Raw genomic sequence first — 230686 nt, 5'->3', positions numbered from 1 at the left:
GTCCTCGGTCACCGGCAGGGTGTCGGGGTGCAGCCGGCCCAGCCAGGGCGGGGGTGAGGCGGTGGGGGTGGCCAGGACGACCCCGATGCCGTTGTCGTGCATCAGATCCATGAGCCGGTCCAGCCAGCCGAACTCCCTTGCCCCCGGGGCCGGTTCGAACTTCGCCCAGGAGAAGACGCCGAGGGTGACGGAGTTGACTCCGGCCTCCCGCATCAGTCGTACGTCCTCGGGCCAGGTCTCCTCCGGCCACTGTTCGGGGTTGTAGTCGCCGCCGAAGAGGAGGCGGCCCTGTGTCGCCGTGCTCAGGTCGGGCATCAGACGGGCTCCCCGTACTGGATGCCGCGCCCGTTGGTGCCCAGGTACACGCGGCCGTACACGCGCGGGTCGCCGGTGATGGTCTTGCCGATCCAGCCCCACTGGTGCCGGTCGTCGTTGATGCGCACCCAGGTCTTCCCTTCGTCGTCGGAGCGGTGGACGGCGTTGAAGCCCTCGGTCGCGCCGACCATGTAGATCGCCGGGTAGGAGGCGCCCCGGGCGGCCTTGCCGAAGCCCAGGGTGTGGGAGGACCGGCAGCTGTCGACCCTGGTGAAGCGGGCGCCGCCGTCGGTGGAGCGGTGCAGCCCGGCCTCCTTGGCGCTGAGCCACAGGTCACCGGAGCGTCCGGGCGCGGCGACCAGCTGGTACTGGCTGTCCCCGGCGGGCAGCCCGGACGCACGGGCGGTGAACGTGCGGCCACTGTCAGTGCTGGCGAGTAGCGTTCCTGTGTCGGTGTCGTACGCGTAGAAGCGCGTCGGGTCGGCCGGGTCGGCGACCGGCGTGGCGCCCTTCGGGAAGGAGGTGACCTCGGACCAGGTGGCGCCGTTGTCCGTCGAGCGGTACGCCGGGTGCTTCGTGCCGTCCCAGTGCGCGAACACCCACAGGAGCACGCTGCCGTCGGTGTTGGTGGCGATCGGTCCCGGTGCCTCCTTGGCGAGGTCGGGCTGGGCCGCGAAGGGCGCCCAGGTCTGTCCGCCGTCGTTCGAGAAGGCGCCGTTGCCGTGGTCGCCCCAGCCGGCGCGGACGACGTAGGAGGGCCTGGCCGCGGCCTGGGCGAGTCCCGTCGCCGATCCGAACACGGGGGGCGCCGCCAAGCCGCGCGAGGGGGACGCCGTGAGCGAGTCGTGGTACATCACGCCGATGTCACCGTTGGCGCTGATCAGGTGCGCCTTCCCGACCGGGGGCGACACCAGCTGGATCACGGCGGTCTCCTCCAGGCCGCGGATCTGCGGGGCCCAGTTCTTCAGGTCGCGGGTGCCGTAGAGGGTGGCGCCGGTGCCGTAGACGATGTGCTTGGAGTCGTACGGGTCGAGGGCGAGGGCCTGGATCCACCAGCCGAACTTGGGGGCGTCGGCGCCCCACTTCAGATAGGGGGTCTCGGAGACGTCGAGAACGGCGGAGTCCTTGAGGGAGGTCCAGGTGCGGCCGGCGTCGGTGCTGCGGTACACGGTGTCGACGGCTGCCCAGCGGTTGTTGGTGGAGACGACGACGGTGCCGGGGCGGCGGGCGTCGACGGCGACGCCGCCGTAGCCGAAGGTGTCGGGCGAGCCGTCGGGCGCGGTTCCGCCCGGCTTCGCCGGGGTGACCTCGGTCCACTTGCCGTTGACGGTACGGAGCTTGTGGACGCTGCCGTCCATCTGCCCGTTGGGGCCGGGCGCGTCCGCGTACGTCACGTACAGCTCGCGGGTGTACCTGTCGTATGCGGCGCGGATCGGGACCCTGGCGGCGGCGCCGGAGGGCCGGCCGGGGACGGGCTTCCAGGTGGTGCCGTCGGTGGTGCGGTAGAGGGTGTCGTCGCCGTCGGCCCAGCCGGCGTAGACCGTGCGCCCGGCGGCGACGAGGAAGGTGACGCCCTGCCCGTCGGCCTTCGGGCTGCCCGGGAAGCCGGTCGCCGGTGCCCACGTGGCGCCCCGGTCGGTGGACTTCAGCAGCCCGTCGTGTCGGGTGCCCAGCCACAGGGTGTCGCTGTCGCACGGGTCGACGAGCAGCCGCTCGCCGGTGCCCCGCCCGTCCTCGTTGGCGCCGAGCTTCACGGTCAGGTCGGTGCGGGCCCAGGTGGCGCCGCGGTCCTCGGAGCGCAGCACGGCCCCGTTTCCGGCCCAGGACTGGGTGTACGTACCGAGGGCCAGGTACAGCCGGTTGGGGTGGGCGGGGTCCACGGCCATCGCCTCGACCCCGAGCAGGTTCCAGTCGTCCCAGCCGAGGTCGTCGTTGAGCGGGACCCAGCGGGCGGTGCGGTCCTCCCAGCGGTAGGCCCCGCCGATGTCGGTACGGGCGTAGGCGAGCCCACGGACGGAGGGGTGGAAGAGGACACCGGTGATGAATCCGGTGCCGCCGATGGCGGCGTTGCGCCAGCGGTAGGCGGGGGCGGCGACGGGGGCGGCTTGCGCACGCCCTTGGGTGAAGGGAACGGCGGTGACCGCGGCGGCGGCAGCCGCTCCGGCGAGAACGGCACGACGACTGGGGCGTGGCAGGCGCATGACAGATACCTCGCTGAATCGAGAAAGGGAAGGGGGACGTACCGAAGGGGCGCGGGGCTGTATCGATGTGCGGCTCCGCCGCGTGGGCGCGACCAGCCACACCGAACCCGCACCCGCCGGCCGGTCGCGCAACCCCACTCACTAGGCGCAGCGGCTATCCCTTCACCGCCCCCGTGAGCATGCCCTTCTTGAAGTGCCGCTGGACGAACGGCGACAGCACGGCCACCGGAAGCAACGCCATCACCATCACGGCCATCTGCACCGCGAGACCGGACAGCTGCCCGGTCTTGATGGCCTGCCCGAGACCGACCGGGGCCTCCTGCTTCTGCAGGAGCTGGATCATGACGTTCTGCAGCGGCATCATGTCCTGGTCGTTCAGGTACAGCGAGGCGTTGAACCAGGCGCTCCAGTACCCCACCGCGTAGAACAGCGTGATCACCGCGATGACCGCGCGCGACAGCGGCAGCACGATCCTCCAGAGGATGCGCAGGTCACCGGCCCCGTCGATGCGGGCGCTGTCGATGAGCTCCTGGGAGATGCCCATGAAGAAGCCGCGCAGCACCAGGATGTTGAACACGCTGATCGCGCTCGGCAGGATCAGCGCGAGATAGCTGTCGGTCAGCCCGAGGGTCTGCACCAGCAGATACGTGGGGATGAGACCGGCGCTGAAGAACATCGTGGCCAGCAGGGTCATCAGGATCCACCGGTGCCCCACCGACCCGCTGCGCGACAGGCCGTACGCGCACAGGACGGACACGGTCATCGAGAACGCCGTACCGACCAGCGTGACCAGGACGCTGATGATCGTCGCCCGGGTGACCTGACCGCCGCTGAGCAGCTCCTGGTAGGCGACGAAGGTGATGTCCTTCGGCACCATCACCAGGCCGCCGGCCTCGTCGATGGTCTTGCGCGAGGAGAGGCTGGTGACGACGACGATCCAGAGCGGGAAGAGGATCGCGAGGCAGGCGAAGCCGAGGACGAGGCCCTTGCTCGCCAGGCCCGCCTTGGAGGGCTTCTCCTCCCACACCGGGCGGGGCGGCGCGGCCCACCGGCTCGGCTTGCGCGCGGGTTTGTCGATCACGGCGGTCACTTCTTGTACACCCCCTGCTCGCCCATGAGATGGGCCACCTTGTTCGCGGCCAGGACGAGGCCGATGCTGATGACGCCCTTGACGAGTCCGGCGGCGGCCGCGTAGCCGAAGTCCTGGTTGCGGACGCCGTTCCACCACACGAAGGTGTCGAGGACCTCCGCGGCCCCTGGTCCGACGGCTTCTCGTTGCAGCAGGATCTGTTCGAAGCCGACGGTCAGGGCGTCGCCGACACGCAGCACCAGCAGCAGCGCGATCACCGGCCGCAGCGCGGGCAGGGTGACGTGCCACATGCGGCGCCAGCGGCTGGCGCCGTCCATCGCGGCGGCCTCGTACAGGTCGGGGCTGACGGCGGCCAGCGCGGCGAGGAAGACGATGATCCCCCAGCCGGCGTCCTTCCACACCATCTCCGCGGTGACCAGGAACTTGAAGGTGTTCGGGTCCGTCATGACGTTGAGGCCGTTGTGGCCGTGGTCGCGCAGCAGTTGCGAGAGCAGTCCGGCGCCGCCGAGCAGTTGCTGGAAGACCGCGATGACCAGCACCCACGAGAAGAAGTGCGGCAGGTAGAGGACGGCCTGTGCGAACGCCCGGACCCGGGGCCTGAGCACGCTGTTGATGAGCAGCGCGAGCGCGATCGGGATCGGGAAGAACAGCAGGAGCTGGAGGAAGAACAGCACCAGGGTGTTCTGGACCGCCTGCCAGAAGGCGGAGTCCTCGAAGATCCGCTGGAAGTTCTCCAGCCCCACCCAGGGGCTGTTCAGCATGGACACGACGCCGTTGTCGCTGATGTAGGGGTCGTAGTCCTGGAAGGCCACCACGTTGCCGAGGATCGGCACGTAGTTGAAGAGCAGGACGAGGGCGACGGCCGGCAGCGTCATCAGCAGCAGCACGCGGTCGCGCCTCAGCCTGACCCGCAGGCTCAGTTTTCCCGAGGGTGGCTTCTTACGGGGGCTGGTGGCGCCGCCGGGCGCCACCGGGGTCTTCTCCGTCGAGTCGGCCTCGGCCCTGCTCCGAGGCACCGTGCTGTGCGACACGGCCGTTCTCCTTGCCTCGATGCCGGGTCAGTTGGCCGCCGAGCCGTTCTCGTCGAGGATCTTCTTGTACCAGTCGCGCAGTCCGTCGCCGCCCTTGCTCTTCCAGTCGGAGACCCACTGCTGCATGTCGCTGATCTTCTTGCGGCCGCGGACGATGTCGTCCTCCAACTGCTCCATGTCGTTGGAGAGGTTGGTGTAGCGGCCCGGCTCGGTGATCTGCATGCCCCAGAAGGAGGACTTCCTGGCGAAGGCGCCCATCCGCTGCTGCCACTCGACCTGGCCCTTGGCGACCTCGGGGTAGTCGGGGTGCGCGGTGGTCGGGGCGGGGCTGGCCACCATGACGTAGGCGTTCATCACGTCGATGTTGCCCTGGTCGGTCTTGGTGGGGACGCCGTCCTTGACGGTGTAGTGGGTGCCCTCCACACCGTAGTTGGTCATCATGTACTCCTTGGTGCCGTACGGCGCCGCGGTGACGTTGGCGACGGCGAGCACGTCACGGACGACCGCCTCGGAGGCCTTCTTGCTGACGAAGGCGAAGATGCCGGCGGGCTGTTCGGCCCACAGGACCGGGCTGCCGCCGTCGTGACCCCAGATGTCCATGCCCCAGATCTTGAAGTCCGGGTTCTGCGAAGCCTGTTCGGCGGTGCGGCTCCACCACTGCGAGATGTTGTTGGGGTAGATGATGAACTCGCCCTTGGCGAACTTGGGGCCCGGGTCGGGGGCGTTCTTGCCCATCTCGGAGTCGGGGTGGACGACGCCGGCGGCGAAGAGCTTGCGGGACCACTCCAGCGCTTCGAGGTATTCCTCGGTCTCGATGCGGTAGATGAGCTTGCCGTCGACGAGGTTCCAGCCGAGCGGCTTCTCGGCGCCCGAGAGGACGCCGAAGCAGGCGAAGGCGGTCCACTTCATGTCGAGGCACGCCCACCGCTTGGCCCTGGCGTTGGTGATGTCCTTGGCCAGCGCCATGAACTCGTCGCAGGACTTGGGGATTTCGTAGCCCTCCTTGTCGAAGATGTCCTGCCGGTACAGGGGCACCATGGAGGGGGCGGACGCCGACGGCATCGGCAGGCCGCGCAGCTTGCCGCCGAAGATGGAGCGCTGCCAGGCGCCGGTCGGGATGGCCGCGAGGTTCGGGTAGTCCTTGACCGCGTCCCCGGAGAGGTAGGGGCCGAGGTCGGCGAACTTGCTGATGATGGCGCTGGGTATCTTGCCGCCCATGTTCCAGCCGGGGACGACCACCACATCGGGGACGTCGCTGGAGGCGAGGACCGCGCCGAGCTTCTGGTCGTAGGTGTTGCCGTCCTGGTTCTGCCACTTGACGTCGACGCCGATCAGGTCGTTCATCGCCCGGTAGTAGGCGTTGTCGCCCTTCGGCGGGGAGCCCCAGAACGGCGACATGATGGTGACCCGGCCGCCCTTGCCGAGCTTCTCGGGCACCGAGGTCTTCAGGCCGGCGAGGTCCAGCTTGCTGGTGAAGCCGACCGGGGAGCCGTTCTTGGAGGGGATGTCCGGCGTGACGACGTTACTGGCCACGTAGGCCGGAAGGATCTTCTTCGCGTCCTTGCCCGACGTGGTGCCCTCGCGCTTGCCACTGTCCGAACCGCCGCAGGCGGCGAGCAGCGGCATTCCTCCGGCCACCGCTGCGGCGGCCACCGCGGAGGAGGCGAGGAAGCTTCTCCGGCTGGGCGCGGAGGAGGCGGAGGAGACGTTCGGCGTCATTGCGTCAACCCTTCATGGCGCACCTGGACACCCGGCGGTGGGCCGTCGGCTGCGGTGTCGTAAGTGGAACTGGCTGAGCTGAAGCGATGCTCCGACCTCTGACTGCGAACGAGCTAGTCGAAGCGCTTCGATGTTGCTGTGAGGTTAAGTGAACGTTCGGGGGCGCACAAGGGTCGTATCCAAGATTCCTCGGAGGTAGGAGAGGTGACCTTTCCTCATGCACCACTTGAAGTGACAGCGCCGGTCCCTTGACACCCACCCATGTGTCGAACCAGCATCGAAGCGCTTCGAAAGCCTCGCACCGATCCATCGCAAGGGGATCCCCACGTGACCGCACCCACGCCGCCCACCCCGCCCTTCCGCGATCCGCACCTGCCGTTCGCGAAGCGCATCGACGATCTGCTGGCCCGGCTCGCCCTCGACGAGAAGATCGGATTCCTGCACCAGTTCGTCCCGGCCGTCGAACGGCTCGGCATCGCCGCGTTCCGCACCGGCCAGGAGGCGCTGCACGGCGTGGCCTGGATGGGTCCGGCGACGGTGTTCCCGCAGGCGGTCGGCCTCGGCGCGACCTGGAACACCGATCTCGTACGGCGGGTCGGCGAGGCGGTGTCCGCGGAGGTCCGCGCGATGCGGGCCCGCGACGACCGCGTCGGCCTCAACGTCTGGGCCCCGACCGTCAACCTCCTGCGCCACCCCCTGTGGGGCCGCAACGAGGAGGGCTACTCCGAGGACCCGAAGCTGACCTCGGCCATCGCCACCGCCTACACGCACGGACTGCGCGGCGACCACCCGACCTACTGGCGCACCGCTCCGGTCCTCAAGCACTGGCTGGCCCACAACAACGAGACGGACCGGGACACTTCCTCCTCCTCCGTCCGCCCGCGCGTCCTGCACGAGTACGATCTGCGCGCCTTCCGCGAGGCGGTCGAGGCGGGCGCGGTGGCCGGTGTGATGCCGGCCTACAACCTGGTCAACGGCCGCCCCAACCACGTCTCCCCGTACCTGCGCGAGCACCTGCGCGCCTGGACGGACGAGGAGCTGCTGGTCTGCTCGGACGCGGGTGCCCCGTCCAACCTGGTCGACTCCGAGCACTACTTCGACACCCACGAGGAGGCGACGGCGGCCGCGCTGCTCGCCGGCGTGGACAGCTTCACCGACCACGGCACGGACAGCTCGAAGATCGTCGCTCGGGTCAAGGGTGCTGTGGCGCAGGGGCTGCTGACCGAGGCCGACATCGACGCCGCGGTCCGCCGCCAGCTCTCGGTCCGCTTCCGGCTGGGCGAGTTCGACGGGCACGAGGAGCCCGGCGCCTTCGACACCCCGGAGCACCGCGCGCTCGCCCGGGAGGCGGCCGAGCAGGCCGTCGTCCTGCTGAAGAACGACGGTGTGCTGCCGCTGGCCCCCGACACCCGCATCGCCGTGGTGGGCCTGCTCGCCGACGAGTGCAAGCTCGACTGGTACAGCGGCACCCTCCTGCACCGCTCCACCCCGCTGGAGGGCCTGTACGAGCGGTTCGGCGCCGACCGTGTGGAGTTCGCGGAGGGTGTGGACCGCGTCCGGCTGCGCACCTCGACGGGCGCCTTCCTGCACGTCCCCGAGGCGGACGCCGACGACGAGGTGCGCGGCGCCGAGGGCGCGCTGGACCCCGCGCTCCTCGCGGGCCGCACCGATCTGCCTCCCCTGACGACCGACCCGGTCGGCACCGAGCTCGCGCTCGTCGACTGGGGCGACGACGTGCTGACGCTGCGCGCTCCCGACGGCCGCTATCTGTCCGTCGCCGAGGACGGATACGTGCGCGCCTCCGCCGACCAGCCCGGCGGCTGGGTGGTCCAGGAGACCTTCCGGCTGGAACCCCATGGAAACGGACACCTCCTGCGGCATCTCGGCACTGGTCGCCACGTCTGTGTCGCCGCCGACGGCGTGAAGGTTGCCGAGGAGGACGCGGAAGTTCTGGAACTCGTCGTCGTGGAGCGCGGCGAGGAGGCGGTGGCCCGGGTCGCGGCGCGGGCCGACGTGGTGGTGGCGGTCGCGGGCAACGACCCGCACCTCAACGGCCGCGAGACCGAGGACCGTACGACCCTGCGGCTGCCCGGGCATCAGGAGCGGCTGCTGCGGGCCGCCCGCGCCGTCAACCCGAACACGGTGCTGGCGCTGGTCTCCGCCTACCCGTACGCGGTGGACGCCGGTTCCCTGCCGGCGCTGCTGTGGACGGCCCACGGCGGCCAGGCGGCCGGCACCGCGCTGGCCCGCGTCCTGGCCGGCGACGTCTCACCGGCGGGCCGGCTGCCGCAGACCTGGTACGCCGACGACGCCGATCTGCCCGGCCTCCTCGACTACGACGTGATCGGCAGCCGCCAGACGTACCTGTACTTCGAGGGCACCCCGCTCTTCCCCTTCGGCCACGGCCTGTCGTACGCGGCGTTCTCCTACGGCGACCTGATGACGCGGGTGACGGGGGACGCGGTGCACGTCTCCTTCACGGTGACGAACACCGGCGAGGTGACCGCCGACGAGGTCGCCCAGCTCTACACGCGCGCAGTGGAGCCGTCGGTCCCGCGTCCGCGGCGCGAGCTGGTGGACCACCGCCGGATCACGCTGGCGCCGGGCGAGCGGGCCGAGCTGGCCTTCGAAGTGCCTTTGTCCGCCTTCGAGTTCTGGGACGTGGCGCACGGGCGGTGGCGGCGCGAGCCGGGTCCGTACGACGTCATGGCCGGGGCGTCCAGCGAGGACATCCGGCTCCGGACGACCGTACGCCTCGACGGCACCCCGGCCGCCCCGCGCGCGGTCCGCGAACGCGGCCTGGACGGGGCCGACTTCGACGAGCAGAGCGGCGTCGAGATCGTCGACCGCGCGAGGACCTCGGGCGACGCGGTGACGGCGGCGGAGGGCCGGACGGGTGAACTGATCTACCGCGACTGCGACTTCGGGAGCGGTGTCACCGGACTGACGGCGACGGTGTCCGGCGAGGGCACGGTCGAGGTGTCGCTGGACGGCGGTCCGGTGGTGGCCGTACTGACGGTGGCCGAGGTCGGTGGCCCGTACGACTACACCGAACTCGGCGCCGCGATCACGGCCGAGGGCCTGCACGACGTCCGCCTCGGACTGCGCGGCCGCGTGCGGCTCGCGCACGTCGGCTTCTCCGGTTGAGGGGCCGGAGGAAGCCGGCGCGAAGAAGGGGCCCGGCACCGGAAGGCATCGGTGCCGGGCCCCTTCGGGACGGCGAACTCGCGTCGAGAACGACTGTACCTGAAAATGGTTCCCATTAGCTAGGGGTTCCCTCAGTGAAAAGCCGACGGCCGCAGCCCCCGCACAGTGGGCTGCGGCCGTCCTTCCGACCCGTCCGTGGCAGGTCAGAGCGCGAGGCCGGTGAGGACCAGGACCCGCTCGTAGGTGTAGTCGTCCATGGCGAACCGCACGCCCTCGCGGCCCACGCCGGACTGCTTGGCGCCGCCGTACGGCATCTGGTCCGCGCGGTAGGAGGGCACGTCACCGATGACGACACCGCCGACCTCCAGGGCCCGGTGGGCGCGGAAGGCGGTCTGCAGGTCGCGCGTGAACACGCCCGCCTGGAGGCCGTACTTGGAGTCGTTGACGGCGGCGAAGGCCTCGGCCTCGCCGTCCACCTTCTGCACGGTGAGGACCGGTCCGAAGACCTCCTCGCAGGCCAGGTTGGTGCCGGCCGGCACATCGGTGAGGACGGTCGGCGCGTAGGAGGCGCCGTCGCGCTTGCCGCCGGTCAGCAGCGAGGCGCCGGCCTCGACGGCCTCCTGCACCCAGGCCTCTACGCGCTTTGCCGCGTCCTCGCTGACCAGCGGGCCGACGTCGGTCCTGTCGTCGCTCGGGTCACCGGTGACCTGGGCCTCGACGGCGGCGACGATGCGCGGCAGCAGACGGTCGTAAACGGAGGCGTCCGCGATCACGCGCTGCACCGAGATGCAGGACTGGCCGCCCTGGTAGTTGGAGAAGGTGGCGATGCGGGTGGCGGCCCAGTCGAGGTCCTCGTCGCTCGCGAAGTCGGCGAGGACGACGGCCGCGCCGTTGCCGCCCAGCTCCAGGGTGCAGTGCTTGCGCGGCACCGAGTCCATGATCGCGTAGCCGACCTTCTCGGAGCCGGTGAAGGAGATGACCGGCAGGCGCTCGTCCTGGACGAGGGCGGGCATGCGGTCGTTGGAGACCGGGAGGATGCTCCACGAACCGGCCGGCAGCTCGGTCTCGGCGAGCAGCTCACCGATGATCAGGCCGGAGAGGGGGGTGGCCGGAGCCGGCTTGAGGATGATCGGCGCGCCGGCGGCGATGGCCGGGGCGATCTTGTGGGCGCAGAGGTTGAGCGGGAAGTTGAACGGCGCGATGCCGAGGACCACGCCCTTCGGGAAGCGGCGGGTCAGGGCGAGGCGGCCCTGGCCGCCGAGGTCGGTGTCGAGGCGCTGGGCCTCGCCGCCGTTGAAGCGGCGGGCCTCCTCGGCGGCGAACCGGAACACGGAGACGGCACGGCCGACCTCGCCGCGCGCCCACTTGATCGGCTTGCCGTTCTCGGCGGAGATCAGGCGTGCGATCTCCTCGGTGCGCTCGACGAGGCGGCGGCTTACGTGGTCCAGGGCGGCGGCGCGGACGTGCGCCGGGGTGGCGGCGAACTCGTCCCGTACGGCGTACGCGGCGGCCACGGCCTCCTCGACCTGGGCGTCGGTCGGCACGCTCACCTTGCCGACGAGACGGCCGTCCCACGGGGAGGTGACGTCGAAGGTGTCCTCGCCGGTGACCTGGCGGCCGGCGAGCCAGAAGGCGTGGGTGGAAGTCATAGTGGAGTCCCGGCCCTTCCGCGTTGGGGGTGGGTGTTGCCTGGTTCGGGGTCCACGGTAGGGGGGCGGGGGCGGGGTGGCGTTTGTCCGAGTCGTAGTAGTGGGGGTGGGGGGTGCGCCGGAATGGCGGGGTGGGTGGTCGCCCCCGCCGCCCCTGCCCGTCCCGTCCCCGGGGGCTCCGCCCCCGGGCCCCCGGCCTTTGCCCACCCACCACCCGTTTGCTGTCGGCCGAAAGGTGAACCTCTCAGCCCACCGAGTCGGGTGGTGGGTGGGCAAAGGCCCGGGGGTCTGGGGGCGGAGCCCCCAGCGAGGGCCCGCACCGGGGACCTACTCCGCCGACGTTGCCTTCAGGGCCAGCCACAGCTCCATCCGAACGTCCGGGTCGTCGAGCGAGCGCCCCAGGATTTCCTCGACCCGGCGCATCCGATAGCGGAGCGTATGGCGGTGGACGCCGAGGTCGGCCGCCGCCGCGTCCCACTGCCCGTGGCGGGACAGCCACGCGCGCAGGGAGTCGACCAGGTCGCCGCGCCCGGTGGCGTCGTGTTCGTGGAGGGCACGGAGGAGCCCGTCGGCGAAGGCCCGGACCGCGTCGTCGGCCAGGAGGGGCAGGACGGAGCCCGCGGCCAACTGCTCGTGCTCCACGCACACCCGCCCCCGCCGCCGCGCCACGGACAGGGCCTGCTCGGCCTGCTTGTAGGCCGCCGCCGTGGCGATCGGACCGACCGGCGCCGAGAGCCCGACGACCAGTTCGCCGTTCTCCGTCTCCCGCACGGCGGCGCCCGCGCGCGCCGCCTCCAGCGCGGTCGCGTACTCGCCGCACGCGGCGACCGCGGCGCCGCCGTCCGCGGCCAGCACCACCAGCCGCTCCCCCTCGGGCACGACCAGCACCGCCTCCCCGGCCCGGGCCGCGGCGGACTCGACCACCTCGGCGAGCGCCCCGAGCGGATCGCCGTTGGTGTCGGTGGCCGCGGCCAGGGCCGCCGCCGACGGCTTGGCGGTGGACTGCGCGGGCTCGGCGGGCTCCACGGCCGCGAGCGCCGCCGACACCGTCACCGACTCCGCGACGATCAGCCGGAAGGGGGCGTCCAGCAGGCCGCCGTAGAGGTCCCCGGCGACGGCCCGGGCGTGGTCGGGCTCCCCGGCGAGCAGCATCCGCAGCACTGCCGCGCCGATCCGCTGTTCGGCCGCGTGCAGGGAGCGCGAGCGTTCGGTGGTCAGGGTCAGCAGGGCGATGGCGGAGTGGACGGCGTAGCGCTCGGCGGTGCCGAGGGCCGCCGCCGTACCGACGGCCAGGGCCGCCCGGGGCCGCCGCCCCGTGCCCAGGCTGTGCAACTCGACCCGGTCCTCGTTGTCGGAGTTGTCGGGGCCGGGGCCGCCCACCACCGAGGAGGCCGGTGCGGGCCGGTCCCGCAGCCGTTCGACGTCGGCCGTGAGCCGGGCCGCGCGCCGCCCCGCCCACTCCGGTGCCGTGGCGACGACGGCGCCGGACGCGTCGTAGAGCGCGGCCCAGCCGTCGACCTGGGCGGCGAGCGCGGCGAGCAGCCCCTCGGGGCCGTCGGTGAGCGCCTGCTTGGTCAGCTCGCGCTGGGCGGCGAAGCCCGCCGTCACCGCCCGGTACTGGTCGGCGGCGATCGCCGCCGACACGGCCTTGCTGATGGCGAGGAACGGTGTGCGGCGCGGCACCTCCAGCAGCGGCAGCCCCTCCTGCTCCGCCGCCTCGACCAGTGCCGCCGGGATGTCCTCGTAGTTGACGCCCACGGCGAAGCCGAGTCCGACCACGCCCGCGCCGACCAGCCGCTTCACATAGCGGCGCATGGCCTCGGGGTCCTCCGCGTCCAGCTTGAGCGCGGTGATCAGCAGCAGCTCCCCGCCCTCCATGTAGGGGACGGGGTCGGCGAGCTCGCTGACGTGCGCCCAGCGGACGGGCACGTCGAGCCGGTCCTCGCCCGCCCGCACGGTGAGCTTGAGCGCGGAGTGGTGGACGAGCGAGGCGAGCGTGGGAGGCATGGGGCCTTCAGGTCGTCAGGTCGGTGAAGTCTGCGTGATCCTTGTGATCATTTGGCCGCCACGTATGAACGACCTCTGCCGATTCTGCCTCACCGTACGGTCACGAGGTGACCGTTCAGCCCCGGAGATCCACCAGCAGCGGCGGCGCGTGCTCGCCCCGCACGTCCGTCAGCGACAGCACCGCATGCCCGGGCGGTACGCCGTGCGCAAGCTCGGACGCCGACCACCGCTCCCGCTCGACCTGGCGCACGGTCACGGCACGCGCGGTGGCCGCCTTGCCGGTGATGACCCGGCGCACCGCGTGCAACGCCTTCCCGGCCGGGGTCTCGGCGATGATCTGCCGGTCGGTGACGTCCCGCGCCTCGGTCCACTCCTTGCCCCACACCTCGGCGAAGTCCTGCCCGTCCCACGGGGTCAGCCCGGACAGCGCCATCCGGCATCCGACGGAGCCGAGCAGCGGCCCGCGCAGCGGACGCGGTACGTCGTCCAGGGTGCGCAGGGTCAGCACGGCACCGGCGTTGCCGGACCGCAGCCGCTGGATGCCGCGTACGGCCTCGGGCGTGACCACGCCGGTGGCGTCGTCGAGGATCAGGCAGGCGAACAGTGACCGGTCCTCGCGCACCGCGACGCTCGCCGTGAACTGGGCGAGCACCAGCCGCGCCAGCATCCGCGAGGCGTCCGCGTGCCCGCGCGACGGCAGGTCGATGCGGACGCGTACGGGGTGGTCGAGGGCTCTGAGCGAGAAGGGCCGCGACTGCCCGGAGGTGTCGAAGAACCCGGCGAACGCGGGCCGGTCGAGCAGCGCCACCCGGTCGGCGAGCACTCCCCCGACATCGCCCGGGTGGGCCATCTGCCGCTCCCGGGCGTCCAGTTCGCGCAGCAGCGACTCCTGCCCGGAGCCCTGCAGCGCCGTGCGCAGCGCGGCGAGCGGTCCGGGTGCCCCGTCCAGCAGCTGACGCAGCTCGGGGACGGACGGGAAACGGTCGTGGACCGCCCGGAACGGCCCGAGCAGCTGCGCCAGCACGGTCGTGGAACGGCGGCTGTCACTGCCGGGGTGCGGGTCGGCGAGGTCCCCGACCAGCGCCTCGGCCAGCACGGCCGCGGCCTCGTCGGGGTCGGTGGTCCCGCCGTACAGGTCGAGGTCGTACACGGACTCCGGATTCCCGATCCGTACGACGACGTCGTAGGCGTCGGCCGGGCCGAGCCCCGCGCCCGCCGCGCCCACGGCCACGACGGCGGCGCGCCCGGCGAGCGCGTGCAGGCACAGCGACTCGGCGAGCGGCCGGACGACGGTGCCGGTCTTGCCGGAACCGGCCGGACCGACGGCGAGCAGGGAGGTGCCGAGCAGCTCGGGGCCGAGGGCGAGTCCGGTGCCGCGGTAGGCGTACGGGTTGCGGGCGTCGTCGGCGGTGGTACCGAGCCGCACCTGCCCGGTGACCAGGTCGTGGCGGGCCAGCCGGGTCGACAGGTCACGGGCGCCGGAAGGGTGCGGGCAGGCGGCGGAGCCGTGCTTGAGCACGGCTCCGGTGAAGGTGGACAGGTCGTGCCGCCCGCTGCGCACGCCCTGCCAGGCACGGGCGATCCGGGCGTGGTCGACGTCCCGCATCAGCCCGGCCTTCGCCTCCCCGGCGAGCCGCTCGGCGGCGTCCACGGCACCGGCGGCGCGCAGTTGCGGCCACTCGGTGGGGTCGTGCTCGGGGGCGGGGGGTGCCACATCGGGCTGCCCGCGCCGGAAGCGGGGAGCGACGAAGCGACGCCACACCTCACTCCAGCGACCGAGCTTGCCGACCCCGACCATGATGATCAACGCAACGATCACCTCGTAGCCCCGGTATACGAGGACAGTGCCCACGCCACCGAGGTCACCGTCGCCACCACGCCAGGAGTCGGGCGTGACCAGGAACAACGGAATCCACCACCAGGTGCCGAGATATCCGTTCTGGAGCAACGACCAGATCAACCACCCCACCAGAAACGCGATCAGCGCCCCGCTGAGCAACTGCCGCGCCGGGATCTGCTCCGGCTCCTCCGCCGGCCGCGGCCGGTGCCCGAACCGCCACACGCCCGGCAGCGCCTCCGGCCGGGGCGTCCGCAGCCAGGCCAGGAACGCCGAACCGTCCGGCATCGGCGGCGCCGAAGGCCTGGGCGGAACGGCGGAGCGTGATCGCGGCACAGGCGTCGCGTGCGTACCCCGCGCGTCCTGCGTCCCGTCGCTGTCCATCGCCCTTGCCCCCTGACCAGCCGTTCCGTCCACCATCAGCGAGCCAATCTAACGCCCCCGCAAGGGGAGTTCACCGTTTGCGGCTCCGGCGCGCGGAACGGAGCCGGCACCGGACCGCAAACCCGCCGTGCCCGTCTCGGACTACGGACCGCAAACCCGCCGTGCCCACCGCCGACCACAGGCCGCAATCCTGCCGTGCCCACCACGGACAACGGACCGGAAACCCGCCACGACCACCACGAACCACAGCCCGCCCACCCGCCACGACCACCACGAACCCCATCCCACCCACCCGCTATGTCCACCACGGACAACCAACCGCCCCGACAACGCCCACATGGAGCATGCCCACCCCCCTCCGGCCGCCCTAGCCTGCGAGAAAAGAAGAAGACAAGCATCCGCAAAACCCCCAGGAGCCCCTCATGACCGACCTTCCGCAGGAGCGCCGCGTCGTCACCGCCATCCCCGGCCCGAAGTCGCAGGAGCTGCAGGCCCGCCGCGTCGCCACGGTGGCCCAGGGCGTGGGCTCCGTGCTGCCGGTGTTCACCGCGCGGGCCGGCGGCGGCATCATCGAGGACGTCGACGGCAACCGCCTGATCGACTTCGGCTCCGGCATCGCCGTGACCAGCGTCGGCGCGTCCGCCGAGGCCGTCGTACGCCGTGCCTCCGCGCAGCTCGCGGACTTCACCCACACCTGTTTCATGGTGACGCCGTACGAGGGCTACGTCGAGGTCGCCGAGGCCCTCGCCGAGCTCACCCCGGGTGACCACGCCAAGAAGTCGGCGCTGTTCAACTCGGGTGCCGAGGCCGTCGAGAACGCCGTCAAGATCGCGCGTGCGTACACCAAGCGCCAGGCCGTCGTCGTGTTCGACCACGGCTACCACGGCCGCACCAACCTGACGATGGCGCTGACGGCGAAGAACATGCCGTACAAGAACGGCTTCGGGCCGTTCGCGCCCGAGGTGTACCGAGTGCCGGTCGCCTACGGCTACCGCTGGCCGACCGGTGCCGAGAACGCCGGCCCGGAGGCCGCCGCGCAGGCCATCGACCAGATCACCAAGCAGGTCGGCCCGGAGAACGTGGCCGCGATCATCATCGAGCCGGTGCTCGGCGAGGGCGGCTTCATCGAGCCGGCCAAGGGCTTCCTGCCGGCGATCGTGAAGTTCGCCAACGACAACGGCATCGTCTTCGTCGCCGACGAGATCCAGAGCGGGTTCTGCCGTACCGGGCAGTGGTTCGCGTGCGAGGACGAGGGCATCGTCCCGGACCTGATCACCACCGCCAAGGGCATCGCGGGCGGTCTGCCGCTGGCCGCCGTGACCGGCCGCGCCGAGATCATGGACGCCGCGCACGCCGGCGGCCTGGGCGGCACCTACGGCGGCAACCCGGTGGCCTGCGCCGGTGCGCTCGGCTCCATCGAGACGATGAAGGAGCTGGACCTCAACGCCAGGGCGAAGAACATCGAGGCGATCATGAAGGGCCGCCTCACCGCCATGGCCGAGAAGTTCGACATCATCGGCGACGTGCGCGGCCGCGGCGCCATGATCGCGATCGAGCTGGTCAAGGACCGCGCCACCAAGGAGCCGAACCCGGAGGCCACCGCCGCGCTCGCCAAGGCCTGCCACGCCGAGGGCCTGCTGGTCCTGACCTGTGGCACCTACGGCAACGTGCTGCGCTTCCTGCCGCCGCTGGTCATCGGCGACGACCTGCTGAACGAGGGCCTCGACATCATCGAGCAGGCCTTCGCCCGCATCTGACGTCCGCCCCCGTGGCCCCGGCCCCGACAGGGGTTTCGTTCCGGGACTGGGGCCACGAGCGGCAGAGGGTGTGAAGAACGTGTGCGAGGTGCCTGCCAGGTCTCGATTCCGACTGTCTTGAGCCCATCCCCTGTCGTAGGTTCTACCCAGATGAGAGATACACCCCGCCCACAGGGGACTGTGGGTGGCATCAGGACGGGGCCTCCCCAGCTTCGCCCTGGTCGTGCCCTCGCGCACACATACGGAGCCTCCGGCTCCGGATCTCCTCACCGATCGGACAGTCGCCCGCCCCAAACCCCCCGGGGCGCGCGACCGACCGGTCCGGACGGCCGCCCCGCAACAACCCCCCCTGTTCCGGGGCGGCCGACCTCCCTCCTCTCCCTCCTGGGACTCCTCGGGCTTCCCGCCCTGCTCTTCGCGCTGATCACCTGGCAGGTCGTGGCCGACGGCCCGCTGCTCCGGGTGGACGAACGCCTCAGCCGAGCCCTCGTCCACCCCGACCGCGCCTCCGAACTCCTCGCCGACCTGGGCAACGTCGAGGTCGCGGTGCCCGTCCTCGGCGCGGTGCTCCTCTACGTCGCCCAGCGCTCCCGGCGCACCGGCGCGCACCGCTGGTGGTGGCCGGCCACGGCGGCGGCCCTGCTGATGGCCCTGGTCCCGCTGCTGGTCGTCCCCGTCAAGGTGCTGACCGACCGCCCGGGCACCCCGGCCGTGCCGCCGGCCACCGGCTACTTCCCGTCCGGCCACACCGCCACGGCGATGATCGCCTACGGCGCCGCCACCCTGCTCCTCCTTCCCCGGCTCCGCTCGTCGGGCGCCCGCCGCTGCCTCGTCGCCCTCTGCGCCGTCCTCGTGCTCGGCGTCTCCTTCGGCCTGGTCCGGCGCGGCTACCACTGGCCGCTGGACGTCGTGGCGAGCTGGTGTCTGGGCACGGTGCTGCTGACCGGCTTCGTCCTCGTCCTCGGCCGAAGCAGCCGTCGCACGTCCGCCGGGACTCCCCGTTCGGACACCGGTCCCGGTTGACCGAGCGGGTCATCAGGCCGCCCGCGCAGCGCGGGCCGGGTGCCGTGGGTGGCGTACGAGGGAGTCGCAGGGCGTCCACCGGGGAAATGTCGTCGGCGAGGCAGGCGCCGGTGCCGCTCGCGCCCCAGTGGACGTGCACTCCCCGGACACGGCCGGAGAGCGGGTACCGCGCGTCCGGTTCCACGGTCACCGTCTGTGCGCACCGGGCGTTGTCGCTGCCGACCGGGGTGGCCTTCAGCGCCGAACTGCCGCTGCGCACAGGTGAGTCGACGGTCGTGCCGGAGGTGCGGGTCCAGGCGTCAGGGCCGGACTCGAAGCCGCCGTTCCGGACGGGGTCCGCGTCGGCCGCACGGGCGGCCGACGAGAGCGCGGTGAGGCCGGGCGCGGCCAGGAGTGCGGCCGTGAGCACGGCGAGGAGAGGTCCGGTGCGCTCCACCAGTGCCTCCGGGACTGGGGGAATCGGAGGGTGGAACGCGCTCCAATCGGTCCGGACCGATCCGGTTGTCCAGGCCTACGGCAGGCTCTCTCCCTCCGCCGCGAGACCCGCCGCGGCCTCGTGCATCGCGAGTTCGAGGAGCCCCGGATCGGTGAGGGTGCCGGAGCCGTCCGGCGGGACCAGCCAGCGCACGCCACCCGTGGACCTGCCGGGATACGGCACCACGATCCAGGTGCCGGCGCCCGCCGTGCGGATGCCGGTGCCGAGCCAGCGTGCCGCCGTGCCCGGCGGCACGAAGAAGCCCATCCGCGCATCACCGAAGTCGACGAGCACCGGGCCGGGCTGGTCGAGGATGCGGGTGAGCACGTCGAGCGTGGGATAGCCGAGCTCACCCGGCAGGATGAGCACGTCCCAGGCCTTTCCGGCGGGCAGCAGCGCGACCCCGAGCGGGTTGCGTTCCCACTCCCAGCGGCAGGCCTCGGGATCCGGCGCCACCGATGCCAGCCATTCGACCGCCGTCTTCGCCCCTGTCATGACGGGAACCTCCTTCTTCCAACGTGGACGCCTTCTGCGTCACGAGGGAGAGGGAGGTCACCCGGCGGGCATTACGCGGGTTTCCTTCACTCGTCGGAGTGAAGTGGGTCACGGTGTCAGCTGTCGAAGCCCAGCCCGAGCCGGTCCATGGTCTTCAGCCACAGGTTGCGCCGCCCGCCGTGCCGGTCGGCCCGGGCCAGCGACCACTTGGTGAGGGCGATGCCGGTCCAGGCGAACGGCTCCGGCGGGAAGGGCAGCGGCTTCTTGCGGACCATGTCGAGCGAGGTGCGCTCGGTCTCCTCGCCCGACAGCAGGTCCAGCATCACGTCCGCGCCGAAGCGGGTGGCGCCGACCCCGAGGCCGGTGTACCCCGCCGCGTACGCCACCTTCCCGTGGTGTGCGGTGCCGAAGAACGCCGAGAAGCGCGAGCAGGTGTCGATCGCGCCGCCCCAGGCGTGCGTGAAGCGGACGCCCTCCAGCTGCGGGAAGCAGGTGAAGAAGTGGCCGGCGAGCTTGGCGTACGTCTCCGGGCGGTCGTCGTACTCGGCGCGCACCCGGCCGCCGTAGGGGTAGATGGCGTCGTAGCCACCCCACAGGATGCGGTTGTCGGCGGAGAGCCGGAAGTAGTGGAACTGGTTGGCGCTGTCCCCGAGGCCCTGCCGGCCGCGCCAGCCGACCGCCTTGAGCTGCTCGTCGGTGAGCGGCTCGGTCATCAGCGCGTAGTCGTAGACCGGGACGGTGTACGCCCGCACGCGCTTGACCAGGTTGGGGAAGACGTTCGTGCCGAGCGCGACCTGCCGGGCGCGGATCCGGCCGTAGGGGGTGCGTACGGCCATCCCGGCGCCGTACGGCTTCAGGGTGAGGGCGGGGGTGTGCTCGTGGACGCGGACGCCGAGCCGGACGCAGGCCCGCTTCAGGCCCCAGGCGAGTTTGGCGGGGTTGAGCATGGCGACGCCCCGGCGATCGTACAGACCCGCCTGGAACGTGGGCGAGTCGACCTGTGCCCGCACCGCGTCGGCGTCCAGGAACTCCACGCCCTCGGCGAGCCCCCGACGCTCGATCTCCTCGTACCAGTCGCGCAGTTCCCACGCCTGGTACGTCTCGGTCGCCACGTCGATCTCGCCGGTGCGCTCGAAGTCGCAGTCCAGGGAGTAGCGGGCGACCGCCGCCTCGATCTCGTCGAGGTTGCGGGCGCCCAGCCGCTCCAGGGTGTGGATCTCGTCCGGCCAGCGGGCCAGTCCGTTGGCCAGCCCGTGGGTGAGGGAGGCGGCGCAGAATCCGCCGTTGCGGCCCGAGGCGGCCCAGCCCACCTCGCGGCCCTCCAGCAGGACCACGTCCCGCTGCGGGTCGCGTTCCTTGGCGAGGAGCGCGGTCCACAGTCCGCTGTACCCGCCGCCGACGACCAGCAGGTCGCAGGTCTCGGCGCCGGTGAGGGCGGGCTCGGGGTGGGGCTTGCCGGGGTCGTCCAGCCAGTACGGGACCGGCTGGGCTTCGGAAAGTGCCTTTGTCCAACGGCTCATGGCGCTTGGGGCCATGATTTCAACTCCCTACGGGGGATTCTCTACGGGGGATTCCCGAAAAGGCCTACGCCTTTTGCTTGTTGCGGCGGCTGGTGATCGTCATCGACACCAGCACGAACAGTACGGCGACGATGAACATGGCCGTACCGATGACATTGATCTGAACGGGCGTTCCGCGCTGCGCCGAGCCCCACACGAACATGGGGAAGGTGACGGTCGAGCCCGCGTTGAAATTGGTGATGATGAAATCGTCGAAGGAGAGCGCGAAGGCGAGCAGCGCGCCCGCGGCGATTCCGGGTGCCGCGATCGGCAGGGTGACCCGCACGAAGGTCTGGAACGGGCCGGCGTAGAGGTCCTGCGCGGCCTGCTCCAGCCGCGGGTCCATCGACATGACGCGCGCCTTGACGGCCGTCACGACGAAGCTGAGGCAGAACATGATGTGGGCGATGAGGATCGTCCAGAAGCCCAGCTGGACGCCCATGTTGAGGAACAGGGTGAGCAGCGAGGCGGCCATGACGACCTCGGGCATGGCCATCGGCATGAAGATCAGCGAGTTGATGGCGCCGCGCGCCCGGAACCGGTAGCGGACCAGCGCGAAGGCGATCATCGTGCCGAGGGCGGTGGCGCCCAGTGTCGCCCAGAGGGCGATCTGGAGGCTGAGGCTCAGCGAGGAGCACAGGCCGGACACACCGCACGGGTCGGTCCACGCCTCGGTGGAGAACTCCTGCCACTCGTAGTTGAAGCGCCCCTTCGGATTGTTGAAGGAGAACACCGTCACGACGACGTTCGGCAGCAGCAGGTATCCGAGCGTGAAAAGACCCGCGATGACGACGAAATTGCGCTTGAGCCAATTGACGAAGGCCATTTAAACCAGATCCTCCGTGCCGGACTTGCGGATGTACAGCGTCACCATGATCAGGATCGCGAACATCAGGATGAAGGAGAGTGCCGCCGCCGTCGGATAGTCGAGGATCCGCAGGAACTGCGACTGGATGACGTTTCCGATCATGCGGGTGTCGGTGGAGCCGAGCAGATCGGCGTTCACGTAGTCACCGGCGGCCGGGATGAACGTCAGCAGGGTGCCGGAGACGACACCGGGCATCGACAGCGGGAAGGTGACCCTGCGGAAGGTCGTGACCGGTCTCGCGTACAGGTCGCCCGCCGCCTCGTGCAGCCTCGGGTCGATGCGCTCCAGCGAGGTGTACAGCGGAAGGATCATGAACGGCAGGAAGTTGTACGTCAGACCGCAGATCACCGCCAGCGGGGTGGCCAGCACCCGGTCGCCGGCGGTCATGCCGAGCCAGCTGGTGACGTCCAGGACGTGCAGCGAGTTCAGCGCGCTGACGACCGGGCCGCTGTCCGCGAGGATCGTCTTCCAGGCCAGGGTGCGGATCAGGAAGCTGGTGAAGAACGGCGCGATCACCAGGATCATGATCAGGTTCCGCCAGCGGCCGGCCCGGAACGCGATCAGGTAGGCCAGCGGGTAGCCCAGCAGCAGACAGAGGACCGTGGCGGAACCGGCGTACAGCACCGACCGCAGGAACTGCGGGTAGTACTCGGTCAGCGCGTCCCAGTAGGTCGCGAAGCGCCAGGTGACCTCGTAGCCCTGCTCCAGGGAGCCGGTCTGTACGGAGGTGGAGGCCTGGTAGACCATCGGCAGCGCGAAGAAGACCAGCAGCCAGGCGAGGCCGGGCAGCAGCAGGAGGTACGGCGTCCAGCGGCCGCGCCTGCGCGGGGGCTTCTTCTCGGGGGTGGCGGGCGCCAGCGGCGGCGGCGCGTCGGTGAGCGTGGCAGCCATCAGACCGCCTCTTCCTCGGTGCCCGCGGAGCCCACTGTCCCAGCAAGCAGGGACTGCGCCGCGTCGAGCCCGAAGGTGTGCGCCGGGCTCCAGTGCAGGACGACCTCGGCGCCGGGCACCAGTCGCGTGTCACGGTCGACGTTCTGGGCGTAGACCGCGAACTCGGGGCAGACGGGGCTGTCGATGACGTACTGCGTGGAGACGCCGATGAAGGACGCGTCCGCGATCGTGCCGGTGACGCGGTTGCGACCGTCCGGGATCTCGCCCGCGTCGTCGGCGTGGGTGAGGGAGATCTTCTCCGGGCGTACGCCGACCAGCACCTTGCCGCCGGTCGTGGTGGGGGCCGAGCAGCGCGCCTCGGGCAGGACCAGCTTGCCGCCGCCGGCCTTGAGGACGATGTCGCCGCCGTTCCTCGTGTCGATCTCGGCCTCGATGAGGTTGGAGGTGCCGAGGAAGTTGGCGACGAAGGTGGTCCTCGGGTTCTCGTACAGGTCGGCGGGGGCGCCGAGCTGCTCGACGCGGCCCGCGTTCATCACGGCGACCGTGTCGGCCATCGTCATGGCCTCCTCCTGGTCGTGCGTGACGTGCACGAAGGTGATGCCGACCTCGGTCTGGATGCGCTTGAGCTCCAGCTGCATCTGGCGGCGCAGCTTGAGGTCGAGGGCGCCGAGGGGCTCGTCGAGGAGGAGCACCTTGGGGTGGTTGATCAGCGCGCGGGCGACCGCGACGCGCTGCTGCTGGCCGCCGGAGAGCTGGTGCGGCTTCTTGCGCGCCTGCTCGCCGAGCTGGACCAGGTCGAGCATCTCCTCGACCTGCTTCTTCACGCTCTTGATGCCGCGCCGACGCAGACCGAAGGCGACGTTCTCGAAGATGTCGAGGTGCGGGAAGAGGGCGTAGGACTGGAAGACCGTGTTCACGGGGCGTTTGTAGGGCGGCAGGCGGGTGACGTCCTGGTCGCCGAGGGAGACCGTGCCGGTGGTGGGCTCCTCGAGTCCGGCGATCATGCGCAGGGTGGTGGTCTTTCCGCAGCCGGAGGCGCCGAGCAGCGCGAAGAAGGAGCCCTGCGGCACGGTCAGGTCGAGCGGGTGGACGGCGGTGAAGCCGTTGCCGTACGTCTTGCTGATGCCCGACAGGCGGACGTCACCGGTGTTGTCGTTCGTGTTCGTCATGTCGGTCACGCCCCCAGCAGCTTCGCGAACTTGGCTTCGAATTCCGTCTCTTCCTTCGCGCTCAGCGAGCGGAAGGCACGGGACTTCGCGGCCATCTCCTTGTCGGGGATGATCAGCGGGTTGGCCGCCGCGTCCTCGTCGATCTTCGCCAGTTCCTCCCGGACGCCGTCGACGGGGCAGACGTAGTTGATGTACGCGGCGAGTTCGGCGGCCGCCCTGGGCTCGTAGTAGTAGTCGATGAGCCGCTCGGCGTTCGTCTTGTGCCGGGCCTTGTTGGGGATGAGCAGGTTGTCGGTCGAGGTGATGTAGCCGCTGTCCGGGATGATGAAGTCGATGTCCGGGCTGTCCGCCTTGAGCTGGACGACGTCTCCGGCCCAGGCGATGCAGGCGGCGAAGTCGCCGCTGGTCAGGTCGGAGGTGTAGTCGTTGCCGGTGAAGCGGCGGATCTGGCCCTTGTCGACGGCCTTCTGGATGCGGGCGACGGCCGCGTCGAAGTCGTCGGCGGTGAAGCTGCCCGGGTCCTTGCCCATGTCGAGCAGGGTCATGCCGATGCTGTCGCGCATCTCCTGGAGGAAGCCGACCTTGCCCTTGAGCTTGGGGTTGTCGAGCAGGTCGGAGACCGTCTTCACCTCGACGCCGTCGAGCGACTTCTTGTTGTAAGCGATGACCGTGGAGATGCCCTGCCATACGTAGGAGTAGGCGCGGCCCGGGTCCCAGTCCGGGGAGCGGAACTGCGACGACAGGTTGGCGTAGGCGTTGGGCAGGTTGGACGGGTCCAGTTTCTGGACCCAGCCGAGGCGGATCAGGCGGGCGGCCAGCCAGTCGGTGACGCAGATGAGGTCGCGGCCGGTGTCCTGGCCGGCCGCCAGCTGCGGCTTGATCTTGCCGAAGAACTCGACGTTGTCGTTGATGTCCTCGGTGTACTTGACCTTGATGCCGGTCCGCTCGGTGAAGGCGTCGAGCGTGGGGTGGTGCTTCTCGCTCTCGTCGACGTCCATGTACTCGGTCCAGTTGGAGAAGCTGACGGTCTTCTCCTCGGCCGAGCGGTCGTCCGCGGACACGCCGCCCTCGGACCGGCCGGCGGCCGGGATACCGCAGGCGCTCAGCGCCCCGAGACCGCCGACCGCGAGCGCGCCGCCGGTGGAGGCGCGCAGCAGGGAACGGCGGGTGAGGGAGGCCCTGCCGCCCAGGAGGCTGCGCCGCATGGCGGCCGCTCGGGCCGGGGACAGGCGGTCGGGCTCGTACTGCTCCATGCGCTTGGTGCCCTTTCGGGAGGTCGGGCGGCCGCGGGTCGGGCGGCCTGGCTGCTATCGGTCCCCGAAGATCGTGCGGTGCCAGTCCTTCTCGGCGACCGCCGTGTTGTCGAACATGACGTGCTTGATCTGCGTGTACTCCTCGAACGAGTACGCGGACATGTCCTTGCCGAAGCCGGACGCCTTGTACCCGCCGTGGGGCATCTCGCTGATGATCGGAATGTGGTCGTTCACCCATACGCAGCCCGCCTTGATCTCGCGGGTGGCGCGGTTCGCGCGGTAGACGTCACGGCTCCAGGCGGAGGCGGCGAGCCCGTAGGGGGTGTCGTTGGCGAGGGCGAGGCCCTCGTCGTCGGTGTCGAAGGGGAGCACGACGAGGACGGGGCCGAAGATCTCGGACTGCACGATCTCGCTGTCCTGGGGCGCGTCGGCGACCAGGGTGGGCCGGTAGTACGCCCCCTTGGCGTCGGGGGCCTCGCCGCCGGTCACCACGCGCGCGTAGGCACGCGCCCGGTCGACGAACCCGGCGACCCGGTCCCGCTGGGCGTGGGAGATGAGGGGGCCGAGGTCGGTGTCCGGGGCGAAGGGGTCGCCGAGGCGGACGGTCTCCATGAGGGCGGCCGTGCGCGCGACGAACTCCTCGTACAGCGGGCGCTGCACGTACGCGCGCGTGGCGGCGGTGCAGTCCTGCCCGGTGTTGATGAGGGCGCCCGCGACCGCGCCGTGGGCGGCGGCCTCCGGGTCGGCGTCGTCGAAGACGACGAAGGGGGCCTTGCCGCCGAGCTCCAGGTGAATGCGCTTGACGGTGGCGGTGGCGATCTCGGCGACGCGCTTGCCGACCGCGGTGGACCCGGTGAAGGAGGTCATGGCCACGTCCGGATGGCCCACGAGGCGTTCGCCGGCCTCCTTTCCGGTGCCGGTGACGATGTTGACGACGCCGTCCGGGATGCCCGCCTCGGTGCACGCCTCGGCGAACAGCAGCGAGGTGAACGGGGTGAGTTCGGCGGGCTTGAGGACGATGGTGTTGCCCGCGGCGATCGCCGGGAGGATCTTCCAGGCGGCCATCTGGAGGGGGTAGTTCCAGGGGGCGATGGAGCCGACCACGCCGATAGCCTCGCGGCGCACGTACGAGGTGTGGTCGCCGGAGTACTCGCCGGCCGACTGTCCCTGGAGGTGGCGGGCGGCACCGGCGAAGAACGCGGTGTTGTCGATCGTGCCGGGCACGTCGAACTCGCGGGTGAGCTTCAGCGGCTTGCCGCACTGGAGGGACTCGGCGCGGGCGAACTCCTCGGCGCGGTCGGCGAGGACGGCGGCCAGCCTGTGCAGCGCGTCGGAGCGCTCGCCCGGGGTGGCCCCGGACCAGCCGGGGAAGGCCGCGCGGGCGGCGGCGACGGCGGCGTCGACGTCGTCGGTGCCGGCCAGCTCGTAGGTGAGGACCTCCTCGCCGGTGGCCGGGTCGACGACCGCGTGGCTGCGGCCCGAGGTGCCCTTCGTCAGGCGGCCGGCGATGTACTGCGCACCGGCCGCGAAGCGCTCCTCGGCGGGGAATCGTTCCGGGGTGGCGTTGCCCGGGTTGTGCATGTCGCTCTCCTCCGCCTTCGCCCCGCTGTCCACGGGGGCGGGTGGCGTAGCTCCAGCTCGATTTGAGTGCCGATCCTGACAGAGCAATGGCACTCCAACAAGTGATTCCGTTGTTGCCTTTTGGTTACGCGACGGAATCTGTCGACCAGGTGTCGAGTCGGCACGGAAAAGGGAGGACGGAGTGTCAGTGGTGCGTGCCAGACTCGCGTGCATGGAAAAGATCGATTCTCGGGAGGCCCTGGTCAGGGCGGTCCGTGCGGGGGCGGGGATCAAGTATGTGCACTTCTGGGGGCACCGGCCGAGCCCCGACGGGCGCATCGGGGTGAGTTGTCTGAGCCAGTGGTGGCCGTCGCCGTTCACCGTGGACGGCGTGGAGTACGCGACGGCCGAGCACTGGATGATGGCCGGCAAGGCCCGGCTGTTCGGCGACGCCGAGGCCGAGCGGCAGGTCCTCGCGGCGGACCATCCGTCGAAGGCGAAGAACGCCGGGCGGCTGGTGCGTGGGTTCGACGAGGGTGCCTGGGAGCGTGAGCGGTTCCGGATCGTGGTCGAGGGCAGCGTCCACAAGTTCGGCTCCGACGACACGCTGCGGGCGTTCCTGCTGGGCACGGGCGAGCGTGTCCTGGTGGAGGCGAGCCCCGTGGACCGGATCTGGGGGATCGGCCTGGCGGCGAACGACGAGGCGGCCACGGCCCCGGAGCGGTGGCGGGGGCCGAACCTGCTGGGGTTCGCGCTGATGGAGGCGCGGGAGAGACTGCGGGCGGCCTGAGCGGCCCCGGCGCATTCGACTGCGGTGCGGCAGCGCCCCAAACGGGCGCGGGGCTGTATCGATGTGCGGCTCCGCCGCGATGGGGGTCCCCCCGCGCGAGCGAAGCCGAGCGTGGGGGAGCGACCAGCCACGACGAGCCCGCAGGCGAACGACGGCACATCACCGCACTCCCAGCGGAGCGCTCAGCGGCCGGAGGCCTCTTCGCTCACGTCACGATCACGACCACCATCATCACCAGGCCGAGGACGATGCCGACGGCGCCGCAGATGACCCCGGCCAGGGCCTGACCGGGGTTGGTCGCCTCGTGCCGCTGGGCCTTCCCCCGGCCGATCAGCCCGAAGACCAGCGCCAGCACGCCCAGCAGGATGGCCACCGGCCACAGACAGAACACGGCGGCCGAGATGATCCCGAGCACCAGCGCGGCCGTCCCCATCCCGTTGCTCGGCGGCGGCTGCGCACCGGGCCAGGCATAACCGCCGTAGCCGGCCTGGGGCGGGTAGCCGTAGCCACCGGGATAGCCGTAGGGCACCGGGCCCGGCCCGTCGGGCGCGATGGGGGGCGGGGGGACGGGTTCGCCGTGGGAGTGGGCGTGGGGATGCGGGTGGGGGTAGGGGGCGGGAGGAGCGAAAGGGTCCGGGGACGAGGCGTTCGGCGGGACCGGCGGAGCGAACGGACCGCCGGACGGAGCATTCGGCGGCACCGGCCCGGACGGCGGAGCGAAGGGGCCCGCGGGCGAGGCGTTCGGCGTGGCCGGCGAGGCGGGGCCGCCCGGCGCCCCGGGCCCGGCCCACGGCCCGCCCGGCGCCGCTCCCGTCCCCGGCATCGACGTGATCGTCGGCTGGTCGTGCACCGAGGGAGCCGGCCAGGACTGCGGGGCGTTCGAGGCGGTGGTGCTGCCGGGGCCGTCGGACTCGGACGCCGGAGGAGCCCAGGGGTTCGGCGCCGCGGGCGTGCCCCCGGAGGCGCCCTGCGCGCCCGGCCCGCCCCGCTTGGTCAGGTCGACCTCCGACCCGTTTCCCGGTGCATCCGGCGACTGCGCGTCCTCGGACATGCGCGGGACCCCCTCTGTCGTACGTCCCGTCATGCTACGGCCCGCCTCCGGACCCCGCTTCCCGGCCTACGATGATCCCCGAGTCATCGATCAGCCGATCACCCGCGTCCCGTCCCAGTCGGCGGGGACGCCGTTCCCGGGGAGGAACCTTGACGGACCAGACCGCGGCCGCTGCCGCCGCCGCAGGCGACCTGCACGCCTTCATCGCCGGACTGCCGAAGGCCGAACTGCACGTCCACCACGTCGGCTCCGCCTCCCCCCGCGTCGTGTCGGAACTGGCCGCCCGCCACCCCGACTCCAAGGTCCCCACCGACCCCGAGGCCCTGGTCGACTACTTCACCTTCACGGACTTCGCCCACTTCATCGACGTGTACCTGTCCGTCGTCGACCTGATCCGCACTCCGGAGGACGTACGGCTGCTGACGTACGAGGTGGCCCGGGACATGGCCCGCCAGCAGGTGCGGTACGCCGAGCTGACCATCACCCCGTTCTCCTCCACCCGGCGCGGCATCGACGAGCGCGGCTTCATGGAGGCGATCGAGGACGCCCGCAAGGCGGCGGAGGCCGACTTCGGGACCGTACTGCGCTGGTGCTTCGACATCCCCGGCGAGGCGGGGCTCGAGTCCGCCGAGGAGACCGTGCGGCTGGCCACCGACGACAGGCTGCGCCCGGAGGGCCTGGTGTCGTTCGGTCTCGGCGGGCCCGAGATCGGCGTGCCGCGGCCGCAGTTCAAGCCGTACTTCGACCGGGCGATCGCCGCCGGCCTGCACTCCGTCCCGCACGCCGGCGAGACGACCGGCCCGGAGACGGTCTGGGACGCCCTGACGTATCTGGGCGCCGAGCGCATCGGGCACGGCACCAGCTCGGCCCAGGACCCGAAACTGCTCACGCATCTCGCCGAGCAGCGCATCGCGCTGGAGGTGTGCCCGACCTCCAACATCGCCACGCGCGCGGTCCCCATCCTCGACGAGCACCCGATCAAGGAGTTCACCCGGGCCGGGGTCCTGGTCACGATCAACTCCGACGACCCGCCGATGTTCGGCACCGACCTGAACAACGAGTACGCGGTCGCCGCCCGCCTGCTCGACCTCGACGAGCGCGGCCTGGCCGGCCTCGCCGCCGACGCCGTGGACGCGTCCTTCCTGGACGAGCCCGGCAAGGCCCGGATCAAGGCCGAGATCGACACGTACACCGCCGCCTGGCTAGCCCGATGAACACCGCGGTCACGGCCGTAGCCCACCGCGGTGACCCGTACCTCTTCCGCGAGAACACGCTCGACTCGCTGCGCTCCGGACTCCGCCGGGGCGCCGACGCCGTCGAGGTCGACGTGCGCGTCACCCGGGACGGTGTGCCCGTCCTGCTGCACGACGAGACGCTGAAGCGGCTGTGGGGACTGGACCGGCCGCTGCGCGCGGTGACGGCGGACGAGCTGCGCGAGCGTACGGCGGACGGGGTGCCGACCCTGGTCGAGGCCCTGTCGGCGACCGACGGGCACCGGGTGATGCTGGACCTGCCCGGCGGGCCCGACCCGCGCACGGTGCGCCGGATCGTGGACGTCGTGCGCGAGTGCGGGGCGGACGACCGCGTGTACTACTGCGCGGCCGCCCCCGCCATGCTCGCCGTGCGCGCCGCCGACCCGGCCGCCGAGATCGCGCTGACCTGGACGACGTCGGCGCCCCCTCGGCCCGCGCTGCTGACGGCTGTGCGTCCGCGGTGGCTCAACTACCGTTTCGGGCTGGTCGACCGCGCGCTGGCCGACCGGGTGCACCGCGACGGCTGTCTGCTGTCCGTGTGGACCCCGGACACCCGCCGCTCGATGCGTCGTCTGCTCGCTCTGGGCGTGGACTCGATCACCACCAACCGCATCGACGCCCTCCGGACGCTCACACCCGGGACGGCCGCGCCACCGCCGCCGGGTCGGCCGTGACGTCCGTCGGCAGGCTCGGCCCGGGTGACTGCGGCACGACGGTCGGCGTCGCTGCCGAGGGCGCCTCGCTGGGCAGCGGCTCGGGCGTCACGGACGGGTCCGGCGGCGACGCCGGGGGACTGCTCGCGGGCGGCGGGGCGAGCGGAACCGTGGGCTGCGGGGGCGCCTCGGGAGACGTCACACGCAGCGGCAGTACGACGAGGGCGGCGACGGCGCACACCAGTCCGGCCCCGACTGCGGCACGGCGCAGCTTGCGGCGGGCGGCGCCCCGGCGGATCGCCTCGTAGCGGCCGGGCGGCGGGCCGAGGAACTCGGCCGGGGGGCGCAGGACGACGACGAGCGGGTCGTCGGGGTCGACGTCCGGACCGTCGTCAGCGGGTGTGATCAAGACTCCTCCTCAGATGGGCGCGGAGCAGTTCGCGGGCCGTGTGGAGGTCGGCCTTGACGGTTCCTTCCTTGCGTCCGGTCAGCATCGCCACCTCCCGGATCGGCATGTCGGCGTAGTAGTGCAGCAGGATCGGCACGCGCAGTCGTTCCGGCAGCGACTGGACGAGCAACCGCACCGACGGGTCGGCCTGTTCGGGTCGCGGCGCCCGTTCGGCCTCCGTCGTCGCCCGGCGCACGGCCCTGCGCTCGCGCTCCAGTTTGCGCCAGTGGTCCCGCACGATGTTGGCCGCGGTGACATAGAGAAAGCCCTGCGGTTCCTCCACGGCCGTCCAACGCGCCCACAGCCGCGTGAACGCCTCCGAGGCGATCTCATGAGCCGTCTCGTCGTCATCGACCAGCCGACGGCACCAGCCGGCAAGACGCGGATAGAGAGCGGCGAACAACTCCGACGCCGCCTTGTCTCGGGACCGTTTCAACGTTCTCCAGAGGTAAGGGCGCTCACGGACAAGGACCCGAAAACACCGACCCGCGTTCCCCGGACCGGCTCTCGGTGGGGTGGTCGGCAGCCGGGGCGGGGTTTCGGCGGGACGGGCGGGGTACCGGCGGATCGGCCGACGACCGGGCGGGACCGGACACCGCCGACCCTGTCGACGGCCGACGACCGCCGCACACCACCGGCCCCGTCAACGACCGCCCCCCGCCGAATTCCGACGCCCCCGTCTACGTCCGTCATCGCTCGACGCGGCGAAGACGATCACGTTGTCGACGTAGCCGTCGGAGGTCCGCCGACCGCCGCAGGTGATGAGGCGCAGCTCCGGGCGGTCGACGTCGCCGTACACCTCGTCGGACGGGAAGTCGGCCTTGGCGACGGTCCGCACGGCGGTGACGGCGAACGCGGCCGAGGTCCCGTCCCCCAGCCGCACCGTGAGCCGGTCGTCGCGGCGCAGTCTTGCGAGATGCCGGAAGACGCCGTCGCCGTAGGACCCGACCGTGACATGGCCGAGGATCACCGAGGGGCCGGTCTGTCCCGGGGGCGGTGAGTGCTCGTACCAGCCCGCCCGGTCGTGCGCGGTGATCGGCGGCACCTGCACGGTGCCGTCGTCGGCCAGCCCGAGCCGGATGACCGGGGTGTCAACCCCGATCGCCGGGATCAGCAGCCGGACCGGCGCCGACCGCCCGCCCCCAACCGTCGACCCGAGGGACGGCGACGGCGACAGCGACGGCACAGGCGAGCGCCCGGCCCCGCCGCCCCGGCCACCGCAGCTCACGAGGAGCGTGGCAGGAGCGGCCAGGGCGAACGCCCGCCTGGACAGCGGGCTCATGCCGAGTTCGTCCGCCGCCGGAGGAGGACGAAGGCACCACCCCCCAGGGCGACCGCAGCGGCGGCGCCCCCGCCGACGAGCGCGGCCCCGCTCCCGCCCCCGCCCTCGCCCGAGGACTCCCCCGCCACCCCGGTGTCCGGCGCCCCGCTCGGCACCACGGAGACCTGCCCCGACGACGGCTCCTCGGCCGGCGCGGCACTCGGATCGGTCGCCTCCTCCGGAACAGGACTGGCTTCGCTCGGAACAGGACTCGCCTCGCTCGGAGCAGCACTCGGATCAGTCACGACGGTGGGCACAGGACTCGGCGTGCCACTCCCCCCGTCGGCGAACGCGGGTGCCGCGCCCGCGAGCACGGCGGTGCAGGCAACGGCCAGGGCACTGAGGCCGGTTCGGCGCATGAATCGCTCTCCTTCGTCGGTCCGCCCGCCCGGCGGACCGGACGGGCTGGGTTACGGATCGAGCGGAGAGACGAACCGGCGAAGGGAGGGGTTGTAAAGAGATCGCAAAGTCGACGACAACAAAGCGGCCCCGGACGGCGCGTGCAGCCGTCCGGGGCCGAGACACTCCGGGAGGACCAGGAGGACCAGACCTGCGACAGGCCCCGCCCCCTCAGCGGAGCGTCACGCGTCCAGCGACGTCATCACGTGCTTGATCCGCGTGTAGTCCTCGAACCCGTACCCCGACAGGTCCTTGCCGTACCCGGACTTCTTGAAGCCGCCGTGCGGCATCTCCGCGACCAGCGGGATGTGCGTGTTGATCCAGACGCAGCCGAAGTCCAGCTTCTTCGACATCCGCATGGCACGGCCGTGGTCCTTGGTCCACACCGAGGAGGCGAGGGCGTACTCGACGCCGTTGGCCCACTCCACCGCCTGGTCCTCGTCCGAGAAGGACTGGACGGTGATGACCGGCCCGAAGACCTCGTTCTGGATGATCTCGTCGTCCTGCTTCAGGCCCGAGACGACGGTCGGCGCGTAGAAGTAGCCCTTCTCGCCGACCTGCCGGCCACCGGCCTCGACCTTGGCGTGCGCGGGCAGCCGCTCGATGAACCCGGAGACCTGCTTGAGCTGGTTGGGGTTGTTGAGCGGGCCGTACAGCACGTCCTCGTCGTCCGGCTGACCGGTCTTCGTGTCGGCGGCGGCCTTGGCGAGCGCGGCCACGAACTCGTCGTGGATCGAGTCCTGGACGAGCACGCGCGTGGCGGCGGTGCAGTCCTGCCCGGCGTTGAAGAAGCCCGCCACGGAGATGTCCTCGACGGCCTTGGCGATGTCGGTGTCCTCGAAGACCACGACCGGCGCCTTGCCGCCCAGCTCCAGGTGGACCCGCTTGAGGTCCTTGGAGGCGGTCTCGGCGACCGACATGCCGGCCCGGACCGAACCGGTGATGGAGGCCATCGCCGGGGTCGGGTGCTCGACCATCAGCCGGCCGGTGTCACGGTCGCCGCAGATGACGTTGAAGACGCCCTTGGGCAGGATCGAGCCGATGATGTCGGCCATCAGGACGGTGGAGGCCGGGGTGGTGTCCGACGGCTTCAGCACGACCGTGTTGCCCGCCGCGATCGCCGGGGCGAACTTCCATACGGCCATCATCATCGGGTAGTTCCACGGCGCGACCTGCGCGCAGACGCCGACCGGCTCACGGCGGACGATCGAGGTCAGGCCCTCCATGTACTCACCGGCCGACCGGCCCTCCAGCATCCGCGCCGCACCGGCGAAGAAGCGGATCTGGTCCACCATCGGCGGGATCTCCTCCGACCGGGTGAGGCCGATGGGCTTGCCGGTGTTCTCCACCTCGGTCGCGATCAGTTCCTCGGCGCGCTCCTCGAACGCGTCCGCGATCTTCAGGAGGGCCTTCTGGCGCTCGGCGGGGGTGGTGTCGCGCCAGGCCGGGAAGGCGCGGGCGGCGGCCTCCATGGCGGCGTCCACGTCCGCCTGCCCGGACAGCGGCGCGGTCGCGTACGCCTCGCCCGTCGCGGGGTTGACCACCTCGGTGGTCCGTCCGTCGGCGGCGTCCCGGAACTCACCGTCGATGTAGTTGCGCAGACGACGCAGCTCGGTGCTCACTGCCGGCCTCCTGTCGGTATGAGAACTGTCCAATCACTGAGACACCTACCCTAATCGGCTGCCCGACGTTTTCAACAGCCCCACCCTGGCCATATCTGCGAAATCCGCAAGTCTCGGCTACGTAAACAACGAATTTCATCGCTACGGCCTTGCCAAACCGACGAGACGCGTGCACAGTGAACCCGTGGCCAGTCGAAGCGCAGACCCCAGGGACTCCCGCGAGTCCCCCCGCGACTCCAGGAACGGCGGCACGCCGCACCTGGACGCCGTCTCCCTCGCCATCATCGAACAGCTCCAGGAGGACGGCCGCCGGCCGTACGCCGCGATCGGCAAGGCCGTGGGCCTCTCCGAAGCGGCCGTGCGCCAACGCGTCCAGAAGCTGCTCGACCAGGGCGTGATGCAGATCGTCGCCGTCACGGACCCGCTCACCGTGGGCTTCCGGCGCCAGGCGATGGTCGGCATCCATGTCGAGGGCGACGTGGAGTCCGTGGCCGACGCACTGACCGGCATGTCCGAATGCGAGTACGTGGTGATGACCGCAGGCTCCTTCGACCTGATGGTGGAGATCGTCTGCGAGGACGACGACCACCTGCTGGACGTCATCAACCGACGCATCCGGGCCATCCCCGGAGTGCGCTCCACCGAGAGCTTCGTTTACCTGAAGCTCAAGAAGCAGACCTACATGTGGGGAACCCGATAGCCGTGAGGACCCGATAACCGTGAGCACCAAGGACCTCAGCAAGACCGCGTACGACCACCTGTGGATGCACTTCACCCGCATGTCCTCGTACGAGAACTCCCCCGTCCCCACCATCGTCCGGGGCGAGGGCACCTACATCTACGACGACAAGGGCAGGCGCTACCTCGACGGTCTCGCGGGCCTGTTCGTGGTCCAGGCCGGCCACGGCCGCACGGAACTCGCCGAGACCGCCTTCAAGCAGGCGCAGGAGCTGGCCTTCTTCCCGGTGTGGTCCTACGCCCACCCCAAGGCCGTCGAGCTCGCCGAGCGGCTCGCCGACGAGGCTCCGGGCGACCTGAACAAGGTCTTCTTCACCACCGGCGGCGGCGAGGCGGTCGAGACCGCCTGGAAGCTCGCCAAGCAGTACTTCAAGCTCACCGGCAAGCCCACCAAGTACAAGGTCATCTCCCGAGCGGTCGCCTACCACGGCACCCCGCAGGGCGCCCTGTCCATCACCGGCCTGCCCGGCCTGAAGGCCCCCTTCGAGCCGCTGGTCCCGGGTGCGCACAAGGTCCCGAACACCAACATCTACCGCGCCCCGCTGTTCGGCGACGACCCGGAGGCCTTCGGCCGCTGGGCCGCCGACCAGATCGAGCAGCAGATCCTCTTCGAGGGCCCGGACACGGTCGCGGCCGTCTTCCTGGAGCCCGTGCAGAACGCGGGCGGCTGCTTCCCGCCCCCGCCCGGCTACTTCCAGCGGGTGCGCGAGATCTGCGACAAGTACGACGTGCTGCTCGTCTCGGACGAGGTCATCTGCGCCTTCGGCCGCCTCGGCACGACGTTCGCCTGCGACAAGTTCGGCTACGTCCCGGACATGATCACCTGCGCCAAGGGCATGACCTCGGGCTACTCCCCGATCGGCGCCTGCATCGTCTCCGACCGGCTGGCCGAGCCGTTCTACAAGGGCGACAACACCTTCCTGCACGGCTACACCTTCGGCGGCCACCCGGTCTCCGCGGCCGTGGGCCTCGCCAACCTCGACCTGTTCGAGCGCGAGAACCTCAACCAGCACGTCCTCGACAACGAGGGCGCCTTCCGCGCCACCCTGGAGAAGCTGCACGACCTGCCGATCGTCGGCGACGTCCGCGGCAACGGCTTCTTCTACGGCATCGAGCTGGTCAAGGACAAGGCGACGAAGGAGTCCTTCAACGAGGAGGAGACCGAGCGCGTCCTGTACGGCTTCCTCTCCAAGGCCCTCTTCGACAACGGCCTGTACTGCCGCGCCGACGACCGTGGCGACCCGGTCATCCAGCTGGCCCCGCCGCTGATCTCCAACCAGGACACGTTCGACGAGATCGAGCAGATCCTGCGCGCGACCCTGACGGAGGCGTGGACCAAGCTCTAGCCTGCGGCGGCCTCCCGGCCCGGGTGCACCCATGCGAGTGAGAAGGGTGCACCCGGGCCGCGTGCTGTCCGGCGTTCCTGCCGCGAATCCTTAGCGTGCCCGGTAACCGATCGGCCCTGCTTTCGTTCCCCCGCACGGGGGACGGCACGGCAAACGGACCAGAACGAGGTGTACGCGCATGGAGGCCCCGCCCGACAACGATGTGCTCTGGGCCCGCGCCCTGCACTTCACCCACCACGACGGTTCGCCGGGGCTCGGCGGCGTCTCGCTCGGCGTGCGCGAGGGCGAGATCCTCGCCGTCAGCGGCCCGCGCGGCAGCGGCAAGTCCACCCTGCTCGCCTGCCTGTCGGGGCTGGTCCCGGCGCAGCGCGGCGAGGTCTGGTTCAACAGCGTGCCGGTGCACACCATGGGCCCCGTCGCCCGTGAGCGCCTGCGCCGCGACCGCTTCGGCTGGATCGATCCGCGGCCCACGCTGGTCCCGGAGCTGAACGTCTGGGAGAACGCCGCCCTCCCCCTGATGCTGCGCGGCACCGGCCGCCGGCGCGCCAAGACGGCCGCCCTGGAGTGGCTGGAGCGCCTCGACATCGGCGACTGCTCCCGCAGCCGCCCGCGGGAGCTGACCCAGGCGCAGCGCCAGCGCGTCTGCGTCGCCCGCGCCCTGGCCACCGCTCCGACCGTCCTCTTCGCCGACGAGCCGACGGCCCCCCTGCACCGCGCCGACCGCGCCCATGTCCTGCGCACGCTCACCACGGCCGCCCGCTCGCACGGCATCACGGTGGTCCTCGCCACCCACGACGCGGAAACGGCCGCCCTGGCGGACCGCACCGTGTCCCTGTTGGACGGACGCCGGGTGAACACCGTCCACCTGCCCCCGGTCGCCGAGACGGAAGGCCGGGCCGCGTGCTCGCTCTCCGTCTGACCCGCAGCGCCCGCCCCGCGGTACAGCTGCGCCGCCTCCTGGTCGCGGCGGCGTCGGCGGGCACGGGGTTCCTGCTGCTGTGCACCCTCGGCCACGCCCTCACCCACCCGGACTCCCCCGGCTCCTCGTTCCTCCGCCTGCTCTGGTGCGCGGCCCCGCTCGCGGCGACGGTCTACTTCGCCCTCGCGGTGGCCCGCACCGACCCCGGCACCCGGCCCCGCCCGGGCCTCGCCGCGATCGGCCTGGGCCCCGTACGCCTGATGGCGGTCGCGGCAACAACCACCGCCCTCTCCACCCTCCTCGGCTCGATGCTGGCCCTGCTCGTCTTCCTCCACCTGCGCGGCGACCTCACCGGCATGCCGTTCGACGGGGCAGCCACAGACTTCCTGGCAGCCTCCGAACCCCTCCCCCTCCCAGCAGCCCTGACCCTGCTCTCCCTGGTACCGGCCGCGGCATCACTCACGGTGGCCCTGACAATGCGCCCCCGCGAGCCTGCCAAGCCCGCGGGCATGCATGCCACTCAGCCTGCCAAGCAGCCTGCTGAGCCTGCGGGCATGCGTGCCGCCTGGGGCGGCACGGGTGGGCGCAGGCGGCACCCCGCAGCGCCGGGCCGCGCACCCACCCCCACGCCAACCCCCACCCCGGCCGACGCACCAACCGGGCTCACCGAACCGCCCACCACCCCGGCCGGCCTCCCCTGGGGCACAGCCGTACTCGCCGCAGGCCTCACCGTAGGCGCCTACGCCCGCAAACCCACCCACCTCAGCCACCTCACCCTCACCCCCGCCCTCCTCCTCGCCTGGACCCTCACCGCAGTCGGCCTCGCCGTAGCCACCCCCGGCCTCACCCACCTCTGCGGCCGCCTCCTCCAGTCCGCCCGCCCCGGCCCCCTCCGCCTCCTCGCCGGCCGCGCCCTGATGGAGGAGGCCACCCGCATCGGCCGCCCCCTGGGCGTCGTCTGCGCGGTCGCCGCGGCCGCGTACGCCACGGCCGTCCTCCACACCCCCGGCACCGACACCCGCCCGTTCGGCCCACTGACCGCCCTCGGCGCAACCGTGGTCACCGGCTGCGCGATCGCCACCCTGCTGACCGCCGCCGTGGAGGCCAGACAGGCCCGCGCCGACACCACCGCCGCCCTGCTCCGCCTCGGCGCCCCCGCCACGATGCTGCGCAGCGCCGCCGCACTCCGGACCGGCGCCCTGCTGGCGATGTTCGGCCCGCTCACCGTACTCGTCGCCGAACTCGCCGCGCTCCCGCTGGCCCGCTGAGAAGCCCGCCGAGAAATCCGCCGAGAACCCCGCCGAGAAATCCGTACGAAAAAAATCTCGGAACCGCGATGAGTTCGCCGCGGCGCCCCGGTCTACCCCACCGAAGCGACCGACACGAACGGGAGAGACCCCCATGTACCAGCAGATGATCTTCGTGAACCTGCCCGTGAACGACCTCGACGCCTCGAAGAAGTTCTTCACGGAGCTGGGCTACTCGATCAACCCCCAGTTCAGCGACGAGAACGCGGCCTCGGTCGTGATCAGCGAGACCATCGTGGCGATGCTGCTCACCAAGCCGTTCTACGCGACGTTCACCGACAAGGAGATCGCGGACGCCACGAAGACCAGCGAGGTGCTGATCTGTCTGAGCGCCGAGAGCCGCGAGAAGGTCGACGAGCTGGTGGAGAAGGCCGTCGCCGCCGGCGGCACCGCCTCGGACAAGACCCAGGACATGGGCTTCATGTACGGCCGTGCCTTCGACGACCTCGACGGCCACACCTGGGAGGTCGTGTGGATGGACCCGGCCGCGGTCGAGGGCTGAACCACCCCGCCTAGCATGGGCGGGTGCAGACGATGCCCGCCCATGCGGCCCACCACAACGACCGCGAGATCGAGACGCTGGAGGAGTTCGACGCGACCGTCGCCGCGCGTGGCACGCTCGCCGGATTCCGTGTCCAGGCCGTCGACCTGACGGACCGCACGCGCGAACTCCTCACCACGGACACCACCGACGCCGTCTTCCTCGGCTGCGCGATGCGCGAGGACGCGGCCGCGAAGATCCGCGCGGACGGCGCGATGGTCTTCCCGCCCGTCCCGGACCTGCCCTTCGACCCGTACCGCGGTCTGGTCTACTCGCCCGACGAGCTGTTCGCGTCCCTGGCGGACGACGGCTACGAGGCCACGCCCGACGCCCGCGCGTACGCCTGGTTCCAGCGGACCAAGGCGGACCGGGACGTACTCGCCTCGATGCTGCGCTCGATCCACGACGACTCCGTCTCGGACGCGCTCGACGAACTCCTGTCCGGCGCCCGGGTGGTGGGCGATGGGGGTACCTCCCGCGCGAGTTGATTCGAGCGTGGGGGAGGGCGGCCACGCGATGGGCCGCGGCACCGAGGAGTACGCCGGTGCCGCCCGCCTCGGCCGCGAACTGGCCCGCGCCGGCTTCACCGTCGCCACCGGCGGCGGACCGGGCGCGATGGAGGCGGCCAACCTCGGCGCCTACGCCGCCCCCTACGACGACGTGATGCTCGCCGACGCGCTGGAACTCCTCGCCACGGCACCGACGTTCACGCCGTCGGTCACCGCCTGGGCGGCGGCGGCCTTCGAGGTCCGCGCCCGCTGGCCCAAGGGCGGCCCCTCGGTCGGCATCCCGACGTGGTTCTACGGTCACGAGCCGCCGAACCCCTTCGCCGCGTACATCGCCAAGTACTTCGCCAACGCCACCCGCGAGGACGGCCTGTTGGCCCGCTCGGGCGCGGGTGTCGTCTTCCTGCCGGGCGCCGCCGGGACCGTACAGGAGATCTTCGACAACGCGACGCCGAACTACTACGAGTCGCGGGGCGAGCCCACGCCCATGGTGCTGGTGAACCGCGCGCACTGGACGGAGAGGCTGCCGGCCTGGCCCCTTCTGCGGTCTCTTGCGCGGGAACGGTCGATGGAGTCCCGTATCGCCCTCGTCGACCGCATCGAGGAGGCCCCGGAGGCTTTGAAACGTCTCGGCGGTTAATAAGAGGGCAAAGCCAACGACTGTGGCCCGCATATGCGTTGACACTACTTATGCAACGCTTATAAACCTGTGAGCCTCTGGGGGATGGTGGTGCTCCGGCATCACCGCCCCGTCAACCCCCCTCATTTGCGCATCATGTGAAGGACCAACGTGGCAGTCCTGGCAGCTTTGCCCCTCACTCGCCGTACCGTGGCACGTTCCGTGCGCGCCCTCGGTGTCGCCTCCGCCTCCGCCGCGCTCGCGCTGGGTGCCGCCGGAACCGCGGTCGCGTGCGACATCAAGGATTTCTCCGCCGAAGCCAAGTGCGACGGCGACAACGGTGTCATCACCGTCACCGACGTGGACCCGACCGGGGTGCCGGCCGTCGTGACGGTCTACCTCCAGAACAACGGCGCCGACCTGAAGAAGGTCGGCGAGCAGACGGTCAAGGGCTCGCGCGAGGGTGTCACCATCACCTTCGCCGAGGACTGGCGGCCGAACGCCGAGTACCGCATCCACGTCAAGGCCGGCAAGCTGGTCGACGAGGACATCAAGCCGAATCTGACCACCCCGTCCACGGCCTGCAAGGAAGAGGAAGAGGAGACCCCGCCCGCGTCGGACAGCCCGACGCCGACCCCCTCGGCCTCCACCCCGGCCGAGGAGACCCCGTCCCCGACGCCTGAGCCGTCGGAGCCGTCGGAGCCCGCCGAGAGCGCAAGCACCACCCCGGCCGACACCGCGAGCAACGCCCCTTCCCCCGCGGCCGGTGACTCCAACCTCGCCGAGACCGGCGCGGACTCCAACACCGGCGTGATCGCCGGCATCGCGGTCGCCCTGGTCGCCCTCGGCGGCGGCGCCGTCTTCTTCGGCCTGCGCAAGCGCAGCTCGCGCTGACCCCCGAAGCACGTCACCCGGAGCGGGTCACCCGAAGGTGGCCCGCTCCAACCAGAACTCCAGCAGCTCCCGCTCGCCGAGAACCTCCACCTCGCCGCTGTCCAGCGGAAGCCGACGGTAGAAGGCGAGCAGTACGGCGGTGAGCGGGCCGCGCAGCACGACGGTCGCCTTCTCGTGCCCCCGCCGCCACCGCATCCCGCCCTCGTGCAGCTCGATGACCCACTCCCAGCCTTCGGCCGGCGGGACCCCCGTCCCGCGTCGCTCGGCGCTCAACTCGGCTGTGCCGCCGGTGGCATGGAGATGGATGCTCCGACCCGGTCCGCGCAACTCGCCCGCCGGGTCGTCCGGCTCGGTCCGCTGCACGAACTCGACGATCTCCAGCCACTCGTCGATCGCGTCGGCGGCCACCTCGGGCGCGACGTCGTACGGCAGCCCGGCGGCGAGGGTGGCGTCCGCGCGGTGAACGGTGATCTCGTGGGTCATTCGGCGGGCCCAGAACCCGGCGGTGCAGATCCCCGCCCAGCTCCACACCTTGGCGTCCGGGCCCGCCTCGCGCAGCGCGTCGACGAGCATCCCGCCGGTCTCGGCCAGCCAGGCGTCCAGCGCGGCCGCGTCGCCCTTGGCCTCGGGCCCGCCGATCAGCGGCACCCGGTCCTCGGGAATGTCCTCCTCGGCACGCGTCCGCACCAGCAGCTCCACCCAGCGGAAGGCGCCGCCGGTGTGCCGTACGAGCTGCTCCAGCGACCAGTCCGGGCAGGTCGGCACGGTGCCGGACAGGTCGGCGCCGGAGGTCACCACGGCCCTCAACTGTTCGACCTGATGGGCGATCTCGTCGCAGTAGCGATCATGTGCGAGTGCTGTCATGCCCGCACCCTACGATCAGGCCGACCGGTCCAGCACCACGATTTCCGCCGCCTCGAACTCCACCCCGACCTCGTCCCCCACCCCCGGCGCCTCCCGCAGCGCACACGCCGCCTCCAGCCGGGGCGCGTCCTCCGGCTGGAGGTGTACAGCGACATGGGTGCCCTTGAAGGTGCGGGCGGCCACCGTGCAGCGCAGGCCGTCCTCGGGGGCGACCAGCCGCACCCCGGCGGGCCGGACGAGCAGCGTGCACGCCCCCTGCGGCGCGTCCTCCGGCACCGGCAGCTTGCCCCACGCGGTGTCCGCGGCCTGCCCCACGACAGTCGCCGGCACCACGTTGTCGAAGCCGAGGAAACGCGCGACGAACTCGTCCGCCGGCCGCTGCCACACCTCAAGAGGCGTGCCGGACTGGGCGATCCGCCCGTCCCGCATCACCACGACCCGGTCGGCGAGCGCGAAGGCCTCGCCCTGGTCGTGCGTCACGGCCAGCACGGTCGTGCCCAACTCGGTGAACAGCTCCCGCAGTTCGACCACCAGCCGCTCCCGCAGCGAACGGTCGAGCTGGCCGAGCGGCTCGTCGAGCATGAGCAGCCGCGGCCGGGGGGCGAGCGCACGGGCCAGCGCCACCCGCTGCTGCTCCCCGCCGGAGAGCGCGGCCACGGCCCGGCGCCCGGCGCCCGGCAGCCCGACCAGCTCCAGCAACTCCCCCACCCGAGCCGCCTGTTGCGCCTTCGACGCCCCGTGCATGCGCAGTCCGAAGGCGACGTTCCCGGCCACGTCCCGCTGCGGGAACAGCTGGTGGTCCTGGAACATCAGCCCGACCCCCCGCCGATGCGCGGGCACCCCCGCCTGGTCGCGCCCGTCGAGCGAGACCCGCCCGGCATCGAGGGGCTGCAGCCCCGCGACCGCCCGCAGCAACGTCGACTTGCCACTCCCACTCGGCCCGAGCACGCACACCACCTCGTGCTCGGCCACCGACAGGTCGACGGCGTCGAGCACGGCCCGCCCGCCGAACCGCACGGTCGCGCCCTCAAGACCCAGCAGCATCAGAACTCCCCCGTCCGATCCGCGCCCCGCAGCCGCTCCAGCACCAGCAGGGCCACCGCGCACACCACCATCAGAACCGTCGAAAGGGCCATCGCCTGCCCGTAGTTGAGCTGCCCGGCCCGCCCCAGCAGCTTGGCCACGGCGACCGGCAGCGTCGGATGGTCGGGCCGCGCGATGAACACGGTCGCCCCGAACTCCCCCAACGACACCGCGAAGGCGAACCCGGCCGAGATCAGCAGCGCCCGCCGCACCATCGGCAGGTCCACCTCCCGCCACACCCGCCACGGCGACGCCCCGAGCACGGCCGCCGCCTCCCGCAGCCGGTGGTCCACCGCCCGCAGCACGGGCAGCATGGTCCGTACGACGAAGGGGACCCCGACCAGCGCCTGCGCGAGCGGCACCAGGATCCAGGTGGCCCGCAGATCCAGCGGCGGCTCGTCGAGGGCGATCAGGAAGCCGAACCCGACCGTCACCGCGGACACCCCCAGCGGCAGCATCAGCAGCGCGTCGAACCCGCGCACGAACCGGCCTGCGTCCCGCCGGGTCAGGGCGGCCGCGGCCAGGCCGCCGACGGCCACGGCGATGAGGGTGGCGACGACGGCGTACTCCAGCGAGTTGCCGATCGCCTCGATCGGCGGGACCAGGAAGACCCCACCGTCGGCGGAGGTCAGCGCCCGGTAGTAGCCGAATCCGGGCGCGCCGAGGGACCGCTGCACCAGCACGGCGAGCGGCAGCAGCAGGAGGACGACGACGGTGGCGAGGACACCGGCCAGCAGCGCCCACTGCCCCGCCCCGCGCGGCCGGCGTGCGGTCTGCCCGGCGTCCACCAGCCGCAGGGCGCTCTCCCGCCGCCGTACGGTCCAGGCGTGCACCGCGAGGATCGCGCCGACCGCGGCGAACTGGACGAGCGTGAGGACGGCGGCCGTGGACAGGTCGAAGATCTCGGACGTCTGCCGGTAGATCTCGACCTCGAGCGTGGAGAAGGTCGGTCCGCCGAGGATCTGCACCACGCCGAAGGAGGTGAAGGTGAACAGGAAGACCATCAGGGTGGCGGCGGCCACGGCCGGGCCGAGGGCCGGCAGGGTGACCGTCCGCCAGGCCGTCCAGCGGGACGCGCCGAGCATCCGCGCCGCCTCCTCCTGACGCGGGTCGAGCTGCGCCCAGAGCCCGCCGACGGTCCGCACGACGACCGCGTAGTTGAAGAAGACGTGGGCCAGCAGGATCGCCCACACCGTGGTGTCCAGCCGTACGCCCCACAGCTCGTCCAGCAGTCCGCCCCGGCCGACCAGCGCCAGGAAGGCCGTACCGACGACGACCGTGGGCAGCACGAACGGCACCGTCACCACCGCTCGCAGCACCTGCTTGCCGGGGAAGTCGAAGCGGGCGAAGACATAGGCGCCGGGCAGCGCGACCAGCAGGGTCAGGGCGGTGGAGGCGAGCGCCTGCCAGGTGGTGAACCACAGCACGTGCCGGATGTCCGGCTGGGCGAGCACGTCCGCGATCCGCCCGAACTGCCAGGCCCCGTCGACCTGGAGACCGCGCGCGACGATCGCGGCGACGGGGTAGGCGAAGAAGACGCCGAAGAACGCGACGGGCAGGGCCATCAGACCGAGCCGCGCCGCGTACCTCCGGCGGGGTGCCGCTACTTCAGTACGAGCGAGGTCCACGACTTGACCCACTGGTCACGGTTGGCGGCGATCCTGTCGGGCGCCATGGTCGCGGGGTCCTCGGCCGCGGGACCGTACTCCTTGAACTCCTCGGGCACGGCCACGCCGTCGACCACGGGGTAGACGAACATGTTCAGCGGCATGTCCTGCTGGAACTCCTCGCCGATCAGGAAATCGATCAGCGCCTTGCCGCCCTCGCTGTTCTTCGCGTTGCTCAGCAGCCCCGCGAACTCGATCTGGCGGAAGCAGGTGTCCTCGGCGACCCCGGTGGGCGCGGTCTTCGGACGCGGGTCGCCGTAGATCACCTCGGCGGGCGGGGAGGAGGCGTACGACACGACGAGCGGCCGGTCGGCCTTGGCGGCCTTGCCGCCGGCGGAGCCGGAGAACTCCTCGTTGTAGGCCTGCTCCCAGCCGTCGACGACCTTGACGCCGTTGGCCTTGAGCTTCTTCCAGTAGTCCTGCCAGCCTCCCCCACTCTCGGCTTCGCTCGAGCGGGAGGTGCCCCCATCCCCGTACCGCGCGGCCGTCCCGAGCAGGAAGCCGAGGCCGGGCGAGGAGGTGGAGGCGTTCTCGGTGACGAGGAGATCCTTGTACGCGGGCTTGACCAGGTCGTCGAGGCTCGACGGCGGGGTCAGGTCGCGCTCCTCGAAGTACTGCTTGTCGTAGTTGACGCAGATGTCGCCGTAGTCGACGGGCGTGACCCGGTGCTCGCCCTTGTCGAGCTGGTACCGCTCGTCCACCCGGTCGAGGCCCTTCGCCTCGTACGACTGGAACAGCCCGTTGTCGAGCGCGCGGGAGAGCAGGGTGTTGTCGACCCCGAAGAAGACGTCGCCCTGCGGGTTGTCCTTGGTCAGGATGGCCTTGTTGACGGCCTGCCCGGCGTCGCCGTCCTCCAGGACCTTGACCCGGTAGCCGGAGCGCTTCTCGAACGCGGCGAGGACGTCCTTGGAGACGGCCCACGAGTTGTGGCTGACGAGGGTGACGGTCTTGGACCCGCCGGAGCCCTGGGAGTCGTCGGACGACGACCCGCACGCGGACAGCGTGACGAGTCCCAGTCCGACGGCCAGGGCCGTGGCCTTCTTGGTGATGCTCACTGATTCCTCCTGGAGTGACCAGGAAGAGACGCGGCCCCGCCCGGATTCCCTCCGGGCAGGGCGCAACAGCTTGAGTGACGACCGATCTCCCTACCCAGAATGACCTGGGCGAGGTTCAGAGGGTCTGCGGCCCGTCCCGCACTCTCAGCGCTGTGGCGCTCCCCTGTCGGAATATGAAGATGTACGTACGACGATCAGACTACCGCTCGGTGGCCGCGAGCTGACCACACGCCCCGTCGATCTCCTGGCCACGGGTGTCCCGGATGGTGACCGGCACGCCGTGCGCCGCGATGGCCTCGACGAACGCCTTCTCGTCCTCCGGCCGGGACGCGGTCCACTGGGAGCCCGGAGTCGGGTTCAGCGGGATCAGGTTCACATGCACCGGCTTGCCCCGGAGCAGTCGCCCGAGCCGGTCGCCACGCCACGCCTGGTCGTTGATGTCGCGGATGAGCGCGTACTCGATGGAGAGCCTGCGGCCCGACTTCTCGACGTACTCGAATCCGGCGTCGAGCACCTCGCGCACCTTCCAGCGCGTGTTCACGGGGACGAGCGTGTCGCGCAGCTCGTCGTCCGGGGCGTGCAGGGAGATCGCGAGCCGGCACTTGAAGCCCTCGTCGGCGAACCGGTGGATGGCCGGGACGAGACCGACGGTGGAGACCGTGATGCCCCGCTGCGACAGCCCCAGCCCGTCCGGCTCGGGGTCGGTCAGCCTGCGGATGGCCCCCACGACCCGGTTGTAGTTGGCGAGCGGCTCGCCCATCCCCATGAAGACGATGTTGGACAGCCGGGCGGGCCCGCCGGGCACCTCACCGTCCCGCAGCGCCCGCATCCCGTCCACGATCTGGTGGACGATCTCGGCGGTGGACAGATTCCGGTCGAGCCCCGCCTGCCCGGTCGCGCAGAACGGGCAGTTCATGCCGCAGCCCGCCTGCGAGCTGATGCACATGGTCACCCGGTCCGGGTACCGCATCAGCACCGACTCCACGAGCGTGCCGTCGAACAGCCGCCACAGCGTCTTGCGGGTGGTTCCCTGGTCGGTCGACAGATGCCGGACGACCGTCATCAGCTCCGGGAACAGCTCCTCCCGCAGCTTGGCGCGCGCCCCGGCCGGGATGTCGGTCCACTGCTCCGGGTCGTGCGCGTACCGCGCGAAGTAGTGCTGCGAGAGCTGCTTGGCACGAAACGGCTTCTCCCCGACCGCCGCGACGGCGTCCTTGCGCTCGGCGGGCGTGAGATCGGCGAGATGCCGCGGCGGCTTCTTGGCTCCGCGCGGGGCGACGAAAGTGAGTTCTCCGGGCTTAGGCATGGCCATACCAGTGTCGCAGATCGTTCGGCGTGGCCCGACCCGCCCGGTTACGGCCTCATCTGCTCCAGTCGCTCCTTGAGCAGCTGCTCGTTCTTCGGCAGCTCCTTGCGGACCTGGGGACGGACGACGAGAGGCACCAGGACCTTGCCCAGGCCGCGCCCCTCGAAGTCGATCTCTATGGTCACGCGGGAGCGCCGGCCGTCGTCCAGCGGTTCGATCGAACCGTGGGTACGGGGCCGGACGGGCCCTTCGACACCGTGCAGGTCCCAGCTGTACGGCGGATCCAGCGCGTCGAACTCCATGGTCATCGGGATCTCGCGGTTGCCGACGCGGCGGGTGACCTTGACCCGGGAGCCGGGCCGGACCGGGCCTTCGTCCAGCGGCTCCGCCTTGACGGCGCTGACCTGCCATTCCGGCAGGTGGGAAGGGTCGGTGAGATACGCGTAGACGTCCGCGGGAGCGCGGTCGACGTCGATGAACTCTCGGATGGCGGACATGGTGGACCCCCTTCGAGGGCGTACCCCCACATCGTCCCACCGGCCCGGCCGGCACAACAGAAGAAGCCCCGCCAAGAAGGCGGGGCTCCCCGGGGTCCTTCACCGGCCTCAGCCGGATCCGACGAACCAGACCAGCAACAGCCACACCACCGGAGCCGTAGGCAGCAACGAGTCCAGGCGGTCCATGATGCCGCCGTGGCCCGGCAGGAGCGTGCCCATGTCCTTGATGCCGAGGTCCCGCTTGATCATCGACTCGCCGAGGTCGCCCAGCGTGGCGCTCACCGCGACCGCGAGGCCGAGCAGGAGCCCCTGCCACCAGGTGCCGTCGTCGATCAGGAACTGCATGCACAGCGCGCCCGCGACCATGGCGAACGACACCGCGCCCAGCAGGCCCTCGCGGGTCTTGCCGGGGCTGATGCGCGGGGCGAGCTTGTGCTTGCCGAAGCGCCAGCCGACGGCGTAGGCGCCCGTGTCGCTGACGACGGTCAGGAGCAGGAACGTCAGCACGCGCCACGGGCCGTCGTCGGCGGTGAGCATCATCGCGACGAACGTCGCCAGGAAGGGCACGTAGAACGCCGCGAAGACGCCCGCGGTGACGTCCTTGAGGTAGCCCTCCGGCGGTTCCGTCATCCGCCAGACCAGCACGGCCAGCGCGGTCAGCGCCATCGCCACCCAGGCGCCCTCGGCGCCCCGGACGTATCCGGCGACGACCATCGCCGCACCGCCGACCGCGAGCGGGACGAGCGGCGCCTTGATCTCCTTGCGCTCCTGGAGCCGGGAGGTCAGCTCCCACAGGCCCACCACGACGGCGACGGCGATGACACCGACGAAGACGGCCTTGACGACGAAGAGCGAAGCGATGATCACCGCGCCGAGTCCGACGCCGACCCCTATGGCCGCACCCAGGTCGCGCCCCGCGCTCTTCTTCTGCGGCTGGGGCGCCGGCTGCGGGGCGTCGGGCATGGGCTCCGGATTCTCAGGCACGGTCCCGTAGGGCCGCGCCTGCGGCGTCTCGTCGCGGAACAAGGGGCCGCTCAGCCGAGCGGCCCCCCGGTCGTCATCCTGGTCGTCGCCGTAGCGAGGTACGGCGGGTCCGTCGGGCACGATGGGCATGGGGCGAGTCTGCTGCGCCTCGGGCGCATCGTACGCGGGACCCGCCGGGGCAGCCCCCTGGACAGGCCCCTGATCGGACGGCCCCCAGTACCCGGCTTGTGGCGGCGCGCCCCAGGAAGAGTCGTTCATCAGACCTCAAGAAGCTCCGCTTCCTTGTGCTTCAGGAGCTCGTCCACCTGGGCGACGTACTTGTGCGTCGCGTCGTCGAGCTCCTTCTCCGCACGGCGGCCCTCGTCCTCGCCGATCTCGCCGTCCTTGACGAGCTTGTCGATCGCGTCCTTGGCCTTGCGGCGGACCGAGCGGATGGACACGCGCGAGTCCTCCGCCTTGCCCTTGGCGACCTTGATGTAGTCGCGGCGGCGCTCCTCGGTGAGCTCGGGGAACACCACCCGGATGATGTTGCCGTCGTTGCTCGGGTTGACGCCCAGGTCCGAGTCACGGATGGCCTGCTCGATGTTGCGCAGGGCCGTCTTGTCGAACGGGGTCACGACCGCCATGCGCGGCTCCGGCACGGAGAACGAGGCCAGCTGGTTGATCGGCGTCGGCGCACCGTAGTAGTCGGCCACGATCTTGTTGAACATCGCCGGGTGCGCACGGCCGGTGCGGATCGCGGCGAAGTCCTCCTTGGCGACCACGACGGCCTTCTCCATCTTCTCCTCGGCTTCGAGGAGGGTCTCTTCGATCACCACTTGCTCCTGCGTGTCTTGAGTAGGCCCGGCTGCGGTTCCTTGGTGGGGCGGCGGCCGGCTGCGTCGCGTCTTCTTCCTGCACGGTTCCCGACCGGCAGGACATTGTCCATCCCCCGGTCAGGGTCATCAGCCCTGGCTGACTTGGTCACCCACGAGCGTGCCGATCTTCTCACCCTTGACGGCGCGCGCGATATTGCCCTCGGCGAGGAGCTCGAACACCAGGATCGGCAGCTTGTTGTCGCGGCACAGGGTGATCGCGGTGGCGTCGGCGACCTTGAGGTCGCGCGTGATGACCTCGCCGTAGCCGAGCGAGTCGAACTTCACCGCGTCCGGGTTGGCCTTCGGGTCGGAGTCGTAGACCCCGTCCACGCCGTTCTTGCCCATGAGCAGCGCCTCGGCGTCGATCTCCAGGGCGCGCTGGGCGGCGGTGGTGTCGGTGGAGAAGTACGGCATGCCCATACCGGCGCCGAAGATGACCACGCGGCCCTTCTCCAGGTGGCGCACGGCGCGCAGCGGGATGTACGGCTCGGCGACCTGGCCCATGGTGATGGCGGTCTGCACCCGGCTGTCGATGCCTTCCTTCTCCAGGAAGTCCTGGAGGGCGAGGCAGTTCATCACGGTGCCCAGCATGCCCATGTAGTCGGAGCGGGCCCGGTCCATGCCGCGCTGCTGGAGCTCGGCGCCGCGGAAGAAGTTGCCGCCGCCGATCACGACCGCGACCTGGGCGCCGTCACGCACGACGGCCGCGATCTCGCGGGCGATCTTGTGCACCACGTCGGGGTCCACGCCCAGGCCCCCACCGCCGGAGAAGGCCTCTCCGGACAGCTTCAGCAGATACCGGCCGCGTACTTTGCCGTCGTCGCTCTTCTGGGTGGTCATCGGATTCTCCTCGTGGTGCACATACGAAGAAGGCCACTGCCGATGGGAATCATTCGCATCCCATGCGCGGCAATGGCCTCCTCGTCAGATCTGCTGTCGTCCGCCACACGCGTGCGTGGCGGCGTACCGGACGACTGCTGTCGACCCTATCGGGGTCGAGCGTCGCTCGCGGTACGGACTCAGATGCCGACCTTGATACGCGTGAAGCGCTTCAGGGTGACACCGGCCTCTGCCAGGACCTTCTCGACGGACTTCTTGTTGTCGAGCGCGTACGGCTGGCCGAGCAGCGTGGCGTCCTTGAAGAAGCCGTTGAGGCGCCCCTCGACGATCTTCGGCAGGGCGGCCTCGGGCTTGCCCTCGGCGCGGGTGGTCTCCTCAGCGACGCGGCGCTCGGACTCGACGACCTCGGCCGGCACGTCCTCCTTGGAGAGGTACTTCGGCGCGAAGGCGGCGATGTGCTGGGCAACGCCCTTGGCCAGGTCGGCGTCGGCCTTGTCCAGCTCGACCAGGACACCGATCTGCGGGGGCAGGTCGGGCATGGTGCGGTGCATGTAGGCGAAGACGAAGCCGTCGGCGAACTGCGCGAAGCGGTCCAGGACGATCTTCTCGCCGAGGTTGGCGTTGGCCTCGTCCACGAACGCCTGGACGGTCTTGCCGGCCTCGATCTCGGAGGCGAGCAGGGCGTCGAGGTCGGCCGGGGAGGTGGCGGCGACGTGCTGCGCGATCTGGTTGGCGACGGCCTGGAACTTGTCACCCTTGGCGACGAAGTCCGTCTCGCACTTCAGCTCGACCAGGACACCGGAGGTGTTGTCGTCGGCGATGAGGGAGACCACGGCGCCGTTCTCGGCGGAGCGGCCCTCGCGCTTGGCGACGCCCTTCTGGCCCTTGATACGGAGCGCCTCGACGGCCTTGTCGACGTTGCCCTCGGCCTCGTCCAGCGCCTTCTTGCAGTCCATCATGCCGGCGCCCGTGAGCTCACGGAGCTTCTTGACGTCGGCGGCGGTGTAGTTCGCCATGATTCCTGGAATCTCTCTCGAAGTCTGAAGATCTACGGGCCAAACGGCGGGGGCTGGTCGGCCCCCGCCGTCAGAGACCCGAAGGGGTGAGGGGTCAGGCCTGCTCGGCCTCGGCGGCCGGAGCCTCGGCGGCGGGGGCCTCGGCGGCGGCGGGGGCCTCGGCAGCGGGGGCCTCGGCAGCAGCCGGGGTCTCCTCGGCCTTCTTCTCGCCCTCGAGCAGGTCGCGCTCCCACTCGGCGAGGGGCTCGCCGGCGGCCTTCTCGCCCTTGCCCTCGGTGGCGACACCGCTGCGGGCGATGAGGCCCTCGGCGACGGCGTCGGCGATCACGCGGGTGAGCAGGGTGACGGAGCGGATCGCGTCGTCGTTGCCCGGGATCTTGTAGTCGACCTCGTCGGGGTCACAGTTGGTGTCGAGGATGGCGACGACCGGAATGTTGAGCTTCCGGGCCTCGCCGACCGCGATGTGCTCCTTCTTGGTGTCCACGATCCAGACGGCGCTGGGCACCTTCTGCATCTCGCGGATACCACCGAGGGTCTTCTCCAGCTTGGCCTTCTCGCGGGAGAGGACCAGGAGCTCCTTCTTGGTCAGACCGGAGGACGCGACGTCCTCGAAGTCGATCTGCTCAAGCTCCTTCAGGCGCTGCAGACGCTTGTAGACGGTCGAGAAGTTGGTGAGCATGCCGCCCAGCCAGCGCTGGTTGACGTAGGGCATGCCGACGCGGGTGGCCTGCTCGGCGATGGCCTCCTGCGCCTGCTTCTTCGTGCCGACGAACATGACCGTGCCGCCGTGGGCGACGGTCTCCTTGACGAACTCGTAGGCGCGGTCGATGTACGACAGCGACTGGAGCAGGTCGATGATGTAGATGCCGTTGCGCTCGGTGAAGATGAAGCGCTTCATCTTCGGGTTCCAGCGACGGGTCTGGTGACCGAAGTGGACGCCGCTCTCCAGCAGCTCCCGCATCGTGACGACGGCCATGGCCGTTCTCCTTGATTTTCTCGGTTGTACCGCGGGCACCGGAGGGCGCCCGCGCCTGACGCCCGCATGCGCCGTGCCACGAAGGACCGAGGAGCGCTGACACAGGTCGTTTTGTCGACCCGATGTCGGGGCGTGCGAAGTCGACCCGGTGACCCGGATCGCCAGAAGAAGTGTACGGGACCCGCGAGGCCCCGGGTGACGCGCCTGTCCACAACCGCTCGCCGGTCCACAGTTCCCGGCCATGATCCCGACCCGTGCGCGAGCCTGCCGACATGCGAGCGCAACGATGGACGAACACGGTTGCTACGACGGCGGCGGCCCTGCTGCTCCTGACGACAGGGCCGGGCAGAGCACCCGAGACCCCCCTGACCCCGACCGGCACGAACGGCCCCGTACCTGCCGTGGCGCGCACCTGGCCGGTCGGCACCCGCCCCGCCGTCCTGCGCGCCTGGGAACCCCCACCGACGCCCTACGCCCGCGGCCACCGCGGCATCGACCTGGCGGCGGCGCCGGGCACCCCGGTACGAGCGGTGGCCCCCGGACGCGTCTCCTTCGCGGGCCGGGTGGCCGGAAAGGGGGTTGTCTCCGTGGAACTCAACAGCACGGGCACCCCACCCCTGCGGACGACGTACGAACCGGTCCGGCCGACGGTGGCCAAGGGCGACGAGGTGAGGGCCGGGCAGGTGGTGGCGATCACGGAGACGACGGGCTCCCACTGCGCGGGCACGTGCCTGCACTGGGGCCTGCGCAGGGCCGACACGTACCTGAACCCGCTGGCCCTCCTCCCACCGTGGCTCCTCCACGGCCCCCCACCCCGCCTCCTACCGGTCCTGGACGTCCCGCTCCCCTGAAACCCGACACAGCCACCTCTCCCCGCCGCCCAACCTGCGGGCATGCGTGCCGCCCGGGGCGGCACGGGTGGGCGCAGGCGGCACCCCGACAGCGCCGGGCCGCGCGACCCACCCCCACGCCGGCACAAGCCCGCGGCACTCCGCCAACGCAGGGCCACACACCCCCACGCCCCGTCGGCAGACGTCAGCCCCGAACCCCCCGCAACGCCATCAACACCGCCGCATCCGTAATCGCCGCAGGATCCTCCGCCGCCCCCAGCTCGATCCGCCGCACGGCGGCATCCACCACGCCCTGCAACAGCATCGCCGCCAGCCGGGGCTCCGTATGCCCCAGCTCCCCCAGCGCCTCGACGATCATCGCGACCAGCCCACCGTGCGCCGCCCGGATCTTCTCCCGCGCCCCGGCGTCCAGCTCACTCGCGGAGATGGCGACCACGGCCCGGTGCCGCCGGTCCCTCACCAGCCCCAGCTGCCGCCGCACATACGCCTCGACCTTGGCCTCCGGCCCCTCCGCCGCGGCCATCGCCGCCGAGACCTCCGCCGCCCAGACCGGGAAGTCGACCTCGCACAGCTCCTCGACCACGGCGGCCCGCGACCGGAAGTACTCGTAGACGGACGACCTCGCCAGTCCCGTCCGCTCGGCGAGGGCCGGGAAGGTCAGCGCCTCCGTCCCGCCCTCGGACAACAGGGAACGAGCCGCGTCCAGCAGGGCGGCTCGCTGCATCGACCGGTGCTCGGCCACGGAGGCCGCTCGAATCCTTGGCACGTCAACCACTCTACGGACGCGCCACCCGCAGCGGGAGTGACTCACATCAAGCGAACACGATGCATGGAGGTCACAGCACCGGACACCGACTCCCTCAACGGCCGAAACTCGCCAGCTTCGCGCGCAACTGAAGCACCGACTTGGTGTGGATCTGACTGACCCGGCTCTCGGTCACACCGAGCACGTTCCCGATCTCGGCGAGCGTGAGCCCTTCGTAGTAGTAGAGCGTGACGACGGTCTTCTCCCGGTCGGGCAGCGTGTTGATCGCCCGCGCCAGGAACCGCCGCAGCTCCCGGTCCTCGGCCACCTCCACCGGATTGTCCGCGGCGGTGTCCTCCAGCGTGTCCATGAGGCTGAGCCGGTCGCCGCCCTCGCCCCCGACATGCAGCAGCTCCTCCAGCGCCACCACGTTGGCCAGCGACAACTGGCTGAAGACCGCGTGGAGTTCGTCCACCGCGATCCCCATCTCGGCGGCCACCTCCCCCTCCGACGGCGTCCGCCTCAGCCGCGCCTCCAGCGTGGCGTACGCCCGTTCCACGTTCCGCGCCTTCTGCCGCACCGAGCGCGGAATCCAGTCCAGGGCCCGCAGCTCGTCGATCATCGCGCCCCGAATCCGGGTGATCGCGTACGTCTCGAACTTGATCTCCCGGCCGATGTCGAACTTCTCGATCGCGTCGATGAGCCCGAAGACGCCCGAGGACACGAAGTCGGCCTGGTCCACATTGGGCGGCAGGCCGACGCTCACCCGCCCCGCCACGTACTTCACGAGTGGCGAGTAGTGCAGGATCAGCTGCTCACGCAGCCGTTCGTCCCCCGTCGCCTTGTACGACCGCCACAGCTCGTCGAGCGTCGAGGGAGCCGGCGGCCGCACGCTGCCACCGTCGCGGGCGGCTGGGGGGATCGCCGCCCGGTCGGACCCGGAGGTGTGCTGGGGCATTCGTCGCCTTGTGCCGTTCTGCAGTGAAGTGGGGGAGCCTGGGGGAGCTGTCGGTCTGATGGGGATCTGAGGTCGAGGTGCCGTTCTGCGCCGGAATCCTCGTGAGCGTAGCGTGACTGGAGTGTTGCGGTGTGCGAAGGGCGGGGCGCGAAGCGTGCGCAGATACGTTCCGCTGCGCCCCCTACGGGCACACCGGTCGCTCTGCGTGATCGGCGCTGGACGTCAACTGCCGGATTTTCCAAGGACATCGGGGTTCCCCCGGACGGCCGAACACGCTCGGTCAGCATCGGCTTTCACCGTCACGGACCGAGATCATCGCCTGGCGTGTCAACTTCCAGCCGTCGCCGTGTCGTTCGACGTAACCAAGTGATCGGAGTTCGTACAGTCGGGCGACGGCGTCGTCGGGGGTCGTCTGCGCGCCACGGGCGATCTCGTCCACCGGCGCCGCGCGGCCGCCGGGCAGCGCGGCGAGAACACCGCGGGCACCGGGCGCCAGCAGGTCCCGCGGGAGCACGGGGCCGCGCCGGTCCGGGGCCAGCTCCCCCATGTCTCCCACCAGCTCGGCGACTTCCGCCGCATCGGTGACCAGCACCGCGTCCCCACGCAGAAGTTCGTGCACTCCGGCGGAGAGGCCGCTGGTGGCCGGTCCCGGCACCCCCATCGTGTGGCGCCCCAGCCGCTGCGCCGCGCGTGCCGTGGCCAGCGAGCCGCTGCGGTGCGCGGCCTCGACGACCACGGTCCCCCTGGTGAGCGCGGCGATGACCCGGTTGCGGACGATGAAGCGGCTGGGCGTCGGATGGTCCCCGGGCGGCAACTCACCGACGACGAGCCCCTGTTCCGCGATTCTGCCGATCAACTGGGTGTGGCCGCGCGGGTAGGGCCGGTCGACGCCGCAGGCGAGTACGGCGACGGTGGCGCCGCCGGCGCCGAGCGCACCGCGGTGGGCGGCGCCGTCGACGCCGTAGGCCCCGCCGGAGACGACCACCCAGCCGTGTTCGGCGAGCCCGGCGGCGAGGGTGGCGGCCATGTGGGCGCCGTACTCGGTGCAGGCGCGGGCGCCCACGACGGCGACCGACCGCAGCGCCCACATCCGCAGGCTGGGCCGCCCCCGCACCCACAGGCCCAGGGGCCGGGCGTCGCCGAGGTCGTCGAGCTGGCCCGGCCACTCGGCGTCGCCGGGGCACACGAACCGCATGCCCGCCGCGCGGGCCGCGGCGAGGTCCCGCTCGGGCTCGGCCCGCTCGGCCCGGGCCAGCAGCCCGGCCCACCGCTTGTCACTGACCCCGGCCGGCCGCGCCCCTCTCCCGCGCAGCCGCCGCACCACCTCCGCAACCCCCCACTCCCGCACCCACCGCCCCCCGACCTCGTCCCCCGGCTCAAGAACCCGCCCAAGAAACACCCGCCCGACCAGCTCCTCGTCCGGTGCGTCGCCGCCCGTCATGTCAGCGCCCCGATGGCCATGGGGACGCCCCGGGGGACTCCGGTGCGCAGTTGCAGCGCCAGGGCGACATCCGTGGCGTCGGGCCGGTCGTGGCCGACCAGGTCGGCGACGGTCCAGGCGACGCGCAGGACGCGGTCGAGACCGCGGGCGGTCAGCACGCCCCGTTCGAGACTGCGCTCGGCCTCGTCCATCGCACCGGCAGCCGCACGCCACCGGCTGCGCAGCTCCCGTCCCGGCACCTCGCTGTTCGCCCGCCACGGGGTCCCCGCCAGGCGGGCCGCAGCCCGTTCCCGGGCCGACCGCACCCGGTCGGCGACAGTGGCCGTGGACTCGCCCCGGGCGCCGCGCTCGGTGAGTTCGGCGCGGGTGACCCGGTCCACCTCCACCCGCAGGTCGACCCGGTCGAGCAGGGGCCCGGACAGCCGGGCCTGGTAGCGGCGGATCGTGGCGGGCGGGCACTCGCAGAAGTCGTCGGTCCGGGAGAAGCGACCGCAGGGGCAGGGATTGGCCGCGAGCACCATCAGGAACCGGGCGGGGAACCGCACGACTCCCGAGCTGCGCGCGATCACGACGTGCCCGGACTCCAGCGGCTGACGCAGGGCGTCGAGGGCGTGACCGCTGAACTCCGGAGCCTCGTCCAGGAACAGCACGCCCCGGTGGGACAGCGACACCGCCCCCGGCCGCGCGATGCCCGGACCGCCGCCGACGAGGGCCTGCATCGTCGCCGAGTGGTGCGGGGCGCAGTAGGGCGCGACGTCGATCAGGGGCTTGCCCGGCGGCAGCAGACCGGCCACCGAGTGCACGGCCGTGACCTCCAGCGACTCCTGCCTGGTCAGCCGGGGCAGCACGGCGGGCAGCCGCTCGGCGAGCATGGTCTTCCCGGCGCCGGGCGGCCCCTCCAGGAACAGGTGGTGTCGGCCCGCCGCGGCGACCTCCACGGCCGTGCGGGCCGACAGCTGGCCCACGACGTCGGCGAGGTCGTGCCCGTGGTCGTGCTGTGCCGTTCCGGTGCTGTGCATCCCCGTGGCCGCGCCGGTGCCCGGCACCCGCAGACCGGCCAGCAGATCGGGCCGGCCGGGCTCGTCCGGGTCCTCCTCGGGCACGGGTTCGTCCGCGAGTACGGCGATCAGCTGGCGCAGGCTGCGCACGCCGAGCACGGACACCCCCGGCACCAGGGACGCCTCGGCAGCGGCGCACTCCGGTACGACGACCTGTTCGTAGCCGGCGTCGGCCGCGGCCAGCACCGCCGGCAGGATGCCGCGCACGGGCCGCACCCGGCCGTCCAGGCCCAGTTCCCCGATCATCACGATGTCGGCGAGGACCCGCGGGTCGATCCGCTCGGCGGCCCCCAGGACCGCCGCCGCGACGGCCAGGTCGAAGCCGCTGCCGCTCTTGGGCACCGACGCCGGACTCAGGCCCACCGTCAGCTTCTTCTGCGGCCATGACGCCCCGGAGTTCACCACCGCCGCCCGTACCCGGTCCCGGCTCTCCGTCAGGCTCTTGTCCGGCAGGCCGACGAGCGTGAAGGCCGCGACCCCCGGCTCCAGGTCGGCCTGGACCTCCACCACCACGCCCTCGACGCCGACCAGCGCCACCGAGCAGGTCCGCGCGAAACCCATCACGCCACCCCCCGGACGTGCTCGACCAGGGGGGCACCGCGGCGCGGGAGGAGCACACCGACCACGTCGATGCGGACGCCGCCGGGCGGCGCTCCTCCATGGGCCTGGATCCAGCGCTCGGCCAGGTCCCGCAGGCGTTGCGCCTTGTCGGGGGTGACCGCGGCCATCGGGTGCTCGAAGCAGTCACCCCTACGGGTCTTCACCTCGCAGACGACCAGCGCGTCCCCGTCCCGCGCCACGATGTCGATCTCACCCGTCCGGCCACAGCGCCAGTTGCGCTCCAGAACGGTCATCCCGGCCTCGGCCAGCCGCCGCGCGGCCAGTCCTTCGCCGTACGTGCCCAGTGCACCGCGTGCGTTCATGTCGGCACCACCTCCGGCACCGACGATCACGCATCCGCCCCCAGAAAAAGGATCTTGGTGGGCTACTCACCGATTGTGGAAAACTCCGTCACCCACATGGGTGCACGTCACCCGCCCGGGAGCTCCAGGTCGCTCTTGTTCAGCTCCTCGATGTTCACGTCCTTGAACGTCAGGACCCGGACCTGCTTCACGAAGCGCGCCGGCCGGTACATGTCCCAGACCCAGGCATCCGCCATGGACACCTCGAAGAACACCTCGCCCTGGACCGAGTGCACCTGCATCTCGTAATCGTTGGTCAGGTAGAAGCGCCGCTCGGTCTCGATCACGTATTTGAACAGACCGACGACATCGCGGTACTCCCGGTAGAGCTTGAGCTCCATCTCGGTCTCGTACTTTTCGAGGTCCTCGGCGCTCATGGCATGTTCCCCTTCAGCCGTGCGATCCCACCATTGTGCGCCAGTCCCGCGAGCCCCTAGACGATTTCGGTGTCAAGGGTCACGGGCCCGGCCGGGGGACCTTCGTCGAGCAGCCTGCGCAGCAGCTCGGCGAGTCTGGTCGGATACACCGTCTCACGTGCCCGGGCCAGTTCCTGACAGGTCCACCAGCGCGCTCCGGCCACACTCCGCCGCTCCAGCTCGGTCAGGCCCACGGCCTCGATCGCCGTCTGCGTCGTACGCGCCAGGTAGTACCACTCGTCCTGGTCCCAGCGGCGGCCCGCGAACGGGAAGGAGCACGTCCGCCGCCACAGCACCGGGCCGAGCTCGACCTCGGTGATGCCGGTCTCCTCCACGAGTTCCCGCAGAGCCGCTTCCTCACGGGTCTCGTCGCCCTCGACTCCCCCGCCCGGCGTGAACCACCAGTCGTCGCTCACGTCGTCCGGCTCGTGGCCGTGCAGCAGCAGGATCCGGTCCTCGGGGTCCAGCAGCACGACCCTGGCGACCCTGCGCGGACCGCTTTCGCGGGCCTCCTCAGCGGCGGACACCCGCGGGCTCCGTCCTGGCCCGGGAACGGCCGCCGAGCCGCTTGGCGACCGGGCCGTAGGCGCCGCCGCCCAGCACGAGCACCGCGCCGACCACGATCAGGACGCCCACCGTGCGCAGCGGCCCCGGGGAGGAGAGCGGCCCCAGCTCCTCGAAGCCCGTCGGGCGCTCCAGCATGCCGTCCATCGGCCAGACCACGGCGTCGACCCGGCCCGTCACCGCGTCCCGCGACACCGTGCCGTTGGCGGCGTCCGTCAGGTGGGCCGTGGAGTCCAGCGAGCCGTGCCGCTCGTCACCGAGCAGGAACAGCCGCCCCTCGGGGACCTTCACCGTCGGGAAGTCGGTGATCCCGGCCAGGCTTCCCGCGGGCAGATACGGTTCGTCGATCTTCTTGCCGTCGACCGTCAGCTTGCCGTCCGTGCAGCAGGCGACGGTGTCGCCGCCGACGGCCACGACCCGCTTGACCACGGGAGCGTTGGCCCAGTCCGCGTCCTTGAAGACGACGACGTCACCACGGCGTATCTCGTCGCCGTCGACCCGCTCGGCCAGCACGCGCTCGCCCGCGTCGATCGTCGGCGCCATCGAACTGGTGGGCACGGTGTACGGCCGGTAGACCACCGCCGCCCAGGCGAAGCCGCCGAGGAACAGCACAAGGCCCAGCGCCACGGCCAGGCCGGACAGTCGCTGTCCGGTCCGGCTGCCCGCCGGGCCTCTGTTCGCGCCGCCGTGCGGGGCCGTACGCGTCGTGCTCTCACCACCCATGGGCCGCACCCTACCCGGCGGTACGCCCCCGGGTCAGCCCATGGCGTGGATCACTCAGTGCTTCTCCGGGGCCGGTGCCGCGGCCCGCCTGCGACGCCACAGCACCAGCGGAACGACCCCGGCCACGGCCAGCCCCTGGGGCGCCACGGTCAGCGCGGCGGAGGCCGCCGACCGCGCGCTGAGGTTCTGGTCGAAGGTGTCCGGCACCGGCAGGTTGTCCCAGCGGTTGATCGGCCAGGCGATCACGATGGCCCGCCCGACGACCTTGTCCACCGGCACCATGCCGTCGTTGCCGTCCGAGCGGTTGTAGCGCGAGTCGCGGGAGTTCTGCCGGTGGTCGCCCATGACCCAGATGTGGTCCTTGGGGACCTTCACCTTGAACTGGCCGCCCTGGTCGTCGACGCTGCACGGCGTGTTGCCCGGGTAGACGTACGAGGCCTCGTTGAGCGCCTTGCCGTTGACCTTGACCGGGCCGCTGCCCTTGCACTCGACCGTGTCGCCGCCGACCCCGATCACGCGCTTGATCAGGTCCTTCTCCTCCGCCGACGGCATCAGGCCGACCCAGCTGAGGACCTTCTGCATGGCGTTCGGCTCGGGAGTCGGCTCGCCCATCAGCCAGTTGCCGGGATCGTGGAAGACGACGACCTCGCCGCGCTCGGGCTCCGAGCCGAACCACGGGGTGAGCTTGTCGACCAGGACCCGGTCGCCCTCCTGCAGGGTGTTCTGCATCGAGTCGGACGGGATCGAGAACGCCTGCACCAGGAACGTCTTGATCAGCAGCGCCAGCACCAGCGCGATACCGATCAGGATCGGCAGCTCCTTCCAGAAGGAGCGTGGCTTCTTCGGCTTCGGGGCCGACCCGCCCGCGCCCTCCTCGGTCCGCGGGGGCTCGTTCGAGGGCGGGCCCTCACCGCCCGCCGCGGCCTCGTTGTTCGAGGTCACGGCGTCGTCCGCGGCCGGGTCGGCCGCTTCCACGGGGCGTCCGCGATCCTCGCCGTCGTGTCCGGACCGTGCGCCAACCGCCACATCCCCCACGCCAACTCCTTACTCTGTGCCGCTGCCTGCCCCATGCGCGGCGCAGGCCCACCACTCCCATAACGAGCGGGAGTTCCGCAGGGGTCGGGAGTCGGATCGGTCCGTTCGAATCGTCGGAGGCAACCCTATGCGACAGCCGGAGGGCCGCGGCCGACGCGGGGGCCGAGTCGGACACGGAAGCGAAGGTTTTCGGTTCGTCCAGGGTGCCCCAGTGCCCGAAGGGCCAGGCGATGACCATGGCCCGCCCGACCACCTCGTCCTCGGAGACCGTGCCACCGTACTGGTTCTGGTGCGAGCGGGAGTCGGCGGAGTTGGCCCGGTGGTCGCCCATCACCCACAGGCGTCCCTGCGGGACGGTGACGTCGAACCGCGTCTGGGAGGGAGCGTTGCCGGGGTACAGGTAGTCCCCCTCTTCCAGGGGAACGCCGTTGACGGTCACCCGTCCTTGCGCGTCGCAGCACTGGACGCGGTCGCCGCCCACGCCGACGACCCGCTTGATGAGGTCCTTCTCGTTGTCGGACGGCAGCAGGCCTATGAAGGTGAGCCCTTCCTTGATCTGCTTGATGACGACCGGATCTTCCTTCTTCGTGGTCGTCTGCTCGTCCTGCAGCCAGCCGCCGGGGTCCTTGAAGACGACGACGTCCCCGCGCTGCGGCTTGGAGCCGAACCACGGGGTGAGCTTGTCGACCAGGACCCGGTCGCCGATCTGGATCGTCTGCTCCATGGAGCCGGACGGGATCACGAAGGCCTGGACGAGGAAGGTCTTCAGGACGAGGGCGATCAGGACGGCCACGCCGATCAGGAGGGGTATCTCCTTGATCGCGCTGCGCCTGCGCCGTCGCTTGACCTTGCGCTGGAGCTTGCGCCGCTCCGCGCGCGTACGGCCGGCGCCGCCGGCGGAGGCACGCCGGGAGCCGGTGGGCAGCAGTTCGTCGGCGGCGCTGCTGGGCGCTCCGCGCGGTTTGCCCCGGTTACCCATGGGCACCTGCCGCGGCGGGCACGCGCGCGTACGCGTCGGGGCGCTCCAGTCGGGTCCAGTGGTCGGAGGGCCAGACGATCCAGTCGGCGCGGCCGACGACGACGTCGACGGGGATCATGCCGCCGCCCGGGGAGCCCAGGTGGTCGCGGGAGTCACTGGAGGCGCTGCGGTGGTCGCCGAGGACGAACAGGGCGCCGTCGGGCACCACGACGTCGAAGGAGACGGTGGACGGGCTGTCACCGGGGTACAGGAAGGTCGACTCGTCGACCGACCGGCCGTTCACCTGGATCCTCCCCTCCTTGTCGCAGCAGACCACGCGGTCCGCCCCCACGCCCACCACGCGCTTGATGTAGTCGGCGTCCCCGAAGTACCCGGTTCCGTCGAACACGACGACGTCGCCGCGCCGCGGCTGGGCACCGAAACGGTACGCCAACTTATTTACGAGAACGCGGTCCCCGACCCTCAATCCCCGTTCCATGGATCCGCTGGGGATCTGGAACGGCTGGACCACAAAGGTGCTGAGCAGCAGCAGGAACAGCAGGCAGACCAGCAGGGTGAGAGTGATCCGCCCGCCCGGGACGCGGTCGGCGATCCACGACACCAACGCGAAACGCGACCGTCCCTCCGCGGCCCCCGGTTCGGGGCGGGAGGAGCGGTCGCGCTCCGTCGGCTGTGCTTCGGTGTCCATCGTGGCCAGATGCTATCCGGCCCCGCTGCGACGCCCGGAAAGCGCTCAGTTCTCGCGCTTCTCCTTGATCTTCGCGGCCTTGCCGCGCAGGTCACGGAGGTAGTACAGCTTGGCGCGGCGCACGTCACCACGGGTGACGAGCTCGATCTTCTCCACGATCGGGGTGTGCACCGGGAAGGTGCGCTCGACGCCGACGGAGAAGGAGACCTTGCGGACCGTGAAGGTCTCGCGGACACCGGCGCCCTGGCGGCGGATCACAACGCCCTTGAACTGCTGCACACGGGAGCGGTTGCCCTCGATGACGCGGACGTGGACGTTGACGGTGTCACCCGGGCGGAAGGCCGGGACGTCGCTGCGCAGCGACGCGGCGTCGACGGAGTCGAGCAGGTGAGACATTTCGTCTGCTTTCTTCGCCCATGCCACAGGTCATAGGCGGGAGCTAGTTTTCCAGAGGATGCTGTTCGCGTCGGGGCGGGCGTCGTGTCCCCCTGTGGCAGGGGCGCACGCCGGACGGCGCACAACAGCGACCTATTCTTCCACGGTCTCCAGCCGCTGCCAAAATCGGCCGTGCCGGGCACCCTCCGGATCCGGCGCCCAGCCGAGGATGGAGAGCATCTCGCGGTCCTTCTTGTCGAAGGCCTCGGGGGCGCAGCGCTCGATCAGGTCGGGCCGGTTGGCCGTCGTGCGCCTGAGCGCCTCGTCGCGCCGCCAGCGGGCGATCCTGCCGTGGTGGCCGCTGAGCAGCACGTCCGGGATACCACGCCCGCGCCACTCGGGCGGCTTGGTGTAGACAGGCCCCTCCAGGAGGTTGGCCATGGCGCCGGGCGCGAAGGAGTCGTCGCGGTGGGACTCGGCGTTGCCGAGGACACCGGGCAGCAGCCGCGCCACGGCCTCCGTGACGACGAGTACGGCGGCCTCGCCGCCGGCGAGGACGTAGTCCCCGATGGACACCTCGTAGACGGGCATCCGGGTCGCGTACTCGTCGACGACCCGCCGGTCGATGCCCTCGTAGCGGGCGGGCGTGAAGATCAGCCAGGGGCGCTCGGAGAGTTCCGCGGCGAGTTCCTGGGTGAAGGGCCGGCCGCTGGGCGTCGGGACGACCAGGGCGGGCCCGTGGGAGCCCGTCTCGTAGCCGTCGGCCAGGACGGAGTCCAGCGCGTCGCCCCAGGGGTCGGTCTTCATGACCATGCCGGGGCCGCCGCCGTACGGCGTGTCGTCGACCGTGTTGTGGCGGTCGTGGGTCCACGCGCGCAGGTCGTGCACCTGGACGTTCAGCTGCCCGCGCGCGCGTGCCTTGCCGACCAGGGAGACGTTCAGGGGCTCCAGGTACTCGGGGAAGATCGTGACGACGTCGAGGCGCATCAGGACTCTTCCCGCGTGGACTCTTCGCGCGCGGACTCTTCCCGCGCGGACTCTTCCCGCGCGGACGCGATCTCGGCGCGGTCGTCGATCAGGCCGGGCGGAGGGTCGATGACGGCCTTCTGCTCCGCCAGGTCGATCTCGGTGACGATCTCCTCGACGAACGGGATCATCACCTCGCTGCCGTCGGGCCGCTCGACGATGAACAGGTCCTGCGAGGGCAGGTGCGAGATCTCGGTGATCCGGCCGACCTCGGCGCCGTCCTTGGTCACCACGTCCAGGTCGATGAGCTGGTGGTCGTAGTACTCGTCCTCGTCCTCCGGCAGCTCGTCCGGGTCGACCTCGGCGATCAGGAGGGTGTTGCGCAGCGCCTCGGCGGCGGTGCGGTCGCGCACGCCCTCGAAGCGCAGGAGCAGCCGCCCGCTGTGCACGCGGCCGGTCTCGACGGTGAGCGGTCCGGTGGCGGCGGGATCGGTGGCCAGTACGGCCCCGGGGGCGAGCCTGAGTTCCGGCTCGTCGGTACGTACCTCCACGGTCACCTCGCCCTTGATCCCGTGGGCGCGGCCGATCCGTGCGACTACGAGCTGCACTTTTCGAAGATCTCCTGTCGTAGCGACTACGAACGACTATGACGGCTGGAACGAAACCATGAACGACTGTGAACGACTACGGGCCGAGGAAGGCCCAGTGGCCCTCCCCGGCCCGAGCCGGTGTTGCATTTGGCGTCAGCGAACCTGGTCGACGTCGACGAGGTCGACGCGGACACCGCGGCCGCCGATGGCGCCCACGACGGTACGCAGGGCGCGTGCGGTGCGGCCGTTGCGGCCGATCACCTTGCCGAGGTCGTCGGGGTGGACCCGGACCTCCAGCACACGCCCGCGGCGCAGGTTGCGCGAGGCGACCTGCACATCGTCGGGATTGTCGACGATGCCCTTCACGAGGTGCTCAAGCGCCTCTTCGAGCATGCTGCTCAGGCCTCGGTCGACGCGGACTCGGCAGCCGCCTCGTCCTTCTTCTCAGCCTTCTTCTTCTGGGTGATGGCCTCACCCTTGCCCTCGTCGTCGCCACCCAGGGCCTCGAACGAGGGACGCGCGGCCTTGGCGGCCGGCTGCAGCAGCGGAGCCGGGGCGGGCTCGCCCTTGAACTTCTGCCAGTCGCCGGTCTTCTTGAGGATGGCGAGCACGGGCTCGGTCGGCTGGGCGCCGACGGAGAGCCAGTACGCCACACGCTCGGCGTTGACCTCGATGCGCGAGGGGTTCTGCACCGGGTGGTACAGACCGATCTCCTCGATCGCACGGCCGTCACGACGGGTGCGGGAGTCGGCGACGACGATGCGGTAGTGAGGCGAACGGATCTTGCCCAGACGCTTCAGCTTGATCTTGACTGCCACGGGAGTGGGTTCTCCTGGATTTGACGTGGTTGGGCACGGCGAGACTGCCGCGTGGGGTTGCGGTACCCGAGTGCCCGATGGACGCGTCAGCCGGAGGAGAGAGGGGTCCTGTGCGGCTGTCGAGTACAGCTAGCCATTGTGCCACACCCTGCGGGCCCCGTCGGACCGAGGGCATGCGGACGGGCAGGGCTGGGGCGCACCCGGCGTGGAGGTGACCGTACGACGGGTGCGGCCCGGCGCTGCGGCTGCCACGAGCAGCCGCAGCCTCAGCTCGCCGCCGCGCCCACCACCTCGGGGATCCGGAACGGCTTTCCGCACCCCCCGCAGACGATGGGCGCCTGCGCCAGGACGGACGGGACGACGCGCACATTGCGGCCGCAGTCGCACACGGCCTTGACCCTGACGCCGCCGCCGGAGGAGCCGTGGCGGGCGGCCGGGCCGCGGAAGGTGCGGCTGGTGTCCGCGGACGTGGCCGCGGTGTGGGCCTTCAGGGCGCGCTGGAGGCGTTCGATGGTCGGACGGTAGCGGCGCTTGGCCTCGGGGTTGAGCGTGACCAGGGAGAAACCGCTGCTCGGGTGCGGCTCCTCGGAATGGTCCAGACCCAGCTCCTCGGCGATGGCCAGGAATCTGCGGTTGTGGTAGCGGCCGGCACGGGAGGTGTCGCGTACTCCACGGGCGGCGGCGATGCCGTGCACCGCCTCGTGGAGCAGGCGCTCGAAGGAGAGTTCGTGCCCGCACGCGGACGACGACTCCCCGATCAGGGACTCAGGCGCGGCGAGATCCGGCAGCTCGGGGTGGTGCCGCTGAATGTCGGCCCACGCCTGCGCCAGCTCTGCGGCGAGAACAGGTGGTGTCTGTGTCGTGCTCACGTAATGACAACGAGCCGGAGTGCCCCTGTGTTCCGATTCCGGGCCATCCCAAATAATTTGCACGTACCCGTCAGTTGCCGCTGATGCGTCCCGACGAGGGCGGGTGCGCCGATCTGCGGAGAAGCCTCGCGTCTCGTACCAAGCCGGTGCGTAGCCTGACGTACGCACCGGCGCGTACGCCGTCTCCGCGCGCCGGGGTGCCGGTGACCGGCAGGGGCGCAAGAGGCCTTTCGGTCGCTCTCGCGCCTCCCCCTTCGTACTCAGTAAGCGCGTGCGACGATCGCGACGTTACCGGGCGCGTCCTCGTCCTGCGGCACCGACCCGTCCTCGGCGACCAGACACCGTACGGTCACCGCCTGCTCGGCCAGCCTGGCCTCGCCCTCCGCGCCGAGGTCCGCCCACGGGATGCGCGCCCAGCCGGTGGCGGCCGCTTCGACCGCCTCCTCGATCGTCGACACGTCGGTCGTGCGGGACTCGCGCCGCGCTCGGGACTGCTCCAGCAGCAGCGCCTGGTCCTCCTCCAGGACCTTGGGGAGCAGTTCCACGAGGGCGTCGACGGCCACCGGCTCCTTGCCGCCCGGGATGCGCCGGGCCAGCATCGCGGTGCCGTTCTCCAGGTCGCGGGGCCCGATCTCGATCCGTACCGGCACGCCCTTGAGCTCCCAGTCGACGGCACGACGCCCGAAGGGGGTGTCCGTGCGGTCGTCGACCTGGACGCGGACGCCCGCCGCCGCCAGCCGGTCGCCGATCTCGCGGACCTTGGCCAGAACCGCCTCGTCGCCCTTGATCGCGAGCACGACGGCCTGGATCTGCGCCAGCCGCGGCGGGACACGCAGGCCGTTGTCATCCCCGTGAGTCATCACCAGGGCGCCGATCATGCGGGTGGTCGAACCCCAGGAGGTCTGCCAGACGAGCTCCTGCTTGCCCTCCTTCGACAGGTACGAGGTGTTGAACGCCTTGGCGAAGTTCTGGCCCAGCTCATGGCTGGTGGCCATCTGCAGGGCCTTGCCGTCGCCCATCATGCCTTCGAGCGTGAGGGTGTTGAGGGCGCCCGCGAACCGCTCCTTGACGGTCTTGCGGCCGGGAACGACGTCCATGGCGAGGACGTTGACCATGAAGTCCTCGTACACCCGGCGGTGGATGTGCGCGGCGAAGTCCCGGGCGTCCTCGAACGTGGCGTGCGCGGTGTGGCCCTCCTGCCAGAGGAACTCCGTGGTGCGCAGGAACAGCCTGGGCCGCAGCTCCCAACGGACCACGTTCGCCCACTGGTTGATCAGCAGGGGCAGGTCGCGGTAGCTCTGCACCCACTTCGAGAAGTAGTCGTTGATGATCATCTCGGAGGTGGGCCGTACGACCGCCGGCTCCTCCAGCTCCTTGCCGCCGCCGTGCGTGACGACCGCCAGCTCGGGCGCGAACCCCTCGACGTGGTCCGCCTCCTTGGCGAAGTAGGACTGCGGGATCAACAGCGGGAAGTACGCGTTCTGCGTACCCGTCTCCTTGATGCGGGCGTCCATCTCCGCCTGCATCCGCTCCCACAGCCCGTAGCCGTACGGTCGGATCACCATGGTGCCGCGCACCGGGCCGTTGTCGGCCAGCTCGGCCTTGTTGATCAGATCCTGGTACCAGCGCGGGAAGTCTTCGGCCCGCGGCGTGAGAACGGGTGCTTTCGCCATGGCGCGATGGTACGGGCCGACGTTGCCGGAATGTGAATTTTTGCCACAGGCACGGTCCGCCCACAAGCCGCGCCCGACAACCCCTGGACGCCGGGTCGAGCGCGGAGTTTCCTGGCATACGGGGGAAGAACGAGCGCACGTCACGGGGGCTACGGAATCGGGTTACAGCGGCAACTCTCGGCTGATTGGGGCGCTTTCGATGACACCTACGCTCGTGCGGCAACACCTGTCTCACGCGGGACCGAAACCCCGTGTGGACCTGTGTGCACGCGCGCGTGACTGGTCCGAGATCCAGGAGCGGATGCTGGTTCCGCTCTACGAAGCCGTCTACGAGCGGCTGGAAGTGGGCCCCGGCACGCGCCTGCTGGGCCTCGGCTGCGGATCGGGGCTCGCCCTGCTGATGGCGGCGTCGCGCGGAGCCGCCGTCACCGGCGTCGAGCCCTCCTCCCCTGAACGGCTGGACCTCGCCCGGCAGCGGTTGATACCCGAGGCGTGGGGCACGCGCGCGCGTGCCGACACCCGACTCATCGACGGCTCACCACAGGACGCGGCCGACGCGGAGACGCCCGCGTACACCCTGGTGACCGCCTTCGAGCCCATCGGGTGCCTCGCGGGCGACTCGGAGGGACTCGGCGAGCTGCTCGAAGGGGCGAAGCCGCTCGCCGAGCGCGGGGCGCCCGTGGTGCTGGCCGGCTGGGGTCCGCCGGAACGCTGCACCACGTCGTCCGTGCTGCGCGTGGCCACGAAACTGGCCGACCCACTGCGCAGCACGGGCAGTTGGCGCCCCGCCCTCCGCGACGACCTGGAGGAGGTCGCCCAGCGGGCGGGGCTGAGGCCCGACGGCTCCGGACGGGTGACCTGCCCCTTCGGCTACGCCGACATCGACAACGCCGTACGCGGACTGCTGTCGACCGGACTCTTCGACGCGGCCGTCGCCGCCACGGACCGGGCGCAGGTGGACAAGGAGCTGACGGAGGCACTGCACCCGTACCAGCGGCGGGACGGGACGGTGTGGATGCCGAACGTCTTCCGGTACCTGGTGGCCCGAGTCCCCTGAGCGGGAAACACCCTGTGGATGCACGTGTGAATGGTGTGAAGGAAGCCGCGCGGAAAGCCTCTCGCCGCGCCCGCCCGCACACCGTCCCCCTAGCCTGACGCTTTGCTCGGGGGACCTACACATCTGCATACAGGAGTTGTTGTGCTGCACCGCAAGACCGCGCTGCGTCTCGCCGCGCCCGTCGCCGTCCTCGCCCTGGCGCTCACCGCCTGCGGGGGCGGGGACGACAAGGCCGACGCGAAGAGCCCGGCCACCTCCGGGGCGAAGGAGGCGTCGGAACCCTCGCCGTCCGAGCCCGCCTCCGGGGGCGCGCTGGCGACCGGCGAGAGCGCCACGGGGACCTACGAGGAGGACCCGGGGAAGGTCACGTACGAGATCCTCGCGGAGAAGGTCGACGTCAGCACCGAGGCCGAGGCGCAGAAGCAGGTGGCCGACCCGGCGAAGGCCAAGGGCCTCGTCCTGGTCACCGCCCATGTGAAGTTCACCCACAAGGGCGGCCCCGCGCTCACCGACTCGCCCCAGGTCGGCGACGAGACCACGGTGTGGGCCGACGGGCGGCGCGGCTCGATCCTCATCGGCGCCGCCGAGGACGCGGCGGGCTGCGAGGACCCGTACGACGTGGAGAGCTGGAAGCAGGGCGAGAGCCACACCTTCTGCGAGACCTACCTGGTACCCGCCGACGCCAAGAACGTCGAGGTGCACTGGACGGAGACCGACGGCGAGCCGTACATCTGGACGTTCCCGAACGGCTAGAACCGGCACCGGGGGCGCCCCTTGTGACAAGGGGTGCCCCCGGCACCGTAGGACCGCCCTCGGTCAGCCCATGAACTTCTTGAACTCGTCCGGCAGTTCGAAGTCCTGCGGAGCCTGCTGGCCGGGCACGCCGAAGGCGCCGCCCTGGGCCGCGGCCGCGCGCCGGGCGGCCTCCTCCTGCTCCTGCTGCTTGCGCTTCATCGGGTTGCCCGAGCGCTGCTTGCCCTTGGCCTTCTTCGGCTGCTTCTTGGTACGGCCGGGACCACCGCCCATGCCCGGCATCCCCGGCATCCCGGGCATGCCGCCGCCCTGGGCCATGCGGGACATCATCTTGCGGGCCTCGAAGAACCGCTCGACGAGGTTCTTCACCGCACTGACCTCGACACCGGAACCCTTGGCGATACGGGCGCGGCGCGAGCCGTTGATGATCGTCGGGTCCTGGCGCTCGCCCGGGGTCATCGACTTGATGATCGCGGCCGTGCGGTCGACGTCACGCTCGTCGAGGTTGTTGATCTGGTCCTTGATCTGGCCCATGCCGGGCAGCATGCCGAGCAGCTTGGAGATGCTGCCCATCTTCCTGACCTGCTCCATCTGGGCCAGGAAGTCGTCCAGGGTGAAGTCCTGGCCCTTCTTGGACGCCAGCTTGGAGGCCATCTTCTCGGCCTCTTCCTGGCTGAACGTCTTCTCCGCCTGCTCGATCAGGGTGAGCAGGTCACCCATGTCGAGGATGCGGGAGGCCATCCGGTCCGGGTGGAACGCGTCGAAGTCGTCGAGCTTCTCGCCGTTCGACGCGAACATGATCGGCTTGCCGGTGATCTGGCGGATCGACAGCGCCGCACCACCGCGGGCGTCGCCGTCCAGCTTGGAGAGCACCACGCCGTCGAAGCCGACGCCGTCCCGGAAGGCCTCGGCGGTGTTGACCGCGTCCTGACCGATCATCGCGTCGACGACGAAAAGGATCTCGTCGGGGCTGACGGCATCGCGGATGTCCGCGGCCTGCTGCATCATCTCCTGGTCGATGCCCAGGCGGCCCGCGGTGTCGACGATGACGATGTCGTGGACCCGGGCCTTCGCGTGCTCGATGGAGTCCTTGGCGACCTTGACCGGGTCGCCGACGCCGTTGCCCGGCTCCGGCGCGTAGACGGCCACACCGGCGCGCTCGGCGACGACGCTGAGCTGGTTCACGGCGTTCGGGCGCTGGAGGTCACAGGCGACCAGCAGCGGCGAGTGGCCCTGCCCCTTCAGCCAGTGGCCGAGCTTGCCCGCGAGGGTCGTCTTACCGGCACCCTGCAGACCGGCCAGCATGATGACGGTGGGCGGCTGCTTGGCGAAGCGGAGGCGACGGGTCTCGCCGCCGAGCACCTGGACAAGTTCGTCGTTGACGATCTTGAGCACCTGCTGGGCAGGGTTCAGGGCCTTGGAGACCTCAGCGCCGAGTGCACGCTCCTTGACGTTCTTGATGAACGTGCGTACGACGGGCAGGGCGACGTCCGCTTCGAGGAGAGCGATGCGGATTTCGCGCGCGGTGGCGTCGATGTCCGCCTCACTCAGACGCCCCTTGCCGCGCAGATTCTTGAAGGTCGCTGAGAGGCGATCGGAGAGAGTATCGAACACGGCGGCGTCGGTCCTCGGGAGTCGGGGGCAGTATGAGCGTCTTCCAGGGTATCCGGCCGCGCAAGACAATCGTCCCCGCCTGCCGTGATCGGCTGGCGGGGACGGAACCCCCGCGGCGGCGGGGAGCAACCAAGGATCGTGACCAGCTCGTCGTTCACGATCGGACCACCCCCGCGGCGGCGGGGAACACAACCGGTGAACGCATGACGTGACCGGAGGGTTACGCCCGCAGGGTCTCCTCAAGCTTCCGCGCCACGGATGCCGCTTCCTCCGCCGGGAGCGGAGCCCCGTTGTCGCCGTTGACGTAAAACGCGTCCACCGCGTTCGCACCCAGCGTCGACACATGCGCGCTGCGCACCCGCACCCCCGCGTCCTCCAGCGCCCGCCCGATCCGGAACAGCAGCCCCGGGGCGTCCTGGGCGCGGACCTCGATGACCGTGGCCAGGCGGGAGGCGGTCGGGTGGACGCTCACGCGCGCGGGAGGCGCGACAACGCCCCGGCGGCGCGGATAGGCCGCGTCGCGCTCCGCCAGCCGTCCCGCGATGTCCAGGGAGCCGTCCAGCGCGCGGACGAGGTCCGCGCGCAGCCGGGCGGCCTGCGGCAGGGAGCCGTACTCGGCGGCGACCCGCCAGTTCAGCAGGAGGACCGCGCCGTCGACGCCGTCGGGGAGGTCCAGGGCACGCAGTTCGGCGGTGCGGACGGTCAGCCGGTGCATGGCGAGGACACCGGACACGGCGGGCAGCACGCCCGGCTGGTCGGGTACGGCGATCAGCAGCTCCACGCCGAGCGGTTCGGGGTCACCGGAGGGCTGGTCCTCCGCGAGAGCCGGCGGCTCGGTCTGCGCGCGCAGCGACAGCACCGGGCTTCCGGTCGCCACCGCCTCGATGGCGAGCCGTTCCTGTTCGGCGGTGGGCGCTGCGGCCTCCGGCTCCTCCGGGGCGTCCCCGGCGAGCACGGCCGAGACGCGTTTGACCAGGTCGGCGACGAGGGATCCGCGCCAGGACGACCAGGCGGCGGGCCCGGTGGCCAGCGCGTCCGCCTCGGTCAGCGCGTGCAGGAGTTCCAGGGTGCCCTGCGAGCCGACGGCCTCGGCGACCGCGCGCACGGTGGCCGGGTCCTCCAGGTCGCGCCGGGTGGCGGTGTCGACGAGCAGCAGGTGATGCCGTACGAGGGTGGAGAGCACGGCCACGTCCTCGCGGTCGAAGCCGATGCGGGCGGCGACGTCCTTGGCGATGATCTCGCCGGCCACCGAGTGGTCGCCGGGCCAGCCCTTGCCGATGTCGTGCAGGAGGGCGGCGACCAGGAGCAGGTCGGGGCGGTGGACGCGGCGGGTGAACTCGGAGGCGCGGACGGCCGTCTCGATGAGGTGCCGGTCGACGGTCCAGATGTGGACGGCGTTGCGCTGCGGCCGGCAGCGCACGCGCTCCCAGTCGGGGAGCAGCCGGGTGATGAGGCCTTCGGCCTCCAGGGCCTCCCAGACCTCGATCGTGGGACGGCCGGAGCCGAGCAGGGTGACCAGCTGCTCGCGGGCCTCGGCGGGCCAGGGCGTGGGCAGGGGGCGCGTGGTGGCCGCCAGGCGCCGTACGGCGTGCAGGGAGAGCGGGAGTCCGGCCTGCGCGGCGGCCGCGGCGGCGCGCAGGGGCAGTACGGGGTCGCGCTCGGGGCGTGCGGCGCGGGCGAGCACGACCTCGCCGTCCTGCTCCACGACGCCTTCGGCCAGGGGGGAGCGCTCGGCGGGCGGCTTCGCGCCGCCCAGCATGGCGCGCAGCCGGGGCCGCACGGCGCGCGACCGCAGCACGCGCCCCACTTCACGCCAGGTGACATCGCTGGCGTACGAGATGACCCGCGCCGCCTCGTACACCTGCCGCAGCAGGGTGTCGGCGTCGAGCAGGCCGAGCTCGGCGGCGACCTGGTCCTGCTCCTGGAGCGCGAGCCGGTCGGTCGCGCGCCCGGTCGCCAGGTGCAGGGCGTCTCGTACGTCGAGCAGTCGGCGCCGGGCGTCGTCGAGGCCCTCGCGCGGGGCGTCGGCCAGCCAGGAGGCGGCGACGGCGCGCAGGATGGTGGCGTCGCGGAGGCCGCCGCGGGCCTCCTTGAGGTCGGGTTCCAGGAGGTACTGCAGTTCGCCCTGGCGTTCGGCGCGCTCGGCGGTCAGCTCCTGGAGCTCGGGCAGGCGCTTGGGTGCCTGGTTGCGCCAGTCGGCGAGGACGGCCGTGCGCAGTCCGGCGGTCAGTCCGAGGTCGCCCGCGATGTGGCGGGCGTCGAGGAGGCCGAGTTGGACTTTCAAATCCTCTGCGGCGGTCTTGCGGGCCTCGGCGGGGGTGCGCACGGAGTGGTCGAGGGCGAGGCCGAGGTCCCAGACGGGGTACCAGATGCGGTCGGCGAGCGCGGCGACCGCGCCCGTGTCGCTGCCGTCGTGCAGGAGCAGCAGGTCGAGGTCGCTGCGTGGGGAGAGTTCACCGCGGCCGTAGCCGCCGACGGCGATGAGGGAGACGCCGCGCACCGCCTCGGCTCCGGCGGCGAACAGACCGGTGAGCCAGTCGTCGGTCAGTTCCGCGAGGGCCGCACGGCGCGGCGGCCCGGACCGCGCCCCCTCGGTGAGGAGGCGCAGCCGGGCCGCCGCGTAGCCGCTGGGTCCCGAGTCATCTGCTTCTGTCCGCACGTCCGTACTCGTCACCCAGCGACTCCTGTTCCAGTCTTCTTCTGTTAGAGCGCGTCCGGGCCGCGCTCGCCGGTGCGGACCCGTACGGCCGTCTCCACCGGGAGGGACCAGACCTTGCCGTCACCGATCTTGCCGGTGCGGGCGGCCTTGACGATGACGTCGATCAGTTGCTCGGCGTCGTCGTCCTCGGCCAGCACCTCGATGCGGATCTTCGGGACCAGGTCGACGGTGTACTCGGCACCGCGGTAGACCTCGGTGTGGCCCCGCTGACGACCGTAGCCGCTGGCCTCGGTGACCGTCAGACCGTGCACTCCGAAGGCCTGGAGGGCTTCCTTGATCTCGTCGAGCCGGTGGGGCTTGACGACTGCGGTGATGAGCTTCATGCCTCAACCTTCTTGCTTTCCGCAGCGGGGCTGCTCTGGGCGGGCGGGACGGCGGCGGCGATGTGCGAACCGGCCGCGGAGCTGAAGTCGTATGCAGTCTCCGCGTGCTGGGCCTGGTCGATGCCGCTGATCTCGTCGTCCTCGGTGGCGCGGAAGCCGATCGTCTTCTGGATGAGGAAGGCGATGATCCAGGTGACCACGAAGGTGTAACCCATCACCGAGAAGGCACCGGTGGCCTGCTTGCCGAACTGGCTCCAGCCCCCGTCCTCGGTGGCCAGGAAGCCGACCATCAGGGTACCGATGACGCCACCCACCAGGTGGACGCCGACGACGTCGAGGGAGTCGTCGTAGCCGAGCTTGTACTTGAGGCTGACAGCCCAGGAGCAGACCGCACCGGCGACGACACCGATCAGCATGGCGCCGAAGGCGTTGACGTGGCCACCGGACGGGGTGATCGCGACGAGACCCGCGACGGCACCGGAGCAGGCACCGAGGGTGGTGAAGGCGCCGTGGCGGATGCGCTCGTAGATCAGCCAGCCGAGCACGGCGGCACCGGTCGCGATCTGGGTGTTGATGGCCATCTGGGCCGTGGTGCCGTCGACGCCGAGCTCGGAGCCGGCGTTGAAGCCGAACCAACCGAACCACAGCAGAGCGGTGCCGAGCAGGACCAGCGGCATGTTGTGCGGCCGCATCGGGTCCTTCTTGAAGCCGACGCGCTTGCCGACGACCAGAACCGCGGCGAGGGCACCGATACCGGCGTTGATGTGGACGGCGGTACCACCGGCGAAGTCGATGACACCCAGCTCCAGGAGCCAGCCACCGGTACCCCAGACCCAGTGGGCCACCGGGAAGTAGACGATGGTGACCCAAACGCCGATGAAGATCATCCAGGAGCTGAACTTGACGCGGTCGGCGAGCGCACCGCTCATGAGGGCGGCGGTGATGACCGCGAACAGCATCTGGAAGAGGGCGAACGCGAAGACGGAGATGTCGTTGCCGGTGAAGCTCTCCATCACCGTGTCGGCGTTGATGCCCTTCAGCCCGATGGCGTCCAGGTTGCCGATGAGACCTCCGGCGTCACCGCTGAAGGCCAGGGAGTACCCGTAGAGCACCCACAGAACGCTGACGATGCCGAGGGAGATGAAGGACATCATCAGCATGTTCAGCACGCTCTTTGCGCGGACCATGCCACCGTAGAAGAGCGCCAGCCCGGGCGTCATCAGCATGACGAGCGCTGCACTGATCAATACGAATCCGGTATCTGTGCCGTTCAATGCCGGTATCTCCTCGTCTTGGGAACGGCCCGTGCGGGCGAAGCCTGAGCGGATTGAGGGGTGGGCCGGTTATGCGCCATGAGATTGGCGCAGCGCCGTTTCGTTGGACGCCCCTCGTTGTTTCGCCGCCGTGACGAAGGCACCGTGGGTGTTACACGTCGATGAACTGCCTGATGTTCGGCAGTTGGATCGTTATCGTGGCGCAACCTTCTGTGTGAAGGAACAGAACCGGCCGCGGGCGGCCTTCCGATGACCTGGCATGGGGGAGCCGAGTCGGGCAGTTCGGGAGGGCCGGCCGCGGCCGGGGTTCAAGGGCGGGAGCGGGTGTTCAGACCGCCTCGGCGGTCTCGGGCAGCTCCACGGCAAGCCGGTCGGTGAGGTCCACGACCTCGTGCAGATCGCCGAAATCGCGTACGGCCGTGTCGACCGTCTTTCGGATACGAGTGTTGACGCGCTCGGAGCGCACCTTCTTGGCGATCGTCATGGCCTCCGTGACATAGCCGGCGCCGCGCTCGGGCTCGCGCCGGAGCAGGTGCACGGTGGCCATGCCGACGAGGTTCAGCGCGTACGACCGCTGGTGCTCGGCGTCCTTGGCGAAGAGGTCCACGGCCCGCTCCATCAGGGGCTCGGCCAGGGAGGCGTACGTGGGGCTGCGGCCGGCCACGTAGGCGAGGTCGCGGAAGGAGTGGGAGTTCTCGCCGTACAGCTCGGCCTCGGAGAAGAAGCGGATCCAGTCGGGGTCCGGCTCGTCCCACTCGTCGGCCTCGGCGAAGGTGTCCTCGGCCATCCGCACGGCCCGCTTGCACTTGCCGGGCTGGCCCATGTTGGCGTACGCGCGGGCCTCCATCGCATACAGCATCGACTGGGTGCGCGGGCTCGCGCAGTCGCGGCTGCCGTACTGGGCGAGGTGGACCAGTTCCAGGGCGTCCTCGGGCCGGCCCAGGTGGATCATCTGGCGGCTCATGCTGGACAGGACGTAGCTGCCGAGCGGCCGGTCGCCGGCCTCCTTGGCGGCGTGCAGGGCGAGGACGAAGTACTTCTGCGCGGTGGGCTGGAGACCGACGTCGTAGGACATCCAGCCGGCCAGTTCGGCGAGTTCGGCGGCGACCTTGAACAGTTTCCTGGTGGTGGCCTCGGGCTGGGGTTCCTGGAGGAGGTCCGTCACCTCGTGCAGCTGGCCGACCACCGCCTTGCGGCGCAGGCCGCCGCCGCACTGGGCGTCCCACTGCCGGAACATCACGGTGGTGGACTCGAGGAGTTCCAGCTCGGGCCTGGACAGCCGGCCGCCGCGGCGGCCGACGGGCTCGGGCTCCGCGCGCGGGGCCGACGGGGCGGGGACCAGCCAGCGCTGCATCGGCTCGATGAGGGACGGGCCCGCGGACAGGCCCAGCGAGGTCCCGAGGAAGCCGCGCCGCGCCAGCATCAGGTCGCTGCGCGAGAACTCGCTGAGCAGTGCGACGGTCTGCGGGCCGGTCCAGGGCAGGTCGACGCCGGACACCGACGGTGACTGGCGCGCGGCGCGCAGGCCGAGGTCCTCGACGGAGACGACACAGCCGAACCGCTCGGAGAACAGCTCCGACAGGATCCGCGGAATCGGCTCGCGCGGGTTCTCACCGTCCAGCCAACGCCGTACGCGCGAGGTGTCGGTGGAGATGTGATTGGCGCCCAACTGGCGGGCCCGGCGGTTGACTTGGCGGGCGAGTTCACCCTTGGACCAGCCGCTGCGCACGAACCAGGAGGTGAGCAGCTCGTTCGGGCGCTTGTCAGCGTTCGTCGCGTTCGTACCGCTTCCGCCGTTGCCGCTCACTGGAACGCCCCCATCCCTTGGACCACTTGTCACCGAGTGCGCCAACCCCTATCAGAATGCCGGTAAATACCGCCGCCCGTCCGGTACTTCTCACCCTTCGAACGGAGAGCCGAGTTGCCTCCGGCATACCCACGAGTGCATGTGCCCCCGGGACTCGTGCACTCAAAGTAATCCTACGATCACCCCTCCAGCCATGGCGATCCCGGAAACGCCACCATTCGCCACCCCTTCGAATGAACTCACGGTCGCCTCCGCACGATTCACTTGACAGAGGACGACCGGAAGTGGGCGGAGCGGTGCACTTCGGGGCGCACGCCGCCGAGTGCACTACCCCGAGCGCTTCCGAGCGCCACCCTGACCGTGTGGAGCCAGGGCCGGGAACGCACAGGGTGAACACACAGGGTCACGATCCGCATCCGCGTCGTAACCACCGGCGCGCCGGACCCGTTGGAGGGGGCATGGGCTTCACGATCGCCGGCATCCGCGAGATCCGTTCCGGCACGCGCCGACGCGGCCGCTCGTCGGAGTGCACCGCCGTAGCCGAGTTCACCGGCCTGTGGGGCTGGGATGTGGTGCCGGGCGCCCGGGCGACGGCCGGCGCCTGCTCCTGCGGCCGCCCGGAGTGCCCGGCGCCGGGCGCCCACCCCCTGGACTTCGCGCCCCGCCTCCCGGCCGGGGCCACCCTCGACGAGGTGACCAAGGCCTGGGCGGAGTTCCCCGGCGCCGCGGTGATGCTGCCGGTCGGTCGGGCGTTCGACGTGATCGAGGTGGCGGAGCCGGCCGGGCGCCGCGCGCTGGCCCGGCTGGAGCGGATGGGCCTCCCCCTCGGACCGGTGACCGCCACCCCCGACGGCCGCGCCCACTTCCTCGTCGCCCCCGGCGCCGCCGCCGAACTGCCCGAGCTGCTCTACCGCATGGGCTGGGACGACCCGACCTCCCTGGACCTGCGCGGCCTCGGCTCCGGTACGTACATCACTGCCCCGCCCTCCGACCGCGGCGGCCTGGGCCCGGTGCGCTGGCTGCGCTCCCCCGCCCTGGACTCGTCGGCGAAGCCGCCGGCGGCCCGACTGCTCCTGGGGACGCTGGCGTACGTCGCCCACAGGTCGCGCGCCTAGCGAAGCGCCCGCCTCCCGACCGACCACCGCTGCCACGCACAGCGAAGCGCCCGCCTCCCGGAGAGGGGCGGGCGCTTCTCGCGATCGGCGCGGGAGTCACTCTCCGATGAGCGCGTCCACGAAGGCTTCCGGCTCGAACGGCGCCAGGTCGTCCGCGCCCTCGCCCAGGCCGACCAGCTTGACCGGCACGCCCAGCTCGCGCTGCACGGCGACCACGATGCCGCCCTTGGCCGTGCCGTCCAGCTTGGTGAGCACGATGCCGGTGATGTCGACGACCTCGGCGAAGACCCGGGCCTGCACGAGCCCGTTCTGCCCGGTGGTCGCGTCCAGCACGAGCAGCACCTCGTCCAGCGGCGCGTGCTTCTCCACGACGCGCTTGACCTTGCCGAGCTCGTCCATCAGGCCGGTCTTGGTGTGCAGTCGGCCGGCGGTGTCGATGAGGACGACGTCGGAGCCCAGCTCCTTGCCCTCCTTCACCGCGTCGAAGGCGACGGAGGCGGGGTCGCCGCCCTCCGGTCCGCGCACGGTGTGGGCGCCGACGCGCTCGCCCCAGGTCTGGAGCTGGTCGGCGGCGGCGGCGCGGAAGGTGTCGGCGGCGCCGAGCACGACGGTGTTGCCGTCGGCGACGAGGACGCGGGCCAGCTTGCCGGTGGTGGTGGTCTTGCCGGTGCCGTTGACGCCGACGACCATCACGATGCCGGGCTTGCGGCCCTCCGGCTCGGTGCGGACCGTGCGGTCCATGTCGGTGCCGATGAGCTTCAGCAGCTCCTCGCGCAGCAGGCCGCGCAGCTCGGCGGGGGTCCGGGTGCCCAGCACCTTCACCCGCTCGCGCAGGCCGTCGACCAGCTCCTGGGTGGGCTGCACACCGACGTCGGCGGTGAGCAGGATGTCCTCGATCTCCTCCCAGGTGTCGTCGTCGAGGTGCTCGCGCGACAGCAGCGTGAGCAGTCCCTTGCCCAGGGCGTTCTGGGAGCGGGAGAGCCGGGCGCGCAGCCGGACCAGGCGGCCGGCGGTGGGCTCCGGGACCTCGATCTCGACCGGCGGGAGCTCTTCGACGACGGGCGGTTCCTCGACGGCGACCGGGGCCGAGCCGTCGGGAAGGTCCACCTCCTCTATCGTCCGGCGCGGTTCGTCGCGCGGGGTCTCGGCCTCGTCGCCGACGTGCGGCTCGGCCGGAGGGGCGGTGATGTCGGGCGTGGCGGGGGGCAGCGGGGGCAGCTGCTTCTTGCGCCGGCTGCCGACGACGAGCCCGCCGAGCGCGCCGAGCACGACCACGGCGATGACTACAGCAAGGATGACGATTTCCATAACGCGTCCAGTATCAGTCATGGGCGTCCGGCGGGCCCGTCCTGTGTTCCCGTCCCGACCCGGGTCGCCGCCGCCATGGCGATCTGACGTACCGTCAGCTACCGTCCTCCCCCTCCACACGTGTGAAGGGGAATCCGCCATGCCCGCCATACCCGTCACGGTCGTACGGTTCAACCTGGTCGAGCCCGGCGCCACCGCCGCCTCGCTCGGCGCCCGCTACCGCACCGCCCTGGAGATGGCCGCGTACGCCGACGAGCACGGGGTCACCACCGTGCAGACGGAGGAGCACCACGGCGTGGCCAACAACTGGCTGCCGTCGCCGTTCGCCTTCGCGGGCGCGGTGTTCGGCGCGACCGGCCGCCTGGCCGTGACGGTCTCGGCGGTCATCGGCCCGCTGCACGACCCGCTGCGGCTCGCCGAGGACATCGCCGTACTGGACCTGCTCAGCGGCGGCCGGCTGGTGACGGTCGCGGGGATCGGGTACCGGCCCGAGGAGTACGCGCAGTTCGGCGTGGACTTCCACCGGCGCGGACGGCTCCAGGACGAGGTGCTGGAGACGCTGCTGAAGGCCTGGACCGGCGAGGAGTTCGAGTACCGGGGCCGTACGGTACGGGTCACCCCGCGCCCGTACACCGAGCCGCACCCCCTGCTGCTGGTCGGCGGCTCCTCGAAGGCCGCCGCCCGCCGGGCCGCCCGCCTGGGGCTGCCCTTCTTCCCCAGCGCGCATCTGCCGGAGCTGGAGGCGTACTACAAGGAACGGCTCGTCGAGTACGGCACCGAGGGCTGGACCATGATGCCGGCGGCCGAGACGCCGCTGCTGCACCTCGCCGAGGACCCGGACCGGGCGTGGGCGGAGTACGGCGGCCACTTCCTGCACGAGGCCCGCACGTACGCCTCCTGGCAGTCCGGCGACGTACGGTCGGCCGTGAGGTCGGCGGCCACGACGGTGGACGAGCTGCGCGCCGAGGGCGTGTACCGGATCCTCACGCCGGAGCAGTGCGTGGCGCAGGGGCTGGACAGCCTCGTCCTGCATCCACTGGCGGGCGGGATGCCGGTGGCGGAGGGATGGCGGAGTCTGCGGCTGTTCTGCGAAGCCGTGCTGCCCCGGCTCGGTGACCGAGCCGGGGCAGCACGTCCCTGACGGGTACGAGGAGAGGGGGCAGCGGGGACTTGGCCCCTTCTCCTCGGGTCTGTGACGGGTCGGCCCTGTGACGGGTCGGGCCTGTGACGGGTCGGCCCTGTGACGGGCTCAGCCCATCTCCTCCAGCTTCTTGCCCTTGGTCTCGGGCACGAACTTGAGGATGAAGGGGATGGAGAGGAAGGCGAACACCGCGTACATGACGTAGGTGAGCGACAGGTTCCAGTCCGCGAGGTCCGGGAAGGTGATCGTGATCGCCCAGTTGGCGATCCACTGGGCCGAGGCGGCCACACCGAGGGCGGCGGCCCGGATCTTGTTGGGGAAGACCTCGCCCAGCATGACCCAGACGACCACGCCCCAGGACATGGCGAAGAAGAGCACGAACGCGTTGGCGGCGATCAGCGCCACGGCGCCCTGGGCGGTCGGCAGCGGGTCGTTGCCGTTCTGGTAGGAGAAGGCCCAGGCGGCCAGCGCCAGCGAGATGCCCATGCCCACCGAGCCGATGAGGGCGAGCGGCTTGCGGCCGATGCGGTCGACGAAGATCATCGCGATCACGGTGCCGATGATGTTGATGATCGAGGTCTCGAACGAGTAGAAGAACGAGCTCGACGGGTCGACGCCCACCGACTGCCACAGCAGGTTCGAGTAGTAGAAGATCACGTTGATGCCGACCAGCTGCTGGAAGACCGAGAGGCCGATACCGATCCACACGATCGGCAGCAGGCCGTACTTCCCGCCCAGCAGGTCCCTGAAGGTCGACTTGTGGTCACTGCGCATGGCCTCGTCGATCTCGGCGACGCGGGCGTCCAGGTCGATGTCGCCCTCGACGTCGGCGAGCACCTTCTTGGCGTCCTCGATGCGGCCGGCGCCGATCAGGTAGCGGGGCGACTCGGGGATGGCGAAGGACATCAGGCCGTAGACGATCGCCGGGACCACCATCACGCCGAGCATCCACTGCCAGGCCTCCAGGCCCGCGACCGTGCCGCGCTCCTCGCCGTCGGCGAGGTTGAGGATGGCCCAGTTGACGAGCTGCGAGATGGCGATGCCGATGACGATGGCCGCCTGCTGGAAGGAGGCGAGCCTGCCGCGGTACGCGGGCGGGGCGACCTCGGCGATGTAGGCCGGGCCGATGACCGAGGCCATGCCGATCGCGATGCCGCCGAGCACCCGCCAGGCGGCGAGGTCCCAGGCGGCGAAGGGGAGCCCGGATCCGACGGCACTCACGGCGAACAGCACCGCCGCGATCTGCATGACGCGGATCCGGCCGATGCGGTCGGCGATGCGGCCGGCGATCGCGGCACCCACGGCGCTGCCCAGCAGGGCGCAGGCGGCGACGGTTCCGGTGGCACCGGAGCTGAGCTCGAACCGGTCCTGGATGCCGCCGTTGGCACCGTTGATGACAGAGCTGTCATAGCCGAACAGGAAGCCGCCGAGGGCGGCCGCGGCCGTGATGAAGATGACATGCCCGAGGTGTTCGGGCGGTGCCGTCCTGGCTCCTGACTGGGGTGCCTGCGAAGTGCTGGTCACGTGAAACTCCTCGGGCCACCGGCAACGCTGCCGGGTGGGGGTTGAGCCCTTCCGGTGCGGCACGGACTCCCGTCGGCCAGCATCTGAAGGTAAAAGCAACATTGCAGACCTTATGCCTTCAAGTTTCGAAGTCAATAGTTCGACTGCTGTGAGTTTTGAGGCATAGCGAGTCTGCTTGTGTTCAAGAGTTGAAGAAGTTGAGGTCGGAGCGGCCGGGCCCTACCGAAGCCGCTGGCTGATGACCTTCGACACACCGTCGCCCTGCATGGAGACGCCGTACAGCGCGTCGGCGACCTCCATGGTCCGCTTCTGGTGCGTGATCACGATGAGCTGCGAGGCCTCCTGCAGCTCCTGCATGATGCGGATCAGCCTCTGGAGGTTGGTGTCGTCGAGGGCCGCCTCGACCTCGTCCATGACATAGAACGGGCTGGGCCGGGCCTTGAAGATTGACACCAGCAGGGCGACGGCGGTCAGTGACCGCTCGCCGCCCGAGAGCAGGCTGAGCCGCTTGACCTTCTTGCCGGGCGGACGCGCCTCGACGTCGACACCCGTGGTGAGCATGTTGTCGGGATCGGTGAGGATCAGCCGCCCCTCGCCCCCCGGGAACAGCCTGCTGAAGACGCCCTCGAACTCCCGGGCCGTGTCCCGGTACGCCTCGGTGAAGACCTGCTCGACGCGCTCGTCGACCTCCTTGACCACCTGGAGCAGGTCGGCGCGGGTCTTCTTCAGGTCCTCCAGCTGCTCGCTGAGGAACTTGTGGCGTTCCTCCAGCGCGGCGAACTCCTCCAGGGCCAGCGGATTCACCTTGCCGAGCTGCTGGTAGGCCCGCTCGGCCGCCTTGAGCCGCTTCTCCTGCTCGGCCCGCACGAAGGGCTTGGGCCGGTTGCGGGGGTGCTCGGGATCCTCCGGCAGCTCCTCGCCCTCGGCGGGCGGCGAGGGCGGTACGGGCTGCTGCGGGCCGTACTCGGAGACCAGGCCCTCCGGTTCGACGCCGAGTTCCTCCAGCGCCTTCGTCTCCAGCTGCTCGATCCGCAGCCGCTTCTCGGCGCCGAGGACCTCACCGCGGTGGACGGAGTCCGTCAGCTTGTCGAGCTCGGCCTTGAGGTCACGGCCGCGGCCCCGGGCGGCGGTCAGTTCCTGTTCGCGCCGCGCCTTGGCGGCCTCGGCGGCGGTGCGCTCCTCCTCGGCCCGCCCGAGCGACACCTCCACGTGCGCGAGCAGTTGCCGGGCCCCGGAGGCGACGGCCTCGGCCACGGCGGCCTCGTGCCGCATCCGGGCCCGCCGCTGCTCGGCACGCGCGCGTGCGTCGCGCTCCGCGCGGGCGGCCCGGTCGAGGGAGTCGGCCCGCCCGGCGAGCCCCTTGACCCGCTCCTCGTGCGTACGGACCTGGAGGCGGGCCTCCATCTCGGTCTGCCGGGCGTTGGCCCCGTCGGCGGCGAGCCGGTCCCGTACGGCCGTGTCGGGCTCCTCCTCCACGGGCATCTCCTCGGCGACGGCGAGCCGCTCGGCGAGTTCCTCGACCTCCTGAAGGGCCTTGTCCAGGGCCTCCTGCGCGCGTGCCGCGGCGGCGACGGAACGCTCCGCCTCGCCCGCCGCGCCCCGTGCCTGGCCCGCGAGCCGCCCGAGCTGCTGGGCTACGGCGGACTTCTCCCGGTCGGCGGCCCTGCGCCGCTCCCCCAGTTCCTCGACGAGCGCGGCGGATGCCTTGCGGCGCTCGACCGCCGCGTGCTGGGCCTCGGCGAGTTCCTCGCACCGCGCGGCCAGCTCTTCGAGTTCGGCGGCGGCCTCGTCCACGGAGGCCTGCACTTCGAGGAGGCTGGGCGCCCCGGCGGAACCGCCGTGCGCGAAGTGCGCGCCAAGGAGATCGCCTTCGGCGGTCACGGCGGTGAGGTGGGGGTTGGTGTATACGAGGTCCTCGGCGTCATCGAGGGTGCCTACGACGACGATGTGGCGGAGAAGTCGGTGGACTGCGGGCATGAGATCGGAGGGGCCGCGGACCAGGTCGGCGGCGGGCCGCCCACTGGGGGATGCCACGTCATGCGAGCCGGCGTCCGCGGGTTCGTCCTGGCTGGTCGCGCCCCGCGGCGGAGCCGCATATTGACACAGCCCCGCGCCCCTTCGGGGCGTTGCAGCGCCGTCCGACGGCGGCTCCCCCGGCACTCCCGCCAGCAGGAGTGCGGCTCGGCCGGCGTCCTGCTTGCGCAGCAGGCGGATCGCGTCGGCTGCGGCCGACGGTGACGTCACCGCGATGGCGTCCGCCGCCGCGCCGAAGGCGGCCGCCAGCGGGACCTCGTAGCCCGGCGTCACGGTCAGCAGTTCCGCCGCTGGGCCCAACAAGCCGGTGAGGCGGTCCTTCGCGCCGAGCAGTATCCCGGTGCCGTCCTTGCGTCGCAGGCCCAGCGCCAGCGTCTCGTGGCGGGCCTGGGTCGCGGCGCGCCTGCGCTCGACTGCCGTAGCCGCTTCCCGGGCCGCCGTGAGGGCCGCCTCCGCCTCGGCGAGCTGCTGCTTCGCCGCCTCGTGCCGCTCGCCCAGTTCCGCGTCGCCCGCGTCCAGCCCGTCGACCTCGGCCTTGAGCGCCTCGTACTCCTCCTGTGCGGCGACGGCCCGCTCCTGGGCCTCGTCGCGGGCCGTGGCCAGCCGGTCGATCTCGGACTGGGCAGCCGCGGCCCGCGAACGGGCCGCGTTCACCTGGCCGCTGAGCCGGGCCAGGCCCTCACGGCGGTCGGCGATGGCACGGGCCACGTCCTTCAGCCGCCGTTCCTCCTGGGCCAGCTCGCGTTCCAGTTCGGCGCGGTGGGCGACGGTGTCCTCCAGGGCGCGCTCGGCCGCCTCCAGCGCCGCTTCGAGCTCGGCCTCCTGCTCACGGATCCGGGCGGCCTCGCGCTCCATGTCCTCGGGGTCGCGCCCGCGCCGCTCCTCCGGCGGCGCCGACGTGGCGCTCTTCACGCGCGCGTCGGCGAGCGAGACCGTGCCGCGCACCCGCTCGGCCAGCTGCGACAGCTCGTACCAGGTCTGCTGGGCGCGCTGGAGGCGGGGCGTGAGCTGCCGTACCTCGTCCTCCAGGAGTGCCTCGCGCTGGAGCGCCTTCTTCAGCTCCTGCTCGGCGGCGTCCTTGCGCTCCTTCAGGGCGGCCTCGTCGGCGATCTCCGCCCGCAACGCCTCGCGCAGTCGTACGAGGTCGTCGGCGAGGAGTCGCAGGCGTGCGTCGCGCAGGTCGGCCTGGATCACGGCGGCCCGGCGGGCGACCGCGGCCTGCCGGCCGAGGGGCTTGAGCTGCCGGCGGAGCTCGTCGGTCAGGTCCTGCACGCGCGCGAGGTTGGCCTGCATCGCGTCCAGCTTCCGCAGCGCCTTCTCCTTGCGCTTGCGGTGCTTGAGGACGCCGGCGGCCTCCTCGATGAAGGCGCGGCGGCCCATGGGGTCGGCGTGCAGGACGGAGTCGAGCTGGCCCTGGCCGACGATGACGTGCATCTCGCGGCCGATGCCGGAGTCGGAGAGGAGTTCCTGGATGTCCAGCAGGCGGCAGGTGTCGCCGTTGATCTGGTACTCGCTGCCGCCGTTGCGGAACATGATCCGCGTGATGGTGACCTCGGCGTACTCGATGGGCAGGGCCCCGTCCGAGTTGTCGATGGTCAGGGACACCTCGGCGCGGCCCAGGGGCGGGCGGCCGGTGGTGCCGGCGAAGATGACGTCCTCCATCTTGCCGCCGCGCAGCGACTTGGCGCCCTGTTCGCCCATGACCCAGCTGAGCGCGTCCACGACATTGGACTTGCCCGAGCCGTTCGGTCCGACGACGCACGTGATCCCGGGCTCGAACCGGAGTGTGGTCGCCGATGCGAACGACTTGAACCCACGGAGGGTCAGGGCCTTGAGGTGCACGCCGCTGGACTCTACCTCCCGGGGGTGTCTCACTCCATGAACCCACGGTTTCGCCCTTGAACGCCACGGGCACACCAGACGTTATAGACGGTGAAAGGATGCGTGGGGAAAGAAAGAAGGGACGCCGAAGCGTCCCTTGCAACTCTGACAACTTAGCGGTTGATGTGGGCCGCCCAACCACTGCGTGAGCTGTCGTGGAGCGATGCAGTGATCAGGTGAGCGCAGGCTCCGCCTGGTGTGCGTCGATGCTCTCCATGATCCTGTCGTGAGAAGCGGCAGCCGCGAGCGCGTCGTTCTCCGCCTGGATCCGTACGAGCTCGGATTCCAGGTCCTGTACGCGCTGCTGGAGCCGTCGCATCTCGGCGAGGAGTCGAGGGTCGGAGCCGCCGACGTAACCGAGAAGCGCCTTTGCCATGATGGATGGTCCTCCACACTGAGTGACCGACCGAAGCGGTGTGGGTCGTGAGGGATTCGCACCCGCGGTGCTTGGCACTCTTGAGTTCTTGCTGCCGTTCTTACATGCCAAACAGCTAAGGTGCGCGGGGCTTTCAGCGTCTCACCAAAAAGTTTGACGGTCAACACGATCACGCCCCGTATTGGCGGGCAACCCGGGGCGCGCGGCCGGAAGCGGCGGCGCTGCGACTTCTGCGGGGCCCACAGGGCGTGGCGATCATCCTTACGTGCGGAGCCTGCCATCGCAAGCGCTTCTTGGCAACCACCTGCTCCTTTCTGCTTCGGGCAGGTGCCGGTGGCATGTCCCTCCGCTTCCCGCGGGCCGCCGCACGGGACGCGCTCACCGGATCGCGAAGCCGTCGTAGCCGCCGCGGGGTGTGTCCCAGATCTCGGTGACGCCGTCCACGCGGCCGGGCGTGTCGTCGCCCCGGAGCCAGTCGAGGAGTCCTTGACAGCCCGCGCGGGGGCCTTCGGCGACCACTTGGACCCGTCCGTCCTCCAAATTGAGAGCAAAACCACTCAGGCCGCCGATCTCCAGCGCCTTGGCACGTGTGAACCAGCGGAAACCCACACCTTGGACCCGTCCACGCACCCAGGCAACCAGTCGTACATCCTCGCTCATGGCTGCAACCTAACCGGCCAATGTCTCTCTGGGCACTTCCTCCCCCAGCGGCATGCGGTACCGTCCCCACCCAATGAATCTCATATGAAACTCACTCGATCGAGTGGGTTTGGTTGATCGCAGGGGGCGAGTCGACCGCACGGACGAGGAAGGCCAGGACATGGGACGCCACCGACGCTCCGCCGCCGGCCGCGCCGCCACGGGCCGCGCCACGGGGGTCACGCAGACAGACGGTTCCTTCCCGGGGAGCCGCGACCCACTGGACTCGTACACCGGCGACACGGTGGGCATCGCGCCCTACCTGAACCCCGACGCGTACGCCGGGACCTACGCCAGGAGCGAGGCCTACCTCTTCGCGCCGGACAGCGAGCACGGCACGGCCACCGCCGTCTTCGCGAGTGACGGCTTCACGCCCGGCGAGGGCCTGCGGCGCGCGGGTTCGCACCGCCGGCCGAGGAAGAGGACCGTCAAGCCGGTCCGCTCCGGTCTGCTCGGGGTCTCGGCGGCCGTGGCCATCGGCACCGTCGCGGTCGCCACGGGTGTGCTGCCGGGCGGGGACAACTACACGCTCGGCGGTGGCAGCGGCGGCGACAAGGTGCAGGCCGCCGACTCGCCGACCAGCTCGCCCAGTGAGCAGGGCGGCACGTCGGGCAGCGCCGAGAGCCGCGACGACAGCACTCCGGCCAGCCGCGACCAGGAGCGCGCCGCGTCTCCGTCGCCGTCACCGTCGACCTCTTCGGCCGCGCCGACGAAGACGCCGGAGAAGAAGAAGCCGTCGGCCACGCCCGGCAAGAAGCCGAAGGTGACGCCGACGCAGGCCGCTCCCGAGGCTCCGGAGCCGTCCGAGGCGCCCGTGACGGTCTCCGCGGAGGCGGCCGCCGCGGCCGAGGTGCTCAAGCTGGTCAACGAGGAGCGGGCGAAGGTCGGCTGCTCCGCCGTCGCCGCCAACAGCGCGCTGACCGAGCTGGCCACGGCCTTCAGCGAGGACATGGCCGCGCGCGGCTTCTTCGACCACACCGACCCGGACGGGGCGAGCCCGTGGGACCGGGCCGCCAAGGCCGGCATCACCGACCTCGGCGGCGAGAACATCGCCCGGGGCCAGGCCGACGCGGCCGCGGTGATGGACGCCTGGATGAACAGCCCGGGCCACAAGGCCAACATCCTGAACTGCGACTTCAAGACGCTGGGCGTCGGCGTCCACTACGGGGCCGGCGGGCCCTGGTGGACCCAGAACTTCGGTTACTGAGCGCTCCGCTGGGAGTGCGTGCTGTGTCGTTGTTCGTCTGCGGGCCCGTGGTGGCTGGTCGCGCGGTTCCCCGCGCCCCTCGCCAGGTCCGCTCAGCTCCGGGCGCTAACTTTTCGATAGCGCAATCTGTCCGCTAGCGCTGCGTTCGAGTACGCTCACATCATGGACACCTCTCAGGAGCGCGCGGCGGAGCAGGACCTCCCGTTCAATGTGTTCGCCAAGGCCTGCCCGTCGCGGGGCACGCTGGAGCATGTCACGGGACGCTGGGGCGCGCTCACGCTCGGCGCTCTCCACGAGGGGGCGCTGCGCTTCAACGAGCTGCGCCGACGCGTCGACGGCGTGAGCGAGAAGATGCTGTCCCAGACCCTCCACGCGCTGGAGCGGGACGGCCTGGTGCACCGCGAGGCCCAGCCGACCAACCCGCCCCGCGTGGACTACGAACTGACGCCGCTGGGCCAGGAGGTGGCCACGCGGCTGCTCGGCCTCATCCACTTCCTGGAGGGCCGGATGGACGACGTGCTCGCGGCACGGGAGCGCTACGACGACACCCGCGGCGCCCGCTGACACTTCGGGCAGAAGTAGCTGGACCGGTTCATCCAGGGGCGTCGGCGCATCGGTGTGCCACACCGCCTGCACGGCAGGCCCTCACGGCCGTAGGCGTCGAGCGAGCGGTCGAAGTAGCCCGACTCGCCGTTGACGTTGACGTACAGGCTGTCGAAGCTGGTGCCGCCGACGGCGAGGGCGGCGTTCATCACGTCCCGTACGTGGCCCAGGAGTTCGAGCGTGCGCGGGCGGGTGAAGCCGGCCGTCGGGCGCTCGTAGTGCAGGCGGGCGCGCCAAAGGGCCTCGTCCGCGTAGATGTTGCCGACGCCGCTGATCAACGACTGGTCGAGCAGGGCCCGTTTGACGGTGGTGCGCTTGCGGCGCAGGGCCTGGTGGAAGGCCTCGTCGTCGAAGAGCGGGTCCAGCGGGTCGCGGGCGATGTGCGCGATGACGTCGGGCAGGCCGTCGGGGGTGTTGCCGTGCAACGACAGGCCGCCGAAGGTGCGTTGGTCGACGAAGCGGAGTTCGGTGCCGAGGGCGTCGGCGAAGCGCACCCGGATTCTGAGGTGCTTCTCGGCCGGGGCCTCGTGCGGCTGGACCAGGAGCTGCCCGCTCATGCCGAGGTGGGCCAGGACCGACTGGTCGGTGTCCTCCAGGGGCAGCCACAGGTACTTGCCGCGGCGGCTGGGGACGCCGATGCGGTGGCCCTTCAGCCGGTGTGCGAAGTCGTCGGCGCCGGCGAGGTGACGGCGCACCGCGCGCGGGTGCAGCACCTCGGCGTCGGCCACGGTGCGATGGGCGACCCACCGCTCCAGACCGCGTCGTACGACCTCGACTTCGGGCAGCTCGGGCATGGGGGTCCCCCGTCAAGCCGGTGCGCCCGCCCCGGGGAAGGGACGGGCGCTCGGATTCTCGCTGTTCGGTCAGGCGGAGGCGGACGCCTCGTCGGGGTCCGAGTCGGGGTCCGAGTCGGTGTCCGACGTGACGTCGACGGCCGTCGCGGCCGCCTTGGCGCGCTCGTCCGCCGCGGCCCGGATGGACCGCCACGCGGACTCGGCGGCCTGCTGCTCCGCCTCCTTCTTGCTGCGGCCGGTGCCGGTGCCGTACGAGACGCCTCCGACGCGGGCGGCAGCAGTGAAGGTCTTCTCGTGGTCGGGGCCGGTCTCCGTGACCAGGTACTCGGGCACGCCGAGCCCCTCGGTCGCGGTGAGCTCCTGGAGACTGGTCTTCCAGTCCAGGCCGGCTCCGAGGTTCGAGGACTTCTCGATCAGGGGGTCGAACAGGCGGTGCACCAGCTCCGCCGCCGAGTCCAGGCCCTGGTCGAGATAGACCGCGCCGATCACCGCTTCGAGGGTGTCGGCGAGGATGGACGCCTTGTCCCGGCCGCCCGTGCCCTCTTCACCGCGGCCGAGCCGGATGAAGGAGCCCAGGTCGAGCCCGCGGCCGACCTCCGCCAGCGCACGCGAGTTGACCACCGCGGCCCGCAACTTGGCCAACTGGCCTTCGGGCAGGTCGGGGTGGGTGCGATACAGCGTGTCCGTGACGACGAGGCCGAGCACGGAGTCCCCGAGGAACTCCAGCCGCTCGTTCGTCGGCAGACCGCCGTTCTCGTAGGCGTACGAACGGTGGGTCAGCGCACGCACCAGAAGGGCGGACTCGACCTTGTAGCCGAGCCGCCCTTCCAACAGCGTGTGGGACGAGGCTGTGTTGTCCGCCGGGCCATTCCCGCTCGCGCGGGAAGAGTTCTTCTTTGGCGTGGACACAGTGCCTCTCACCAGCCGCTCAGACCGCGATGACCTGGCGCTTGTTGTAGGTGCCGCAAGACGGGCACGCGATGTGCTGCTGCTTGGGCTCGTGGCAGCGCTCGCACGCAACCAGGGTGGGGACCGCAGCCTTCCACTGCGACCGGCGGTGGCGCGTGTTGCTGCGCGACATCTTCCGCTTCGGAACAGCCACGGCTACTTCTCCTGCTTCTCGTCGACGCCCGCTTCCGCTTCGGCGCCGCTCATCTCGTCCTTCTCGCCGTCTCCGAGTGAACCGGCGAGTCCCTGCAGTGCCGCCCAACGGATGTCGACGGCGTCATGGTGGTGGTCCGGGTCGTCCGCCAGGCGCACGCCGCACTCGGCGCACAGACCTGGGCAGTCCTCCCGGCACACCGGCTGCATCGGCAGTGCGAGCACCACCGCATCACGCAGCACGGGTTCGAGGTCGAACAGGCCGTCCTCGATGAAGAGCCTGTCCTCGTCTTCCTCGGCGTCGTCGGTCGGTTCCGCCTTGGGGCGGCCCCGATCGTCGGCGTCAGGGTACGAGAACATCTCCTGGAAGTCCGCTTCGAGAGCGAGCTCGAGCGGCTCCAGACACCTTACGCACTCCCCCTTGGCCTGTGCACGGGCGGTGCCTGTGACAAGCACCCCTTCCATGACCGACTCAAGTCGGAGGTCGAGCTCCAGCGGGGCGCCTTCCGGCACTCCGACGACTCCCTGGATACCGAGGTCCCGGGGGGCGTCGATCGAGCGGGTCAGGCGCTGCAGCGCGCCAGGACGCCGCCCCAACTCGTGCGTGTCGAACACGAGAGGGTTGCGGTGGTCGAGGCGGGCGTTCAGGGCCATTCCTGCTTTCGATCTGCTGAGCTCAGAGGGACGCTGCCCTTCGGTGTACCCGGGCAGCGCTGATCGCGGACGTACGCGCGACCGAAGAGCCAGGATACTGGACCTTTCGCTCACGGCCCAATCCGGTGGTGCCCTACTGGCCCCGGCCCTGCTCGTAGGCGCGCAGCTGCTCCGCACTGATCATGCTCGTGTCGAAGAGGCTGGTCTCGTCGAGGGCGTAGCCCTGCTGGGCCTGCTGGGGCTGGTGGGTCTGCTGAGGCTGGTGGGTCTGCTGGGGCGCCTGCTGCGGGTCGTACGGCTGCTGCTGGGCGTCGTAGCCCTGGTAGGCGTAGGGGTCGGCCTGCTGCTGGTAGCCGTACGGGTCCTGCTGGGCGTAGGCGGGCTGCTGGTAGCCGTCGTAGGTGTCGTAGCCGGCGTACGCGGGCTGCTGCGGGGTGTAGTCCGGCCGCTCGGGCTGCCGCTGCGCGGCGGGGGCGTCCCGCTCCGCGAGGGCGGCCAGGTCGGCGAGGTAGTCGGCGTCGCTGGAGTGCTGGACGGTGCCGGTGTCGTCGGCGAGGGCGCCGAGGTCGTCGGTGGCGATACGGCCGTGCAGCTTCTGGCGGCCCTTGCCGACCGCCTCCAGGGTCTTGGCGAGGACGGCCTCGAAGGCGCCGAGCTTGACGTCGACGTATTCGTCGGCGCTGCGGCGCAGGGTCTCCGGGTCGTGGCTGCGCTCGGGGGCGTCCTCGTCCTCGTACCCCTGCTCGTCGACGCCGGGGCCCGTGCCGAGGAGCTTCTCGCGGCCGCGTCCGACGGAGCCGAGGGTCTTGGTGAGGACGACCTCGAAGTTGGCGAGCTTGGAGTCGACGTAGTCGTCGGCCTCCGCGCGGACCTCCTCGGCCTCCTGGCGGGCCTCGGCGAGGATCCGGTCGGCTTCGGCCTGGGAGCGGCGGGCGACCTCCGTGTCGGAGATCAAGGAGCCGCGCTCGGCGTGTGCGGAGCGGATGATCTGCTCGGCCTCCTGGCGGGCCTGCTCGACCATCTGCTCGCGGTCGCCGATCAGCTCCTGCGCCTGCGCGAGGGAGCCGGGAAGGGCCTGGCGTACCTCTTCCAGCATCGAGAGCAGTTCGGCGCGGTTGACCACGCACGAGGCCGACATCGGCATCGACCGGGCACTGGAGACCGCCGCGACGATCTCGTCGAGCTTCTTCTGCACGTCCACCGTGTGCTCGCCACTCTCTACAGCTGTGTTGGAGACGGACGGGACGACTGTAGCCCCATCAGTCCCTGCGGAGGCGCTCGTTCAGGGCTTCCAGAACCTCCGGCGGGACCAGGTGGGAGACGTCGCCGCCCCATGTGGCGACCTCCTTGACGAGCGAGGAGGACAGGAAGCTGTAGGTCGGATTGGTGGGGACGAAGAGCGTCTCGACGCCCGACAGGCCGTTGTTCATCTGGGCCATCTGGAGCTCGTAGTCGAAGTCGCTGACCGCGCGCAGGCCCTTGACGATGGCGGGGATGTCGCGCTGCTTGCAGAAGTCGACGAGGAGGCCGTGGAAGGCCTCGACCTTCACGTTCCCGTACTCGGCGGTGACCCGGCGGATCAGGTCGAGGCGCTCCTCCACCTCGAACAGCCCTTTCTTGGACTGGTTGATCATCACCGCGACGTACACCTCGTCGTAGAGCCTGGAGGCTCGGGCGATGATGTCGAGGTGTCCGTTGGTGATCGGGTCGAACGACCCGGGACAGACGGCACGGCGCACTTGAGGTCCCTCGCTCTCCGGTCCGGTCATCGTGCGTCTTCGCACGTAGAGGCGGCGCGACCGTACCAAAACGTTCCCTCGCCGTAGCGACGGGCCCGGATCGCGTCGAAACCGTCCGGCCAGCGGAATTCGCCGCCTCTGGTGCTGCGCTCCACGGTGACGATCGCCTCCGGCGCGAGCCAGCCCTCTGTGCGGAGTGTGAGGAGAATCTCGCGAAGATCGCCGTCCGAGACGGCGTACGGGGGGTCCAGGAAGACGAGGTCGTACGGCGTTGGCGGGGGCGTTGCCTGAATGACTTGTTCCGCTTTGCCCGCGCGGACCTCGGCGCCGGGGAGGCCGAGGTTCTTGACGTTCTCGCGGACGACGCGGACGGCTCGGGCGTCGGCCTCGACGAGGAGGGTGTGGCTCGCTCCTCTGGACAGGGCCTCCAGGCCGACGGCTCCCGATCCCGCGTAGAGGTCCAGGACCCGTTCGCCGTCCAAGGGGCCGCCCAGGAGGGACTGCCAGGTGGAGAAGAGGCCCTCGCGTGCGCGGTCGGAGGTCGGGCGTGTGCCATTTCCCGGCGGCACGGCGAGACGACGGCCGCCGGCTGCGCCGGCGATCACGCGGGTCATCTGTGGTCCTTCGTTGTGGGCGGCTTTGAGGTCCAGTGTGGCTGGTCGCGCTCGCGCGGCGGTAGCCGCATATGGATTACAGCCCCGCGTCCCTTGGGGGGTCTCCCCTCACCCCTTTTCCAAGTACTGCTCCCTCTCCTCGTCCAGGAGGGCGTCCAGGGCCGTTCGCAGTCCGGGCAGGCCGGTCAGGTCCGGGTCGGCGGCCACGATCCTCGTCGCCTCCTCCCGCGCCTCCGCGATGATCTCCTCGTCCTCGATGACCGCGAGCATGCGCAGGCTGGTGCGGGCGCCGGACTGGGCCTGGCCGAGGACGTCGCCCTCGCGGCGCTGTTCGAGGTCGATGCGGGAGAGTTCGAAGCCGTCGAGGGTGGAGGCGACCGCGTTCAGCCGCTGGCGGGCGGCGCTGGCCTCGGGCATCTCGGTGACCAGGAGGCAGAGGCCCGGGGCCGAGCCACGGCCCACCCGGCCGCGCAACTGGTGGAGCTGGGAGACGCCGAAGCGGTCGGCGTCCATGATCACCATGGCGGTGGCGTTGGGCACGTTGACGCCGACCTCGATGACGGTGGTGGCGACCAGGACGTGGGTCTCCCCCGCGGCGAAGCGGCGCATGACCGCGTCCTTGTCGTCGGGGTGCATCCTGCCGTGCAGGACCTCGACCCGGAGGCCTTGCAGGGGGCCCTTGGTCAGCTGGTCGGCCACGTCGAGGACGGCGAGCGCGGGGCGCTTCTCGGCCTCGTCCTCGGCGGACTTCTTCTTGGGGTCCGCCTCCTCGTCCCCGATGCGCGGGCAGACGACGTACGCCTGATGGCCGTTCTCGACCTCCTCGCGCACCCGTTCCCAGGCGCGGGCGAGGAAGTGGGGTTTGTCGGCGGCGGGGACGACATGGCTGGCGATCGGCGAGCGGCCGGCCGGGAGCTGGTCGAGGACGGAGGTCTCCAGGTCGCCGAAGACCGTCATGGCGACCGTGCGCGGGATGGGGGTGGCCGTCATGACGAGGAGGTGCGGGGGCTGTTTGCCCTTGCCGCGCAGGGCGTCGCGCTGCTCGACGCCGAAGCGGTGCTGTTCGTCGACGACGACCAGGCCGAGGTCGTGGAACTGCACCTTGTCCTCGATCAGCGCATGCGTGCCGATCACGATGCCGGCCTCGCCGGTGACGAGGTCGAGCAGGGCCTGGCGGCGGGCGGCCGCGCCCATGGAACCGGTGAGCAGGACGACCTTGGTGGCGTGCTCGGCGCCGCCCAGCATGCCGCCCTCGGCCAGCTCGCCCATCATCTCCACGACGGAGCGGTGGTGCTGCTGGGCGAGGACCTCGGTGGGCGCGAGCATCGCGGCCTGTCCGCCGGCGTCGACGGTGGCGAGCATGGCGCGCAGGGCCACCATGGTGTTGTGGGTCACCGTGAAGTTGTCGGTGACGTAGGCGTGGCTCGGGTGCGCGACGCTGATGCACTGGACCGGCTTGCGCCCCACGTGCTCGACCGCCCGGATTCCGCGCCGGAACGTGTCGTCCTTCGGGCGGGGGCGAACGCGGGCCGCTTTCCGGGGGAGCCGGAAGGGGGCGAATTCCTCGGGCAGGGCGAGCGAGACGTCGTAGGCGGTCTCCTTGGGCAGCACGTGCGCTCGTCCGCCGAGCGAGCGCACGAGCCAGGCCACGTCGTCCGCCCGTGCGCGCGAGGCGGAGCGGAAAGTGACGCTGAGGCCGTCCGCGTCGACGGTGCCGTCGGTGTCCAGCAGCCCCTGCAGCAGGGCGTGACGGTTCTTGATCGAGGTGTTCTTGAACGCGTCGGGGATCGACGTGCCGTGGCGGACGCCGAACTGGTAGGGGTCGTGGGGCGGCCCGGAGTCGTCGCCGAGGTCGACGGGGACGGCGGTCGGCAGGTACCACTTCGGGGATCCGTCGGGTGCGAAGGCGTTCCGGCGGATCTCCCGGGTCGTCATGACCTTTCGGGGCTGTTCCCCGTGCCGGTCGGGGCTCGGACCGACGATCCAGAGGTGCTCGTCGTCGCACTCGACGGAACTGCCGTCCGACAGGACCAGACGCCAGACCTCGCGCTCCCCTTGCGGGAAGACCCCGTCGATCAAGGCGATCTCGCCGTCGGGCACGACCACCTCGTCCCCCACGCTCAGCTCCCCCATGCGGCGATAGCCGGCGGGGGTGAGCACCAGCGCGTCGAGGGGCTGCGCCTTCCCCGAGCCCACCTCGCCCTGGAGCAGCCGGTGCATCGGGTGCTCGGTGGCCAGGTCGTCGAAGATCTCCTTGGAGACCCGCTGCTGGCCCTCGGTGAGGGTGAAGGGGAGGCGGTCGTCGAAGGCCGTGAGGAGGCCGTCGGGCCGGGGTTTGCGGGCGACCGCGGGGAGGAGGGCGTCGGTGTGCCGACGGCGGGCCAGGGCGACCTGGAGGACGAAGGCCTCGTCCCACTTCAGGCGGGAGCGGGCGTCCTCGATGTCGGCCTTGGTGTGCGGGCGGTGGATCTTCAGGAGGGCTTCGGGGAGCGGGACCAGGCCGCGGCCCTCGCGCAGGGTGTCCGGGAGGGGATCGACGGCGTCCTGGGCGGCCGGCAGCACCGTCTGCACCGCCTTGCCGATCTTCCAGGACTCCAGCTTGGCGGTGGCGGGGTAGATGGGGATCAGGGCGCCGGCCCAGGTCTCGACCGTCTCCTCGCCGTCGCCGCGCAGCAGCTCGTAGGCCGGGTGGGCGAGCTGGAGGCGGCGGTTGAAGACGGAGACCTTGCCCGCGAACAGGGCGCGGGTGCCCGGCAGGAGCTCCTTGTGGGGCTTGTGCACGCCGTTGCCGAAGAAGACCAGTTGGAGTCGGCCGCTGCCGTCGGTGATGGTCACTTCGAGGCGCTGGCCCTTGCCTCGCGGGGCCTTGGCGGAGGCGAAGCTGTGCAGCCTGGCGTCGGCGACCTGGGCGACCACCGTGACGTGTTCGTCCATCGGGAGGTCGGCCAGGTGGGTGAGCTGGCCGCGCTCCTCGTATCTGCGCGGGTAGTGGTGCAGGAGGTCGCCGACGGTGTGCAGGCCGAGGTGCTCGGCCATCACCTTCGCGGTGGCGGGGCCGAGCACTGCCTTGAGGGGCCGGTCCAGTGGTTCTTCCAGTGCGGGCACGAGATCCATTGCACACCACAGCACTGACAATCCGTGGCGGCGGTCGCCGCACGCGCCGTATACGTCCGAGGAAACCCCTGGTCAGGCGGCCGTTCGGGCTTTAGGATGACGCGCTCCGGCCATCCTTCGCGGTCACCGCCTCACAGGGACCGCCCGACCCCGCGCCGACGCCCGTCCCCCCACCGGCGCTGCGACGATGGACTCCCAGACCTCACAGTCATCCCAGTCACCTCATACGTTCCAGGTCGACCTGCGCGGCCTGGTGGACCTGCTCTCCCAACACCTCTACTCCAGCCCGAAGGTCTACCTGCGCGAGCTGCTGCAGAACGCGGTCGACGCCGTCACCGCCCGGCGCGCGGAGCAGCCCGGCGCCCCGGCGCGGGTGCGGCTGTACGTCGACGACGCCGGCGGCGGGCTGCGGGTGGAGGACTCCGGTATCGGGCTGACCGAGTCCGATGTGCACAGTCTGCTGGCGACGATCGGCCGCAGTTCCAAGCGGGCGGACGGACTTGAGGCGGCCCGCTCCGACTTCCTCGGCCAGTTCGGCATCGGTCTGCTGGCCTGTTTCGTGGTCGCCGAGCGGATCCGGGTGATCAGCCGCAGCGCCCGTACGCCCGAGGCACCGCCCGTGGAGTGGACGGCGGCGGACGACGGCTCGTACACCGTGCGGACGCTGCCGGACGCCGAGCGGCCCGAGCCGGGCACCACGGTGCACCTGGTGGCGCGGGCCGGTGCCGCGGAGTGGCTCACCGAGGAGCGGGTGCTGGCGCTGGCCCGGGACTTCGGCTCGCTGCTGCCGTACGACGTGCGCGTGGGCGAGGAGGAGGTCACCGACCTGCCGGCGCCCTGGGACCGCCCGTACCCCTCCCCCGCCAACCGGCGGGTGGCCCTGGCCCGGCACTGTCACGACCTGTTCGGGTTCACCCCGCTGGACTCGATCGAACTGAACGTGCCGCTGGCCGGGATCCGCGGGGTGGCGTACGTGCTGCCGTCGGCGGTGAGCCCGGCGCAGCGGGCCGGGCACCGGGTGCACCTCAAGGGCATGCTGCTGACCGAGCGGGCCGAACAGCTCCTGCCGGACTGGGCGTTCTTCGTGCGGTGCGTCCTGGACACCGACAGCCTGCGGCCCACGGCCTCGCGCGAGGCGCTGTACGAGGACGAGACGCTGGCGGCCGTGCGGGAGGCGCTGGGCGAGCGGATCCGGTCATGGCTCACGGGGCTGGCGGCCGGTGAGCCGGAGCGGCTGGCGGCGTTCCTGGCCGTGCACCACCTGGGGGTGAAGTCCCTGGCGCGGCACGACCGGGAGATGCTGCGCACGATGCTGCCCTGGCTCCCCTTCGAGACCACCGACGGGCGGCTGTCCCTGAAGGAGTTCGCCCAGCGGCACCCGGTGGTGCACTTCACGCGGACCGTCGAGGAGTACCGGCAGGTCGCGCCGATCGCCTCCGCGCAGGGCGTCGGGGTGGTCAACGGCGGTTACACGTACGACAGCGAGCTGGTCGAGGCTCTGCCGTCGGTGCGCCCGGGGACGGTGGTCGCCGAGCTCGACGCGGACACCGTGACCGCCCATCTGGACGCGGTCGACCCGGACGAGGAGCTGGCGCTGTCGGGCTTCCTGGCGGCCGCGCGGGCCAAGCTCGACCCCTTGGGCTGCGACGTGGTCCTCCGGGCGTTCCATCCGATGTCCGTGCCCGCGCTGCACCTGGACGACCGGGCCGCCCGGCACGAGCAGGCCCGGTCCGCGGCCGAGGAGGGGGCGGACGACCTGTGGGCGGGCATTCTGGGCTCGCTGCGCGGCAGCGCGCCCCGCGCGCGTCTGGTGCTCAACCATCTCAGCCCACTGGTCCGGAAGATCGGTTCGCTGGGCGACGCGGAGCTGATCGGCACGGCCACGGAGTCGCTGTACGGGCAGGCGCTGCTGATGGCCCGGCGTCCGCTGCGGCCGACCGACTCGGCCCTGCTGAACCGGGCGTTCATCGGCCTCCTGGAGTGGGCCACCAATGGCGAGGAGGGCCGCCGATGAGCGGGACCGACGGGATCACGGACTTCGACGCGCTGCGCCGGGCGATGGCGGAGAACGCCGAGCAGCCGGAGGGCCCGGCCCGCAACGCGCGCGCGGAGCGGCTGCTCGCCGAGGCCGAGCGGCTGAACGTGCCGCTCGCCGTGATCGAGGCGCTCGGGCACCAGCTGAAGGTCTACAACTACAGCTCCGAGAAGGACCGGATGTTCGTGCCCTTCGCGCGCCTGCTGCGCATGTGGGACGAGCGGCCCGAGGACTTCGACGCGTACGAGGCGCACACCCTGCACTGGGTGTTCAAGTGGATGTCGTCCGGCATGCTCGACCAGCCGCACATTCCGCTGGCCTCCGTGGAGAAGTGGCTCGGCGAGATGGAGCACCGCTACCGGCTGGCCGGGCATTCCGAACGGGCGGTGCGGTCGGCGGAGTTCAGCGTGGCCGCGCATGTGGGGGACGTCGAGCGGGCCGAGCGCGCGTATGCCGCCTGGCTGGCCGCGGACCGGGACAGCATGGCGGACTGCCACGCGTGCGAGCTGCAGGCGCAGGGCTCGTGGCAGGCGGAGCGGGGGCGGGACGAGCGGGCGCTGGAGCTGTGGCGGCCGGTCCTGGAGGGCGAGTTCACCTGCGCCCACGAGCCGCACACGACGCTCGCCTCCTCGCTCGCGCCCCTGCTGCGGCTGGGCCGCGTGGACGAGGCTCGCGCCCACCACCTGCGGGGTTTCCGGCTGGTGCGGGCCATGGAGAGCATGCGTGGCGCCTACGCCGACCACGTCGAGTTCTGCGCGCTGACCGGCAACGAGGCGCGCGGCCTGGAGCTGCTCGCGGAGCGGCCCGCGTACTTCACCGACACCGGGCATCCGCGCAGCGGTCTTGAGTTCCTGTCCGTGGTGGCACTGCTCATGGAGCGGCTGACCGGGCTCGGGCTCGGCGAGCAGCGGGTGCCGGGGCCGGCGGGCCGGGCGTGGACCGCGCGGGAACTGGCCGCCCACGCGCGTACGGAGGCCCTGGGTCTCGCCGCGCGCTTCGACCGGCGCAACGGCACCTCGCACATCAGCGAGCGGGCACGCGCGCGTATGGCGCAGGAGCCGTTGGTGGAGCGGCTGCCGCTCGGCGTGCGCTCGGCGCGTGCGGCGACAGCCGCTGTTCCCGTGGCGGCGGTTCCGGCGCAGGATGAGCCCGTGGAGGCCGATCTGTCGACGCTGCTGGCCACGGCCCGGCGGCTGTCGGACACGTTGCAGCCCCAGGCCGTCGAGGCGTGGGCCGCGGTCGCGCGGGCGGCCGAGGGCGTCGAGCTGGACGTCCGTGACCGCGCGGAGATCGCCGACCACCGGGCGATGGAACTCGGTCCCGAGGGCGTCGAGCTGTTCGAGCGGGCCGCGGAGCTGTACGCGCAGGCGGGCGACCCCGGCGAGTCGCTGGCGGCACGCACGCGTGCGGCGTACGTCCGCGCGCTCACCGGCCGGGTGGAGGAGGCGCTCGCCGCGGTCGCCGGGCCCTACGACGAGATCCTCGCGCTGTACGCCGAGGACGCCACCGGTCTGCGGCAGACGGCGGCCGTGCTGATGGGGCGGGCGCGGGTGCTCATGCGGCGGGTGCACGAGGCGGACGAACCGCTGGATCCGGCGGTCGTGGCTGCCGCCGAGGCGGCCGCACGGGAGGTGCTCGCGCTCGTCGAGGGGCACACCGGGGACGACGTACGGCTCGCCTCCCGGGCCGCCGAGGCGCAGGCGATGCACGCGGAGCTGGCGGCCCTCGCGGGGGAGGTGGCGACGGCGGCGGAGCTGTTCGCGCGCGCGGCGGCGGCGTTCGTCGGGGCGGGGCTGCCGTGGTTCGCGGTGGAGTACGAGGCCCGGGTGGCCGGCCTCGCGCACCACCTCGGTGACACGGCGGAGGCCGAGCGTGCCCTGCGGGCCGCCCTGGAGCACGGCGGGCCGCATCTGGAGCCGCCGGGGCTGGCCCAGCTGCATCTCCAGCTCGCCGAGCTGCTCGGCGGCCGGGGTCTGGCCGAGGAGGCCGCCGAGCACGCCCTGGAGGCGGCGCACTGGGCCGACGAGGCCGGTGAGGGCCCGACGCTCGGCGCCTGGGCGCGGCATCAGCTCGGCGGGTTCCTGCTGCGTCAGGGGCGCTGGGCCGAGGCGGCGGAGGTGCTGGAGTCGGCGCTCACCGAGCTGTCCGCGGAGACGCACGGCGACGGTGCGGTGGTCCAGACGCAGTGGTGGCTCGGCGACTGTCTGAGCGAGCTCGGCGAGCACCGGGAGGCCGCCGAATGCCGGCTCCGGGCGGCCGAGATCGCCCGGCACTGGCCGGAGCAGCACGACCACGCCACGCTCGCCCACCTCGCGGCCGAGTCGCTCGGGCAGGCCGGGCTGGAGGCGGAGGCGGACCGGGCGTATGCGCGCGCGGGCGACCTGTGGCGCTCGCTCGGCAACGTCCAGGGCCTCGTCCGCTCCCTGCGCGCCCGCGCGTGGCTGGCGCTGCGCGCGGAGGAGGGCGACGGCGCGGACCGCGCGCGGGAGTTGATGACGGAGGCCGTCCAGGAGTGCGCGGAGGCGCTGGACGCGGCGCCCGACGACGAGACGCGCGCCCGGCTCACCGCCGAGCTCGGGCACACCCACCGGCAGTTCGGTGACCTCCTCGCCCGCTCCGCGGCCGAGGACGACGAGGACGACTCGATCCGGACCGCCCTGGACGAGGCCCTGTCCCGCATGGCAGAAGCAGTCGCCGTCTTCGCCGGCCTCGGCGACGACGCCCGGGACGCCCGCACCGGCGCCGAACTCGCCGCGGGCTGGCTGGCGGCCGACCTGGGCCGCCCCACGGAAGCGGCGGCACGCGCGCGTGCGGTGCTCGCGGCCTACGAGGGTGTGTCCGACGAGGACGGGGCGGCACAGGAACGCCGAGCGGAGGCGGAGCAGCTCCTCGGGGTGGTCGAGGAGGACTGACCCCGAGGCACCGACACGACCGGAGCCCGCCCGCACGCGTGCGGGCTCACGGCCTACGAGGGCAGAGCGGCGCGGGACCGGCAGGCGGAGGCGGAGCAGCAGCGGGGTGGCCTGGGAGGATTGCCCACACCACACCGACGAACTCCAGCACCCCGCGCCAACGGGCAGAGCCGGCGGCACACACACGCGCGTGTGGCCCACGGCCTACGAAGGCAGAGCTGCACGGAACCGACAGACAGAGGCGGAACCGCAGCCGCGCCAACGAGGACGAACGCCCCCGCCCCACCGACGAGCCCGGGCGCCGCCCCCTGCCCGCCGACAGAGCCAGCGGCACGCGCGCGGGGCTCGCGGCCGACAAAGACAGGGCGGCGCAGGCGCGGCGAGCGGCGGCGGAGGCGGAGCGGCAGTGGGGCGGTCGAGGCGTACCGCCCCCGCCCGGCGCCCTATTCCACCCCGATGAGCAGCAGCGCGCCTTGGCGGCCGCCCCGGTAGACGACCGTGTCCACGGCGAGGTACGACTCGCGTACCCGGGCTTCGAGGTGGGGGGCGATGTCGTCGGGGGCGTCGTCGCCGAGGACGAGGGTGACGAGTTCGCCGCCGGCGGCGAGCATGCGGTCAAGGACGGTCTCGGCGGTGGCGGTGACGTCCGCGCCGATCACGGCCACGTCGCCGTCGATGAGGCCGAGGACGTCTCCGGCCTGGCAGATGCCGGCCATGGTCCAGGACTGGCGTTCGGCGACGGCGACCTCGGCGTAGCGGGTGGCGCCCGCCGCCGAGGTCATGGACACGACGTCCTCGTCGAAGCGCCGCTCCGGCTCGTGCACGGCGAGCGCCGCGATGCCCTGGACCGCGGAGCGCGTCGGGATGAGGGCCACGCGGATGCCTTCCGTGCGGGCCTGTTCGGCGGCCGCGGCGGCGGTGTGCCGCAGGTCGGCGTCGTTGGGCAGCAGCACGACCTCGCGCGCGTGGGCCCGCCGTACCGCCTCGACGAGTTCCCCGCTCGCGGGCGGCTCCCCGGGGCGCGCGAGCACGGTGGTGGCGCCGGCCTCGGTGTACAGCCCGGCCAGCCCCGGTCCGGGTACGACGGCGACGACGGCGCGCTGGACGCGCTCCCGGGGCGGCCGCGCGCCGGTGGTGTGCACGTCGCCGACGCCGAAGTGGGTGATGCGGATGCGGTGCGGCCGGCCGGCCTCGACGCCCGCCTCCACGGCGGCGCCAGCGTCGTCGACGTGGACATGGACGTTCCACAGGCCGTCGCCGCCGACCACCACCAGTGAGTCACCGAGGGAGTCGAGCCGCTCGCGCAGCCGTGCGACGGCCGCGTCCTCGGCGTCCAGGAGGTAGATCACCTCGAAGGCGGGTCCGCCGTCCGGCGCGGGGGCGCAGTCGCCGGGACTGTCGACGACCACGCGCGTGTGGGCCCTCGTGACCGTCGGCGTCTCGCCGGTGAACGTCTCCACCAGGGCCGCGAGGACCGTGACCAGCCCGCGCCCCCCGGCGTCGACCACCCCGGCGCGTTCCAGGACGGCGAGCTGGTGCGGGGTCGCGGCGAGGGCGGCACGCGCGCCCTCGTAGGCGGCCCGGACGACGGCCCCGCAGTCGCCCTCGGCCCCGCCGGCCGCGTCGGCCGCCGCCGAGGCGACGGTGAGGACCGTGCCCTCGACGGGGTGGGCCACGGCCTGGCGGGCGGAGTCGGCGGCGTGCCGCAGGGCGAGCCGGAGCCCGGTGGCGTCCGCGTGAGCCGTGTCACCGTCGGCGGCGAGCACCTGGGCCATGCCGCGCAGCAGCTGCGCCAGGATCGTCCCGGAGTTGCCGCGCGCCCCTATGAGGGCCCCGTGCGCCATCGCCCGTACGGCGTCGGCCAGCGAGGGCGCGGAGCCCTCGGAGCCCGCCTCGTGGCCGACGAACACCGCGTCGACGGCGGCCGCAGCGGACTCCACCGTGAGATACAGGTTGGTGCCGGTGTCACCGTCGGCCACGGGGTAGACGTTGATCGCGTCGATCTCCTCGCGCGCGCGACCGAGCGCCTCCAGCGCGAGACCGCACCAGGTGCGCACCGCGAGAGCATCGAAGAATGTCTGCGGCACCTGCGCCACCTGCGCCTCCTTGAGCTGCTGGACGTGGGACGCAGCGTAGACCCAGGGACGGTGTGCACCGGAAGAGGGCCGGGAGCGGGCCCCTGAGCAGCCATGGTAGTTTCGTTCTACTGGCGCAGCCGTTGTATGCTGCTCCGGTTGCCCGATCCAGATCGGGCCGTTCCCCTGGCAGCGCCACTCAGATCTTAGATCTCGATCCCGGCATGCCGGGATTATCCGTAAGTGCATCTGAAGTCTTTGGAGTGACCCGTGGCTGCCAACTGCGACGTCTGCGGCAAGGGGCCGGGCTTCGGCAACAACATCTCGTTTTCGCACCGCCGTACGTCCCGTCGCTGGAACCCGAACATCCAGCGCGTCCGTACCGTGGTCGGCGGGACGCCGAAGCGCGTGAACGCTTGCACCTCGTGCATCAAGGCCGGCAAGGTCTCGCGCTGACGCACAGCTAAGCGCGCGGCCACTGCTGGTTCGCTGCATCGAGCCGATCCACTTCGTGTGGATCGGCTTTTTGCATGCGCGGAACACGTCCACCGGCCGGGACTCCGGGCGGGCGCTCCGGCGTCCCGGTCCGTCGAGGCCTCGCCCGAGGCGACCGCATCGCCGTCCCTGCCGAGGCCGAGGACGCCCACCCTGTCGAGCGCCTGGCCCGGCCGCGCCGTCGATGGTGACTGCCACGGCAGCCCGGACCGCGCCCGCGCGCTACCCGGCCCTCCGTCGCAGCGACCGTCGCGACGACCGCCGGGACGACGGCTGCGGCGCCGCCCTGGGCGGCAGGTGCACGGGGGCGGCGGCCGTCGCCGCGTACGTCCTGGCGGGCGCGGACCACGGGGTCGTTCCTCGCGCCGCCGACCGGGCGGCGGCCCCGGGGCCGGGAGCGCATGCTCCGGCTGCCGGCCTCCCGCCCGCCGACCGCCTTCCTCAAGCGGCTCGCCGAGAAATCGGCGACCGGCATCAAGCTTCCGGCGTACCCCGCCCGAGGGCCCAGCCGTGGTCCACGGGCCCGATTCCGGTGCCGAGTGCGAATCCGGCGGCGATGGCTCCGGTGACGTACTCCTTGGCCGCCGTCACCGCCTCGGGTACGGGCAGCCCCTTCGCCAGGTGCGACGCGATGGCGGAGGCGAGGGTGCAGCCGGTGCCGTGGGTGTGGCGGTTGTCGTAGCGGGGGGCGCGCAGCCAGTGTTCCTCGGAGCCGTCGGTCAGCAGGTCCACGGCGTCCCCGGCGAGATGGCCGCCCTTGATCACGACCCAGCGCGGCCCGTACGCCAGCACGGCCGCCGCCGCCCGCCGCAGGTCGTCCTCGGACTCCACGCGGACACCCGTGAGTTGGGCCACCTCGTCCAGATTGGGCGTGGCGACCGTGGCGACGGGCAGCAGCCCGGTCCGTACGGAGTCCAGGGCGGACGCGGCCAGCAGGGAGTCCCCGTGCTTGGACACGCCCACCGGGTCGACGACCGCCGGCGCGTCGGTGGCGCCGATCAACTCGGCCACCGCCTCGACGAGTTCGGCCGAGGCGAGCATCCCGGTCTTCACGGCCTGGACGCCGATGTCGTCGACGACGCTGCGGTACTGGGCCCGCACCGCCTCCACCGGCAGCGGCCAAGCGCCCTGCACGCCGAGGGAGTTCTGCGCGGTGACCGCCGTGACGACGCTCATGCCGTGCACGCCGAGCGCGAGCATCGTCTTGAGGTCGGCCTGGATGCCCGCGCCGCCGCCGGAGTCGGAGCCGGCGACGCTGAGGACCCTGGGGAGGCTCATGACTCGATGTCCCCGCCGAAGTGGTCCCAGCCGCCCTTGCTGGTCCACGGCGCCCCGTCGACCGTCACCTGGGGCAGCGCCGAGGGGTTGAGGACCTCGCCGATGACCTTCCAGCGGGCGGGCAGCTTCACGTCCGGCGGGAAGGTCGCCACGATCGCGTGGTCCTCTCCCCCGGTGAGCACCCACTGCATGGGGTCGACGCCCACGGCCTGCCCGATGTCGTTCATCTGGGTCGGGATGTCGATCGCGCCGGACCGGATGTCGATACGGACCTTGCTGGCCTCGGCGATGTGCCCGAGGTCGGCGATCAGCCCGTCGCTCACGTCGCACATGGCCGTGGCGCCGAGCCCGGCCGCCGCCGGTCCCGCGTGGTACGGCGGTTCCGGGCGCCGGTGCGCCTCCACGAACGCCCGCGGCGAGCGGAACCCCCTGGCCAGCACGGCGTACCCGGCCGCGGACCAGCCGAGCCAGCCGGTGACCGCGACGAGGTCACCGGGTTGTGCGCCGGCGCGTGTCACGGGCTCCTGGTTGCGCAGGTCGCCGAGCGCGGTGATCGACACCATGATCGAGTCGCCGCGTACGACGTCCCCGCCGACCACGGCGGCCCCGGCGACCTGGCACTCGTCGCGCAGGCCGTCCATCAGCTCGGTCGGCCAGGTCACCGGAAGCTCGGCGGGAACGACCAGACCGAGCAGCAGGGCCGTCGGTACGGCGCCCATGGCGGCGATGTCGGCGAGGTTCTGCGCCGCCGCCTTGCGGCCCACGTCGTAGGCGGTGGACCAGTCGCGGCGGAAGTGCCGCCCCTCCAGGAGGATGTCGGTGCTGGCCACGACCCTGCGGTCGGGCGCGGCCACCACGGCGGCGTCGTCGCCGGGTCCGACCCGGACCGCCGGGGTGGTGGTGAGACGGGAGGTGAGCTCCCTGATGAGCCCGAACTCCCCGAGCTCACCAACAGTGCCCTTCATTGACCTTGCGCCCCTTCTGTCCCTGTCCGTTCCCGGTCGCGTGTGTCTACTGTCCCCGATACGGTCGAAGAGACCGTCAACTTCTGTCGTGCCCGCACCCCGGCGCGGAAGCCCCGGTCCCCGCAGGTCTCCCCGCGGCGAGCGGCGACGCGATACCGTGGCGTTCCTTTTCCCCACATGATCCTCGTGGCCGCCCTGGAGGTTCCGTGGTACAGGCGTACATCCTGATCCAGACGGAGGTCGGCAAAGCGTCGACCGTCGCCGAGACGATCAGCAAGATCCCTGGAGTCATCCAGGCCGAGGACGTGACAGGACCGTATGACGTGATCGTTCGTGCCCAGGCCGACACCGTGGACGACCTCGGCCGCATGGTGGTGGCCAAGGTGCAGCAAGTGGACGGCATCACCCGCACACTGACCTGCCCGGTCGTCCATCTCTAGCCCCCGTCTACCCTTGGCCGGTGAACTTCTTGCGTCACCGGCTCATCGGTCTGCCCGCGCTCGTCCTGTCGATCACCGTCGCGGGCTGCTCCTCAGCAGACGACGACACGTCGGCGGCGGTTCCCTCGCCGGGGGCGCGGGCCACCAAGCTGTGCCAGAACCTGGACAAGGTACTGCCGTCGAAGGTGGCCGGTGAGAGCCGCCGCGATCCCGAGCCCGCCTCCGCGTTGACGGCGGGCTGGGGAAACCCGGAGATCATACTGCGCTGCGGTGTGCCCCGGCCGCCGAAGATGATCGACCCGAAGGTGGCGGAGGGGCATGACGCCGACGCGGTGCCCGGCGGGGTGAACGGGGTCGACTGGCTGATGGAGAAGGGTGACGGCGGTGCGTACCGTTTCACCTGCGCCAATCGTCAGGCGTACGTCGAGGTGACCGTGCCGGAGGGCGTGGACCGTTCGGCCGTGCTGATCGACCTGGCGTCGGCCGTGAAGAAGGCGATCCCCGAAGGAATCGCCCTCTAGCCACGGCTCACCGCAGGCCGGTCGACCTGCGCAGCGCCGCCCGGATCAGCAGGTCCACCAGCTCCGGGTAGCTGATCCCGGTCGCCTGCCACATCTGCGGGTACATCGAGATCGGCGTGAAGCCGGGCATGGTGTTGATCTCGTTGATCACGAAATCGCCGTCCTCGGTGAGGAAGAAGTCGGCCCGCACCAGCCCTTCGCAGGAGGCCGCCTCGAACGCGTCCACGGCGAGCCTGCGGACCTCGGCCGTCTCCTCGTCCGTCAGCGGGGCCGGGACGATGCCCGGGGTCGAGTCGATGTACTTCGCCTCGAAGTCGTAGTACGCGTGCTCCTGCGGCGGCGGGATCTCCGCGGGGACGGACGCGCGCGGGCCGTCCTCGAACTCCAGGACGCCGCACTCGATCTCCCGGCCGCGCAGTGCCGCCTCGACGAGGATCTTCGGGTCGTGCCGCTGTGCCTCGGCGATCGCCTCGTCGAGACCGGACAGGTCGTCGACCTTGGTGATGCCGATCGACGAACCCGCGCGCGCGGGCTTCACGAACAGCGGCCAGCCGTGCTCGCCGGCGAAGTCGACGATCTTCTTGCGGGCGGCCGACTCGTCCTGCGCCCACTCGCGCGGCCGGATCACCACGTACGGGCCCACCTTCAGCCCGAAGGAGGTGAACACCCGCTTCATGTACTCCTTGTCCTGGCCGACGGCCGAGGCGAGCACCCCCGAGCCCACGTACGGCACGCCGGAGAGCTCCAGCAGGCCCTGGAGGGTGCCGTCCTCGCCGTAGGGGCCGTGCAGGACGGGGAAGACGACGTCGACCTCACCGAGCGCCTTGGGCACCGATCCGGGCTCGCTGTAGACGACTTCGCGGTTGGCGGGGTCGACGGGGAGCACCACGCCGCCCTCGCCGGACTCGGCCAGCTCCTCGACGCTGGGCGTACGGCGCTCGGTGATCGCCATCCGCTCCGGTTCGTCGGCGGTGAGCGCCCAACGGCCGTCCTGCGTGATGCCGATCGGCAGGACGTCGTACGTCGTCCGGTCGATGGCCTTCAGTACGGCCCCGGCGGTCACCACGGAGATCCCGTGCTCTGAGCTGCGACCGCCGAACACGACGGCCACACGCGGCTTGCGAGGCGGCTGCTGGGGGCTCTGGGGGAGGTTCTCGGTGCTCATATCGCGTTGAGAGTACCCGTTGGTAGAGGCCTGAGACAGCGCCCGCCCCGGGGGTTCGCTCAGCGTCGTTCCGGCTTCGCGCTGCGCGACATCAGCTCCTTGAGGGCGACCACCGGAGGCTTGCCCTCGTGCACGATTCCGACGACCGTCTCGGTGATCGGCATGTCGACGCCGTGCCGGCGCGCCAGATCCAGCACGGACTCACAGGACTTGACGCCCTCGGCGGTCTGCTTGGTGACCGCGATGGTCTCCTGCAGGGTCATGCCCTTGCCGAGGTTGGTGCCGAAGGTGTGGTTGCGGGACAGCGGCGAGGAGCAGGTGGCCACCAGGTCGCCCAGGCCCGCGAGCCCGGAGAAGGTCAGCGGGTCGGCGCCGAGCGCGACGCCGAGCCGGGCGGTCTCCGCGAGGCCGCGGGTGATGAGCGAGCCCTTGGCGTTGTCGCCGAGCCCCATGCCGTCCGCGATGCCCACGGCGAGCCCGATGACGTTCTTCACCGCGCCGCCCAGCTCGCAGCCGACCACGTCCGTCTCGGTGTACGGCCGGAAGTACGGCGTGTGGCAGGCGGCCTGGAGGCGCTGGGCCACGGCCCCGTCGGCGCAGGCGACCACGGCCGCGGCCGGCATCCGCGCGGCGATCTCCCGGGCGAGGTTGGGGCCGGTGACCACGGCGACCCGGTTCGGGCCGACCTTGGCGACGTCCTCGACGACCTCGCTCATCCGCATCGCGGAGCCGAGTTCGACGCCCTTCATCAGCGAGACCAGGACCGTGTCCGGGGCCAGCAGCGGCGTCCACTCGGCGAGGTTGCCGCGCAGCGTCTGCGAGGGGACGGCGAGGACGGTGAAGTCCGCGCCGTGCGCCGCCTCGGCGGGGTCGGTGGTGGCCCGCAGGTTCTCCGGGAGCTCGACGCCGGGGAGGTAGTCGGGGTTCGTACGCGTGGAGTTGACGGCTTCGGCGAGTTCGGGGCGCCGCCCCCACAGGGTGACCTCGCAGCCGGCGTCGGCGAGCACCATGCCGAAGGCGGTGCCCCACGATCCGGTGCCGAACACGGCCGCCTTGACGGGCTTGCTCACTTGCTCTTCTCCCCCTCGTGACCGGACTGCGCCTGGGTGCGCCGGCGCTGCTCGATGCGCTCGCGGCGCGGGTCGTAGGGCGTCCTGGGTGCCTTCTCGCCGCGGATCAGCTCCAGCTGGGCGGTGATGGCGGCCATGATGACCTCGGTCGCCTCCTTCAGGAGTTCCGGGGTCATCTCCTTGTCGTAGAACCGCGCGAGGTCCACCGGCGGGCCCGCGAGCACGTGATGGGTCTTGCGCGGCAGGATGTTGGGCTTCTTCGCGTACGGGGGCAGCAGTTCGTTGGCCCCCCACTGCGCCACGGGAATCACCGGGCACTTGGTCTGCAGGGCGACGCGGGCGGCCCCGGTCTTGCCGGTCATGGGCCAGCCGTCGGGGTCGCGGGTGAGGGTGCCCTCGGGGTAGAAGGCGACGCACTCGCCGCGCTCCACGGCGTCGATCGCGGCCCGGAAGGCGCTGAGCGCGTCCGTGCTCTCGCGGTAGACGGGGATCTGTCCGGTGCCGCGCATCGCGGCGCCGACGAATCCCTTCCTGAAAAGTCCGCTCTTCGCCAGGAATCGCGGAACCCGCCCGGTGTTGTACTGAAAGTGCGCGTACGCGAAGGGGTCGACGTGCGAATTGTGGTTCACCGCGGTAATAAATCCGCCCTCGGCCGGAATGTGCTCCATTCCGCGCCAGTCCCGCTTGATCAAAACCACCAGCGGCGGTTTGCAGAGGACCGCTGCGAAGCGGTACCAGAAGCCGATTCTGCGGCGGGGCACGCGGACACCTTCCTCTAGAGCCTGGGGGGCCGCACAAGTGTCGCCCCGGGCCGACCGTCTGTCGAGAACACCGTACGCCCCGAGTGCCGGGCCGCCAGATGCCCGGTGCGAAAGCCGAGTGACAATGGCGGCGACGAGAGAGGGACGGAACGCCTGTGCAGTGGACCTTGGTCGTACCCCTGAAGCCTCTGGCCCTGGCCAAGAGCAGGCTCTCCGACGCGGCCTCCGACGCCTTGCGCCCGGCCCTGGCGCTCGCGTTCGCCGAGGACACCGTGGCTGCGGCGCTGGCCAGTGCGGCGGTGCGGGATGTGGCGGTCGTCACGGACGACGCCCTGGCCGGCCGGCGGCTGACCGCGCTCGGTGCCCGGATCCTCCCCGACGCGCCCCGGGCGGGCCTCAACCCGGCCCTGGCGCACGGAGCGGCGACCGTACGCGCTTCGCGTCCCGAAACCCCCGTGGCCGCCCTGAACGCCGATCTTCCGGCGCTGCGGCCGACGGAATTGACCCGGGTACTGGAGGCCGCGCGGGAATTCCCGCGTGCTTTCCTTCCGGACGCGGCGGCAATCGGCACGACGCTGCTGGCCGTGGCACCCGGCCGGGAATTGCTCCCGGCATTCGGCACCGATTCACGCGCCCGCCACCGGACCTCCGGCGCCACGGAACTCCGCCTCGACGCGGTGGACTCCGTACGCCAGGACGTGGACACGGGCGACGATCTACGGGCGGCACTGGCGTTGGGGGTGGGACACCATACGGCGACCGTGGCAGCGCGGCTATTGATCACTCCGTAGGGGCGCGGGGAACTGCGCGATCAACCACAACGCGCCCGCATCCCGCAGACGCCCCTCACCCCACGACGCTGCCCGGCCCAGGCACTAGGCTGGCCGCCATGCAGGCAACCGCATACACGTACGACCCCGAATCCCGCAGTGGCCAGGTCCTCCTGGACGACGGCACGCCGGTTCCCTTCGACGCGGCGGCCTTCGACCGGGGCGGGCTGCGCCTGCTGCGCCCGGGGCAGCGGGTCCGGATCGAGGTGGAGGGCCCGAAGGACACCCCTCGGATCACCCTCATCACGCTGCAGACGCTGTAGACGCTGTAGAACGCGCCGCGGGCCGGGCTCCCGAGGGAGTCCGGCCCGGCGCGTGAGTGCCCTTGCGCTCTTACCTCTTGCGGGCGGTGGCCTTCTTGGCGGTGGTCTTGCGGGCCGTCGACTTCTTGGCCGGGGCCTTCTTGGCGGTCGCCTTCTTCGCCGGCGCGCTCTTGGCCGTGGTCTTCTTCGCGGCGGCCGTCTTCGTGGTCGCCTTCTTCGCCGCGGCGGTCTTGGTGGTGGCCTTCTTCGCCGTCGTCTTCTTCGCGGTGGTCTTCTTGGCGGTGGCCGTGGCCTTCTTCGCCGTCGTCTTCTTCGCCGTGGTCTTCTTCGCGGCGGCGGACGCCTTCTTCGCGGGGGCGGCCTTCTTCGCCGCGGCCTTCTTGACCGTGGCGGAAGCACCGCCGGTCAGGCTGCCCTTGGGGGCCTTCTTGACGGCGACGTCGTTCTTCGGGAGCTTCTTCGACCCGCTGACCAGGTCCTTGAAGCCCTGGCCCGCGCGGAAGCGCGGGACGGAGGTCTTCTTGACCCGAACCCGCTCGCCCGTCTGGGGGTTGCGGGCGTAGCGCGCCGGACGGTCGACCTTCTCGAACGAACCGAAGCCGGTGACCGAGACCCGGTCACCGGCGACCACCGCGCGGACGATGGCGTCCAGGACGGCGTCGACAGCATCGGCGGCCTGCTGGCGGCCGCCCATCTTGTCGGCAATCGCTTCTACGAGCTGCGCCTTGTTCACGTCTTCCCCTTCGGAGACATTGCCAGAACGAAAGTGTTCAGGCTTTTTCGCACGTTAGGCAGATATATACCGCAAATCAAACACGAAACGGGCTTATCACCCTTGTGCCGCAACGGACTCGACTGTCCCTGGAGCGTTCAGCGTTCCTCTTCGGGGAATCGACCCGCGTCGAGGTCCGCCCTGAACGCCTCCAGACGCCTTGCCGCATCGGCGAGATCGTGCTTGGCCGCGGCCGTAATGACCAGCAGCTTCCGGGTCAGCGCCATCCGTACGCCCTCCGGGACTTGCAGTGCGCGCACTGTTGTGTGCGCTTCCTTGAGTTGGTCCGCGACTGCCGCATAGAGCTCGAGTTGGCCGTCGTGTTCCATGCACAGATTGTGCCATCTGGGGCGAGTTGTCGCCTGCTCAGGGTGCAACTGCCGCCTCAAACAGCCTTCCCGGCACCGGCGAAAGCCACGGGTTCCAAGCTCGCGTACCCCAACAACAACCTTCGTAACGTGGGAAGTTGAAGACGGCTCGGACCTCGCGCGGGGCCGTTCGGGTGCCAACACAGCTGTACCCCCGATCGGGCTGATCGGGGGTACAGCGGGGGTCTGCGGTGGCCGAAACTCGACCTGTTCAGTCGGTCGCGGTCACGCCTGGAGCGTCCGCGGCTTGTACGACGGCCGCTTGGCCTCGTAGGCGGCGATGTCGGCCTCGTTCTGGAGGGTGATGGAGATGTCGTCCAGCCCGTTCAGCAGCCGCCAGCGGGAGTTCTCGTCCAGCTCGAAGGAGGCGGTGATGCCCTCGGCGCGCACCTCGCGGTCCTCCAGGTCGACGGTGACCTCGGCCTCGGGGTCGGCCTCGGTCAGCTCCCACAGGGCGTCCACGATCTTCTGCTCCAGAACCACCGTGAGCAGGCCGTTCTTCAGCGAGTTGCCGCGGAAGATGTCGGCGAACCGGGAGGAGATGACGGCCTTGAAGCCGTAGTTCTGCAGCGCCCAGACGGCGTGCTCACGGGAGGAGCCGGTACCGAAGTCGGGGCCGGCCACCAGGACCGTCGCGCCCGCGCGCTCGGGGCGGTTGAGGATGAACTCCGGGTCCTTGCGCCAGGCCTCGAACAGCCCGTCCTCGAACCCGTCCCGGGTCACCTTCTTGAGCCAGTGAGCAGGGATGATCTGGTCGGTGTCGACGTTGGAGCGGCGCAGCGGGACGGCCCGGCCGGTGTGCGTGGTGAATGCTTCCATGACTTCTCAGACTCCAGCGGGCACGGGGGCGTCGGACAGATCGGCGGGCGAGGCCAGGTGGCCCAGCACGGCGGTGGCGGCGGCGACCTGCGGCGACACCAGGTGCGTACGGCCGCCCTTGCCCTGCCTGCCCTCGAAGTTGCGGTTGGAGGTGGACGCGGAGCGCTCACCGGGGGCCAGCTGGTCGGGGTTCATGCCCAGGCACATCGAGCAGCCCGCGTGCCGCCATTCGGCGCCGGCCTCCTTGAAGACGACGTCCAGGCCCTCGGAGACGGCCTGCAGACCGACCCGCGCGGAGCCGGGGACGACCAGCATCCGTACGCCGTCGGCGACTTTGCGTCCCTTGACGAGCTCGGCGGCGGCGCGCAGGTCCTCGATGCGGCCGTTGGTGCACGAGCCTACGAAGACGGTGTCCACCTTGATGGAGCGCAGCGGCTGGCCGGCCTCCAACCCCATGTACTCCAGGGCCTTTTCGGCGGCGAGGCGCTCCGAAGCGTCTTCGTACGAAGCGGGATCGGGGACGTTCGCCGAAAGCGGCGCGCCCTGGCCGGGGTTGGTGCCCCAGGTGACGAACGGCGACAGCTCGGCGGCCTCGATGACGACCTCGGCGTCGAACTCGGCGTCCTCGTCCGTCTTCAGCGTCTTCCAGTACGCGACGGCCGCGTCCCAGTCCTCGCCCTTGGGGGCGTGCGGACGGCCTTCGAGGTAGTCGAAGGTGGTCTGGTCGGGGGCGATCATGCCCGCGCGGGCACCGGCCTCGATCGACATGTTGCAGATGGTCATCCGGGCCTCCATCGAGAGCTTCTCGATGGCGGAGCCGCGGTACTCCAGGACGTAGCCCTGGCCGCCGCCGGTGCCGATCTTCGCGATGATCGCCAGGATCAGGTCCTTGGCGGTGACGCCCTCGGGCAGCTCGCCGTTGACCGTGATCGCCATGGTCTTCGGGCGGGCCATCGGCAGCGTCTGGGTGGCCAGCACGTGCTCCACCTGGGAGGTGCCGATGCCGAACGCCAGGCCGCCGAAGGCGCCGTGCGTGGAGGTGTGGGAGTCACCGCAGACGACGGTCATGCCCGGCTGGGTCAGCCCGAGCTGCGGCCCCACCACGTGCACGACGCCTTGCTCGACGTCGCCCAGCGGGTGCAGCCGCACCCCGAATTCGGCGGCGTTCTTGCGCAGCGTCTCCAGCTGGACCCGGGAGACCGGGTCGGCGATGGGCTTGTCGATGTCGAGGGTCGGGGTGTTGTGGTCCTCGGTGGCGATGGTGAGGTCGAGGCGGCGCACCCGGCGGCCGCTCTTGCGCAGACCGTCGAAGGCCTGCGGGCTGGTCACTTCGTGCAGCAGGTGCAGATCGATGAAGAGGAGGTCGGGCTCGCCCTCGGCGCGCCGGACGACATGGTCGTCCCAGACCTTCTCCGCGAGTGTCCTACCCATCGCTTTCCCTCCGACCGGCATACGGTCCACCGGCCCAACTAGAGATCTGTGAAGAGGCGGCTGCCGCCCGCGCCCCGGATCCGGGCGCCCGCCGCCAGGCCCGCTTCGGTTCGCGGGCCGCTCTGCCTTCGTGATTCCAGAGTGGCGTGTTCCACGGAAAATTGAACTTGCGTTTCACAGAGTGAGACGCAAGTATCGTTGCATGGACAACAGTAGCGGCGTCGGCGTTCTGGACAAGGCAGCCCTTGTCCTGAGCGCCCTGGAGTCCGGTCCGGCCACCCTCGCGGGTCTGGTCGCGGCGACCGGACTGGCACGACCCACGGCCCACCGGCTGGCCGTGGCCCTGGAGCACCACCGCATGGTGGCGCGGGACATGCAGGGCCGGTTCATCCTCGGCCCCCGCCTCGCGGAACTGGCCGCGGCGGCCGGCGAGGACCGCCTCCTCGCCACGGCCGGCCCGGTGCTCACGCATCTGCGGGACATCACGGGCGAGAGCGCGCAGCTCTACCGCCGCCAGGGCGACATGCGCATCTGCGTGGCCGCGGCGGAGCGTCTGTCCGGCCTTCGGGACACGGTCCCGGTCGGCTCGACGCTGACGATGAAGGCCGGTTCCTCGGCCCAGATCCTGATGGCCTGGGAGGAGCCGGAGCGTCTGCACCGGGGCCTGCAGGGTGCCCGCTTCACGGCGACGGCCCTGTCGGGCGTACGGCGCCGGGGCTGGGCCCAGTCGATCGGCGAGCGGGAGCCGGGCGTCGCGTCCGTCTCCGCGCCGGTGCGCGGCCCCTCCAACCGCGTGGTGGCCGCGGTCTCCGTCTCCGGCCCCATCGAGCGCCTGTCACGCCACCCGGGCCGCATGCACGCCCAGGCGGTCATCGACGCGGCCGCCCGCCTCTCGGAGGCCCTCCGCCGCTCCGGCTGACCCGGGAAGCCACCGAGGGGCCCGCCCCAACGCCGCGGCAGGCCCCTCAACTCCCCGACCACACCCGCCCCCACCACTCCGGACGCGGCCCCGCCCCGGGCCACACCAAAGAGGGCCCACCTCAACACCACGACAGTCCCTCGACGCCCCCCAGGCGCGAACCCCCCTCCGCGATACGCCCCGGCGCGCCGCCCCCCCAAGGGCCCGCGCCGCGCCCGGAAAACGCCGAGGAGCACCCTCCCCAACGCCGCGGCAGGCCCTCCTCGATCCCCCCACCAGGCGCGAACCGCCCCTTCGCCGCCTCCCCCACTGGCGACACAGCCACCCGTCCCCGCAAGAACACCGCGCACCGGGAAGACACCGCAGAACGCCTGCCCCGACACCGCGGCAGTCCCCGCTCCCCCGCGGCCGCACGCAAACCACCCCGCCGCCATGCGCCCCACCAGGCCGGCCCCCAAGGGCCCGCACCGCGCCCGGAAAACGCCGAGGAGGGCCCGCCCGGCGCCGCGGCAGGCCCTCCTCGGCTCCCCCCGGTCAGGTGGTCTCCTTCTCCTGCGCCCGGGACGAGCGGTGGGCGAAGCGGTCCTTGGCTGTGCGGCCGCGCCGGTCCAGGGGGATCTGGCCGTGGGCGGCGGCCAGGCCGAAGGGGGGCATGTCGGCGTAGATGGACTCGTAGGACCCCTCGGGCACGACGTAGGCCTCGTGCCACAGGCCGACGTGTCCGCGCGTCTTCCCCGCCCGCTCCTTGCGGTTGATCACCGCCCAGGCCTTGTGGTGGAACATCTCCGGGGAGTGCGCGTAGGCGTAGAGCTTCTCCTTGGACTCCCAGTACTGCACCACGTAGTACGTCCGCGGCGAAGCGGTCAGCAGGACGTGGCCCAACAGCCCCCGGCCGCGGTCCTTCCCGAGCTCGCGCAGCATCCGCGGCATGGCCAGCGCCACCGGCAGCCAGTGGTGCACGGCCCAGAAGCGGTTGATCCGCATGCCGATCAGCAGGACCACCACATCACCCCTGGCGTCCGCGGTCGTACGCTTCAACACCGGCTTCGCGAACATGGCGGCCCCCTGCCCCCGTTGGATAGCGGAGCTATCCTTCTGACTGGTGCTCGGATAGTGGCACTCACCAAGGAAAGGCGTCAAGGGATGCGGCTGGCCGAACTGAGCGAGCGCAGCGGTGTGTCCACCGCGACGATCAAGTACTACCTGCGCGAAGGCCTGTTGGCGCCGGGCCGCCAGATCAACGCGACGACGGCCGACTACGACGAGGAGCATCTGCGCCGACTGCGACTGATCCGCGCGATGATCCAGGTCGGCCGGGTTCCGGTGGCGACGGTCAGGGAGGTGCTGGGGCATGTCGACGACGACTCCCTGCCCCGCGCGATCCGCCTGGGCTCCGCTGTCTGGGCGCTGCCGCAGGTGCCGGAGCCGGACGCGGAGGACGAGTTCGTGCAGGGCGCGCGGGCGGCGATGACGGAGCTGCTCAGGACGCTGGGCTGGACCCACGCGCAGTCCCTCGCTGAGGCGTCGCCCGCCTTCCGTTCCCTCGTGGTGGCGGCGGCCGCCCTCCGCCGTATCGGCTACGACTGGAGCGCCGAAGTGCTCGTGCCCTACGCCCGGTTGATGCACCAGGTGGCCGAGCTGGACATGGACTTCATGGAGTCGCACGTGTCGGAGGCCGAGAAGGCGGAGGTCGCGGTGCTGGGCGTGGTGCTCGTCGAGCCGATGCTGCGGGCGCTGCACCGGCTGGCGCAGGAGGAGGAGTCGGCGCGGCGGTACGGCTTCGAGTAGGCAACGCGGAAGGCCCCCCACCGAAGTGGAGGGCCTTCCCTGTGCGTACCCCCGACCGGATTCGAACCGGCGCTACCGCCTTGAGAGGGCGGCGTGCTAGGCCGCTACACAACGGGGGCGTTGGACACTGCGTTTCCGCAGGTCCGAGCTGGTCTACCTGGACTCGAACCAAGACTAACTGAACCAGAATCAGTCGTGCTGCCAATTACACCATAGACCAATGTGGTTTAGACCAGTCAGTACCCCCGACCGGATTCGAACCGGCGCTACCGCCTTGAGAGGGCGGCGTGCTAGGCCGCTACACAACGGGGGCCCTAGCGATCATCTCGTAAGAGATCACCGTACCCCCGACCGGATTCGAACCGGCGCTACTGCCTTGAGAGGGCAGCGTGCTAGGCCGCTACACAACGGGGGCTTTGCAGATAAGCTCTGCGAGCTGGCCTACCTGGACTCGAACCAAGACTAACTGAACCAGAATCAGTCGTGCTGCCAATTACACCATAGGCCACTGGAACGCAAGCCCCGGAGGGGATCTTGTTCTAGTTTGCTCCTCCGGTTCCCGGCCTTTCGGCCCGCTCCCCGGCGGCGCAGAAAGAACATTACCCGAAGGTGGACGGGGCTCCAAAACGGGTATCCCCGCCGAGGATCGCGGGGAGTTCGGCGAGGGTGGCGATCCGGTGCGGGCCGGCCGGTGCGTCGGCCCCGGTGGACGCGCCGCCGCGGTCGATCCAGACCGACAGCAGACCGGCGTCGGCCGCGCCCCGGCCGTCGATCTCCGGGTGGTCGCCGACGTACGCCACCTCGTGCGGGGCCAGTTCCAGGGCGTCACAGGCGGCCAGGAAGGCGTCGGCCTGGGGCTTGGAGACGCCGAGCTCCGCGGCGCAGAGCACGGACTCGAAGCGGTCGCGCACACCGAGGACGCGCAGCTTGTGGTCCTGGACGGTCAGGCTGGAGTTGGAGAGCACCCCGTGCCGGTGGCTGGCGGCGAGGCTGTCCAGGACGGGCAGGACGTCCGGGAAGAGCGCCCAGGCCGCCTCGTAGTGGTCCACGTACCGCCGGAACCAGGCCTCGGCCTCGGCGTCGCTCAGCGGCTCGCCCAGGAAGGTGCGGACGCGGTCCCGGCGCTGGCCCTCGAAGGTCGCCTCACCGGCCGCGAACCGGGCCCAGTGGAGATGGGTGCACTCCCGCCAGCGCGCGAGCGCCTGCTCCGCGGTGCCGTACCCGTCCATCAGCCCCTCGGCCACCAGATGCGCCCGCATGCCCTCGCGGTCAGCGGTCGTGTAGTCGAAGAGGGTGTCGTCAACGTCCCAGACCACAGCTTGGATGCTCACGTCCCCGACGGTATCGCGCGCTGGCACACTGGGAGCATGAGCGAGTACCGAGTCCAGTTCACCGTCGAGGCCCGCGCGGCGTACGAGGGTCTGCCCGACGAGCGTCGAGCCCAGCTGGACAAGGCCGTGCGGATACTGGCCCGTGATCCCTTCCGCAAGAACGCGACCGCGCAGCTCGGCCCTGACGAACATCTGCGGAAGGCATACGTGGCCCCTGGCGTGTTGCTGGAGTACATGGTCGCGGGGGCCGTCATGGTCATCGTCGTGCTGGAGATCTTCGACGAGTTCGCGTACCTGATCGACGAGAGCGACGCGGGCTGAGACATGCCGAAGGGGCGGCCCCCGGAGTCCCGGGTGCCGCCCCTCACGTGTGCGTGGTGCCTACGCCGTCAGCTTCGCCAGCGCCGCGTCGATGCGGGCCAGGGTCGTCTCCTTGCCCAGGATCTCCAGGGACTCGAAGAGCGGCAGGCCGACCGTGCGGCCGGTGACGGCGACACGGACCGGGGCCTGGGCCTTGCCGAGCTTGAGGCCGTGGGCCTCGCCGGCGGCCAGGACGGCCTCCTTCAGGGACTCGGCCGAGGTCCAGTCGGCGGCGTCCAGCTTCTCGCGGGCGGTGACCAGCAGGGCGTCCGAGCCCTCCTTCATGGCCTTGGTCCACGAGGCCTCGTCGAAGACCGGCTCCGGAAGGAAGAGGAAGTCGACGTTGTCGGTGATCTCGGACAGGACCTTGAGGCGGGTCTGCGCGTGCGGGGCGACCGCCTGCCACTTGGCCTCGTCGAAGTCCTCCGGGGCCCAGGGGGCGAACGGGGCCTTCAGCCACGGGGCGCAGCGCTCGGCGAAGTCCTTCACGTCGAGCATGCGGATGTGGTCGCCGTTGATCGACTCGCACTTCTTCAGGTCGAAGCGGGCCGGGTTGGGGTTCACGTCGGTGACGTCGAAGGCCGCGACCATCTCGTCCATCGTGAAGATGTCCTGGTCGGCCGAGAGCGACCAGCCCAGCAGGGAGAGGTAGTTGAGGAGGCCCTCGGGGAGGAAGCCGCGCTCGCGGTAGAGGTTCAGCGAGGACTGCGGGTCGCGCTTGGACAGCTTCTTGTTGCCCTCGCCCATGACGTAGGGCAGGTGGCCGAAGGCGGGGGTCTGCTTGGCGATGCCGAGTTCGACGAGCGCCTTGTACAGGGCGATCTGGCGGGGCGTGGAGGACAGGAGGTCCTCGCCGCGCAGGACGTGGGTGATCTCCATCAGGGCGTCGTCGACCGGGTTCACCAGCGTGTACAGCGGGGCGCCGTTGGCGCGGACGATGCCGTAGTCGGGAACGTTCTCCGGGGTGAAGGTCAGTTCGCCGCGGACCAGGTCGGTGAAGGTGATCGTCTCGTCCGGCATGCGGAAGCGGACGATCGGGGCGCGGCCCTGGGCCTGGTACTCGGCGACCTGCTGGGCGCTCAGCTCCCGGCAGTGGCCGTCGTAGCCGGACGGCTTGCCGGCGGCGCGGGCGGCCTCGCGGCGGCTGTCCAGCTCCTCCTGGGAGCAGTAGCAGTGGTAGGCGTGGCCGGCGTCGAGGAGCTTGGCGGCGACGTCCTTGTAGAGGTCCATGCGCTGCGACTGGCGGTACGGCGCGTGCGGGCCGCCGACCTCGGGGCCCTCGTCCCAGTCGAAGCCCAGCCAGCGCATCGAGTCGAGCAACTGCTGGTAGGACTCCTCGGAGTCGCGGGCCGCGTCGGTGTCCTCGATGCGGAAGACCAGCGTGCCGCCGTGGTGCTTGGCGAACGCCCAGTTGAACAGGGCGGTGCGGACCAGGCCCACGTGCGGGTTACCGGTGGGCGAGGGGCAGAAACGGACGCGTACGGGAGAGCCGGGTGCGCTAGCCACGCTTGACAACCTTGTTGGTGAGAGTGCCGATGCCTTCGATGCTGACGGAGACCTCGTCGCCGACAGCGAGGGGGCCGACCCCAGCGGGGGTGCCCGTGAGGATCACGTCGCCGGGGAGCAGCGTCATGGCCTCGGAGATGTTGGCGATCAGATCCTCGATCGGGTGGATCATCTCGCTGGTGCGGCCGAGCTGGCGCTGCCCGCCGTTGACCGTGAGCTGGATCGTCAGGTCGGAGGGGTCGAGGTCCGTCTCGATCCAGGGGCCCAGCGGGCAGGAGGTGTCGAAGCCCTTGGCCCGGGCCCACTGCTTCTCGCGCCGCTGGACGTCACGGGCGGTGACGTCGATGGCGCAGGTGTAGCCGAGGATCACGTCCTTGACGCGGTCACGCGGGACCTCGCGGCACATGCGGCCGATGACGACGGCGAGCTCGGCCTCGTGGTGCAATTCCTCCGAGAAGGAGGGGTACTGGATGTCGTCGCCGGGGCCGATCACGGAGGTGGACGGCTTGAAAAAGGCGAAGGGGGCGTCCGGGACCTCGTTGCCCAGTTCCTTCGCGTGCTCGGCGTAGTTGCGGCCGAACGCGACGACCTTGTTGGGAAGCACGGGGGGCAGCAGCCGGACCTTGCTCAGGGGCACCTTGGTGCCGGAGAGCTCGAAGTCCGCGAACGGGATGCCCTTGATGATGTCGAGGACGAGCTCGTCCGGCTTGTCGCCCTCGACCGCGCCGAAGGCGACGTTGCCGTCGATGGAGAACCTGGCGATGCGCACGGGATGCTTGCGCCCCTCACTGAGCTGGCTGGAGTCTGACGCTCCAGGCTAACGTGGCGAGGGGCGGGAGCCGCGCGTGATTACTCCGCGGCGGCGGCCGTCGCGGGCTTCTCCATGAGGACCGTGCGACGCGGGTTGGCGGTCTGGGCCGGGAGATCGGCGGACTGCTCCGGGAGCGCCGGGGTCTGCAGGTCGTCGGCGTCCTTGAGGTGCGCCAGCGTCGTGCGCCGCGGGTTGGCTATGTTGCGGAACATCGTCGTCGTCTTCACGGTTGTACGTAACCCTTGTCGTGTGGGTGGCCGGAGAGTTGGCAGTTCATGCCCTGTTGTAAAGCGTCAGGCTAAACATGCGATTCCCCGGGAAAGACGTGAAGACCCCATGATCCCCGTGTGAGTTTGCTCACGACCCGAAGGTCAAACCGGTCAAATCAGGCCTGCGGCCCACCGCAACGAAACGGACATTGACCCCCTGAAGCCATCATTCCGCTCCTGATCATGGCGACTGGGACACCCCCGCCACCCTGGCAGTTCGACCCAATGGGCCCGTTTTGCTGCGATTCCCTTCCTACGTCTGGTGACTCGCCGCTCACTTGGTGTCACCTAGGTCACGGCCTGGCACACGGCCCTTGTTGGAGATCCGGCACTGTGCTGGAATTCCACGGACCGCCGCGGGATCGAGCCGGCGCGCAAGGGCGCAACGCAGCGCCGAGTGGCGGCGGAAGGGGGAGCCAGCGCCGGTCACTCACGACCACCAGAGGACGTAATTCAGGACGTCCTCTATTACGCCGACACCGTCCTTCCGTTCACGCGGAGGGGCGCCTGGTCCAGAGGTTGCGACGCTAGTGCAGGGACGTTTCAAGAGGGATGGCAGCGCTTCGGCGGAGCCGGAGCCGCACGGCGGGACTGGCCCGATGGCCGGCAGCTCCTCGCCCCAGCACGCCCAGAACCCGGGCCAGGCTCCGGCCGGCGACGGCGCCGGGCGTCCCGGCGGCACGGCCTCGTCGGGCCCCGCGAACCCCACGGCCCCGACGGTCAAGTCCCCGATGGGCCCCGTCAACCCGGGCCCCCGAATAGCCCTGCGCAACTGGCGTATCTCCACGCGCCTGGTGTCGCTGCTGGCGCTCCCGGTGGTCGCGGCCACCTCGCTGGGCGCGCTGCGCATCGGCGACTCCATGGACGACATGAAGCAGCTCGACAACATGAAGCTGCTGACGGAGATGACCAAGCAGGCCACCGAGCTGGCCGCCGCGCTCCAGGAGGAGCGCGACCAGTCCGCCGGACCGCTGGCGCACGGCGCCAACGCGACGACCGACTACACCGTCAAGGGCTACCGGGCCAAGACCGACCGGCTGCGCGAGAACTTCATCGACTCCGCCGAAGAGGTCGACGCCTCCAGCACCGACGGCAGCCTCCAGGGCGTCCACGACAGCCTCGTCGGTGTCGTCCGCGACCTGCAGAGCCTGAACAACATCCGCCGGGACGCGTACCAGGCAGAGGACAACTCCACGCAGACCATCGAGGCCTACCACCGGCTGGTGGAGCGCCTGCTGGACCTCTCCCGCGACATGGCCGAGGCGACCAGCAACCCGGAGATGATCGAGCGCACGCGCTCCCTGGCGGCCTTCTCCTCCGCCAAGGAGTACGCCTCGATCCAGCGGGCCGTCCTCGCGGCCGCCCTCCCGGTGAACACCAAGCAGACCGGCAACCTCTCCGACAACGACCGCCTGTACGCCCAGTCGGCGCTGGCGAGCGAGACGTCCGAGCTGGCCAGCTTCAAGGCCATCTACGGCGGTGACGAGGCCGCCGAGCTCCTCAAGCCGGTCGAGGCGAACAACTCCACGATCCTGGCCACCGACACCTACAGCGGCCGTGCCCTCAACAGCGGTCTGGCGAACGTGGGCAAGCGGTCGTACAAGGACTGGGTGGACGACAGCTCGATCAAGATCGAGCAGATGGGCAACATCGAGCGCACGCTGCTCGAAAAGATGGAGCAGAAGGCCCGCGAGCTGCGCAACGAGTCGGAGCGCGACGCGATCATCTCCGGTGCGCTGATCCTGCTCGTGCTCGGTGTGTCGCTGGTCGGCGCCTTCGTCGTGGCCCGGTCCATGATCCGCTCGCTGCGCCGCCTCGAGGAGACCGCCACCAAGGTCGCCTCCGACCGTCTGCCCGAGCTGGTCAAGCAGCTGTCCGAGTCCGACCCGCAGGACGTCGACACGTCCGTGGAGTCGGTCGGTGTGCACTCCCGGGACGAGATCGGCCGGGTGGCCGCGGCCTTCGACGACGTGCACCGCGAGGCGGTCCGCCTCGCCGCCGAGCAGGCCCTGCTGCGGGGCAACGTCAACGCGATGTTCACCAACCTCTCGCGCCGCTCCCAGGGTCTGATCCAGCGCCAGCTGTCGCTGATCTCCGAACTGGAGTCCCGCGAGGCCGACCCGGACCAGCTGTCCTCGCTGTTCAAGCTGGACCACCTCGCGACCCGTATGCGCCGTAACGGCGAAAACCTTCTCGTTCTCGCCGGTGAGGAGCCCGGTCGCCGCTGGACCCGTCCGGTCCCGCTGGTCGACGTGCTCCGCGCCGCCGCGTCCGAGGTGGAGCAGTACGAGCGCATCGAGCTGGCCTCCGTACCGACCACCGAAGTGGCCGGCCGGGTGGTCAACGACCTCGTGCACCTGCTCGCCGAGCTGCTGGAGAACGCGACCTCGTTCTCCTCCCCGCAGACCAAGGTCAAGGTCACCGGTCACGCGCTGCCCGACGGGCGGGTGCTGATCGAGATCCACGACACCGGTATCGGTCTCTCCCCCGAGGACCTCGCGGCGATCAACGAGCGGCTTGCCTCGCCGCCCACCGTGGACGTCTCCGTCTCCCGCCGCATGGGCCTCTTCGTGGTCGGCCGTCTGTCCCAGCGGCACGGCATCCGCATCCAGCTGCGCCCGTCCGACTCCGGTGGTACGACCGCGCTGGTCATGCTGCCGGTCGACGTCGCCCAGGGCGGCAGGAAGCCCACTCCGGGCAAGCCCGGCCAGGGTGCCCCCTCGACCGGTGGTCCGGCCGCCGCGCAGGCCGCCGCCGGTGCGGCCGCGGCACGGCGCTCGGCCCAGGGCGGTGCGCTCGGCGGTGCTCCCGGTGCCGGCGCCCTCGGCGCGGGCGCGCCCTCCGGCGGCCGGCTCGGCGCCGGTCAGGGACCGCGGGCCGCGCTGCCCGGACGCGACGGCGACGGACACCCGGGTGCCCCGCGCGGTCCGCAGGCTCCGGCCGGGCCCGCAGCGGGCCGGCCCGCTGCGCCCACCGGCTTCGGCCAGGCGCCGGCCGCCCCGCAGGGCCTGCAGTCCGCGGGCACCGGTGCGCCGCACGCCTCGGACATGTTCGGTGGCAGCCGCCCCGTGCCTCCGCAGTCGCCTCAGAAGTCCGCGCAGTCCGGTCCGCCGTCGAAGGGCAACGCCGAGCAGGGCGGCGGCCGTCGCCGCAGGCCTCAGCTGCCGGGCCGCGGTGGTCCGCGCGCCGAGCTGCCGGGCGGCAACGAGCAGCCCCGCACGCCCAGTTGGAGCGACGAGAACGCGCAGCCGCCGGTGCCGCGCGCCTCGCTCGACACTCCGCGCGGGCACGACGACCAGGACGCCTCCCCGCACTCCCAGACCTCGCGGATGCCGCGGATCGACGACCGGCAGGGTCCGGGGGCGACCGCGGAGATCCCGGCGGTCCCGCGCGACGACCTCCGCCAGGGCCCCGGCAGCACCGGCGAGTTCGCCCGCCAGGACTTCGCCGCCCAGACGCCGGGCGCCTACGACCCGCAGAACACCGGGCAGTACGCCCGTCCCGGCGCCAACGGTACGCAGAACCCGGGCCAGGACACCGGTCAGTTCGCCCGTCCGGACGTCTACGGTTCCGGGCAGAACGGACAGGGCAACTCCGGTGCCGCGGGCCGGTTCGCGGCTCCGCAGGCGTACGACAACGGCTCCACCGGCCAGTTCGAGCGTCCGCAGGGCAGCAACGGCAGCTCCGGCTACGGCTCCCCGCAGTCGCCCGTTCCGCCGCGTCCGCAGCGCCCCCGGCGTCCCGAGCCGGAGGCGCTGCCGCCGGCCGGTCCCGGGGACGGGCGCACGCCGCTGTACGACACGCTGGAGACCAACTGGTTCCACGGCAGCCAGCAGGAGCAGCAGCGGCCGCAGACGGGCGGGCCGGCTCCGGCCGCCCCGCAGCAGCCGTCGACTCCCCCGGCTCCGCAGCGTGCCGCCTCCTCGCCCTCGTCCTCCTGGCGCAGCTCGCCGAACGACGACCTCGTCCGGCAGGCCGAGCGCGTCCGGCAGCCGGCCGCGGGCGGGGTCACCACCTCCGGCCTGCCGCGCCGGGTGCCCCGGGCGAACCTCGTCCCGGGCACGGCTCAGCAGCAACAGCACCAATCCGGTCCGCAGGTCTCGCGTGCGCCTGACGACGTACGCGGCCGGCTGACCAATCTCCGTCGGGGTATCGCGCAGGGTCGCCAGGCCGGCACCGGCCAGACCGGAAGCTTCCCGAGCCCCACTCACCAGCAGGAGCGTTAGTTGAGCCCGATGAGCCAGGCGGCACAGAACCTGAACTGGTTGATCACCAACTTCGTGGACAACACCCCCGGGGTGTCCCACACCGTCGTCGTGTCCGCCGACGGTCTTCTGCTGGCGCTGTCGGAGGGCTTCCCGCGCGACCGCGCCGACCAGCTCGCGGCCGTCGCCTCCGGACTGACCTCGCTGACCGCCGGGGCGTCCCGGATCTTCGAGGGCGGAGACGTCGCGCAGACGGTCGTGGAGATGGAGAGGGGATTCCTGTTCCTCATGTCCGTCTCCGACGGCTCGTCCCTGGCCGTCCTCGCGCACCCGGAGTGCGACATCGGCCTCGTCGGCTACGAGATGGCACTGCTGGTCGACCGCGCGGGCGCGGTGCTCACGCCCGATCTCCGTGCCGAGCTGCAAGGCAGTCTGCTCCACTGACCACCTCGGATCCACCCGCCTCACCAAATATCCGTCAGGCCGCCACACGTCCCCCCACGGCACCGTCAGACGGCACGACCGAGACACATGCTGTCCCGCCCGGAGGATTCATGACCCCGCCCAACGCCTCTCATGATCCGTACGCGGAGCCGTACGAGGATGAGGGCGACCAGCCGCTGGTACGTCCGTACGCGATGACCGGCGGCCGGACCCGGCCGCGCTACCAGCTGGCCATCGAGGCCCTGATCAGCACCACGGCCGACCCGGCAGCGCTCATGGGGCTGCTCCCGGAGCACCAGCGCATCTGCCACCTGTGCCGCGAGGTCAAGTCGGTCGCCGAGGTCTCGGCGCTGCTGGCCATGCCACTGGGGGTGGCCCGGATCCTCGTCGCGGACCTCGCGGAGGCCGGGCTCGTCGCCATTCACCAGCCGGGCGGCGACGAGAGCACCGGCGCTCCGGACGTGACACTGCTCGAAAGGGTGCTCAGTGGACTTCGCAAGCTCTGACGGAGGTCGGGCGACCACCTCCGCCAAGATCGTGGTGGCGGGTGGCTTCGGCGTCGGCAAGACGACGTTCGTCGGCGCCGTCTCCGAGATCAACCCGCTGCGCACGGAGGCCGTGATGACGTCCGCGAGCGCGGGCATCGACGACCTCACGCACACCGGAGACAAGACCACCACCACGGTGGCCATGGACTTCGGACGCATCACGCTCGACCAGGACCTGATCCTGTACCTGTTCGGCACGCCCGGCCAGGACCGCTTCTGGTTCATGTGGGACGACCTGGTACGCGGCGCGATCGGTGCCGTCGTCCTCGTCGACACCCGGCGCCTGGCAGACTGCTTCCCGGCGGTCGACTACTTCGAGAACAGCGGGCTGCCGTTCGTCGTGGCGCTCAACGGCTTCGACGGGCACCAGCCCTACGCGCCGGAGGAGGTGCGCGAGGCGCTGCAGATAGGCCCCGACACCCCGATCATCACGACGGACGCCCGGCACCGTTCCGATGCCAAGAGTGCGCTGATCACGCTGGTGGAACACGCTCTCATGGCGCGGTTGCGTTGACGATCAAGTAGTCAGTCGCGTACGGCAGTTGTCGTAGATGTCCCGGAGCCGGCTGTGGCCTTTGACACGGCCGGCCCCGGTGTTCATAACGTTTCGGCAGAGGAATCGGGTGGTACCGCCACGCGTCGCGGTCATCCGGTCTCACTGTGCGCACGAAGGCCCCGCCTTTTGGCGGGGCTCGCTCTTTATGACCGTTTTATCTAGGGCTTACATCACATGGAATCCACGCTTTCCACTGTTTGGAAGTGCGCAGGTCCCCATGCTGGAATGCCTGAACTGCCCAATAGTCAATGACGTACTCAACAGTCGATGGCCTACTGGGCTCTGAGACACTGCGGCACAACGTAGGTGCCGACCGCCGGAAGGTTGTTGGTCGAGTGAGGCGAAGCAAGAACGGTCCCGAGCCGTCGGCCCGGGGCAACTTCACCCCGCCGCCGCGCGGAGCGGCGCCCGCCCCTGTGCCCGGTTCGGAGCCGACGGCCGCCCCCGCTCCGAGCGGCGGCCGTCTCTCCCCCCGTAACTGGCGGGTGCCGACCCGGCTGAACGCGATCCTGCTCATACCCGTGCTGGTCGGCCTCGTCATGGGCGGCTTCCAGGTGAAGAGCTCGATCGACACCTGGCAGGAGGCCGAGGACGCGGAGAACACCGCGCGTCTGGTCCGCGCCTCCCTCAACTACGCGGACGCGCTCTACAACGAGCGGGACATCACGGCGAAGCCGCTCCTGCTCAACACGGACAAGGACGTCGTCACCGAGGCGCGCAAGGCGACGGACGACGCCGCCGAGCTGTTCAACCAGGCGGCCCAGAGCATGCCGCAGAAGCCGGGCCTGGAGCGCCGCCTGGCCCTGTTCCGCGATGTCGAGCCCGACCTGGCGACGCTGCGCGAGGAGGCGTACACCTCCAAGCGTCCCGGCGTGCAGACCGAAGAGGGCTACGTCGAGGTCGCGCACCCGCTGACCGAGTTCGCCAACGAGCTCGGCCTCGGCACCGGAAACGTCACCTCCTACGGCCGTACCGTCTACGCCATGGAGCTGACCAAGGCGGCCCTGTCGCTGCAGCGCTCCATCGGTATGCACATGCTGGTCCAGCCCGGCCCCGGCACCGGCAGCTTCGCCAGCCAGAAGGTCGCCCTGTCCTCGTACGCCTACCTGGAGGGCATCGCCGTCCAGGAGTACATCGGCGGTGGCACCGAGGCCGACGCGCAGAAGCTCAAGGACGCCGAGGCCGAGGTGAAGGCCAAGGGCGCGGCGATGGCCAAGGCGGCCAAGGCCGAGGACCCGGACTACGTGGCGCCGCCCGAGGACCCCGTGCAGATGGTCCGGGCCGTCGCGGGCATGAAGACCACCGACCCCTCCGAGCGGCAGGGCCTCGCCACGCAGGGCGTCACCGCCAACAACTGGTGGGCGGTCACCACCCTCAAGTACGACGCCTACCGGCAGATCGAATCGGACCTGGCCGACACCGCGGTGAACGAGGCCGCGTCGATCGCCGACGAGGCCAAGCGGGACGCCTTCATCGTGGGTGCCGCCGTCGTGATCGCCCTGCTCGCCGCGTTCATCCTGGCCGGCATGGTGGCCCGCCAGATGAGCCGCTCGATGCGCCAGCTGCGCAACGCCGCCTTCGGCATCGCCGAGCAGCGGCTGCCGATGCTGGTCGACCAGCTCTCGCGCACCGACCCCGGCCGTGTCGACACCCGGGTGCAGCCCATCCCGATCAACACCCGCGACGAGATCGGCGAAGTCGCCCGCGCCTTCGACCAGGTCCACCGCGAGGCCGTCCGGCTCGCCGCCGAGCAGGCCCTGCTGCGGGGCAACATCAACGCGATCTTCACCAACCTGTCGCGCCGCAACCAGTCGCTGATCGAGGGCCAGCTGACCCTCATCACCGACCTGGAGAACAACGAGGCCGACCCGGACCAGCTGGAGAACCTCTTCCGCCTGGACCACCTCGCGACCCGTATGCGCCGCAACGGCGAGAACCTCCTGGTCCTCGCGGGCGAGGAGCCCGGCCGCCGCTGGGACCAGCCGGTCCCGCTGGTCGACGTGCTGCGCGCCGCCTCCTCCGAGGTGGAGCAGTACGAGCGCATCGAGCTGTCCGGCGTCCCCGAGGCCGAGATCCACGGCCGTGCGGTCACCGACCTCGTGCACCTGCTCGCGGAGCTGCTGGAGAACGCGACGACCTTCTCCTCGCCGCAGACCAAGGTCCGCGTCACCGCGACCCGGCTGCCCGACGGCCGTGTCATGGTCGAGATCCACGACAAGGGCATCGGCCTGACCGCCGAGGACTTCGCGGACATCAACCACAAGCTGGCCAACCCGCCGACCGTGGACGCCGCGATCTCGCAGCGCATGGGTCTGTTCGTGGTCGGCCGGCTGTCCGACCGGCACGGCATCCGCGTCCAGCTCCGCCCCTCGGGCGAGCAGGCCGGCACCACCTCGCTGGTCATGCTGCCCGACGCGATCACCCACGGCGGAGGCGGCGAGCAGCAGCTCGACCGCGACGAGTTCACGGTCTCCCAGATCATCCCGGAGCAGCAGTTCCAGGGCGAGAACTTCAACCACCAGCCGATGCGCACCGCGGCCGAACTCGGCTTCGACGACAGCCGCTACACCGAGGTCCCCGACGACATCCGCGAGCTGGACCCCGTGGGCCGCTCCCTGATGCGCGAGGAGCGCCGGGCGGCCCTGGAGGCCCAGTCGCACGGTCCGGAGGGTGTCCAGGACGGCTCCGAGGCCTCCGGCTACGACGAGTTCGCGGGCCAGGACCAGTTCACCGGCCAGCAGGGCTACGACCCGGGCACGGGCGGTCAGGGCGGCTACGCCGAGCAGCAGGCGGCGTACGACCCGCAGACGGCGTACGAGGAGCCGCAGCAGCCTGCGTACGAGGAGCAGTACTACGCGCCCAACGGCGGCCTGCCGCAGAACGGTGCCTACTCGTCCAACGGCGGCTACCCCGACCCGGCGTATGCGGAGCCGGTTCAGGAGACGCCCGCGACGGCCGGCTCCGCCCAACCGGAGTCCTTCCCGGCCTTCGAGGAGCGCCGCTATCAGGACGACTGGCCGCAGCAGGACGACTACCGGAACGGCCACTCCGACCAGTACTCTCCGGAACCGGAACCTGTGCAGGCCGCTGACGCAAGTGAGCGCGACCGCGTAGGCTTTGAGCGTCCGGGACCGGCCCCCTCCGCCGGCCACGAGCTGACCGACGCCGGGCTCCCCCGCCGCGGATCCACCGCGAACGGTACGAGCGGCGCGCGGCCCGTGGACCAGGAAGCGCCGGCCCCCGCGGAGTCCCCCGCCGACAACGGCTGGCGCTCGGCGAACGACGATCGCTGGCAGCAGGCGGCACAGCTCCGCAAGCCCAAGGCAGGCGGGGTCACCTCCTCCGGCCTGCCACGGCGGGTACCCAAGGCCAACCTGGTCGAGGGAGCCGCCGAAGCCACCCCCCAGGGCGGCCCACAGGTCTCCCGCGCTCCCGAGGACGTCCGGGGCAGGCTGAGCAACCTGCGCCGGGGTGTCCAGCGGGGTCGCAGTGCGGGAAGTGAAACGAACGGCCAGGGCTTCGGTCCTGACAGCACCTACAACCAGGAGCGTTAGTGTGAGCCCGATGAGCCAGGCGGCACAGAACCTGAACTGGTTGATCACCAACTTCGTGGACAACACCCCCGGGGTGTCCCACACGGTGGTGGTCTCCGCCGACGGACTCCTTCTGGCGATGTCCGAAGGGTTTCCGCGCGACCGCGCCGACCAGCTTGCGGCCGTCGCCTCCGGTCTGACCTCGCTGACGGCCGGCGCCTCGCGGATCTTCGAGGGCGGCAGTGTGAACCAGACGGTTGTGGAGATGGAACGGGGTTTCCTCTTCATCATGTCCATCTCCGACGGTTCCTCGCTCGCGGTTCTCGCCCACCCCGAGGCGGACATCGGCCTCATCGGGTACGAGATGGCCCTTCTGGTGGACCGCGCCGGCACGGTTCTGACACCGGATCTGCGTGCGGAGCTCCAAGGGAGCCTGCTCAACTAACAGACAGACGGTGCGTTTTGGCGTCCCGGGGCCGTAAGGTTTCGGGACGCGGCTCCACATGATGGGTGCCCGGCGCAGTCGGAGGAGGAGAGAAAGTGGCAACACCCCCAGACGGTTCGTCATCGGGCAACTGGTCGTACGGCCCTGCCCAGGGCCAGAACGACGGTTCCCAGAACCGGTACAACTTCCCCTCCACGCCCGGCCACCGGCACCAGCAGCCGTACGCACCCCAGGGCCCGCAGGGTCCCGGACCGTACGACCAGCCGCAGGCGCCGCGCATCCAGCCGGTGCAGCCGCAGCGACGCGCCCCCGAGCCGGCGCCCGCCGGGGCGGCGAACAATCCCCTGGTGCGCCCGTACGCCATGACGGGCGGCCGCACCAGGCCGCGGTACCAGCTCGCCATCGAGGCGCTGGTGCACACCACCGCGGCTCCGCACCAGATGCAGGGCCAACTGCCCGAGCATCAGCGGATCTGCAACCTCTGCCGGGAGATCAAGTCGGTGGCCGAGATCTCGGCCCTGCTCACGATCCCTCTCGGCGTGGCCAGGATCCTCGTCGCCGACTTGGCGGAGGCGGGCCTGGTCGCCATCCATCAGCCCGGCGGCGACGAGAACGCCGGCGGCCAGCCAGACGTGACACTGCTCGAAAGGGTGCTCAGTGGACTTCGCAAGCTCTAGCGGCGGTCCTTCCCGCTCCACCACCTCGGCGAAGATCGTGGTGGCGGGTGGCTTCGGCGTGGGCAAGACCACGTTCGTCGGGGCCGTTTCGGAGATCAACCCGCTGCGCACAGAGGCCGTCATGACGTCTGCTTCGGCGGGCATCGACGACCTCACCCACACCGGAGACAAGACGACCACGACGGTCGCCATGGACTTCGGGCGTATCACCCTTGACCAGGACCTGATCCTGTACCTCTTCGGTACGCCCGGCCAGGACCGCTTCTGGTTCATGTGGGACGACCTGGTGCGCGGTGCGATCGGTGCGGTGGTCCTGGTGGACACCAGGCGCCTTGCCGACTGTTTCCCGGCGGTGGACTACTTCGAGAACTCGGGGCTGCCGTTCGTGATCGCGCTGAACGGGTTCGACGGGAATCAGCCGTACAACCCGGACGAGGTGCGGGAGGCTCTGCAGATCGGGCCGGACACGCCGATCATCACGACGGATGCGCGGCATCGGGCGGATGCGAAGTCGACTCTTATTACGCTGGTCGAGCATGCGTTGATGGCTCGACTTCGGTAAGTGTTCTTTGCGGCCAACGGGCTGCCTCGGACGGTTGTTGGCCGTCTGCGGCAGCCCGTTGGCTTGTCGCGCCCACGCGGCGGAGCCGCATATCGATACAGCCCCGCGCCCCTAGGTACGTAAAAGGGCCCCTCTCTCGAGAGGGGCCCTTCTTTGTGTCTGTGGGCTCAGCGCCAGCTGTGCGGGGCTCGGAAGCCGGGCTCGCGTTCCAGGCGGCGCCAGCCTGCCCTGGCGCGGCCGTGGTGGGCCGGGGGCGTCGGCCGGGTGGCGGCGCGGGCGAGCAGGATGGCCGTGAGGGCGGCGACTTCCTCGGGCTCGGCGTGGCCCTTCTCGACGCGAATGTCAGGGAGGTTCATGGGTGTCAGTCTCCGTGAGAGAGGTTTCCGCAGCGGTACCGGTGGGTTACTGCGGGGGGTTGCCGTGCTTGCGGGACGGCAGGTCGGCGTGCTTGGACTGGAGCATCGCCAGGGAGCGGATCAGGACCTCGCGCGTCTCCGCCGGGTCGATCACGTCGTCCACCAGGCCGCGCTCTGCCGCGTAGTACGGGTGCATCAGCTCGGACTTGTACTCCTTGACCATGCGGGTGCGCATGGCCTCGGGGTCCTCGGCCTCCGCGATCTGGCGGCGGAAGATGACGTTGGCGGCACCTTCGGCGCCCATCACGGCGATCTCGTTCGTCGGCCACGCGTAGGTGAGGTCCGCACCGATGGACTGGCTGTCCATGACGATGTAGGCACCTCCGTAGGCCTTGCGCAGGATGAGGGAGATCCGCGGCACGGTCGCGTTGCAGTAGGCGTACAGCAGCTTGGCGCCGTGGCGGATGATCCCGCCGTGCTCCTGGTCGACGCCGGGAAGGAAGCCCGGGACATCGAGGAAGGTGACGATCGGGATGTTGAAAGCGTCACACATCTGGACGAAACGCGCAGCTTTTTCCGAGGCCTCGATGTCCAGGACGCCGGCCAGGGACTGCGGCTGGTTGGCCACGATGCCCACGACCTGGCCGTCCAGACGGGCGAGCGCGCAGATGATGTTCCGCGCCCAGCGCTCGTGGACCTCCAGGTACTCGCCGTCGTCGACGATCTCCTCGATGACCTTGGCCATGTCGTACGGGCGGTTGCCGTCGGCCGGGACCAGGTCGAGCAGGACGTCGCTGCGACGGGCCGCCTCGTCGGTGGACTCCACCCGCGGCGGGTTCTCGCGGTTGTTCTGCGGGAGCAGGGACAGGAGGTAGCGCACCTCGGCGATGCACGTCTCCTCGTCGTCGTAGGCGAAGTGGCAGACGCCGGAGGTCTCGGCGTGCACGTCCGCGCCGCCGAGGCCGTTCTGGGTGATCTCCTCGCCGGTGACGGCCTTCACGACGTCCGGGCCCGTGATGAACATCTGGGAGGTGTCGCGGACCATGAAGACGAAGTCCGTCAGGGCGGGCGAGTAGGCCGCGCCGCCGGCGCACGGGCCGAGCATCACCGAGATCTGCGGGATGACGCCGGAGGCCTTGGTGTTGCGCTGGAAGATGCCGCCGTAGCCGGCGAGCGCCGAGACGCCCTCCTGGATGCGGGCGCCCGCGCCGTCGTTGAGGGAGACCAGCGGGGCCCCGGCCGCGATGGCCATGTCCATGATCTTGTGGATCTTGGTGGCGTGGGCCTCGCCCAGCGCGCCGCCGAAGATGCGGAAGTCATGGGCGTAGACGAAGACCGTGCGGCCCTCCACCGCGCCCCAGCCGGTGATGACACCGTCGGTGTACGGCTTCTTGGCCTCCAGGCCGAAGCCCTGGGCCCGGTGCCGGCGCAGTTGCTCGACCTCCTGGAAGGTGCCCGGGTCGAGCAGCAGCTCGATGCGCTCCCGAGCAGTCAGCTTGCCCTTGGCGTGCTGCGCCTCGGTCGCCTTCTCGCTGGGACCGGCCAGGGCTCGCGCACGGATCTCGTGCAGCTCGGCGACCCGGCCGCGCGCGTCCGTCGGCTCACCCGTCGTCTCTTCCAAAACGGTCATGTAGCGACCTTACGAAGCCCGCCAAGGAAAGCGGGCCGTCGACTCCGTACAGTCTCCGACCCGTTTTCCTGGTACCCCTGAACAGAACCGTGCCGACGTGCAGCCGTTCCGACTGCTCAGAGGGCGTGGCGCTTGTAGGGGTCGCACAAAGCGGCGGGCTGAGAGCCGCCTCACATCCAGAGGGTAGCGGCACGGCCGTGACGACGAAGAGGTTGAAAGTTCAATGGAATAGGTCTACCGTCGTTCTCGTTCACCTCATTGAACATTCAACCACCATCTCAGGAGTACGCCATGGGCATCTTCAGCCGCAGGAACACCGCCGACACCGTCACCGAGGCCCCCTCCGCGGTGAACCCCGAGCTTGCCGCGCTGACCGGCGACTACACCATCGACCCGGCCCACTCCACGCTCGGCTTCGTGGCCCGGCACGCGATGGTCACCAACGTCAAGGGCAAGTTCCTCGACTTCAGCGGGGAGCTGCGGCTGGACGGCGCCGACCCGTCGAAGTCCACCGCCTCGATCGACGTGACGATGGACAGCATCGACACCGGCAGCGCGGACCGCGACGGTCACCTCAAGAGCGCGGACTTCTTCAGGACGGACGAGTTCCCGGCGATGACGTTCCGCTCCACCAAGGCCGAGGCGCTGGGCGGCGACGACTACCGCATCACCGGCGATCTGACGATCCTCGGCACCACCCGGCCGCTCACCATCGACCTGGAGTTCAACGGCGCCGCGAAGGACCCCTTCGGCAACGAGCGCGTCGGCTTCGAGGGCAAGGCGGAGATCCTGCGCTCGGAGTGGGGCCTGACCTGGAACGCGGCGCTGGAGACCGGCGGCGTCCTGGTCTCCGACAAGATCAAGCTGAACTTCGACATCTCGGCGATCAAGAACGCCTGAACCGTGCCGCCCTCGCGGCCACTTGGCCTAGTCCGGCAGCGCCCGCCCGCTCCCCGTGCCGTATCCCTGGAAAAGCCAGGAGACACGGGGAGGGAGCGCCGCCCGGGAGGCCGCCTTGGACTTGAAGAGACGCATAGGCGTCGGTCGCACCGCCGCCGTCCTGCTGACCACCGTCCTGCTGACCGCCGTCCTGCTGCCGCTCACCGCGGTCGGCGCCGGCATCGCGCGAGCCGCACCCGCCGCACCGGACTGCCAGGCCGGGACCGGCCCCTACCAGCGCGAGATGGAGCGGCATCTGCGCCTCCGCGTCGACGGGCGGCAGTCCCCCGCCGACTGCGAGGCCATCCGCGACTTCCAGAGCCGCAACCGCCTCACCCCCGCCGACGGGTACGCGAACCTCGCCACCTACCGCACGATGCTGGTCGTGGAGGCCCGGCCGGACCCCAACAAGGCCGGGAACTGCCCGGTCCGCTCGTACCGCACGGCCTGTGTGGACCTGACCCGGCAGCTGATGTGGGTGCAGGACGGCCGACGGGTGGTCTACGCCCCCGTGCCGATCCGCTCCGGGCGGGACGGCTACGAGACCCGGGCCGGATGGCACTCGGTGTACTGGCGCAACATCGACCACTACTCCACGCTCTACGACAACGCGCCGATGCCGTACTCCCAGTTCTTCAGTGACGGCCAGGCCTTTCACGGCGTGCACCACGACCTGTTCAGCGGCGGCTCGCACGGTTGCGTGAACCTGCGGCTCGACGACGCGAGACGACTGTGGAACACCCTTCGCCTCCACGACGCCGTGTACGTCTGGGGCACCAAGCCGGGCACCTGGCGCACCCCGCCCGTCACAGCACCAGAGTCCCCAGATCCCGCCCCGGCAGGACGTACGCCACCGCAGAACCACGATGCTCCGTGAAGGCGCTCAGCTCGTCCTGCGCCGCCATCCGCTGCTGGACGCGCACGAACAGCGCCGGATCCCGCATGAAGGCCAGGAAGAGCAGCCCCTGGTCGCCGCGCCCGTCGTCGTAGGAGTAGCCGCGGCGCAGCATCTGCGCCCCGCCGTCGAGTCGGGGGCTCGCGGCGCGGACGTGGGAGCGGGCCGGGATCACATAGCGGCCCTGCGGGGTCCTGGCGAAGATGTCCGGGTCGTCGTGCTCGCGCGTCGACCCGAGCGGCGCCCCGCTGGCCCGCCGCCTGCCGATGATCTCCTCCTGCCGGTCCGTGCGCAGGCGCGCGAACTCCGCGACCCGCAGATGGATGCGCCGCACGACGAGGAAGGTCGTGTCGTCCTCCCGCCACACCCAGCGCTCGCACTCCTCGGGCGTCGGTCCGGCCGTGCCGTCCTTGAAGCCGAGCAGGTTGCGGGGCGTCTGCCCGGGAGCGGTCGGCGGCAGGAAACCGGCCTGGCGCCAGCGCGGGCGCAGGGTGCCGTGCGCCGACCGGGCCAGTGCCGCGGCCGCGCGGGCGGTGGCGCGGGCGTCGTCGGCGCACAGTTGAAGGACGAGGTCGCCGCCGCAGCGGGCCGGATCGAGGCGGTCGCCGGGGAAGGGCGGCAGCTCCCGCAGCGCGTCGGGGGCGGTGCGGCCGAGGCGGGCGGGGAGGGCGGGGCCGATGCCGAGGGTCGCGGTGAAGCGGTCCTCCTTGTGCGCCGCTTCGTACGCCACTTCGTGCGCCTCTTCGTGCGCCTCTTGCAGCGTCCGCGCCCAGCGGGTGAGCACCCGGCGCAGGGCGCGGACGCCGTCGGGTCCGCGCAGGCCGGGTTCCAGGTCGTAGGCCAGGAGGAGTACGGCGTTCTGCTGCGGGGTGGTCACCCCGGCCTGGCGGGGCTTGCGGGGGCCCGCAAGGTCCGCGTCCGCGTGGGTGCCGCCGGGAGTGCGGGAGCAACCCGCGGCGGCGAGGGCGCCGAGGCCCGCGACCCGGGCCAGCATGCTGCGGCGGGTGGTGCTGGACGGCGTACCTGACTGGTTCACAGGCGTGTCATTCCCGGCATTCGTTGTCATCACGGCAAACGGGACGATACATCTGCTGGCGTGCTAACCAACCGCTTCCGCGCGTTCCGTTTCGTCCTCGGCGCCGTTCTGCTCGCCGCGACCGCCTCCTGCGCCTCCGGCGCCACGGGTTCCGGCGGCCCCGGCGGCGGGGCTGCCGTCGTACGGGTCCCGCAGCAGACGCCGTCCCTCCAGGAGGCCGTGGACCGGGTGCGCCCGGGCGGCCTGGTGCTGGTCTCTCCGGGCGTGTACCGGGAGAGCGTGCGGGTGACCACGCCGCGCGTCGTGCTGCGCGGCACGGACCGCTCCCGCGTGGTCGTCGACGGCGAGTTCCGCCGCGCCAACGGCATCACCGTCACCGGTCCGGGCTCGGCCGTGGAGAACCTGACCGTCCGCAACCACCTCGCCAACGGCCTGCTGTTCACCGGCGTCACCGACGAACGGCTCCAGGCGGGCGGCGCGGGCGGCTCGGCGTACGACCCTCTCGACACCGCCGAGTTCCCGCCCCTGAAGGGCTTCCGCGCCTCCTACATCACCGCCCACAACAACGCCCTGTACGGCATCTACGCCTTCGACGCCCGTTCCGGTGTCATCGAGCGCTCCTACGCCTCCGGGCACGCCGACTCCGGGATCTACGTCGGCCAGTGCCGGCCCTGCGACACGGTGGTCCGGCACAACACCGTGGAGCACAACGCGGTGGGCCTTGAGGTCACCAACGCCTCGGAGCGGCTGTACCTGCTGGGCAACCGGGCCGTGCGCAACCGCGTGGGCCTCGCCCTCAACTCCAACGACATGGAGGCGCTCGGCCCGCAGCACGACGCGGTCGTCGTGGGCAACGCGCTCGTCGACAACAACGACGACCGCAGCCCCGAGCAGGCCGACGGCGGCTTCGGCATCGGGATCGGAGCGGGCGGCGTCCGCGACAACCTCTTCGCGCGCAACCTCGTCACCGGCAACCGCGCCGCCGGGATCGTCCTGAGCGACGTCCAGGGCTACCCGTCCACGCGCAACACCGTCCGCGACAACCGCGTCACGGCCAACGGCACGGACCTGGTCCTGGCCACGGGCGCGGTGTCGGGCAACTGCTTCTCGGACAACGGCGATTCACGCACGAGCCCGGCGCGCCTGCCGGACGCCGCCCGCCAATGCGCTACGAGTTCGGAGGCGACGCCCACCAGCGAGGTACCGCCACCCCCACTGGGCGGGGTACGCCCGCTGCGCGTCCCCCCGGGCATCTCCTTCCAGGACGCCCCGCGCCCACCGGCCCAACCGTCGCTCCCGGCCCCCGCCTCGGCTCCCCACCGCCCGGCGGTGTCCCTGCCCGGCCGGGTGGACCCGGGGGACTACCCGCTGCCCGCCTCGGCGGACGCGGTGGGCCGGTGAGCCCACGGAGCGGTCGGCAGGGTGCCCCGTACGCGGGTCGCCGTGAAGTCGACGGTGGCTGTTCGGGTCGGGTCGATCCGGGCCGTCACCCGGCGCAGCCCCCCGTCGGTGTCGATCCAGTACGTCAGCGGGGAGCGGCCGGGGCGGTGGGACGGGCGCGGGCCTGCGAAGACGTCGTAGTCACGGCCGTCGATCGCATCGCCCCGCAGCCACAACGGACCTGCCTGGGCGAGGAGTTGGGCGTTGTCGGGGCGGTCGGCGGAGAGGGAGAGGGTGAGTCTGAGGGCGGTGTCCAGCGGGTCGGCGGTGTAGGCGCGGCGGGTCCAGGCAGCAGGCCCGGGTCGCCGCGCTTCCCGTAGGAGCTGCTCCGGTCCCGAGGGGCGGGCGGCGGAGCGGGCGACGGCGATTCCGGCGAGGTCCCAGGCCAGCAGGCCGCTCCCGGAGGCCCCGGAGGTCCCGGAGGCCCCGGAGGAGCCCACCGCGTACGTCCCGACCGCCCGGTGCCTGCGGTGGTCGACGACCGCGCGCACCTCCACCGCGCCGCCCGCCGTAGGCGCCCGTACCGTGACGGCCGACGGGCTGTCCTGGTACGTACGGAACCGGGCCAGCGCCAGTCGTTGCGCCTCCGCGCCGGACACGGGGCGGGGTCCGGCGGCGCCGTCGCCGTCCGGGAACGCGAGGACGCCCGCGGTGACCGCGCCCGCGATGCCGACGAGGGCCACGGTGACCCGCTTGGGTCGCTTCCACAAGGTGTGCATGGCATGTGGTTACAGGCGGGCGGGCCGCCCCCGGTCGTTACCGGTGGGCGGCCCGCCCGGTGTTCACCCTGCCGGGTGTGTACCCGTCGCTAGCACTTCTTGCCGCAGGGTTCGCCGCGCTCGTTCCTGAGAGTGACGACCTTGCCGTCGCCCTCCCCCGCGTTCCCGGCGGTGAGCTCGTACGGACCGGAGACCGGCTTCTTGGGCAGGACGTAGCCCTCCGGCACGGCCGTCTCGCGCAGGTAGTACGTGCCCGGCGGCAGCGAGCCGTAGTGGCACAGCCCCTTGCCGTCCGTGGCGCAGCCCGCGTCCTGGAGCGTGTCCTTCTTCGCGCCGGACGTCTGCAGGCCCGCCTTGCCGTTGCTCTCGCGCCACAGCTCGAAGACCGCGCCCGCGAGCGGCTTGCCGGTCTTGGCGTCCTTCTTCAGCAGGGTCAGCCGCAGGTCGGGCCGGTTGACCAGGTTCACCACCTTGCCGTCACCCTCGACGGCGTTGTCCGCGGTGAGCGCGTACGGCCCGAAGACCGGGTTGCGGGGCAGGACGTATCCGTCCGGCACCGCGGTTTCGCGCACGTAGTACGTGCCGAGGACCAGGTCGTCGAAGGCGCAGCGGCCGTTGGTCGCGGTGGTGCAGGACTCGCCGGTCCGGGTGTCGGGGTCGGTGCCGCCCGTCTGGAGACCGCTGGTGCCGTTGGTCTCCCGCCACAGCTCGAAGACCGCGCCCGCGAGCGGCTCGCCGCTCACCTTGTCCTTCTTGACGACCGTGAGCAGGGCCCGCGGCCGGGCGCTGAGGCCGGCGTCGATGGTGTGGTCGACGGAGCCGGGCGGGCCGACGGCGACGGTCGTCCTGCCGTCGGAGTCGGCGTTGGAGTCGATCGTCCGGTCGTCGCCCGCCCCCTTCAGGGTCCAGGCCAGTTCCTCCGGCGTGGGCGAGCCCGGCAGCTTGGAGGTGTCGACGCCGCTGTAGTCGAAGGTGACGTCGTACTCGGTGTCGGGCTTCAGGCCGTCGGCCGTACCGACGTAGTACTCGCCGTTCTCGTCCGTGTGGACGACGATCGGGTCCCCGCCGCCCTTCGGGGTCAGGGTGACCTTCACGCCCGGCAGCGGCGGCTCCGACGGGTCCTGGACGCCGTCGCGGTCGGTGTCGAACCAGACGTAGTTACCGACCTGGACCGGGGCCTGGTCGCAGAGCATCTCCAGGTCGGCGAGGCCGTTGCCCTTGCCGAACAGGACGTTGGTGGCGTCGGTCGGCTGGATGACGAGGCCGCCCGTCCGCTCCCCGGTCTCGGAGTTCCACTGCCGTACGCCCTGTTCGTAGGCGTTGTAGTCGAACGGGTCGTAGGACGTGGACCACAGCTTGTTCCGGTACGGCTGGAGGACCGTGCCGCCCTCGGTGACCTGGTCGTGGTTCGCGTCCCAGAGGACCGTGCGGTCGTCGTAGAACTCGCCGCCGCCCGGCCCCATCGCGTTGCCCGGCACGGCGCCGGTGAGGGTGCCGCAGGTGCCGTCCGACTCCAGGGTGTACGCCCCGGCGTCGTTGACGCAGGCGCGCAGCACATCACCGGCCGCGATGCCGTTGGCGATGGTCGAGGTGCCGAACAGCTCGGTGCCCTGGCCCTGCATGTCGGCGAAGCGGTCACGGAGGGCGAGGACCAGGTCGCCGTTGTCGGCGATCTCGATGTTGGACAGCATCGGCTGGGGCGCGCTGGTGAAGCCGTGGGACTCCATGCCCGGCACCCGCTGGTTCCAGGCCTCCCACCCGGCGCTCATGATCTCGCCGGTCTTGGTGTCGTCGTCGCAGCGGTACGCGGACTCCGGGGTGCCGAGGAAGCGGTACGCGCAGCCGCGGCCGTAGTCGAGCCCGGTGTCGAACAGCGGGGTGAAGCCGGACCCGGTGAACGTGTAGACGTGGGCCCGCAGTTGCGACGGGTCGCCGAACGGGGCTTCCTCGCTCACCGTGGACTCCGCGCCGCACACCCCGCCGACCAGGACCCGCGCCCCGCGCACGCCGATGCCGAACGGGTGCCAGTCACCGGTGCAGTTCGCGCCCGGCCTCGGGATGTCGTACGACGTCGGCGTCCCGGCGGTGACATCGTCGCCGGTGCCCTCGATCGGTACGACGTACAGCTTGGAGTCGTTGAGGTTCACCGCGTAGAGGGTCTTGCCGTCGCCGGAGACATCGACGTCGCCGAGGCCCTCGCGGCCGACGCGCTCGTAGATCGCGTCGTCGGAGATGTAGTACGGCACGGCGTCACCGGGCTCGTGGGCGGTGAGGGTGCCCGGGAGCGTGGTGAAGGTGGTGACCGCGTCGCTGGTGGTGTTGTACCGGTAGACGGCGTTCGTGGCGCCCGCCGGGCCGTACTCCATGTGGCGTTTGACGTAGGTGCCCATGAACACGTTGCCGGTGCGGTCGGTGCCGATGCCGAAGACCGCCTGCTGCTCCTCGTTGGTCGTCAGGTCGGTGACCGTGCCGCCCGGGTGTGTGGTGCCCAGGTCGGTGGCGAAGCGGACGAGGCCCTTCTTCCCGGTGACGCTGCCGCGCGACAGGGCGCAGGTGACGAGGTCGGGGTTCTCCTGGCAGTACAGGTCCGGCTCCCAGAAGCCGGTGGTGTACTCGGCCGCCGTACCGCCGCCGACGTCCACGAACCCGGTGTTGCTGCGCATGACGTCCGCGCCGGTGCCGTGGCCCGCGATGGCGGGGCTGAGGGTGCCGGGGTCGGGGTTGGTGACGTCGATGCGGTACTTGCCGCCGGTCAGCGACGAGGTCGCCGGGGTGAACTCCGCGAGGCCGTCGGCGCCCGTGGTGGCCGTGAGCTTGTTCCCGGCGTCGTCGGTCAGCGTGACCTCGACCCCGGCGAGACCAGGCTCCAGCACGCTGTCGTACGCGCCGTCGGCGTCGACCTCGCGGACGACCCGGACGGTGACCGTGCCGTCGCCGGGCTCCTTGGCGGCCGCCGGTACGCCCGTGACGCCCGCCAGGGGAACGGCGAGGGCCAGGGCGAGCGCCGGCATGCCCGCCCCGCCCCACCGCCGCCCGGCCGCCCCCGCCCCTCGCTCGCCTCTTCGCTCGCCTCTTCGCTCTCTGCTTCGCTCGCTTCTTCGCTCTTTTCTCCGCACCGCATGCCTCCAGGCTCGTCGGTCAGGGAAGATCGACTCCACTGGTCATGGATACGGAAAGCGACGCGCCGCTAATCCGCCCATATGACTTAAGTGAGCGCGCATGCGGAGGATTCTCCGGCGCGGTCAGCCCGTGGCGCGCTCCACGGGGATCCACAGTTCCGCCTCGGCGTGCGCCCCGTCCCCGGACAGCCGGGTCCGCAGGATCTCCGGGCCCGGACGGCTGCGGTACGGATTCGCCGGGAACCACTGGGTGAACACGTCCCGCCACAGGTACTGGAGCGCCCGCGGGAACTCCCCCGAGCTCTCGAAGACGGCCCACGTCCCGGCCGGGACGGCCAGCGCGTCCAGGTCCCCGGGCGCGGGGGCACCCGTCACCACACCGTGGTAGTAGTCCAGTTCGGTCCCCTCGGCACGGCTCTCGGCCAGGTCGGCGCTCACCCCGACGATGCCCTCCGGCTGCTGGTCGGAGAGGCCCTTGATCCGCTCCAGCGTCTCCTTGTCGATGCTCCGGATGAAATCGGCGATGGCGGGGTTCATCCCCTCGTGCACGAGGGGCACCCGCGCCTTCCTGCCGACCACCTGGAACCCGTCCTTCTCCACGACCCGGTATCGCATACTGCTGCTCCCTTCGACGACCAGACGGAAGGACATCCGCGGCTGGGCATGGAGAGGCGCACCGGTCCGTCTGGCCTCGCCGGGGCCGACGCCGTGCATCGCGCGGAACGCCCGCGCGAACGCCTCCCCCGAGGTGTAGCCGTACCGGACCGCGATCTCCAGCAGCGTCCGCTCACCGGCCAGCACCTCGGCCCCCGCGACCGTCAGCCGCCGACGCCGGACGTACTCCGACAGCGGCATCCCCGCGAGCGCGGAGAACAGCCGCCGGAAGTGGTACTCCGAGGTCGTCGCGATCCGCGCGAGGTCGGCCGCCTCGATCCGCCCGTCGAGGTTGCCCTCGATGTGCTCCATGGCCTGGTTGAGCCGCTCCAGCACTGCGGCCTCCTTCCCTTTCGATCACCACGCTAGGAAGGAACCACCCTGCCGGACCCGACATCCCGTGCCCGGTCCGGTCGGGTGCGGCGCGGTCACGGCGCCGCGAACTCGCACCACACGATCTTGCCGGGGTCCCGCCTGCCCACGCCCCACTTGTCCGCGAGCGCCGCGACCAGGAGGAGACCCCGGCCGTATTCGGCTTCTGGTGCCCCGTCCGTGGGCAGCGGGTCCCCTCCACCGCTGTCGTGCACCTCCACCCGTAAGGCACCGTCCGCCTCCAGCACCAGCCGGAGGCGGAAACCACGGCCCGGCGGGACGCCGTGCAGCAACGCGTTCGTCGCGAGTTCGCTCACGCAGAGCAGCACGGCGTCGCTGCGCTCGGCCAGGGCCCAGTCCGTCAGGGCGTCCCGGGTGAACTCCCGGGCCAGGCGTACTGATCTGCGGTCCCTGCGATAGAAGGCCTCGCGAGGGCTGGGGGGTTGGGGTTCGCGAATCATGAGGCCAGTGTCACTGTGCGTCACTACAGTGGGTCAGTGAGTGAAGTCGTAGTTCTGATTACTACGACTCCACTACGAGCGGTTCGGGCGCGCGCGGGGGAAAGGGACACGCATGCACGTGGCGAGGAAGCAGCCCAAGAAGGTCGGTTCGTGGTACGCGGTCGGGGCGCTGGTGGCGCACTACAGGAAGAAGTCCCGCCTCACACAGGAACAGTTCGCCGAACTGGCGAGCGTTCACGTGGACACGGTGGGGTCGATCGAGCAGGGGCGGCTGGCGCTTCAGCCTGATCGGGCCGAGCAGTTCGATGAACTGCTGGGGACGGGCGGGACGTTGGCGGTGCTGGTGGAGAAGATGCCGGTGCGGGAGCGGATCGTGCAGTTCGCGCAGGGGCTGGTGGACCATGAGCAGGAGGCCGTGAACATCCTGGCGTACGAGACTCAGATGGTCCCAGGACTGCTCCAGACCCGGGAGTACTGCCTAGCCGCTTTCGACTCCCGCTATCCGGCACTCGGCAGCGAGACTGCCGAGCAGTGGGTGAACGCCCGTATGGAACGGCAGTTGATCTGGCAGCGAGACCGGCCGCCTGTGGGCCACTTCGTCCTGGAGGAGAGCATCCTGCGACGGCAGGTGGGCGGACCGGACGTGATGCGGAACCAGATCCGCCAGATCCTGGAGTACACCGAGCCCATCCACATGAGCGTTCAGGTCATGCCCATGGAACGGATGCCGCACGCTGGACTCGCAGGTCCCATGACGCTACTCGAGACACCCCAACACGAGCGCCTGGTCTACCTGGAGGTGCAGCGCGCCAGCTTCCTCGTCGACGATCCCGACGAGGTCAGCGATTATTACCTCAAGTATGGAATGCTGCGGTCACAGGCCCTCTCCACCAGTGAGAGTGTCCGGCTCTTGGAAGGACTGCTAGGAGAGTCATGAGCACCGCAGCAACGCAGCAGAACGTGACCTGGTTCAAGTCCAGCTACAGCAGCAACGAGGGCGGCAACTGCGTCGAGGTCGCCACCCACCCCGTCGCCATCCACGTCCGCGACTCCAAGAACCCCACCGGCCCCGTCCTCACGGTCTCCCCCGCCACCTGGACCGCGTTCGTCGCGAGCCGTTAGTCTGCCTCCGTGTCCAGCCCCGAAGCGTCCAGACTCCGGCCACCGGCTCTCCGGTGGCTGCCCGTGATGCCAGGCTGATCTCAGAGGCCCCTTCACTCCGCTGCCGGACGGCCGTTCCGACGTGCCGTTTTCGTCTTCGACTTCGGGTTGCGGAGTTTCTTCATGCCGTTTGCTCTCCATCTCCTGGGCCTTGCTGTCTTCGCCCAGGGGACGTCCGAGTTCATGCTGTCCGGGCTGGTGCCGGACATCGCGCGGGACCTCGGGGTCTCCGTGCCGGCCGCCGGTGCGCTCACCTCGGCCTTCGCCGTGGGGATGGTCGTCGGGGCACCGCTCATGGCAGGGCTCGCCCGGCGGTGGTCGCGCCGGGGCGCGCTGCTCGGGTTTCTCGTCGTCTTCCTCGGCGTTCATGTCGTCGGCGCGCTGACCGGGAGTTTCGCCGTCCTGTTGGTCACGCGCGTCCTGGGGGCGCTCGCCAACGCCGGTTTCCTGGCGGTCGCCCTTGTCGCGGCCGTGGGCATGGTCGGGCCGGACGCCAAGGGGCGGGCCACGTCGACGTTGCTGGGCGGGGTCACGCTGGCCTGTGTGGTGGGGGTGCCCGCGGGGGCGGTGCTGGGCCAACTCTGGGGCTGGCGTGCCGCGTTCTGGGCGGTGGCGCTGCTGTCGGCGCCCGCGTTGGTCGCGGTGGCGGTGTCCGTGCCGCGCGGTGCCGCCGACTCCGCGCGCCCCTCGCTGCGGGGTGAGGTCCGTGCCCTGCGCACTACGCGTCTCCAAGTCACGCTCCTTCTCGGCGCCCTCGTGAACGGGGCCACCTTCTGCACGTTCACCTATCTCGCACCCCTGGTCACCCACGTGACCGGGCTGGCCGAGGTGTACGTGCCGGTCGTCCTCGCGCTGTTCGGTGCGGGGGCGTTCGTCGGGGTGAGCGTCGGGGGCCGGTTCGCCGACCGGCGGGCGGGGGTCGTGGTGGGCATGGGCGGGGCCGCGCTGTGCCTCGGGTGGGGCGTGCTCGCCCTCGGGGCCGGGCAGCCCGCTCTCACCCTCGGGCTCGTCCTGCTCCTCGGCGCCCTCTCCTTCGGTGTCGGTTCCACGCTCATCGCCCAGGCGCTGTACGCGGCTCCCGACGCCCCCACCCTGGGCGGCGGCTTCGCCACGGCCGCGTTCAACGTCGGTGCGGCGCTGGGCCCTTGGCTCGGCGGTACGGCGATCGGGGCGGGCCTCGGGTACCGGTCACCGGCGTGGGTCAGCGCGGGTCTGGTGGCGCTGACGCTCGTAGCGGTGGGCGTCGGGGTCGCACGCCGGAGCCGTACTCCTGTGTCCTCGTCCCGGTGAGCGGAGCCCGAAAACCGCTGGCCGGATTACACCCCTTGTGCGTGCGCTCACAGGGTTCTCATAATCCCAGCACACGTCTGGCATGTCCGCGACAACCGCCGCGTTCATCGGCAGCCGCGGATTGCGCATGCCTCCACCAACCCCCCACGGAAGGCATCCCGTTGAAGTCTCTCCTCAAGGCGCTCAAGAGATGCGCGGTCGCGGCCACCGCCGCCCTCGCCGTCGTCAGTCTTCAGCCCGTGTCCGCCGCGCAGGCGGCCCCCGCGCCCGTCGTCGGCGGAACCCGTGCCGCGCAGGGCGAGTTCCCGTTCATGGTCCGGCTGTCGATGGGCTGCGGCGGCGCGCTCTACACCCAGCAGATCGTGCTCACCGCCGCGCACTGCGTCGGCCGCACCGGCCCCAACACCGGCATCACCGCCACCGCCGGTGTCGTGGACCTCCAGTCCAGCAGCCGGATCCAGGTCCGCTCCACCTACGTCTACCGCGCGCCCGGCTACAACGGCGACGGCAAGGACTGGGCGCTCATCAAGCTCGCCCGGCCGATCAACCTGCCCACGCTGAAGATCGCCACGAACACGCAGTACAACAGCGGCACCTTCACCGTCGCCGGCTGGGGCGCGGCCACCCAGGGCGGCGCCCAGCAGCGCTACCTGCTCAAGGCGACCGTGCCGTTCGTCAGCGACGCGACCTGCCGCTCGTACAGCGGCTACGGCGGTCTCATCCCGAACGAGGAGATCTGCGCGGGCTACACCGCCGGTGGCGTCGACACCTGCCAGGGCGACTCCGGCGGCCCGATGTTCCGCCGGGACTCCGCGAACGAGTGGATCCAGGTCGGCATCGTGAGCTGGGGCATCGGCTGCGCCCGCCCCAACGCCCCCGGTGTCTACGCCGAGGTCTCCACCTTCGCCTCGGCCATCGCCTCGGCGGCGGCCTCGCTGTAGCTCGGTGTAAGGGCGGCCTCGCCGCAAAAGGACTCGGCGGGTCAGAAGCCCCCGCCGAAGTCCCCTCCACCGCCGAAGTCGCCGAACCCGCCGCCGAAGTCTCCGGAGTCGAAGTCGGCTCCGGAGACGTCGCCGCCCTCGTAGCCGCCGCCGGTGGCGCCGTAGCCGTATCCGGAACCGTACTCGGCGGCGTAGGCGGGGCTGGCCATCATGCTGCCGAGCATCGTGCCGATGAGCAGGCCGGGCAGGATGCCGCCGCCGAAGTAGCCGCCGGCCCAGGGGCCGTAGGCGGGGCCCGCTTCCCAGTACGGGCGGCGGGCGCCGGTGTCGGTGGTGACCTCGCGGATCATCGGGTCCTCGCCGTCGGCCAGGCGGGCCCGGTCGGCGGCGCAGACCGGGACCTCGCGGGTCGCGGCGCCCGGCGGCGTCCAGGCCACGTCGGCGACGGACGGGCCGTGCCGGGGATCGAAGAAGCAGGGCGGCCGTCGGTCGGGCAGCGGCCGTCCCTCGCGGCGGGCGGCGAGCCGGGCGAGCGAGAAGCGGCCGTCGTCCAGGGCCTGGGTGACGGCACGCACCTCCTCCGGTTTCGTCGCGGCCGCCATGAACGACTTGGCCTCGTCGTAGGAGTCCAGGGCGCGCTCGTAGTCGCCGCGCATGGCGTCGTCGGCGCCGGGCTCGCCCGGGTGGAAGTCCAGGCGGTCCAGTTCCTCGCCGAACGCGGTGATGTCCTCGTCGACCACCACCCGCAGCTTCTCCAGCGCCGCCCGCCGCTCCTCCTCGCGCTGCCGGTGCCGCCGCCGTACCAGCGCGTACGCGCCCGCACCGCCCGCGGCCAGCACCACGCCGGTGGTGACCAGACCGGCGACGGGCACCCCGTCGGACGTGCTGGAGCCCCAGGAGGCCGGGGCCGAGCCGCCGACGTCGCTGCGCAGGGCGCTGTCGACGAAGTCGTTGAGCTGCGCCTTGGTGTCGTCGGTGCCCCGCACGGCGGTGACCAGGTTGCCCACCGCCTGCTCGCTCAGCACGGCGGAGTCGGCCCGCGCCCCGAAGCGGTCGCCGCTGCGCACGGCGTACAGGCCGGTGACGCCGGTCTCCGTGCGGAGGTTCACGAACAGGTCCCGCTCGGGCTGGTCGGCGGGCAGGACGGCGACGAAGACGGGCTTGTCGGCGTCTCTGATCTTGTCGGCGAGCGCTTCGGCGTCCGCCGCGGACAGTTGGTCGGAGGCGGCGGGGTCCACGTAGACGGGGTTCTCGCGCAGCGCCGCGGCGACGGTGGAGAGATCCGTGGCCGCGTGCGCACCCGGCGCACCGGCCATGAGCACCGCCAGCAGGGCGGCGACCGGCACGAGGGCCCAGCGCACCAGACCCCGGAGCATCGGAGTCCTCATACTTCGACGCTACCCGACGAAACGGGCAAACGGGCGGGGTGCGATGGGCGGCAATCGGCAGATCTGGGCCACTCCGGGTCGCCGACACGCCGTGAAAGCGGCCTGTCGGTGGCCCAGATCTGCCAATGGGTGCAACGGGGGCGGGCTGTGGGCTACTCCGCCGGGGAGACTCCCGCGCGGAGCAGGCCGTACGTGTAGGCGTCCTCCAACGCCTGCCAGGATGCCGCGATGACGTTCTCCGCGACGCCCACCGTCGACCACTCGCCCGCCCCGTCGGAGGTGGAGATGAGCACGCGGGTGGTGGACTGGGTGCCGTGGACGCCCTCCAGGATGCGGACCTTGTAGTCGACGAGGTCGAGCTTGGCGAGCTGGGGGTAGATCTTTTCCAGGGCCACGCGCAGCGCGCGGTCGAGGGCGTTGACCGGGCCGTTGCCCTCCGCCGTGGCGACGATGCGCTCGCCCTTGGCCCACAGCTTGACGGTGGCCTCGTTGGCGTGGCTGCCGTCGGGGCGGTCCTCGACGATGGCCCGCCAGGACTCGACCTCGAAGTACCGCAGCGGCTTGCCCTGTACCTCGGTGCGGAGCAGCAGTTCGAAGCTGGCGTCGGCCGCCTCGTAGGTGTAGCCCGCCAGCTCGCGCTCCTTGACCCGCTCGACCACCCGGCCGACCAGTTCGCGGTCGTCGCCGAGGTCGACGCCGAGTTCCTTGCCCTTGAGCTCCACCGAGGCGCGGCCGGCCATGTCCGACACGAGCATCCGCATGGTGTTGCCGACCTGCTCGGGGTCGATGTGCTGGTACAGGTCCGGGTCGACCTTGATCGCGGAGGCGTGCAGGCCCGCCTTGTGGGCGAAGGCGGAGACGCCGACGTAGGGCTGGTGCGTGGAGGGGGTGAGGTTGACGACCTCGGCGATGGCGTGGCTGATGCGCGTCATCTCGCGCAGCCTGCCCTCCGGCAGCACCTTCTTGCCGTACTTCAGCTCCAGCGCCGCCACCACCGGGAACAGGTTGGCGTTGCCGACCCGTTCGCCGTAGCCGTTCGCCGTGCACTGCACGTGGGTCGCGCCCGCGTCCACCGCGGCCAGCGTGTTCGCCACCGCGCACCCGGTGTCGTCCTGGGCGTGGATGCCGAGCCGGGCGCCGGTGTCCGCCAGTACCGTCGCGACGACCGCCTGGACCTGCGCCGGGAGCATGCCGCCGTTGGTGTCGCAGAGGATGACGACGTCCGCGCCGGCCTCCGACGCCGTACGGACGACCGCCTTGGCGTACTCCGGGTTGGCGCGGTAGCCGTCGAAGAAGTGCTCGCAGTCGACGAAGACGCGGCGGCCCTGCTCCTTGAGGAAGGAGACCGTGTCGCGGACCATCTCCAGGTTCTCGTCGAGCGTGGTGCGCAGCGCCAGTTCCACATGGCGGTCGTGCGACTTCGCGACCAGGGTGATGACCGGGGCTCCGGAGTCCAGGAGGGCCTTGACCTGCGGGTCGTCCGCCGCCTTGGCGCCCGCTCGGCGGGTGGCGCCGAAGGCCACGAGCCGGGCGTGCTTGAAGTCGATCTCCTGCTGTGCGCGGGCGAAGAACTCGGTGTCCCGCGGGTTGGCGCCGGGCCAGCCGCCCTCGATGAAGCCCACGCCGAAGTCGTCCAGGTGCCGTGCGATGGCCAGCTTGTCCGCGACGGTGAGGTTGATGCCCTCACGCTGGGCGCCGTCGCGCAGGGTGGTGTCGAAGACGTGGAACGAGTCGTCGAGTTCGCTGGTTTCCGTCATGGTCTGAAGGCTCCTGATGTATGGATCTCGGTCTTTACCGGAATGACCGGCTCCACCGTCCTCCAATGATCCCTCGCGCTGCGCTCCCGGCTGTAGGTGGGCCAGAAATGCGAAAAACCCCTCGCGGGTGCGAGAGGTCTGCGCGCGGGTCGAGGACGACGGTGTCCGCCCGTACCTGGTCGTACGTGGCGGTCACTGCGGACCGGCGCGCCTGCTGCCAATAATCATGGCGAACGAGAGCACGGGGGCAGTCTGGCACAACCCCCGCCCCTCACTCACCGTTGTCTCAGAATGCGGTCGGTAGTTCCGGGCGCGGGTCGGTCGTTCCGGGCGCGGCGAGGAGGCTGTCCGCGAGGAACTCGCCCACGTGGCCGAGGACCTGCGCCCGGTCCGTCCCGCGCAGCCCGATCGCGACGTGGATGGAGAAGCCGTCGAGGAGGGCCCGCAGGCGGGCGGCGAAGCGGTCCGGGTCGACGGTCCGGAACTCCCCCCTCGACACCCCCTCCGCCAGCAGGGCCACCAGGTCGCGGTGCCAGGCGCCCTCGATCGCGGCCTGCCGGTCGCGCGCGCCGTCGTCGGCGTTCTGCGAGCGGTTCCAGACCTCCAGCCACAGCGTCCAGTGCGGGTCGCGGTGGCCGTCGGGGACGTACAGGTCGACGTAGGCGTCCAGCCGTTCCCGGGCGGGAGCGGTGCGGGTCAGCAGCCGTCCGCGTTCGGCGCCGAGGCGGCCCTCGCTCCATTCCAGGGTCTGCAGCAGCAGTTCGTCCTTGGAGTGGAAGTAGTAGAGGAGATGGCCGCTGCTCATCCCGACCGCACGGCCGAGCGCCGCCATGGTGAGCTTCTCCAGACCGCGCTCGGCGATCATCTCCATGGCGGCGGCGAGTACGTCCTCGCGCGGCGGCGCGTTCTTCCGCGCTCGTGCCGCACCGGCCATCCTTCGGCTCCTAGGTCTTGGGCTGCTGCTGGGTCTGGGTCTACGGCTGCTGCTGGGTCTGGGTCTGGGTCTACGACTGCTGCCGGGTCTGGGTCTACGACTGCTGCCGGGTCTGGGTCTACGACTGCTGCCGGGTCTGGATCTTCGGCTGCTGCTGGGTGATGCAGTGGATGCCTCCACCGCCCGCGAAAATGGTACGGGCGTCCACCAGTGTGACCGTCCGCTCGGGGAACAGCCTGCGGAAGATCCCGGCCGCGATCTCGTCGCGCGGGTCGTCGAAGCCGCACAGGACGACTCCGCCGTTGCAGAGGTAGTGGTTGATGTAGGAGTAGTCCACCCAGTCGCCGTCCTCGTCCTTCAGGACGGTGGGCGCGGGGACCTCGACGACCTCCAGGCGGCGGCCCTTGGCGTCGGTCGCCGCGCTCAGGATGTCGACGTACAACCGGGAGCGGGCGTGGTCCGGGTGGGCGGGGTCGCGCTGGCTGTGGACGAGAACGGTGCCGGGGCGGGCGAAGGCAGCGACGATGTCGACGTGGCCCTGGGTGCCGTAGGTGCCGTAGTCGCCGGTCAGGCCGTGCGGGAGCCAGATCGCCTTGGTGGTGCCGAGCCTGGCGTGGATCTCGGCCTCGACCTGCTCGCGGGTCCAGCCGGGGTTGCGTCCGGAGCCGAGCTGCACGGTGTCGGTCAGCAGGACCGTGCCCTCGCCGTCGACATGGATGGCGCCTCCTTCGTTGACCAGCGGCGAGGACAGCACCGGCACCCCGGCCAGGTCCGCGACATGGCGGGCGATCTTGGCGTCGTGCTCCCAGCGGGCCCAGTCCTGGGCGCCCCAGCCGTTGAACGTCCAGTCCACGGCGGCCAGTTCGCTGCCGTCGGTGACGAACGTCGGGCCGATGTCCCGCATCCACGCGTCGTCCAGCTCGCGTTCCGCCAACTCGATGTCGGGGCCGAGCAGTTCGCGCGCTCCCTCGCCCTGTCCCGGGCCGTGCACCATCGTCACCGGCTCGAACCGGCGGACGGCGCGGGCCACGGCGGCCCAGGCCGCGCGGGCCTCGGCCAGCTCCCGGTCGTCGGTGAAGGTGGCGTTGGGTCCCGGCCAGGCCATCCAGGTGCGCTCGTGCGGGGCCCACTCGGGGGGCATTCGGAAGGTCATCGGCTGTCCTAGAGGAAGTAGAGGCGGTTGAGGGAGACGGCGTCGGCCGGTTCGGAGCGCAGCGGTTCGCCGTCGAGGGTGACCAGGCCGGTGCGCTGGTCGACGTCGACGGCTCCGGTACGGGAGTTGAGGCGCAGGTCGGCCGGTCCGATGCCGCGGGTGCCGCGCACGGCGACCCTGCGGCGGCGGGTCGGCATGGTGTCGCCGCCCTGGTCCAGGGCGGCCTGCGCGACGAACGCGACGGAGATGTCGGCGGGGGTGGCACCGTGGGCGCCGAACTGCGGGCCGAGGACGAGGGGTTCGCAGGTGTCGGTGGCCGCGTTGGGGTCGCCGACCACGCCGTAGGCCGGGAAGCCGGACTTCAGCACGAGCTGCGGTTTGGCGCCGAAGTACTCAGGGCGCCACAGCACGATGTCGGCGAGCTTGCCGACCTCGATGGAGCCGACCTCGTGGGAGAGGCCGTGGGCGATGGCCGGGTTGATGGTCAGCTTGGCCATGTAGCGCAGGACGCGCTCGTTGTCGTGGCCGACGCCGGGGTCGCCGAGTTCGGCCTTCATCTTCCCGGCCATGGCGAACGTACGCCGGACCGTCTCCCCCGCGCGCCCCATGCCCTGCGCGTCGGAGGAGGTGATGCCGATCGCGCCCAGGTCGTGCAGCACGTCCTCGGCGCCCATGGTCCCGGCGCGGATGCGGTCGCGGGCCATGGCGGCGTCGCCGGGCAGGTCGGTCTTCAGGTCGTGGACGGAGACGATCATGCCGTAGTGCTCGGCGACCGCGTCCCGGCCGAAGGGGAGGGTGGGGTTGGTGGAGGAGCCGATGACGTTCGGGACTCCGGCCATCTTCAGGACGTTGGGCACGTGTCCGCCGCCGCAGCCCTCGATGTGGAAGGCGTGGATGGTGCGGCCCTCCAGCACCCGCAGGGTGTCCTCCACCGACAGGCACTCGTTCAACCCGTCGCTGTGCAGGGCGACTTGGACGTCGTGCTCCTCGGCGACCCGGAGGGCGGTGTCCAGGGCGCGGGTGTGGGCGCCCATGTCCTCGTGCACCTTGAACCCGCAGGCGCCGCCCTCGGCGAGGGCCTCGACCAGCGGGGCCGGGCCGGAGGACGAACCCCGGCCGAGGAAGCCGATGTTGACCGGCCAGGCGTCGAAGGCGTTGAAGGCGTGCTTCAGCGCCCAGGGGGAGTTGACCCCGACGCCCCACACCGGCCCGAACTCCTGCCCGATGATCGTGGTGACGCCGGACGCCAGCGAGGCCTCCATGATCCGCGGCGACAACAGGTGGACGTGGGTGTCCACGGCACCGGCGGTGGCGATGAGCCCTTCGCCGGAGACGATCGAGGTGCCCGTGCCGACGACGACGTCGACGCCGTCGAGCGTGTCGGGGTTTCCGGCCCGTCCGATCGCGCAGATGCGCCCCTCGCGGATGCCGATGGAGACCTTGCGGATGCCCAGTGCCGCGTCGATCACGACGACGTTGCTGATGACGACGTCACAGGTGTCGCGGACGGCGGCGGCCTTGAGGTGCAGTCCGTCGCGGGCGGTCTTCCCGAAACCGGCGAGGAATTCGTCGCCGTAGCGCTGCGCGTCGGACTCGACCTGGATCGTCAGCCCCGAGTCGCCGAGGCGGACACGGTCGCCGGCGCGGGGGCCGTGGGTGGCCGCGTACTCGTAGGGGGTGAGGCGGCGGGCCTCGGCCGGGTGGCCTCCGGGGCGGCTCATCGCGTGCCCTCCTCGTCCTTGGTTCCCAGGTAGCCGCAGGCGGCGGCGCGGCGCAGAGCCTCCTCGCGGGCTCCGGGCGCGTCCAGCGGCCCGTCGACGAGTCCGGCGAAGCCGATGGCGACGCGGGCGCCGCCGATCGGCACGAGGCCGACCTGCAGGGACTCCCCCGGCCCGAAGCGGACGGAGGACCCGGCGGGTACGGCGAGGCGCATGCCGTAGGCCTTGGACCGTACGAAGTCCAGGCGCGGGTTGGCCTCGAAGAAGTGGAAGTGGGAGGTGACCGAGACCGGCACGGCGGCGGTGTTGGTGACCGTGAGCCGCAGCGCCGCCTCGGGTTCGGCGTGCTCGGGGCCGGGGAGCAGGGCACCGGGGGCGTCGGGGCCGAGGGCACCGGGGGCGTCGAGGGCTTCGGGGGCGTCGGGGCCGAGGGAGCCGCCGATCGGGTCGCTCACCACGGCGAGCCGTGAGCCGTCGTCGAAGACGGCCTCGACATGCACCTCGGTGACGATGTCGGCGACGCCCGGCAGGACGTCGTCGGGGCCGAGGACGGCGCGGGCCCGCTCGATCGCCTCGGCGAGCCGCAGTCCGTCCCGGGCCGCCTCGCACACGGTGTCCGCGATGAGCGCGGTCGCCTCGGGGACGTTCAGCCTGAGACCCCGGGCCCTGCGCGCCCTGGCCAGCTCGGCGGCCCCGAAGAGCAGCAGCCGGTCACGTTCCGTGGGGGTCAGTCTCATGACGCGGGCACCTCCTTGCCTTCCACAAGTTAGAGCATCACTCTAAACACAGATTCGTTCGACGGAAACATTGACGCGCCAGCGCGGACAACGTCACATTGAACGTCGCTCTAACTCTCAAGGCGGCCGATCAAGGGAGACCTGCCATGCCGATGGAACGGCGCGGAGTCGACACCATCCCCGACGAGGAACGCACCAGCGGGCCCCGCGACCTCGTCTCGATCCTGCTGGGCTCGAACCTCTGCCTGGGCGTGATCGTCTTCGGCTGGCTGCCCCCGGCCTTCGGCCTCGACTGGTGGTCGTCGGTGTCGTCGATCGTGATCGGCACGGTGGTGGGCACGGCCCTCACCGCCCCGCTCGCGCTGATCTCGCTGCGCACCGCGACCAACCTGTCCACGTCCTCCGGCGCCCAGTTCGGGGTGCGCGGCCGACTGGTCGGCTCGGTGGTCGGCCTGCTGCTGGCCCTCGGCTACACCGCGCTGACCGTGTGGATCGGCGGCGATGTGACGGTCGGCGTACTCGGCCGCATGTTCGGCATACCGGCGAGCGACCTGTCGTACGCCGTGGTCTACGGGGTGCTCGCCGCGGCGACGGTCACGGCCGCGGTCTACGGCTACCGGGTGCTGCTGGCGATGTCACGGGTGCTGGCCATCGGCATGACGGCCCTGCTGCTCCTCGGCGTGATCGCCTACGCCCCCGACTTCACCACGTCCGCACTGCCGGACGCGGGCGGCTATCTGCTGGGCGGGTTCTGGCCGACGTGGCTGCTGGCGGCGGTGGCCGCGGGCCTTTCCGGGCCGATCGCCTTCATCACCCTGCTCGGCGACTACACCCGGTACATCTCCCCCGCCCGCCACTCCTCCCGCACGGTGCTGCGCGCGACCTGGCTCGGGCTGCTGCTCGGCCTGCTCGTGCCGCAGCTCTTCGGCACCTTCACCTCGTACGCCGCCCGAGCCGCCCTGGACTACGCCGGGCCGCTCACCGAGGCCGCGCCGGCCTGGTACCTGCTGCCGCTGCTGCTCGCCGCCTCGGCCGGCTCGGTGGGCAACGCCGGCCTGATGCTCTACTCCATGGGCCTCGACCTGGACGCCATCCTGCCGCGCCTCTCCCGCGCCAAGGCCACCTGCGCGGTCGCAGTCCTCGCCACGGCCTGCGTCTTCGCCGGCCACTACGCCTCGACGGCACAGGACGCGATGACGTCGTTCGTGCTGCTGCTGACGGCGATCGGCACCCCGTGGGCGGTCATCACCCTGATCGGCTTCGCCCGCTGCCGTGGGGTCTACGACGCGGAGGCCCTCCAGGTCTTCAACCGCCGCGCCCGGGGCGGGATCTACTGGTACCGGGGCGGCTGGAACATCCCCGCGACGGCCTCCTGGGCCCTCGGCGCGACGATCGGCGTCCTCGCGGTGGCGCTGCCCTCCTACGAGGGCCCGCTCCTGTCCCTGACCGGCGGGGTGGACTGCAGCTTCCTGCTGTCGGGGCTGGTGGGCGGGGTGACGTACCTGCTGTCGACACCGGGCTCCGACAGACAGCGACCGGAGCCCGAGACACCTGCGCCGCCCCTTCTCCCGACCGAGTCGGGTGGTGGGTGGGCATAGGCCGGGGGCCTGGGGGCGGAGCCCCCAAGGACGCCCACCTCATCTCCCCACCGAGTCGGGCACGGGCCCGGGGCCCGGGGGCGGAGCCCCCGAGGACGCCCGCCTCTCTCCCCACCGAGTCGGGTGGTGGGTGGGCACAGGCCGGGGGCCCGGGGGCGGAGCCCCCAGGAGGCCCGCCCCCACCCAGGGTGGCTGTCAGCCCAGCCGGTGCATCCAGCCGTGCTGGTCCTCAGCCGTACCACGCTGGATGTCAAGCAGCGCCCGGCGCAGCTTCAGCGTGACCTCGCCGGGCTCGCCGCCCGACTGCTGCCACTGCGCCCCCGTACGCTTCACCGTGCCGACGGGAGTGATCACCGCCGCGGTACCGCACGCGAAGACCTCCTTCAGCGCCCCGCTCTCGGCATCGCGCTGCCACTGATCGACGGAGACGCGCCCCTCCTCCGCGGCATACCCCAGATCGCGGGCGACCTGGAGCAGCGAGTCACGCGTGACGCCCTCCAGGATGGACCCGGTGAGCGACGGCGTGACGATCCGGTCCTCGTACACGAAGTACAGGTTCATGCCGCCCAGCTCCTCGACCCACTTGCGCTCGACCGCGTCGAGGTAGCAGACCTGCGCGCACCCCTCCGCCGCGGCCTCGGCCTGCGCAAGCAGGGACGCGGCGTAGTTGCCCCCGGTCTTGGCGTCGCCCATGCCGCCCGGCACCGCACGGACGTGGTCCTCGGAGACCCAGATGGAGACCGGCTTCACGCCACCGGGGAAGTAGGCCCCGGCCGGGGAGGCGATGACCAGGAAGAGGTACTCGTTGGCCGGCTTGACGCCCAGACCGACCTCGGTGGCGATCATGAACGGGCGCAGGTAGAGGGACTCCTCGCCGCCGTGCGCCGGGACCCACGCCGCATCCTGCTTGACCAGCGCGTCGCACGCCTCGATGAACGTCTCCACCGGCAGCTCCGGCATGCCGAGCCGCCGGGCGGAGGCCTGGAAGCGCAGGGCGTTCTTGTCCGGGCGGAAGGTGGCGACGCTGCCGTCGGGCTGGCGGTAGGCCTTCAGCCCCTCGAAGATCTCCTGCGCGTAGTGCAGGACCATGGTGGCCGGGTCCAGGGAGATCGGCGCGTACGGGACGAGCTGGCCGTCGTGCCAGCCGCGCCCCTCGGTCCACTTGATCGTCACCATGTGGTCGGTGAAGTGGCGGCCGAACCCGGGGTCGGCCAGGATCGCTGCGCGCTCGGCGTCGGCGAGCGGGCTGGCGGAGGGCTTGAGCTCGATCGTGGGCGTCGTCATGAGTGGTTGTCCTTCACCGGTTGTAGTGACGGGCCGCGCTCACGCCCGTACTGCCAGTGGCCAGTGCTAGGACGTCCGAGCATTCCCTCATTCCGCGGCTCCGCGTTCGATTATCGCGCGCGGGCGGCCGTGGAAGAAAACGGCGTGAATGCGGCCCAGAGGATGATGGTGGCACCCGGCGGGGGACATGGGGAAGCCGCCGGGCGCAGAAGGGACCCGGCGGCTGTGGGGCAGCGGCGGGGTCAGCCGGCTACGCGTACGGCGAGCGCGTCGCCGATCTCCGAGGTGGAGCGGGCGGGCTTGCCGACGCGCTCGGTGAGGTCGGCGGCGACCGCCGTGTCGATGCGGTCGGCCTCGGCGTCGTAGCCGAGGTGGCGCAGGAGCAGGGCGACGGACAGGACCGTGGCGGTGGGGTCGGCCTTGCCCTGGCCGGCGATGTCGGGCGCGGAACCGTGGACCGGCTCGAACATCGAGGGGAACTCGCCGGACGGGTTGATGTTCCCGCTGGCGGCGACGCCGATGCCGCCGGAGACGGCCGCGGCGAGGTCGGTGATGATGTCGCCGAAGAGGTTGTCGGTGACGATGACGTCGAACCGCTCGGGCTGGGTGACCAGGTAGATGGTCGCCGCGTCGACGTGCATGTACTCGGTGGTGACGTCCGGGAACTCCTCGGCCACCTTGTTGAAGGTGTTGGTCCACAGGTGTCCGGCGAAGGTCAGCACGTTGTTCTTGTGGATCAGCGCGAGCTTCTTGCGCGGGCGCGCCTGGGCGCGGGCGAAGGCGTCGCGGACCACGCGCTCGACACCGAAGGCCGTGTTGACGGAGACCTCGGTGGCGACCTCGTGCGGGGTGCCCTTGCGGATGGTGCCGCCGTTGCCGGTGTACGGGCCCTCGGTGCCCTCGCGGACCACGACGAAGTCGATCTCGGGCTGGCCGGCCAGCGGGGTGGCGACACCCGGGAGGAGCTTCGACGGACGGAGGTTGACGTGGTGGTCGAAGAGGAAGCGGAGCTTGAGCAGGAAGCCGCGCTCCAGGACGCCGGACGGGACGCTCGGGTCGCCGATCGCGCCCAGCAGGATGGCGTCGTGCTGCTTCAGGGCCTCCGCGTCGGCGTCGGTGAGGGTCTCACCGGTGGCGTGGTAGCGCCGGGCGCCGAAGTCGTACTCCTTGGTCTCCAGCTTCACATCCTGCGGAAGGACGGCGGAGAGGACCTTCAGGCCTTCGGCCACCACTTCCTGGCCGATGCCGTCACCGGGGATCACTGCGAGATCGATGCTGCGAGACATGTCGGGCACCCTACTCCTCGTCCCATGGGATGACATGCGCTGTCCGCGATACGGACAAGCGGCGGCCGTCGGGCACCGGCCCGTCGACCGGCGTTCACCCGTATGTGCGACGGGTGTTGACGTGCGCTGGGAACTTCACCGGCATGGACCTTCCCGACGTCGGCATCCCCGAGCGGCTCGCGCGCCGTATGAGCATGGCCGAGCAGTACGAGTACCTGCGCGCCAAGCGGGTCCGGCGTCGCACGCTGGTGACGGCGGGCGCGGTGGCGGGCGGACTGCTGACGGGCTGCTCGGACGCGAGGACGACCACGACGACCGCGACGGCCACGGCCACGACTGCACGCGCCCCCGGCTCCGCCGTCGTCCCCTTCGGCCGCCATCTCGCCTTCGGCGCCGACCCGAGGACACAGATGCGGGTCTCGTGGCAGGTCCCGGCCGCGGTGCGCGGGCCGTACGTCAGGATCGGCACCCGCCCCGACGAGCTGGGCCGCCGGATCGCCGCCGAGGTGCGGGCGCTGCACACCCCCGGGGTCGAGGGCGTGCGCCCGGCCCTCGACCAGTACTACGTGCACGCGGCGCTGGACGACCTCCTGCCCGGCACGACGTACTACTACGGCGTCGGCCACGAGGGCTTCGATCCGGCCGCAGCCGAACACCGCCCGACGATCGCCTCGTTCCGCACGGCCCCGGCCCGGCCGGAGCGGTTCGTCTTCACCGCCTTCGGCGACCAGGGCGTGAGCAGGGCGGCGGCGGCCAACGACGACGTCCTGCTGCGCCAGAACCCGGCCTTCCACCTGCACGCGGGCGACATCTGCTACGCCAACGCGAAGGGCCGGGGCCTGGAGTCGGACGGCTACGACCCCGGCTTCTGGGACCTGTTCCTGAAGCAGAACGAGGAGGTCGCCCGGTCGGTGCCGTGGATGGTGACGACCGGCAACCACGACATGGAGGCCTGGTACTCGCCCGAGGGCTACGGTGGCCAGCTGGCCCGCTGGTCCCTCCCGGACAGCGGCTTCGACCCGCGTACGGCACCGGGCGTGTACTCCTTCGTGTACGGCAACGTCGGCTTCGTCGCGCTGGACGCGAACGACGTCTCGTACGAGATCCCCGCCAACTTCGGCTGCACGGGCGGGAGGCAGACGGCGTGGCTGGACAAGCGGCTGGCGTCGCTGCGCGCCGACCCGGCGGTGGACTTCGTCGTCGTCTTCTTCCACCACTGCGCGTACTCGACCTCGTCCCACGCCTCCGACGGCGGAGTGCGCGACGCATGGGTGCCGCTGTTCGAGAAGCACCGGGTGGACCTGGTGATCAACGGGCACAACCACGTCTACGAGCGGACCGACGCCGTCCGGGGCGGCGAGGTGGGCCGGCGGGTACCGGTCGGCGGGTCGACCGATCCGACGCGGGACGGGACCGTCTACGTCACCGCGGGCGGCGGCGGGAAGGATCTGTACGGCTTCCCGGCGGGCGTGGCGGAGAGCTACGAGGGTCATGTGCGTGAGCGGGAGTCGGTCGAGACCTTCCGGTGGACGCGGTCCCGGCAGTCGGACGCGGAGACCGTGGAGTGGTCGCGCGTGCGCTACCGGGGCTTCTCACTGCTGTCGGTGGAGGCGGTGAGCGGGACGCGGCCGCGACTGAAGGTGTCGGCGCTGGCCCAGTCCGGGGAGCGCATCGACCATTTCGAGGTGCGGCGCGGGGCGTGATCCCGCGCCGCACCCCGAGCGGGTGCGGCTCCCGGCTGGTGGGCGGTGCTCGGGGTCAGGCGGCCGGCTGGTGGCCGGTCACCCCGCCGTTGTCCCTGCGGTCGAGGGCGCGTTGGAGGGCTGCGGCGGCGTTCTTGCGGTCGGACTCGCTCGTGCGGGAGAGGTGACGGACTCGGCGGCGGGCGGTCGTCTCGGCCATGGGGAATCGACTCCTTCGAATTCCTGGAGCGCAACGGGGGGTTACGAGACGCCGGTTGGGGCGGGGAGCGGTGCCGCAGGGGTTGCCTGCACGGGGCCCGGCTCACGACCGCCATTCGCTTGATCGAGCGAGACGTTCGGCTTCTACAAAGCTAAGGGAGGACGGCCTGTCTGTCTCCACAATTACTCGGACTTCCTACTATCTGAGACGGTGGAGTGGGTCACACCGCGCTGACCTGCGTTTTCCCGCCCTTTACAGCACGTCCCCGTCACGCCAGTCGAAGAGCAGCTCATGGGCGGGGTCGAGCGAACCGGCGAGGGCGGGACGGACGAAGGTACTCCCCTCCTCGTCCGGCAGATGGACGACCCCGTCCGGCCCGAGCCCGCAGATGCGCCCGGGCCACACCTCCCACCCCCGGGCGGCATACAGCGCGGCCCCCTCGTCGCTTGCGGAGAGCATCCCCGCGTCGTAGGCCCGGTCGATCACCCGCTCCAACTCGGCCATGACCCGCCCGCCGAGTCCACTACGGCGCACATCGGCCCGGACGCCGACGGCCTCGACGTATCCGACACGCAACCAGCGCCCGTGATGCCGGACCCGGCGCATGACCACCGATCCGTGCGCGAGGAGCCGCCCCGCGTCGTCGTGGACGAGGGCATGCACGCCGCCGAGACCGTGCTCCCAGTCCTCGTCGCTGAAGTCGCCGTCGAAGGCGTCGACCAACAGGTCGCGTACGGCGTCGAGTTCGGCTCGGGTGAGGTCGGCGGTGTGTGCGGTGCGGAGCTGGCAGGGGGTGGTCATGAGGCCAGTATCGACGGATGCCCGGCGCGGGCGTCACCGACTTTTCGGCGCCGTCGCGGGAACGGCCCCGCCCCCGGCGTCCGGGCAGGGCCGTTCGTCCCCACGACTGATACGTCCCGTCGGAATACGGTGGTGATGAGGGAGAGGTGAGGTCATGAACCAGTCAGAGCGAGTCCTGCTGGAAGGCGGACCGGACGACCTGCCCGAGCGCATCGTCCCGCCGCCGACCCCCGGCCCGGACGTCAAGATCGAGCTCCGTAACGGCTACGAGCACTTCAGGCCGACCTCGCGCCAGGCGGACACGCCCCAGGGCCGGGTGCCGGTCTACGAGTGGTGGGAGCGGACGGAGATGCCGGGCTGACGTCCGCGGGCATGACGCCGCCCCCGCTCCGGAGGGGGGATCCGGAGCGGGGGCGGGGTTCAGGGGTGCCGTGCGGGGCTCAGCCCATGTGCGGGTACGCGTAGTCGGTCGGGGCGACCAGCGTCTCCTTGATGGCGCGGGTCAGGGTCCAGCGCATCAGGTTCTGCGGGGCGCCGGCCTTGTCGTTGGTGCCGGAGGCCCGGCCGCCGCCGAAGGGCTGCTGGCCGACGACGGCACCGGTCGACTTGTCGTTGATGTAGAAGTTGCCGGCCGCGTAGCGCAGCTTCTCCATCGTGTACGCCGCCGCCGCGCGGTCACCGGCGATGACCGAGCCGGTCAGGGCGTAGTCGGACACCGACTCCATCTGGGTCAGCATCTCGTCGTACTTCTCGTCCTCGTAGACGTACACGGCGAGGAACGGGCCGAAGTACTCGGTGGTGAAGACCTCGTTCTCCGGGTCCGTGCACTCGACGACCGTCGGGCGGACGAAGTAGCCGACCGAGTCGTCGTAGGAGCCGCCCGCGACGATCGTGCAGGTCGGGTCCTGCTTGGCGCGCTCGATGGCGGCCTTGTTCTTGGCGAACGCGCGCTCGTCGATGACCGCGCCGATGAAGTTCGACAGGTCGGTGACGTCGCCCATGGTCAGGTAGTCGACCTCGGCGGCGAACTCCTCCTTGAAGCCGGAGTTCCAGATGGACGCCGGGATGTAGGCGCGCGAGGTCGCGGAGCACTTCTGGCCCTGGTACTCGAAGGCGCCGCGGGTCAGGGCGGTCTTGAGCACCGCGCGGTCGGCCGACGGGTGGGCGACCACGAAGTCCTTGCCGCCGGTCTCGCCGACCAGACGCGGGTAGGAGCGGTACTTCTCGATGTTGGCGCCGACCGTCTTCCACAGGTACTGGAAGGTCTTGGTCGAGCCGGTGAAGTGGATGCCCGCGAGGTCCCGGTGCTCCAGGGCGACCTTGGAGACCTCGATGCCGTCGCCGGTGACGAGGTTGATGACGCCCTTGGGCAGCCCGGCCTCCTCCAGCAACTGCATCAGCAGCACGGCGGCGTGGGTCTGGGTCGGGGACGGCTTCCACACCACCACGTTGCCCATGAGGGCGGGCGCGGTGGGCAGGTTGCCCGCGATGGCCGTGAAGTTGAACGGCGTGATCGCGTAGACGAAGCCCTCCAGCGGGCGGTGGTCGAGACGGTTCCACACGCCCGGGGAGTTGGCCGGGGGCTGCTCGGCCAGGATCTGGCGGGCGTAGGCGACGTTGAAGCGCCAGAAGTCCACCAGTTCGCACGGGGTGTCGATCTCGGCCTGCTGCGCGGTCTTGGACTGGCCCAGCATGGTGGAGGCGGCCAGCGTCTCGCGCCACGGTCCGGCCAGCAGCTCGGCGGCGCGCAGGATGATCGCCGCGCGGTCGTCGAAGGACATCGCGCGCCAGGCCGGGGCGGCGGCGAGGGCCGCGTCGATGGCGTCCTGCGCGTCCTGCTGGGTGGCGTTGCGGTAGGTGCCGAGCACGGCCTGGTGGTTGTGCGGCTGGACGACCTTGAAGGCCTCGCCGCCGCCCATCCGCCGCTCGCCGCCGATGGTGCAGGGCAGGTCGATCGGGTTGTCGGCCAGCTCCTTCAGCTTGGCCTCCAGCCGGGCGCGCTCGGGCGAGCCGGGGGCGTAGCCGTGCACCGGCTCGTTGACGGGGGTGGGGACCTGGGTCACAGCGTCCATGAGATCCGAACTCCTTGTACGTGAGCGGGTGTGGCGGGCTCAGCCCTTGCTGATCATCGAACGGAGGAAGAAGCGCAGGTTCGCCGGCTTCTCCGCGAGGCGGCGCATGAAGTAGCCGTACCAGTCGGTGCCGTAGGCGGTGTAGACGCGCATGCGGTGGCCCTCGGCGGCGAGCCGCAGGTGTTCCTCGCCGCGGATGCCGTAGAGCATCTGGAACTCGTACTCGTCGAGCTTGCGCCCGGCGCGCCGGGCGAGTTCCTGGGCGATGGAGATCAGACGCGGGTCGTGGGACCCGATCATCGGGTACCCCGCGCCGTCCATCAGGATCCGCAGGATGCGGACGTAGGCCTTGTCGATCTCGGACTTCTGCTGGAAGGCGACCTCGGCGGGCTCCTTGTAGGCGCCCTTGACGATGCGTACGCGGCTGCCGTTCGCGGCGAGGCGGCGGGCGTCGGCCTCGGTGCGGAAGAGGTAGGCCTGGATGACGCAGCCGGTCTGCGGGAAGCCCTTCCGCAGCTCGTCGTGGATGGCGAACATCGAGTCGAGGGTGGTGTGGTCCTCCGCGTCGAGGGTGACCGTGGTGCCGATGGCGGCGGCGGCCTCGACGACCGGGCGGACGTTGGCGAGGGCGAGTTCGTGGCCCCCCGGGAGGGCCTGGCCGAACATCGACAGCTTGACGGACATCTCGACCTTCTCGCCGAGGCCGAGCGGTTTGATGCGCTCGATCAGCTCCAGGTAGGCGTCCCGGGCGGCGGTGGCCTGTTCGGGCGTGGTGATGTCCTCGCCGACCACGTCCATGGTCAGCTCCAGGCCGTTGCCGGTGAGCTCCTCGATGATCGGGACGATCTCGTCCACGGTCTCGCCCGGGATGAAGCGGTCGACGACCTGCTTGGTGACCGGGGCCGCCGAGACCAGACGTCGCATCCGGTCGCTGCGCGACGCGGCGAGAATCACGGGACCCAGCACGGGGCACCTCCACAAACCATCAGAAACAGGCCGCTGACCGACAACTCGGGTACGGCACGGAGAACCACCGTGAAACTTAAGGATCCCTCCGATCGTCGGCCATCGACAGCTGTCACGCATCCGTGCCGCAGATCTCATACAGATGTATGAGGAGCCTGGGGAAATGAGGGAGAATGCCCGTGTGACGCCGGAATACAAGGGTGACTACCAGGAGCTGGTCGACGAGATCTCGGAGCTGCTGGGCGCACCGGCCACGCTGGAGAGCCGGGACTTCGAGCTGATCGCCTTCGGCGCGTACGACAGCGAGGGCGAGCTGGACGCGTCGGCGCTGGACCCCGTGCGCACCCGGTCGATCCTGACCCGCCGCTCCACCGCCGCCGTGCGTACCTGGTTCGAGGGCTTCGGCATCACCCGCGCGACCGGTCCCGTCCGCATCCCGCCCACCCCGACGGCCGGGGTCTACCGCGGCCGCATCTGCCTGCCGGTACGCCATCGGGGTGTCGTCCTCGGCTACGTCTGGCTCCTGGACGACGATCCGGGCCCCACCGACCGCCAGCTGGCCGCCGCCATGGACGTCACCGCGCGGATCGGCGCGCTGCTCGCGGACGAGGCACAGCACGGCGCCGACCTGACCCGGGAGCTGCGGGCCGTGCTCACCGCCGAGCGGGACTGGCAGCGGGACATGGCCGTCGCCGAGCTGCGTACCGCCCTCGGCCCGCGCGCCGACTCCCTGCACACGGTGGTGTGCGTGGCCCCCTGGCCGTCGGCGGACCCGGACGACGCGCCCTCGGTCCGTACGGTGCCGCACGCGACCGCCCTGTGCACGGTGCCGTGGGGGACGACGACCCAGTGCCTGGCCCTGCTGCTGCGGCTGCGCTCGGCGGACTCCCTGACCCCAGCGACGACCGCGGCGGGCCGGCTGCTGGAGCGGGCGGCCCGGGACAGCGGGGCGGGCACCGCGTCGGGGCGAACCGGCCGGGTGGAGCCAGCGGCGGGCACCGCGGCGGGGCGAACCGGCCCGGCGGAGCCGGCGGCGGGCATCACGGCGGGGCGAACCGGCCCGGCGGAGCCGGCGGCGGGCATCGCGGCGGCGCGGACCGGCCCGGTGGAGGTGGCTGCGGGCATCGCCGTGGCGCGGACCGGCCTCGCGGAGCTGGGGGCGGCCTGGCAGGAGGCGTCGGCGGCGGCGCGCGCGGCCCTCGCGGAGCCCCGGTTCGGTCCCGTCGCGGAGTGGGCCCGCATCGGCCCGTACCGCCTGCTGACGGCCCTCCCCCCGAAGGCCGCCCACGACCCGGTGGTGGCCCCGCTCCTCTCCCCCGCCCACCGCGAACTCGCCCGCACCGCCGAGACCTACCTCGACTGCGCCGGCCAGGCCGCCCGCACCGCCGCCGAACTCGGCATCCACCGCCAGACCCTCTACTACCGCCTCTCCCGCGTCGAGCAGCTCACCGGCCTCGACCTGGACGACGGCGAGGACCGGCTGCTGCTGCACATGGCACTGAAGGGGGCGCGGCTGTAGACGCGGCCGTTACGGGAGCTTCCAGAGCTCGATGTCGGTGGTTCTCTCGCTGTTGGGTGCCATTGCCTCAGAGGTGGCCAGGGTCCTGCCGTCCGGACTGAGCGCCAGCCAGTAGCGCGTGCGGTCGTCGAGTACCGAGGCGCGGCCGGTGGCCACGTTCCACACCTTGAGCCCTTCCTCACCGGTACTGGCGAGGTGTCTGCCGTCGGGGCCGAATGCCACGTCGTACACGACCTCCTGAGTGAGCGCGGTGGCCCGCCCGGTGGCGGTGTCCCACAGGCTGATGCCGCCGCGGCCGAAGGCGGTCCGGTCCTTGTCGTAGAAGCCGTCGCAGCTGGCCAGCGTTCTGCCGTCGGGGCTGAAGGCCACGGCGTTGGTCACACTGGAGGCGGGGTCGCGGATGGCGGTGCCGCGGCGGCTCGAACGCTCCCACAAGCGGACTCCGGAGTCGCCGCATGCGGCGATGGAACGTCCGTCAGGGCTGAACGCCACCCCGTAGAAGACATCTTCCTGCCCTCCCTTGCGGGCCGTGCCCACGGGCCGGGGGCCCGACAGGTCCCACAGTCGGAGGTAGCCGCGGTCCGGCCCCAAGTGGCGGTTCGAGCCGCACACCACGAGCGTCCTGCCGTCGGGACTGAACGCCAGCGAGGTCGTATGGGTCCAGTCGCCGTAGCCGTAGCCCCAGTCACGGTCGAGGGTGGCCTTGACACGTCCGGTGGCCATGTTCCACAAGGTGACGCTGTCGGAACCGGCGCTGCCGACCGCCAGCGTCCTGCCGTCGGGGCTGAACGCCAGCGCCCTGGGCAGGAAGTCCGAACCGCCCTTGGTCAGGGTGGAGAGCCGGCGGGTCGCCACGTCCCACAGCTGGATGCAGCCGCTGTCACCGATGGCCTCCGGACCCGCGTCCTCCTCGTCCTTCTTGTCCGTCGCGCGTCTGAAGCTGGCGGCGGCGACGGTCCTGCCGTCAGGGCTGAAAGCCGCCACTACGGTGGGGACCGCGCCCTTGAGGAGGCCCGCGGTGGGTTCCTTCGGTGCCGCCGCCCCCTCGTCGCGCCGCTTGGCCGGTTCCTTGCGGTCCCTGGGCCAGAACGCCATGGCGGAGACGGCTGCCGAGGCCGCGGCAACGCCGCCGAGCAGGACGATGCGCCGCGCCGGTCGACGGGGCCCTTCCGGTTCCCCCGGTCCCGGCGGGACAGCCGGTTCCGGTGCTGCCGGCGGGACGGCCGGTGCGGGTGCCCGGGGTGCGGCTCCCACCTCCGTGCGGGTGCGGGAGGAAAGCCCGGTGCGCCGCAGGAGTTCGGCGATGTCCGGTCGCCGCGCGGGGTCCTTGGCCAGGCAGGCCGCGATCAGCTCGCGCGGCGGGTCGGCAAGGCCGTCCAGACGCGGAGGTTCCTCAAGGATCCGCCGTACGATCGCGGGGATGTTCGGGGCGTCGAAGGGGCCATGGCCACGGGCGGCGAAGGCGAGCACACAGCCGAGCGAGAACACGTCGCTCGCCGGCCCGACCGTCTCCCCGCGTACCTGTTCCGGGGACATGAACGCGTACGTACCGACAGGTGCGCCCGTGGCGGTCAGGGCGGAGGCGTTGCCCACCTGGGCGATGCCGAAGTCGATGATGCGCGGTCCGTCGTCCGCCATGATCACGTTGCTGGGTTTCAGGTCACGGTGGACGAGACCGCACGCGTGGATCGCGCCCAGGCCTTCGGCCAGGCCCGCGCCCAACTCCACCACCGCCCGGGGGTCGAGCGGACCTGCGCCGCACACCACGTCCTGCAAGGAGGGCCCGCTGATATACGCGGTCGCCATCCATGGCGCCTCGGCATCCGGGTCGGCGTCGATCACCTGCGCGGTGTGGAAGCCACCCACACGCCGGGCGGCCCCCACCTCCAAGGCGAAGCGCTCGCGGAACCGCGGGTCGCGGGCGTAGTCGGGGCGGATCAGCTTGACCGCGACCTTGCGCCCGCCGCCCGGGGAGAGCGCAAGGAAAACCTGGCCCATGCCGCCTGAGCCAAGTCTGGCTTTCAGACGGTACGGGCCGATCCGGCGAGGGTCACCGGCTCGCAGGGGGTCCATCCCTACCCGCCCATCGTCGAGGAGATCGGCCGCTCGCATTGTTACAGGCAACATCGTTTCCTCGTCGAGCACTTCGCAATCTTCGAGCAGCCGGACGCGGGTGAACGGCGCGCTCGACCCGGGCGGGCGCCACAGGGCGATGCCTTGTGCGCCGCCCCCGCCGCGCGGCGAGCCCGGCCGCTGTCGCCGGTTCCTCGCCATCCGCCACCATCACGCACGTCCACGGCCCGCCCCCCGCCCTTCCCGCGCGCCCCCGCGATCCCTACGATCCGCGCCATGGAGCTGGAGCTTCGGCACCTCAGAGTGCTGTGTGCGATCGCCGACGCCGGGGCCATCGGGCGGGCCGCGGCGGGGCTCGGGTATTCGCAGCCTGCGTTGAGTGCCCAACTCCGGCGGCTGGAGAGGCACTTCGGGAGGCGGCTGTTCGAGCGCGGGGCCTCGGGCGTGGAGCTGACGGCGTACGGCGCGGAGGTGCTGCAGCAGGCGCGGGACGTGCTGGAGCGGGCGGCGGCGATCGGGCGGTGTCCGGCCGGGGACGGTCCGCCCGTGCGGCGGTCGTTGCGGGTGGCCGCGACCAACTCGCCGGTGCTGCCGGGCATGCTGGCCCGGCTGCGCGGCCGCCGGCCCGATCTCGCGCTCACGGTGAGCAGCGTGTACGCCACCTCGGCGATCGTCGACCTGCTGGAGGCGGGCGAGGTCGACGCGGGGATCGCCGCCGACTATCCCGGGCGGGAGCTGCGGCATTCGGCGGCCGTGGCGCACCGCGGCATCGCCACCGAGCCGTCGTTCGTCGCGCTCCCGGCCGGGCACCGGCTGCGGCGGGAGCCGGAGGTGACGCTCGCCGACCTGGCGGACGACGCGTGGTTCCTGACGCCGGACGACGGGGCGGGCTGGCCGGGGGTGTTCTACGAGGCATGCGGGGCGGCCGGGTTCTCCCCGTCCCACGTGCACGAATTCCTGGGTGATCCGCAGCAGTTGCAGCACATGATCGCCGACGGGGTGGGCGTCTCCGTCGTCCAGGCGACGCTCCGCCCGGCCCCCGGGGTCCTCGTCAAACCGCTCGCCGGTACGCCGCTGTGGTGCCGCTATGTGCTGGCCTGGCGGCGCGACGGCCCGGCGGACGCGGCGGCGGAGGCGCTGCTGTCGTGTGCGGTGGGGGCGCATCGGGCGTTGATCGGGCAGTCGGAGCATTTTCGGGCCTGGGTCACGCGCTGAGCGTCTGCCAGGTCCTGTCGTCTGGCGGCTGCGGCAGCGTTGTGGCTGATCGCGCCCGCGCGGCGGAGCCGCATATCGGGTACAGCCCCGCGCCCCTTTGGGGCGCGTTATGCCGTCCCATCCCCAAGTGCTATGTCACACCTTATTGTTCACCCCGTCCCGCCCTGCCAAGGTGCACTCGCGCCTCCTCACCAGTCCCGAGGCGCAGCCCCCACGAAGGAGCGCGGATGCGTTATCGCTTCACCCTGCCCAGATGTGTCGTCGGCGGTCTCGCCGCCTTCGTCACCGCGGCCGGACTCCTGGCGACCCCGGCGACGGCCGCACCGGCACCGACCGCACCCGCACCGGAGGCCGCCGCGCAACCCGCGGCGGCCTCCGGCCCGCGCCCGGCACCCCGGGCCGGTACGCCGACCGTCCCCGAGGAGCACGCCGCCCGGCAGACCCGCCCGCTCTCCCCGGACCGCTTCCAGCCGCTCGACGCACCCCGGCGGACCCTGCGCCTGGCCGCCCAGGCCTGCGACCCGGCGGACTTCGCCACCGGCAGCGGGGCGGAGCTGGTGGCGGCGGTCCGCGCCGCGAGCACCGGCTGCGTCAACACGCTGTTCGGCGTGAGCGGTGCGACCGCGCGCGACATCTTCCGGGAGGACCGGATGGTCGCCGTGGCCAAGGCGTTCGCCGGTACGGCGGCGGCCTACCCCGGCGACAACTCGACCTCTGCCCGGCAGCTCGTGCTGTTCCTGCGGGCGGGCTACTACGTGCAGTTCAACCACCCCGAGGACGTGGGGAGTTACGGCCCCGCCCTGGCCTCCGCCACCCGGCGCGGCCTGGACGTCTTCTTCGCCAACCGGCATTCCAGGGACGTCAGTTCCGGCAACGGCGACATCCTCGCCGAGGCGGTCGTCCTCACCGACAGCGCCGATCAGCAGGCCCGCTATCTGCGCGTGTACCGGCGGATCCTCTCCGGCTACAACAGCTCCTACGACGCGATCCCGGGCATGCTCGGAGCCGTCAACTCCGTTCACACACCGCTGTGGCGGGGCAACTGGAACCCCGCCTACGTCCGCGCGGTCGCGGCCGACCCCGCCGTACTCGACTCGCTGTTCCGCTTCGCGCTTCGGCACCGCGGAATGCTGGGCGGCGAGCGGTCCTACCTGGTCTCCAACGCGGGCATGACCCTGACCCGGCACGTCGAGCACCCGGCGCTGCGGGCGACGGTCCGGCCGTACGTCCGCGCGCTGTTGAAGGCGTCCCGCATCACCGGCCGCACCGCGCCGCTGTGGGTCGCGGTGGCCTCCCAGGCGGAGTACTACGACAAGGAGCGCTGCTCCTGGTACGGGGTGTGCGGTCTGCGCGCCAAGCTCCTGAAGGCGGCGCTGCCCGTCTCCCACCCCTGCGACGCCACGCACACCGTCAGGGCGCAGGCGCTGACCGCCGAGCAGTTGGCCGCCACCTGCGCGGACGTGCAGGGCCAGGAGCCGTACTTCCGCAGCGTGGTCAAGAGCGAGGGGCCGATCCCGGGCCAGTACGCATCCACCCTGGATCTGGTGGTGTTCGCCAGCCGGACCGACTACCAGACCTACGCCGGCACGATCTTCGGCATTGACACGAACAACGGCGGCATGACCCTCGTGGGGGACCCGTCGGACCCGGCCAACAAGCCGCTGGCGATCATGTACCAGAAGGAGCAGGACAACGGCTTCACGGCCCGGATCTGGAACCTCAACCACGAGTACACGCACTACCTCGACGCCCGTGAGGACATGAAGGGCGACTTCGGGCAGCAGATCTCGGTGCCGACCGTGTGGTGGATCGAGGGCATCGCCGAGTACGTCTCCTACAGCTACCGGGGCCTGAGCTACCCGCAGGCGATCGCCGAGGCCGGGAAGCACACGTACAGGCTGAGCACCCTCTTCCAGAACACGTACGGGAACAGTGACGTGACGCGCACCTACGCGTGGGGCTATCTCGCGGCGCGCTACATGCTCGAACGGCACCCCGAGGACGTGGCCGACGTGCTCGCGCACTTCCGGACCGGCGACTACCGGGGCGGGTACGCCGTCTACACGGACCGCATCGGCACGGCGTACGACGCCGACTTCGACGCCTGGCTCACCGACTGCGCCGCGGGCGCGTGCGAGCGGCCGGCGGCCTGACGGCGGGGGGCGCCGCGGGGCACGAACCGAGTATTGAAAACGATTGTCATCGTGCTACGGTCGTTTCACGCTTAACCTTTGACCTGGCCATTACTCGGAGTGTCCCGTGCGCGTCCCCACCCGCTTCCTCTCCCTCACCGCGGCCGCCGCGGCATCCGCTCTGCTCACCGGCTGCTTCGCCACGACCGAGACCGCCGAGGACGGCGACGGGCAGCGCATACGCGTCGCGATGATGCTGCCCCCGAGGTCCGGCCTCTCCCCGCTCTCCGACGACGCGTTCAAGCTGTCGCGCTGGTCCACCGCCGAGACGCTGGTGAAGCTGGACGAGGAAGGGGACGCCCAGCCCGCGCTCGCGACCGAATGGAAGCAGTCCGGCAAGAGCTGGACCTTCACCATCCGCGACGGCGTCACCTTCCACGACGGCACGGACCTCACCCCCGAGGCCGTCGTACGGTCGCTCACCACCGCCGCCACCGCCTCCCCCAAGCCCCGCATCCTCGACGGCGTGGAGCTGACCGCCAAGGCCGACGGCGACGCCCGCGTCACCGTCACCACCGCCACCGTCGACCCGCTGGTCCCGCAGCGCCTCAGCTCGCCGCAGCTGTCGATCCTGGCCGCCAAGGCGTACCAGGGGAAGACGGTCAACCCGGTCGGCGCCGGCACCGGCCCCTTCGAGCTGACCAAGGTCAACGGCACCGCCTCCGCCACCCTCGACCGCTACGACGACTACTGGGGCGGCAAGGCCAAGGCCCCCGGCATCGACGCGAAGTTCGTCCCCGACGGCACCGCACGCGCCGCCGCCCTGCGCAGCGGCGAGGCCGACATCGTCGAGGCGATCCCGGTCTCGCAGGCCGCCGTCCTCGACCAGGACCTGATCACCGAGGTGCCGATGCCGCGCACCAACACCCTCTACCTCAACACCGCCAAGGGCCCCTTCAAGGACGCCTCCCTGCGCTCCGCCGCCCGCGCGGCCATCGACGCGAAGGCGCTCGTCGACGGCGTGTACGAGGGCCGCGCCGACGTCGCCGAGGGGCTGCTGGGGCCCGCGCTGCCGTGGGCCTCCGCACTGCGCTCGCCCGTCAAGCGCGCCGAGGCGGGCAAGCCGGACGGCGAGACGATCACCATCGGCACGTACACCGACCGGGGCGAGATGCCCGAGGTCGCGGCCACGCTGCAACAGCAGCTGCAGAAGGCCGGGTTCAAGGTGAAGCTGGACGTCCGCGAGTACGCGAACATCGAATCCGACGCCCTCGCCGGCAAGTTCGACGCGTTCGTCCTCTCCCGGGCCACCGTCCTCGACTCCGGCGACCCGGCCGCGTACCTCTACAGCGACTTCGCCGGCGACGGCACCTTCAACCTCTCGCAGTTCTCCGACAAGAAGGCCGACGCGGCCCTGAAGAAGGCCTCCGAGGCGGCGGTCGGCGACACGCGCCGCAAGGCGATCATCGCGGCCGAGGCCGCCGTGCTCGCCCAGGACGCGGCCGTCCCGCTGCTCCACGAGCGCGTGATCCAGGGCGACGCCGCCGGTGTGGTGGGCGCCGCGCACGACCCGCGCGAGCGTGAACTGGTCACCATCGACACCCACGTCAAGTGAGGCCAACCGCCGCCGGATTGACCCGGCTGCTGAGCCTGCTCGCGGTCGTCGCCGTCGTCGGTCTGCTGCCCTGGCTCTCCCGCCGGGACCCGGCCCTGACCGTACTGCGCGCCCGGTCGGCGGAGCAGGAGCCGACCGAGGAGGCCCTGTCCGCCATCCGCGAGGACCTCGGTCTCGACGCCGGCCCCCTTTCCCTGCTGGGCAATTGGGCCGCGGATCTGCTGCGCGGCGACTTCGGCACCTCCTGGGTGTCGGGGTACGACGTCCTGCCCTCCGTCACCGCCGGGCTCCAGGTGTCGCTGGCCCTGATGGGCTCGGCGCTCGGAGTGGCGGTGCTGCTGGCCGCGGCGCTGGTGGCGCCGGTGCTGGTGCGCGGGCGCGGGTCGGCCGGCGCCTTCCCCGCGATGCTGGCCGCCGTACCGGAGTTCCTGCTGGCCACCGTCGTCCTGCTGGTGTTCGGGGTGTGGCTGGGCTGGCTGCCGACGTCCGGCTGGGAGGGACCCGCGTACCTGGTGCTGCCCGCCCTCGCCCTCGGTGTCCCCGCGGGCGGACTGCTCGGGCGGCTGGTCGCGGACGCGCTGCCCGCCGTGCTCGACGAGCGCTGGGTGGAGCTGTGGCGGGGCGCGGGAGTACGCCGTACGACGATCTCGGCGGCCGCCCTCAAGCGCGTACTGCCCCCGCTGGTACCGCAGTTGGGGATGGTCGCCGTCGGTCTGACCGGCGGCGCGGTGGCCGTGGAGCTGGTGTTCGCGGTGCCCGGCATCGGACGCACGGCCCTCGGCGCGGCCCGGTCGCAGGACCTGCCGCTGCTCCAGGGCTCGGTGCTCGCCCTGCTGCTGCTCGGGCTGGTCGCGGGCGCGACGGCGGCGTTCGCGCGGCGCCGGCTGCTCGGCCCCGCCCTGCGGGACGCCGGCCTGACACTCCCCCAGGCTCGGCCGGTACGCACCCATCCGACGATCCCGCTGGCCCTGTTCGCCGTCCTCGCCGTGACGATCGGCTGGGGTCTGCTGCGCGACCCGTACACCGTGGACACGACCATCCGTCTGGCCGCGCCCTCCTGGGCACACCCGCTCGGCACCGACGCCCTCGGCCGCGATGTGCTGGCCCGGCTCGGCCACGGTGCCGCCACCACGGTCGGCACGGCCGCCGTCATCTGCCTGGTCTCCCTGCTGACGGCCCTCGCGCTGGGCTTCCTGCCCGGCGTCGCCGGCGGCGCCGCGGACATCGCCAACGCCCTGCCCCCGGTGATCGTCGGCATCCTGGTCGCGGCGGCGGCCGGTCCCGGCACGGGCGGCGCGGCCCTCGCGGTCGCCCTGATCTCCTGGCCGGCCCTGTCCGCGCACGCGGCGGCACTCGTGCAGGAGGTACGGGCGTCGGCGTTCCTGACCGCCCAGCGGGCCATCGGCGCGACCCCCTGGTGGATCCTCACCCGGCACGTCCTGCCGTCGGTCGCCGCGCCCGTCGCCCGCCACGCCCTCCTGCGCCTGCCCGGCATCGCCCTCGCCCTCGCCTCCCTCGGCTTCCTCGGCCTCGGCGCCCAGCCCCCCACCCCCGAATGGGGCCTCCTCCTCGACGAGTCCCGCGCCTACGTGGAACGCGCCCCCTGGGCCGGCCTCGCCCCCGCGGTCGCCCTCGCCCTCCTGGCAGGCCTGGCGGTGTCCGGGGCTTCGTACGCCCAGGGAAGAACGGCACGACGCACATCCCGTACCGCCAGGGCCGCGACAACCGCGAAGCACCTCAAGAAGGAGGCCCCCGTTGAGGACTGACGAACCGGCGTCCAGCACGGCGGAGCCCGAGGCCGGCGGACCGGGCGCGGACGAGGTGCTGCTCTCCGTGCGCGACCTGCGGATCTCCTTCGGCGGTGTCGAGGTCGTCCGCGGGGTGTCCTTCGACGTCCGGGCGCGTGAAGTGCTCGCGCTCGTCGGTGAGTCGGGGGCGGGCAAGTCTCTGACGGCTCGGGCGTTGCTGGGGATGCTGCCGGGCGGGGTGAGTGTGAGCGGCACCGTGCGTCCGGACCTCTCGGGCGAGCGGGGGCGGCGGATCGCTCTCGTACCCCAGGACGCGCTGTCCGCCCTCTCACCCGTGCACCGCGTGGGCGACCAACTCGCCGCCGCCGTACGGTCCGTGGCCCGCGTCACCCGCAAGGAGGCCCGGGCACGGGCGGTTGCCGCGCTCGACCGCGTGGGCATCCCGGACGCCGCGCGCAAGGCCCGGGCCTACCCGCACGAGTTCTCCGGCGGGATGCGGCAGCGCGCGGTCATCGCGATGGCGACGATCAACGACCCGGAGATCCTGGTCGCGGACGAACCCACCACCGCCCTGGACGAGGAACGCCGGGACCAGGTGCTCGGCGTGCTCGCCGAGCAGCGCGAGGCCGTGGGGGCGGCGCTGGTCCTGGTCACGCACGATCTGGACGTCGTACAGGAGCATGCGGACCGCGCGCTGGTCATGTACGCCGGACGTCTGACCGAACTCGGCCCGGCCCGGCGCGTGTTGGAACGGCCACTGGCCCCCTACACGGCGGGCCTGCTCGCCGCGCTCCCGCAGCACGCCCGCGGGCGCCGCCTGCCCACCTTCCCCGGCACTCCCCCGGCCCCGGACGCCCTCCCGCCGGGCTGCGCCTTCGCCCCGCGCTGCCGCCTCGCCACGGACGTCTGCCATCGCGAGGAACCGGAACCGCAGCAGGCCGACGGGCGGCTGGTCTCCTGCCATCACTGGGAGAAAGTGTGAGCACACCCCTTCTCGACGTCCGCGACCTGGTCGTCCGCCACGGCACGGTCACCGCGGTGGACCGCGTGTCCTTCGCGCTCCACCCCGGCGAGACCCTCGCCCTCAACGGCCCTTCGGGCTGCGGCAAGTCCTCCACGGCCCTCGCCGTGCTCCAGCTGCGCCGCCCGGACGCCGGTGAAGTGCACTTCGAGGGAAGGGAGTTGACCTCCCTGACGGAACGCGAACTGCGTCCGCTCCGCCCCCGGATGCAACCCGTCTTCCAGGACCCGTACGGCTCCCTCAGCCCCCGTCACCGCATCCGCGACGCCATCGCGGAGCCGCTGAAGGTGCACGGCCGCTGGACGCCCTCCGACGGCCCCGCCCGGGTCGCCGACCTCCTCGACCGGGTCGGCCTGGACGCGTCGTACGGCGACCGCTTCCCGCACGAACTCTCCGGCGGCCAGTGCCAGCGCGTCGGCATCGCCCGCGCGCTGGCATCGGATCCGCGCCTGCTCGTCCTGGACGAACCGGTCTCCGCGCTCGACCCCTCGGTCCGGGCCGGTGTCCTGAACCTCCTCGCCGACCTCCAGGACGACCTGGGCCTCGGCTACCTGTTCATCTGCCACGACCGGGCCGTCGTACGGCACTTCGCGGACCGGGTGCTCCAGATGCGGGACGGGCGGCTGGTGGGGTGAGGGGGCGTCACGCCTTCGCCGCCGGCCGGCGCAGCAGCCACGCGCAGGCCGCCCAGGTCACGGCCGCGCAGGCGAGGCAGCCCTGCAGCGCGGTACCGTCCCCCGCGCTCTCCAGCGCGGTGACGGCGGCCACCCCCGGTGCGCTACCCGCCTGCTGACAGGTGGTCAGCAGTCCGGAGGCGGCGCCCTGGTCGCGGGCCGACGCGGCCGACGCGACGAGCAGCGCCGCCGCCGGACAGGCGAGGGCGATAGCGGAGCCCACCAGCAGGGCGGCGGGCAGCAGAGCGACGACGTACGGCCCGGACGGTGCGGCGATGTAGAGCAGTTGGCCCAGGGTGAGGACGCCGAGGCCGATCAGCGGGCGGGCGGCCGTCCGCCAGGCGGGCCGCGGCGGTCGCGGCGACCTCCGGGACCGGGCCGGAGCCGACCCGGCCGACGGCGTACACGGTGGTGACCAGCCCGGCGATCAGCAGGACGGGCTGCGCCCAGCCGGTGCGCCCGCCGTCGCCGCCCGGCCCGCCGTCGCCGCCCGGTGCGGTGTCGCCGTCGGCGGGCAGGTGCCGGGCCGCGAGGAGGACGAGCAGGCTGAGCGGCACGTACAGCAGGAAGGCCCCGCGCCATCCGGTGGCCGCGGTCAGCAGGCCGCCCAGGACCACACCGAGCGAGAAGCCGGCCGCGCCCACCGCGCTGAGGACGCCGAGCGCGCGGTTGCGGGCCGGGCCGCCGGGAACCCGGTCACGATGAGTGCGACCGCCGCCGGGGCCGTGGCCGCCGCGCCCAGGCCCTGCACCGCCCGGGCCGCGACGAGCAGGAGCGACTCCTGCGCCGGCGCGGCGGCCAGTGAGCCCGCGCCGAAGAGGGCGACGCCGGTGCAGAACATCCGGCACCTGCCCCAGCGGTCGGCGAATCGGCCGCCGGCGGGCAGGAACCCGGCGTAGGCGGCGAGGAAGACGCTCGCCACGAGCTGGAGCCGGTCGTCGGTCAGCGCCAGGTCGCCCTGGATGTCGGCGAGTTGGATGCTGATGCCGGACGACGGGGGTCCTGGCCGCGGAGGCCTGCTGGGTCGCCGCCACCGTACGCACCCGGCTCGGCCAGTACGACAGGGCGGCCGAACTGCTCCAGCAGGCCCTCGCCGCGCTCGACAGCCACGAGGACCTGACCCTGTGGCTGCGGCTGCGGCTCGCGGCGGCTTCACTGGCGCTGCAGACCACTCCGCCGCGCATCGACGACGCCACCGCCTACCTCGACGCGGTGGAGTCGGCCGTCGACCTGGTCGGCTCCCCCTTGCACCGCCACGAGTTCCTCTTGCTGCGCGCCCAACTCCACTACCGCCAGGGCGACCTGGCCACCGCCGAGAAATTGTGCGGCCACGCCGAGGAGGGCGCGGCCCTGCTCTCCTACCGCGACCGCGTCCGCCTGGAGACCCTCCGCGGCCTGCTCGACGCCCGCACCGGCATCCCCGACACCCTGCAACGACTGCGGACCCTCGCCACCACGATCCGGGGCGCCGGCGCCCCGGACCTGGCCGCCGAGGTCTGGCGCGCCGCGGCGGAGGGGGCGGCGGCCCAGGAATAAGGCCGAGGCCGCGCCCTCACGTGGCCCTGATCGTCCAGCGCGTCCCGGCGGACGGCGTGCCGCGCCGGGCACGGCGAAACGCCGGACGTGCTGATCGACTCAGCGCGTCCGGCGTTCGAGCACGGGGCCGTTCGGGCCGAGGTGGGGTCAGGGCGGCTGCCCCGGCCACGGTCACCTCGGCCTACGGCAGCCTCAGACCAGGTTCACCGCGCGGGCGGACGTCGCCCCGATCTCCGCGGCGACCTCGGCCATCACCCCGGAGGGCACCGCGTCGTCCACCGTGAGGACGGCCAGCGCCTCGCCGCCGGCGGCCGCGCGGGCGACCTGCATACCGGCGATGTTGATACCGGCCTCGCCGAGGACACGGCCGACGGTGCCGACGACACCCGGGCGGTCCTCGTAGCGCAGGACCAGCATGTGGTCGGCGAGCGCGAGGTCGACGTCGTAGTCGCCGACCGCGACGATCTTCTGCAGGTGCTTGGGGCCGGCCAGCGTGCCGGAGACCGCGACCTCCTCGCCGCCGGCGAGCGTGCCGCGCACGGTGACCACGTTGCGGTGGTCGGCCGACTCCGAGCTGGTGGTCAGCCGCACCTCGACGCCGCGCTCCTGGGCGAACAGCGGGGCGTTGACGTAGGAGACCGTCTCGTCGACGACGTCCTCGAAGACGCCCTTGAGCGCGGAGAGTTCGAGCACCTTCACGTCGTGCTGGGTGATCTCGCCGTAGACCTCGACGTCCAGGCGGACCGCGACCTCACCGGCGAGGGCGGTGAAGATGCGGCCGAGGCGTTCGGCGAGCGGCAGGCCCGGCTTGACGTCCTCGGCGATGACCCCGCCCTGGACGTTCACCGCGTCCGGGACCAGCTCGCCGGCGAGCGCGAGGCGCACCGAGCGGGCGACGGCGATACCCGCCTTCTCCTGCGCCTCGTCGGTGGAGGCACCGAGGTGCGGGGTGCAGACCACCTGGTCGAACTCGAACAGCGGGGAGTCCGTGCAGGGCTCCTTGGCGTACACGTCGAGACCGGCGCCGGCGACCCGGCCCTCCTTGAGGGCGGAGTACAGCGCCTCCTCGTCGACGATGCCACCGCGCGCGGCGTTGACGATGCGGACGCTCGGCTTGACCTTGCGCAGCGCCTCGTCGCCGATGAGGCCGACCGTCTCGGGGGTCTTGGGCAGGTGGACGGTGATGAAGTCGGAGACCTCCAGCAGCTCGTCCAGCGAGAGGACCTTGACGCCCATCTGCGCGGCCCGCGCGGGCTGGATGTAGGGGTCGTAGGCGACGACCTTCATGCCGAAGCCGGACATGCGCTGGGCGACCAGCGCGCCGATGCGGCCCAGGCCGACGACACCGAGGGTCTTCTCGGCCAGCTCGACACCCGTGTACTTGCTGCGCTTCCACTCGCCGTTCTTCAGCGCGGCGTTGGCCTGCGGGATGTGGCGGGCGGTGGCGACGAGGAGACCGCAGGCCAGCTCGGCGGCGGTGACGATGTTGGAGGTGGGCGCGTTGACGACCATCACGCCGGCCTTGGTGGCGGCGGAGACGTCGACGTTGTCCAGGCCGACGCCGGCTCGCGCGACGACCTTCAGCTTGTTCGCGGCGGCGATGGCCTCGGCGTCGACCTTGGTCGCGGAGCGGATCAGGATCGCGTCCACGTCGGCGATGGCGGGGAGCAGTTCGGCGCGGTCGGCTCCGTTGCAGTGCCGGATCTCGAAGTCCGGGCCAAGCGCGTCCACGGTCGCGGGCGACAGCTCTTCAGCGATGAGTACCACTGGCTTTTGACTGGGGTACGAGCTCACGTGAGTCCTCACATGTCCAATGCGGACGGCCGTCCCGACGGCCGCAGGCGGTGGAGGGGGCTTGCCGCGTGGAAGACGCACGACGCTGTGGGCCTGACGCGTATGTTGTGCAGCAGTGTAGTGGCGCCAGGAGCATCGTTTTGCGCCGCTGCGTAAGGATCACCCGTCCGTGGCTGGACGGGGTGGACAACGGGGCCGGAGCAGTCCGCTCCGGCCCCGTGGCCCGAGGCTTTACGCCTCCTCGTCGACCCAGCTCATCAGCTTGCGCAGCTCCTTGCCGGTGGTCTCCAGCAGGTGCTCGGAGTCGGCGTTCTTGTACTCGTTGTACTTCTTCAGGCCGCCGTGGTACTCGTCCATCCACTGCTGGGCGAAGGTGCCGTCCTGGATCTCGGCGAGGACCTTCTTCATCTCCGCCTTGGTGGCGTCGGTGATGATCCGCGGGCCGGTGACGTAGTCGCCCCACTCGGCGGTCTCGGAGATCGACCAGCGCATCTTCTCCAGGCCGCCCTCGTACATGAGGTCCACGATCAGCTTCAGCTCGTGCAGGCACTCGAAGTAGGCGATCTCCGGCTGGTAGCCCGCCTCGGTCAGCGTCTCGAAGCCGGCCTTCACCAGGGCGGCGGTGCCGCCGCACAGGACGGCCTGCTCGCCGAAGAGGTCGGTCTCGGTCTCCTCGGTGAAGGTCGTCTTGATGACGCCGGCGCGGGTGCCGCCGATGCCCTTGGCGTACGACAGGGCCAGCGCGAAGGCGTTTCCGGAGGCGTCCTGCTCGACGGCGGCGATGCACGGAACGCCGCGGCCCTCCTCGTACTGGCGGCGCACCAGGTGGCCCGGGCCCTTGGGGGCGACCATGCAGACGTCCACGCCGGCCGGGGGCTTGATGAAGCCGAAGCGGATGTTGAAGCCGTGGCCGAAGAACAGGGCGTCGCCGTCGTTCAGGTTCGGGGCGATGTGCTCCTCGTAGACCTGGGCCTGGATCGGGTCCGGGACGAGGATCATGATGACGTCGGCCTCGGCGGCGGCCTCCGACGGGGTCACCACGCGCAGGCCCTGCTCCTCGGCCTTGGCCTTGGACTTGGAGCCCTCGTGCAGACCGACGCGCACGTCGACACCCGAGTCACGGAGCGACAGCGCGTGGGCGTGGCCCTGGCTGCCGTACCCGATGACCGCGACCTTGCGGCCCTGGATGATGGACAGGTCGGCGTCGGCGTCGTAGAACAGCTCGGCCACTTTGGGTTCTCTCCTTGAGTGCAGGTGTTGCGTCCCACCGTATGACGGCGGGGGGAAGGGAAGTTCGGGGGTCTCGGTATACGGGCGGCCGAAGCCGCCCGTACGGCCTTACGCGCTGCGGTCGAGGGCGCGCAGCGAGCGGTCCGTGATGGAGCGGGCGCCGCGGCCGATCGCGATCGTGCCGGACTGCACGAGCTCCTTGATGCCGAACGGCTCCAGCATCTTCAGCATGGCCTCCAGCTTGTCGCTGGAGCCGGTGGCCTCGATGGTGACGGCCTCCGGGGAGACGTCGACGGTCTTGGCGCGGAAGAGCTGGACGATCTCGATGATCTGGGAGCGCGTCTCGTTGTCGGCGCGCACCTTCACCAGAACGAGTTCGCGCTGAACGGCCGCACCGGGCTCCAGCTCGACGATCTTCAGCACGTTGACGAGCTTGTTGAGCTGCTTGGTCACCTGCTCCAGCGGCAGGTCGTCCACGCTCACCACGATGGTGATGCGGGAGATGTCGGGGTGCTCGGTGACGCCGACCGCGAGCGAGTCGATGTTGAAGCCGCGGCGGGAGAACAGGGCGGCGATCCGGGCCAGGATGCCGGGCGTGTTCTCCACCAGGACCGAGAGCGTGTGCTTGGACATGTTCTTCTACGTCTCTCTCGCTCAGTCGTCTTCGTTGTCGCCGAAGTCGGGGCGGACGTCCCGGGCGGCCATGATCTCGTCGTTGGAGGTGCCGGCGGCGACCATCGGCCACACCATGGCGTCCTCGTGGACGATGAAGTCGATGACGACCGGGCGGTCGTTGATCGAGTTCGCCTCTTCGATGACCTTGTCGAGGTCGGCCGGGTCCTCGCAGCGGATCGCGTAACAGCCCATGGCCTCCGACAGCTTGACGAAGTCGGGGACGCGGGTGCCGGCGCTGGGCTGCTTGCCGTCGGCCTCGGGGCCGCTGTGCAGCACGGTGTTGGAGTAGCGCTGGTTGTAGAACAGGGTCTGCCACTGGCGGACCATGCCGAGGGCGCCGTTGTTGATGATGGCGACCTTGATCGGGATGTTGTTCAGGGCGCAGGTGGTGAGTTCCTGATTGGTCATCTGGAAGCAGCCGTCGCCGTCGATCGCCCAGACGGTCTGGTCCGGGGCTCCGGCCTTGGCGCCCATCGCGGCCGGGACCGCGTAGCCCATCGTGCCGGCGCCGCCGGAGTTGAGCCAGGTGGCGGGCTTGTCGTACTGGATGAAGTGGGCGGCCCACATCTGGTGCTGGCCGACGCCCGCCGCGAAGATCGTGCCCTCGGGGGCGAGTTGGCCGATGCGCTCGATGACCTGCTGCGGGGAGAGCGAGCCGTCCTCGGGCTGGTCGTAGCCGAGCGGGTAGGTCTCGCGCCACCGCTTCAGGTCGGTCCACCAGGCGCTGTAGTCCCCCTGGTGCCCCTCGCTGTACTCCTTCTGCACGGCCTGGATCAGGTCGGCGATGACCTCGCGGGCGTCACCGACGATCGGCACGTCGGCGGCACGGTTCTTGCCGATCTCCGCCGGGTCGATGTCGGCGTGCACGATCTTGGCGTACGGGGCGAAGCTGTCCAGCTTGCCGGTGACGCGGTCGTCGAAGCGGGCGCCGAGGGCGACGATCAGGTCGGCCTTCTGCAGGCCGGTGACGGCGGCCACCGAGCCGTGCATGCCAGGCATGCCCAGGTGCTGGGGGTGGGTGTCGGGGAACGCGCCGAGCGCCATCAGGGTGGTGGTGACGGGCGCGCCGGTCAGCTCGGCGAGGACCTTCAGTTCGGCGGTGGCCTGTGCCTTGAGGACGCCGCCGCCGACGTAGAGGATCGGGCGCTTGGCGGCGGTGATCAGCTTGGCGGCCTCGCGGATCTGCTTGGCGTGCGGCTTGGTGACGGGCCGGTAGCCGGGCAGGTCCATGGTGGGCGGCCAGGAGAAGGTGGTCTGCGCCTGGAGGGCGTCCTTGGCGATGTCGACCAGGACCGGGCCGGGGCGGCCGGTGGAGGCGATGTGGAACGCCTGCGCGATCACCCGGGGGATGTCCTCGGCCTTGGTGACCAGGAAGTTGTGCTTGGTGATCGGCATGGTGATGCCGACGATGTCCGCCTCCTGGAAGGCGTCCGTGCCGATCGCCTTGGAGGCGACCTGGCCGGTGATCGCGACCAGCGGGACCGAGTCCATGTGGGCGTCGGCGATCGGGGTGACCAGGTTGGTGGCGCCGGGGCCCGAGGTGGCCATGCAGACGCCGACGCGGCCGGTGGCCTGCGCGTAGCCGGTGGCGGCGTGGCCGGCGCCCTGCTCGTGCCGGACCAGGACGTGGCGGACCTTGGTGGAGTCCATCAGCGGGTCGTACGCCGGGAGGATCGCACCGCCGGGAATGCCGAATACCGTGTCGGCGCCGACCTCCTCGAGGGAGCGGATGAGGGACTTCGCACCCGTGACGTGCTCGGGCGCGGACTGCTGTCCTCCGGATCGGGGCCGCGGCTGCGGATGATGGGCCCCGGTGGCCTGCTCGGTCATCGGCATTCTCTTCTCGATGCTGAGGGTTTTTGCGAAGTTTGTGCGGTGTACGACTGCTGCCTGTGCAACAAAAAACCCCTCGTGCCGTTAGGCAAGCGAGGGGAGCGCGCCGGGAGTGGGTCGCTGAGCGGTCGAGGGCTCAGCGTCAGCCGACGCGCTTTCCAAGTACGAGAATTCGGGTGCGCATGGCACTGACCCTCCCCCCGGCACGCACCGCGTGTCAAGGTGGTGGGACGGGAGTCTCATTATGTGAGCGAAGCACGCTGCCGCCTCCGAGAATCGCGGGCACCCCGCGGGCGTACCCCGCCGTGGCGCCCCCCGCGAACGCGGGCTCCACCGGTCCGTGCGGCACCGGATAATGGCCGGAACCGAGCGCCCGGCGCAGCCGGTACTCGTCCAGCGGGCCGGAGAACGCCATGCCCTGGCCGTGGGTGCAGCCCATCGCGCGCAGCGCGACGACCTGCTCGGGCAGGTCCACGCCGTCGGCCACGGACTGCAGGCCCAGATCGGTGGCGATCCGCAGCAGCCCGCTGGTGATCTTGTACAGCCGGGCGGACTCGACGACGCCCTCGACCAGGCTGCGGTCCAGCTTGAGGATGTCGGCGGGGAGCCTGCGCAGGGCGGTGATGGCCGCGACGCCGCCGCCGAAGCCGTCCAGGGCGATCCGCACGCCCAGTCTGCGCAGGGCGCTCAGCCGCCGCTCCAGCTCGTCCAGCTGAACCCGCGGGTCGGTGTCGGACAGCTCGATCACCAGGGAGCCCGACGGCAGCCCGTACCGGGTCAGCAGCGCCTCGATCGAGCCGGGCGGCAGCGAACGGTCCAGCAGCCGCCGCGCGCCCATCCGGACCGTGACGGGGACGGCGAGCCCGGTCGCGGTGCGCTCGGCGGCCTGCTCCACGGCCTCCTCCAGCATCCAGCGGCCCAGCTCGGCGGTCTTGTCGCTGTCCTCGGCCACCCGCAGGAACTCGGCCGGGGTGAACAGCACGCCCTGCGAGGACCGCCAGCGCGCCTGGGCGGAGACCGACGTGATCCGGCCGTCCTCCAGACAGACCACCGGCTGGTGCAGCAGCGCGAACTCGCCGTCGTGCAGCGCGGCCCGCAGCCGCGTCGCCAACTCCGCCTTGCGTACGACGTCCTGCTGCATCTGCGGCTTGTACAGCTCGACGCGGCCCTTGCCGGCCGCTTTGGCGCGGTACATCGCGAGGTCGGCGTTGCGCAGCAGCTCCCCCGCGCCGAGGCCGGGTTCGGCGAAGGCGACGCCGATGGAGGCGGCGACCCGGACATCGTTGCCGTCGATGACGTACGGCTGCGACAGCGTGAGCCTCAGACGGTCGGCCAGTTCCAGGATGTGGCGTTCACGGGCGGTGCGGTCACGGGTGCCGTCCCCGACGATGAGGGCGGCGAACTCGTCACCGCCCAGTCTGGATGCGGTGTCGCCGTGCCGGACCGCCTCCTGGAGTCTGCGGGCGGCCTGGACCAGCAGTTCGTCCCCGGCCTGGTGCCCGATGGTGTCGTTGACGGCCTTGAAGCCGTCGAGGTCGATGAAGAGGACGGCCGTGCCGCGCAGGGCGGCGCCGCGGTCGGAGGCGCGTCGGCCGGACAGGGCCTGCTGGACGCGCTTGGTGAACAGGGCGCGGTTGGGCAGGTCGGTGAGCGGGTCGTGTTCGGCGTTGTGCTGGAGCTGCGCCTGCAGGCGCACCCTTTCGGTCACGTCCCGGCTGTTGAAGATGAGGCCGCCGTGGTGGCGGTTGACGGTCGACTCGACGTTCAGCCAGCCTCCGTCTCCGGAGCGGAAGCGGCACTCGATGCGCGTAGTGGGTTCCTCAAGTGGGCTGGCGGCGAGGAAGCGGCGCACTTCGTGCACCACGCAGCCCAGGTCCTCCGGGTGGATGAGGTTGGCCAGTTCCGTCCCCACCAGCTCCTCCGCGGGGCGGCCGTAGACGCCGGCGGCGGCCGGGGAGACATAGCGGAGGATGCCGCTGGGCGCGGCGATCATGATGACGTCGCTGGAGCCCTGCACCAGGGAGCGGAAGTGGTTCTCCTTCTGCGCCAGTTCCTGGGTGAGGGTGATGTTGTCGAGCAGCATGATGCCCTGGCGCACCACGAGGGCGAGGACGACGGTGCCGCCGGTGATGAGGACGACCCGGTCGACGCTGCGGCCGTTGAGGACGTTGTAGAGGATGCCCAGGGTGCAGACGGCGGCGGCGAGGTAGGGCGTGAGGGCCGCCAGGGAGCCGGCGATCGGCCGGGCCGCCGGATACCGGCTGTGATCGCCTCCCTGCACGGGCACGTGGTGGGTGCCGCTGCGGCCCGGCAGGTGCTCGCGCACCACGCGCGTGTACCCGGTGCTCTCCCGGTGCTCGGCGTCGCCGTGCCGGGAGGTGGCCCAGGGGGCGTAGGCGAGCAGCAGGGAGCCGGCGAACCAGCCCGCGTCGAGCAGTTGCCCGGAGCGGTAGTTGTTGTGCATCAGCGGTGAGGTGAACAGGGCGTCGCACATCACGGTCAGGGCCAGTGCGCCGATTGCGGTGTTCACCGCGGTGCGGTTGACCGACGAGCGCCGGAAGTGCAGTGCGAGCACCATGCTGACCAGGGCGATGTCGAGCAGCGGGTAGGCCAGCGACAGCGCGGTGTGGGCCACGCTCGACGCCCCGGTCTGGGCCGCCGTCTGGGCCAGGGCGAGGCTCCACGACAGCGTGAGCAGCGAGCCGCCGATCAGCCAGGCGTCCAGCGCGAGGCAGACCCAACCGGCCTTTGTCACAGGGCGCTTGGCGAGCACCAGCAGCCCCACGATGGCGGGCGGGGCGAAGCAGAGGAAGAAGCCGTCCGCGTAACTGGGGCTGGGCACGGGCTGCTTCAGGACGACCTCGTACCAGCCCCAGACCAGGTTGCCCAGGGCCGCCATCGCGGAGGAGAAGGCGAACAGCAGCCAGGCCGGTCGAAAGCGGATGCGGCGGCTTCGGGCGTAGAGGAAGCAGGAGACGGCGGCGGTACCGGCCGCCGCGCTCAGTCCGAAGTCACCCATGATCAGCGCGACTTGTGCCGAACCCCAGCCGAGCGCGGAGCCGACGGCGTACCCCGCGCACAGCAGGGCCAGGACGAGTTGGGGGAGCAGACCGGACCCGCCGCCCCCGAACGGCGACCGGGGCAGCAGCGCCCCCGACGAGGGCTGAGCCCGCAGCGCTCCGTGGAGCACGGTCGTGGGAGGCGACGGCGAGTTCACCGGGTCCTCCCGGTCCGCGCCGCTCCCGGGTCCCGCGGGTCCCGGTGTGCTGGGTGCGCATGCTTCCTGCGGCTGCTGTGCCGCCGGTGATGGGTGTGATGACCGTGCTGGCCGTGCTGGCCACCGTGACTGCCGTGGGGGCCGCGTCTGCGCGCTGCCCTGCGCCAGGGTCGCCGCCGGCGGCCCCGCCGCGTCGGATCGTTCGTCCATAGGCCGTGCATCGCCCGTCGCCCCCCTCACAGTCTGCAATGTCCATCCCCGGCGCCGAACGGTGCGCGGCGCAGCCCCTGTCGGGACGATACACCAGTCTCGTCACTCAGGGACATAGCTTCTCTACGCTCCGTGACGACCGACGACATGCGGGTACGCACCGCGCCCGGAAGGTTGCGGAGGGTACCCGAAGTGGGTTACGCGTCTGTTGCGTCTGCGGCTCGGGCGCTTGCGGCACCCGTCGTAAGGATCACGTTGCGCAGGGGCTCCCGGTTCACGAATCGGTTCAACTGGTCCACCAGCAGCCGCTTGGCGCGCGGCAGGAACGCGGATGTCGGTCCGCCCACGTGAGGGCTGATGAGCACACCCGGCGCATGCCACAGGGGATGACCGGGCGGCAGCGGCTCGGGGTCGGTGACGTCGAGTGCGGCGGTGATACGGCCGTTCTCCAGTTCGGCCAGGAGCGCCTTGGTGTCCACCACGGCGCCGCGGGCGACGTTGACCAGGAGCGCGCCGTCCTTCATACGGGCCAGGAAGTCGGCGCCGGCCAGGTGGTGGGTGGTTTCGGTGAGCGGCGTGGACAGGATGACGACATCCGCTTCGGGGAGCAGGGCGTGCAGCTCGGTGAACGGATGCACCGGCCCGCGCTCCGTGGTGCGCGCGGAGCGCGCGACGCGCGCCACCCGCGCACACTCGAAGGGCGCGAGCCGGTCCTCGATGGCGGCGCCGATGGAGCCGTAGCCGACGATGAGGACGTTCTTGTCGGCGAGGGAGGGGTAGAAGGCGCCCTGCCAGTGCTCCCGCTGCTGCGCCCGGACGAACTCGGGGATGCCCCGCAGCGAGGCGAGGGTCAGCGTGAGGGCGAGTTCGGCCGTGCTGGCCTCGTGCACTCCGCGCGCGTTGCACAGCGTCACGCCCGGCGCCACCACGGACAGCCGGGCCAGTACGTCGTCGACGCCCGCGGTCAGCGTCTGGATGACCCGCACGTTCCGCAGGTGCTCCAGCGGGCCGACCCGCACCGGCAGGCTCTTCATGTACGGGACGACGTACATCACGCAGTCGGCGGGGTCTCCGGGGAACGGCTGGTCACCGTCCTCGCCCCCGTCCCAGAAAAGGTAGTTGGGGCCCGCCGGGAGCCCTGCGATCTCTTCCGGCGGGATGGGGAGCCACACGTCAGCAGTCATGCCCAGGAGGCTATGTCAGGCGTGCGGGACGGCAGAGGTTAGGTTGGGGAGCCGGAAGAGGGAGGGTCACGAGCAGGTGGAGCGCAGGACGATCGGCGCGGCGGCGCTCACGGTGGGGGCTGTCGGACTCGGGTGCATGCCGATGAGCTGGGCGTACAGCGGATCGCGGCAGCGCGGTGCCGAGTCGCTGAGGGCCGTGCACCGGGCGCTCGATTCCGGCTCGACTCTGCTGGACACGGCCGACATGTACGGCCCGTTCACCAACGAGCTGCTGCTGGGGCGGGTGTTGAAGGAGCGCCGGCAGGACGCCTTCGTGTCGACCAAGGTCGGGCTGCTGGTCGGTGAGCAGCACATCGTCGCCAACGGCCGCCCCGGCTATGTGAAGCGGGCGTGCGACGCGTCGCTGCGGCGCCTGCAGACGGACGTCATCGACCTCTACCAGTTGCACCGCGCCGACCCCGAGGTGCCCGTCGAGGAGACGTGGGGGGCGATGGCGGAGCTCGTCCGGGCGGGAAAGGTACGGGCGTTGGGACTGTGCGCGGTGGGAGCGCGCGGCGGCCGCCGCTCCGGAACCGGCCTGCACGACGCCACGATCCGTCAGCTGCGGCGGGTGCAGCAGGTGTTCCCGGTCAGCGCGGTGCAGGCGGAGCTGTCGGTGTGGTCGCCGGAGGCCCTGGAGTCCCTGCTGCCGTGGTGCGAGACGCGCGGCATCGGCTTCCTCGCCGCGATGCCCCTGGGCAACGGCTTCCTGACCGGCACGCTGACGCCGGGCGAGGGCTTCGAGCCGGACGACGTACGTGCCCGGCACCCCCGTTTCACCGCCGAGATGATGGCCGCCAACCAGCCGATCGTCGCCGGTCTGCGCCGCATCGCCCACCGCCACGGCGAGCACGTCACTCCGGCCCAGGTGGCCCTGGCGTGGGTACTGGCCCAGGGCCGCCACGTGGTCCCGGTGCCGGGGGCCAAACAGGAGCGCTGGGTGTCCGAGAACGCGGCGGCGGAGGCGCTTCGGCTGACGCCGGAGGACCTGGCGGAGGTGGGGAAGCTGCCCGCGGCACTGGGGTCCTGGGACTGAGGGGGCAGTGCGGGGCTGGGTGTGGGGGGACTGTTCTTGAGCGGACCTGGCGCATTCGGCTGCGGCTCGGCAGCGCCCCGAAGGCGCGCGGGGCTGTATCTGTCAGCGGCTCCCCCGCGATGGGGGTCCGATGGGGGTCCGATGGGGGGTCCCCCGCGCGAGCAAAGCCGAGCATGGGGGAGCGACCGGCCACCACGAGCCCGCAGGCGAACGGCGACCCGTCACGGCACGTCCGGCGGAGCGAGTCGGGTCCAGGGCGTGGGGTCCACGAGGTGGCCCCAGCGCGTGGGACGAGGCGGACCGGTCGGGTGCGGTTGAGGTTTTGGTGATCGGGAACCTGTGAGGCGCGAGCGGTGTAAGACATGTAGAGCCCGCGCTGGGGACCGCCGTCGAAGGGACCATGATCGTGCAACGTCGAGCTGTGTCGGCCGTGCTGGCCGCTGCCGCGCTCCTGCTCACAGCCGGCTGTTCCGACGACGGGGGAGGAACGGCCGGCGGTGATGCCGGGCGGACGCCGGACGGGACGGCGTCCGGTTCGCCGCCCTCGCGGGCGACCGAGGAGGCACCGCCCGCGAAGGGCTCGGCCAAGGTGACCCGGACGGTCGCCGAGGGTCTGAACACTCCGTGGGGCCTGGCCCCGCTGCCCGACGGCGACCTGCTCGTCTCCTCCCGCGACGAGGCCACGATCACCCGGGTCGACACGGAGACCGGCAAGAAGACGGAGCTGGGCGAGGTGCCCGGGGTGTCCCCGGCCGGTGAGGGCGGTCTGATGGGCCTCGCGCTCTCCCCGGACTACGCCTCGGACCGCATGGTCTACGCCTACTTCACCTCGGCCTCGGACAACCGCATCGTCCGCATGCTCTACAACGAGGACAAGCCCACCGGCGAGCAGCTCGGCGCCCCCGACACGGTCTTCAAGGGCATCCCCAAGGGCTTCGTCCACAACGGCGGCCGGATCGCCTTCGGCCCGGACAAGATGCTGTACGTCGGCACCGGCGAGAGCGGCGAGGAGGGCCTGTCCCAGGACAAGGAGTCCCCGGGCGGCAAGATCCTGCGGCTGACCCCCGAGGGCGAGCCCGCGCCGGGCAACCCCTTCCCGGACTCCCCCGTCCACTCGTACGGCCACCGCAATGTGCAGGGTCTGGCCTGGGACTCCAAGCAGCGCCTGTTCGCCGCGGAGTTCGGCCAGAACACCTGGGACGAGCTGAACGCGATCAAGCCCGGCGACAACTACGGCTGGCCGGAGGCCGAGGGCAAGTCCGACGACTCGGCGTTCCACAACCCGCTGGCCCAGTGGAGCACGGAGGAGGCCTCCCCCAGCGGCATCGCCCACGCCGAGGGCTCGATCTGGATGGCCGGGCTGAGGGGCCAGCGCCTGTGGCGCGTGCCCCTCCAGGGAACGGAGGCATCGGCCGACCCGCAGGCCTTCCTGGAGGGCGAGTACGGCCGGCTGCGCACGGTGGTCTCCGCCGGCGGCGACAAGCTGTGGCTGACGACCAGCAACACGGACGGACGCGGCAGCCCGGCGGACGAGGACGACCGGATTCTGGAGGTGCAGGTGTCGTAGGCCGCGCCGCTACTCGTCTATGAGCGACTTGTCGAGGACGGCCACGGAGACCAGGATCAGGAACGCCCGGTGCACCATGTAGCCGACCGTCAGCCCGGGCGCGACGGAGACGACGCGGATGTCCTCGCCGCTCACAGCCTGCGACACCGGCGTGAACGGGTCCTCGGCCAGCTTCAGGAGCCCGCGCTCCAGGAGCTTGCGACGGTCCTCGGGGATCGCGTCACGCTGCGCCGCGGCGCGTTCGGTGAACTCGCTGGTACAACACGGCTCCTCCTGGTCGTCTACCAGGACTATCCCGCACCGAGCCGCGCCGCGTCGTCCCCCGCCTCGAACATCCCCAGCCGATGTGCCACCGCCGCCGCCTCCCCCCGCCCCGAGACGCCGAGCTTGGCCAGGATGTTCGACACGTGGACGCTGGCCGTCTTCGGGGAGATGAACAGTTCCTCGGCGATCTGGCGGTTGGTGCGGCCGGACGACACCAGGCGCAGCACGTCGCGTTCGCGGGTGGTGAGGCCGAGGGACTCGACGGGGTCCGCGGGGGCGGACGACTGCCGGGGAACGGGGGTCAGGGCGAGGCGGCCGCGCTGGGCGAGCAGGGTGACGGCCTCCGCCAGGGGGCGGGCGCGCAGATGGTCCGCGACGGCGTGGGCGAGGCGGAGCAGTTCCGCGGCGCGGGCCCGCTGCTCCTCGCCGCCGGTCGTCAGGAGGGCCTCGGCCAGACGCAGGCGGAGGCGGGCGAGGTCGTAGGGGCGTTGCAGGTGTTCGAACGCGGCGACCGCCCGCGACCAGAGGTCGAGGGGGGTGTGGCCCTCGGCGCGCTGGAGTTCGGCGCGTACCCACAGCTCGTGGGCGAGCCAGACGGGGGCGTCGGTGGTGAGGGACTTGACGGCGCCGAAGAGGCGGTCGAGGGTGTCGGCGCGGCCTTCGTCGGCGGCGGGCAGGGTGCGGGCGTCGGCCTCGGCGGTGGCGGCGGCCAGCAGCAGGGGCCAGGCGTGGCGCTGGGTGCCGGGCCGGAAGCCGGTGTCCAGGGTGCGCAGGAGTTCGGCGCGGGCGTCGAGGATGCGGCCCTCGGCGGCGGCGATCTCGATGGTGAGCCGGGACACGGGGAGGATGTTCTGCGGCATGGGGTCGTGCGTGCCGAAGGCGGCGCGGCTCTCGGCCAGGTGGCGGGCGGCCTCGTCGAGCTGGCCGCCGGAGAGGGACAGATAGGCAAGGCAGTTGAAGCTGATGCCGCGCGGCTCGGGGTTCTGTCCTGCGCGCTGGGCCTGGATCGCGGCCTCGGCCGCCTCGTCCCAGCGCCCCAGGGAGATCAGTGACTCGGCGAGGTTGGCCCAGCACCAGGCCTCGGAATACCGCAAGCCCCGTTCCCGGGTGACGCGCAGCCCTTCGCGCAGGACGCCTGCCGCTTCCTCGGAGCGGCCTATGGCTTCCAGGGCGGACGGCAGATTGACGTAGCTGCGTCCCAGCACGGCGAGGGGCCCCCGGTCCGCCGCCTGCTCCTTGACCTCGTGCATCAGGGTGAGTCCGGCCTCGATGTCCCCGGCCTCGACCAGGAGCCCGCCGAGGGTGAGCCGGGCGTTGAGCTCGATGTCGGTGGCGCCGACCATGCGCGCGTACTCGACGGCGCGCTCGGCGGCGGTGACGGCCTCCGGGCCGGGGCTGTGGGTCATGGCCCAGGAGGCGGCCGTGGTCAGCACCTCGGCGTGCACCTCGGACGGCGGCAGGCCGCGCACCAGCTCCTGGGCGGTGGCAATCTCCTGCCAGCCGTCGCCGCGGGCCTGCGCCTGTGTGAGACGGGAACGCTGGATCCAGAACCAGGCGGCGCGCAGCGGATCGTCGCCGTCGGCCAGCAGGTGCAGGGCCCGCTTGGTGGTTCTCAGGGCGCGTTCGCGTTCCCCGCAGAGCCGGCCGGCGACGGCGGCCTCGGCCATCAGGTCGAGGTAGCGCAGGGGGGTGGTCGCCGGGTCGCAGCCGCAAGGAGGGTAGACCTCGGTGTAGTCGACGGGGCGCAGCCGGGCGCGGACCTCGTCGGGGACGGTGTCCCACAGTTCCATCGCCCGTTCCAGCAGCCGCAGTTGCTCGGTGTAGGCGTGTCGGCGGCGGGCCGCGACGGAGGCGTCGAGGACGGCGGGCAGGGCCTTGGCGGCGTCGTGGGCGTGGTACCAGTAGCTGGCCAGGCGCATCACGCGTTCGTCGGCGGGGACGAGGCTCGGATCGGCCTCCAGAGCCTCGGCGTAGCCGCGGTTGAGGCGGGAGCGTTCGCCGGGCAGCAGGTCGTCGCTGACGGCCTCGCGGACCAGGGAGTGGCGGAAGCGGTAGCCGTCGCCGTCGGGTGCGGGCAGCAGGATGCCGGCGTGGACGGCGGCCCGCAGCGCTTCGATGAGGTCGTCCTCGGGGAGCCGGGCGACGGCGGCGAGCAGCCGGTGCTCCACGGTGGAGCCGCCCTCGGCGACGATCCGGGCGACCCGCTGGGCGCTCTCGGGCAGGGCCTCGACCCGGACCAGCAGCAGGTCGCGCAGGGAGTCGGTGAGTCCGGTGCAGCAGCAGTCCTGGGCGGCGACGGCGAGTTCCTCGACGAAGAAGGCGTTGCCGTCGGAGCGTGCGAAGACCTCGTCGACCTGGGCCGGGTCGGGCTCGGTGGCGAGGATGCCGGCCATCTGGCGGCCGACCTCGGCGCGGCTGAAGCGGGCGAGCTCGATCCGGCGGACGGTGCGCAGCCGGTCCAGTTCGGCGAGCAGGGGGCGCAGGGGATGGCGGCGGTGGATGTCGTCGGAGCGGTAGGTGGCGAGGACGACGAGGCGGCCGGTGCGCAGGGTGCGGACGAGGTAGGCGAGGAGGTGCCGGGTGGAGGCGTCGGCCCAGTGCAGGTCCTCCAGGGCGAGCACGACCGTGCGGTCGGCGGCGACGCGTTCCAGCAGGCGGGCGGTGAGTTCGAAGAGGCGGGCCATGCTCTCCTCGTCGTGCCGTCCCGAGCCGGTCTCGCCGAGTTCGGGCAGCAGCCGGGCCAGTTCGCTCTCCTGGCCGGCGGCAGCGGCGGCCAGTTCGTCCGGCAGGGCCCGGCGCAGGGCGCGCAGGGCGGTGGAGAACGGTGCGAAGGGCAGCCCGTCGGCGCCGATCTCGACGCAGCCGCCGAGGGCGACGACGGCTCCCCTGCGGGCGGCGGCGTCGGCGAACTCCTCGACCAGGCGCGTCTTGCCGACGCCGGCCTCACCGCCTATCAACAACGCCTGCGGCTCTCCGCCCGCGCCGAACGCCTGGGAGGTGTCCCCGGCGCCTGCGCGGGCGAGCGCGTCGTTCAGGATCTGCAACTCATCGGCGCGGCCGATGAACACCGGGCTGACGGACTGGGTTTCCACAGGCCAGAGCATCGCACGCGGCTCCGACAGCGGGGCACCGGTTTTCCCCGGGCGGTCCGCCGGCCCCTTGGCGTTCATGCGGTACGGGCGGACCGGATCCGACTGAGGCGGGAGGTATGCACCTCGCCCTCGGCGGCGCGTCGTGCGGATTCCCGGCGGGCGGCGCGGCGGCCGCGCAGGGCCTCGCGGGCCAGCCGCTCGTGCTGGGCCTCACGGATGAGGTCGGCGGAACGGAAGTGGTGGATCTCGTACGCGAACATGGTTTCCCCTGTTGAGAGTTGGTTTTCGGCTCGCTCCCTGCGATGCCTCCACTCTCGTCTCCCAGGGGGGTCGGTCACATCGGGAGAGTTCCGCATCTTCGGCGGCGGGCGGGGCCTTAGACGCGTCTGAGGGGCCTCAGACCGTCCGTAAGGTGCTTACGGAGGGCCTAAGACCCCTCATCGGGACCTGCGGTGGCGCGGGTCGAGGTCAACTGGTCGAGGGCAGGCCGAGCAGGACGTCGGTGTACTTGAGGACGGCCAGCAGCAGGCCGATGACACCGAGGGCGACACCCGCCCAGGCGACCGACTTGATCCACACCGGCTGCGGTTCGCCGGGCACGCCGAACGCGGGCCGGGCGAGCACGACGACGCCGATGACCAGGGAGAGCAGCGCGAACAGGCCGGCCCACAGGGCGGTGGTCTGCCAGGCGTCGCCGTAGACCTCCTGGACCTGCTTGGCGACGCTCGCGCCGGACGAGGTCTCCAGCTGGCCGATGAGCGTCTCGCGCGCGGCGGCGACCGTGCCGATCCAGCCGCCGGTCAGCGAGACGAGGCCGAGCGCCACGGAGACGACGGCGCCCGCGCCCTGGCCCACGAAGGTGGGGCGGGATTCCGGGGCCTCCTCCTGCGGCGTCGCCTCATCGGCCTCGGTGGCGTCGACGTCCACCGGCTCCTCTTCGGTCTTCACGTTGGCCTCGGTCTCGTCCACTGTCCTCGTTCCCATGCCTCGCACCGTACGGACGCTCTCTGAGAGGTTGCTTAATGATCGTTGTGAGCGGCACGCGCGCGTGCGGCGTGCCACTCGGGGGCGAGCACCGCCCACACCTCGGTGTCGTGCCGCACCCCGTGGTGGGGCCAGTTCTCCCGCAGCACGCCCTCCCGGCTCATGCCGAGCCGCCGGGCCACGTTGATGCTGGGCTCGTTGCCGGACGCCGCGTGCCACTCCACGCGGTGCATGCCGCGCTCGCCGAAGGCCCAGTCCAGGAGCACCCGCATCGCGCGCGTGATCAGTCCGCGGCCGGTTCCGGCGGGCTCCAGCCAGCATCCGACCTCGCAGTTGCGGGCCTCCGCGTCGAAGTTCAGGAAGAGCACTCCGCCGACGAGCTTGCCGTCCAGCCACAGCCCGTGCAGCGACCCGGTGTCGGCGGCGCGCATGTCGGCATAGCGCTGGAGCGTCTCGCGCGCGCTGGCAGGGTCGGTGGCCTTGGAGCCGAACGGGACGTACTGGTTGATGAACTCCCGCCCCCGCTCCAGGTGGGCGAGGAACTCCTCGGCGTGCCAGGGCTCCAGGGGCCGCAGGACGGCTCCGTCGTCACCCAGCGATATCGCGTACATCTTCCCGTCGCTCCTTCTCCAGCTCCTCCACGACGTCGGCCAGCCTCTCATGGGCGGCGCGGCACTCGGGCGGCTCGATGCTGATCCGCGGCAGCAGGGCGTCCAGCCGGCGCGGCAGCCACCAGTTGGCGCCGCCGAGGAGGTGCATGAGGGCGGGGACGAGGAGGGTGCGCAGGACGAAGGCGTCCAGGGCGACGGCGGCGGCGAGCGCGATGCCGAACATGGCGATCACGCGGTCGCCGCTGAGGACGAAGGCGAGGAAGACCGAGATCATGATGACCGCGGCGGAGTTGATCACCCGGCTGGTCTCGGCGAGGCCGATCCGGACGGCACGCCGGTTGTCGCCGGTCTCCAGCCACTCCTCGTACATCCGGCTGACGAGGAAGACCTGGTAGTCCATGGAGAGCCCGAAGAGGACCGACACCATGATCACGGGGAGGAAGGGCTCGATCGGCCCGGCGCGGCCGAGGCCCAGGAACTCGCTCCCCCAGCCCCACTGGAAGACGGCGACGACGACACCGAACGCGGCGGCGACGGCGGCGATGTTCATCGCGGCGGCCTTCAGCGGGATGCCGACGGACCGGAAGGCGAGCAGCAGCAGGACGCAGCCGAGGCCGACGACGACGCCTACGAAGAGCGGCAGCTTGCCGACGATGACGTCGGCGAAGTCGTCGTAGCCGGCCGTCATGCCGCCGACGTGGATGTCGAGCGAGGTGCCGGTCTCGGCGCGGGGCAGCACGTCGGAACGCAGCCGCTCCACCAGTTCGCTCGTGCGCTCGGACTGCGGCGAGGACTCGGGCAGCACGGTGAGGTACGCGGTGTCGCCGCCCGCGTCGTACGTCACCGGCGTCACCGACGCGACGCCCTCGGTGGTGCGCAGGGTGGCGTCGAGGTTGTCCAGGGCGAGCCGGTCGGCGGCGCCGTCGACGTGCGTGACCAGGGTGAGCGGGCCGTTCACGCCGGGTCCGAAGCCGTCGGCGAGGAGGTCGTAGGCCTGGCGTGTGGTCGAGGTCCCGGGGTTGTTGCCCTGGTCGGAGGTGCCGAGGCGGAGGCCGAGGGTGGGCAGGGCGAGGACGGTGATGACGACCAGGGCGAGGGCGCCGAGCAGTTTGGGGTGGCGCTCGACGAACGCCGACCAGCGGGCGGCGAAGCCGGTCGGCAGCTCGGGCTCGGGTCCGTGCTCGGCGAGCCTGCGCCGCTCGCGGCGGCTCAGGGCGCGCATGCCGATGAAGGAGAGCAGGGCGGGCAGCAGGGTCACCGAGGCGGCGACGGTGAGCACCACGGTCAGGGAGGCGGCGACGGCGACGCCGTTGAGGAAGCCGAGCCGCAGGATGAGCATGCCCAGCAGGGCGATGCAAACGGTGGCACCCGCGAAGACGACCGCGCGTCCGGTGGTCGCGACGGCGTTCGCGATCGACTCGGCGACGGGCAGTCCGCGCTTCAGGCCGCGCCGGTGTCTGGTCACGATGAACAGCGCGTAGTCGATGCCGACGCCGAGGCCGATGAGCATGCCGAGCATGGGCGCGAAGTCGGCGACGGTCATGGCATGCCCGAGCAGCACGATCCCCGCGTAGGCGGTGCCGACGCCGACCAGGGCGGTGGCGATGGGCAGCAGTGCGGCGGCGAGCGAGCCGAAGGCGAGGAAGAGGACGACCGCCGCTACGGCCACGCCGACCACCTCGGCGAGATGCCCGCCGGAGGACTCGGTGAGCGCGACGGCGCTGCCGCCCAGCTCCACCTGGAGCCCGTCGGTCCCGGCGGCCTGCGCGGTGTCCACCACGGCCTGGGCCTCGGCCCGGTCGATGTTCTCGGCCGTGTCCTCGAAGACGACGGTGGCGTAGGCGGTACGCCCGTCCGCGCTGACCTGGCCCGCGCCGCGGTCGTCGTAGGGGCCGGCCACCGCGGCCACGCCGGGCAGGCCGGCGATCTCCTCCAGGGCGCGATTCATCGTCTGCTGCACGTCGGCGGCGCGGACGGTGCCGGAGTCGGTGTGCCAGACGACCGTGTCGCTGTCGCCGCCGAGGCCGGGGAAGCCGTCCTGGAGCAGCTGGGTGGCGCGGCCCGACTCGGTGCCGGGGACCTGGTAGTCGTTCGAGTAGGCGGCGCCTGCGACGGCCGCTCCCGCGGTCACCCCGCCGAAGGCGAGGAGCCACAGCAGAACGGCGACGAGGCGGCGCTGGACACACCAGCGTGCGAGTGCTGCCACGAACGTGCTCCCAGGAGGACGATGTACGGATCTTTGACCGGGAACAGTCGTTCATGTGGTGAACAGCCCGCAAAGAACGCATGAGCAATGCGAGGACCACTCTTACAGGCGAAAGTGATCGTTTTGTCGGTTCGTGGGCTTATTCACAGGAGTGGGAGCCAGATCACAGGACAGTAACGCCCGCCGTGTCACCTCAGTCGAACTGGTCTCCGACCGCCATGACCGTCACCCCGGCGATCAGCAGCCACAGGGCCCGCCGGGTACGGCCGCGGGAGCCGAGGACCGCCGCGAGGGCGCAGACGGCGGCGCCGAGGGCGTAGGCGGCGGGGACGAGCGGCGGCGCGGAGCCGGTGGCGCGCAGCGTCGCGGCGGCGAGCCCGGCCAGGGTCAGCAGCGCCCCGGCCGTGACCGCCGCCCAGCGGGCCCGGCGCGCCTCGGGCACCTCGGCTATGTCCGCAGGGGTGTCGGAATCAGCGCTTCCACTCATGGCGGGCGAGCGTAGTCGGTCCCCCTGGGAAATCCGGATGCGGGGGCGGGCGCGGGATGGTTGGGTGACATCCTCATGGACACCACCCCCCGCGAAGGCCTCGATGAGCGCCTGGCCCACCCCCGTTACCCCCGCAGCAACGGCTACGACGCCCACTGGGTCGTCGAGAACCAGATGGGCCCCAACGCCCTGTGGCTGCTGGAGTGGCTGGCCCCCGCCCTGGGACTGGAGGAGCTGCGCCCCGGCGCCCGGGTCCTCGACCTGGGCTGCGGCCGGGCGATGACCTCGGTCTTCCTCGCCAGGGAGTACGACGCCCAGGTCACCGCCGCCGATCTGTGGATCGCGCCGGACGACAACGCCCGGCGCATCGCCGAGGCCGGTTTCGCCGACCAGGTGCTGCCCGTGCACGCCGAAGCGCACGACCTTCCCTTCGCCGAGGCGAGCTTCGACGCGATCGTCAGCATCGACGCCTACCAGTACTTCGGCACGAACGACCTCTACCTGCCCACCCTGACCCGGCTGCTCAAGCCCGGCGGCCGGATCGGGGTCGTCGTCCCCGCACTCCGCGAGGAACCGGTCGGCACCGAGCCGCCGGAGCACCTCGCCCCGTGGTGGGAGCCCGACTGGTGGTGCTTCCACTCCCCCGACTGGTGGCGGCGCCAGTGGACGCGCAGCGGAGCCGTCGAGGTCGAGGCCGCGGACTGGCTCCAGGACGGCTGGCGGGACTGGCTGCTGTGGTGCGAGATCGTCGCCGAGGCGAGCCCGGAGGAGTTCCACCGCACGATGGCCCGCCGGGTCGCGGAGGCGGTACGGGCGGACGAGGGCCGCGCGCTGGGCTTCGTACGGCTCGTCGGGCGCCGCCGGTAGGTACCCGTACGGCGCGTACGCAGGGCGTACGTACGGCGACGGCCCCGGAGGCGCGAACCTCCGGGGCCGTCGCTCGGTGCGCCTCAGCCCTCGCTGACGCCCAGCTTCTCCAGGATCAGCTCCTTGACGCGGGCCGCGTCGGCCTGGCCGCGGGTGGCCTTCATGACCGCGCCGACCAGGGCACCGGCCGCGGCGACCTTGCCGCCGCGGATCTTGTCCGCGATGGCCGGGTTGCCGGCGATGGCCTCCTCGACGGCGGTGGTGAGCGCGCCCTCGTCGGAGACGACCTTCAGACCGCGCTTGTCGACGACCTCGTCCGGGGTGCCTTCGCCCGCGAGGACGCCCTCGATGACCTGACGGGCCAGCTTGTCGTTGAGGTCGCCCTTGGAGACCAGCTCGGTCACCCGGGCGACCTGCGCCGGGGTGATGGCCAGCTCGTCGAGGGACGTGCCCGACTCGTTGGCGCTGCGCGCCAGCTCGCCCATCCACCACTTGCGGGCGGAGGCCGCGTCGGCACCGGCGTCGATCGTGGCGACGATCGGGTCCAGCGCACCGGCGTTCAGGATCGCCTGCATGTCGGTGGCGGAGATGCCCCACTCGGCGAGGAGCCGGTTGCGGCGGGCCAGCGGCAGTTCGGGCAGACCGGCGCGGATCTCCTCCACCCACTCGCGGGAGGGGGCGACGGGAACCAGGTCCGGCTCCGGGAAGTACCGATAGTCCTCGGCCTCCTCCTTCACACGGCCCGAGGTCGTCGACCCCGTGTCCTCGTGGAAGTGGCGGGTCTCCTGCACGATCGTGCCGCCGCTGTTCAGAACGGCCGCGTGCCGCTGGATCTCGAACCGGGCCGCACGCTCCACGGAACGCAGCGAGTTGACGTTCTTCGTCTCCGAGCGCGTACCGAACGTCGCGCTGCCCTTGGGCATCAGCGAGAGGTTCACGTCGCAGCGCATCTGGCCCATCTCCATCCGGGCCTCGGAGACGCCGAGCGCCTTGATGAGCTCGCGCAGCTCACGGACGTAGGCCCGGGCGACCTCGGGAGCGCGCTCCCCGGCACCGACGATCGGCTTGGTGACGATCTCGATGAGCGGGATGCCGGCGCGGTTGTAGTCCAGCAGGGAGTGGGACGCGCCGTGGATACGGCCGGTGGCGCCGCCGACGTGCGTCGACTTGCCGGTGTCCTCCTCCATGTGGGCGCGCTCGATCTCCACGCGGAAGGTCTCGCCGTCCTCCAGCTGCACGTCGAGATAGCCGTCGAAGGCGATCGGCTCGTCGTACTGGGAGGTCTGGAAGTTCTTCGGCATGTCCGGATAGAAGTAGTTCTTCCGGGCGAAGCGGCACCACTCGGCGATCTCGCAGTTCAGCGCGAGACCGATCTTGATCGCCGACTCGACGCCGGTCGCGTTGACGACCGGGAGCGCGCCGGGCAGGCCGAGGCAGACGGGACAGGTCTGCGTGTTGGCGTCCTGACCGAGAGCGGTCGAACAGCCGCAGAACATCTTGGTCTTGGTGCCGAGTTCGACATGGACCTCAAGGCCCATGACGGGGTCGTACGACGCCAGCGCGTCCTCGTACGACACCAGTTCGGTCGTGGTGGTCACGGTGAAACTTCCCTCTCAGCCCAGCAGGACGTCGTCGTCGCCCAGCCGCTTCAGTTCGCGGTACAGGATGGCGAGACCGGTGACGATCGCGACCGCGGAGACGGTGGCGTCGATCAGCCGGAGCGTGTCCTGCTCGGCGCGGGCCTTCTTGATCTGCTTGGCGACACCCACCGCGCCGAACGCGGTGCTGGCAATCGACAGGTACGTACCGGACTTGGACTTCTTGAAGTCCTTGGCCTTGGACAGCTTGCTCACAGCGACGGAGCCTCCTCAAGAAGCGGGTGCCCCCACTTTTCCACGAAGGCGGCCTCGACGGCTGCGCCGACCTTGTAAAGCCTGTCGTCCTTCAGCGCCGGGGCGATGATCTGGAGGCCCACCGGGAGGTTGTCCTCCGGGGCGAGGCCGCAGGGCAGCGACATGGCCGCGTTGCCCGCCAGGTTGGTCGGGATGGTGCACAGGTCGGCGAGGTACATCGCCATCGGGTCGTCGGCGCGCTCGCCGATCGCGAAGGCGGTGGTCGGGGTCGTCGGCGAGACGATCACGTCGACCTGCTCGAAGGCCTTCTCGAAGTCGCGCGTGATGAGCGTACGGACCTTCTGGGCGCTGCCGTAGTACGCGTCGTAGTAGCCGCTCGACAGGGCGTACGTACCGAGCATGATGCGGCGCTTGACCTCGGGGCCGAAGCCCGCCTCACGGGTGAGGGAGGTGACCTCCTCGGCGGAGCGCGTGCCGTCGTCGCCGGTACGCAGGCCGTAGCGCAGGCCGTCGAAGCGGGCGAGGTTGCTCGAACACTCGCTCGGCGCGATCAGGTAGTACGCCGACAGGGCGAGGTCGAAGGACGGGCAGTCCAGCTCTACGATCTCGGCGCCCAGCTCCTTCAGCAGTTCGACCGACTCGTCGAACCGCTGGATGACGCCGGCCTGGTAGCCCTCGCCGCGGAACTGCTTGACCACGCCGACGCGCATGCCCTCGACGCTGCCGTTGCGGGCGGCCTCGACGACCGGCGGGACCGGGGCGTCGATGGAGGTGGAGTCCATCGGGTCGTGCCCGGCGATCACCTCGTGGAGGAGCGCCGCGTCCAGGACCGTACGGGCGCAGGGGCCGCCCTGGTCGAGGGAGCTGGAGAAGGCGACCATGCCGTAGCGCGAGACGGCCCCGTACGTCGGCTTCACGCCGACCGTGCCGGTGACGGCGGCCGGCTGGCGGATGGAGCCGCCGGTGTCGGTGCCGATGGCGAGCGGGGCCATGTGCGCGGCCAGCGCGGCGGAGGAGCCGCCGCCGGAGCCGCCGGGGATCTTGGTGAGGTCCCAGGGGTTGCCGGTCGGGCCGTAGGCGCTGTTCTCGGTGGAGGACCCCATGGCGAACTCGTCCATGTTGGTCTTGCCGAGGATGACGACGTCGGCGGCCTTCAGACGCTTGGTGAGGGTGGCGTCGTACGGCGGGATCCACCCCTCCAGGATCTTGGAGCCGACCGTGGTCGGGATGCCCTCGGTGGTGAAGATGTCCTTCAGCGCGAGGGGGACGCCGGCCAGCGGCCCGAGCTTCTCGCCCTTCGCCCGCTTCTCGTCGACGGCACGGGCCTGCGCGAGCGCGCCCTCGCGGTCGACGTGCAGGAAGGCGTGGACCTTCTCGTCCACGGCCTCGATACGGGCCAGGTGGGCCTCGGTGACCTCGACGGCCGTGAGCTCGCCGGAGGCGATCTTCGCGGCGGTCTCGGCGGCCGTGAGCTTGATGATGTCCGTCATGGCTGTTAGTCCTCCCCCAGGATCTGCGGCACCTTGAAACGCTGCTGCTCCTGGGCCGGGGCGCCGGAGAGCGCCTGCTCGGGGGTGAGCGACGGACGGACCTCGTCCGCCCGCATGACGTTCGTCAGCGGAAGCGGGTGGGAGGTCGGCGGTACGTCTTGGTCGGCGACCTCGCTGACGCGGGCCACCGCGCCGATGATGTCGTCCAGCTGGCCGGCGAAGTGATCAAGCTCTTCGGGCTTCAGCTCCAGACGCGCCAGCCGGGCGAGGTGGGCGACCTCCTCGCGCGTGATGCCAGGCATGCAGCGATCCTCTGGGGTGAGTGTGTGTGGTTTGGGGCCAATCCTATGGGGCGGGGGGCTGTGGCCGTTAAACGGTTTCCCCGGCGGGCGGCCCTGGCGCATTCGACGGCGGTTCGGCAGCGCCCCAAGGGGCGCGGGGCTGTCTCGATATGCGGCTCCGCCGCGGGGCGCGACCAGCCACGACGAGCCCGCAGGCGAACGACGACTGTCCGCGGACGGTATGGTCCCGCCGGGTGCTACTCGTCCGCCGCAGCCGCCGGCAGCGCCGCCGCCGGACGCTGCCAGCCACGGGATCCCCGCGCCCGCAGCCACGCGGTGGTCTCCTCGGGGGGCATGGCCGCCGCGACGAGCCAGCCCTGTACGGCGTCGCAGCCCAGGTCGCGCAGCCGCTCCCAGGTCTCGTCGTCCTCGACGCCCTCGGCGACCACGAGGAGGCCGAGGGAATGGGCGAGGTCCACGGTGCAGCGCACGATCTCCGCGTCCTCGGTGTCGACGGCCAGCCGGGCCACGAACGAGCGGTCGATCTTCAGCTCGCTGACGGGCAGCCGCCGCAGGTGGACGAGGGAGGAGTAGCCGGTGCCGAAGTCGTCCAGGGACATCTTCACGCCGTGCCCGGTCAGCCCGGCGAGGGTGTCGGCGGCGCGCTGCGGGTCCTCCAGCAGGACGTGCTCCGTTATCTCCAGTTGGAGCGAGCCCGCGGGGACGCCGTGACGGGCCAGCCGGGCGGCGACGGAACCGGCGAAGCCGGGGGTGTGGACGTCGCGCGGGGAGACGTTGACGGCCACCGGCACGTGCAGGCCCTGGGCCCGCCAGCGGGCGACCTGGCCGAGCGCCGTCTCCAGTACGTACTCGGTGAGGTGGGGCATCAGCCCGGAGGACTCGGCGATGGCTATGAACTCGTCCGGCGGCACCTTGCCGCGCTCGGGGTGCACCCAGCGGACCAGGGCCTCCAGGCCGGCCACCTGGCCGTCGAAGCGGACCTTGGGCTGGTAGTGCAGCTGCACCTCGTGCGCGTCGAGGGCCCTTCTGAGGTCCCCCAGCAGTCCCAGCCGGTCGGGGGTGTTGGAGTCCCGCTTGGACTCGTAGACCTCGACGCCGGTACGGTCCCGCTTCGCCTGGTACATCGCCACGTCCGCGCGGCGCAGCATGCCCTCGGCGTCCAGGGCGTGGTCCGGGAAGACGGCGACCCCGGCGCTGGCCTCCAGGACGAGGGTGAGGCCGTCGAGGTCGAGCGGGGAGCTGAGGTCGGCGACCAGGTTGCGGGCGACCCGGGTCGCGGAGGTGGTGGAGTCGGCGACGGGCAGTAAGACGGCGAACTCGTCACCGCCGAGCCGCGCGGCCTCCGCACCCCGCGGCAGCGCCACCCGCAGCCGGTCCGCTATCTGCAGCAGCAGCCGGTCACCGGCCAGATGGCCGAGGGTGTCGTTGACCGAACGGAAACGGTCCAGGTCGATCAGCATCAGGGCGGACCGGGCGCCGATGCGCTCGGCGTCGTCGAGGGCGGTCCAGATGCGCTCCAGCAGCCACTGCCGGTTGGGGAGCCCGGTCAGCGGATCACGCAACTGCTCCTCCGCGCGGGCCCGGGCTATCCACAGGGTGGAGTCGAGGGCGATCAGCGGGATGGAGAACAGCGGCAGCAGCACCGGCTGGGCGAAGGCGACGACGCAGACCAGCGGGGCGATGCCGAGCAGCGCGACCGCGACCAGGCCCTGTCTGGCCAGGGCGGTACGGGCGACCGTGGGCAGCCGGCCGCCGGTGCGCGGGGCGTGCAGGTACCAGAGCAGGGTGCGGCTGACCAGGAGGTAGGCGGCGGCGACCAGCACCACCTCGGGGACGGTGTAGAGCGTCCAGGTGCCGGGGTCCCAGGGGCTCTCGACGGACGGGACCCGGCCGAAGGCGGCCAGCACGAGGGCGCCCGCGGCGATGCCGAGGATGTCCACCGAGCCGTGCAGGACGCCCTGTCGCCAGCGGTGGCGTCTGGCGACGCCGACGAGGACGACGACGGTGAGGCTGACCATGCCGGCGGGCACCCAGCCGTACAGCATCAGTACGGCGAGGGTGAGGGCGGCGCCGGAGCCGGTGCCGCCCCACCAGCGGGCGCGGCCGAGGGCGACCAGGTGGCCGACGATGATGCCGGTGAGCACGGCGAGGGACCAGCCGACGGTGCCGGACGGGAAGAGGGCGTGGCTGCCGGCGAAGGCGCGGTAGAAGCCGGCGCCGAGCACGAAGCCGGCCGCCGCGACGACCGCCGCGGGCAGCGCGGGCCAGGACAGGTGCCGTTCCGGCTCGGGTCCCGGCATGCCGGGCAGGCACTCGGCGGTGAGCTGTGCGGTGCCACGGCCGTCCGGTGCGCCGATCGGGCCGGAGAGCGGTCCGGTGGCGCGCCCCTCCGCGCCCGGACGCCCGGCGGTCCGCCCGGACCACCGGCTCGCCCGCCATGCGCCGGTGACCCGGCGCAGGCGTGAGTCCGGGGCGGCGCTCTCGGTCGGTTCCATTCCCGTCCCTCTCACAGCCGGCGGTGCCCACGCCACGCGGCCCGATGCCCGACAACCTTCAACGGCACCGCGTTGGAAAACCCTTCCCCCGGCTCACCGAGAGCAAGGGAATGCCCCAACCGCAGCTGGGCACGGCAGGCGCACATCTCAACAGTAGGCCGCAGAAGGCTTCCACGGGCAGCGGTCGTCGACGGTTGCCCGAATGCGCCCCGGCCACCCGTATGCATCTGATATGCGCCGATCGGGTGGCCTTCAACCGCCACTGTGCCCTACTCCTCGGCCGGAAGAGCGGCCTCGGCCGCCGCCTCGGGCCCCTGTTCCAGCAGGACCGTGAAGCCGTCCTCGTTCAGCACGGGCACCTTGAGCTGCATCGCCTTGTCGTACTTCGATCCAGGACTGTCACCCACTACGACGAAGGACGTCTTCTTCGACACCGAACCGGTCACCTTCGCGCCGCGGCTCTGCAGCGCCTCCTTGGCGCCGTCCCGGGTGAAGTGCTCCAGGGTTCCGGTCACCACGACTGTGAGCCCTTCGAGCGGGCGCGGGCCCTCGTCCTCGCCGGAGCCCTGCTCCTCCATACGGACGCCGGCGGCCTTCCACTTACGGATGATCTCCTGGTGCCACTCCTCGGCGAACCACTCCTTGAGCGCCTGTGCGACGATCGCGCCCACGCCGTCGACCGCGGTGAGCTCCTCCTCGCTCGCCTGTTCGATGCGGTCGATGGACCGGAACTCCCGGGCCAGCGCCTCGGCCGCGACCGGACCGACGTGACGGATCGACAGACCGGTGAGGATGCGGGCGAGCGGCCGCTCCTTGGCCGCCCGGATGTTCTCCAGCATGGCGACCGCGTTCTTCTTCGGCTCGCCCTGCTGATTGGCGAAGACCGTGGCGATCTTCTCCTCGCCGGTCTTCGGGTCCCGCTTGGGCAGACCGCTGTCCTGGTCGAGGACGTACGCCTTGATGGGTAGCAGTTGCTCGATGGTGAGGTCGAACAGGTCGCCCTCGTCGACCAGCGGCGGGTCCTCGGGCTCCAGCGGCTTGGTGAGGGCGGCCGCGGCGACGTAGCCGAAGTGCTCGATGTCCAGCGACTTGCGGCCCGCGAGGTAGAACAGGCGTTCGCGCAACTGGGCCGGGCAGGTGCGGGCGTTCGGGCAGCGCAGGTCGACGTCGCCCTCCTTCATCGCCTTGAGCGCCGTACCGCACTCCGGGCACTCGGCCGGCATCACGAACTCCCGCTCGCTGCCGTCGCGCAGGTCGACCACCGGTCCGAGGATCTCGGGGATGACGTCACCGGCCTTGCGCAGCACCACGGTGTCGCCGATCAGGACGCCCTTGGCCTTGACCACGTCCTGGTTGTGCAGGGTGGCGAACTCGACCTCCGAACCGGCGACCGTGACCGGCTCGACCTGGGCGTAGGGGGTGACCCGGCCCGTACGCCCCACCCCCACACGGATGTTGACCAGCTTGGTGTTGACCTCCTCCGGCGCGTACTTGTACGCGATCGCCCAGCGCGGGGCGCGGGAGGTGGAGCCGAGGCGGCCCTGGAGCGGGATCTCGTCGAGCTTGACGACCACGCCGTCGATCTCGTGCTCCACGGAGTGGCGGTTCTCGCCGTAGTAGGCGATGAACCGGCGTACGCCGTCGAGGTCGTCGACCACCTCGTTGTGCCGGGAGGTGGGCAGGCCCCAGGTCTTGAGCAGGTCGTAGGCCTGGGAGAGCCGGGTCATGCCGTCGAAGCCCTCCAGGGCCCCGATGCCGTGGACGACCATGTGCAGCGGGCGGGTGGCGGTGACCCGCGGGTCCTTCTGGCGCAGTGAACCGGCGGCGGCGTTGCGCGGATTGGCGAAGGGCTTGTCGCCCGCGCCGACCAGGCGGGCGTTGAGCTCCTCGAACTTCTCCATCGGGAAGTAGACCTCGCCGCGGATCTCCACGAGGTCCGGGATGCGGTCGCCCTCCAGGCGGTCCGGGATGTCCGTGATCGTACGGACGTTGGGGGTGATGTCCTCGCCGGTGCGGCCGTCGCCGCGGGTCGCCGCGCGGGTGAGCCGTCCGTGCTCGTACGTCAGGTTCACCGCGAGGCCGTCGACCTTGAGCTCGCACAGGAAGTGGTGGGCGGACGCGCCGACGTCCTTGTGGACGCGCTCGGCCCAGGCCGCCAGCTCCAGGTCGTCGAAGGCGTTGTCCAGCGAGAGCATGCGCCGGCGGTGCTCGACGGCCGTGAACTCCGTCTCGTACGCCCCCGCGACCTTCTGGGTCGGCGAGTCGGGGGTGCGCAGCTCGGGGTGCTCGTCCTCCAGGGCTTCGAGGGTGCGCAGCAGCTTGTCGAACTCCGCGTCGCTGACGACGGGAGCGTCCTTCACGTAGTACCGGAAGCGGTGCTCCTCGATCTGCTCAGCGAGCTTCGCGTGCTGCTCCCGTGCCTCTGCGGGCACCGTCGTCTCCGCCTGCTTGTCGCCGGCCACCGTGTTGTCCTCCCGTTACTCAGGGTTGTCCGCGAGGGATCTCGCCGCCTGGGCGCAGTGGGCGAGGGCCCGGCGCGCGTACTCCGGGGAGGCCCCCGCGAGTCCGCATGCCGGGGTGACCGTGACCGCCTCCGCGAGAAGCCCCGGAGACAGCCCCAGCCTGCGCCACAGCGTCCTGACACCCATGACGCTACCGGCAGGGTCTGACAATCGGCCGTCCGTGCCCGGGACGACACCGGCGAAGAGGCGGGTGCCCGCTTCCACCGCCTCGCCGATCGCGTCGTCGTCACGCTCGGTGAGGAGCGAGAAGTCGAAGGAGACCGCGGTCGCGCCCGCCCTGCGCAGGAGGGCGAACGGGACGTCCGGTGCGCACGAGTGGACCACGACCGGGCCGTCGGCGTGAACCCCGAGGACGTCGCGGAGCGTGGCCTCGACGAGTTGGCGGTCCACGGCGCGGTGGGTCCGGTAGCCGCTGGCCGTCTTCACCTGGCCGCGCAGTACGGCGACGAGGGAGGGTTCGTCGAGCTGGAGCACGAGTTGGGCGCCGGGGATGCGGCGCTGCACCTCCGCGAGGTGCCGACGCAGGCCCTCGGCGAGGGAGGCGGCGAGGTCCCGGCAGGCGCCGAGGTCGGAGAGGGCGGACTCGCCGTTCTTCAGCTCCAGTGCGGCGGCGAGGGTCCACGGGCCCACGGCCTGCACCTTCACCTGGCCCTCGTAGCCCTGGGTGAACTCCTCCAGCGCGTCGAGGTCCTCGCCGAGCCAGGACCGCGCCCGCTTGGTGTCCCTGCCCGGCCTGTCCCCGATCCGCCATCCGCTGGGCTCCACGCGCGCGTACAGCTCGACGAGCATGCCGGCGGTGCGGCCGATCATGTCGGCGCCGGGGCCTCGGGCGGGGAGTTCGGGCAGGAACGGGAAGTCCTCGAAGCTGCCGGTGGCTGTCCTGGCGGCCTCCCTGGCGTCACCGCCGGGCAGGGAGCCGACGCCGGTGGCGGGGGCGAAGCTGAAGTTTTCGTTCACCTGGGGAAGCCTACGTAGGTCTGCGCGACCGGCGAGGCGGGCCCCGAGAGGTTGCCGCCCCTCCGCCCCCGCCCAGGGGGCCGTTTGCGGTCGGCAAAAGGGTGGACGTGGACCCTTCAACTCACCGAGTCGGGTGGTGGGTGGGCAAGGGTCGGGGGTCTGGGGGCGGAGCCCCCAGGGTCGGGACGGGCAGGGGCGGCGGGGGCGAGACCAACCCCGTCAACGCCCCGGGCGTACCGTCACGTCGTTGATTTCGGCGTCACGCGGAAGGTCGAGCGCCGTGAGGATGGTCGTCGCGACCGACTCGGGATCGATCCAGCGGGCGGCGTCGTACTCCTTGCCCTCCTGCTGGTGGACCTTGGCCTGCATGGGACTGGCCGTACGGCCGGGGTAGACGGAGGTGACACGGACCCCGTTGGCGTGCTCCTCGTGGCGCAGGGAGTCGGCGAGGGCCTTCAGCCCGTGCTTGGACGCCGCGTACGCGGACCAGTCGGCGTGGGCGTTCAGACCGGCCCCCGAGTTCACGAACACCACATGCCCCCGCGCGGCGCGCAACTGCGGCAGGAAGTGCCGGGTCAGCTCGGCCGGCGAGATCAGGTTGACGTTCAGCTGGTGGCGCCAGGACTTGGGGGTCAGGTCGCCGACCGGGCCCAGGTCGACCACCCCGGCGATGTGGAGCAGGGAGTCCACCCGGTCGGGCAGCGACTGGTGGGAGAAGGCCCAGGACAGCTTGTCCGGGTCGGCCAGATCGCCCACCAGGGTCCGCGCCCCGGGGAACTCCGCCGCCAGTTCCTTCGCCCGCCCCGCGTCGCGCGCGTGCAGCACGAGTTCGTCCCCGCGCGCGTGCAGCCGACGGGCCACGGCCGCGCCGATGCCGGAACCGGCCCCGGTGATCACATGAGTAGCCATGCCCGCCATCGTCGCATCACCGAAGGCCGCGGCTCTCCTCCAGGTACGCGAGCGCCCCCACCGGCTCCTCGGCGAAGAACACCAGGTCGGCCAGCGGCCGGGGCAGGAAGCCCTCGTCCTCCATGCGGCGGAACTGCTCCCGCAGACCGTCGTAGAAGCCCGCCGTGTTGAGCAGGACGACCGGCATGTCGGTGTGGCCGTGCTTCTTCAGCTCCAGGATCTCCGTCGCCTCGTCCAGGGTGCCAGTACCGCCGACCATGATCACCACGGCGTCGGCCTTCTCCAGGAGCAGCCTCTTCCGCTCGGCGAGGTCCTTCGCGATCACCATCTCGTCGACGCCCGGTCGGGCCTTGGCGGCCAGGAACTCCACCGAGACCCCGACGAGCCGCCCGCCCGCCTCCTGCACGCCGTCGGCGACGACCTTCATGAGCCCGACGTCCGAGCCGCCCCACACCAGCGTGTGACCGCCCTTGCCCAGCAGTTTCGCGAACTCGCGCGCGGGGCGGGTGTAGCGCTCGTCGAGATCGGCCGCGGAGAGGAAGACGCAGATTCGCATGGAGCCCACCGTACGCGGGAAGAACCGGCGCCCCGCGGGCGCTCTCCGGGTATGGCTGATGGACACACGATCACGATCGAGCAGGGCACGCGGCGCGTACGGGTGGTCCACGAGGGCACCGTCCTGGCGGAGAGCGAACGGCCGCTCGTCCTGCGGGAGACCGGCTGTCCCGTGCGCTACTACATCCCGGCCGAGGACGTACGGCTGGACCTGCTGACGCCCTCCGACACGCACACGTACTGCCCCTTCAAGGGCACGGCCTCCTACTGGTCGCTCCCGGACGCCGCGGACCTGGTGTGGGCCTACCCCGACCCGAAGCCGGACGTCGCCGAGATCAAGGACCACCTGTGCTTCTACGAAGCGGAGGTGTTGTGAACGGTTAGTTCCGCCGCCCGGTGGCACTCTGTACCGGCATGGGACACAAGACCATTTCAGGCGACGGCACCTCCCTCGCGTACGCGCGCACCGGGCAGGGGCCCGCGGTCATCCTGGTCAGCGGCGCGATGTCGACGGGCGCCACGCTGGCGCCGCTGGCCGAGGTGCTCGCCGACCGGTTCGGCGTCGTCACGTACGACCGTCGCGGCCGTGGCGGGAGCGGCGAGACAGGGCCGTACGAGGTCGCCCGCGAGGTCGAGGACCTCGCGGCGCTGATCGACGCGGCGGGCGGCGAGGCGGCGCTGTGCGGGGTCTCCTCGGGCGGCGCGCTGGCGCTGGAGGCGGCGGCGAGCGGCCTGCCGGTGCGTCAGGTGGCCGTGTACGAGACGCCGTTCGCCGTGCACGAGGGCGGGAAGGCCGAGTGGGCCGCGTACACCGAGCGCCTGGCCGAGGCGCTCGGGCAGCAGCGCAACGGCGACGCGGTGGAGCTCTTCCTGCGGCTCACCGGCCTGGCCGAGGAGATGATCCAGGGCGCCCGCCACTCCCCCCTGTGGCCCGGTATGGAGGCGATCGCCCCGAGCCTCGCCCACGACGCGGCGGTCCTCGGCGACGGCGGGGTGCCGCACGCGAGGCTGGCCGCGCTCACCGTCCCGGTGCTGGCCGTCGCGGGCGGCGCGAGCCCCGCCTGGATGCAGGAGGCCGCGCGGGCGGTCGCGGAGTCGGCGCCCGAGGGCACGTACCGGGTGCTGGAGGGGCAGACGCACATGGTGGAGCCCCAGGTGCTGGGGCCGGTGCTGGCGGAGTTCTTCGGCGGTTAGGGTCTCTCAGGCCACGCCGGCCGTCGCGCGCGTGGTCGTCGCGATCGTCGCCGAGCCGACCACGCGCGTGCCGTCGTAGAGCACGATGGCCTGGCCGGGGGCCACGCCGCGGACCGGCTCGGTGAAGGTAACCCGGAGCTCGCCGTCGACCAGTTCCGCGGTCACCTCGGTCTCGCCGCCGTGGGCGCGCAGTTGGGCGGTGTAGGTGTCGGGGCCGGTGGGGGCGGCGCCGCACCAGCGCGGCTTGATCGCGGTGAGGGCGCTGACGTCCAGGGCGGCGGCCGGGCCGACCGTCACGGTGTTGTTCACCGGGGAGATGTCGAGGACGTAGCGCGGCTTGCCGTCGGCTGCGGGGGTGCCGATCCTGAGCCCCTTGCGCTGGCCGATGGTGAAGCCGTAGGCGCCCTCGTGGGTGCCCAGCTTGGCGCCGGACTCGTCGATGATGTCGCCCTCGGCCCTGCCGAGCCGCTTCGCCAGGAAGCCCTGGGTGTCGCCGTCGGCGATGAAGCAGATGTCGTGGGAGTCGGGCTTCTTGGCCACGGCCAGCCCCCGGCGCTCGGCCTCCGCGCGGATCTCGTCCTTGGTGGTGACCGTGTCGCCGAGCGGGAACAGGGCGTGGGCGAGCTGCCTGTCGTCCAGCACGCCGAGGACGTACGACTGGTCCTTGGCCATGTCGGAGGCGCGGTGCAGTTCGCGGGTGCCGTCCTCGCGGACGATCACCTGCGCGTAGTGGCCGGTGCAGACGGCGTCGAAGCCGAGGGCCAGCGCCTTGTCCAGCAGTGCGGCGAACTTGATCTTCTCGTTGCAGCGCAGGCAGGGGTTCGGGGTGCGGCCGGCCTCGTACTCGGCGACGAAGTCCTCGACGACGTCCTCGCGGAAGCGGTCGGCGAGGTCCCAGACGTAGAAGGGGATGCCGATGACGTCCGCGGCGCGCCGGGCGTCGCGCGAGTCCTCGATGGTGCAGCAGCCACGCGCGCCCGTGCGGAACGACTGCGGGTTCGCGGAGAGGGCGAGGTGGACGCCGGTGACGTCGTGGCCGGCTTCCGCGGCGCGGGCGGCGGCGACGGCGGAGTCCACGCCTCCGGACATGGCGGCGAGTACGCGAAGGGGGCGCTGCGGGGTGTCAGTCATAACTCTTCCAGAGTACGGGTCCGCGGGAACCGGAGCCCACGGGTATCCGTTGACGATCACATGGGGGCGAGAAAGGCATCCAAGGACAGCGACCGGCGCATCGGACGACGGGCGCTGCTGGTCGGCGGCGCGGCCGCCGCCGTGGGCACGGCCGTGCTGGCGCGCGACGAGCTGGGGCGGCTGTGGTGGCGCATGCCCGGCGTGGAGAAGCCGCGCAAGGAGGGCGAGGTCGACTACGCGGGCGCCCAGTGGGTGGCGGCGTCGGAGGCGAACTGGCGGCGCGCGGACCGGCCCGACGACTACGGCATCGACATGGTGGTCGTCCATGTCACGCAGGGCAGCTTCGACAGTGCGGTGAAGGTCTTCCAGGACCCGGGACACGGCGCGGCCTCGCACTACATCGTCGGCAAGGACGGGCACGTCGCGCAGATGATCCGCGAGCTGGACGTGGCGTACCACGCGGGCAACCGCGGCTACAACGAGCGGAGCGTCGGCATCGAGCACGAGGGTTTCGTGGACCGTCCCGAGGACTTCACGGACGAGATGTACACCGCCTCGGCCCGCCTCGCGGCCCGGATATGCGCGCGCTACGACATCCCCGTCGACCGCGAGCACATCATCGGCCACGTGGAGGTGCCGGGGACGGACCACACCGACCCCGGCGAGCACTGGGACTGGGACCGGTACATGAAGCTCGTACGGCGGGAGCGCGCGGCGCTGGCGTGAGCGGTCAGGCGGCCGCCGCCGCCAGCAGGACGACCGCGGGCGGCACCCCCTGGCTCAGGGCGCCCTGCCACAACTTCGGGAAGGAGACCCAGAAGAGGACGGCGGAGGCGATCAGGAAGGCGCACAGGTAGAAGATCAGGGTGCGTCCCACGGTCGTGTCACCGGTGTGCAGCGCGATGACGCCGGCGACCAGGCCGAGGCCCAGCAGGACGTTGTAGACGGCCACGCCGGACCGCCACACCGTGACCTCCGGGGCGTCCGCGGCGGACTTGGTGAGGAAGACGCGCACGGCGGGACGCGTGTAGCCGAAGCGCTCGACCAGTCCCACCACGATGTGGATCAGGGCGGTGAGCGACGCGAAGACCTGCGACACGAGGTTCACGCCCGGATTGTCCCGCGGATGCGCCCCTTATGTCAGGCCCGCCGCGCGGGCCCGTTCCACCGCGGGGCCGATGGCCTTGGCGAGGGCTTCGACGTCGGCGTCGGTGGAGGTGTGGCCGAGGGAGAAGCGCAGGGTGCCACGGGCCAGGTCCGGGTCGGTGCCGGTGGCGAGCAGGACGTGGCTGGGCTGGGCGACGCCCGCGGTGCAGGCGGAGCCGGTGGAGCACTCGATGCCCTGGGCGTCCAGCAGGAGCAGCAGGGAGTCGCCCTCGCAGCCGGGGAACGTGAAGTGGGCGTTGGCCGGGAGGCGGTCCACGGGGTCGCCGCCGAGGATCGCGTCCGGGACGGCGGCGCGGACGGCGGCGATCAGGTCGTCGCGCAGGGCGCCGATCTCCCGGGCGAACCACTCGCGCTGCTCGGCGGCGAGCCGGCCGGCGACGGCGAAGGAGGCGATGGCGGGGACGTCGAGGGTGCCGGAGCGGACCTGGCGCTCCTGGCCGCCGCCGTGCAGGACGGGTACGGGGGTGTGGTCGCGGCCGAGGAGCAGCGCGCCGATGCCGTACGGGCCGCCGATCTTGTGGCCGGAGACGGTCATGGCGGCCAGCCCGGAGGCGGCGAAGTCGACGGGGACCTGACCGAAGGCCTGGACGGCGTCGGCGTGCAGGGGTACGCCGAACTCGGCGGCGACGTCGGCGAGTTCGCGGACCGGCAGGATCGTGCCGATCTCGTTGTTCGCCCACATGACGGTGGCCAGGGCCACGTCGGCGGGGTTGCGGGCGACGGCCTCGCGCAGCGCCTCGGGGTGGACCCTGCCGTACCCGTCGACCGGGAGGTACTCGACGGTGGCGCCCTCGTGTTCGCCGAGCCAGTGGACGGCGTCGAGGACGGCGTGGTGCTCGACCGGGGAGGCCAGGACGCGGGTGCGGGCCGGGTCGGCGTCGCGGCGGGCCCAGTACAGGCCCTTGACGGCGAGGTTGTCGGCCTCGGTGCCGCCGGAGGTGAAGACGACCTCGCTGGGGCGGGCGCCGAGCGCTTCCGCGAGGGTTTCGCGGGATTCCTCGACGGTGCGGCGGGCCTGCCGGCCGGATGCGTGGAGGGAGGAGGCGTTGCCGGTGATGCCCAGGTGGGCGGTGAGTGCCTCTGCCGCCTCCGGGAGCATGGGGGTGGTCGCGGCGTGGTCGAGGTAAGCCATGGTGACGCCGATTCTACGGGCCACGTCGGTGGAGCAGAGGTGCGGGCACCGGGGGTACGGGCGCACGTGGGCGCACGGCTGCCCGCGGCTGAAGCGTGCCCCCGCTCAGAAGCTCCAGGACACCGTGCCGTCCGCCTGCATGAAGGCGATCAGGACCAGGAGGTCGGCCACCCCCAGCCCCAGGCCCAGGTACGCGCGCCCCCGGCGGGCGGTGCCGCGCCACAGGGAGACGGTTGCCAGGGCTATGGCGATCGGGCCGAGGAAGACGTTGAGGACGAGGAGGCCCACGAGGCCGAGGATGAAGGAGGCGACGGCCATGCCGTCGGCGTCACGGACGCCGGTGCGGTGGGTGGCCGGTGCGGTGAGTTGCATGGTGGCTCAGCTCCCTGGGAGAGGTCAGTGGCGGCGGGCGTGGCGCTCGCGGAGCGCGAAGATGCCCAGCCAGGTGGCGATCACGAGGGCGGCGACGGCGGTGAAGCCGAGGGGCGCGTGGGCCACGGTGCCCAGGACGACGCCCAGCAGCAGGAGCGCGGCGACGAGGAACAGCATGGGATGGGATCCCCCTCCGAGATGCGTCTCGTTACATTTGAGTGAACGGTTGTAGCAACACTTGTTCACTGACTTCGAGTCTAGCGCCCCGACGGCTTTGCAATTCCAGAGAACAGTTGTTAACTGTATGGCATGAGTCACACCCTCGGCATCCGGCAGGCCCAGAAGCAGAAGACCCGGCAGGCCCTGCTGGACGCGGCGTTGGCCCTGCTGGAGGAGCAGAGCCTGAGCAGCCTGGGTCTGCGCGAGGTCACCCGGGCGGTCGGCGTCGCCCCCACGGCCTTCTACCGCCACTTCCGCTCCACCGCGGACCTCGGTGTCGCCCTGGTCGAGGAGGCGCTGGGCAGCCTGCACCCGATGATCCGGACAACGGTGTCAGCGGACGGCGACCCGGACGAACGCATAGCGCGCGCCGTGGAGTTGATCTCCCATCACGTAGCCTCGCACACGGCGCACGTCCGCTTCATCGCCCGCGAGCGGCACGGCGGGGTCCAGCCGGTACGGGAGGCCATCCAGGACCAACTCGCCCGGTTCGGCGAGGAGGTGAAGGACGCCCTCGCCAAGGACCCCGTCTCCGACGGCTGGAGCGACGACGACCTGCTGATGCTGGCCAACCTCTACGTCGACCAAATGCTGATGACCGCCTCGCTGTTCCTGGACGCGCTGGAGGCCACCGAGGAGGAGCGCGCACGCGTCGTCCGGATCGCGACCCGCCGGATGCGCCTGATCAGCATCGGCCGCCAGCACTGGCTGGACTGACGCCGGCCGACTCTTCTTCCGGCCGACCCAGTCGGCCCCGCGTCACCGGCCAGCCCAGCCGGGCCCGCGCCACCAGACACACCTGCCAGGATCGCCACCGCCCCTCCGGTCAGCCCAGCCGGGCCCGCCACCGCCCCTTCAGGCAGCCCAGCCGGGCCCGCCGCCACCAGGCACCCCTCGTCGGGCCGCCACACCCCTTCTGTCAGCCCAGCCGGACCCGTGCCAGCTGGCGCGACTGTGCCACCAGGCGGTCCTCGCTGTCCCAGACCTCCGCGTCCTCCTCCAGGAAGCCGCCGGCCAGGTTGCGGGTCGTGATCGAGACCCGCAGGGGGCCGGGGGCCGGGCGGCAGCGGACGTGAGCGGTCAGTTCCACGGTCGGGACCCAGCCCTTGATGCCGATTTCGAAGGCCGTGGGCGGGAGGGCGTCGACCGCGAGGAGCAGGGAGAGGGGGTCGGCGTCACGGCCGTCCGCGAGGCCGAACCAGGCCCGCATCTCCCCCTTGCCGGAGGGCGCGCCGAGGGCCCAGCCGAGGGTGGCCGGGTCGAGCTTGATCATCAGGCGGTCGGCGATGGCCGAGCTGCCGGGGACCGGCGCGGGGCTGTCCTGCGGTCCGAAGCACGCTTCCATCGGCGGGATGGCGGGCGGCAGGGCCGTGGTGCGCACGTCGTCAGGGAGGGCGTCCAGGTCGCCGTAGGAGGCGAGGACGCGGATGCGTTCGACCTCCCGGCCCTGGTCGTCGTACTGGAAGAGCGAGGCCTGGCCGGTGGACAGGGTGCGGCCGGTGCGGACGACGTCGGTGCGGACGACCGCGGGGCCTGGCTGGGAGGCGGTGAGGTAGTGCGCCGAGATGGTGAAGGGGTCGGCGTGCGGCAGGGCGTCCGCGAGGGCCCGGCCCAGGACGGCCAGCAGGTAGCCGCCATTGACGGCGCTGATGATCGTCCAGCCGGCGGAGAGGTCGATGTCGTAGACACCGGGCTCGCGCCGGGTGAGGGCGGTGTCGCGGTCGAACTCGCTGTCGCCGATCGTGGCCCGGGTGGCGGGCGCGGAGGCTGCTTCTGGCATGGCTGAACGGTACAACAGGTAACTACTAAGCGGTAGCTTTTTCAGGCGCACGAAACCCTACTCCTCGCGCACCGTCGACCGCCGGTTCCACGCCCGCGGCGCCCGCCAGTGGAACTTCATCGCCAGCAGCCGCAGCACGAAGGCCGTGACCGCCGCGAGCGCGCTCGTGACCGGGTTCAGCAGGTCGAAGCGGATGCACAGGGCCACCATCGCGGCGCCGACGATCGCCGGGACCGCGTACAGGTCACGGTCCCAGCGGAGCAACGACGGCACCTCGTTGGCGAGCACGTCGCGCAGCACGCCCCCGCCCACCGCGGTCGCGAGCCCCAGGGCGGCGGAGGCGGTGAGGCCGAGGCCGTAGTCGTACGCCTTCGTCGTGCCGGCGACGCAGAAGAGGCCGAGGCCCGCCGCGTCGAAGACGTTCACACCGACCTGGATGCGCTCCACCTGCGGATGGAGGAAGACGACCAGGAGGGCGGCGAACATCGGCGTGATGAAGTACCCCAGGTCCGTGAAGGCGGCCGGCGGTACGGCGCCGATCATCAGGTCACGGAAGAGCCCTCCGCCCAGCGCGGTGACCTCGGCGAGGACGGCGATGCCGAAGATGTCGAAGTTCTTGCGGACCGCCAGCAGGGCGCCGGAGATGGCGAAGACGAAGATGCCGATCAGGTCGAGCGTGTGCTGGACGGACGGGGTGAAGAGCTCCTGGATCACCCTGCCATTCTCACCTGTAAAACAGCCCCCGCCTTACATTGCAAGGCGGGGGCTCGACAGAACTTGAGTTAGTCCTGCTTGTCGGCACTCTTCTCGGGCGTCTCCCCGGCCGTCGCCTCGACCTCCGCGACCTCGGCGGCCACCGCCGCCGAGGTCTCCGCCGACTCCGCGAGCACCTCGTCGGAGACCAGCGCCGCCGCCTCCTTCGCGGCGCTCAGCAGCACGGTCTCCTGCGGGGCCTGGTCATCGAAGTTCTCCGGGTGGTGGCAGGCCACCCGCTGGCCGGGCCGCAGTTCCAGCAGCGGCGGCTCGGTGGTCTTGCAGATCTCCGTCGCCTTCCAGCACCGCGTGTGGAAACGGCAGCCGCTCGGCGGCGCGATCGGCGAGGGCACGTCACCGCGGAGCAGGATGCGCTCGCTCTTGGCACCCCGGCGCTTCGGGTCCGGCACCGGCACGGCCGACATCAGGGCCTTGGTGTACGGGTGCATCGGGGACTCGTACAGCGCGGTGCGGTCGGCGAGTTCGACGATCTTGCCGAGGTACATCACCGCGATGCGGTCCGAGACATGGCGGACCACGGAGAGGTCGTGCGCGATGATCACGTACGTGAGGCCGAGCTCCTCCTGGAGGTTGTCCATCAGGTTCACGACCTGCGCCTGGATCGACACGTCGAGGGCGGAGACCGGCTCGTCCGCCACCACCAGCTTCGGCTTCAGGGCGAGCGCGCGGGCGATGCCGATGCGCTGGCGCTGGCCGCCGGAGAACTCGTGCGGGTAGCGGTTGTAGTGCTCGGGGCTCAGGCCGACCAGCGACAGCAGCCGCTGGACCTCCTTCTTCACCCCGCCCTCGGGCTCGACGCCCTGCAGCCGGAAGGGCGCCGAGACGATCGAGCCGATGGTGTGCCGGGGGTTCAGCGAGCCGTACGGGTCCTGGAAGATCATCTGGATGTCCCGCCGCAGCGGGCGCATCGCGGCCGTGCTCAGCCGGGTGATGTCCTTGCCCTCGAAGTGGATCGAGCCGCCCGTCGGGTCCTGGAGCCGGGTGATGACCCGCCCCATCGTCGACTTGCCGCAGCCCGACTCGCCGACCACGCCCAGGGTCTCGCCCTTGCGCACCTCGAAGTCGATGCCGTCGACCGCCTTGACCGCGCCGACCTGACGCTGGAGGACGCCCTTGCGGATCGGGAAGTGCTTCTGCAGGCCCTCGACCTTGAGCAGCACCTCACGGTCGTTGACCGCCGCGGGCGCCTCGTCCGTCTTCTTCGTCTCACTCACAGCTTCGGCGCAATCTCTTCGGTCCAGATCCGCGTACGGTCCTCGGGCGAGAGGTGGCAGGCGGACCAGTGTCCGGTGCCGACCTGCTGGAGCTCGGGGCGCACGGTACGGGTGACATCGCCCTTGGGGACGTCCGCGTACGGGCAGCGGGGGTGGAAGGCGCAGCCCGAGGGGACGTTGATGAGGCTCGGCGGCTGACCCTTGACCGGGATGAGCCGGTCGGAGGTCTCACGGTCGATGCGCGGCATCGAGCCGAGCAGGCCCCAGGTGTACGGGTGCTGCGGGCGCTCGAAGACGTCGTCCACGCTGCCGCGCTCCACGCACCGGCCGCCGTACATCACCAGGACGTCGTCGGCGATCTCGGCCACCACGCCGAGATCGTGGGTGATGAGGATGACCGCGGAGCCGAACTCCTTCTGCAGGTCCCGGATGAGGTCGAGGATCTGCGCCTGGACGGTCACGTCCAGGGCGGTCGTCGGCTCGTCCGCGATGAGCAGTTCGGGGTTGTTGACCAGCGCCATGGCGATCATCGCGCGCTGGCGCATACCGCCGGAGAACTCGTGCGGATAGCCGTCGACGCGCTTGGCGGGCTCGGGGATGCCGACCCGGTCGAGCATCTCGATGGCCCGCTTGCGCGCGACCTTCTTGCTGACGTCGTGGTGGACCCGGTAGGCCTCGACGATCTGGTTGCCGACCGTGTAGTACGGGTGCATCGCGGACAGCGGGTCCTGGAAGATCATCGCCATCTCGCGGCCGCGCAGCCGGCGCACCTCGTCCGGGTCGGCGGAGATGAGCTCCTTGCCGTCGAGCCAGATCTCGCCGGACATCTGCACGTTCTTGCCGCGCGCGCCGAGCCGGTGCAGGCCCATGATGGCCAGCGAGCTGACGGACTTGCCGGAGCCGGACTCGCCGACGATGCAGAGGGTCTTGCCCTTCTCCACCTTGAAGCTGACCCCGTCGACCGACTTGACCAGGCCGTCGTCGGTCGGGAAGTGCACCTTGAGGTCGCGGACTTCGAGGAACGCGGTGGGCGCGTCGGAGGGGCCCTTCACGGGCTCCCCCACCGCGGCACCGGTCTTGGACAGTTCGGTCACGAGAGCCTCACCCGCGGGTCGGCGGCGGCGTACAACAGGTCCACCAGGAAGTTTGCGATCACGACGAAGAAGGCGGCGAGGAGGGTGACGCCGAGGATGGGGGGCAGGTCGTTGTCCCGGATGGACTGCACCGCGTACTCACCGATGCCGTGCAGGGAGAAGACCGTCTCGGTGATCACGGCACCGCCGAGCAGCAGACCGAGGTCCATGCCGAAGACGGTGATGATCGGGGTCAGCGCGGCCCGCAGCCCGTGCTTGGTCACGACGTTCCGCTCGCGAAGACCCTTGGCGCGAGCGGTGCGGATGTAGTCCTCGCTCATCGTCTCCAGCATGCCGGACCGGGTGAGCCGGGCGTAGATGGCGGAGTAGAGCAGGGCGAGCGAACACCACGCCGGGAAGAGGGTGTTGGCCCACTGCGAGGGGTTCTCGGTGAAGGGGACGTACTCGCGGCCGAAGATCGGCCACTTGTAGGTGAAGAGGAACAGTGCGAGCTGGCCCGTGAAGAACATGGGCAGCGAGACACCGGCGAGGGCGATGCCCATGAACGTCCGGTCGGCCAGCGACCGCGGCTTGAGCGCGGAGATCACACCGGCCGTGACACCGCCGAGCAGCCAGATGACTGCGGCACCGGCGGCCAGCGAGAGGGTCACCGGCAGGCGGTCGGTGAGCTGCGGCCAGACCTCGACGTGGGTCTTGAAGGAGTAGCCGAAGCAGGGCGCGTTGCACTGCGCGGTGGTCGGGCCCAGGTCATAGGTCGCGCCGGAGACGATCCCCTTGATGAAGTCCCAGTACTGGACGTACACGGGCTGGTCGAGACCGAGGTTCTGCTTGACCGCCGCGATGTCGGCCTTCGAGGGGCTCTTCCCGATGTACTGCTGGGCCAGCTGGTCGGCCGTCTGGCCGGCGAGCCGGGGCAGCAGGAAGAAGATCGCGAAGGTGACCGCGGTGACGACCAGCAGCAGGATCACTGCCGCGACCGTCCGGCGGAGGATATACGAGATCACGGGGATCGGCGCTGGTGCCCGCGGGCCGCGAAGCCCGCGGGCACCAATGCCTTCACCTGCCTTCCGGGGCTACTTCTTGGTCGTGCCGATGTTGAGGTAGTCGTACTGACCGCTGAAGGCCGCCGTGGAGACCAGGTTGGTGAAGCCGGCCGGGCGGTACAGCAGGACCTTGAAGTAGGTCAGCGGAACGAGGGCCGCCTCCTCCATCGTCTTGTTGTCGATGTCGGCGTAGAGGCTGTCGCGCTTGGCCTCGTCCTGGGTCGCGATGACCTCTTCGAGCATCTTGTCGACGTCGGCGTTGTCGAGCTGCGAGAGGTTGGTGTTGCCGGACGCGCCGATCGCGTCACTGTGCAGGATCTGCTGCATGAAGCCGTAGCCGGAGGGCCAGTCGGCACCCCACTGCATCATGTGCAGGCCGATGTTCTGCTTCTTGTTGAACTGCGGCACACCCGCGGCGTCGGTGAAGTACTTGCCCGACGGGAACTGCTTGAGGGTGGCGTTGATGCCCGCCGCCTTCAGCGAGTTGATGATCGCGGTCGCCGCGGCGATCTCCTGCGGGCGGTCGCTGCGCGCCGAGATGTTGGTGCTGATCGTGTCCTTGCCGCAGGCCTTCAGCTGCTCCTTGGCCTTGGCGACGTCGCCCTTGTTGTCCGGAGTGGCGTACAGGTCGGACTTCTTGTAGCCCGGGATGTCCGGCGGCAGGACGGTGGTGGCGATGTCGCCGCGGATCGGGCCACCGAGCGCGGTCTGCACCGAGTTCTTGTCGACCGCGTACTGCACGGCCTTGCGGCACTCGACCTTGTCGAACGGCGCCAGCTTGGTGTTGATCGCCATGTAGACCAGACGGCCACCGTAGGTGTTGTCCGTGTTGGCCTTGAGGTCGGGGTCGCCGACGATCTCCGCCTGCGTCGCGGCCTGGACGCCGGTGCCGCCGAGGTCGATCGCCTTGCCGGACCGGACGTCCTGGTCGATGGTCTCGGCGTTGACCTTCATCTTGACGACGATCTTGTCCGGGTACTGCTTGCGCAGCGGGTCGGTCGAGGCGTCCCAGTTCTCGTTGCGGACGAGGACGACCTCCTTGCCCTCCTGGTAGCTCTCGAACTTGTAGGAGCCCGAGGACACGATGTTCTTGACGTAGTCGACGCCGGTGTCCTTGGCCTTCGGCACCGGGGCCGTCTGCGGCTGGGCGACCAGGTAGTCGAACTCCTGGAAGGAGCGGTTGAGCTTGAAGACGATCGTGGTGTCGTCCGGCGTCTCGATGGACGCGAGGCCCTTGTCGCTCTTGTCCTTGTACGGGCCCTTGTACTTGTCGCCGCCCTCAAGGAACTGCTGGAAGTAGTTCGGGCCGAGGGAGAGCACGTCACGCGCGAAGTTCGAGCGCTCGACGGCGTACTTGACGTCCTTGGACGTGATCGGCGTGCCGTCCTCGTACTTGAGGCCCTCACGCAGCTTGTACGTCCAGGTCTTGCCGTCGTCGCTGGGCTCGCCCGGAGCCGAAGCGAGGTCCGGGACCAGCTCGTTACCGGCCTCGCCGGGGCCCGGCTTGTAGGTCATCAGCGGGCGGGCGTACAGCCGGCTGAGGTTGAACATGTACCCGTAGTACGTGTTGCCGGGGTCGAAGGAGTCCGGCACGTCCGAGTACTCGTACGTGACCGTGCCGCCCTTGGCGGTGGAGGCGTTGACGACACCCTTGGTCGCCGCGTCGGCCCCGGCCGCCTTGTCCTTGCCGTTGCCGTCGTTGTCGCCGTCATCGGCCTTGCTGCAACCCGAAAGCACCAGGCTCACGGCACCCATGGCCGCGACCGCGGCCAGTACTGACCTTCGCATGATGGTCTGCTTCCCCTCCATTGTTGGAAACTTGATGGGCTCTCGACGCGGCCGCACGTCAGCGGCTACTGCGCGGGTCGAGAGCGTCACGGAGTCCGTCGCCGAGCAGGTTGAACGCCAGGACGGTGACGAAGATGGCGAGGCCAGGAACGATCATGAACTGCGGATCGACCTTGTAGAAGTTGACCGCCTCGCTGAGCATGCCGCCCCACGACGCCTGCGGGGGCTGGATGCCGACACCGAGGAAGCTCAGGCTGGCCTCGAAAATGATGTTCGTCGGGATGAGCAGCGTCGAGTAGACGATGATCGGGCCGACCAGGTTCGGGAGCAGTTCCCGGAACAGGATGTACGGCCCCTTGGCGCCCATGCCACGGGAGGCGTCGACGAATTCACGCTCCCTGAGCGCCATGGTCTGGCCACGGACGATGCGGCCCAGATACGGCCAGTTGAAGAAGCCGATGATGAAGATCAGCACGGTGATGTGGAGCGGGAGCCCTTCCATGCCGAAGGCACCGCCCTGGAGCGTCGCCGAGATGGCGATGGCGAACAGCAGCAGCGGGAAGGCGAGGAACGTCTCCATCAGACGGCTGATGATCATGTCCACCCGCCCTCCGTAGTAGCCGGCCATCACGCCGAGGACCGTGCCGATCGTGTTGGACAGCAGGGTCGCCCCGAACGCGACGACCAGCGACACCCAGGAACCCTCCAGGATGCGGGTGGCGATGTCCCGCCCGAACTTGGGATCGACGCCCAGCGGGTGGTCCGCGCTCATGCCGCCCCAATCGCCGGTGGGCAGCGAGGTGTTGGGGTCGAGCAGGTCCTGGTTGAAGGCGTTGGGGTCGAGGCCGAAGACGGCCTGGATGGGGCGGGAGAGGATCGCGAGCAGCACCAGCAGGAGGACGACGACACCGCCGGCGACGGCGACCTTGTCCTTCTTGAACCGGGTCCAGGCGATCTGCCCCAGGGAACGGCCCTCGATCTGCCCCTTCTCGGCCCCGGCGAGGACAGCCTCGGACTGTGCCTCGGCTTGCGCTCCGGTGGTCTCGATCGGTGCGGTCACAGTGACCCGACCCCTCTCGCCGGTGGTGACCGGCCTACACCTGCCGTGGATTACGGCTTTGTCGACTTGCGCTCGATCACGGGATCGACCGATCCCGTGTCTGAGTCGGGAGTCTTCAGCTTCGTCACGATCACCCGCCAGGCCTGACGGAGAAAGTATGCGCAACCGTGATGATGCACTGGGGATTCCGTTATCCGAACAGCGGATAACGCCCCTCGGACGGAGGGGAGTTGGGACACATCGGACGTAGTGCGACCTTCGGCGTCATCTACCCGCGCAGAAATGTGTCCGGAAGGTGAACGGCCAAGGGTCCGTCGGAGCGGTCAGAAGCGGGCCGGCGGGTACCCGTACCCGGCGGCGGGTGCCTGGGCCGCGTGGGCCTCGCGGTCGTAGAACGGGCGGGCGTTGGCGCGCATCCACATCGCGACGGGGTCGTACTCGTCGGACATCGCCACCGTCGACACCGGCAGCCCGTCCGGCACGGCGCCGATCGACTGCTGCATCATCGCCCGCACCGAGTCCACGGCGGGCGGGCTGGTGTCGTACACGTCCAGGCCGATGGCGAGATACGGCGCCCCGAGCGCGGGCTGCACCCAGGCGCGGCGCAGGGCGCGCAGGGCCGGGGTGCGGTGGGCGTTCTGCGTGAGCTGTGCGTAGAACTGCGGGATCTCGATGCCGGGTTCCGACAGACGCAGCGGGCCGGCGGGCTGGCGGTCCAGGCCGGTGGCGATGCGGCGCAGATCCAGCCACGGGATGCCGACGCCGCCGCCGGGGGCGTGCGGGTTCAGCCAGAGGCCGAAGTGGTCGGGGTACAGGGTGCGGGCCGCGTCGACGCCGTCGACCACCTCGTACGAACGGTTCCAGCCGCTGGCGGAGAGTTCCTGGGCGGAGGTGACGCAGGGGGCGTAGCCGTAGCCGTCGACCTCCATGTTCCCGTACTGGGCGTCGGGGGAGCCCGCCTGGCCGTGCCACAGCAGCATCCAGACCTGGCCGGAGGAGGGGGTCGCGAGTGCGCGAAGGAGCGCCTCGTAGGCGTCGTAGCGCCCGGGCGTGACCTGGCGCAGCATGTGCTCGACCTGCCCGGCCGCGATGCCGCTGGCGCTCACCTTTACCGCCCCTCATCTCTACGTCGACCGAGCCGTGACCCTAGCTTAAGGCCGCCTTCGGGGGTCGGACTTGCGGTGGGCCTGCGGGTGCGGCTCGGGGTGTGGCCGGTCGCGCGGTTCCTCGCGCTCCGGGAGTCATTGAGCGCGCGTATAGAAGGGCCGTACCTTTGCGCGCATCCACTGCGCCACCGGGTCCTGGGCCGCCATGTCCAGGAGGATCAGGTTGACCGGCCACGGGGTGGGGACCTTGCCGAGGGCCCGGCCCAGGGCGTCCATCGGGAGGGTGCGCAGGTCGCCCTCCCAGTGGGAGAGTTCCACACCTACGAACATCACCGGGTCGGCCGTTTCGATCGCGGCCAGGCAGCGGCGGGCCGTGGTGACCACGCCCGTCGTGGCGAACTCGGCGGAGGCCGCGGCCAGGAAGTCGACGGGGTCGTCCTGCCAGTCCGGTTCGTAGAGCTTGACGCGGCCGCCGCTCGCGGGGCCGTCCAGCGGGGTGCGGCCCGCCCGGCACAGTTCGGCGACGGCCGCGGGCGGGAGCGGGACGCCGACCACGCCGTCCGGGTTCACGGCGATGCCGACCTGCGGGGGCAGACCGCGCGCGAACTCCACGGCCGGGGCGATCGTGTACGACATGTGCGCGCCGGCGACCTGGCGGAACTGTTCCTCTGAGCTGAAGACCGGCACGTACGCCTGGCCCTCGATGGTCAGCGTGGGCAGGTCCAGCGGGCCGCTGTCCGGGCCGCCGCCGGCCGGCAGGGGCACCCAGACGAAGCTGCGGCCGAGCACCTCGATGATCCGGCCGCCGGCGGAGGGCACGCCGAGGGAGGCGGACAGCACCTCCTCCAGCTCGTTGCCGGGCCATCCGCCGTGCGGATGGGGGTGCGCCTGCGCCGGAAAGTCCGCCGGGAGATCCGCCGGGAAGTCCATCTGTCTGACCGCCTGCCGTGAACCACTGATATGGCTGAAAAGGCTAACGCCTACGACGAACGGACTGCCCTCACCCGCCGAATCCCCCGTCGCGGATCAGCCCGTGAACCCGATCCGGCGCAGTGTCGACGCCGCGGAGCGGTCCAGGAGCACCGCCGAGGCGCAGCCCGTGGGCAGTTCGCCCCGCTCCACCGCGCGGAGCAGTCGGGCCGCTGCCCGGCGGTGGCGGAGGAAGGCGTACCGGGAGACGCCGCGGCCGCGTTCGCGTTGGCCGTCGAGGGCCTGGTCGGCAGGGACGTCGAGGAGCAGCAGGTGCAGGATGCCGCCGCGGCGGCGGGCCTCGCGGGCCAGCCAGCCGCGCACCCAGGCCTGCGTGCCGCAGTCGTGCACGACGACGCCCTCGCCGCCGCGCAGGGCGCGGCGCAGGCCGGCGTAGTGGGCGAGGCGGACGAGGGGGCGGTAGAGCGCGTACGGAAGGAAGCCCGGCATGCGGGCCTCCCAGCGGTCGCGGGTGTCCTGGGAGTCGATGCTGACGCCCTTCACGGCCCGGCGCATCAGGGTGGACTTGCCGCTGCCGGGCAGACCGGTGATCACGACCAGGTCGCGGGGTCCGAAGAGCAGGGCGTGCGGGCTGCGGCCCTCGCGCTCGCGCAGGTCACGGACGACGGGTGCCGACAGTGGGGCGCACGCCTCCCTGGCCGGTGCGACGGGCTGCTTGGGCAGCGCGAGTCCCGAGGTCGTCGCGTACGCCGTGGTCCTGTTCACCGTGGTCGTCCTCCCCTGGGGCGGTGCAGCAGAGCCCGTCCCCGTCGAGTGTAAAGAGAAGGTAATGCGGGGTGTCTCGCGTTTTCGTGCGCATACCGCAACAAGCCTGCTACAGGCTGCTGTGACCCCCCGTGGCGGCTGTGCGGCCCCTGTGAAAGGTCCCCCTGCCGCCGCGCAGCGATGCGTGCAATGATGTGCCCGCCAACTGCATACCGGCCGCTTGAATCCGCGCGGGAGAGTTCCCAGCCTCGGCTGGGGCGCCGAAGGAGCAAGTCCCTCCCTTGAATCTCTCAGGCCCCGTTACCGCGCGGGCGAGGCACATCTGAAAAGCGGGCCGCCGTTCCCGGTGGTCCCACCCAAGGTGCAAGTCATGCCCACGCGCGGTCATGACGAACCTCTCAGGTTCCGATGACAGATGGGGAGGAACGACCTCGCCCGTCATGCCTTGGGAGACGACCGTCCGATGAGCAGTACCGAACCCCGCCGTACAGCCCTCGATGCCCTGCATCGCTCACTCGGTGCGACGATGACCGACTTCGCCGGCTGGGACATGCCGCTGCGCTACGGCTCCGAGCGCGACGAACACCTCGCCGTGCGCACCAAGGCCGGGCTCTTCGACCTCTCCCACATGGGCGAGATCACCGTCACCGGCCCGCAGGCCGCGGCCCTCCTCAACTACGCCCTGGTCGGCAACATCGCCTCCGTCGGCGTCGGCCGCGCCCGCTACACCATGATCTGCCGGGCCGACGGCGGCATCCTGGACGACCTGATCGTCTACCGGCTCGCGGAGACCGAGTACATGGTCGTCGCCAACGCCTCCAACGCCCAGGTGGTGCTGGACGCCCTGGTGGAGCGTTCCGCCGGGTTCGACGCCGAGGTCCGCGACGACCGGGACGCGTACGCCCTGATCGCCGTGCAGGGCCCCGAGTCGCCCGGGATCCTCAAGGCGCTCACCGACGCCGACCTGGACGGCCTGAAGTACTACGCGGGCCTGCCGGGCACGGTCGCCGGGGTGCCCGCGCTGATCGCCCGCACCGGATACACCGGCGAGGACGGCTTCGAGCTGTTCGTGGCGCCTTCGGACGCCGAGAAGCTGTGGCAGGCACTCACCGAGGCGGGCGCGCCCGTGGGCCTGGTCCCCTGCGGGCTGTCCTGCCGGGACACCCTGCGCCTGGAGGCGGGCATGCCGCTGTACGGGCACGAGCTGACCACCGACCTCACCCCCTTCGACGCCGGTCTCGGCCGCGTGGTGAAGTTCGAGAAGGAGGGCGACTTCGTGGGGCGCGAGGCGCTCACCGAGGCCGCCGCCCGCGCGGAGAGCAACCCGCCGCGCGTCCTGGTCGGCCTGATCGCCGAGGGCCGCCGCGTCCCGCGGGCCGGCTACCCGGTCGTCGCGGGCGGCGAGGTCGTCGGCGAGGTCACCTCCGGCGCCCCCTCCCCCACGCTGGGCAAGCCGATCGCCATGGCCTACGTCGACGCCGCGCACGCCGCGCCGGGCACGGCCGGGGTCGGCGTGGACATCCGGGGCAGCCACGAGCCGTACGAGGTCGTGGCGCTGCCCTTCTACAAGCGGCAGAAGTAGAAACAGCAGACACTGGGCGTGACGCCGGGCACATTTCCGCTGCTCACGCGTGTCTCCAGCAGTCCCCCCTTCATCAGCACTCCCCCGCGTACAGGAGAATTCAGGCCATGAGCAACCCCCAGCAGCTGCGTTACAGCAAGGAGCACGAGTGGCTGTCGGTCGCCGAGGACGGCGTCTCGACGGTCGGCATCACGGAGTTCGCGGCCAACGCGCTCGGTGACGTCGTCTACGCCCAGCTCCCCGAGGTCGGCTCCACGGTGACCGCGGGCGAGTCCTGCGGCGAGCTGGAGTCCACCAAGTCGGTCTCCGACCTGTACTCCCCGGTCAACGGCGAGGTCACGGAGATCAACGAGGACGTCGTGAACGACCCGTCGCTGGTGAACTCCGCCCCCTTCGAGGGCGGCTGGCTGTTCAAGGTACGTGTCACGGAGGAGCCGGCCGACCTGCTCTCCGCCGACGAGTACACCGCCTTTTCCGCCGGCTGAGGAGTCGTAGACGCATGTCCGTCCTGAACAC

General features: G+C 71.3%; 204 protein-coding genes, 5 tRNA genes, 4 pseudogenes and 2 riboswitches (1 of these 215 cut by a window edge). Of the genes and pseudogenes, 65 read left to right on the top strand and 148 right to left on the bottom strand.

Features of this window, described 5'->3' with window-relative positions; translation table 11 throughout:
* From ICC28_RS15725 to ICC28_RS15705, 5 genes are all read right to left on the bottom strand, one after another.
* On the bottom strand, positions 1-315 hold the 5' end (the start) of the coding sequence (locus tag ICC28_RS15725; RefSeq protein WP_188289176.1) for a beta-galactosidase. The gene continues 1653 nt to the left of window position 1, outside the view; the window shows 315 of its 1968 coding nt (coding positions 1-315); the start codon lies at positions 313-315; the stop codon falls past the left edge of the window.
* The gene (locus ICC28_RS15720) at positions 315-2516 is read right to left on the bottom strand and encodes a sialidase family protein (protein WP_188289175.1); all 2202 of its coding nucleotides are present in this window, start codon (positions 2514-2516) and stop codon (positions 315-317) included. Before ICC28_RS15720 ends, ICC28_RS15725 begins: the two co-directional genes overlap by 1 nt.
* Before the next feature lie 154 nt (positions 2517-2670).
* Entirely contained in the window at positions 2671-3606 is a 936-nt protein-coding gene (locus ICC28_RS15715) for a carbohydrate ABC transporter permease (RefSeq protein WP_188289174.1), read from the bottom strand.
* On the bottom strand, positions 3603-4637 hold the full coding sequence (locus tag ICC28_RS15710; RefSeq protein WP_188289173.1) for an ABC transporter permease: 1035 nt from the start codon (positions 4635-4637) through the stop codon (positions 3603-3605). The genes ICC28_RS15715 and ICC28_RS15710 overlap by 4 nt, the downstream gene beginning before the upstream one ends.
* A 27-nt stretch (positions 4638-4664) precedes the next feature.
* On the bottom strand, positions 4665-6356 hold the full coding sequence (locus ICC28_RS15705; protein ID WP_188289172.1) for an extracellular solute-binding protein: 1692 nt from the start codon (positions 6354-6356) through the stop codon (positions 4665-4667).
* A gap of 327 nt (positions 6357-6683) precedes the next feature.
* On the opposite strand from ICC28_RS15705, the gene ICC28_RS15700 reads away from it, so the two are divergent.
* Complete coding sequence (locus tag ICC28_RS15700) at positions 6684-9503, top strand: glycoside hydrolase family 3 C-terminal domain-containing protein (RefSeq protein WP_188289171.1); 2820 nt, start codon at positions 6684-6686, stop codon at positions 9501-9503.
* 203 nt (positions 9504-9706) lie between these two features.
* On the opposite strand, the gene ICC28_RS15695 is transcribed toward ICC28_RS15700, so the two are convergent.
* The 3 genes from ICC28_RS15695 to ICC28_RS15685 form a co-directional block, all read right to left on the bottom strand.
* The gene (locus tag ICC28_RS15695) at positions 9707-11152 is read right to left on the bottom strand and encodes an aldehyde dehydrogenase family protein (protein WP_188289170.1); all 1446 of its coding nucleotides are present in this window, start codon (positions 11150-11152) and stop codon (positions 9707-9709) included.
* 327 nt (positions 11153-11479) lie between these two features.
* Entirely contained in the window at positions 11480-13159 is a 1680-nt protein-coding gene (locus ICC28_RS15690) for a PucR family transcriptional regulator (RefSeq protein WP_188289169.1), read from the bottom strand.
* Between the two features lie 115 nt (positions 13160-13274).
* Positions 13275-15380 (bottom strand): ATP-binding protein, encoded by a 2106-nt coding sequence (locus ICC28_RS15685; protein WP_188289168.1) that lies wholly within the window; start codon positions 15378-15380, stop codon positions 13275-13277.
* 422 nt (positions 15381-15802) lie between these two features.
* Here ICC28_RS15685 and gabT point away from each other — a divergent pair, with 422 nt between their 5' ends.
* The gene (gene gabT / locus ICC28_RS15680) at positions 15803-17137 is read left to right on the top strand and encodes a 4-aminobutyrate--2-oxoglutarate transaminase (RefSeq protein WP_188289167.1); all 1335 of its coding nucleotides are present in this window, start codon (positions 15803-15805) and stop codon (positions 17135-17137) included.
* A gap of 384 nt (positions 17138-17521) precedes the next feature.
* Positions 17522-18160 carry a phosphatase PAP2 family protein gene (locus ICC28_RS15675; RefSeq protein ID WP_411158597.1) on the top strand — a complete coding sequence of 213 codons (639 nt, stop codon included), beginning with the start codon at positions 17522-17524 and terminating at the stop codon, positions 18158-18160.
* A gap of 106 nt (positions 18161-18266) precedes the next feature.
* Here ICC28_RS15675 and ICC28_RS40560 read toward each other — a convergent pair.
* The 8 genes and pseudogenes from ICC28_RS40560 to ICC28_RS15640 all read right to left on the bottom strand — a co-directional run.
* A pseudogene (locus ICC28_RS40560) lies at positions 18267-18596 on the bottom strand (carbohydrate binding domain-containing protein); the annotation flags it as partial.
* Between the two features lie 75 nt (positions 18597-18671).
* Positions 18672-19130 carry a hypothetical protein gene (locus ICC28_RS15670; protein ID WP_188289165.1) on the bottom strand — a complete coding sequence of 153 codons (459 nt, stop codon included), beginning with the start codon at positions 19128-19130 and terminating at the stop codon, positions 18672-18674.
* A 116-nt stretch (positions 19131-19246) separates the two neighbouring features.
* Positions 19247-20665 carry an NAD(P)/FAD-dependent oxidoreductase gene (locus ICC28_RS15665; RefSeq protein WP_188289164.1) on the bottom strand — a complete coding sequence of 473 codons (1419 nt, stop codon included), beginning with the start codon at positions 20663-20665 and terminating at the stop codon, positions 19247-19249.
* 49 nt (positions 20666-20714) lie between these two features.
* Positions 20715-21515 carry an ABC transporter permease gene (locus ICC28_RS15660; protein ID WP_188289163.1) on the bottom strand — a complete coding sequence of 267 codons (801 nt, stop codon included), beginning with the start codon at positions 21513-21515 and terminating at the stop codon, positions 20715-20717.
* On the bottom strand, positions 21516-22448 hold the full coding sequence (locus tag ICC28_RS15655) for an ABC transporter permease (protein WP_188289162.1): 933 nt from the start codon (positions 22446-22448) through the stop codon (positions 21516-21518).
* On the bottom strand, positions 22448-23617 hold the full coding sequence (locus tag ICC28_RS15650) for an ABC transporter ATP-binding protein (RefSeq protein ID WP_188289161.1): 1170 nt from the start codon (positions 23615-23617) through the stop codon (positions 22448-22450). Before ICC28_RS15650 ends, ICC28_RS15655 begins: the two co-directional genes overlap by 1 nt.
* Before the next feature lie 5 nt (positions 23618-23622).
* Entirely contained in the window at positions 23623-24870 is a 1248-nt protein-coding gene (locus ICC28_RS15645; protein ID WP_188289160.1) for a spermidine/putrescine ABC transporter substrate-binding protein, read from the bottom strand.
* A gap of 54 nt (positions 24871-24924) precedes the next feature.
* On the bottom strand, positions 24925-26451 hold the full coding sequence (locus ICC28_RS15640; protein ID WP_188289159.1) for a gamma-aminobutyraldehyde dehydrogenase: 1527 nt from the start codon (positions 26449-26451) through the stop codon (positions 24925-24927).
* Between the two features lie 211 nt (positions 26452-26662).
* On the opposite strand from ICC28_RS15640, the gene ICC28_RS15635 reads away from it, so the two are divergent.
* Positions 26663-27220 (top strand): NADAR family protein, encoded by a 558-nt coding sequence (locus ICC28_RS15635; RefSeq protein WP_188289158.1) that lies wholly within the window; start codon positions 26663-26665, stop codon positions 27218-27220.
* Positions 27221-27425: 205 nt separating this feature from the next.
* On the opposite strand, the gene ICC28_RS40555 is transcribed toward ICC28_RS15635, so the two are convergent.
* The gene (locus tag ICC28_RS40555; RefSeq protein WP_223188886.1) at positions 27426-28271 is read right to left on the bottom strand and encodes a DUF4190 domain-containing protein; all 846 of its coding nucleotides are present in this window, start codon (positions 28269-28271) and stop codon (positions 27426-27428) included.
* Positions 28272-28302: 31 nt separating this feature from the next.
* Between ICC28_RS40555 and ICC28_RS15625 the strand changes: the two are divergent.
* Positions 28303-29485 (top strand): annotated as a pseudogene (locus tag ICC28_RS15625) (adenosine deaminase).
* A complete protein-coding gene (locus ICC28_RS15620; protein WP_188289156.1) occupies positions 29482-30198 on the top strand; it encodes a glycerophosphodiester phosphodiesterase in 717 nt (238 codons plus the stop codon). Before ICC28_RS15625 ends, ICC28_RS15620 begins: the two are co-directional and overlap by 4 nt.
* Here ICC28_RS15620 and ICC28_RS15615 read toward each other — a convergent pair.
* From ICC28_RS15615 to ICC28_RS15600, 5 genes are all read right to left on the bottom strand, one after another.
* The gene (locus tag ICC28_RS15615) at positions 30155-30586 is read right to left on the bottom strand and encodes a hypothetical protein (RefSeq protein WP_188289155.1); all 432 of its coding nucleotides are present in this window, start codon (positions 30584-30586) and stop codon (positions 30155-30157) included. The two genes, ICC28_RS15620 and ICC28_RS15615, sit on opposite strands and share 44 nt — an antisense overlap.
* Entirely contained in the window at positions 30570-31061 is a 492-nt protein-coding gene (locus tag ICC28_RS15610) for an RNA polymerase sigma factor (RefSeq protein WP_188289154.1), read from the bottom strand. The genes ICC28_RS15615 and ICC28_RS15610 overlap by 17 nt, the downstream gene beginning before the upstream one ends.
* A gap of 207 nt (positions 31062-31268) precedes the next feature.
* On the bottom strand, positions 31269-31907 hold the full coding sequence (locus ICC28_RS15605; protein WP_188289153.1) for a class F sortase: 639 nt from the start codon (positions 31905-31907) through the stop codon (positions 31269-31271).
* Positions 31904-32305, bottom strand: a complete 402-nt coding sequence (locus tag ICC28_RS40550; protein ID WP_223188885.1) for a Tat pathway signal sequence domain protein — start codon at positions 32303-32305, stop codon at positions 31904-31906. Before ICC28_RS40550 ends, ICC28_RS15605 begins: the two co-directional genes overlap by 4 nt.
* Before the next feature lie 222 nt (positions 32306-32527).
* Positions 32528-33967, bottom strand: a complete 1440-nt coding sequence (locus ICC28_RS15600) for a gamma-aminobutyraldehyde dehydrogenase (protein WP_188289152.1) — start codon at positions 33965-33967, stop codon at positions 32528-32530.
* 169 nt (positions 33968-34136) lie between these two features.
* Between ICC28_RS15600 and ICC28_RS15595 the strand changes: the two genes are divergently transcribed.
* The 7 genes and pseudogenes from ICC28_RS15595 (at position 34137) to ICC28_RS15565 (ending at position 40837) form a co-directional block, all read left to right on the top strand.
* Positions 34137-34667: an Lrp/AsnC family transcriptional regulator gene (locus ICC28_RS15595; protein WP_188289151.1), complete on the top strand. Its 531-nt coding sequence runs from the start codon at positions 34137-34139 to the stop codon at positions 34665-34667.
* Positions 34668-34686: 19 nt separating this feature from the next.
* Positions 34687-36051 (top strand): aspartate aminotransferase family protein, encoded by a 1365-nt coding sequence (locus ICC28_RS15590; RefSeq protein WP_188289150.1) that lies wholly within the window; start codon positions 34687-34689, stop codon positions 36049-36051.
* A 178-nt stretch (positions 36052-36229) separates the two neighbouring features.
* Positions 36230-36970, top strand: coding sequence for an ABC transporter ATP-binding protein (locus ICC28_RS15585; protein WP_188289149.1), 741 nt, complete (start codon positions 36230-36232; stop codon positions 36968-36970).
* On the top strand, positions 36952-38238 hold the full coding sequence (locus tag ICC28_RS15580) for a hypothetical protein (RefSeq protein WP_188289148.1): 1287 nt from the start codon (positions 36952-36954) through the stop codon (positions 38236-38238). The genes ICC28_RS15585 and ICC28_RS15580 overlap by 19 nt, the downstream gene beginning before the upstream one ends.
* 133 nt (positions 38239-38371) lie before the next feature.
* Positions 38372-38779 (top strand): VOC family protein, encoded by a 408-nt coding sequence (locus tag ICC28_RS15575; protein ID WP_188289147.1) that lies wholly within the window; start codon positions 38372-38374, stop codon positions 38777-38779.
* Between the two features lie 23 nt (positions 38780-38802).
* Positions 38803-39964, top strand: a pseudogene (locus tag ICC28_RS15570) (LOG family protein).
* A gap of 189 nt (positions 39965-40153) precedes the next feature.
* A complete protein-coding gene (locus ICC28_RS15565) occupies positions 40154-40837 on the top strand; it encodes an LAETG motif-containing sortase-dependent surface protein (protein WP_282700999.1) in 684 nt (227 codons plus the stop codon).
* A 27-nt stretch (positions 40838-40864) separates the two neighbouring features.
* Here ICC28_RS15565 and ICC28_RS15560 read toward each other — a convergent pair whose 3' ends face one another.
* From ICC28_RS15560 to rpsB, 11 genes are all read right to left on the bottom strand, one after another.
* A complete protein-coding gene (locus tag ICC28_RS15560; RefSeq protein ID WP_188289146.1) occupies positions 40865-41701 on the bottom strand; it encodes a maleylpyruvate isomerase family mycothiol-dependent enzyme in 837 nt (278 codons plus the stop codon).
* Positions 41702-41716: 15 nt separating this feature from the next.
* Complete coding sequence (locus tag ICC28_RS15555; RefSeq protein ID WP_188289145.1) at positions 41717-42745, bottom strand: ABC transporter ATP-binding protein; 1029 nt, start codon at positions 42743-42745, stop codon at positions 41717-41719.
* Positions 42745-44412, bottom strand: a complete 1668-nt coding sequence (locus ICC28_RS15550) for an ABC transporter permease (RefSeq protein ID WP_188289144.1) — start codon at positions 44410-44412, stop codon at positions 42745-42747. Before ICC28_RS15550 ends, ICC28_RS15555 begins: the two co-directional genes overlap by 1 nt.
* The gene (locus tag ICC28_RS15545) at positions 44388-45506 is read right to left on the bottom strand and encodes a thiamine ABC transporter substrate binding subunit (RefSeq protein WP_188289143.1); all 1119 of its coding nucleotides are present in this window, start codon (positions 45504-45506) and stop codon (positions 44388-44390) included. The genes ICC28_RS15550 and ICC28_RS15545 overlap by 25 nt, the downstream gene beginning before the upstream one ends.
* Before the next feature lie 69 nt (positions 45507-45575).
* Positions 45576-45681: riboswitch (TPP riboswitch) on the bottom strand.
* 24 nt (positions 45682-45705) lie between these two features.
* Entirely contained in the window at positions 45706-46812 is a 1107-nt protein-coding gene (gene rlmN, locus ICC28_RS15540; RefSeq protein ID WP_188289142.1) for a 23S rRNA (adenine(2503)-C(2))-methyltransferase RlmN, read from the bottom strand.
* 47 nt (positions 46813-46859) lie between these two features.
* Positions 46860-47309 (bottom strand): SRPBCC family protein, encoded by a 450-nt coding sequence (locus ICC28_RS15535; RefSeq protein ID WP_188289141.1) that lies wholly within the window; start codon positions 47307-47309, stop codon positions 46860-46862.
* Positions 47310-47417: 108 nt separating this feature from the next.
* Positions 47418-48551, bottom strand: a complete 1134-nt coding sequence (locus tag ICC28_RS15530) for a phosphatidate cytidylyltransferase (protein ID WP_188289140.1) — start codon at positions 48549-48551, stop codon at positions 47418-47420.
* A complete protein-coding gene (gene frr / locus ICC28_RS15525; protein ID WP_059198018.1) occupies positions 48551-49108 on the bottom strand; it encodes a ribosome recycling factor in 558 nt (185 codons plus the stop codon). The genes ICC28_RS15530 and frr overlap by 1 nt, the downstream gene beginning before the upstream one ends.
* A gap of 129 nt (positions 49109-49237) precedes the next feature.
* Entirely contained in the window at positions 49238-49990 is a 753-nt protein-coding gene (pyrH, locus tag ICC28_RS15520; RefSeq protein ID WP_188289139.1) for a UMP kinase, read from the bottom strand.
* A gap of 179 nt (positions 49991-50169) precedes the next feature.
* On the bottom strand, positions 50170-51006 hold the full coding sequence (tsf, locus tag ICC28_RS15515; protein ID WP_188289138.1) for a translation elongation factor Ts: 837 nt from the start codon (positions 51004-51006) through the stop codon (positions 50170-50172).
* A 94-nt stretch (positions 51007-51100) separates the two neighbouring features.
* Positions 51101-51982, bottom strand: a complete 882-nt coding sequence (rpsB, locus tag ICC28_RS15510; RefSeq protein ID WP_188289137.1) for a 30S ribosomal protein S2 — start codon at positions 51980-51982, stop codon at positions 51101-51103.
* A 272-nt stretch (positions 51983-52254) separates the two neighbouring features.
* Here rpsB and ICC28_RS15505 point away from each other — a divergent pair, with 272 nt between their 5' ends.
* Positions 52255-52833, top strand: coding sequence for a M23 family metallopeptidase (locus tag ICC28_RS15505; protein ID WP_188289136.1), 579 nt, complete (start codon positions 52255-52257; stop codon positions 52831-52833).
* A 184-nt stretch (positions 52834-53017) separates the two neighbouring features.
* On the opposite strand, the gene ICC28_RS15500 is transcribed toward ICC28_RS15505, so the two are convergent.
* From ICC28_RS15500 to proS, 18 genes are all read right to left on the bottom strand, one after another.
* Positions 53018-53575 carry a TetR/AcrR family transcriptional regulator gene (locus tag ICC28_RS15500; RefSeq protein WP_188289227.1) on the bottom strand — a complete coding sequence of 186 codons (558 nt, stop codon included), beginning with the start codon at positions 53573-53575 and terminating at the stop codon, positions 53018-53020.
* Positions 53576-53693: 118 nt separating this feature from the next.
* On the bottom strand, positions 53694-54536 hold the full coding sequence (whiG, locus tag ICC28_RS15495; protein WP_188289135.1) for an RNA polymerase sigma factor WhiG: 843 nt from the start codon (positions 54534-54536) through the stop codon (positions 53694-53696).
* A 280-nt stretch (positions 54537-54816) separates the two neighbouring features.
* Positions 54817-55977, bottom strand: coding sequence for a DNA-processing protein DprA (dprA, locus tag ICC28_RS15490; RefSeq protein ID WP_188289134.1), 1161 nt, complete (start codon positions 55975-55977; stop codon positions 54817-54819).
* A complete protein-coding gene (locus tag ICC28_RS15485; RefSeq protein WP_188289133.1) occupies positions 55974-57596 on the bottom strand; it encodes a YifB family Mg chelatase-like AAA ATPase in 1623 nt (540 codons plus the stop codon). The genes dprA and ICC28_RS15485 overlap by 4 nt, the downstream gene beginning before the upstream one ends.
* Positions 57596-57988, bottom strand: a complete 393-nt coding sequence (locus ICC28_RS15480; protein WP_188289132.1) for a YraN family protein — start codon at positions 57986-57988, stop codon at positions 57596-57598. The genes ICC28_RS15485 and ICC28_RS15480 overlap by 1 nt, the downstream gene beginning before the upstream one ends.
* Before the next feature lie 77 nt (positions 57989-58065).
* Positions 58066-58374: a DUF2469 domain-containing protein gene (locus ICC28_RS15475; RefSeq protein ID WP_003965949.1), complete on the bottom strand. Its 309-nt coding sequence runs from the start codon at positions 58372-58374 to the stop codon at positions 58066-58068.
* A gap of 56 nt (positions 58375-58430) precedes the next feature.
* Entirely contained in the window at positions 58431-58940 is a 510-nt protein-coding gene (locus tag ICC28_RS15470) for an NUDIX hydrolase (RefSeq protein ID WP_188289131.1), read from the bottom strand.
* Positions 58927-59700, bottom strand: coding sequence for a signal peptidase I (lepB, locus tag ICC28_RS15465; RefSeq protein WP_188289130.1), 774 nt, complete (start codon positions 59698-59700; stop codon positions 58927-58929). The genes ICC28_RS15470 and lepB (ICC28_RS15465) overlap by 14 nt, the downstream gene beginning before the upstream one ends.
* Before the next feature lie 54 nt (positions 59701-59754).
* Complete coding sequence (gene lepB / locus ICC28_RS15460; protein ID WP_282700987.1) at positions 59755-60675, bottom strand: signal peptidase I; 921 nt, start codon at positions 60673-60675, stop codon at positions 59755-59757.
* Positions 60608-61714: a signal peptidase I gene (gene lepB, locus ICC28_RS15455; RefSeq protein ID WP_223188881.1), complete on the bottom strand. Its 1107-nt coding sequence runs from the start codon at positions 61712-61714 to the stop codon at positions 60608-60610. The genes lepB (ICC28_RS15460) and lepB (ICC28_RS15455) overlap by 68 nt, the downstream gene beginning before the upstream one ends.
* Positions 61707-62402, bottom strand: a complete 696-nt coding sequence (gene lepB, locus ICC28_RS15450) for a signal peptidase I (RefSeq protein WP_188289128.1) — start codon at positions 62400-62402, stop codon at positions 61707-61709. Before lepB (ICC28_RS15450) ends, lepB (ICC28_RS15455) begins: the two co-directional genes overlap by 8 nt.
* A gap of 45 nt (positions 62403-62447) precedes the next feature.
* Positions 62448-62798, bottom strand: a complete 351-nt coding sequence (gene rplS / locus ICC28_RS15445) for a 50S ribosomal protein L19 (RefSeq protein ID WP_030048922.1) — start codon at positions 62796-62798, stop codon at positions 62448-62450.
* A 132-nt stretch (positions 62799-62930) separates the two neighbouring features.
* Complete coding sequence (gene trmD, locus ICC28_RS15440) at positions 62931-63764, bottom strand: tRNA (guanosine(37)-N1)-methyltransferase TrmD (RefSeq protein WP_188289127.1); 834 nt, start codon at positions 63762-63764, stop codon at positions 62931-62933.
* Positions 63764-64351 (bottom strand): ribosome maturation factor RimM, encoded by a 588-nt coding sequence (rimM, locus tag ICC28_RS15435; RefSeq protein WP_188289126.1) that lies wholly within the window; start codon positions 64349-64351, stop codon positions 63764-63766. Before rimM ends, trmD begins: the two co-directional genes overlap by 1 nt.
* A gap of 135 nt (positions 64352-64486) precedes the next feature.
* Positions 64487-64726, bottom strand: a complete 240-nt coding sequence (locus tag ICC28_RS15430) for an RNA-binding protein (protein WP_014176063.1) — start codon at positions 64724-64726, stop codon at positions 64487-64489.
* Positions 64727-64731: 5 nt separating this feature from the next.
* On the bottom strand, positions 64732-65151 hold the full coding sequence (gene rpsP, locus ICC28_RS15425) for a 30S ribosomal protein S16 (RefSeq protein ID WP_188289125.1): 420 nt from the start codon (positions 65149-65151) through the stop codon (positions 64732-64734).
* Positions 65152-65417: 266 nt separating this feature from the next.
* The gene (locus tag ICC28_RS15420) at positions 65418-66020 is read right to left on the bottom strand and encodes a hypothetical protein (RefSeq protein ID WP_188289124.1); all 603 of its coding nucleotides are present in this window, start codon (positions 66018-66020) and stop codon (positions 65418-65420) included.
* Positions 66021-66280: 260 nt separating this feature from the next.
* Positions 66281-67693, bottom strand: coding sequence for a proline--tRNA ligase (gene proS / locus ICC28_RS15415; RefSeq protein ID WP_188289123.1), 1413 nt, complete (start codon positions 67691-67693; stop codon positions 66281-66283).
* A gap of 199 nt (positions 67694-67892) precedes the next feature.
* Here proS and ICC28_RS15410 point away from each other — a divergent pair, with 199 nt between their 5' ends.
* Both ICC28_RS15410 and ICC28_RS15405 read left to right on the top strand, forming a co-directional pair.
* Positions 67893-68750 carry a class I SAM-dependent methyltransferase gene (locus ICC28_RS15410; RefSeq protein WP_188289122.1) on the top strand — a complete coding sequence of 286 codons (858 nt, stop codon included), beginning with the start codon at positions 67893-67895 and terminating at the stop codon, positions 68748-68750.
* A gap of 141 nt (positions 68751-68891) precedes the next feature.
* Positions 68892-69503: a hypothetical protein gene (locus ICC28_RS15405; RefSeq protein ID WP_188289121.1), complete on the top strand. Its 612-nt coding sequence runs from the start codon at positions 68892-68894 to the stop codon at positions 69501-69503.
* 63 nt (positions 69504-69566) lie between these two features.
* Here the strand turns inward: ICC28_RS15405 and ffh are convergent, their stop codons facing one another.
* The 5 genes from ffh to ICC28_RS15380 form a co-directional block, all read right to left on the bottom strand.
* Entirely contained in the window at positions 69567-71117 is a 1551-nt protein-coding gene (gene ffh / locus ICC28_RS15400) for a signal recognition particle protein (RefSeq protein ID WP_188289120.1), read from the bottom strand.
* A gap of 220 nt (positions 71118-71337) precedes the next feature.
* Positions 71338-73791 (bottom strand): [protein-PII] uridylyltransferase, encoded by a 2454-nt coding sequence (locus ICC28_RS15395; RefSeq protein ID WP_188289119.1) that lies wholly within the window; start codon positions 73789-73791, stop codon positions 71338-71340.
* A gap of 29 nt (positions 73792-73820) precedes the next feature.
* Complete coding sequence (locus ICC28_RS15390) at positions 73821-74159, bottom strand: P-II family nitrogen regulator (protein ID WP_003997576.1); 339 nt, start codon at positions 74157-74159, stop codon at positions 73821-73823.
* Positions 74156-75433: an ammonium transporter gene (locus ICC28_RS15385; protein ID WP_188289118.1), complete on the bottom strand. Its 1278-nt coding sequence runs from the start codon at positions 75431-75433 to the stop codon at positions 74156-74158. Before ICC28_RS15385 ends, ICC28_RS15390 begins: the two co-directional genes overlap by 4 nt.
* A gap of 328 nt (positions 75434-75761) precedes the next feature.
* On the bottom strand, positions 75762-77240 hold the full coding sequence (locus tag ICC28_RS15380; RefSeq protein WP_188289117.1) for a hypothetical protein: 1479 nt from the start codon (positions 77238-77240) through the stop codon (positions 75762-75764).
* 458 nt (positions 77241-77698) lie between these two features.
* Between ICC28_RS15380 and ICC28_RS15375 the strand changes: the two genes are divergently transcribed.
* Entirely contained in the window at positions 77699-78355 is a 657-nt protein-coding gene (locus tag ICC28_RS15375; RefSeq protein ID WP_188289116.1) for a bifunctional DNA primase/polymerase, read from the top strand.
* A 96-nt stretch (positions 78356-78451) separates the two neighbouring features.
* Here ICC28_RS15375 and ftsY read toward each other — a convergent pair whose 3' ends face one another.
* Positions 78452-79663: a signal recognition particle-docking protein FtsY gene (gene ftsY / locus ICC28_RS15370; protein ID WP_188289115.1), complete on the bottom strand. Its 1212-nt coding sequence runs from the start codon at positions 79661-79663 to the stop codon at positions 78452-78454.
* 148 nt (positions 79664-79811) lie between these two features.
* Between ftsY and ICC28_RS15365 the strand changes: the two genes are divergently transcribed.
* Positions 79812-80804, top strand: a complete 993-nt coding sequence (locus ICC28_RS15365; protein ID WP_188289226.1) for an LLM class flavin-dependent oxidoreductase — start codon at positions 79812-79814, stop codon at positions 80802-80804.
* Between the two features lie 108 nt (positions 80805-80912).
* Here ICC28_RS15365 and ICC28_RS15360 read toward each other — a convergent pair whose 3' ends face one another.
* The 4 genes from ICC28_RS15360 to ICC28_RS15345 all read right to left on the bottom strand — a co-directional run bounded on the left by ICC28_RS15360 (position 80913) and on the right by ICC28_RS15345 (position 87279).
* Entirely contained in the window at positions 80913-82328 is a 1416-nt protein-coding gene (locus tag ICC28_RS15360) for a sugar porter family MFS transporter (RefSeq protein ID WP_188289114.1), read from the bottom strand.
* 219 nt (positions 82329-82547) lie between these two features.
* Positions 82548-86204 carry an AAA family ATPase gene (locus tag ICC28_RS15355; RefSeq protein WP_188289113.1) on the bottom strand — a complete coding sequence of 1219 codons (3657 nt, stop codon included), beginning with the start codon at positions 86202-86204 and terminating at the stop codon, positions 82548-82550.
* 211 nt (positions 86205-86415) lie between these two features.
* Positions 86416-86619: a hypothetical protein gene (locus ICC28_RS15350; protein WP_016432419.1), complete on the bottom strand. Its 204-nt coding sequence runs from the start codon at positions 86617-86619 to the stop codon at positions 86416-86418.
* A gap of 378 nt (positions 86620-86997) precedes the next feature.
* Positions 86998-87279, bottom strand: a complete 282-nt coding sequence (locus ICC28_RS15345; protein WP_188289112.1) for an acylphosphatase — start codon at positions 87277-87279, stop codon at positions 86998-87000.
* Between the two features lie 160 nt (positions 87280-87439).
* Between ICC28_RS15345 and ICC28_RS15340 the strand changes: the two genes are divergently transcribed.
* Both ICC28_RS15340 and ICC28_RS15335 read left to right on the top strand, forming a co-directional pair.
* Positions 87440-88525 (top strand): CAP domain-containing protein, encoded by a 1086-nt coding sequence (locus ICC28_RS15340; RefSeq protein ID WP_188289111.1) that lies wholly within the window; start codon positions 87440-87442, stop codon positions 88523-88525.
* A gap of 162 nt (positions 88526-88687) precedes the next feature.
* Positions 88688-89089: a winged helix-turn-helix transcriptional regulator gene (locus ICC28_RS15335; protein WP_188289110.1), complete on the top strand. Its 402-nt coding sequence runs from the start codon at positions 88688-88690 to the stop codon at positions 89087-89089.
* Here the strand turns inward: ICC28_RS15335 and mutM are convergent.
* From mutM to ICC28_RS15295, 8 genes are all read right to left on the bottom strand, one after another.
* Positions 89062-89922 (bottom strand): bifunctional DNA-formamidopyrimidine glycosylase/DNA-(apurinic or apyrimidinic site) lyase, encoded by an 861-nt coding sequence (mutM, locus tag ICC28_RS15330; protein ID WP_188289109.1) that lies wholly within the window; start codon positions 89920-89922, stop codon positions 89062-89064. The two genes, ICC28_RS15335 and mutM, sit on opposite strands and share 28 nt — an antisense overlap.
* Positions 89923-89991: 69 nt before the next feature.
* Positions 89992-90843 (bottom strand): ribonuclease III, encoded by an 852-nt coding sequence (gene rnc / locus ICC28_RS15325; protein ID WP_188289108.1) that lies wholly within the window; start codon positions 90841-90843, stop codon positions 89992-89994.
* A 7-nt stretch (positions 90844-90850) separates the two neighbouring features.
* Positions 90851-91024: a 50S ribosomal protein L32 gene (rpmF, locus tag ICC28_RS15320; RefSeq protein WP_043266291.1), complete on the bottom strand. Its 174-nt coding sequence runs from the start codon at positions 91022-91024 to the stop codon at positions 90851-90853.
* Positions 91025-91026: 2 nt separating this feature from the next.
* Positions 91027-91677 (bottom strand): YceD family protein, encoded by a 651-nt coding sequence (locus tag ICC28_RS15315; RefSeq protein WP_188289107.1) that lies wholly within the window; start codon positions 91675-91677, stop codon positions 91027-91029.
* A 133-nt stretch (positions 91678-91810) separates the two neighbouring features.
* Entirely contained in the window at positions 91811-92878 is a 1068-nt protein-coding gene (locus ICC28_RS15310) for an ATP synthase F0 subunit B (RefSeq protein ID WP_188289106.1), read from the bottom strand.
* A 58-nt stretch (positions 92879-92936) separates the two neighbouring features.
* Positions 92937-93416 (bottom strand): pantetheine-phosphate adenylyltransferase, encoded by a 480-nt coding sequence (gene coaD / locus ICC28_RS15305; RefSeq protein WP_188289225.1) that lies wholly within the window; start codon positions 93414-93416, stop codon positions 92937-92939.
* Positions 93417-93442: 26 nt separating this feature from the next.
* Complete coding sequence (gene rsmD, locus ICC28_RS15300; protein WP_188289105.1) at positions 93443-94030, bottom strand: 16S rRNA (guanine(966)-N(2))-methyltransferase RsmD; 588 nt, start codon at positions 94028-94030, stop codon at positions 93443-93445.
* Between the two features lie 108 nt (positions 94031-94138).
* Positions 94139-97144 carry a helicase-related protein gene (locus tag ICC28_RS15295; RefSeq protein WP_188289104.1) on the bottom strand — a complete coding sequence of 1002 codons (3006 nt, stop codon included), beginning with the start codon at positions 97142-97144 and terminating at the stop codon, positions 94139-94141.
* Positions 97145-97331: 187 nt separating this feature from the next.
* Here ICC28_RS15295 and ICC28_RS15290 point away from each other — a divergent pair, with 187 nt between their 5' ends.
* Positions 97332-99158, top strand: coding sequence for an HSP90 family protein (locus ICC28_RS15290; protein WP_188289103.1), 1827 nt, complete (start codon positions 97332-97334; stop codon positions 99156-99158).
* Positions 99155-102091, top strand: a complete 2937-nt coding sequence (locus ICC28_RS15285; protein ID WP_188289102.1) for a tetratricopeptide repeat protein — start codon at positions 99155-99157, stop codon at positions 102089-102091. The genes ICC28_RS15290 and ICC28_RS15285 overlap by 4 nt, the downstream gene beginning before the upstream one ends.
* A gap of 443 nt (positions 102092-102534) precedes the next feature.
* Here ICC28_RS15285 and ICC28_RS15280 read toward each other — a convergent pair whose 3' ends face one another.
* Positions 102535-104187, bottom strand: coding sequence for a DAK2 domain-containing protein (locus ICC28_RS15280; protein WP_188289101.1), 1653 nt, complete (start codon positions 104185-104187; stop codon positions 102535-102537).
* Positions 104188-104436: 249 nt separating this feature from the next.
* On the opposite strand from ICC28_RS15280, the gene rpmB reads away from it, so the two are divergent.
* Positions 104437-104622 (top strand): 50S ribosomal protein L28, encoded by a 186-nt coding sequence (gene rpmB, locus ICC28_RS15275; RefSeq protein ID WP_009190838.1) that lies wholly within the window; start codon positions 104437-104439, stop codon positions 104620-104622.
* 513 nt (positions 104623-105135) lie between these two features.
* On the opposite strand, the gene thiD is transcribed toward rpmB, so the two are convergent.
* Both thiD and ICC28_RS15265 read right to left on the bottom strand, forming a co-directional pair.
* Complete coding sequence (gene thiD / locus ICC28_RS15270) at positions 105136-105939, bottom strand: bifunctional hydroxymethylpyrimidine kinase/phosphomethylpyrimidine kinase (RefSeq protein WP_188289100.1); 804 nt, start codon at positions 105937-105939, stop codon at positions 105136-105138.
* The gene (locus ICC28_RS15265) at positions 105936-106904 is read right to left on the bottom strand and encodes a thiamine-phosphate kinase (protein WP_188289099.1); all 969 of its coding nucleotides are present in this window, start codon (positions 106902-106904) and stop codon (positions 105936-105938) included. Before ICC28_RS15265 ends, thiD begins: the two co-directional genes overlap by 4 nt.
* 206 nt (positions 106905-107110) lie before the next feature.
* Here ICC28_RS15265 and ICC28_RS15260 point away from each other — a divergent pair, with 206 nt between their 5' ends.
* Both ICC28_RS15260 and ICC28_RS15255 read left to right on the top strand, forming a co-directional pair.
* Positions 107111-107344, top strand: a complete 234-nt coding sequence (locus tag ICC28_RS15260; protein WP_003997603.1) for an Lrp/AsnC family transcriptional regulator — start codon at positions 107111-107113, stop codon at positions 107342-107344.
* A 20-nt stretch (positions 107345-107364) separates the two neighbouring features.
* Complete coding sequence (locus ICC28_RS15255; protein ID WP_188289098.1) at positions 107365-107865, top strand: DUF3515 domain-containing protein; 501 nt, start codon at positions 107365-107367, stop codon at positions 107863-107865.
* A 7-nt stretch (positions 107866-107872) separates the two neighbouring features.
* On the opposite strand, the gene ICC28_RS15250 is transcribed toward ICC28_RS15255, so the two are convergent.
* From ICC28_RS15250 to ICC28_RS15240, 3 genes are read right to left on the bottom strand one after another with little or no spacing between them, the layout of a single operon-like run.
* Positions 107873-109030, bottom strand: a complete 1158-nt coding sequence (locus ICC28_RS15250) for a D-alanine--D-alanine ligase family protein (protein WP_188289097.1) — start codon at positions 109028-109030, stop codon at positions 107873-107875.
* 59 nt (positions 109031-109089) lie between these two features.
* Entirely contained in the window at positions 109090-110100 is a 1011-nt protein-coding gene (locus tag ICC28_RS15245; protein WP_188289096.1) for an NAD(P)H-dependent glycerol-3-phosphate dehydrogenase, read from the bottom strand.
* Positions 110097-110861 carry a lysophospholipid acyltransferase family protein gene (locus ICC28_RS15240; protein WP_188289095.1) on the bottom strand — a complete coding sequence of 255 codons (765 nt, stop codon included), beginning with the start codon at positions 110859-110861 and terminating at the stop codon, positions 110097-110099. Before ICC28_RS15240 ends, ICC28_RS15245 begins: the two co-directional genes overlap by 4 nt.
* 155 nt (positions 110862-111016) lie before the next feature.
* Here ICC28_RS15240 and cofC point away from each other — a divergent pair, with 155 nt between their 5' ends.
* Together cofC and ICC28_RS15230 are read left to right on the top strand one after the other, a co-directional pair.
* The gene (gene cofC / locus ICC28_RS15235; RefSeq protein ID WP_188289094.1) at positions 111017-111652 is read left to right on the top strand and encodes a 2-phospho-L-lactate guanylyltransferase; all 636 of its coding nucleotides are present in this window, start codon (positions 111017-111019) and stop codon (positions 111650-111652) included.
* Positions 111653-111750: 98 nt separating this feature from the next.
* Positions 111751-111954 (top strand): hypothetical protein, encoded by a 204-nt coding sequence (locus ICC28_RS15230; RefSeq protein WP_188289093.1) that lies wholly within the window; start codon positions 111751-111753, stop codon positions 111952-111954.
* 70 nt (positions 111955-112024) lie between these two features.
* Here the strand turns inward: ICC28_RS15230 and ICC28_RS15225 are convergent, their stop codons facing one another.
* The 4 genes from ICC28_RS15225 to leuC all read right to left on the bottom strand — a co-directional run bounded on the left by ICC28_RS15225 (position 112025) and on the right by leuC (position 115344).
* Positions 112025-112687 (bottom strand): HU family DNA-binding protein, encoded by a 663-nt coding sequence (locus ICC28_RS15225; RefSeq protein WP_188289092.1) that lies wholly within the window; start codon positions 112685-112687, stop codon positions 112025-112027.
* Positions 112688-112824: 137 nt separating this feature from the next.
* Entirely contained in the window at positions 112825-113055 is a 231-nt protein-coding gene (locus tag ICC28_RS15220) for a hypothetical protein (RefSeq protein WP_188289091.1), read from the bottom strand.
* A 264-nt stretch (positions 113056-113319) separates the two neighbouring features.
* Positions 113320-113913 (bottom strand): 3-isopropylmalate dehydratase small subunit, encoded by a 594-nt coding sequence (gene leuD, locus ICC28_RS15215; protein WP_188289090.1) that lies wholly within the window; start codon positions 113911-113913, stop codon positions 113320-113322.
* Positions 113914-113919: 6 nt separating this feature from the next.
* Positions 113920-115344: a 3-isopropylmalate dehydratase large subunit gene (gene leuC, locus ICC28_RS15210; protein WP_188289089.1), complete on the bottom strand. Its 1425-nt coding sequence runs from the start codon at positions 115342-115344 to the stop codon at positions 113920-113922.
* A 202-nt stretch (positions 115345-115546) separates the two neighbouring features.
* Between leuC and ndgR the strand changes: the two genes are divergently transcribed.
* Positions 115547-116263 carry an IclR family transcriptional regulator NdgR gene (gene ndgR / locus ICC28_RS15205; protein ID WP_188289088.1) on the top strand — a complete coding sequence of 239 codons (717 nt, stop codon included), beginning with the start codon at positions 115547-115549 and terminating at the stop codon, positions 116261-116263.
* Between the two features lie 534 nt (positions 116264-116797).
* Here ndgR and ICC28_RS15200 read toward each other — a convergent pair.
* Positions 116798-117319 (bottom strand): DUF4188 domain-containing protein, encoded by a 522-nt coding sequence (locus tag ICC28_RS15200; protein ID WP_188289087.1) that lies wholly within the window; start codon positions 117317-117319, stop codon positions 116798-116800.
* Between the two features lie 87 nt (positions 117320-117406).
* Here ICC28_RS15200 and ICC28_RS15195 point away from each other — a divergent pair, with 87 nt between their 5' ends.
* Positions 117407-118051, top strand: coding sequence for a MerR family transcriptional regulator (locus ICC28_RS15195; protein WP_188289086.1), 645 nt, complete (start codon positions 117407-117409; stop codon positions 118049-118051).
* Positions 118052-118097: 46 nt separating this feature from the next.
* Here the strand turns inward: ICC28_RS15195 and ICC28_RS15190 are convergent.
* From ICC28_RS15190 to ICC28_RS15165, 6 genes are all read right to left on the bottom strand, one after another.
* Positions 118098-118170: transfer RNA gene (locus ICC28_RS15190), tRNA-Glu, on the bottom strand.
* Positions 118171-118199: 29 nt separating this feature from the next.
* Positions 118200-118271: transfer RNA gene (locus ICC28_RS15185), tRNA-Gln, on the bottom strand.
* Positions 118272-118291: 20 nt separating this feature from the next.
* A tRNA-Glu gene (locus ICC28_RS15180) sits at positions 118292-118364 on the bottom strand.
* 29 nt (positions 118365-118393) lie between these two features.
* Positions 118394-118466 (bottom strand) — tRNA-Glu (locus tag ICC28_RS15175).
* A gap of 21 nt (positions 118467-118487) precedes the next feature.
* Positions 118488-118559 (bottom strand) — tRNA-Gln (locus ICC28_RS15170).
* A gap of 91 nt (positions 118560-118650) precedes the next feature.
* The gene (locus tag ICC28_RS15165) at positions 118651-119382 is read right to left on the bottom strand and encodes an HAD family hydrolase (protein ID WP_188289085.1); all 732 of its coding nucleotides are present in this window, start codon (positions 119380-119382) and stop codon (positions 118651-118653) included.
* 36 nt (positions 119383-119418) lie between these two features.
* On the opposite strand from ICC28_RS15165, the gene ICC28_RS15160 reads away from it, so the two are divergent.
* Complete coding sequence (locus ICC28_RS15160) at positions 119419-119703, top strand: type II toxin-antitoxin system RelE family toxin (protein ID WP_188289084.1); 285 nt, start codon at positions 119419-119421, stop codon at positions 119701-119703.
* Between the two features lie 60 nt (positions 119704-119763).
* Here the strand turns inward: ICC28_RS15160 and gltX are convergent, their stop codons facing one another.
* The 3 genes from gltX to ICC28_RS15145 all read right to left on the bottom strand — a co-directional run bounded on the left by gltX (position 119764) and on the right by ICC28_RS15145 (position 122286).
* Positions 119764-121248 carry a glutamate--tRNA ligase gene (gene gltX, locus ICC28_RS15155; RefSeq protein ID WP_188289083.1) on the bottom strand — a complete coding sequence of 495 codons (1485 nt, stop codon included), beginning with the start codon at positions 121246-121248 and terminating at the stop codon, positions 119764-119766.
* Positions 121241-122017 (bottom strand): fumarylacetoacetate hydrolase family protein, encoded by a 777-nt coding sequence (locus ICC28_RS15150; protein WP_188289082.1) that lies wholly within the window; start codon positions 122015-122017, stop codon positions 121241-121243. The genes gltX and ICC28_RS15150 overlap by 8 nt, the downstream gene beginning before the upstream one ends.
* A gap of 80 nt (positions 122018-122097) precedes the next feature.
* Positions 122098-122286, bottom strand: a complete 189-nt coding sequence (locus tag ICC28_RS15145) for a hypothetical protein (protein ID WP_188289081.1) — start codon at positions 122284-122286, stop codon at positions 122098-122100.
* A gap of 572 nt (positions 122287-122858) precedes the next feature.
* Between ICC28_RS15145 and ICC28_RS15140 the strand changes: the two genes are divergently transcribed.
* From ICC28_RS15140 to ICC28_RS15105, 8 genes are all read left to right on the top strand, one after another.
* Positions 122859-126554: a nitrate- and nitrite sensing domain-containing protein gene (locus ICC28_RS15140; RefSeq protein ID WP_188289080.1), complete on the top strand. Its 3696-nt coding sequence runs from the start codon at positions 122859-122861 to the stop codon at positions 126552-126554.
* A gap of 9 nt (positions 126555-126563) precedes the next feature.
* Positions 126564-126977: a roadblock/LC7 domain-containing protein gene (locus ICC28_RS15135; protein ID WP_030231800.1), complete on the top strand. Its 414-nt coding sequence runs from the start codon at positions 126564-126566 to the stop codon at positions 126975-126977.
* Between the two features lie 110 nt (positions 126978-127087).
* The gene (locus tag ICC28_RS15130; protein WP_188289079.1) at positions 127088-127483 is read left to right on the top strand and encodes a DUF742 domain-containing protein; all 396 of its coding nucleotides are present in this window, start codon (positions 127088-127090) and stop codon (positions 127481-127483) included.
* On the top strand, positions 127464-128039 hold the full coding sequence (locus ICC28_RS15125; protein ID WP_015657619.1) for a GTP-binding protein: 576 nt from the start codon (positions 127464-127466) through the stop codon (positions 128037-128039). The genes ICC28_RS15130 and ICC28_RS15125 overlap by 20 nt, the downstream gene beginning before the upstream one ends.
* 377 nt (positions 128040-128416) lie before the next feature.
* On the top strand, positions 128417-131635 hold the full coding sequence (locus ICC28_RS15120; RefSeq protein ID WP_188289078.1) for a nitrate- and nitrite sensing domain-containing protein: 3219 nt from the start codon (positions 128417-128419) through the stop codon (positions 131633-131635).
* A gap of 10 nt (positions 131636-131645) precedes the next feature.
* Positions 131646-132059, top strand: a complete 414-nt coding sequence (locus tag ICC28_RS15115; protein WP_004983065.1) for a roadblock/LC7 domain-containing protein — start codon at positions 131646-131648, stop codon at positions 132057-132059.
* Between the two features lie 95 nt (positions 132060-132154).
* Complete coding sequence (locus tag ICC28_RS15110) at positions 132155-132736, top strand: DUF742 domain-containing protein (RefSeq protein WP_188289077.1); 582 nt, start codon at positions 132155-132157, stop codon at positions 132734-132736.
* On the top strand, positions 132717-133298 hold the full coding sequence (locus ICC28_RS15105) for a GTP-binding protein (RefSeq protein WP_031224757.1): 582 nt from the start codon (positions 132717-132719) through the stop codon (positions 133296-133298). Before ICC28_RS15110 ends, ICC28_RS15105 begins: the two co-directional genes overlap by 20 nt.
* 167 nt (positions 133299-133465) lie before the next feature.
* On the opposite strand, the gene ICC28_RS15100 is transcribed toward ICC28_RS15105, so the two are convergent.
* Together ICC28_RS15100 and ICC28_RS15095 are read right to left on the bottom strand one after the other, a co-directional pair.
* Positions 133466-133654, bottom strand: a complete 189-nt coding sequence (locus tag ICC28_RS15100; protein WP_188289076.1) for an acyl-CoA carboxylase subunit epsilon — start codon at positions 133652-133654, stop codon at positions 133466-133468.
* 46 nt (positions 133655-133700) lie between these two features.
* On the bottom strand, positions 133701-135284 hold the full coding sequence (locus tag ICC28_RS15095) for an acyl-CoA carboxylase subunit beta (RefSeq protein ID WP_188289075.1): 1584 nt from the start codon (positions 135282-135284) through the stop codon (positions 133701-133703).
* Between the two features lie 291 nt (positions 135285-135575).
* Here ICC28_RS15095 and ICC28_RS15090 point away from each other — a divergent pair, with 291 nt between their 5' ends.
* Together ICC28_RS15090 and ICC28_RS15085 are read left to right on the top strand one after the other, a co-directional pair.
* Positions 135576-136184, top strand: coding sequence for a YceI family protein (locus tag ICC28_RS15090; protein ID WP_188289074.1), 609 nt, complete (start codon positions 135576-135578; stop codon positions 136182-136184).
* Positions 136185-136347: 163 nt separating this feature from the next.
* A complete protein-coding gene (locus ICC28_RS15085) occupies positions 136348-137100 on the top strand; it encodes a L,D-transpeptidase family protein (protein WP_411158596.1) in 753 nt (250 codons plus the stop codon).
* Here ICC28_RS15085 and ICC28_RS15080 read toward each other — a convergent pair.
* Positions 137030-138154 (bottom strand): Dyp-type peroxidase, encoded by a 1125-nt coding sequence (locus tag ICC28_RS15080; protein ID WP_317454021.1) that lies wholly within the window; start codon positions 138152-138154, stop codon positions 137030-137032. The genes ICC28_RS15085 and ICC28_RS15080 overlap by 71 nt on opposite strands.
* Positions 138155-138214: 60 nt before the next feature.
* Here ICC28_RS15080 and ICC28_RS15075 point away from each other — a divergent pair, with 60 nt between their 5' ends.
* Positions 138215-139555 carry a nitrous oxide reductase family maturation protein NosD gene (locus tag ICC28_RS15075; RefSeq protein WP_188289072.1) on the top strand — a complete coding sequence of 447 codons (1341 nt, stop codon included), beginning with the start codon at positions 138215-138217 and terminating at the stop codon, positions 139553-139555.
* Here ICC28_RS15075 and ICC28_RS15070 read toward each other — a convergent pair.
* The 4 genes from ICC28_RS15070 to ICC28_RS15055 all read right to left on the bottom strand — a co-directional run bounded on the left by ICC28_RS15070 (position 139516) and on the right by ICC28_RS15055 (position 144919).
* Positions 139516-140313 (bottom strand): hypothetical protein, encoded by a 798-nt coding sequence (locus ICC28_RS15070; protein ID WP_188289071.1) that lies wholly within the window; start codon positions 140311-140313, stop codon positions 139516-139518. The genes ICC28_RS15075 and ICC28_RS15070 overlap by 40 nt on opposite strands.
* An 89-nt stretch (positions 140314-140402) precedes the next feature.
* Entirely contained in the window at positions 140403-143324 is a 2922-nt protein-coding gene (locus ICC28_RS15065) for a SpaA isopeptide-forming pilin-related protein (protein WP_188289070.1), read from the bottom strand.
* Between the two features lie 231 nt (positions 143325-143555).
* Positions 143556-144422 carry a GyrI-like domain-containing protein gene (locus tag ICC28_RS15060; RefSeq protein WP_188289069.1) on the bottom strand — a complete coding sequence of 289 codons (867 nt, stop codon included), beginning with the start codon at positions 144420-144422 and terminating at the stop codon, positions 143556-143558.
* Positions 144423-144514: 92 nt separating this feature from the next.
* Positions 144515-144919, bottom strand: coding sequence for an ATP-binding protein (locus ICC28_RS15055; protein ID WP_188289068.1), 405 nt, complete (start codon positions 144917-144919; stop codon positions 144515-144517).
* Positions 144920-145031: 112 nt separating this feature from the next.
* Here ICC28_RS15055 and ICC28_RS15050 point away from each other — a divergent pair, with 112 nt between their 5' ends.
* The 4 genes from ICC28_RS15050 (at position 145032) to ICC28_RS15035 (ending at position 148311) form a co-directional block, all read left to right on the top strand.
* Positions 145032-145856 (top strand): helix-turn-helix domain-containing protein, encoded by an 825-nt coding sequence (locus tag ICC28_RS15050; protein ID WP_188289067.1) that lies wholly within the window; start codon positions 145032-145034, stop codon positions 145854-145856.
* Positions 145853-146041 carry a DUF397 domain-containing protein gene (locus tag ICC28_RS15045; RefSeq protein WP_188289066.1) on the top strand — a complete coding sequence of 63 codons (189 nt, stop codon included), beginning with the start codon at positions 145853-145855 and terminating at the stop codon, positions 146039-146041. The genes ICC28_RS15050 and ICC28_RS15045 overlap by 4 nt, the downstream gene beginning before the upstream one ends.
* Positions 146042-146203: 162 nt before the next feature.
* Entirely contained in the window at positions 146204-147370 is a 1167-nt protein-coding gene (locus ICC28_RS15040) for a Cmx/CmrA family chloramphenicol efflux MFS transporter (RefSeq protein ID WP_188289065.1), read from the top strand.
* Between the two features lie 161 nt (positions 147371-147531).
* Positions 147532-148311 carry a S1 family peptidase gene (locus ICC28_RS15035; RefSeq protein WP_188289064.1) on the top strand — a complete coding sequence of 260 codons (780 nt, stop codon included), beginning with the start codon at positions 147532-147534 and terminating at the stop codon, positions 148309-148311.
* Positions 148312-148352: 41 nt separating this feature from the next.
* Here the strand turns inward: ICC28_RS15035 and ICC28_RS15030 are convergent, their stop codons facing one another.
* The 6 genes from ICC28_RS15030 to ureA all read right to left on the bottom strand — a co-directional run bounded on the left by ICC28_RS15030 (position 148353) and on the right by ureA (position 155998).
* Positions 148353-149699, bottom strand: a complete 1347-nt coding sequence (locus tag ICC28_RS15030; RefSeq protein WP_188289063.1) for a hypothetical protein — start codon at positions 149697-149699, stop codon at positions 148353-148355.
* A 152-nt stretch (positions 149700-149851) separates the two neighbouring features.
* Positions 149852-151456 carry a citramalate synthase gene (gene cimA / locus ICC28_RS15025; RefSeq protein WP_188289062.1) on the bottom strand — a complete coding sequence of 535 codons (1605 nt, stop codon included), beginning with the start codon at positions 151454-151456 and terminating at the stop codon, positions 149852-149854.
* 286 nt (positions 151457-151742) lie between these two features.
* Positions 151743-152390, bottom strand: a complete 648-nt coding sequence (locus ICC28_RS15020; protein WP_188289061.1) for a TetR/AcrR family transcriptional regulator — start codon at positions 152388-152390, stop codon at positions 151743-151745.
* Between the two features lie 118 nt (positions 152391-152508).
* On the bottom strand, positions 152509-153543 hold the full coding sequence (locus ICC28_RS15015) for an agmatine/peptidylarginine deiminase (RefSeq protein WP_188289060.1): 1035 nt from the start codon (positions 153541-153543) through the stop codon (positions 152509-152511).
* 8 nt (positions 153544-153551) lie between these two features.
* Positions 153552-155264: an urease subunit alpha gene (locus tag ICC28_RS15010; RefSeq protein WP_188289059.1), complete on the bottom strand. Its 1713-nt coding sequence runs from the start codon at positions 155262-155264 to the stop codon at positions 153552-153554.
* The gene (ureA, locus tag ICC28_RS15005) at positions 155261-155998 is read right to left on the bottom strand and encodes an urease subunit gamma (RefSeq protein ID WP_188289058.1); all 738 of its coding nucleotides are present in this window, start codon (positions 155996-155998) and stop codon (positions 155261-155263) included. Before ureA ends, ICC28_RS15010 begins: the two co-directional genes overlap by 4 nt.
* Positions 155999-156144: 146 nt before the next feature.
* Here ureA and ICC28_RS15000 point away from each other — a divergent pair, with 146 nt between their 5' ends.
* The gene (locus ICC28_RS15000; protein ID WP_188289057.1) at positions 156145-157596 is read left to right on the top strand and encodes a cytosine permease; all 1452 of its coding nucleotides are present in this window, start codon (positions 156145-156147) and stop codon (positions 157594-157596) included.
* 195 nt (positions 157597-157791) lie between these two features.
* Here the strand turns inward: ICC28_RS15000 and ICC28_RS14995 are convergent, their stop codons facing one another.
* Entirely contained in the window at positions 157792-158880 is a 1089-nt protein-coding gene (locus ICC28_RS14995) for a branched-chain amino acid aminotransferase (RefSeq protein ID WP_188289056.1), read from the bottom strand.
* Between the two features lie 242 nt (positions 158881-159122).
* The gene (locus ICC28_RS14990; RefSeq protein WP_188289055.1) at positions 159123-160166 is read right to left on the bottom strand and encodes a 3-isopropylmalate dehydrogenase; all 1044 of its coding nucleotides are present in this window, start codon (positions 160164-160166) and stop codon (positions 159123-159125) included.
* A gap of 143 nt (positions 160167-160309) precedes the next feature.
* Here ICC28_RS14990 and ICC28_RS14985 point away from each other — a divergent pair, with 143 nt between their 5' ends.
* Positions 160310-161869 (top strand): purple acid phosphatase family protein, encoded by a 1560-nt coding sequence (locus tag ICC28_RS14985; RefSeq protein ID WP_188289054.1) that lies wholly within the window; start codon positions 160310-160312, stop codon positions 161867-161869.
* A gap of 55 nt (positions 161870-161924) precedes the next feature.
* On the opposite strand, the gene ICC28_RS14980 is transcribed toward ICC28_RS14985, so the two are convergent.
* Together ICC28_RS14980 and ICC28_RS14975 are read right to left on the bottom strand one after the other, a co-directional pair.
* Entirely contained in the window at positions 161925-162068 is a 144-nt protein-coding gene (locus ICC28_RS14980; protein WP_188289053.1) for a hypothetical protein, read from the bottom strand.
* Positions 162069-162320: 252 nt separating this feature from the next.
* Entirely contained in the window at positions 162321-162869 is a 549-nt protein-coding gene (locus tag ICC28_RS14975; protein WP_188289052.1) for a GNAT family N-acetyltransferase, read from the bottom strand.
* 154 nt (positions 162870-163023) lie between these two features.
* Here ICC28_RS14975 and ICC28_RS14970 point away from each other — a divergent pair, with 154 nt between their 5' ends.
* A complete protein-coding gene (locus ICC28_RS14970; protein WP_188289051.1) occupies positions 163024-163230 on the top strand; it encodes a DUF5988 family protein in 207 nt (68 codons plus the stop codon).
* Between the two features lie 79 nt (positions 163231-163309).
* On the opposite strand, the gene pruA is transcribed toward ICC28_RS14970, so the two are convergent.
* Both pruA and ICC28_RS14960 read right to left on the bottom strand, forming a co-directional pair.
* Entirely contained in the window at positions 163310-164941 is a 1632-nt protein-coding gene (pruA, locus tag ICC28_RS14965) for an L-glutamate gamma-semialdehyde dehydrogenase (protein WP_188289050.1), read from the bottom strand.
* Between the two features lie 39 nt (positions 164942-164980).
* Positions 164981-165907: a proline dehydrogenase family protein gene (locus tag ICC28_RS14960; RefSeq protein WP_188289049.1), complete on the bottom strand. Its 927-nt coding sequence runs from the start codon at positions 165905-165907 to the stop codon at positions 164981-164983.
* A 181-nt stretch (positions 165908-166088) separates the two neighbouring features.
* On the opposite strand from ICC28_RS14960, the gene ICC28_RS14955 reads away from it, so the two are divergent.
* Positions 166089-167426, top strand: coding sequence for a helix-turn-helix domain-containing protein (locus tag ICC28_RS14955; protein ID WP_317454020.1), 1338 nt, complete (start codon positions 166089-166091; stop codon positions 167424-167426).
* 9 nt (positions 167427-167435) lie between these two features.
* Here ICC28_RS14955 and ICC28_RS14950 read toward each other — a convergent pair whose 3' ends face one another.
* Positions 167436-169499, bottom strand: coding sequence for a WD40 repeat domain-containing serine/threonine protein kinase (locus ICC28_RS14950; protein WP_223188873.1), 2064 nt, complete (start codon positions 169497-169499; stop codon positions 167436-167438).
* A 276-nt stretch (positions 169500-169775) separates the two neighbouring features.
* Between ICC28_RS14950 and ICC28_RS14945 the strand changes: the two genes are divergently transcribed.
* The 6 genes from ICC28_RS14945 to ICC28_RS14920 all read left to right on the top strand — a co-directional run bounded on the left by ICC28_RS14945 (position 169776) and on the right by ICC28_RS14920 (position 177865).
* The gene (locus ICC28_RS14945) at positions 169776-170714 is read left to right on the top strand and encodes a LysR family transcriptional regulator (RefSeq protein ID WP_188289046.1); all 939 of its coding nucleotides are present in this window, start codon (positions 169776-169778) and stop codon (positions 170712-170714) included.
* Positions 170715-170941: 227 nt separating this feature from the next.
* On the top strand, positions 170942-172867 hold the full coding sequence (locus tag ICC28_RS14940; RefSeq protein ID WP_188289045.1) for a collagenase: 1926 nt from the start codon (positions 170942-170944) through the stop codon (positions 172865-172867).
* 106 nt (positions 172868-172973) lie between these two features.
* On the top strand, positions 172974-174461 hold the full coding sequence (locus ICC28_RS14935; protein WP_188289044.1) for an ABC transporter substrate-binding protein: 1488 nt from the start codon (positions 172974-172976) through the stop codon (positions 174459-174461).
* Complete coding sequence (locus tag ICC28_RS14930; RefSeq protein WP_188289043.1) at positions 174458-176227, top strand: ABC transporter permease subunit; 1770 nt, start codon at positions 174458-174460, stop codon at positions 176225-176227. Before ICC28_RS14935 ends, ICC28_RS14930 begins: the two co-directional genes overlap by 4 nt.
* Positions 176217-177191, top strand: coding sequence for an ABC transporter ATP-binding protein (locus tag ICC28_RS14925; RefSeq protein ID WP_411158594.1), 975 nt, complete (start codon positions 176217-176219; stop codon positions 177189-177191). The genes ICC28_RS14930 and ICC28_RS14925 overlap by 11 nt, the downstream gene beginning before the upstream one ends.
* The gene (locus tag ICC28_RS14920; protein WP_188289042.1) at positions 177188-177865 is read left to right on the top strand and encodes a dipeptide/oligopeptide/nickel ABC transporter ATP-binding protein; all 678 of its coding nucleotides are present in this window, start codon (positions 177188-177190) and stop codon (positions 177863-177865) included. Before ICC28_RS14925 ends, ICC28_RS14920 begins: the two co-directional genes overlap by 4 nt.
* 7 nt (positions 177866-177872) lie before the next feature.
* Here ICC28_RS14920 and ICC28_RS14915 read toward each other — a convergent pair whose 3' ends face one another.
* Both ICC28_RS14915 and ICC28_RS41490 read right to left on the bottom strand, forming a co-directional pair.
* Positions 177873-178127 carry a hypothetical protein gene (locus ICC28_RS14915; RefSeq protein WP_188289041.1) on the bottom strand — a complete coding sequence of 85 codons (255 nt, stop codon included), beginning with the start codon at positions 178125-178127 and terminating at the stop codon, positions 177873-177875.
* Positions 178009-178826 (bottom strand): annotated as a pseudogene (locus ICC28_RS41490) (MFS transporter). Before ICC28_RS41490 ends, ICC28_RS14915 begins: the two are co-directional and overlap by 119 nt.
* Positions 178827-179116: 290 nt before the next feature.
* Between ICC28_RS41490 and ICC28_RS14905 the strand changes: the two are divergent.
* Complete coding sequence (locus ICC28_RS14905; protein ID WP_188289039.1) at positions 179117-179440, top strand: hypothetical protein; 324 nt, start codon at positions 179117-179119, stop codon at positions 179438-179440.
* Between the two features lie 192 nt (positions 179441-179632).
* On the opposite strand, the gene serA is transcribed toward ICC28_RS14905, so the two are convergent.
* The 6 genes from serA to ICC28_RS14875 all read right to left on the bottom strand — a co-directional run bounded on the left by serA (position 179633) and on the right by ICC28_RS14875 (position 189583).
* The gene (gene serA / locus ICC28_RS14900; RefSeq protein WP_188289038.1) at positions 179633-181234 is read right to left on the bottom strand and encodes a phosphoglycerate dehydrogenase; all 1602 of its coding nucleotides are present in this window, start codon (positions 181232-181234) and stop codon (positions 179633-179635) included.
* Between the two features lie 231 nt (positions 181235-181465).
* Positions 181466-182464, bottom strand: a complete 999-nt coding sequence (gene ilvC, locus ICC28_RS14895; RefSeq protein WP_188289037.1) for a ketol-acid reductoisomerase — start codon at positions 182462-182464, stop codon at positions 181466-181468.
* A 108-nt stretch (positions 182465-182572) separates the two neighbouring features.
* On the bottom strand, positions 182573-183097 hold the full coding sequence (ilvN, locus tag ICC28_RS14890) for an acetolactate synthase small subunit (protein ID WP_188289036.1): 525 nt from the start codon (positions 183095-183097) through the stop codon (positions 182573-182575).
* Between the two features lie 21 nt (positions 183098-183118).
* A complete protein-coding gene (locus ICC28_RS14885) occupies positions 183119-184969 on the bottom strand; it encodes an acetolactate synthase large subunit (protein WP_188289035.1) in 1851 nt (616 codons plus the stop codon).
* 220 nt (positions 184970-185189) lie between these two features.
* A complete protein-coding gene (locus tag ICC28_RS14880; RefSeq protein WP_188289034.1) occupies positions 185190-188189 on the bottom strand; it encodes a putative bifunctional diguanylate cyclase/phosphodiesterase in 3000 nt (999 codons plus the stop codon).
* Positions 188190-188596: 407 nt separating this feature from the next.
* Positions 188597-189583, bottom strand: coding sequence for a 2-hydroxyacid dehydrogenase (locus tag ICC28_RS14875; protein WP_188289033.1), 987 nt, complete (start codon positions 189581-189583; stop codon positions 188597-188599).
* Positions 189584-189659: 76 nt separating this feature from the next.
* Between ICC28_RS14875 and ICC28_RS14870 the strand changes: the two genes are divergently transcribed.
* Together ICC28_RS14870 and ICC28_RS14865 are read left to right on the top strand one after the other, a co-directional pair.
* Positions 189660-190658, top strand: coding sequence for an aldo/keto reductase (locus ICC28_RS14870; protein WP_188289032.1), 999 nt, complete (start codon positions 189660-189662; stop codon positions 190656-190658).
* A 400-nt stretch (positions 190659-191058) separates the two neighbouring features.
* The gene (locus ICC28_RS14865) at positions 191059-192225 is read left to right on the top strand and encodes a PQQ-dependent sugar dehydrogenase (RefSeq protein ID WP_188289031.1); all 1167 of its coding nucleotides are present in this window, start codon (positions 191059-191061) and stop codon (positions 192223-192225) included.
* Positions 192226-192234: 9 nt separating this feature from the next.
* On the opposite strand, the gene ICC28_RS40540 is transcribed toward ICC28_RS14865, so the two are convergent.
* From ICC28_RS40540 to ICC28_RS14830, 7 genes are all read right to left on the bottom strand, one after another.
* Positions 192235-192372, bottom strand: coding sequence for a hypothetical protein (locus ICC28_RS40540; protein WP_223188871.1), 138 nt, complete (start codon positions 192370-192372; stop codon positions 192235-192237).
* A 143-nt stretch (positions 192373-192515) separates the two neighbouring features.
* The gene (locus ICC28_RS14855; protein WP_188289030.1) at positions 192516-195593 is read right to left on the bottom strand and encodes a helix-turn-helix transcriptional regulator; all 3078 of its coding nucleotides are present in this window, start codon (positions 195591-195593) and stop codon (positions 192516-192518) included.
* Between the two features lie 62 nt (positions 195594-195655).
* Entirely contained in the window at positions 195656-195841 is a 186-nt protein-coding gene (locus ICC28_RS14850) for a hypothetical protein (protein WP_188289029.1), read from the bottom strand.
* A gap of 208 nt (positions 195842-196049) precedes the next feature.
* The gene (locus ICC28_RS14845; protein WP_223188870.1) at positions 196050-196565 is read right to left on the bottom strand and encodes a hypothetical protein; all 516 of its coding nucleotides are present in this window, start codon (positions 196563-196565) and stop codon (positions 196050-196052) included.
* A gap of 35 nt (positions 196566-196600) precedes the next feature.
* Positions 196601-197176: a GNAT family N-acetyltransferase gene (locus tag ICC28_RS14840; RefSeq protein ID WP_188289027.1), complete on the bottom strand. Its 576-nt coding sequence runs from the start codon at positions 197174-197176 to the stop codon at positions 196601-196603.
* Positions 197154-199382: an MMPL family transporter gene (locus tag ICC28_RS14835; RefSeq protein ID WP_188289026.1), complete on the bottom strand. Its 2229-nt coding sequence runs from the start codon at positions 199380-199382 to the stop codon at positions 197154-197156. Before ICC28_RS14835 ends, ICC28_RS14840 begins: the two co-directional genes overlap by 23 nt.
* 193 nt (positions 199383-199575) lie before the next feature.
* Positions 199576-199869, bottom strand: a complete 294-nt coding sequence (locus ICC28_RS14830; protein WP_188289025.1) for a hypothetical protein — start codon at positions 199867-199869, stop codon at positions 199576-199578.
* Between the two features lie 75 nt (positions 199870-199944).
* Between ICC28_RS14830 and ICC28_RS14825 the strand changes: the two genes are divergently transcribed.
* Positions 199945-200736 carry an SAM-dependent methyltransferase gene (locus ICC28_RS14825; RefSeq protein ID WP_188289024.1) on the top strand — a complete coding sequence of 264 codons (792 nt, stop codon included), beginning with the start codon at positions 199945-199947 and terminating at the stop codon, positions 200734-200736.
* A gap of 83 nt (positions 200737-200819) precedes the next feature.
* Here ICC28_RS14825 and gatB read toward each other — a convergent pair whose 3' ends face one another.
* The 9 genes from gatB to ICC28_RS14780 form a co-directional block, all read right to left on the bottom strand.
* Positions 200820-202334, bottom strand: a complete 1515-nt coding sequence (gene gatB, locus ICC28_RS14820) for an Asp-tRNA(Asn)/Glu-tRNA(Gln) amidotransferase subunit GatB (protein WP_188289023.1) — start codon at positions 202332-202334, stop codon at positions 200820-200822.
* Positions 202335-202349: 15 nt separating this feature from the next.
* Positions 202350-202589 (bottom strand): hypothetical protein, encoded by a 240-nt coding sequence (locus ICC28_RS14815; RefSeq protein WP_188289022.1) that lies wholly within the window; start codon positions 202587-202589, stop codon positions 202350-202352.
* The gene (gene gatA, locus ICC28_RS14810; RefSeq protein WP_188289021.1) at positions 202586-204079 is read right to left on the bottom strand and encodes an Asp-tRNA(Asn)/Glu-tRNA(Gln) amidotransferase subunit GatA; all 1494 of its coding nucleotides are present in this window, start codon (positions 204077-204079) and stop codon (positions 202586-202588) included. Before gatA ends, ICC28_RS14815 begins: the two co-directional genes overlap by 4 nt.
* A gap of 5 nt (positions 204080-204084) precedes the next feature.
* Positions 204085-204381: an Asp-tRNA(Asn)/Glu-tRNA(Gln) amidotransferase subunit GatC gene (gene gatC, locus ICC28_RS14805; RefSeq protein ID WP_018531282.1), complete on the bottom strand. Its 297-nt coding sequence runs from the start codon at positions 204379-204381 to the stop codon at positions 204085-204087.
* Positions 204382-204617: 236 nt separating this feature from the next.
* Complete coding sequence (locus ICC28_RS14800) at positions 204618-206876, bottom strand: putative bifunctional diguanylate cyclase/phosphodiesterase (protein WP_188289020.1); 2259 nt, start codon at positions 206874-206876, stop codon at positions 204618-204620.
* A 269-nt stretch (positions 206877-207145) separates the two neighbouring features.
* Positions 207146-209338 carry an NAD-dependent DNA ligase LigA gene (gene ligA / locus ICC28_RS14795; protein WP_188289019.1) on the bottom strand — a complete coding sequence of 731 codons (2193 nt, stop codon included), beginning with the start codon at positions 209336-209338 and terminating at the stop codon, positions 207146-207148.
* Positions 209339-209353: 15 nt separating this feature from the next.
* Entirely contained in the window at positions 209354-210355 is a 1002-nt protein-coding gene (locus tag ICC28_RS14790) for a methionine synthase (protein ID WP_188289018.1), read from the bottom strand.
* A 219-nt stretch (positions 210356-210574) separates the two neighbouring features.
* Complete coding sequence (locus ICC28_RS14785; RefSeq protein WP_188289017.1) at positions 210575-211273, bottom strand: SDR family oxidoreductase; 699 nt, start codon at positions 211271-211273, stop codon at positions 210575-210577.
* Positions 211274-211280: 7 nt separating this feature from the next.
* Positions 211281-211820 (bottom strand): TIGR00730 family Rossman fold protein, encoded by a 540-nt coding sequence (locus tag ICC28_RS14780; RefSeq protein WP_188289016.1) that lies wholly within the window; start codon positions 211818-211820, stop codon positions 211281-211283.
* Between the two features lie 51 nt (positions 211821-211871).
* Here ICC28_RS14780 and ICC28_RS14775 point away from each other — a divergent pair, with 51 nt between their 5' ends.
* Positions 211872-212195 (top strand): DUF427 domain-containing protein, encoded by a 324-nt coding sequence (locus ICC28_RS14775; RefSeq protein WP_188289015.1) that lies wholly within the window; start codon positions 211872-211874, stop codon positions 212193-212195.
* Positions 212196-212233: 38 nt separating this feature from the next.
* Positions 212234-213013, top strand: a complete 780-nt coding sequence (locus tag ICC28_RS14770) for an alpha/beta fold hydrolase (RefSeq protein WP_188289014.1) — start codon at positions 212234-212236, stop codon at positions 213011-213013.
* Positions 213014-213019: 6 nt separating this feature from the next.
* Here the strand turns inward: ICC28_RS14770 and mnmA are convergent, their stop codons facing one another.
* Positions 213020-214144, bottom strand: a complete 1125-nt coding sequence (gene mnmA, locus ICC28_RS14765) for a tRNA 2-thiouridine(34) synthase MnmA (protein ID WP_188289013.1) — start codon at positions 214142-214144, stop codon at positions 213020-213022.
* Between the two features lie 60 nt (positions 214145-214204).
* Between mnmA and ICC28_RS14760 the strand changes: the two genes are divergently transcribed.
* A complete protein-coding gene (locus ICC28_RS14760; RefSeq protein WP_188289012.1) occupies positions 214205-214870 on the top strand; it encodes an N-acetylmuramoyl-L-alanine amidase in 666 nt (221 codons plus the stop codon).
* A gap of 4 nt (positions 214871-214874) precedes the next feature.
* On the opposite strand, the gene ICC28_RS14755 is transcribed toward ICC28_RS14760, so the two are convergent.
* From ICC28_RS14755 to ICC28_RS14740, 4 genes are all read right to left on the bottom strand, one after another.
* Positions 214875-215252: a DUF1304 family protein gene (locus ICC28_RS14755; RefSeq protein WP_188289011.1), complete on the bottom strand. Its 378-nt coding sequence runs from the start codon at positions 215250-215252 to the stop codon at positions 214875-214877.
* Positions 215253-215279: 27 nt separating this feature from the next.
* Positions 215280-216443, bottom strand: coding sequence for a cysteine desulfurase family protein (locus tag ICC28_RS14750; protein ID WP_188289010.1), 1164 nt, complete (start codon positions 216441-216443; stop codon positions 215280-215282).
* Positions 216444-216548: 105 nt separating this feature from the next.
* On the bottom strand, positions 216549-216815 hold the full coding sequence (locus ICC28_RS14745; protein WP_188289009.1) for a DUF4190 domain-containing protein: 267 nt from the start codon (positions 216813-216815) through the stop codon (positions 216549-216551).
* A gap of 24 nt (positions 216816-216839) precedes the next feature.
* Positions 216840-216992 (bottom strand): hypothetical protein, encoded by a 153-nt coding sequence (locus tag ICC28_RS14740; protein WP_188289008.1) that lies wholly within the window; start codon positions 216990-216992, stop codon positions 216840-216842.
* A gap of 132 nt (positions 216993-217124) precedes the next feature.
* Here ICC28_RS14740 and ICC28_RS14735 point away from each other — a divergent pair, with 132 nt between their 5' ends.
* Positions 217125-217751, top strand: coding sequence for a TetR family transcriptional regulator (locus ICC28_RS14735; protein WP_188289007.1), 627 nt, complete (start codon positions 217125-217127; stop codon positions 217749-217751).
* A 202-nt stretch (positions 217752-217953) separates the two neighbouring features.
* Here ICC28_RS14735 and ICC28_RS14730 read toward each other — a convergent pair whose 3' ends face one another.
* The 10 genes from ICC28_RS14730 to ICC28_RS14685 all read right to left on the bottom strand — a co-directional run bounded on the left by ICC28_RS14730 (position 217954) and on the right by ICC28_RS14685 (position 228588).
* Positions 217954-218814: a thioesterase family protein gene (locus tag ICC28_RS14730; protein ID WP_188289006.1), complete on the bottom strand. Its 861-nt coding sequence runs from the start codon at positions 218812-218814 to the stop codon at positions 217954-217956.
* Between the two features lie 57 nt (positions 218815-218871).
* The gene (locus tag ICC28_RS14725; RefSeq protein WP_188289005.1) at positions 218872-219528 is read right to left on the bottom strand and encodes a trimeric intracellular cation channel family protein; all 657 of its coding nucleotides are present in this window, start codon (positions 219526-219528) and stop codon (positions 218872-218874) included.
* A 68-nt stretch (positions 219529-219596) separates the two neighbouring features.
* A complete protein-coding gene (locus ICC28_RS14720) occupies positions 219597-220802 on the bottom strand; it encodes an ABC transporter ATP-binding protein (RefSeq protein ID WP_188289004.1) in 1206 nt (401 codons plus the stop codon).
* Complete coding sequence (locus tag ICC28_RS14715; RefSeq protein WP_188289003.1) at positions 220799-221896, bottom strand: ABC transporter ATP-binding protein; 1098 nt, start codon at positions 221894-221896, stop codon at positions 220799-220801. Before ICC28_RS14715 ends, ICC28_RS14720 begins: the two co-directional genes overlap by 4 nt.
* Positions 221893-222900, bottom strand: coding sequence for an ABC transporter permease (locus tag ICC28_RS14710; RefSeq protein WP_188289002.1), 1008 nt, complete (start codon positions 222898-222900; stop codon positions 221893-221895). Before ICC28_RS14710 ends, ICC28_RS14715 begins: the two co-directional genes overlap by 4 nt.
* Before the next feature lie 69 nt (positions 222901-222969).
* Positions 222970-224748 carry an ABC transporter substrate-binding protein gene (locus tag ICC28_RS14705; RefSeq protein ID WP_188289001.1) on the bottom strand — a complete coding sequence of 593 codons (1779 nt, stop codon included), beginning with the start codon at positions 224746-224748 and terminating at the stop codon, positions 222970-222972.
* 37 nt (positions 224749-224785) lie between these two features.
* On the bottom strand, positions 224786-225787 hold the full coding sequence (locus ICC28_RS14700) for an ABC transporter permease (protein ID WP_188289000.1): 1002 nt from the start codon (positions 225785-225787) through the stop codon (positions 224786-224788).
* A 323-nt stretch (positions 225788-226110) separates the two neighbouring features.
* Entirely contained in the window at positions 226111-226893 is a 783-nt protein-coding gene (locus ICC28_RS14695) for an enhanced serine sensitivity protein SseB C-terminal domain-containing protein (protein ID WP_188288999.1), read from the bottom strand.
* A gap of 135 nt (positions 226894-227028) precedes the next feature.
* Entirely contained in the window at positions 227029-227823 is a 795-nt protein-coding gene (locus ICC28_RS14690; protein ID WP_188288998.1) for an enhanced serine sensitivity protein SseB, read from the bottom strand.
* A gap of 96 nt (positions 227824-227919) precedes the next feature.
* On the bottom strand, positions 227920-228588 hold the full coding sequence (locus ICC28_RS14685; RefSeq protein ID WP_188288997.1) for an AAA family ATPase: 669 nt from the start codon (positions 228586-228588) through the stop codon (positions 227920-227922).
* 221 nt (positions 228589-228809) lie between these two features.
* A riboswitch (glycine riboswitch) is annotated at positions 228810-228904 on the top strand.
* Positions 228905-229051: 147 nt separating this feature from the next.
* On the opposite strand from ICC28_RS14685, the gene gcvT reads away from it, so the two are divergent.
* Both gcvT and gcvH read left to right on the top strand, forming a co-directional pair.
* Positions 229052-230170 (top strand): glycine cleavage system aminomethyltransferase GcvT, encoded by a 1119-nt coding sequence (gene gcvT, locus ICC28_RS14680; protein ID WP_188288996.1) that lies wholly within the window; start codon positions 229052-229054, stop codon positions 230168-230170.
* Between the two features lie 107 nt (positions 230171-230277).
* Positions 230278-230655 (top strand): glycine cleavage system protein GcvH, encoded by a 378-nt coding sequence (gcvH, locus tag ICC28_RS14675; RefSeq protein ID WP_188288995.1) that lies wholly within the window; start codon positions 230278-230280, stop codon positions 230653-230655.
* Positions 230656-230686: the final 31 nt, after the last annotated feature.

It is taken from the genome of Streptomyces sp. TRM68416, assembly GCF_014596915.1.
GTDB lineage: Bacteria > Actinomycetota > Actinomycetes > Streptomycetales > Streptomycetaceae > Streptomyces.
The sequence above is the reverse complement of the archived record's forward strand: the minus strand, read 5'-3'. Positions and strand labels throughout refer to the sequence as shown.

Excerpts from the sequence above, each read along its gene's own strand:
- ICC28_RS15720 (WP_188289175.1), bottom strand. The coding sequence starts at position 2,516 with ATGCGCCTGCCACGCCCCAGTCGTCGTGCCGTTCTCGCCGGAGCGGCT.
- ICC28_RS15705 (WP_188289172.1), bottom strand. The coding sequence starts at position 6,356 with ATGACGCCGAACGTCTCCTCCGCCTCCTCCGCGCCCAGCCGGAGAAGC.
- ICC28_RS15695 (WP_188289170.1), bottom strand. The coding sequence starts at position 11,152 with ATGACTTCCACCCACGCCTTCTGGCTCGCCGGCCGCCAGGTCACCGGC.
- ICC28_RS15690 (WP_188289169.1), bottom strand. The coding sequence starts at position 13,159 with ATGCCTCCCACGCTCGCCTCGCTCGTCCACCACTCCGCGCTCAAGCTC.
- ICC28_RS15685 (WP_188289168.1), bottom strand. The coding sequence starts at position 15,380 with ATGGACAGCGACGGGACGCAGGACGCGCGGGGTACGCACGCGACGCCT.
- gabT (WP_188289167.1), top strand. The coding sequence starts at position 15,803 with ATGACCGACCTTCCGCAGGAGCGCCGCGTCGTCACCGCCATCCCCGGC.
- ICC28_RS15670 (WP_188289165.1), bottom strand. The coding sequence starts at position 19,130 with ATGACAGGGGCGAAGACGGCGGTCGAATGGCTGGCATCGGTGGCGCCG.
- ICC28_RS15665 (WP_188289164.1), bottom strand. The coding sequence starts at position 20,665 with ATGGCCCCAAGCGCCATGAGCCGTTGGACAAAGGCACTTTCCGAAGCC.
- ICC28_RS15660 (WP_188289163.1), bottom strand. The coding sequence starts at position 21,515 with ATGGCCTTCGTCAATTGGCTCAAGCGCAATTTCGTCGTCATCGCGGGT.
- ICC28_RS15655 (WP_188289162.1), bottom strand. The coding sequence starts at position 22,448 with ATGGCTGCCACGCTCACCGACGCGCCGCCGCCGCTGGCGCCCGCCACC.
- ICC28_RS15650 (WP_188289161.1), bottom strand. The coding sequence starts at position 23,617 with ATGACGAACACGAACGACAACACCGGTGACGTCCGCCTGTCGGGCATC.
- ICC28_RS15645 (WP_188289160.1), bottom strand. The coding sequence starts at position 24,870 with ATGGAGCAGTACGAGCCCGACCGCCTGTCCCCGGCCCGAGCGGCCGCC.
- ICC28_RS15640 (WP_188289159.1), bottom strand. The coding sequence starts at position 26,451 with ATGCACAACCCGGGCAACGCCACCCCGGAACGATTCCCCGCCGAGGAG.
- ICC28_RS15635 (WP_188289158.1), top strand. The coding sequence starts at position 26,663 with ATGGAAAAGATCGATTCTCGGGAGGCCCTGGTCAGGGCGGTCCGTGCG.
- ICC28_RS40555 (WP_223188886.1), bottom strand. The coding sequence starts at position 28,271 with ATGTCCGAGGACGCGCAGTCGCCGGATGCACCGGGAAACGGGTCGGAG.
- ICC28_RS15620 (WP_188289156.1), top strand. The coding sequence starts at position 29,482 with ATGAACACCGCGGTCACGGCCGTAGCCCACCGCGGTGACCCGTACCTC.
- ICC28_RS15605 (WP_188289153.1), bottom strand. The coding sequence starts at position 31,907 with ATGAGCCCGCTGTCCAGGCGGGCGTTCGCCCTGGCCGCTCCTGCCACG.
- ICC28_RS40550 (WP_223188885.1), bottom strand. The coding sequence starts at position 32,305 with ATGCGCCGAACCGGCCTCAGTGCCCTGGCCGTTGCCTGCACCGCCGTG.
- ICC28_RS15585 (WP_188289149.1), top strand. The coding sequence starts at position 36,230 with ATGGAGGCCCCGCCCGACAACGATGTGCTCTGGGCCCGCGCCCTGCAC.
- ICC28_RS15575 (WP_188289147.1), top strand. The coding sequence starts at position 38,372 with ATGTACCAGCAGATGATCTTCGTGAACCTGCCCGTGAACGACCTCGAC.
- ICC28_RS15560 (WP_188289146.1), bottom strand. The coding sequence starts at position 41,701 with ATGACAGCACTCGCACATGATCGCTACTGCGACGAGATCGCCCATCAG.
- ICC28_RS15555 (WP_188289145.1), bottom strand. The coding sequence starts at position 42,745 with ATGCTGCTGGGTCTTGAGGGCGCGACCGTGCGGTTCGGCGGGCGGGCC.
- rlmN (WP_188289142.1), bottom strand. The coding sequence starts at position 46,812 with ATGCCTAAGCCCGGAGAACTCACTTTCGTCGCCCCGCGCGGAGCCAAG.
- ICC28_RS15535 (WP_188289141.1), bottom strand. The coding sequence starts at position 47,309 with ATGTCCGCCATCCGAGAGTTCATCGACGTCGACCGCGCTCCCGCGGAC.
- ICC28_RS15530 (WP_188289140.1), bottom strand. The coding sequence starts at position 48,551 with ATGAACGACTCTTCCTGGGGCGCGCCGCCACAAGCCGGGTACTGGGGG.
- pyrH (WP_188289139.1), bottom strand. The coding sequence starts at position 49,990 with ATGACCACCCAGAAGAGCGACGACGGCAAAGTACGCGGCCGGTATCTG.
- tsf (WP_188289138.1), bottom strand. The coding sequence starts at position 51,006 with ATGGCGAACTACACCGCCGCCGACGTCAAGAAGCTCCGTGAGCTCACG.
- rpsB (WP_188289137.1), bottom strand. The coding sequence starts at position 51,982 with ATGGCCGTCGTCACGATGCGGGAGCTGCTGGAGAGCGGCGTCCACTTC.
- ICC28_RS15505 (WP_188289136.1), top strand. The coding sequence starts at position 52,255 with ATGCGAGCGCAACGATGGACGAACACGGTTGCTACGACGGCGGCGGCC.
- whiG (WP_188289135.1), bottom strand. The coding sequence starts at position 54,536 with ATGCCCCAGCACACCTCCGGGTCCGACCGGGCGGCGATCCCCCCAGCC.
- dprA (WP_188289134.1), bottom strand. The coding sequence starts at position 55,977 with ATGACGGGCGGCGACGCACCGGACGAGGAGCTGGTCGGGCGGGTGTTT.
- ICC28_RS15485 (WP_188289133.1), bottom strand. The coding sequence starts at position 57,596 with ATGGGTTTCGCGCGGACCTGCTCGGTGGCGCTGGTCGGCGTCGAGGGC.
- ICC28_RS15475 (WP_003965949.1), bottom strand. The coding sequence starts at position 58,374 with ATGAGCGCCGAGGACCTCGAAAAGTACGAGACCGAGATGGAGCTCAAG.
- lepB (WP_188289130.1), bottom strand. The coding sequence starts at position 59,700 with ATGGGTGGTGAGAGCACGACGCGTACGGCCCCGCACGGCGGCGCGAAC.
- lepB (WP_223188881.1), bottom strand. The coding sequence starts at position 61,714 with ATGGGTAACCGGGGCAAACCGCGCGGAGCGCCCAGCAGCGCCGCCGAC.
- lepB (WP_188289128.1), bottom strand. The coding sequence starts at position 62,402 with ATGGACACCGAAGCACAGCCGACGGAGCGCGACCGCTCCTCCCGCCCC.
- rplS (WP_030048922.1), bottom strand. The coding sequence starts at position 62,798 with ATGTCTCACCTGCTCGACTCCGTCGACGCCGCGTCGCTGCGCAGCGAC.
- trmD (WP_188289127.1), bottom strand. The coding sequence starts at position 63,764 with ATGCGCCTCGACGTCGTCACGATCTTCCCCGAGTACCTGGAGCCCCTG.
- ICC28_RS15430 (WP_014176063.1), bottom strand. The coding sequence starts at position 64,726 with ATGCTCGAAGAGGCGCTTGAGCACCTCGTGAAGGGCATCGTCGACAAT.
- proS (WP_188289123.1), bottom strand. The coding sequence starts at position 67,693 with ATGGCGAAAGCACCCGTTCTCACGCCGCGGGCCGAAGACTTCCCGCGC.
- ICC28_RS15410 (WP_188289122.1), top strand. The coding sequence starts at position 67,893 with ATGACACCTACGCTCGTGCGGCAACACCTGTCTCACGCGGGACCGAAA.
- ICC28_RS15390 (WP_003997576.1), bottom strand. The coding sequence starts at position 74,159 with ATGAAGCTCATCACCGCAGTCGTCAAGCCCCACCGGCTCGACGAGATC.
- ICC28_RS15375 (WP_188289116.1), top strand. The coding sequence starts at position 77,699 with ATGGGCTTCACGATCGCCGGCATCCGCGAGATCCGTTCCGGCACGCGC.
- ftsY (WP_188289115.1), bottom strand. The coding sequence starts at position 79,663 with ATGGAAATCGTCATCCTTGCTGTAGTCATCGCCGTGGTCGTGCTCGGC.
- ICC28_RS15350 (WP_016432419.1), bottom strand. The coding sequence starts at position 86,619 with ATGGCAAAGGCGCTTCTCGGTTACGTCGGCGGCTCCGACCCTCGACTC.
- ICC28_RS15345 (WP_188289112.1), bottom strand. The coding sequence starts at position 87,279 with ATGAGCGAGGATGTACGACTGGTTGCCTGGGTGCGTGGACGGGTCCAA.
- ICC28_RS15340 (WP_188289111.1), top strand. The coding sequence starts at position 87,440 with ATGGGACGCCACCGACGCTCCGCCGCCGGCCGCGCCGCCACGGGCCGC.
- ICC28_RS15335 (WP_188289110.1), top strand. The coding sequence starts at position 88,688 with ATGGACACCTCTCAGGAGCGCGCGGCGGAGCAGGACCTCCCGTTCAAT.
- mutM (WP_188289109.1), bottom strand. The coding sequence starts at position 89,922 with ATGCCCGAGCTGCCCGAAGTCGAGGTCGTACGACGCGGTCTGGAGCGG.
- ICC28_RS15315 (WP_188289107.1), bottom strand. The coding sequence starts at position 91,677 with ATGGCCCTGAACGCCCGCCTCGACCACCGCAACCCTCTCGTGTTCGAC.
- rsmD (WP_188289105.1), bottom strand. The coding sequence starts at position 94,030 with ATGACCCGCGTGATCGCCGGCGCAGCCGGCGGCCGTCGTCTCGCCGTG.
- ICC28_RS15295 (WP_188289104.1), bottom strand. The coding sequence starts at position 97,144 with ATGGATCTCGTGCCCGCACTGGAAGAACCACTGGACCGGCCCCTCAAG.
- ICC28_RS15290 (WP_188289103.1), top strand. The coding sequence starts at position 97,332 with ATGGACTCCCAGACCTCACAGTCATCCCAGTCACCTCATACGTTCCAG.
- ICC28_RS15285 (WP_188289102.1), top strand. The coding sequence starts at position 99,155 with ATGAGCGGGACCGACGGGATCACGGACTTCGACGCGCTGCGCCGGGCG.
- thiD (WP_188289100.1), bottom strand. The coding sequence starts at position 105,939 with ATGAGCCTCCCCAGGGTCCTCAGCGTCGCCGGCTCCGACTCCGGCGGC.
- ICC28_RS15265 (WP_188289099.1), bottom strand. The coding sequence starts at position 106,904 with ATGAAGGGCACTGTTGGTGAGCTCGGGGAGTTCGGGCTCATCAGGGAG.
- ICC28_RS15250 (WP_188289097.1), bottom strand. The coding sequence starts at position 109,030 with ATGAGCACCGAGAACCTCCCCCAGAGCCCCCAGCAGCCGCCTCGCAAG.
- ICC28_RS15230 (WP_188289093.1), top strand. The coding sequence starts at position 111,751 with ATGCAGGCAACCGCATACACGTACGACCCCGAATCCCGCAGTGGCCAG.
- ICC28_RS15220 (WP_188289091.1), bottom strand. The coding sequence starts at position 113,055 with ATGGAACACGACGGCCAACTCGAGCTCTATGCGGCAGTCGCGGACCAA.
- leuD (WP_188289090.1), bottom strand. The coding sequence starts at position 113,913 with ATGGAAGCATTCACCACGCACACCGGCCGGGCCGTCCCGCTGCGCCGC.
- leuC (WP_188289089.1), bottom strand. The coding sequence starts at position 115,344 with ATGGGTAGGACACTCGCGGAGAAGGTCTGGGACGACCATGTCGTCCGG.
- ndgR (WP_188289088.1), top strand. The coding sequence starts at position 115,547 with ATGGACAACAGTAGCGGCGTCGGCGTTCTGGACAAGGCAGCCCTTGTC.
- ICC28_RS15200 (WP_188289087.1), bottom strand. The coding sequence starts at position 117,319 with ATGTTCGCGAAGCCGGTGTTGAAGCGTACGACCGCGGACGCCAGGGGT.
- ICC28_RS15195 (WP_188289086.1), top strand. The coding sequence starts at position 117,407 with ATGCGGCTGGCCGAACTGAGCGAGCGCAGCGGTGTGTCCACCGCGACG.
- ICC28_RS15160 (WP_188289084.1), top strand. The coding sequence starts at position 119,419 with ATGAGCGAGTACCGAGTCCAGTTCACCGTCGAGGCCCGCGCGGCGTAC.
- ICC28_RS15135 (WP_030231800.1), top strand. The coding sequence starts at position 126,564 with ATGAGCCAGGCGGCACAGAACCTGAACTGGTTGATCACCAACTTCGTG.
- ICC28_RS15130 (WP_188289079.1), top strand. The coding sequence starts at position 127,088 with ATGACCCCGCCCAACGCCTCTCATGATCCGTACGCGGAGCCGTACGAG.
- ICC28_RS15115 (WP_004983065.1), top strand. The coding sequence starts at position 131,646 with ATGAGCCAGGCGGCACAGAACCTGAACTGGTTGATCACCAACTTCGTG.
- ICC28_RS15100 (WP_188289076.1), bottom strand. The coding sequence starts at position 133,654 with ATGAACCTCCCTGACATTCGCGTCGAGAAGGGCCACGCCGAGCCCGAG.
- ICC28_RS15095 (WP_188289075.1), bottom strand. The coding sequence starts at position 135,284 with ATGACCGTTTTGGAAGAGACGACGGGTGAGCCGACGGACGCGCGCGGC.
- ICC28_RS15090 (WP_188289074.1), top strand. The coding sequence starts at position 135,576 with ATGGGCATCTTCAGCCGCAGGAACACCGCCGACACCGTCACCGAGGCC.
- ICC28_RS15070 (WP_188289071.1), bottom strand. The coding sequence starts at position 140,313 with ATGCACACCTTGTGGAAGCGACCCAAGCGGGTCACCGTGGCCCTCGTC.
- ICC28_RS15065 (WP_188289070.1), bottom strand. The coding sequence starts at position 143,324 with ATGCCGGCGCTCGCCCTGGCCCTCGCCGTTCCCCTGGCGGGCGTCACG.
- ICC28_RS15055 (WP_188289068.1), bottom strand. The coding sequence starts at position 144,919 with ATGATTCGCGAACCCCAACCCCCCAGCCCTCGCGAGGCCTTCTATCGC.
- ICC28_RS15050 (WP_188289067.1), top strand. The coding sequence starts at position 145,032 with ATGCACGTGGCGAGGAAGCAGCCCAAGAAGGTCGGTTCGTGGTACGCG.
- ICC28_RS15045 (WP_188289066.1), top strand. The coding sequence starts at position 145,853 with ATGAGCACCGCAGCAACGCAGCAGAACGTGACCTGGTTCAAGTCCAGC.
- ICC28_RS15040 (WP_188289065.1), top strand. The coding sequence starts at position 146,204 with ATGCCGTTTGCTCTCCATCTCCTGGGCCTTGCTGTCTTCGCCCAGGGG.
- ICC28_RS15030 (WP_188289063.1), bottom strand. The coding sequence starts at position 149,699 with ATGAGGACTCCGATGCTCCGGGGTCTGGTGCGCTGGGCCCTCGTGCCG.
- cimA (WP_188289062.1), bottom strand. The coding sequence starts at position 151,456 with ATGACGGAAACCAGCGAACTCGACGACTCGTTCCACGTCTTCGACACC.
- ICC28_RS15020 (WP_188289061.1), bottom strand. The coding sequence starts at position 152,390 with ATGGCCGGTGCGGCACGAGCGCGGAAGAACGCGCCGCCGCGCGAGGAC.
- ICC28_RS15015 (WP_188289060.1), bottom strand. The coding sequence starts at position 153,543 with ATGACCTTCCGAATGCCCCCCGAGTGGGCCCCGCACGAGCGCACCTGG.
- ICC28_RS15010 (WP_188289059.1), bottom strand. The coding sequence starts at position 155,264 with ATGAGCCGCCCCGGAGGCCACCCGGCCGAGGCCCGCCGCCTCACCCCC.
- ureA (WP_188289058.1), bottom strand. The coding sequence starts at position 155,998 with ATGAGACTGACCCCCACGGAACGTGACCGGCTGCTGCTCTTCGGGGCC.
- ICC28_RS15000 (WP_188289057.1), top strand. The coding sequence starts at position 156,145 with ATGCCGATGGAACGGCGCGGAGTCGACACCATCCCCGACGAGGAACGC.
- ICC28_RS14995 (WP_188289056.1), bottom strand. The coding sequence starts at position 158,880 with ATGACGACGCCCACGATCGAGCTCAAGCCCTCCGCCAGCCCGCTCGCC.
- ICC28_RS14990 (WP_188289055.1), bottom strand. The coding sequence starts at position 160,166 with ATGTCTCGCAGCATCGATCTCGCAGTGATCCCCGGTGACGGCATCGGC.
- ICC28_RS14985 (WP_188289054.1), top strand. The coding sequence starts at position 160,310 with ATGGACCTTCCCGACGTCGGCATCCCCGAGCGGCTCGCGCGCCGTATG.
- ICC28_RS14980 (WP_188289053.1), bottom strand. The coding sequence starts at position 162,068 with ATGGCCGAGACGACCGCCCGCCGCCGAGTCCGTCACCTCTCCCGCACG.
- ICC28_RS14975 (WP_188289052.1), bottom strand. The coding sequence starts at position 162,869 with ATGACCACCCCCTGCCAGCTCCGCACCGCACACACCGCCGACCTCACC.
- ICC28_RS14970 (WP_188289051.1), top strand. The coding sequence starts at position 163,024 with ATGAACCAGTCAGAGCGAGTCCTGCTGGAAGGCGGACCGGACGACCTG.
- pruA (WP_188289050.1), bottom strand. The coding sequence starts at position 164,941 with ATGGACGCTGTGACCCAGGTCCCCACCCCCGTCAACGAGCCGGTGCAC.
- ICC28_RS14950 (WP_223188873.1), bottom strand. The coding sequence starts at position 169,499 with ATGGACCCCCTGCGAGCCGGTGACCCTCGCCGGATCGGCCCGTACCGT.
- ICC28_RS14945 (WP_188289046.1), top strand. The coding sequence starts at position 169,776 with ATGGAGCTGGAGCTTCGGCACCTCAGAGTGCTGTGTGCGATCGCCGAC.
- ICC28_RS14940 (WP_188289045.1), top strand. The coding sequence starts at position 170,942 with ATGCGTTATCGCTTCACCCTGCCCAGATGTGTCGTCGGCGGTCTCGCC.
- ilvN (WP_188289036.1), bottom strand. The coding sequence starts at position 183,097 with ATGTCCAAGCACACGCTCTCGGTCCTGGTGGAGAACACGCCCGGCATC.
- ICC28_RS14885 (WP_188289035.1), bottom strand. The coding sequence starts at position 184,969 with ATGACCGAGCAGGCCACCGGGGCCCATCATCCGCAGCCGCGGCCCCGA.
- ICC28_RS14875 (WP_188289033.1), bottom strand. The coding sequence starts at position 189,583 with ATGACTGCTGACGTGTGGCTCCCCATCCCGCCGGAAGAGATCGCAGGG.
- ICC28_RS14865 (WP_188289031.1), top strand. The coding sequence starts at position 191,059 with ATGATCGTGCAACGTCGAGCTGTGTCGGCCGTGCTGGCCGCTGCCGCG.
- ICC28_RS14855 (WP_188289030.1), bottom strand. The coding sequence starts at position 195,593 with ATGCTCTGGCCTGTGGAAACCCAGTCCGTCAGCCCGGTGTTCATCGGC.
- ICC28_RS14850 (WP_188289029.1), bottom strand. The coding sequence starts at position 195,841 with ATGTTCGCGTACGAGATCCACCACTTCCGTTCCGCCGACCTCATCCGT.
- ICC28_RS14845 (WP_223188870.1), bottom strand. The coding sequence starts at position 196,565 with ATGGGAACGAGGACAGTGGACGAGACCGAGGCCAACGTGAAGACCGAA.
- ICC28_RS14840 (WP_188289027.1), bottom strand. The coding sequence starts at position 197,176 with ATGTACGCGATATCGCTGGGTGACGACGGAGCCGTCCTGCGGCCCCTG.
- ICC28_RS14830 (WP_188289025.1), bottom strand. The coding sequence starts at position 199,869 with ATGAGTGGAAGCGCTGATTCCGACACCCCTGCGGACATAGCCGAGGTG.
- ICC28_RS14825 (WP_188289024.1), top strand. The coding sequence starts at position 199,945 with ATGGACACCACCCCCCGCGAAGGCCTCGATGAGCGCCTGGCCCACCCC.
- gatA (WP_188289021.1), bottom strand. The coding sequence starts at position 204,079 with ATGACGGACATCATCAAGCTCACGGCCGCCGAGACCGCCGCGAAGATC.
- gatC (WP_018531282.1), bottom strand. The coding sequence starts at position 204,381 with ATGCCTGGCATCACGCGCGAGGAGGTCGCCCACCTCGCCCGGCTGGCG.
- ICC28_RS14800 (WP_188289020.1), bottom strand. The coding sequence starts at position 206,876 with ATGGAACCGACCGAGAGCGCCGCCCCGGACTCACGCCTGCGCCGGGTC.
- ICC28_RS14785 (WP_188289017.1), bottom strand. The coding sequence starts at position 211,273 with ATGGCGGGCATGGCTACTCATGTGATCACCGGGGCCGGTTCCGGCATC.
- ICC28_RS14780 (WP_188289016.1), bottom strand. The coding sequence starts at position 211,820 with ATGCGAATCTGCGTCTTCCTCTCCGCGGCCGATCTCGACGAGCGCTAC.
- ICC28_RS14775 (WP_188289015.1), top strand. The coding sequence starts at position 211,872 with ATGGCTGATGGACACACGATCACGATCGAGCAGGGCACGCGGCGCGTA.
- ICC28_RS14770 (WP_188289014.1), top strand. The coding sequence starts at position 212,234 with ATGGGACACAAGACCATTTCAGGCGACGGCACCTCCCTCGCGTACGCG.
- mnmA (WP_188289013.1), bottom strand. The coding sequence starts at position 214,144 with ATGACTGACACCCCGCAGCGCCCCCTTCGCGTACTCGCCGCCATGTCC.
- ICC28_RS14760 (WP_188289012.1), top strand. The coding sequence starts at position 214,205 with ATGGGGGCGAGAAAGGCATCCAAGGACAGCGACCGGCGCATCGGACGA.
- ICC28_RS14750 (WP_188289010.1), bottom strand. The coding sequence starts at position 216,443 with ATGGCTTACCTCGACCACGCCGCGACCACCCCCATGCTCCCGGAGGCG.
- ICC28_RS14745 (WP_188289009.1), bottom strand. The coding sequence starts at position 216,815 with ATGCAACTCACCGCACCGGCCACCCACCGCACCGGCGTCCGTGACGCC.
- ICC28_RS14740 (WP_188289008.1), bottom strand. The coding sequence starts at position 216,992 with ATGCTGTTCCTCGTCGCCGCGCTCCTGCTGCTGGGCGTCGTCCTGGGC.
- ICC28_RS14735 (WP_188289007.1), top strand. The coding sequence starts at position 217,125 with ATGAGTCACACCCTCGGCATCCGGCAGGCCCAGAAGCAGAAGACCCGG.
- ICC28_RS14730 (WP_188289006.1), bottom strand. The coding sequence starts at position 218,814 with ATGCCAGAAGCAGCCTCCGCGCCCGCCACCCGGGCCACGATCGGCGAC.
- ICC28_RS14705 (WP_188289001.1), bottom strand. The coding sequence starts at position 224,748 with ATGGAGGGGAAGCAGACCATCATGCGAAGGTCAGTACTGGCCGCGGTC.
- ICC28_RS14690 (WP_188288998.1), bottom strand. The coding sequence starts at position 227,823 with ATGGACTTCCCGGCGGATCTCCCGGCGGACTTTCCGGCGCAGGCGCAC.
- gcvT (WP_188288996.1), top strand. The coding sequence starts at position 229,052 with ATGAGCAGTACCGAACCCCGCCGTACAGCCCTCGATGCCCTGCATCGC.
- gcvH (WP_188288995.1), top strand. The coding sequence starts at position 230,278 with ATGAGCAACCCCCAGCAGCTGCGTTACAGCAAGGAGCACGAGTGGCTG.